At 63.4% G+C, this 228,531-nt stretch carries 211 protein-coding genes, 5 tRNA genes and 1 riboswitch (2 of these 217 only partly in view); of the genes, 116 read left to right on the top strand and 100 right to left on the bottom strand.

Going from position 1 to position 228,531, the window contains the following annotated elements; all coding sequences use genetic code 11:
• Both ABC729_RS12325 and ABC729_RS12320 read right to left on the bottom strand, forming a co-directional pair.
• A protein-coding gene (locus ABC729_RS12325) for a DUF6880 family protein (protein ID WP_495607863.1) crosses the window boundary here: on the bottom strand, positions 1–678 show its 5' end (the start). It extends 717 nt beyond the left edge of the window; the window shows 678 of its 1,395 coding nt (coding positions 1–678); it begins with the start codon at positions 676–678; the stop codon falls past the left edge of the window.
• A 60-nt stretch (positions 679–738) separates the two neighbouring features.
• Positions 739–1,611, bottom strand: coding sequence for a helix-turn-helix domain-containing protein (locus ABC729_RS12320; RefSeq protein WP_495607862.1), 873 nt, complete (start codon positions 1,609–1,611; stop codon positions 739–741).
• Positions 1,612–1,961: 350 nt separating this feature from the next.
• Here ABC729_RS12320 and ABC729_RS12315 point away from each other — a divergent pair, with 350 nt between their 5' ends.
• The 19 genes from ABC729_RS12315 to ABC729_RS12225 all read left to right on the top strand — a co-directional run bounded on the left by ABC729_RS12315 (position 1,962) and on the right by ABC729_RS12225 (position 24,403).
• Positions 1,962–2,351, top strand: a complete 390-nt coding sequence (locus ABC729_RS12315) for a transcriptional regulator domain-containing protein (RefSeq protein WP_495607861.1) — start codon at positions 1,962–1,964, stop codon at positions 2,349–2,351.
• Positions 2,281–2,766, top strand: coding sequence for a DNA -binding domain-containing protein (locus tag ABC729_RS12310; RefSeq protein WP_495607860.1), 486 nt, complete (start codon positions 2,281–2,283; stop codon positions 2,764–2,766). Before ABC729_RS12315 ends, ABC729_RS12310 begins: the two co-directional genes overlap by 71 nt.
• Before the next feature lie 99 nt (positions 2,767–2,865).
• Positions 2,866–3,354 (top strand): thermonuclease family protein, encoded by a 489-nt coding sequence (locus ABC729_RS12305; protein ID WP_495607859.1) that lies wholly within the window; start codon positions 2,866–2,868, stop codon positions 3,352–3,354.
• An 84-nt stretch (positions 3,355–3,438) separates the two neighbouring features.
• Positions 3,439–4,635 (top strand): DUF932 domain-containing protein, encoded by a 1,197-nt coding sequence (locus ABC729_RS12300; protein WP_495607858.1) that lies wholly within the window; start codon positions 3,439–3,441, stop codon positions 4,633–4,635.
• Positions 4,636–4,730: 95 nt separating this feature from the next.
• Positions 4,731–6,761: a ParB/RepB/Spo0J family partition protein gene (locus ABC729_RS12295; protein ID WP_495607857.1), complete on the top strand. Its 2,031-nt coding sequence runs from the start codon at positions 4,731–4,733 to the stop codon at positions 6,759–6,761.
• A 62-nt stretch (positions 6,762–6,823) separates the two neighbouring features.
• The gene (locus ABC729_RS12290) at positions 6,824–7,822 is read left to right on the top strand and encodes a DUF7146 domain-containing protein (RefSeq protein ID WP_495607856.1); all 999 of its coding nucleotides are present in this window, start codon (positions 6,824–6,826) and stop codon (positions 7,820–7,822) included.
• Between the two features lie 256 nt (positions 7,823–8,078).
• Entirely contained in the window at positions 8,079–9,023 is a 945-nt protein-coding gene (locus ABC729_RS12285) for a DUF2493 domain-containing protein (protein ID WP_495607855.1), read from the top strand.
• 286 nt (positions 9,024–9,309) lie between these two features.
• On the top strand, positions 9,310–12,339 hold the full coding sequence (locus ABC729_RS12280; RefSeq protein WP_495607854.1) for a type I restriction endonuclease subunit R: 3,030 nt from the start codon (positions 9,310–9,312) through the stop codon (positions 12,337–12,339).
• Positions 12,329–13,642, top strand: a complete 1,314-nt coding sequence (locus ABC729_RS12275) for a restriction endonuclease subunit S (RefSeq protein WP_495607853.1) — start codon at positions 12,329–12,331, stop codon at positions 13,640–13,642. Before ABC729_RS12280 ends, ABC729_RS12275 begins: the two co-directional genes overlap by 11 nt.
• A gap of 3 nt (positions 13,643–13,645) precedes the next feature.
• The gene (locus tag ABC729_RS12270) at positions 13,646–14,767 is read left to right on the top strand and encodes an AAA family ATPase (RefSeq protein ID WP_495607852.1); all 1,122 of its coding nucleotides are present in this window, start codon (positions 13,646–13,648) and stop codon (positions 14,765–14,767) included.
• Positions 14,767–16,398, top strand: a complete 1,632-nt coding sequence (locus ABC729_RS12265; RefSeq protein ID WP_495607851.1) for a type I restriction-modification system subunit M — start codon at positions 14,767–14,769, stop codon at positions 16,396–16,398. Before ABC729_RS12270 ends, ABC729_RS12265 begins: the two co-directional genes overlap by 1 nt.
• A gap of 538 nt (positions 16,399–16,936) precedes the next feature.
• Entirely contained in the window at positions 16,937–17,275 is a 339-nt protein-coding gene (locus tag ABC729_RS12260; RefSeq protein WP_495607850.1) for a DUF736 domain-containing protein, read from the top strand.
• Between the two features lie 175 nt (positions 17,276–17,450).
• Positions 17,451–17,690, top strand: coding sequence for a helix-turn-helix transcriptional regulator (locus ABC729_RS12255; RefSeq protein WP_495607849.1), 240 nt, complete (start codon positions 17,451–17,453; stop codon positions 17,688–17,690).
• Positions 17,687–18,253 (top strand): S26 family signal peptidase, encoded by a 567-nt coding sequence (locus ABC729_RS12250; RefSeq protein ID WP_495607848.1) that lies wholly within the window; start codon positions 17,687–17,689, stop codon positions 18,251–18,253. The genes ABC729_RS12255 and ABC729_RS12250 overlap by 4 nt, the downstream gene beginning before the upstream one ends.
• Positions 18,241–18,795, top strand: coding sequence for a lytic transglycosylase domain-containing protein (locus ABC729_RS12245; protein ID WP_495607847.1), 555 nt, complete (start codon positions 18,241–18,243; stop codon positions 18,793–18,795). Before ABC729_RS12250 ends, ABC729_RS12245 begins: the two co-directional genes overlap by 13 nt.
• Positions 18,796–19,004: 209 nt before the next feature.
• On the top strand, positions 19,005–19,268 hold the full coding sequence (locus ABC729_RS12240; protein WP_495607846.1) for a hypothetical protein: 264 nt from the start codon (positions 19,005–19,007) through the stop codon (positions 19,266–19,268).
• A gap of 285 nt (positions 19,269–19,553) precedes the next feature.
• Entirely contained in the window at positions 19,554–19,919 is a 366-nt protein-coding gene (locus ABC729_RS12235; protein ID WP_495607845.1) for a hypothetical protein, read from the top strand.
• A gap of 261 nt (positions 19,920–20,180) precedes the next feature.
• Complete coding sequence (gene rlxS / locus ABC729_RS12230; RefSeq protein WP_495607844.1) at positions 20,181–22,169, top strand: relaxase/mobilization nuclease RlxS; 1,989 nt, start codon at positions 20,181–20,183, stop codon at positions 22,167–22,169.
• Positions 22,170–22,378: 209 nt separating this feature from the next.
• Positions 22,379–24,403, top strand: coding sequence for a conjugal transfer protein TraG (locus ABC729_RS12225; RefSeq protein WP_495607843.1), 2,025 nt, complete (start codon positions 22,379–22,381; stop codon positions 24,401–24,403).
• A gap of 48 nt (positions 24,404–24,451) precedes the next feature.
• Here the strand turns inward: ABC729_RS12225 and ABC729_RS12220 are convergent, their stop codons facing one another.
• Entirely contained in the window at positions 24,452–24,739 is a 288-nt protein-coding gene (locus ABC729_RS12220; RefSeq protein ID WP_495607842.1) for an HU family DNA-binding protein, read from the bottom strand.
• A 193-nt stretch (positions 24,740–24,932) separates the two neighbouring features.
• On the opposite strand from ABC729_RS12220, the gene ABC729_RS12215 reads away from it, so the two are divergent.
• From ABC729_RS12215 to ABC729_RS12140, 16 genes are all read left to right on the top strand, one after another.
• Entirely contained in the window at positions 24,933–25,331 is a 399-nt protein-coding gene (locus ABC729_RS12215) for a ribbon-helix-helix domain-containing protein (RefSeq protein WP_495607841.1), read from the top strand.
• Positions 25,328–26,296 carry a P-type conjugative transfer ATPase TrbB gene (trbB, locus tag ABC729_RS12210; protein WP_495607840.1) on the top strand — a complete coding sequence of 323 codons (969 nt, stop codon included), beginning with the start codon at positions 25,328–25,330 and terminating at the stop codon, positions 26,294–26,296. The genes ABC729_RS12215 and trbB overlap by 4 nt, the downstream gene beginning before the upstream one ends.
• Positions 26,297–26,323: 27 nt before the next feature.
• On the top strand, positions 26,324–26,647 hold the full coding sequence (locus tag ABC729_RS12205; protein ID WP_495608676.1) for a TrbC/VirB2 family type IV secretion system protein: 324 nt from the start codon (positions 26,324–26,326) through the stop codon (positions 26,645–26,647).
• On the top strand, positions 26,644–26,907 hold the full coding sequence (locus ABC729_RS12200; RefSeq protein ID WP_495607839.1) for a VirB3 family type IV secretion system protein: 264 nt from the start codon (positions 26,644–26,646) through the stop codon (positions 26,905–26,907). The genes ABC729_RS12205 and ABC729_RS12200 overlap by 4 nt, the downstream gene beginning before the upstream one ends.
• Positions 26,901–29,327: a conjugal transfer protein TrbE gene (gene trbE / locus ABC729_RS12195; protein ID WP_495607838.1), complete on the top strand. Its 2,427-nt coding sequence runs from the start codon at positions 26,901–26,903 to the stop codon at positions 29,325–29,327. The genes ABC729_RS12200 and trbE overlap by 7 nt, the downstream gene beginning before the upstream one ends.
• Entirely contained in the window at positions 29,324–30,019 is a 696-nt protein-coding gene (trbJ, locus tag ABC729_RS12190) for a P-type conjugative transfer protein TrbJ (RefSeq protein WP_495607837.1), read from the top strand. Before trbE ends, trbJ begins: the two co-directional genes overlap by 4 nt.
• Before the next feature lie 11 nt (positions 30,020–30,030).
• Positions 30,031–31,341: a P-type conjugative transfer protein TrbL gene (trbL, locus tag ABC729_RS12185; protein WP_495607836.1), complete on the top strand. Its 1,311-nt coding sequence runs from the start codon at positions 30,031–30,033 to the stop codon at positions 31,339–31,341.
• A 2-nt stretch (positions 31,342–31,343) separates the two neighbouring features.
• A complete protein-coding gene (trbF, locus tag ABC729_RS12180) occupies positions 31,344–32,051 on the top strand; it encodes a conjugal transfer protein TrbF (protein WP_495607835.1) in 708 nt (235 codons plus the stop codon).
• Positions 32,048–33,028 carry a P-type conjugative transfer protein TrbG gene (trbG, locus tag ABC729_RS12175; RefSeq protein WP_495607834.1) on the top strand — a complete coding sequence of 327 codons (981 nt, stop codon included), beginning with the start codon at positions 32,048–32,050 and terminating at the stop codon, positions 33,026–33,028. Before trbF ends, trbG begins: the two co-directional genes overlap by 4 nt.
• Positions 33,025–34,203 carry a TraB/TrbI/VirB10 family type IV secretion system protein gene (locus tag ABC729_RS12170; RefSeq protein ID WP_495607833.1) on the top strand — a complete coding sequence of 393 codons (1,179 nt, stop codon included), beginning with the start codon at positions 33,025–33,027 and terminating at the stop codon, positions 34,201–34,203. Before trbG ends, ABC729_RS12170 begins: the two co-directional genes overlap by 4 nt.
• A 3-nt stretch (positions 34,204–34,206) precedes the next feature.
• Positions 34,207–34,509, top strand: coding sequence for a DUF2274 domain-containing protein (locus ABC729_RS12165; RefSeq protein WP_495607832.1), 303 nt, complete (start codon positions 34,207–34,209; stop codon positions 34,507–34,509).
• Positions 34,506–34,823 (top strand): DUF736 domain-containing protein, encoded by a 318-nt coding sequence (locus ABC729_RS12160; protein WP_495607831.1) that lies wholly within the window; start codon positions 34,506–34,508, stop codon positions 34,821–34,823. The genes ABC729_RS12165 and ABC729_RS12160 overlap by 4 nt, the downstream gene beginning before the upstream one ends.
• A gap of 234 nt (positions 34,824–35,057) precedes the next feature.
• Positions 35,058–35,801 (top strand): DUF4198 domain-containing protein, encoded by a 744-nt coding sequence (locus ABC729_RS12155; RefSeq protein ID WP_495607830.1) that lies wholly within the window; start codon positions 35,058–35,060, stop codon positions 35,799–35,801.
• 11 nt (positions 35,802–35,812) lie between these two features.
• A complete protein-coding gene (locus ABC729_RS12150; protein ID WP_495607829.1) occupies positions 35,813–36,193 on the top strand; it encodes a hypothetical protein in 381 nt (126 codons plus the stop codon).
• 13 nt (positions 36,194–36,206) lie between these two features.
• Positions 36,207–36,950, top strand: coding sequence for a HupE/UreJ family protein (locus ABC729_RS12145; protein WP_495607828.1), 744 nt, complete (start codon positions 36,207–36,209; stop codon positions 36,948–36,950).
• Between the two features lie 11 nt (positions 36,951–36,961).
• On the top strand, positions 36,962–37,567 hold the full coding sequence (locus ABC729_RS12140; protein ID WP_495607827.1) for a hypothetical protein: 606 nt from the start codon (positions 36,962–36,964) through the stop codon (positions 37,565–37,567).
• A 132-nt stretch (positions 37,568–37,699) separates the two neighbouring features.
• Here the strand turns inward: ABC729_RS12140 and ABC729_RS12135 are convergent, their stop codons facing one another.
• The 4 genes from ABC729_RS12135 to ABC729_RS12120 all read right to left on the bottom strand — a co-directional run bounded on the left by ABC729_RS12135 (position 37,700) and on the right by ABC729_RS12120 (position 39,670).
• Entirely contained in the window at positions 37,700–38,113 is a 414-nt protein-coding gene (locus ABC729_RS12135; protein ID WP_495607826.1) for a hypothetical protein, read from the bottom strand.
• A 97-nt stretch (positions 38,114–38,210) separates the two neighbouring features.
• A complete protein-coding gene (locus tag ABC729_RS12130) occupies positions 38,211–38,480 on the bottom strand; it encodes a hypothetical protein (protein ID WP_495607825.1) in 270 nt (89 codons plus the stop codon).
• A 14-nt stretch (positions 38,481–38,494) separates the two neighbouring features.
• Complete coding sequence (locus ABC729_RS12125) at positions 38,495–39,235, bottom strand: HupE/UreJ family protein (RefSeq protein ID WP_495607824.1); 741 nt, start codon at positions 39,233–39,235, stop codon at positions 38,495–38,497.
• 63 nt (positions 39,236–39,298) lie between these two features.
• Positions 39,299–39,670, bottom strand: coding sequence for a hypothetical protein (locus ABC729_RS12120; RefSeq protein ID WP_495607823.1), 372 nt, complete (start codon positions 39,668–39,670; stop codon positions 39,299–39,301).
• Positions 39,671–39,888: 218 nt separating this feature from the next.
• Between ABC729_RS12120 and ABC729_RS12115 the strand changes: the two genes are divergently transcribed.
• Positions 39,889–41,121 (top strand): MFS transporter, encoded by a 1,233-nt coding sequence (locus ABC729_RS12115; RefSeq protein WP_495607822.1) that lies wholly within the window; start codon positions 39,889–39,891, stop codon positions 41,119–41,121.
• Between the two features lie 57 nt (positions 41,122–41,178).
• Here ABC729_RS12115 and ABC729_RS12110 read toward each other — a convergent pair whose 3' ends face one another.
• From ABC729_RS12110 to ABC729_RS12085, 6 genes are all read right to left on the bottom strand, one after another.
• Positions 41,179–41,400 carry a hypothetical protein gene (locus ABC729_RS12110; RefSeq protein WP_495607821.1) on the bottom strand — a complete coding sequence of 74 codons (222 nt, stop codon included), beginning with the start codon at positions 41,398–41,400 and terminating at the stop codon, positions 41,179–41,181.
• Between the two features lie 19 nt (positions 41,401–41,419).
• A complete protein-coding gene (locus ABC729_RS12105; protein WP_495607820.1) occupies positions 41,420–44,569 on the bottom strand; it encodes an efflux RND transporter permease subunit in 3,150 nt (1,049 codons plus the stop codon).
• Positions 44,570–44,580: 11 nt separating this feature from the next.
• Complete coding sequence (locus tag ABC729_RS12100; protein ID WP_495607819.1) at positions 44,581–45,849, bottom strand: efflux RND transporter periplasmic adaptor subunit; 1,269 nt, start codon at positions 45,847–45,849, stop codon at positions 44,581–44,583.
• Between the two features lie 4 nt (positions 45,850–45,853).
• Entirely contained in the window at positions 45,854–47,191 is a 1,338-nt protein-coding gene (locus ABC729_RS12095) for a TolC family protein (protein ID WP_495607818.1), read from the bottom strand.
• A gap of 68 nt (positions 47,192–47,259) precedes the next feature.
• Complete coding sequence (locus ABC729_RS12090; protein ID WP_495607817.1) at positions 47,260–47,607, bottom strand: hypothetical protein; 348 nt, start codon at positions 47,605–47,607, stop codon at positions 47,260–47,262.
• A gap of 87 nt (positions 47,608–47,694) precedes the next feature.
• A complete protein-coding gene (locus ABC729_RS12085; protein WP_094453659.1) occupies positions 47,695–47,961 on the bottom strand; it encodes a metal-sensing transcriptional repressor in 267 nt (88 codons plus the stop codon).
• Positions 47,962–48,281: 320 nt separating this feature from the next.
• Here ABC729_RS12085 and ABC729_RS12080 point away from each other — a divergent pair, with 320 nt between their 5' ends.
• Together ABC729_RS12080 and chrA are read left to right on the top strand one after the other, a co-directional pair.
• Complete coding sequence (locus ABC729_RS12080) at positions 48,282–49,103, top strand: chromate resistance protein ChrB domain-containing protein (protein ID WP_495607816.1); 822 nt, start codon at positions 48,282–48,284, stop codon at positions 49,101–49,103.
• On the top strand, positions 49,103–50,512 hold the full coding sequence (gene chrA / locus ABC729_RS12075; RefSeq protein WP_495607815.1) for a chromate efflux transporter: 1,410 nt from the start codon (positions 49,103–49,105) through the stop codon (positions 50,510–50,512). The genes ABC729_RS12080 and chrA overlap by 1 nt, the downstream gene beginning before the upstream one ends.
• Before the next feature lie 265 nt (positions 50,513–50,777).
• Here chrA and ABC729_RS12070 read toward each other — a convergent pair whose 3' ends face one another.
• The 3 genes from ABC729_RS12070 to ABC729_RS12060 all read right to left on the bottom strand — a co-directional run bounded on the left by ABC729_RS12070 (position 50,778) and on the right by ABC729_RS12060 (position 54,761).
• Positions 50,778–52,016, bottom strand: a complete 1,239-nt coding sequence (locus ABC729_RS12070) for a site-specific integrase (RefSeq protein ID WP_495607814.1) — start codon at positions 52,014–52,016, stop codon at positions 50,778–50,780.
• A 468-nt stretch (positions 52,017–52,484) separates the two neighbouring features.
• Entirely contained in the window at positions 52,485–53,114 is a 630-nt protein-coding gene (locus ABC729_RS12065) for a 2-dehydro-3-deoxy-6-phosphogalactonate aldolase (RefSeq protein ID WP_495607813.1), read from the bottom strand.
• 75 nt (positions 53,115–53,189) lie between these two features.
• Positions 53,190–54,761: a sodium/sugar symporter gene (locus ABC729_RS12060; protein ID WP_495607812.1), complete on the bottom strand. Its 1,572-nt coding sequence runs from the start codon at positions 54,759–54,761 to the stop codon at positions 53,190–53,192.
• A gap of 153 nt (positions 54,762–54,914) precedes the next feature.
• On the opposite strand from ABC729_RS12060, the gene ABC729_RS12055 reads away from it, so the two are divergent.
• Both ABC729_RS12055 and ABC729_RS12050 read left to right on the top strand, forming a co-directional pair.
• Positions 54,915–55,658, top strand: coding sequence for a FadR/GntR family transcriptional regulator (locus ABC729_RS12055; protein ID WP_495607811.1), 744 nt, complete (start codon positions 54,915–54,917; stop codon positions 55,656–55,658).
• A 336-nt stretch (positions 55,659–55,994) separates the two neighbouring features.
• Positions 55,995–58,562, top strand: coding sequence for a hypothetical protein (locus tag ABC729_RS12050; RefSeq protein WP_495607810.1), 2,568 nt, complete (start codon positions 55,995–55,997; stop codon positions 58,560–58,562).
• 46 nt (positions 58,563–58,608) lie between these two features.
• On the opposite strand, the gene ABC729_RS12045 is transcribed toward ABC729_RS12050, so the two are convergent.
• The 7 genes from ABC729_RS12045 to ABC729_RS12015 all read right to left on the bottom strand — a co-directional run bounded on the left by ABC729_RS12045 (position 58,609) and on the right by ABC729_RS12015 (position 63,523).
• Positions 58,609–58,854, bottom strand: coding sequence for a TraK family protein (locus tag ABC729_RS12045; RefSeq protein ID WP_495607809.1), 246 nt, complete (start codon positions 58,852–58,854; stop codon positions 58,609–58,611).
• A gap of 505 nt (positions 58,855–59,359) precedes the next feature.
• Positions 59,360–59,881, bottom strand: a complete 522-nt coding sequence (locus ABC729_RS12040; protein ID WP_495607808.1) for a helix-turn-helix domain-containing protein — start codon at positions 59,879–59,881, stop codon at positions 59,360–59,362.
• Positions 59,878–60,126, bottom strand: a complete 249-nt coding sequence (locus ABC729_RS12035; protein WP_495607807.1) for a helix-turn-helix transcriptional regulator — start codon at positions 60,124–60,126, stop codon at positions 59,878–59,880. The genes ABC729_RS12040 and ABC729_RS12035 overlap by 4 nt, the downstream gene beginning before the upstream one ends.
• Positions 60,127–60,197: 71 nt before the next feature.
• Complete coding sequence (locus ABC729_RS12030) at positions 60,198–61,247, bottom strand: hypothetical protein (RefSeq protein ID WP_495607806.1); 1,050 nt, start codon at positions 61,245–61,247, stop codon at positions 60,198–60,200.
• 14 nt (positions 61,248–61,261) lie between these two features.
• Entirely contained in the window at positions 61,262–62,467 is a 1,206-nt protein-coding gene (locus ABC729_RS12025) for a tyrosine-type recombinase/integrase (protein ID WP_495607805.1), read from the bottom strand.
• A 210-nt stretch (positions 62,468–62,677) separates the two neighbouring features.
• Positions 62,678–62,751 (bottom strand) — tRNA-Gly (locus ABC729_RS12020).
• Between the two features lie 85 nt (positions 62,752–62,836).
• A complete protein-coding gene (locus ABC729_RS12015) occupies positions 62,837–63,523 on the bottom strand; it encodes a GNAT family N-acetyltransferase (protein ID WP_495607804.1) in 687 nt (228 codons plus the stop codon).
• A 404-nt stretch (positions 63,524–63,927) separates the two neighbouring features.
• Between ABC729_RS12015 and apaG the strand changes: the two genes are divergently transcribed.
• The gene (gene apaG / locus ABC729_RS12010; RefSeq protein WP_495607803.1) at positions 63,928–64,320 is read left to right on the top strand and encodes a Co2+/Mg2+ efflux facilitator ApaG/CorD; all 393 of its coding nucleotides are present in this window, start codon (positions 63,928–63,930) and stop codon (positions 64,318–64,320) included.
• 242 nt (positions 64,321–64,562) lie between these two features.
• Positions 64,563–65,207, top strand: a complete 645-nt coding sequence (gene folE, locus ABC729_RS12005) for a GTP cyclohydrolase I FolE (RefSeq protein ID WP_495608675.1) — start codon at positions 64,563–64,565, stop codon at positions 65,205–65,207.
• A 58-nt stretch (positions 65,208–65,265) separates the two neighbouring features.
• On the opposite strand, the gene ABC729_RS12000 is transcribed toward folE, so the two are convergent.
• On the bottom strand, positions 65,266–65,490 hold the full coding sequence (locus tag ABC729_RS12000; RefSeq protein ID WP_495607802.1) for a helix-turn-helix transcriptional regulator: 225 nt from the start codon (positions 65,488–65,490) through the stop codon (positions 65,266–65,268).
• Between the two features lie 3 nt (positions 65,491–65,493).
• Complete coding sequence (locus ABC729_RS11995) at positions 65,494–65,931, bottom strand: hypothetical protein (RefSeq protein WP_495607801.1); 438 nt, start codon at positions 65,929–65,931, stop codon at positions 65,494–65,496.
• A 137-nt stretch (positions 65,932–66,068) separates the two neighbouring features.
• Between ABC729_RS11995 and ABC729_RS11990 the strand changes: the two genes are divergently transcribed.
• Positions 66,069–66,446, top strand: coding sequence for a tRNA-binding protein (locus ABC729_RS11990; protein ID WP_495607800.1), 378 nt, complete (start codon positions 66,069–66,071; stop codon positions 66,444–66,446).
• Between the two features lie 148 nt (positions 66,447–66,594).
• Here the strand turns inward: ABC729_RS11990 and ABC729_RS11985 are convergent, their stop codons facing one another.
• Positions 66,595–68,289, bottom strand: coding sequence for a thiamine pyrophosphate-binding protein (locus ABC729_RS11985; protein WP_495607799.1), 1,695 nt, complete (start codon positions 68,287–68,289; stop codon positions 66,595–66,597).
• A gap of 233 nt (positions 68,290–68,522) precedes the next feature.
• Here ABC729_RS11985 and ABC729_RS11980 point away from each other — a divergent pair, with 233 nt between their 5' ends.
• Positions 68,523–69,326, top strand: a complete 804-nt coding sequence (locus ABC729_RS11980; RefSeq protein WP_495607798.1) for a hypothetical protein — start codon at positions 68,523–68,525, stop codon at positions 69,324–69,326.
• A gap of 109 nt (positions 69,327–69,435) precedes the next feature.
• A complete protein-coding gene (locus tag ABC729_RS11975) occupies positions 69,436–73,104 on the top strand; it encodes a P-loop NTPase fold protein (RefSeq protein ID WP_495607797.1) in 3,669 nt (1,222 codons plus the stop codon).
• On the opposite strand, the gene ABC729_RS11970 is transcribed toward ABC729_RS11975, so the two are convergent.
• From ABC729_RS11970 to ABC729_RS11940, 7 genes are all read right to left on the bottom strand, one after another.
• Entirely contained in the window at positions 73,101–74,195 is a 1,095-nt protein-coding gene (locus ABC729_RS11970; protein ID WP_495607796.1) for a potassium channel family protein, read from the bottom strand. The genes ABC729_RS11975 and ABC729_RS11970 overlap by 4 nt on opposite strands.
• Positions 74,196–74,279: 84 nt before the next feature.
• Positions 74,280–76,850, bottom strand: coding sequence for a DNA topoisomerase (ATP-hydrolyzing) subunit B (gene gyrB, locus ABC729_RS11965; protein WP_495607795.1), 2,571 nt, complete (start codon positions 76,848–76,850; stop codon positions 74,280–74,282).
• Positions 76,851–77,037: 187 nt separating this feature from the next.
• On the bottom strand, positions 77,038–78,213 hold the full coding sequence (recF, locus tag ABC729_RS11960) for a DNA replication/repair protein RecF (RefSeq protein WP_495608674.1): 1,176 nt from the start codon (positions 78,211–78,213) through the stop codon (positions 77,038–77,040).
• Positions 78,214–78,240: 27 nt separating this feature from the next.
• On the bottom strand, positions 78,241–78,462 hold the full coding sequence (locus tag ABC729_RS11955) for a hypothetical protein (RefSeq protein ID WP_495607794.1): 222 nt from the start codon (positions 78,460–78,462) through the stop codon (positions 78,241–78,243).
• Entirely contained in the window at positions 78,459–78,731 is a 273-nt protein-coding gene (locus tag ABC729_RS11950) for a plasmid mobilization protein (RefSeq protein WP_495607793.1), read from the bottom strand. Before ABC729_RS11950 ends, ABC729_RS11955 begins: the two co-directional genes overlap by 4 nt.
• Before the next feature lie 126 nt (positions 78,732–78,857).
• The gene (dnaN, locus tag ABC729_RS11945; RefSeq protein ID WP_495607792.1) at positions 78,858–79,976 is read right to left on the bottom strand and encodes a DNA polymerase III subunit beta; all 1,119 of its coding nucleotides are present in this window, start codon (positions 79,974–79,976) and stop codon (positions 78,858–78,860) included.
• Positions 79,977–80,146: 170 nt separating this feature from the next.
• Positions 80,147–80,659, bottom strand: a complete 513-nt coding sequence (locus ABC729_RS11940) for an HPP family protein (protein WP_495607791.1) — start codon at positions 80,657–80,659, stop codon at positions 80,147–80,149.
• A 181-nt stretch (positions 80,660–80,840) separates the two neighbouring features.
• Between ABC729_RS11940 and ABC729_RS11935 the strand changes: the two genes are divergently transcribed.
• The 4 genes from ABC729_RS11935 to ABC729_RS11920 all read left to right on the top strand — a co-directional run bounded on the left by ABC729_RS11935 (position 80,841) and on the right by ABC729_RS11920 (position 84,041).
• A complete protein-coding gene (locus ABC729_RS11935; RefSeq protein WP_495607790.1) occupies positions 80,841–82,001 on the top strand; it encodes an MFS transporter in 1,161 nt (386 codons plus the stop codon).
• Positions 82,002–82,062: 61 nt separating this feature from the next.
• Positions 82,063–83,214, top strand: coding sequence for a DUF2157 domain-containing protein (locus ABC729_RS11930; RefSeq protein WP_495607789.1), 1,152 nt, complete (start codon positions 82,063–82,065; stop codon positions 83,212–83,214).
• Positions 83,214–83,705, top strand: coding sequence for a hypothetical protein (locus ABC729_RS11925; protein ID WP_495607788.1), 492 nt, complete (start codon positions 83,214–83,216; stop codon positions 83,703–83,705). The genes ABC729_RS11930 and ABC729_RS11925 overlap by 1 nt, the downstream gene beginning before the upstream one ends.
• A gap of 18 nt (positions 83,706–83,723) precedes the next feature.
• On the top strand, positions 83,724–84,041 hold the full coding sequence (locus ABC729_RS11920; protein WP_495607787.1) for a putative quinol monooxygenase: 318 nt from the start codon (positions 83,724–83,726) through the stop codon (positions 84,039–84,041).
• Here the strand turns inward: ABC729_RS11920 and ABC729_RS11915 are convergent.
• The 4 genes from ABC729_RS11915 to petA form a co-directional block, all read right to left on the bottom strand.
• Complete coding sequence (locus ABC729_RS11915) at positions 84,001–84,774, bottom strand: RluA family pseudouridine synthase (protein ID WP_495607786.1); 774 nt, start codon at positions 84,772–84,774, stop codon at positions 84,001–84,003. The genes ABC729_RS11920 and ABC729_RS11915 overlap by 41 nt on opposite strands.
• Positions 84,775–84,858: 84 nt before the next feature.
• Positions 84,859–85,644, bottom strand: a complete 786-nt coding sequence (locus tag ABC729_RS11910; protein WP_495607785.1) for a cytochrome c1 — start codon at positions 85,642–85,644, stop codon at positions 84,859–84,861.
• A 14-nt stretch (positions 85,645–85,658) separates the two neighbouring features.
• Entirely contained in the window at positions 85,659–86,939 is a 1,281-nt protein-coding gene (locus ABC729_RS11905; protein ID WP_495607784.1) for a cytochrome b, read from the bottom strand.
• A gap of 27 nt (positions 86,940–86,966) precedes the next feature.
• Entirely contained in the window at positions 86,967–87,512 is a 546-nt protein-coding gene (gene petA / locus ABC729_RS11900) for a ubiquinol-cytochrome c reductase iron-sulfur subunit (RefSeq protein ID WP_495607783.1), read from the bottom strand.
• A 480-nt stretch (positions 87,513–87,992) separates the two neighbouring features.
• On the opposite strand from petA, the gene coaBC reads away from it, so the two are divergent.
• The 9 genes from coaBC to ABC729_RS11855 all read left to right on the top strand — a co-directional run bounded on the left by coaBC (position 87,993) and on the right by ABC729_RS11855 (position 94,209).
• Positions 87,993–89,243, top strand: coding sequence for a bifunctional phosphopantothenoylcysteine decarboxylase/phosphopantothenate--cysteine ligase CoaBC (gene coaBC, locus ABC729_RS11895; protein ID WP_495607782.1), 1,251 nt, complete (start codon positions 87,993–87,995; stop codon positions 89,241–89,243).
• A 2-nt stretch (positions 89,244–89,245) separates the two neighbouring features.
• A complete protein-coding gene (gene dut, locus ABC729_RS11890; RefSeq protein ID WP_495607781.1) occupies positions 89,246–89,701 on the top strand; it encodes a dUTP diphosphatase in 456 nt (151 codons plus the stop codon).
• Between the two features lie 11 nt (positions 89,702–89,712).
• Positions 89,713–90,168, top strand: coding sequence for an RrF2 family transcriptional regulator (locus tag ABC729_RS11885; protein ID WP_054166884.1), 456 nt, complete (start codon positions 89,713–89,715; stop codon positions 90,166–90,168).
• A gap of 194 nt (positions 90,169–90,362) precedes the next feature.
• The gene (gene cysK, locus ABC729_RS11880) at positions 90,363–91,325 is read left to right on the top strand and encodes a cysteine synthase A (protein ID WP_495607780.1); all 963 of its coding nucleotides are present in this window, start codon (positions 90,363–90,365) and stop codon (positions 91,323–91,325) included.
• 72 nt (positions 91,326–91,397) lie between these two features.
• On the top strand, positions 91,398–91,946 hold the full coding sequence (locus ABC729_RS11875; RefSeq protein WP_495607779.1) for a nucleotidyltransferase family protein: 549 nt from the start codon (positions 91,398–91,400) through the stop codon (positions 91,944–91,946).
• 73 nt (positions 91,947–92,019) lie between these two features.
• Positions 92,020–92,166, top strand: a complete 147-nt coding sequence (locus ABC729_RS11870) for an entericidin A/B family lipoprotein (RefSeq protein ID WP_102112185.1) — start codon at positions 92,020–92,022, stop codon at positions 92,164–92,166.
• A 47-nt stretch (positions 92,167–92,213) separates the two neighbouring features.
• Positions 92,214–92,789 (top strand): NUDIX hydrolase, encoded by a 576-nt coding sequence (locus ABC729_RS11865; RefSeq protein ID WP_495607778.1) that lies wholly within the window; start codon positions 92,214–92,216, stop codon positions 92,787–92,789.
• 57 nt (positions 92,790–92,846) lie between these two features.
• Positions 92,847–93,857: an alpha/beta hydrolase gene (locus ABC729_RS11860; RefSeq protein WP_495607777.1), complete on the top strand. Its 1,011-nt coding sequence runs from the start codon at positions 92,847–92,849 to the stop codon at positions 93,855–93,857.
• A 7-nt stretch (positions 93,858–93,864) separates the two neighbouring features.
• Entirely contained in the window at positions 93,865–94,209 is a 345-nt protein-coding gene (locus ABC729_RS11855; RefSeq protein WP_495607776.1) for an RNA-binding S4 domain-containing protein, read from the top strand.
• Positions 94,210–94,212: 3 nt separating this feature from the next.
• Here ABC729_RS11855 and ABC729_RS11850 read toward each other — a convergent pair whose 3' ends face one another.
• Entirely contained in the window at positions 94,213–94,578 is a 366-nt protein-coding gene (locus tag ABC729_RS11850) for an HVO_A0114 family putative DNA-binding protein (protein WP_495607775.1), read from the bottom strand.
• The gene (locus tag ABC729_RS11845; protein ID WP_495607774.1) at positions 94,575–94,832 is read right to left on the bottom strand and encodes a toxin-antitoxin system TumE family protein; all 258 of its coding nucleotides are present in this window, start codon (positions 94,830–94,832) and stop codon (positions 94,575–94,577) included. The genes ABC729_RS11850 and ABC729_RS11845 overlap by 4 nt, the downstream gene beginning before the upstream one ends.
• A 269-nt stretch (positions 94,833–95,101) precedes the next feature.
• Between ABC729_RS11845 and leuC the strand changes: the two genes are divergently transcribed.
• A complete protein-coding gene (gene leuC / locus ABC729_RS11840) occupies positions 95,102–96,505 on the top strand; it encodes a 3-isopropylmalate dehydratase large subunit (RefSeq protein WP_495607773.1) in 1,404 nt (467 codons plus the stop codon).
• 128 nt (positions 96,506–96,633) lie between these two features.
• On the opposite strand, the gene ABC729_RS11835 is transcribed toward leuC, so the two are convergent.
• The 3 genes from ABC729_RS11835 to ABC729_RS11825 all read right to left on the bottom strand — a co-directional run bounded on the left by ABC729_RS11835 (position 96,634) and on the right by ABC729_RS11825 (position 99,485).
• Positions 96,634–97,020 carry a (deoxy)nucleoside triphosphate pyrophosphohydrolase gene (locus tag ABC729_RS11835; protein WP_495608673.1) on the bottom strand — a complete coding sequence of 129 codons (387 nt, stop codon included), beginning with the start codon at positions 97,018–97,020 and terminating at the stop codon, positions 96,634–96,636.
• A 59-nt stretch (positions 97,021–97,079) separates the two neighbouring features.
• Entirely contained in the window at positions 97,080–98,318 is a 1,239-nt protein-coding gene (argJ, locus tag ABC729_RS11830; protein WP_495607772.1) for a bifunctional glutamate N-acetyltransferase/amino-acid acetyltransferase ArgJ, read from the bottom strand.
• 96 nt (positions 98,319–98,414) lie between these two features.
• On the bottom strand, positions 98,415–99,485 hold the full coding sequence (locus ABC729_RS11825) for a patatin-like phospholipase family protein (RefSeq protein WP_495607771.1): 1,071 nt from the start codon (positions 99,483–99,485) through the stop codon (positions 98,415–98,417).
• A gap of 154 nt (positions 99,486–99,639) precedes the next feature.
• Here ABC729_RS11825 and ABC729_RS11820 point away from each other — a divergent pair, with 154 nt between their 5' ends.
• On the top strand, positions 99,640–100,479 hold the full coding sequence (locus ABC729_RS11820) for an isopenicillin N synthase family dioxygenase (RefSeq protein WP_495607770.1): 840 nt from the start codon (positions 99,640–99,642) through the stop codon (positions 100,477–100,479).
• Between the two features lie 72 nt (positions 100,480–100,551).
• Here ABC729_RS11820 and ABC729_RS11815 read toward each other — a convergent pair whose 3' ends face one another.
• Positions 100,552–102,735 (bottom strand): M3 family metallopeptidase, encoded by a 2,184-nt coding sequence (locus tag ABC729_RS11815; protein ID WP_495607769.1) that lies wholly within the window; start codon positions 102,733–102,735, stop codon positions 100,552–100,554.
• Between the two features lie 205 nt (positions 102,736–102,940).
• Here ABC729_RS11815 and ABC729_RS11810 point away from each other — a divergent pair, with 205 nt between their 5' ends.
• Positions 102,941–103,738: a polyphosphate kinase 2 family protein gene (locus tag ABC729_RS11810; protein ID WP_495607768.1), complete on the top strand. Its 798-nt coding sequence runs from the start codon at positions 102,941–102,943 to the stop codon at positions 103,736–103,738.
• Positions 103,739–103,832: 94 nt separating this feature from the next.
• Here ABC729_RS11810 and ABC729_RS11805 read toward each other — a convergent pair whose 3' ends face one another.
• The 3 genes from ABC729_RS11805 to ABC729_RS11795 all read right to left on the bottom strand — a co-directional run bounded on the left by ABC729_RS11805 (position 103,833) and on the right by ABC729_RS11795 (position 105,491).
• Positions 103,833–104,156: a hypothetical protein gene (locus ABC729_RS11805; RefSeq protein ID WP_495607767.1), complete on the bottom strand. Its 324-nt coding sequence runs from the start codon at positions 104,154–104,156 to the stop codon at positions 103,833–103,835.
• Positions 104,157–104,368: 212 nt separating this feature from the next.
• Positions 104,369–104,881, bottom strand: a complete 513-nt coding sequence (locus ABC729_RS11800) for a hypothetical protein (RefSeq protein ID WP_495607766.1) — start codon at positions 104,879–104,881, stop codon at positions 104,369–104,371.
• Positions 104,871–105,491 (bottom strand): response regulator, encoded by a 621-nt coding sequence (locus ABC729_RS11795; protein WP_495607765.1) that lies wholly within the window; start codon positions 105,489–105,491, stop codon positions 104,871–104,873. Before ABC729_RS11795 ends, ABC729_RS11800 begins: the two co-directional genes overlap by 11 nt.
• A 528-nt stretch (positions 105,492–106,019) precedes the next feature.
• Between ABC729_RS11795 and rho the strand changes: the two genes are divergently transcribed.
• The 3 genes from rho to ABC729_RS11780 all read left to right on the top strand — a co-directional run bounded on the left by rho (position 106,020) and on the right by ABC729_RS11780 (position 109,261).
• On the top strand, positions 106,020–107,288 hold the full coding sequence (gene rho, locus ABC729_RS11790; protein WP_094453654.1) for a transcription termination factor Rho: 1,269 nt from the start codon (positions 106,020–106,022) through the stop codon (positions 107,286–107,288).
• A 257-nt stretch (positions 107,289–107,545) separates the two neighbouring features.
• Entirely contained in the window at positions 107,546–108,163 is a 618-nt protein-coding gene (locus ABC729_RS11785) for a thiamine phosphate synthase (protein WP_495607764.1), read from the top strand.
• 63 nt (positions 108,164–108,226) lie between these two features.
• Entirely contained in the window at positions 108,227–109,261 is a 1,035-nt protein-coding gene (locus ABC729_RS11780; protein WP_495607763.1) for a COX15/CtaA family protein, read from the top strand.
• Here the strand turns inward: ABC729_RS11780 and ABC729_RS11775 are convergent.
• Complete coding sequence (locus ABC729_RS11775; RefSeq protein ID WP_495607762.1) at positions 109,238–109,819, bottom strand: DUF2087 domain-containing protein; 582 nt, start codon at positions 109,817–109,819, stop codon at positions 109,238–109,240. The genes ABC729_RS11780 and ABC729_RS11775 overlap by 24 nt on opposite strands.
• A 202-nt stretch (positions 109,820–110,021) precedes the next feature.
• Positions 110,022–110,900, bottom strand: coding sequence for a LysR family transcriptional regulator ArgP (locus ABC729_RS11770; protein ID WP_495607761.1), 879 nt, complete (start codon positions 110,898–110,900; stop codon positions 110,022–110,024).
• Positions 110,901–110,996: 96 nt separating this feature from the next.
• On the opposite strand from ABC729_RS11770, the gene ABC729_RS11765 reads away from it, so the two are divergent.
• Together ABC729_RS11765 and ABC729_RS11760 are read left to right on the top strand one after the other, a co-directional pair.
• Positions 110,997–111,596 carry a LysE/ArgO family amino acid transporter gene (locus ABC729_RS11765; protein WP_495607760.1) on the top strand — a complete coding sequence of 200 codons (600 nt, stop codon included), beginning with the start codon at positions 110,997–110,999 and terminating at the stop codon, positions 111,594–111,596.
• A 74-nt stretch (positions 111,597–111,670) separates the two neighbouring features.
• Positions 111,671–112,225, top strand: coding sequence for an invasion associated locus B family protein (locus ABC729_RS11760; protein ID WP_495607759.1), 555 nt, complete (start codon positions 111,671–111,673; stop codon positions 112,223–112,225).
• A gap of 42 nt (positions 112,226–112,267) precedes the next feature.
• On the opposite strand, the gene ABC729_RS11755 is transcribed toward ABC729_RS11760, so the two are convergent.
• From ABC729_RS11755 to rph, 3 genes are all read right to left on the bottom strand, one after another.
• Positions 112,268–112,645: a VOC family protein gene (locus ABC729_RS11755; protein WP_495607758.1), complete on the bottom strand. Its 378-nt coding sequence runs from the start codon at positions 112,643–112,645 to the stop codon at positions 112,268–112,270.
• Positions 112,646–112,727: 82 nt separating this feature from the next.
• Positions 112,728–113,345: an RdgB/HAM1 family non-canonical purine NTP pyrophosphatase gene (rdgB, locus tag ABC729_RS11750; RefSeq protein WP_495607757.1), complete on the bottom strand. Its 618-nt coding sequence runs from the start codon at positions 113,343–113,345 to the stop codon at positions 112,728–112,730.
• Between the two features lie 9 nt (positions 113,346–113,354).
• On the bottom strand, positions 113,355–114,074 hold the full coding sequence (gene rph, locus ABC729_RS11745) for a ribonuclease PH (protein WP_495607756.1): 720 nt from the start codon (positions 114,072–114,074) through the stop codon (positions 113,355–113,357).
• Positions 114,075–114,229: 155 nt separating this feature from the next.
• On the opposite strand from rph, the gene hrcA reads away from it, so the two are divergent.
• Together hrcA and grpE are read left to right on the top strand one after the other, a co-directional pair.
• Entirely contained in the window at positions 114,230–115,267 is a 1,038-nt protein-coding gene (hrcA, locus tag ABC729_RS11740; RefSeq protein WP_495607755.1) for a heat-inducible transcriptional repressor HrcA, read from the top strand.
• A 125-nt stretch (positions 115,268–115,392) separates the two neighbouring features.
• On the top strand, positions 115,393–115,977 hold the full coding sequence (gene grpE / locus ABC729_RS11735; RefSeq protein WP_495607754.1) for a nucleotide exchange factor GrpE: 585 nt from the start codon (positions 115,393–115,395) through the stop codon (positions 115,975–115,977).
• A 34-nt stretch (positions 115,978–116,011) separates the two neighbouring features.
• Here grpE and eutC read toward each other — a convergent pair whose 3' ends face one another.
• From eutC to ABC729_RS11690, 9 genes are all read right to left on the bottom strand, one after another.
• Positions 116,012–116,764: an ethanolamine ammonia-lyase subunit EutC gene (gene eutC, locus ABC729_RS11730; protein WP_495607753.1), complete on the bottom strand. Its 753-nt coding sequence runs from the start codon at positions 116,762–116,764 to the stop codon at positions 116,012–116,014.
• Complete coding sequence (locus ABC729_RS11725) at positions 116,761–118,152, bottom strand: ethanolamine ammonia-lyase subunit EutB (protein ID WP_495607752.1); 1,392 nt, start codon at positions 118,150–118,152, stop codon at positions 116,761–116,763. Before ABC729_RS11725 ends, eutC begins: the two co-directional genes overlap by 4 nt.
• Before the next feature lie 66 nt (positions 118,153–118,218).
• Positions 118,219–118,854 (bottom strand): MarC family protein, encoded by a 636-nt coding sequence (locus ABC729_RS11720; RefSeq protein ID WP_495607751.1) that lies wholly within the window; start codon positions 118,852–118,854, stop codon positions 118,219–118,221.
• 125 nt (positions 118,855–118,979) lie between these two features.
• Entirely contained in the window at positions 118,980–122,504 is a 3,525-nt protein-coding gene (smc, locus tag ABC729_RS11715) for a chromosome segregation protein SMC (protein WP_495607750.1), read from the bottom strand.
• Between the two features lie 45 nt (positions 122,505–122,549).
• On the bottom strand, positions 122,550–123,359 hold the full coding sequence (gene aac(3), locus ABC729_RS11710; RefSeq protein WP_495607749.1) for an aminoglycoside 3-N-acetyltransferase: 810 nt from the start codon (positions 123,357–123,359) through the stop codon (positions 122,550–122,552).
• 9 nt (positions 123,360–123,368) lie between these two features.
• Positions 123,369–123,980 (bottom strand): DsbA family protein, encoded by a 612-nt coding sequence (locus ABC729_RS11705; RefSeq protein WP_495607748.1) that lies wholly within the window; start codon positions 123,978–123,980, stop codon positions 123,369–123,371.
• A 3-nt stretch (positions 123,981–123,983) separates the two neighbouring features.
• A complete protein-coding gene (locus tag ABC729_RS11700; RefSeq protein WP_495607747.1) occupies positions 123,984–124,625 on the bottom strand; it encodes a DsbA family protein in 642 nt (213 codons plus the stop codon).
• A gap of 68 nt (positions 124,626–124,693) precedes the next feature.
• A complete protein-coding gene (locus ABC729_RS11695) occupies positions 124,694–126,298 on the bottom strand; it encodes a peptide ABC transporter substrate-binding protein (RefSeq protein ID WP_495607746.1) in 1,605 nt (534 codons plus the stop codon).
• Between the two features lie 46 nt (positions 126,299–126,344).
• The gene (locus tag ABC729_RS11690) at positions 126,345–127,922 is read right to left on the bottom strand and encodes a peptide ABC transporter substrate-binding protein (RefSeq protein ID WP_495607745.1); all 1,578 of its coding nucleotides are present in this window, start codon (positions 127,920–127,922) and stop codon (positions 126,345–126,347) included.
• 208 nt (positions 127,923–128,130) lie between these two features.
• Here ABC729_RS11690 and ABC729_RS11685 point away from each other — a divergent pair, with 208 nt between their 5' ends.
• On the top strand, positions 128,131–128,871 hold the full coding sequence (locus tag ABC729_RS11685) for a TerC family protein (RefSeq protein ID WP_495607744.1): 741 nt from the start codon (positions 128,131–128,133) through the stop codon (positions 128,869–128,871).
• A gap of 81 nt (positions 128,872–128,952) precedes the next feature.
• The gene (locus ABC729_RS11680; RefSeq protein WP_495607743.1) at positions 128,953–129,315 is read left to right on the top strand and encodes a winged helix-turn-helix domain-containing protein; all 363 of its coding nucleotides are present in this window, start codon (positions 128,953–128,955) and stop codon (positions 129,313–129,315) included.
• A 4-nt stretch (positions 129,316–129,319) separates the two neighbouring features.
• On the opposite strand, the gene dapB is transcribed toward ABC729_RS11680, so the two are convergent.
• Both dapB and ABC729_RS11670 read right to left on the bottom strand, forming a co-directional pair.
• The gene (gene dapB, locus ABC729_RS11675; RefSeq protein ID WP_495608672.1) at positions 129,320–130,117 is read right to left on the bottom strand and encodes a 4-hydroxy-tetrahydrodipicolinate reductase; all 798 of its coding nucleotides are present in this window, start codon (positions 130,115–130,117) and stop codon (positions 129,320–129,322) included.
• Between the two features lie 59 nt (positions 130,118–130,176).
• Positions 130,177–131,112, bottom strand: coding sequence for a zinc ABC transporter substrate-binding protein (locus tag ABC729_RS11670; protein ID WP_495607742.1), 936 nt, complete (start codon positions 131,110–131,112; stop codon positions 130,177–130,179).
• 113 nt (positions 131,113–131,225) lie between these two features.
• Between ABC729_RS11670 and znuC the strand changes: the two genes are divergently transcribed.
• Both znuC and ABC729_RS11660 read left to right on the top strand, forming a co-directional pair.
• Entirely contained in the window at positions 131,226–132,074 is an 849-nt protein-coding gene (znuC, locus tag ABC729_RS11665) for a zinc ABC transporter ATP-binding protein ZnuC (protein ID WP_495607741.1), read from the top strand.
• Positions 132,028–132,852 carry an iron chelate uptake ABC transporter family permease subunit gene (locus ABC729_RS11660; protein WP_495607740.1) on the top strand — a complete coding sequence of 275 codons (825 nt, stop codon included), beginning with the start codon at positions 132,028–132,030 and terminating at the stop codon, positions 132,850–132,852. The genes znuC and ABC729_RS11660 overlap by 47 nt, the downstream gene beginning before the upstream one ends.
• Positions 132,853–133,045: 193 nt before the next feature.
• Here ABC729_RS11660 and ABC729_RS11655 read toward each other — a convergent pair whose 3' ends face one another.
• Positions 133,046–133,309, bottom strand: coding sequence for a DUF1902 domain-containing protein (locus ABC729_RS11655; RefSeq protein ID WP_495607739.1), 264 nt, complete (start codon positions 133,307–133,309; stop codon positions 133,046–133,048).
• 421 nt (positions 133,310–133,730) lie between these two features.
• On the opposite strand from ABC729_RS11655, the gene ABC729_RS11650 reads away from it, so the two are divergent.
• The 3 genes from ABC729_RS11650 to ABC729_RS11640 are packed head-to-tail and all read left to right on the top strand — an operon-like array spanning position 133,731 to position 135,537.
• The gene (locus tag ABC729_RS11650) at positions 133,731–134,426 is read left to right on the top strand and encodes an RNA polymerase sigma factor (protein ID WP_495607738.1); all 696 of its coding nucleotides are present in this window, start codon (positions 133,731–133,733) and stop codon (positions 134,424–134,426) included.
• Positions 134,423–134,953, top strand: coding sequence for a hypothetical protein (locus ABC729_RS11645; protein ID WP_495607737.1), 531 nt, complete (start codon positions 134,423–134,425; stop codon positions 134,951–134,953). The genes ABC729_RS11650 and ABC729_RS11645 overlap by 4 nt, the downstream gene beginning before the upstream one ends.
• Positions 134,950–135,537: a periplasmic heavy metal sensor gene (locus tag ABC729_RS11640; RefSeq protein ID WP_495607736.1), complete on the top strand. Its 588-nt coding sequence runs from the start codon at positions 134,950–134,952 to the stop codon at positions 135,535–135,537. The genes ABC729_RS11645 and ABC729_RS11640 overlap by 4 nt, the downstream gene beginning before the upstream one ends.
• A 95-nt stretch (positions 135,538–135,632) precedes the next feature.
• Here ABC729_RS11640 and ABC729_RS11635 read toward each other — a convergent pair whose 3' ends face one another.
• The 4 genes from ABC729_RS11635 to ccmA form a co-directional block, all read right to left on the bottom strand.
• On the bottom strand, positions 135,633–136,238 hold the full coding sequence (locus tag ABC729_RS11635) for a bactofilin family protein (protein WP_495607735.1): 606 nt from the start codon (positions 136,236–136,238) through the stop codon (positions 135,633–135,635).
• The gene (locus ABC729_RS11630) at positions 136,222–137,634 is read right to left on the bottom strand and encodes a peptidoglycan DD-metalloendopeptidase family protein (RefSeq protein ID WP_495607734.1); all 1,413 of its coding nucleotides are present in this window, start codon (positions 137,632–137,634) and stop codon (positions 136,222–136,224) included. Before ABC729_RS11630 ends, ABC729_RS11635 begins: the two co-directional genes overlap by 17 nt.
• A 252-nt stretch (positions 137,635–137,886) precedes the next feature.
• A complete protein-coding gene (gene ccmB / locus ABC729_RS11625; protein ID WP_495607733.1) occupies positions 137,887–138,552 on the bottom strand; it encodes a heme exporter protein CcmB in 666 nt (221 codons plus the stop codon).
• Complete coding sequence (ccmA, locus tag ABC729_RS11620) at positions 138,549–139,262, bottom strand: heme ABC exporter ATP-binding protein CcmA (protein ID WP_495607732.1); 714 nt, start codon at positions 139,260–139,262, stop codon at positions 138,549–138,551. Before ccmA ends, ccmB begins: the two co-directional genes overlap by 4 nt.
• A 743-nt stretch (positions 139,263–140,005) precedes the next feature.
• On the opposite strand from ccmA, the gene ABC729_RS11615 reads away from it, so the two are divergent.
• The 4 genes from ABC729_RS11615 (at position 140,006) to ABC729_RS11600 (ending at position 143,422) form a co-directional block, all read left to right on the top strand.
• On the top strand, positions 140,006–141,133 hold the full coding sequence (locus tag ABC729_RS11615; protein WP_495607731.1) for a type III PLP-dependent enzyme: 1,128 nt from the start codon (positions 140,006–140,008) through the stop codon (positions 141,131–141,133).
• Between the two features lie 287 nt (positions 141,134–141,420).
• Positions 141,421–142,119, top strand: a complete 699-nt coding sequence (locus ABC729_RS11610) for a TorF family putative porin (RefSeq protein WP_495607730.1) — start codon at positions 141,421–141,423, stop codon at positions 142,117–142,119.
• Between the two features lie 163 nt (positions 142,120–142,282).
• Positions 142,283–142,711, top strand: a complete 429-nt coding sequence (locus ABC729_RS11605) for a flagellar basal body rod protein FlgC (protein WP_495607729.1) — start codon at positions 142,283–142,285, stop codon at positions 142,709–142,711.
• Positions 142,712–142,843: 132 nt separating this feature from the next.
• A complete protein-coding gene (locus tag ABC729_RS11600) occupies positions 142,844–143,422 on the top strand; it encodes a hypothetical protein (RefSeq protein WP_495607728.1) in 579 nt (192 codons plus the stop codon).
• 7 nt (positions 143,423–143,429) lie between these two features.
• Here ABC729_RS11600 and ABC729_RS11595 read toward each other — a convergent pair whose 3' ends face one another.
• The 6 genes from ABC729_RS11595 to rpmB all read right to left on the bottom strand — a co-directional run bounded on the left by ABC729_RS11595 (position 143,430) and on the right by rpmB (position 148,632).
• Positions 143,430–144,326 (bottom strand): diguanylate cyclase, encoded by an 897-nt coding sequence (locus tag ABC729_RS11595; RefSeq protein WP_495607727.1) that lies wholly within the window; start codon positions 144,324–144,326, stop codon positions 143,430–143,432.
• Positions 144,323–145,540, bottom strand: coding sequence for a tRNA guanosine(34) transglycosylase Tgt (gene tgt, locus ABC729_RS11590; RefSeq protein ID WP_495607726.1), 1,218 nt, complete (start codon positions 145,538–145,540; stop codon positions 144,323–144,325). Before tgt ends, ABC729_RS11595 begins: the two co-directional genes overlap by 4 nt.
• A gap of 398 nt (positions 145,541–145,938) precedes the next feature.
• On the bottom strand, positions 145,939–146,148 hold the full coding sequence (locus tag ABC729_RS11585; protein ID WP_495607725.1) for an addiction module protein: 210 nt from the start codon (positions 146,146–146,148) through the stop codon (positions 145,939–145,941).
• Between the two features lie 88 nt (positions 146,149–146,236).
• Positions 146,237–147,325, bottom strand: coding sequence for an endonuclease NucS domain-containing protein (locus ABC729_RS11580; RefSeq protein WP_495607724.1), 1,089 nt, complete (start codon positions 147,323–147,325; stop codon positions 146,237–146,239).
• A 93-nt stretch (positions 147,326–147,418) separates the two neighbouring features.
• A complete protein-coding gene (locus ABC729_RS11575; protein ID WP_495607723.1) occupies positions 147,419–148,201 on the bottom strand; it encodes a queuosine precursor transporter in 783 nt (260 codons plus the stop codon).
• Positions 148,202–148,335: 134 nt separating this feature from the next.
• A complete protein-coding gene (gene rpmB, locus ABC729_RS11570) occupies positions 148,336–148,632 on the bottom strand; it encodes a 50S ribosomal protein L28 (RefSeq protein ID WP_054166970.1) in 297 nt (98 codons plus the stop codon).
• A gap of 255 nt (positions 148,633–148,887) precedes the next feature.
• On the opposite strand from rpmB, the gene ABC729_RS11565 reads away from it, so the two are divergent.
• Genes ABC729_RS11565 through ABC729_RS11550 form a run of 4 tightly spaced genes read left to right on the top strand, consistent with a single transcriptional unit; the run spans position 148,888 to position 151,182 of the window.
• On the top strand, positions 148,888–149,130 hold the full coding sequence (locus tag ABC729_RS11565; RefSeq protein WP_495607722.1) for a hypothetical protein: 243 nt from the start codon (positions 148,888–148,890) through the stop codon (positions 149,128–149,130).
• 9 nt (positions 149,131–149,139) lie between these two features.
• A complete protein-coding gene (locus ABC729_RS11560; protein WP_495607721.1) occupies positions 149,140–149,625 on the top strand; it encodes a tRNA (cytidine(34)-2'-O)-methyltransferase in 486 nt (161 codons plus the stop codon).
• Positions 149,626–149,663: 38 nt separating this feature from the next.
• Entirely contained in the window at positions 149,664–150,563 is a 900-nt protein-coding gene (gene hemF, locus ABC729_RS11555; RefSeq protein ID WP_495607720.1) for an oxygen-dependent coproporphyrinogen oxidase, read from the top strand.
• A 10-nt stretch (positions 150,564–150,573) separates the two neighbouring features.
• Positions 150,574–151,182 (top strand): histidine phosphatase family protein, encoded by a 609-nt coding sequence (locus ABC729_RS11550; RefSeq protein WP_495607719.1) that lies wholly within the window; start codon positions 150,574–150,576, stop codon positions 151,180–151,182.
• Between the two features lie 4 nt (positions 151,183–151,186).
• Here the strand turns inward: ABC729_RS11550 and ABC729_RS11545 are convergent, their stop codons facing one another.
• Together ABC729_RS11545 and ABC729_RS11540 are read right to left on the bottom strand one after the other, a co-directional pair.
• Positions 151,187–152,344 carry an aminotransferase gene (locus tag ABC729_RS11545; RefSeq protein WP_495607718.1) on the bottom strand — a complete coding sequence of 386 codons (1,158 nt, stop codon included), beginning with the start codon at positions 152,342–152,344 and terminating at the stop codon, positions 151,187–151,189.
• A 13-nt stretch (positions 152,345–152,357) separates the two neighbouring features.
• Positions 152,358–152,912, bottom strand: coding sequence for a class I SAM-dependent methyltransferase (locus ABC729_RS11540; RefSeq protein WP_495607717.1), 555 nt, complete (start codon positions 152,910–152,912; stop codon positions 152,358–152,360).
• 475 nt (positions 152,913–153,387) lie between these two features.
• Between ABC729_RS11540 and ABC729_RS11535 the strand changes: the two genes are divergently transcribed.
• Positions 153,388–153,924: a hypothetical protein gene (locus tag ABC729_RS11535; RefSeq protein WP_495607716.1), complete on the top strand. Its 537-nt coding sequence runs from the start codon at positions 153,388–153,390 to the stop codon at positions 153,922–153,924.
• A gap of 24 nt (positions 153,925–153,948) precedes the next feature.
• On the opposite strand, the gene ABC729_RS11530 is transcribed toward ABC729_RS11535, so the two are convergent.
• From ABC729_RS11530 to ABC729_RS11505, 6 genes are all read right to left on the bottom strand, one after another.
• Positions 153,949–154,779 carry a substrate-binding periplasmic protein gene (locus tag ABC729_RS11530; RefSeq protein ID WP_495607715.1) on the bottom strand — a complete coding sequence of 277 codons (831 nt, stop codon included), beginning with the start codon at positions 154,777–154,779 and terminating at the stop codon, positions 153,949–153,951.
• A 140-nt stretch (positions 154,780–154,919) separates the two neighbouring features.
• Positions 154,920–156,494 carry an aminomethyl-transferring glycine dehydrogenase subunit GcvPB gene (gene gcvPB / locus ABC729_RS11525; RefSeq protein WP_495608671.1) on the bottom strand — a complete coding sequence of 525 codons (1,575 nt, stop codon included), beginning with the start codon at positions 156,492–156,494 and terminating at the stop codon, positions 154,920–154,922.
• Between the two features lie 5 nt (positions 156,495–156,499).
• A complete protein-coding gene (gene gcvPA, locus ABC729_RS11520) occupies positions 156,500–157,846 on the bottom strand; it encodes an aminomethyl-transferring glycine dehydrogenase subunit GcvPA (protein WP_495607714.1) in 1,347 nt (448 codons plus the stop codon).
• Positions 157,846–158,217, bottom strand: coding sequence for a glycine cleavage system protein GcvH (gene gcvH, locus ABC729_RS11515; protein ID WP_495607713.1), 372 nt, complete (start codon positions 158,215–158,217; stop codon positions 157,846–157,848). Before gcvH ends, gcvPA begins: the two co-directional genes overlap by 1 nt.
• Before the next feature lie 40 nt (positions 158,218–158,257).
• Complete coding sequence (gene gcvT, locus ABC729_RS11510; RefSeq protein ID WP_495607712.1) at positions 158,258–159,376, bottom strand: glycine cleavage system aminomethyltransferase GcvT; 1,119 nt, start codon at positions 159,374–159,376, stop codon at positions 158,258–158,260.
• Positions 159,377–159,548: 172 nt separating this feature from the next.
• Positions 159,549–159,647: riboswitch (glycine riboswitch) on the bottom strand.
• 80 nt (positions 159,648–159,727) lie between these two features.
• Positions 159,728–160,270: a hypothetical protein gene (locus ABC729_RS11505; RefSeq protein ID WP_495607711.1), complete on the bottom strand. Its 543-nt coding sequence runs from the start codon at positions 160,268–160,270 to the stop codon at positions 159,728–159,730.
• Positions 160,271–160,435: 165 nt separating this feature from the next.
• On the opposite strand from ABC729_RS11505, the gene ispH reads away from it, so the two are divergent.
• Positions 160,436–161,407 carry a 4-hydroxy-3-methylbut-2-enyl diphosphate reductase gene (gene ispH / locus ABC729_RS11500; RefSeq protein WP_495607710.1) on the top strand — a complete coding sequence of 324 codons (972 nt, stop codon included), beginning with the start codon at positions 160,436–160,438 and terminating at the stop codon, positions 161,405–161,407.
• Positions 161,408–161,414: 7 nt separating this feature from the next.
• Here ispH and ABC729_RS11495 read toward each other — a convergent pair whose 3' ends face one another.
• Positions 161,415–162,173, bottom strand: a complete 759-nt coding sequence (locus tag ABC729_RS11495; RefSeq protein WP_495607709.1) for a methyltransferase domain-containing protein — start codon at positions 162,171–162,173, stop codon at positions 161,415–161,417.
• A 382-nt stretch (positions 162,174–162,555) separates the two neighbouring features.
• Between ABC729_RS11495 and ABC729_RS11490 the strand changes: the two genes are divergently transcribed.
• Positions 162,556–164,328, top strand: coding sequence for an MASE1 domain-containing protein (locus ABC729_RS11490; RefSeq protein ID WP_495607708.1), 1,773 nt, complete (start codon positions 162,556–162,558; stop codon positions 164,326–164,328).
• A gap of 18 nt (positions 164,329–164,346) precedes the next feature.
• On the opposite strand, the gene ABC729_RS11485 is transcribed toward ABC729_RS11490, so the two are convergent.
• A complete protein-coding gene (locus ABC729_RS11485; protein ID WP_495607707.1) occupies positions 164,347–165,324 on the bottom strand; it encodes an alpha/beta fold hydrolase in 978 nt (325 codons plus the stop codon).
• 524 nt (positions 165,325–165,848) lie between these two features.
• On the opposite strand from ABC729_RS11485, the gene ABC729_RS11480 reads away from it, so the two are divergent.
• The 6 genes from ABC729_RS11480 to ABC729_RS11455 all read left to right on the top strand — a co-directional run bounded on the left by ABC729_RS11480 (position 165,849) and on the right by ABC729_RS11455 (position 175,747).
• Positions 165,849–166,667, top strand: coding sequence for a hypothetical protein (locus ABC729_RS11480; RefSeq protein ID WP_495607706.1), 819 nt, complete (start codon positions 165,849–165,851; stop codon positions 166,665–166,667).
• A gap of 42 nt (positions 166,668–166,709) precedes the next feature.
• Positions 166,710–167,705, top strand: coding sequence for a hypothetical protein (locus ABC729_RS11475; RefSeq protein ID WP_495607705.1), 996 nt, complete (start codon positions 166,710–166,712; stop codon positions 167,703–167,705).
• A 32-nt stretch (positions 167,706–167,737) separates the two neighbouring features.
• Positions 167,738–168,781, top strand: a complete 1,044-nt coding sequence (locus ABC729_RS11470) for a hypothetical protein (RefSeq protein ID WP_495607704.1) — start codon at positions 167,738–167,740, stop codon at positions 168,779–168,781.
• Positions 168,782–168,865: 84 nt separating this feature from the next.
• A complete protein-coding gene (cmk, locus tag ABC729_RS11465; RefSeq protein WP_495607703.1) occupies positions 168,866–169,531 on the top strand; it encodes a (d)CMP kinase in 666 nt (221 codons plus the stop codon).
• Positions 169,532–170,040: 509 nt separating this feature from the next.
• Positions 170,041–171,735, top strand: a complete 1,695-nt coding sequence (gene rpsA / locus ABC729_RS11460) for a 30S ribosomal protein S1 (protein ID WP_054169461.1) — start codon at positions 170,041–170,043, stop codon at positions 171,733–171,735.
• Between the two features lie 355 nt (positions 171,736–172,090).
• Complete coding sequence (locus tag ABC729_RS11455) at positions 172,091–175,747, top strand: M10 family metallopeptidase C-terminal domain-containing protein (protein ID WP_495607702.1); 3,657 nt, start codon at positions 172,091–172,093, stop codon at positions 175,745–175,747.
• Positions 175,748–175,850: 103 nt separating this feature from the next.
• Here the strand turns inward: ABC729_RS11455 and ABC729_RS11450 are convergent, their stop codons facing one another.
• A complete protein-coding gene (locus tag ABC729_RS11450) occupies positions 175,851–177,671 on the bottom strand; it encodes a DUF885 domain-containing protein (RefSeq protein WP_495607701.1) in 1,821 nt (606 codons plus the stop codon).
• 215 nt (positions 177,672–177,886) lie between these two features.
• Between ABC729_RS11450 and ABC729_RS11445 the strand changes: the two genes are divergently transcribed.
• From ABC729_RS11445 to ABC729_RS11425, 5 genes are all read left to right on the top strand, one after another.
• Positions 177,887–179,998: a winged helix-turn-helix domain-containing protein gene (locus tag ABC729_RS11445; protein WP_495607700.1), complete on the top strand. Its 2,112-nt coding sequence runs from the start codon at positions 177,887–177,889 to the stop codon at positions 179,996–179,998.
• 126 nt (positions 179,999–180,124) lie between these two features.
• Positions 180,125–180,583: a (2Fe-2S)-binding protein gene (locus tag ABC729_RS11440; RefSeq protein WP_495607699.1), complete on the top strand. Its 459-nt coding sequence runs from the start codon at positions 180,125–180,127 to the stop codon at positions 180,581–180,583.
• Positions 180,584–180,599: 16 nt separating this feature from the next.
• Entirely contained in the window at positions 180,600–182,783 is a 2,184-nt protein-coding gene (locus ABC729_RS11435) for a xanthine dehydrogenase family protein molybdopterin-binding subunit (protein ID WP_495607698.1), read from the top strand.
• Positions 182,784–182,853: 70 nt separating this feature from the next.
• Positions 182,854–183,765, top strand: coding sequence for a CPBP family intramembrane glutamic endopeptidase (locus ABC729_RS11430; RefSeq protein WP_495607697.1), 912 nt, complete (start codon positions 182,854–182,856; stop codon positions 183,763–183,765).
• Positions 183,762–184,655 (top strand): CPBP family intramembrane glutamic endopeptidase, encoded by an 894-nt coding sequence (locus ABC729_RS11425; RefSeq protein ID WP_495607696.1) that lies wholly within the window; start codon positions 183,762–183,764, stop codon positions 184,653–184,655. The genes ABC729_RS11430 and ABC729_RS11425 overlap by 4 nt, the downstream gene beginning before the upstream one ends.
• Here ABC729_RS11425 and ABC729_RS11420 read toward each other — a convergent pair.
• From ABC729_RS11420 to secA, 4 genes are all read right to left on the bottom strand, one after another.
• Positions 184,636–185,508: an EamA family transporter gene (locus ABC729_RS11420; protein ID WP_495607695.1), complete on the bottom strand. Its 873-nt coding sequence runs from the start codon at positions 185,506–185,508 to the stop codon at positions 184,636–184,638. The two genes, ABC729_RS11425 and ABC729_RS11420, sit on opposite strands and share 20 nt — an antisense overlap.
• Positions 185,505–186,212 carry a thiaminase II gene (gene tenA, locus ABC729_RS11415; RefSeq protein ID WP_495607694.1) on the bottom strand — a complete coding sequence of 236 codons (708 nt, stop codon included), beginning with the start codon at positions 186,210–186,212 and terminating at the stop codon, positions 185,505–185,507. The genes ABC729_RS11420 and tenA overlap by 4 nt, the downstream gene beginning before the upstream one ends.
• A 10-nt stretch (positions 186,213–186,222) precedes the next feature.
• Entirely contained in the window at positions 186,223–186,537 is a 315-nt protein-coding gene (locus ABC729_RS11410) for a ferredoxin family 2Fe-2S iron-sulfur cluster binding protein (RefSeq protein WP_054169451.1), read from the bottom strand.
• 79 nt (positions 186,538–186,616) lie between these two features.
• Entirely contained in the window at positions 186,617–189,373 is a 2,757-nt protein-coding gene (gene secA / locus ABC729_RS11405) for a preprotein translocase subunit SecA (RefSeq protein ID WP_495607693.1), read from the bottom strand.
• Positions 189,374–189,849: 476 nt separating this feature from the next.
• On the opposite strand from secA, the gene ABC729_RS11400 reads away from it, so the two are divergent.
• On the top strand, positions 189,850–190,782 hold the full coding sequence (locus ABC729_RS11400) for a peptidylprolyl isomerase (RefSeq protein WP_495607692.1): 933 nt from the start codon (positions 189,850–189,852) through the stop codon (positions 190,780–190,782).
• A gap of 187 nt (positions 190,783–190,969) precedes the next feature.
• On the top strand, positions 190,970–193,363 hold the full coding sequence (locus ABC729_RS11395; protein ID WP_495607691.1) for a Calx-beta domain-containing protein: 2,394 nt from the start codon (positions 190,970–190,972) through the stop codon (positions 193,361–193,363).
• 21 nt (positions 193,364–193,384) lie between these two features.
• Here the strand turns inward: ABC729_RS11395 and ABC729_RS11390 are convergent, their stop codons facing one another.
• A complete protein-coding gene (locus ABC729_RS11390; protein WP_495607690.1) occupies positions 193,385–194,788 on the bottom strand; it encodes a hypothetical protein in 1,404 nt (467 codons plus the stop codon).
• 186 nt (positions 194,789–194,974) lie between these two features.
• On the opposite strand from ABC729_RS11390, the gene ABC729_RS11385 reads away from it, so the two are divergent.
• The 9 genes from ABC729_RS11385 to ABC729_RS11345 all read left to right on the top strand — a co-directional run bounded on the left by ABC729_RS11385 (position 194,975) and on the right by ABC729_RS11345 (position 210,310).
• Positions 194,975–199,861 carry an alpha-2-macroglobulin family protein gene (locus ABC729_RS11385; protein WP_495607689.1) on the top strand — a complete coding sequence of 1,629 codons (4,887 nt, stop codon included), beginning with the start codon at positions 194,975–194,977 and terminating at the stop codon, positions 199,859–199,861.
• 191 nt (positions 199,862–200,052) lie between these two features.
• Entirely contained in the window at positions 200,053–200,586 is a 534-nt protein-coding gene (gene ppa, locus ABC729_RS11380) for an inorganic diphosphatase (RefSeq protein ID WP_495607688.1), read from the top strand.
• A gap of 223 nt (positions 200,587–200,809) precedes the next feature.
• Positions 200,810–201,592 (top strand): M10 family metallopeptidase C-terminal domain-containing protein, encoded by a 783-nt coding sequence (locus ABC729_RS11375; protein ID WP_495607687.1) that lies wholly within the window; start codon positions 200,810–200,812, stop codon positions 201,590–201,592.
• An 11-nt stretch (positions 201,593–201,603) separates the two neighbouring features.
• Positions 201,604–203,991 (top strand): M10 family metallopeptidase C-terminal domain-containing protein, encoded by a 2,388-nt coding sequence (locus ABC729_RS11370; protein WP_495607686.1) that lies wholly within the window; start codon positions 201,604–201,606, stop codon positions 203,989–203,991.
• A gap of 125 nt (positions 203,992–204,116) precedes the next feature.
• Positions 204,117–204,380 (top strand): hypothetical protein, encoded by a 264-nt coding sequence (locus ABC729_RS11365; protein ID WP_495607685.1) that lies wholly within the window; start codon positions 204,117–204,119, stop codon positions 204,378–204,380.
• 267 nt (positions 204,381–204,647) lie between these two features.
• The gene (locus ABC729_RS11360; protein WP_495607684.1) at positions 204,648–207,359 is read left to right on the top strand and encodes a bifunctional acetate--CoA ligase family protein/GNAT family N-acetyltransferase; all 2,712 of its coding nucleotides are present in this window, start codon (positions 204,648–204,650) and stop codon (positions 207,357–207,359) included.
• 204 nt (positions 207,360–207,563) lie between these two features.
• Complete coding sequence (gene proB, locus ABC729_RS11355; RefSeq protein ID WP_495607683.1) at positions 207,564–208,712, top strand: glutamate 5-kinase; 1,149 nt, start codon at positions 207,564–207,566, stop codon at positions 208,710–208,712.
• Positions 208,713–208,797: 85 nt separating this feature from the next.
• Complete coding sequence (locus ABC729_RS11350) at positions 208,798–209,565, top strand: competence/damage-inducible protein A (RefSeq protein ID WP_495607682.1); 768 nt, start codon at positions 208,798–208,800, stop codon at positions 209,563–209,565.
• A complete protein-coding gene (locus tag ABC729_RS11345) occupies positions 209,552–210,310 on the top strand; it encodes a substrate-binding periplasmic protein (protein WP_495607681.1) in 759 nt (252 codons plus the stop codon). Before ABC729_RS11350 ends, ABC729_RS11345 begins: the two co-directional genes overlap by 14 nt.
• Before the next feature lie 39 nt (positions 210,311–210,349).
• Here the strand turns inward: ABC729_RS11345 and ABC729_RS11340 are convergent, their stop codons facing one another.
• The 5 genes from ABC729_RS11340 to ABC729_RS11320 all read right to left on the bottom strand — a co-directional run bounded on the left by ABC729_RS11340 (position 210,350) and on the right by ABC729_RS11320 (position 215,411).
• On the bottom strand, positions 210,350–211,321 hold the full coding sequence (locus ABC729_RS11340; protein WP_495607680.1) for a tripartite tricarboxylate transporter substrate binding protein BugD: 972 nt from the start codon (positions 211,319–211,321) through the stop codon (positions 210,350–210,352).
• A gap of 50 nt (positions 211,322–211,371) precedes the next feature.
• The gene (locus ABC729_RS11335; RefSeq protein WP_495607679.1) at positions 211,372–212,880 is read right to left on the bottom strand and encodes a tripartite tricarboxylate transporter permease; all 1,509 of its coding nucleotides are present in this window, start codon (positions 212,878–212,880) and stop codon (positions 211,372–211,374) included.
• Between the two features lie 3 nt (positions 212,881–212,883).
• Positions 212,884–213,330, bottom strand: a complete 447-nt coding sequence (locus tag ABC729_RS11330; RefSeq protein ID WP_495607678.1) for a tripartite tricarboxylate transporter TctB family protein — start codon at positions 213,328–213,330, stop codon at positions 212,884–212,886.
• A 174-nt stretch (positions 213,331–213,504) separates the two neighbouring features.
• The gene (locus ABC729_RS11325) at positions 213,505–214,410 is read right to left on the bottom strand and encodes a hypothetical protein (RefSeq protein WP_495607677.1); all 906 of its coding nucleotides are present in this window, start codon (positions 214,408–214,410) and stop codon (positions 213,505–213,507) included.
• Positions 214,411–214,514: 104 nt separating this feature from the next.
• Positions 214,515–215,411: a LysR family transcriptional regulator gene (locus ABC729_RS11320; RefSeq protein WP_495607676.1), complete on the bottom strand. Its 897-nt coding sequence runs from the start codon at positions 215,409–215,411 to the stop codon at positions 214,515–214,517.
• Positions 215,412–215,530: 119 nt separating this feature from the next.
• Between ABC729_RS11320 and ABC729_RS11315 the strand changes: the two genes are divergently transcribed.
• Positions 215,531–216,112, top strand: coding sequence for an HD domain-containing protein (locus tag ABC729_RS11315; RefSeq protein WP_495607675.1), 582 nt, complete (start codon positions 215,531–215,533; stop codon positions 216,110–216,112).
• A gap of 1 nt (position 216,113) precedes the next feature.
• Here ABC729_RS11315 and ABC729_RS11310 read toward each other — a convergent pair whose 3' ends face one another.
• Positions 216,114–217,331, bottom strand: a complete 1,218-nt coding sequence (locus tag ABC729_RS11310; RefSeq protein ID WP_495607674.1) for an acyl-CoA dehydrogenase family protein — start codon at positions 217,329–217,331, stop codon at positions 216,114–216,116.
• A 52-nt stretch (positions 217,332–217,383) separates the two neighbouring features.
• Complete coding sequence (locus tag ABC729_RS11305) at positions 217,384–219,489, bottom strand: 3-hydroxyacyl-CoA dehydrogenase NAD-binding domain-containing protein (RefSeq protein ID WP_495607673.1); 2,106 nt, start codon at positions 219,487–219,489, stop codon at positions 217,384–217,386.
• Positions 219,490–219,743: 254 nt separating this feature from the next.
• Between ABC729_RS11305 and ABC729_RS11300 the strand changes: the two genes are divergently transcribed.
• Entirely contained in the window at positions 219,744–220,424 is a 681-nt protein-coding gene (locus ABC729_RS11300) for a TetR/AcrR family transcriptional regulator (RefSeq protein WP_495607672.1), read from the top strand.
• A 47-nt stretch (positions 220,425–220,471) separates the two neighbouring features.
• Here ABC729_RS11300 and ABC729_RS11295 read toward each other — a convergent pair whose 3' ends face one another.
• From ABC729_RS11295 to rlmB, 4 genes are all read right to left on the bottom strand, one after another.
• Positions 220,472–222,502, bottom strand: a complete 2,031-nt coding sequence (locus tag ABC729_RS11295) for an aminopeptidase P family protein (protein ID WP_495607671.1) — start codon at positions 222,500–222,502, stop codon at positions 220,472–220,474.
• A gap of 172 nt (positions 222,503–222,674) precedes the next feature.
• Positions 222,675–224,237 (bottom strand): peptidoglycan-binding protein, encoded by a 1,563-nt coding sequence (locus ABC729_RS11290; RefSeq protein WP_495607670.1) that lies wholly within the window; start codon positions 224,235–224,237, stop codon positions 222,675–222,677.
• Positions 224,238–224,454: 217 nt separating this feature from the next.
• Positions 224,455–224,529: transfer RNA gene (locus tag ABC729_RS11285), tRNA-Thr, on the bottom strand.
• Positions 224,530–224,582: 53 nt separating this feature from the next.
• A complete protein-coding gene (gene rlmB / locus ABC729_RS11280) occupies positions 224,583–225,788 on the bottom strand; it encodes a 23S rRNA (guanosine(2251)-2'-O)-methyltransferase RlmB (protein ID WP_495607669.1) in 1,206 nt (401 codons plus the stop codon).
• 139 nt (positions 225,789–225,927) lie between these two features.
• On the opposite strand from rlmB, the gene ABC729_RS11275 reads away from it, so the two are divergent.
• The 6 genes from ABC729_RS11275 to nusG all read left to right on the top strand — a co-directional run.
• Positions 225,928–226,012 (top strand) — tRNA-Tyr (locus ABC729_RS11275).
• Positions 226,013–226,089: 77 nt separating this feature from the next.
• A tRNA-Gly gene (locus tag ABC729_RS11270) sits at positions 226,090–226,163 on the top strand.
• Positions 226,164–226,227: 64 nt separating this feature from the next.
• The gene (tuf, locus tag ABC729_RS11265) at positions 226,228–227,415 is read left to right on the top strand and encodes an elongation factor Tu (RefSeq protein ID WP_495607656.1); all 1,188 of its coding nucleotides are present in this window, start codon (positions 226,228–226,230) and stop codon (positions 227,413–227,415) included.
• A gap of 263 nt (positions 227,416–227,678) precedes the next feature.
• Positions 227,679–227,754 (top strand) — tRNA-Trp (locus ABC729_RS11260).
• Between the two features lie 105 nt (positions 227,755–227,859).
• A complete protein-coding gene (gene secE, locus ABC729_RS11255; RefSeq protein WP_054169740.1) occupies positions 227,860–228,057 on the top strand; it encodes a preprotein translocase subunit SecE in 198 nt (65 codons plus the stop codon).
• 4 nt (positions 228,058–228,061) lie between these two features.
• Positions 228,062–228,531: the 5' portion of a transcription termination/antitermination protein NusG gene (gene nusG / locus ABC729_RS11250; protein ID WP_054169727.1), read on the top strand. The gene runs 61 nt beyond the window's last position; the window shows 470 of its 531 coding nt (coding positions 1–470); it begins with the start codon at positions 228,062–228,064; its stop codon lies off the right edge, out of view.

Here is a 228,531-nt window from a genome sequence, read left to right as displayed (position 1 = left end):
GCTGGATTCCAGGGCGATGTAATGGTCGAGGTTGCCCATGGCCTCGGCAATGGCCTGCCGGATCTGGATGATCTGACCATATTCGTCGGGCGTGGCCTTGGACAGACCCTTCTCCCAGTCGGCCAGGATTACCGGTGGCAGCAGCGGTGCCGTTGCGATGGCCAGTGCCGGGATCAGTCCATGGCTGTCGCGGGTCAGGGCCTCGTCCAGCAGGCCTGGCAGACTGGCGCGGTCAGGGCCTGCCATCTGCTCCACAATGCGCGGCAGGATTTCACCGCCCCGCCAATAGACGGCCTGGATACGCCCGGAACTATCATCAATCCGATTGAACAGGGAACCGTGGCCGCTGATGAAACGGATCAGGCGTTGCGCCGCCATCAGGGGTGACAAGGGGGCAAGCTCGCGTTCGATACTGTCGACCAAGGCATCCAGATCGGCGGCCAGCGCGCGTTCCTTCTCCCACGGCACCATGGCCTTGGCGCGATCCAGGGCGGAAAGCCGCCGGTCGATGAGCTTGGCAACGGCGGTTGGTCCTTGGCCACCGGCCAACGCTGCCTTGACGCGCCGCGCGAAGGCGGGACTTTCCGCAGCCTCGTCCATAATCAGTTGCGCCAGCTTGTCCGCGCCCAGGGCTGCCAGCCCGGCCAGGGTCAAGGGGGAACGCGGCGCCATCATCATTCTCCGGCTGGATGTTCCTCCCCATATGGCAGAAACCATCTATGGAGCGCCAGCTTTCTGCTACCGCCGATCCCGCCGCCATTGCGATGGTGTTGTCCCTGTGGCCTTGTGGAAGTTGTTGGTGAAATGGCTGGGCGTGGCAAAGCCGAGCGCCATGGCGATATCCGTGATGGACAGGCCGGGATCAAGCAGCAGCGCTTTGGCGCGATGTAGCCGTCGCTGGGCAACATACCGCAAAGGGGGTATCCCCAGGCTAGCACGGAAGGCCCGGCCAAAATGGTCAGGGCTGAGATCAACCTCCGCTGCCATTCGTTCCAGGGTCAGATCGTCCTGGAGATGGGCGTCGATATAGGAAAGTATCCGGCGCTGGCGCGAAACGCCCAAGACGCCATTGATGGCCGGTGGCATGGGCTTGCTGCCGAAAATCTCCAGCAATCTCCCCGCCAGCAGCACGCAGGCCATTGTCATAAAAGCGGTGTGCGTCGGTCGTTCCAACCCGTCCTTGAGAATTTCGAGGATATGCCCAATCTTCGTATCCTGGATATCGAGCTGCGCCGGCATGCTGTCGAGAATATCGACAGTGCCCCCGCAGGCGGAACTGGTGATGAATCCGACCTCCAGGGCCACGATGAACACCGATTGCCGACCGGACCACGAGACCTGAATGATCCGTTCGGGTGGTGTCAGATGGATTTGTCCCGGTTGAACATTATGCTGCATTGCAGAAACCTGATCGACCGGATGCCACCGCAAAATAAAGGGTTGCCCGTCATGCTGGATCAGCGTCAGCTGTAGGGACCCAAGTTTTGCATCCGTGCATTCATCCAGAACATAACGCCCGATGACGTAGCCGTCGTGCCGGACACGACGCACCGATTGAATGCCACGGGGCAAACTGTCCGATTGGAAGTCTATGAAGCTGTGTATATCCATCAGAGTCTCCTTATATAGCTATACGATAATCTCCCTTCTTGTTTTGATTGATGGTCGCCGGCGCTAAAGGCGAAATTGAGGCTGATACAGGTAAATTCTATATAGACTGAATGCATATATTCTGGTGAGTTACCGCTTGTTTGTATTGTTCAATACTATGCACAAATTGCTTGTAAATTCATTGATTTGACGCTCACTAATTCAGCGGAATTTTGACAGTGATGCCGGTTTCGTGAAAGTTTGCCGGGGAAATCGTATCGATAATCATCGATGCAGCCAGCGTGGCAGTTGGCGGTTTTGTTCCACCGCTGTGCTTTATCGCGGCACAGCCTGTTGGGAGGTGGCAGCCCATGCAGAACAGGAACCCGGTTGACGCCGCATTATCTGTGCCGGACTGGCAGGATGCTGCGGCCTATCAATCATTACAGCACATGGACCGGCCCGGCTGGGCTTGGCAATGGCTGAGGCGGAATGGTGGTTTCAAAGAAGCGCTGAAATCCAGCACCTGCCTGACCAGCATCGATCGCATGGTGGTTAGGCTGGACGCCGAGGCACATACTCCAACCTGGGGGTTGATGTTTCGCCGACATTACCAGCGATGTCAAAGCCTACTGGCAACCCGCAGCATGCCCGTCAGTTCTTGCGGTCGCCGCAGAGCCAGCGAAAGCTGTGACGGCGACAGACGACCTGTTCGACCTGGAAGCGGTTCGGACCCTCGCAACCGTCGTCAAGGAACCTGATGGGGGCGAGCATCTGATGCTGTCGGATGACGTTCGGCATCTGCAGCTCCGGGTGATAGGGGGGACGCTTCTCGACGGCCCGGTCCGCCTCCGCTGCACGTTGACCGGGTTGCAGGAGATTGACCGCAAAGTGCTGTCCCTGCGCCGTTTGTGCCTGTGCTGCCGGTTGCGCCGAATGCCCCGCAGCCTGTACGCGCCAGAGCCCCAGGCTGGGCGCTGGATCGACAAACTACGGGCGGTGGATGCCGCCAACGCGGGCGCGTGCCAGCGTGACATCGCCGCCGCGCTCTTTGGGCAACGGCGTGTTGCCGCCGAATGGTCGCACGGATCCGATTGCCTGCGGCTGCGGGTCCAGCGACTCATCCGCGAGGGACGGCGGATGGTGCGGGGTGGCTACCGGGGTCTGCTGGCCTGACGGGCCAGAGTCAAAGGGCGGCGGGCGTGGGTGTCAGGGTCTGGGCGGGAGAAGGTCCCGCCCTATGACTGCAACCATGATGTGACGGAGGGCTTTGCCATGAAGCTGTTCAAGATCGTGCTGTCCGTGCTGGTACTGGTGGGCGTTGGCACGGGCGCTTTCATCTACTGGCCCCAGGGGCGGGTGGAACAGGAGGGACCGGCTACGGTCATCGCGGCCGATCTGATCGAGATTGCCGGTGTTCGCTACCGGCTGGCCGGGATCGTGGTGCCGTTGGCCGACCAGCAATGTTTGGACCGAAAGGGCCAGCCTTGGCCTTGTGGCCAGCAGGCGGTGGAAGGGTTGGGCAAGCTGGTCACCGGCACGCCGGTCCTTTGTCGCCCACGGCCGGGCAAGACCGACCTCTCCGATTGCTATGTCGGTGGCAAACATCTGTCGGAGCGTATGGTCTGGGCCGGTTGGGCCCTGGCCTGCCGCTATGGCACTGCCGATTTCAGCGCCTCGGAAAGCTCCCCCCGTTTTATGGTGGCTGGCCTGTGGCGGGGCGGGTTTGAGCCCCCGACACCGTTGGACCAATGTCCCCGGTGAGCGGGCAGAGTCAGAGGCAGGCTGGGCCTTCGTGACGGGTTGGGCTGGAGGAGTGGCCTTCGGCACCCGTCATGGAGAATTGCCATGACCCAGGTGGAAATCCTCGACAACCCCCGTGATGCCGCGCGCGGCTACAGGGTGGATGTGAACCGTGGCCAGCGTAACGGCCGGGTATCGTCGGAATGGTTCTCGCGGCCCGATGATGAACGGTTCCTGTCCCTGTCCGACCTGTATGCGTCGGTCAAGACGCGCACGGAGCGCAGCCGCACGCGTACCCTGGCCAGCGCTGATATACGGGTGGAGGCGCGCAGCGATGCGCCGGAACGGCTGTCGCTGTTGTTGCCGGGCGGTGAGCGCCCTGTGGCCCCCACCCATTGGAGCTTCGGGCAGTTGGCCGGGCTGGTGGGCGCACCCGCCGCCTATCTGCGGCAGCTACCGGCGGCGCTGGCCGGGATCAATCTGCAATATGGGCTGACATCGCATCGGGCGGAACAGGTCAAGACCCTGGAGATCGAAGTCGGCCGCGTCGAGCTGCGTGCCGTCACCGGCCCCGATTATGGCCGCATTTTTGATCATGAGCTGGTCGAGGCCGTGCAGCGCATTGCCGGCAATGGCACCGGGGATACGCGCTGGAAAGTGCCGGGTGTATTGGACTGGTCGACCGGAATCTATCATCCGCGCGTGGACATTACCCGCGATACGACCACGCTCTATGCCAGCGACCGCGATGTGTTCCTGTTCCTGGTCGATGACATGAACCCCATCGAGGCCGGGCGACTGCCCGATGGTTCGCCGGACCTTTACTTTCGGGGCTTCTATTGCTGGAACAGCGAGGTGGGCGCCAAGACCCTGGGCATGGCCAGTTTCTATCTGCGGGCCGTGTGTCAGAACCGGAACCTCTGGGGTGTCGAGGATTTCCAGGAAATCACCATCCGCCATTCCAAATATGCCGCCTCCCGCTTTGCCCATGAGGCGGCCCCCGCCCTGACGCGCTTTGCCAATTCCTCCCCCATGCCTTTCATCAACGGCATCAAGGCATCGCGTGAACAGATCGTTGCCCGCAGCGATGATGACCGCGAGGAGTTCCTGCGCAAGCGCGGCTTTTCCAAGGCCGAGACGGGCAAGATCATTGAAACCGTGTTGGCGGAACAGGGGCGCAAACCGGAGAGCATTTTTGACTTTGTGCAGGGCATCACGGCGGTGGCCCGCGACAAGCCGCACCAGGACGCGCGGCTGGATATGGAGGCCAGGGCCAAGAAGCTGCTGGACCGGGCTGCCTGACCGGCGGCGGGCACAGAGGCAGAGGAAGCTGGGGGCTTTGTGACGGGTGCCAGGGTGGGAGAGAGGCTTCCAACGGCCCGTCATGGAGAAAACCCATGGCCACCAAAGCTGCTGACAAGATCATCCTGAGCCGGTCCCAGGATATTCCCTTCAACAAGCTGGTCCTGTCCCAGGCCAATGTCCGCCGCGTCAAGGCGGGCGTGTCCATCGCCGATCTGGCCGAGGACATTGCCCGCCGGACTTTGCTGCAAAGCCTATCGGTGCGGGCGCAGGTTGACGGGGAGGGCAAGGAGACCGGGCTGTATGAGGTGCCGACCGGTGGGCGTCGCTACCGGGCGCTGGAACTGCTGGTCAAGCAGAAGCGTCTGGCCCGCAACGCCCCCATCCCCTGTGTCATCCGCACCGAAGGGCTGGGTGAGGAGGACAGCCTGGCGGAGAACCTGCAACGGGTGGCGCTGCACCCGCTGGATCAGTTCCGCGCCTTCCAGACCCTGATGGACAAAGGCCTCAGCGAAGAAGACATCGCCGCGCGCTTCTTTGTCACCCCGGCGGTGGTGAAACAGCGTCTGCGCTTGGCGTCTGTCTCGCCCAAGCTGCTGGAGATCTATGCCGACGATGGCATGAATCTCGACATGCTGATGGCCTTCAGCGTCAGCGACAGCCATGAGCGGCAGGAACAGGTCTGGGCATCGCTGACCCAGCCCTGGCAGAAGGAGCCCTACCACATCCGCCGCGCCCTGACGGCCAGCAGCATTCCAGCCTATGACAAGCGTGCGCGCTTTGTCGGGCTGGATGCCTATATCGCCGCCGGTGGCCCGATCATGCGCGACCTGTTCACGCCGGATGACGGTGGCTGGCTGGGTGATGTGCCGCTGCTGGAACGGCTGGTCACGGAAAAGCTCGCCAAGGCCGCCGAGGCGGTGATGGCGGAGGGCTGGAAATGGGTCGAGGTGAATGTCGATTTCCTCTATGGCCATACCGTCGGTCAGCGCCGCCTGAAGGCAGAGATCATCCCCCGGACGGATGAGGAGGAGGCGCGGTACGCCGAGCTTTCCGCCGAATATGAACGGCTGGCCGAAGAGCATGATACGGGCGAGGACATCCCTGAAGAGGTCGACCAACGGCTGTCGGCCCTGTCGGCTGAAATCGCCCAGTTGGAGGAGCGGCCTGAGCGTTTTGACCCGGAGGAGATGGCACGGGCCGGCTGCTATGTCCGTGTGAACGCCGAAGGCGAATTGCGGGTGGAGCGCGGCTTCGTTCGCCGCGAAGATGAACCGCCGGTGGAGGAGGTGATCCCGGAGGGTAGCACGCCGGAATGCGATGTCTCCCAACCTGCTGCTGCCCATGCTGCCTATACCGGCACCAGTGTCAGCCAGGAGCCGGAACCCGAGGATGAGGGCATGAAGCCCCTGTCCGACCGGCTGGTGATGGAACTCACCACCCATCGCACCCTGGCCCTGCGGGATGCGCTGGCGCGGGATCCCGACACGGCGTTCTTGGCCGTGCTGCATGTGTTGTGTCTGGAGACCTTCTATCCCGGCGCCTATGCCAGTTGCCTGGAAATCAGCGCCCGCGGCACGGTACCGGTGCTCCAGGAACCCAGCCTGCGCGACTGTGCCGCCGCCACCGCCATCGTGGACCGGCATGAGAACTGGCGGCAGCAGATGCCGGCGCGGGCCACCGAGCTGTGGGATGTGCTGGTGGGGTTCGATGCCGACAGCCGGTCTGCCCTGTTTGCCCATTGCGTGGCGGGCACGGTGAATGCCGTGCATGAGAACTGGAACCGCCACAATGGCCGCCTGAACCATGCCGATACGCTGGCCGGGGTGCTGGACCTGGATATGGCCGCCGCCGGTTGGGTGCCGACCGTGGACAATTTCCTGGGCCGTGTCACCAAGGCCCGCATCCTGGAAGCCGTCCGGGAAGCGAAGGGGACAGACGCGGCCCAGCGCGTCGAACATTTGAAGAAGCCTGTCATGGCGGCCCACGCGCAGGAACTGCTGGCGGGCACGGGATGGCTGCCGGAACTGCTGCGCAAGCCGGCGCACCCGAAGGGAGAAATCCCCAGCCCGGCGGACAACACCGCAGCAGAGACCCATGCCGACCTGCCCGTCGCGGCGGAATAACCCGACACCATCCACCCTTGGCCCGGCCACAGTGCCGGGCCTTTCCTATGGGGAGGTGTCCCATGGAAAGTGCTGGCGATTTGTCCCGTCGTTTGGCAAGCGAGGCCGAAGTCATCTGCCGCCAGTTTTTGCCGAACGGTCGGCGGCAGGGGCGCTATTGGCTGGTTGGTGATGTCCGGGGCCATCGCGGGCGCAGCCTTTATGTCCGTCTGACCGGTCCCCGTGCCGGGTCCTGGACTGATGCCGCCACGGGGGAGCATGGTGACCTGCTGGACCTGATCGCCCTAAATCTTGGCCTGTCCCTGCGAGATGCCATGGCGGAGGCACGGGCGGTTCTGCGTCTGCCGCTGCCGATCAGCGTAACCGTCGCCACTGCGATGGCACCCGCCGGCTCGCCCGAGGCTTGCCGCCGTCTGTTTGCCGCCAGCAAGCCTTTGCCGGGCACCGTGGCAGAACGCTATCTGGCCAGGCGCGGTATTGTCCTGACTTACCCTGAACCGGCGCTGCGCTTTCATCCGCGCTGCCATCGTTGGGAGCCGTCCGGCACCATCAGCCTGCCCGCCTTGATCGCCGCCGTCACCGACGATGGCGGCCACCTTACGGGCTTGCACCGGACTTGGTTAAATCCCAACGGGGATAAGGCCGCACTGGATGATCCCCGCCGAGCGATGGGTCATCTGCTGGGAAATGGCGTGTGCTTTGGCCCCGTTGGCCCCGTCATGGCGGCGGGGGAGGGGCTGGAAACGATGCTGTCGCTGCGTCAGTCCCTGCCCTTGTTGCCAGCCGTTGCAGCCTTGTCCGCAGCACATCTCGCCGCCTGGACTTTTCCAGCGCTGCTGCGCCGGCTCTATGTCGTCTGCGATGCCGATCCGGCGGGGGAATGGGCTTTTGCCCGTCTGTTGTCGCGCGGCCATGCAACCCCGTTGACAGTCCTACCCCTCCGGCCCAGGCGGGATGACCTCAACAGCGACCTGATGGCCTACGGGCTGCCGGCGCTGCGGGAATGGCTCGTCCCGCAACTGGCCGAGGGCGATGCAGCCTCCTTCCTGCCCGGCAGTTAGACCACTGGCAACCGCCGCGTTGGGGCGGGAATGGTGCCTGATTGTCGCACAGCATGATTACGCCACCGGCAGGAGCGGGCCGCGGGGAGGCGGCCTTCCAGGTTGGGGATCTGCCAGGGTCGCCCGGCCCCGCAACGGCCAGAGGCCGTCCTCCGCTGGCGCTGCGGCCCGCAAGGGGTGCGGGGCCGGGCTTAACCCTGGTGGGCGCTCCCCAGGAAGGCCGCGACCGGCGCGGCCCACAAGTCCGGTGACCGCCATGCTGAACCGCCGCACGACATCCCCATACAACGCCACCGACGGCCTCGTCGATGCCGCCCCGTCCGCCCATCTGCTGGAAGAATTGCAGCTCTACGGCTATCGCCCCTTCCAGGACGAGCCCGACCCGCGCCCTTTGCCCGAGGCCGATCAGGCCAGGGCCGAGATCGGTGCTTGCTTGGAGACCCTGGCCGGGCTGCTGACCGGCACCCGGTTGGAGGATGACCTGGACGACCTGCTCTGGGCCTGCGTCAATGTCTTCCACCGCCGCATCGGCAGCCTGGAGCGCGACCTTGATGCCAACGAACAGGCCCAGCAGCGCAGCCAGACCGAACAGGACGGCTCGGAAATCCGTTCCGTCGAGTTGGAACGCCTCACCGCCGAAGGGTTGGGCCTGATCGAACGCCGCAACGCCTTCGAGTTCTTCCGCGACGCCGCCGCCGAGATGTACGAGGCCCTGATCGGCTCCACCTGGCGCCCGCGCCAGGGCTCCCAGCTGAACCATCGCGCCCTGACGGCTGCGATCATCGACAGCCGCGACCATATCGCCGCCCGCCGCCATGCCGACACCAACCTGCTGCTGCCCCCCGGCCCCAAGGTGGCTTTCACCGGCGGGGTGGAGTGCAACGATGTCGACCGCATCTGGGCAGCGCTGGACAAGGTCCATGCCAAGCACCCCGACATGGTCCTGCTGCATGGCGGCAGCCCGAAGGGCGCCGAACGCATCGCCGCCTGCTGGGCCGAGAACCGTCGCGTTCCCCAGATCGTCTACAAGCCCGATTGGGCCCGCCACAAGAAGGCCGCCCCCTTCCGTCGCAACGACCAGATCCTGGAAACCTTACCCATCGGCCTCATCGCCTTTCCAGGTTCCGGCATCACCCAGAACCTCACCGACAAGGCCCGCAACATGGGCGTGCCCGTCTGGCGGTTCGGGGAGGGGGGGTGAGGCTCACATATGAACGTTTCCTGCGATCAATCGCCTTGGATAGCCGCTGGAGCTAACGCCCGGCTCATTCGTTGCGGCTATGGAAATCGGCATGTACGGTGTTGTAAAGTCCGGGCTGCCAGCAAGGCTTATAGAGAATGGTTGGCGAAAGTTATAGGTTGATGTGTCTAGGATTTATCCGTCGGTTGCAGTCCAACGCTGGTGGATATATCGAATAGTATCAGCGATCGCGTAATTTGCCCATGGTCCCGTTCCAATCCGAAATGCATAGGCAGTGAATTTTCCAATGGTAACGAATAAAGCTGAACGTAACCTTGAAGAGGAGTTGGTCGCCAAGCTGCGTGACCTTAAGTATGAATATCGTCCTGACATTCGAGATCGTGACAAGCTGGAAGAGAACTTCAGGAAGAAGTTCGAGCAACTGAATCGCGTCACGCTCACTGACGGTGAATTTCAGCGTCTTCTGGATGAGATCGTTACACCAGACGTTTTCGCGGCGTCGCGTATCTTGCGCGAGCGCAATAACTTTACTCGCGACGATGGGACGCCGCTGAATTATACCCTGGTAAATATCAGGGACTGGTGCAAAAACTCCTTCGAGGTGGTCAACCAGCTCCGCATCAATACGGACAACAGCCACCATCGCTATGACGTCATTCTCCTGATCAACGGCGTGCCGGTCGTTCAGATTGAACTGAAGACCCTTGGCATAAGCCCGCGTCGCGCCATGGAGCAAATCGTCGAATACAAGAACGATCCAGGGAACGGGTACACCAAGACGATCTTGTGCTTTCTTCAGCTCTTCATCGTCAGCAACCGCGATCAGACGTTTTATTTTGCGAATAACAATGCACGCCATTTCGCCTTCAATGCCGAGGAGCGCTTTCTGCCGGTCTACGAATTTGCCGATGTAGACAACAAGAAGATCGTCCATCTCGACAGCTTCGCTGAGACGTTCCTTGTCAAGTGCACCCTCGGCCAGACGATCAGCCGCTACATGGTGCTGGTGGCCAGTGAGCAGAAGCTCCTGATGATGCGGCCCTATCAGGTCTACGCGGTGAAGGCGATTGTCGACTCCATCGCCCAGGACTGCGGCAACGGCTACATTTGGCACACAACAGGCAGCGGCAAGACGCTGACGTCCTTTAAGGCATCTACGCTACTGAAGGACAATCCCGATATTGAAAAATGCCTCTTCGTCGTTGACCGCAAGGACCTCGACCGGCAGACGCGCGAGGAGTTCAACAAGTTCCAGGAAGGTTGCGTCGAGGAAAACACCAACACCGCTTCCCTCGTCCGGCGCCTTCTCTCCGATGACTATGCCGACAAGGTAATCGTCTGCACTATCCAGAAGCTGGGCCTTGCGCTGGATGAAAACAGCAAGCGCAACAAGCAGCAGAAGAAGGATGGCCGGAAGAGCTTCAAGGAACAGTTGGAGCCCCTGCGCAACAAGCGCATCGCTTTCATCTTTGACGAGTGCCACCGCTCGCAGTTTGGCGAGAATCACAAGGCTATCAAGGAATTCTTTCCACGCGCTCAGCTCTTCGGCTTCACCGGGACGCCGATCTTCGATGAGAACGCTGCGCAGCAGAAAATCGAGGACACCCAGGCCAGTATGAAGACGACGGAAGACCTCTTCCAGAAGCGGCTTCACACCTACACGATCACGAACGCCATTGAGGATGGAAACGTCCTGCGGTTCCATGTCGATTACTTCAAGCCGCAAGGCAAAACCGTGCCAAAGCCGGGCGAGCCGCTGGCCAAGCGGGCGGTCATCGAGGCGATCCTGTCAAAGCACGACGCGGCCACCGGGCAGCGCCGGTTCAATGCCTTGCTTGCCACCTCGTCGATCAACGATGCCATCGAGTATCATGCACTGTTCAAGACCGTTCAGGCAGAGAAGCAAGCTGCCGATCCCAGCTTCCGTCCGCTGAGTATCGCCTGCGTTTTCTCTCCGCCTGCTGAGGGCGACCCAGATGTGAAGCAGATTCAGGAAGACCTACCGACGGAGAAGGAAGACAACACTGTCGAACCAGAGCAAAAGAAGGAGGCCCTGAAGGCCATCCTCGCGGACTACAACGCCAGCTACGGCACAAACCACAAAATCAGTGAGTTCGACCTGTATTACCAGGACGTGCAGAAGCGGATCAAGGATCAGCAATGGCCTGAGGCCGACCTACGGAAGGCTTATCCAAATCAGTTGCACCACAAGATCGATATCACGATTGTCGTCGACATGCTGCTAACCGGCTTTGACTCCAAGTTCCTGAACACCCTCTATGTTGACAAGAACCTGAAGCACCACGGCCTGATCCAGGCATTCTCCCGCACCAACCGGGTACTGAACGCCACCAAGCCCTATGGCAACATTCTTGATTTCCGTCAGCAGCAGGGCGCCGTCGATGCCGCCATCGCCCTATTCTCCGGCGAGGCCGCCGCCGAAAAGGCCCGCGAAATCTGGCTGGTCGACAAGGCCCCCGTGGTCATCCAGAAGCTGGAAACCGCCGTCCAGAAGCTTGAAACATTTATGACCTCGCAGGGCCTCGACTGTGCGCCCGACGAGGTCCCCAATCTTAAGGGCGATGCCGCCCGTGCAGCCTTCATCGAGCATTTCAAGGAGGTCCAGCGGCTCAAGACCCAGCTTGACCAATATACCGACTTGACCCCCGAAAACGCCGCCACGATCGAACAGATCCTGCCGCGTGACAATCTGCTCGGCTTTCGCGGGGCCTATCTGGAAACCGCACAGCGTCTGCGTGCCCAGCAGGGCAAAGGGACGGAAATGCCGACGCCCGAAGCCGACCAGTTAGATTTTGAATTCGTCCTCTTCGCCTCGTCCGTCATTGACTATGACTACATCATGGGCCTGATCACCCGCTATTCCGAGGCGACACCCAGCACGCAGAAGATGAGCCGTGAAGAGCTGATCGGCCTGATCCAGTCCGATGCCAAGTTCATGGACGAGCGTGAGGATATCGCGGCCTATATCGCCACGTTGAAGGCCGGTGAGGGGTTGAGTGAGCGGGTCATCCGCGACGGTTATAGCCAATTCAAGGCGGAAAAGAACGCGGCGGAACTGGCAGGAATCGCGGGCAAGCATGGGCTGGCCACGCGGGCGCTGCAAGGCTTCGTCGATACCATCCTGCAACGCATGATTTTTGACGGTGAGGCGCTGACAGACTTGATGGAGCCCCTTGGCCTGAACTGGAAGGCGCGGCGAGTCAAAGAACTGGAGCTAATGGGTGATCTGTTGCCGCTGCTGCTGAAGCGCGCGGGCGGGCGCGAGATTTCGGGGTTAAGCGCTTATGAGCAGTAAGGGGAAATCATCTGCCGCAACGGGCGGTGGGGCTGCGTTGGTGCCGAAGCTGCGCTTTTCGGAGTTCCGGGATGCACCGGCATGGGCACCGGTAAGCCTACGAAAAGCATCCGTTCCGGTTGAAGGGCGTGTCGGCGAAAGGAAGCTCACTTCGGTTAGTATTTCGGCCGGTATCGGATTTGTGCCTCAAGCGGAGAAGTTCGGGCGCGATATCTCGGGTAATCAGTATCAGCGCTACACGCTGGTTCGAGATGGCGACTTTGTCTTCAACAAAGGCAATTCTCTCAAGTTTCCGCAGGGATGCATCTATCTTCTGGAAGACTGGGGTGAGGTCGCAGCCCCGAACGTGTTCATCGCCTTCCGGCTGAAGGGAGGTTATTCGAACGGGTTTTTTCAGAATTGCTTTGAGCAGAACCAGCATGGGATGCGGCTTAAGAAGCACATTACCAGCGGTGCGCGCAGCAACGGACTGCTGAATATCAGCAAGGAGACCTTCTTCGGCATCGAAATCCCAGCACCGAGCCTGGCGGAGCAACAAAAGATTGCCGACTGTCTGCATTCTGCGGATGCGCTGATTGAGGTGCAGGGGCGTAAGGTAGAGGCGCTCAAGGCCCACAAGAAGGGCCTGATGCAGCAGCTTTTCCCCCAGGAAGGCGAAACCCAACCCCGCCTCCGGTTTCCCGAGTTTGTGGAGGCGGGGAAGTGGATTAGATCGACAATCGGTGAATTCAAACCATTTATTACGAGTGGTTCCAGGGGCTGGGCTGCGTTTTACGCAAACAAGGGCGACTTGTTCGTTCGGATTACAAATCTTTGGCGCGACTCTATCTATTTGGATTTGAGTGACGCAAAATTCGTTCAGCGACCAACTGATGCAGGTGAAGGGACTCGTACCCAGCTAAAGAAAGATGACGTGTTGATTTCAATTACGGCCGATATCGGAATTATTGGCTACGTGGACGAAAGTATACCGTCACCGGCGTTTATTAATCAGCATATAGCTTTAGTTCGTTTCGAAGAAGACCAATTGTGCAGCAAGTTTGTCGCATACTTTCTCGCTTCAGACGGAGCCCAACGGCTCTTTCGAGCGTCGACTGACAATGGAACAAAGGCAGGAATGAATTTGACCGGCATTCAAAAGATTGCTCTCTTGATTCCTCCCATTCCCGAACAACAACGAATCGCCGACTGCCTCACCTCCCTCGATGACCTCATCGCCGCGGAAATCCGGAAGCTCGACATGCTAAAGACCCACAAGAAGGGGCTAATGCAGCAGCTTTTCCCCCAGCTTGGGGAAGATTAACCCATGCCCGATGCCACCTTCGATGATTTACCTGCATTGGCACAGCACCTGCGGGACGAGCTTGAGGCGAAGAAGTCTGTTCTGATCTATGCCTACAACGGCACCGGTAAGACCAGGTTGTCGACCGCATTCAAGAACCTCGGAAAGGTGGTAAATGCTGATGGAGAAACCACGGCGCAGGACACGCTCTACTTCAACGCGTTCACCGAAGACCTGTTCCTCTGGGACAACGATCTGGAGAATGATCGGGCACGATTGTTGAAGATCAACAGCAACTCGCGCTTTTTTGCAGGCCTTGGTGAACTGGAGATGGACAACCGTATCCGCCCCCTGCTGAACCGCTATGCAGATTTCGACTTCAAGATCGACACAACAGAATGGGCGGTCAGATTTTCGCGCGTCGTGGAAACGGCGGGCACCACTGCCACGGTTGACGACATCAAAGTTTCCCGCGGTGAAGAGAATATCTTCATCTGGTGTTTTTTCTTGGCCATCGTTCAACTCGTCCTTGATGAGGCAGAGGCATATAAGTGGGTCCGATACATCTACATTGATGACCCGATCTCTTCACTTGATGAATCAAACGCTGTGATGGTCGCCCATCACCTTGCCCAGATGTTGAAGGACGCGCCGAGCCGAATCCGTGTGATTGTGTCGTCGCATCACGTCCTGTTCTTCAACGTTCTCTGCAACGAGATGAAGAAGCCGCGAATGTACTTCCTGACCCGGCAAAGGCAGGCGGGCAGGCAGACTTTCAGGGTCCAAGAGACCGACAGCACGCCATTCCTGTACCATCTGGCGTCATTGGTTGAGATGCATCAGGCGCAGAAGTCCGGGGCGCTCTATACGCATCACTTCAACATGTTGCGCCGAGTGATGGAGCAGACCGCCGCCTTCTTCGGCTATTCCAAATGGCATGAATGCATCAAGCCTGAAGCCGACGATCCGAACGAGACAGTTTACAAACGAGTCATCGATCTGATGAGCCATGGCGACTATTCATTGTATGAACCACGAGAGATGATGCAAGAGAACAAGGAACACTTCAGCAGGTTGCTGAAGCAGTTCATAACACTGCATCCGTTCAGCCCCGCATTGTTCCCAGAGGATGCACAGGAAACATAATGAACGATCAAATCCAAAAGCAACTGGGCAAGACGCTCTGGAACATCGCCGATCAGCTGCGCGGGGCGATGAACGCGGACGATTTCCGCGATTACATGCTGTCCTTCCTGTTTTTGCGCTACCTCTCGTACAACTACGAGGCAGCGGCGAAGCGGGAATTGGGGTCGGACTACCCCGTTCTGCCGGACGACGGGCAGGAACGCTCAGGGCCGAGCACGCCACTGCAAGCGTGGTACCAGGATAATCCAGATGACGTGGCCGAGTTCGAAAAGCAGATGCGCCGTAAGGTGCATTATGTGATCAAGCCACCCTATCTGTGGAACAACATCGCCCATCTGGCGCGTACGCAAAGCGATGAATTGCTGCTGACGCTCCACGACGGCTTCAAACACATTGAAAATGAGTCCTTCAGCAGCACCTTCGGCGGCTTGTTCTCGGAGGTCAATCTTTACTCGGAAAAGCTGGGCAAGACGCAGACGGAGAAGAACAAGAAGCTCTGTTCCGTCATTGCCGAGATTGCCAAGGGACTGGCTGAGTTCTCGTCCGAAGTGGATCAACTGGGCGATGCCTATGAATATCTGATCGGCCAATTCGCTGCCGGGTCCGGCAAGAAGGCGGGTGAGTTCTACACACCGCAGCAGATTTCCGATATCCTGTCGGCGATCGTGACGCTGGACAGCCAGGAACCCTCTACGGGGAAAAAGGATCGCCTTGCCAGCGTTCTGGACTTCGCCTGCGGCTCCGGCTCGCTTCTGCTCAATGTTCGCAAGCGCATGGGGCCACACGGCATTGGCAAGATTTTTGGCCAGGAAAGCAACATCACGACCTACAACCTTGCCCGCATGAACATGCTGCTGCATGGAGTGAAGGACACAGAGTTCGAGATTTTCCACGGCGACACGCTGGCCAATGACTGGGACATGCTGCGGGAATTGAACCCCGCCAAAAAGCCTGCCTTTGACGCCATCGTGGCCAACCCGCCCTTCAGCTTGCGGTGGGAACCGACCGACGCGATGGCCGACGATGTGCGGTTCAAGAATTACGGGCTCGCTCCGAAGTCTGCCGCAGACTTCGCCTTCCTGCTGCACGGATTCCACTATCTGAAGGATGACGGCGTGATGGCCATCATCTTGCCCCATGGCGTGCTGTTCAGAGGGGGGGCGGAGGAGCGCATCCGCACCAAGCTGCTCAAGGATGGGCACATTGACACCGTCATCGGCTTGCCCGCGAACCTGTTTTATTCGACCGGCATCCCGGTCTGTATCCTTGTGCTGAAGAAGTGCAAGAAGCCCGATGATGTGCTTTTCATCAACGCGGCGGAGCATTTCACGAAGGGTAAACGCCAGAACCAGCTCACGGACGACCATATCGGTAAGATCATCGAAACCTACCAGTTCCGGAAAGAGGAAGACCGCTATTCCAAGCGCGTGAGCATGGAGCAGATCGCTGCGGAGGGCTACAACCTCAACATCTCGCGATACATCAGCACGGCTGTGGGCGAGGAAGAAATTGACCTGGCGGCCACGCAGCAGGAGTTGGTCGATATCGAAAAGCAGATTCGGGAAGCGACGTCCAAGCACAATGCTTTCTTGAGAGAACTCGGCCTTCCCCCGTTGCCGGGAGCCGATTGAACCCTACCTGCGCCGCTTGCTTCGGTGCCGGTTGTGTGCAGCTTGGGGCAAGTGGGTGGCGCCTTGAAGCTTGCACTCTGTTCGGCACGTTGCACTTCCCGATTGCCAGTCGCCAAAGAGCCGGTGACGCGGTCAATGGACGGCTTTGCGCTCGGTCGTTGCGGTGGTGCTGGGCTGTTGGTCGCAGAAAGCCCCAGAGCCGGCTGGGTTCGGTGGATTACGCCTTTGCAGACGGCCACGCTTCTCCGTTTCGCCGTGCAATCACAGCCCCATCCCCGCTGTCCTCCTGTTGGCGTAGAGCCCGCGGTGCCCGCGCCAACCCTGGGGATGGGAGAAAATTTCCCCTGCCGAAACCACCCCGCCTATGGGGCGGGACCCCGGTTTCGGCATTCCGCGCGGAACAAATTTTCTCCACCCCAGGGTCCTCCACCTTGTTCCGGCCCTTCGCTTTGCTCGGGTGGCGCTGGTCACCTTTGCGGTCTCTGACGCCGGGGACATCGCGGGGATAGTCCCGCGACCGCAGCGTAGGAGACAGATCATGGCCATCACCCTCGGCACCTTCACCAAGCTCGACGACGGCAGCTTCTCGGGCATCCTCAAGACCCTGAACGTCACCGCTTCGCTCACCATCGTTCCGGTGACCAAGCTGTCCGACAATGCCCCTGACCACCGCGTCTTTGCTGGCAACGGCCAGCGCTACGAGGTCGGTGCCGGCTGGTCCCAGGTCGCCAAGTCCAGCGGCGAAACCTACCTGAATCTCAAGGTGGCAGCTCCGGAGTTCGGTCCCCACTGGGTGCGTGCCCGCCTCGTCAAGCTGGAACATCCGGCCGATGACGGCACCACCCACATCGCCCTTTGGGAGCCCCGCGACCGCTGATCCCCGCCTTCTCCGCCCCGTTCCGGCACCGCCGGGACGGGGCTTTTCGCCTGTTCAGGCGTGGGGGATCGAAATCGTAGGGGCCCGGTTTCCGAGCGTCCGCAACCACGCCCCCGTTCGCCATGCTCGCCCCATCTGCGGCGATCCCCGCCGCTGTCACCCGAGGAGCGGTGAAATGGAGGATGAGGTCAATCGGGCCGCAAAAGCCCGCAAAGGCAGCCCGTTTCTCAACACGGCGCAGGCTGCCTTCTATATCGGCCTGTCGCATCGGACGCTGGAAAAGATCCGCCTGACGGGCGGTGGCCCGCGCTTTCGCAAGCACGGGCGCTATGTCCGCTACCACATTGATGACCTGGATGCCTGGTCATTGGGGGAACGGCGTGACAGCACGTCGGACAAGGGGGATGCGTCATGAATTGCGCTCCCCCTTCGTCACGGAAATCGTCGGGCCGTACCATTCGCCGCCGCTTATCACGGGCGTCACGTCGCCGGGCATTGCTGCTGGTAGGCGTAGCCCTGACGGCGCTGGGCCTTTCGGTATTGGTACGGCCAGCGCCGCTCCTGGTCTGGAACAACAGCGCGTCAGCGCCCCTTGGGCTTTATCTGGTGCTGCCGGAGATCCGCCTTCGTCCTGGCGATTTGGCCCTGGTAACACCGCCGGCGAGCATTGCCGACATGGCGGCCCGCAGGGGTTATCTGCCGCGCGAAGTGCCACTGATCAAGCAGGTGGCGGCCATGGGCGGGGATCATGTTTGTGCCCAAGGCGATGTCATCACCGTCAATGGCGATGCGGTCGCCGTGCGTCAGAAGGCGGACAGCGCAGGCCGTCCGTTGCCCTGGTGGCAGGGCTGTCGGGTGCTGTCGCCGGGAGAAATCCTGTTCCTGATGCCAGCAGCGCAGTCCCTGGATGGCCGCTATTTCGGGCCGCTGTCGTCGGTGCATGTCATCGGTCGGCTGGTGCCACTATGGTTGCGCTGAGGGTAGTTGTGCTGGCATTGGTGCTGATCATTATGCCGACAGTTGAGGCGACGGATGCCCCGGCATACGATGCCGAAATCACCGCCGCCGCCCGTCGTTTCGACTTGCCACAGGACTGGATCAAGGCCGTCATCGAAGCGGAAAGCGGCGGCGATGCCAATGCCGTATCGGTCAAGGGCGCGCTGGGCCTGATGCAGTTGATGCCGGACACCTGGGCCGAATTGCGCGACCGATATGGCATCCGGGGCGGTGTCCTGGACCCTGTCGCCAACATCATGGCGGGCACCGCGTACCTTGCCGAAATGCGCGACCGCTTCGGCTATCCCGGCCTTTTCGCAGCCTATAATGCCGGGCCAGCGCGTTATGAAGCGCATCTACTGGATGGTGTGCCGCTACCAGCCGAAACCCGCACCTATCTGGCGAAAATGGACGCCGGGTTGGGATTGAACACAGGCGGCCCCGGCGGGCTGTTCGTGCTGCTGAACAGCTCTGACAGCCGATTGTTTGCGCCCTTGTCCAAGGCTGGGAGCACGGGGCGATAGCGGGTTGAGCAGGGTACTTCATCTCAGTCCGCCCATCGTACCAGCCGGGGAGCGGACCCCATCAAGGATGCGCGGTCCCCCCAAAATGCTGTGCATTTTGGTTCCCCCGCGCCCCGCCTTGCGGCGCCTGCGGCGTCCTTGACCGGCCCCGCTTCGGCTGATGCCAGGCGCTGTCCTCGATGAGGAGGACGATAGCGATGGAGCAGATCATGGTGACCGAGACGACCGCAACGATCCGTGGAACCGATGCCTACTGGCGTCAACGCCGAATGGCCTTTGCCCTTATTGAAAGTCTGGAGCAGGCCATCCGCATCCGCAATCAGGCACCGATCTATGTCGGATCAGCCGATGATCCGGTGGAGAATACCGCGCCATGGGACAGGGTGTGTCAGCTCCAGGATCGGGCCTCTCAGAACCCTCTGGTCCTGGAGACCTTGGCCGCCCGGAAGCGGCTGATGCTGCTGACGGCATAGCATGACGGGAGCGGTGTCCATCGGATGCCGCTCCCTTTTCTGGAGGCCTCCGGCATCCCTGATCTGGCCCCTGCATGGGCGGGGGAGGGGTTTCTCATCTCGGTCCGCCCATCGTACCAGCCGGGCAGCGGGACCCGTCAAGGATGCGCGGTCCCCCCAAAATGCCGCGCATTTTGGCTCCCCCGCGCCCCGCTTCGCGGCGCCTTCGGCGTCCTTGACCGGCCCCTCTCCGGCTGGACGGGAACCTCGTCCTCGATCAGGAGGACGCCAGCCAAGGAGGTTCCCATGTCGTTCATTGCAGCGCATCCCCAGGCCGCGATCGACCGTTTCGACGCCCTTGTCGATGACGTCCGGACCGAGTTCGGCAGCGACGGATTGATGGCCAATGTCGAGCGCTTCATTACTGCCGAACGTCCCGAATTCATCTGGGATGGCCGCTTCCAGGAGCATTATCTGGGCGAATGGATGGGCGACGATGACGGTACAGAAGGCCTTTACTGCATCCTGATCCTAAGCCATTTCCGCGGTGAATTCATCGTCGCCAGCTGTGTTGTGGATGGCGATGAACGTCTGCATTCCATGACCCGTCAGCGTGCCTATGCCACGCGCGACGCCGCTGAGAAGGCCTTCCAGAGCGCCATCGGTCGATAGTCGGCGCTGATCCGGGAGCGGCGGTTCAGGCCGTCGCTCCCTTTTTTCAGCATGAGAGCGTAGGAGGGCGTGGATAAGCGCGGGTGCTGACCAGGGGCGCTGTAGGGCAAGATAAAACGGTGGCACCAGCGCCCCCGTAACCCTCTGTCTGCACATCCTTTTTGGGGCCTTGCGGTGGCGCCAAGGCGACGGGACCGGCACCATTCTGGCACCAACCCCGCCCACGACCGCTTTGCCAGCTTCGGAACGGGGGAGACCGCGATGTTCGGCGATGATCATGATTTCCGCCCCCGCTTGGGCCGTATGCGCAGCGCCTCCGGGCGACGAGGTAAACGCTTCCTCAACCGGGTGCTGGCGGCGACTGTCCTGGCCAGGGGCGGGCCGCTGAGTTTCACCCGCCGGTCCGGCCGCTTCGATGGCAGCCGCATCGGGCGCGGTGCCGGTGCGGGCCGGGTGCTGGCCTCGCGCGACCAGTTTTCAGCATTGCGGCAGCGCCGCGTGATCATCAAATCCCGGATCGTCAAACTGGCGGGCAAGGGCATGGCCGGTGCCCGTGCCCATCTGCGCTATATCCAGCGCGATGGCGTGACCCGTGAAGGACAGGCGGGTCAGCTCTATGGTGCCGACCAGGACAAACTGGACGGACGGGCGTTCCTTGACCGTGCTGGCGGCGACCGCCACCAGTTCCGCTTCATCGTCTCGGCGGAGGATGGCGACCAATATGATGACCTGAAGCCCCTGGTTCGCCGCCTGATGGCGCAGATGGAACAGGACCTGGATACTCGGCTCGATTGGGTGGCGGTCGACCACCATAATACAGGTCATCCGCACAGCCACATCATCGTCAGGGGCAAAGACGATCGCGGCAAGGACCTGATCATCGCGCGGGAATATCTGGCCCAGGGCATGCGCGAGCGGGCCGCCGAGATCGTCAGCCTGGACCTAGGTCCCCGCACCGACCTGGAGGTCCAGGAAAAGCTGCGCCGGGAGGTGGAACAGGAGCGGTTCACCAGCCTGGACCGGCGTCTGCTGCGGGACCGGGGGCCGGATCAACTCGTGTCAGGCAGCGACCAGGACCCGTTTCAGCAGGCCCTGCGTACAGGCCGTCTGCGCAAGCTGGAGCGGTTGGGTCTGGCCGAGGACTTAGGCGCGGGCCAATGGCGGCTCGACCCTGACCTGGAAACCACCCTGCGCCGCATGGGTGAGCGCGGCGATATCATCATGACTCTGCATCGGGAACTGGCCGCGCAGAACCTGACCTGTGCGCCAAGCGACCTGATCATCCATGATCCCGATGCTGCCAACGCTCCGCCCATCACAGGCCGTGTCATCGCCCGTGGCCTGTCGGACGAGGTGAATGACCGCCACTATCTGATCATCGACGCCACCGATGGTCACACCCGCTATGTCGATATCGGCAAGGGTGACGCCACGGAGCCAACGCCAGTGGGGAGCATCCTGCACGTGGAACCGCATGCCACGGCCCCGCGCCCCCTGGATCGGCGCATCATGGAGATCGCCAAGGCCAACAATGGCCGATACAGCATCGATATCCACCTGCGCCACGATCCCACGGCCAGCGAAACCTTTGCCGACACCCATGTCCGACGGCTGGAGGCGATGCGCCGTCTGACCAACGCCGTCAGCCGCGAGCCGGACGGCACTTGGATCATCCAACCCGACCACCTGGACCGCGTCGCCGACTATGAACGCACCCAGGCCCGCTTCAACCCGGTCACCGTCCGGGTGCTGTCCACCTTGCCACTGGATCAGCAGATAACCACCGACGGTGCCACCTGGCTGGATCGCGAGTTGGTCGCCCCAAAACCAGCGCCCCTGCGCGATGCTGGTTTCGGTCGTGAAGTCCGCGAGGCCCAGGACCGCCGTCGGCAATGGCTGATGGTCGAGGATCTGGCCCGTGAGCAACAGGGCCGAACCTTCTATCGTGCCGACCTGCTGGCCACCCTGCGTCGGCGGGAACTGCTGCGCTTGGCTGGCCAACTGTCCGACGAACTGGGCCTCCCCTATGCCAACCTCTCCCGTGGCCAACCCGTCGAGGGCACCTACCGCCGGACGGTGACCCTTGCCAGCGAAAAGCTGGCCCTGATCGAACGCAGTCGTGACTTCACCCTGGTGCCCTGGCGACCCGTGCTGGACCGGCATATCGGGCAGCCTGTGTCGGGGATCGTCAGCGGCGATGGTGTGACCTGGAACTTTGGGCGGCAGCGACCCGGGCCGACAGTTGGTTAATGGTCTGGGAAACTGCTGGGGTGGGCGGTTTCTGCCCCAACGGCGACCGGTTTTGCTGGAAGCAACAGCGTGGATCGGTGAATGCCGGCCTGCTGGGCGTGCAGGCCGTGTTTTTTGCGAGTGGCGTAGTAGCAGGGCGTATGTGAGCGGGATTTTTCATTCCACGCGTCGCATTCATCATCCGAGGGGTTCTGCTCTCGGAGGCCCCCATGACCCCCACCAAACTGTTGATCGGCCAGGTCCTGGTCGTGTTCGCCATCGTGATCCTGGGCGTCTGGGCGGCGACGCAATGGGCAGCTGCAATGCTGGGCTATCAGGCGCAGCTCGGGCCCGCCTGGACCGTCATCGCCGGTTGGCCCCTCTATCGACCCTGGCAGTTGTTCGAGTGGTGGTATTGGTACGAGGCCTATGCGCCGCAGGTGTTCGACAAGGCCGGCATGCTGGCCGGGGCCAGTGGCTTCATGGGCTGTGCTGCTGCCATCATCGGATCGCTGTGGCGCGCCCGGCAGACCCGGATGGTCACGACCTATGGTTCCTCACGCTGGGCGACCCGCCGGGAGGTGGAGGGGGCGGGGCTGTTTCGGCCGGCGGGGGTCTTTCTGGGGCGGTTGGGGGGCCGGTATCTGCGACATGATGGGCCGGAACATGTCATGGCCTTTGCGCCCACCCGGTCGGGCAAGGGCGTGGGGCTGGTGGTGCCGACGCTGCTGTCCTGGACAGGATCGGCAGTGATCCATGACATTAAGGGCGAGAACTGGCAGCTGACGGCGGGGTGGCGGGCGCGCTTCTCGCACAGCCTGCTGTTCAACCCCACCGACCCGCGCTCGGCGCGATACAATCCGCTGCTGGAGGTGCGCAAGGGGCCGGATGAGGTCCGTGATGTCCAGAACATTGCCGACATCCTGGTCGATCCAGAGGGAGCGCTTGAGCGTCGGAACCATTGGGAGAAAACCTCCCACAGCCTGTTGGTTGGTGCCATCCTGCATGTGCTCTATGCCGAGGAGGACAAGACTTTGGCCCGCGTGGCCACCTTCCTGTCCGATCCCAGGCGCAGCTTTGCCCATACCTTGCGGCGGATGATGGCGACCAACCATCTGGGCACGCCCGACAAGCCCATCGTCCATCCCGTCGTCGCGTCTGCGGCGCGGGAGGTGCTGAACAAGTCGGAGAATGAGCGGTCGGGCGTGCTGTCCACCGCCATGTCATTCCTGGGCCTCTACCGCGATCCCACAGTGGCGGCCACGACATCGGCCTGTGACTGGCGGATTGCCGATCTGGTGGATGCGCCGCAACCAGTGTCACTCTATCTCGTGATCCCGCCATCGGACATTTCCCGCACCAAGCCGCTGGTCCGATTGGTTCTGAACCAGATCGGGCGGCGGTTGACCGAGCGGCTGGAGGGTGACCCGGCCAAGCGGCGGCGGCACCAGTTGCTGATGATGCTGGATGAGTTCCCAGCCTTGGGGCGGCTGGATTTCTTCGAGACGGCACTGGCCTTCATGGCGGGCTACGGTATCCGCGCCTATCTGATCGCCCAGAGCCTGAACCAGATCTCCAAGGCCTATGGCGAGAACAATGCCATCCTCGACAATTGCCATGTCCGCATCGCCTTCAGCAGCAATGATGAGCGCACGGCCAAACGCATCTCGGATGCGCTGGGCACGGCGACGGAACAGCGGGCGCAGCGCAACTATGCCGGCCACCGGCTGGCCCCCTGGCTGTCCCATGTCATGGTCAGTCGGCAGGAGACGGCGCGGCCCCTGCTGACACCGGGCGAGGTGATGCAGTTGCCGCCGACGGATCAGCTGGTGCTGGTGTCTGGCTTGTCCCCAATCCGCGCCCGCAAGCTGCGCTATTACGAGGACCGGAACTTCACGGAGCGGGTGTTGCCGGCTCCAACCCTGTCGGACGGTCCCTATGCAGATTGTCCCCCGGCCCGATCCGACGATTGGGGCGGACAGGTGCGCGGCATGGATCAGCGGCTTGCGGAGGATGGCGAGGATACCGCCCTGGAAGAACTGACCGAGGGTGGCCTACAGCAGCAGCGTCATCCGGGGCTGCCCGAGGAGGGGGTGGCCAGACCGGTCGACCCTGACGGTGCTGACCTGTTTGGGTCTGCTGATGACGAGACGGATGTGGCGGCTGATAAACGCGCCATGGACCGTTTGTCGAATGTCGCTCGTGCCCATGCGATCAACGGAGGATCGCGGGACGACCTGCTGCCCAACTTCTGACCGTGGTGGGATGGGCGATGCCCGCTGTCTGGGGCATCGCCATCAGGATCAGCCGTTCAGCACATCCTTCAGCGCCTTGGCCGGCGCGAACTTGGCCTTGGTCTGGGCGGCGATGGTGGTCGGTGCCCCCGTCTGCGGGTTGCGGCCCTGACGTTCCGGCACCTGCTGGGCCGTGAACTTGCCAAAGCCCGCCAGATTGATCTCCTTGCCATCCTTCAGGCCGGTGGCAATGGCCCCCAGGATACGCTCCACGGCTTCCTTGCTGCTGACCTTGGTGCTGCCTGTGACCTCAGCCACGATGGCGGCCAGGTCGTCCTTGCTGATTTTTTCCGTCATCTCTCGTCCCGTTCTGCATTGCCGGCACCAACAGAGTGCCCGATTTCCAAGCCTTTACCCTGAATGATCGGCGTCTGACCAGTTACCAGGATGGACAGGGGCAGATCGCGCAAGGGCGTAGGTAACGGCCATAAGAGATTCCGCCGCTCTGTCCCACGCTCGGCACCAACATTTTCGTTGTTGGAGCCGGGCCATGAAACCTCGCCATCACCTCTATCTCGATGATGAGCTGTCGACCCAGCTTGAGGCCCTGGCCGCCAAGCCGGGCACGACCAAGTCCGCCATCGTTGCCGATGCGCTGCGCCAGTACCTGACCCGGCGAGGGGCCAATGGCATCGAGGAGGCCTTGCGCATCCGCCTGGATCGGCAGGGGCGGCAATTGGAGCGGATTGAACGTGATGTGCAGGTGCTGCTGGAAAGCCTGGCGCTTTATGTCCGCTACCAACTGACCGTTACGGCCCCGGTACCGGAACCTGACCGGGCCGCCCATGCCGTGGGCAAGGAGCGGTTCCAGAAATTCATCGACCAGGTGGGCCGCCAGATGGCTGCCCCCACCCGCACCCTGTCCGCCAGCCGGGAGGGCACAGCATGAGCCCCAAGCGCGAGGCGGACGAACGCCGCCATTCCATGCTGCGCACCGCCCTGGGGCCGGACATCGCCACTGCCCTAGATGATCCTGCCGTCACAGAGGTGATGGTCAATCCCGATGGCATGCTACGCCTGGAACGGGCTGGGCAGGGGATTGCTGCTACTGGCATGCAGGTTCCGCCGGAGGAGGTGGAAAGGTTGATCCGGCTGGTAGCCTCGCATGTCGGTGCCGAAACCCATGCCGACCGGCCTATCCTATCGGCGGAACTGCCAACAGGTGAGCGGTTCGAGGGGTTGCTGCCCCCCGTGGTAACCGCCCCCTGCTTTGTCATCCGCAAACCGGCGGCGCGCATCCTAACCCTGGCCGACTATGTTGCCGACGGCATCCTCTCGCTCTTGCAGGCCGATGCCCTGCGCCGGGCTGTGCGGGCGCGCCGCAACATCCTGGTGGCGGGCGGCACCGCGTCTGGCAAGACCACGCTGACCAACGCCCTGCTGGCAGAACTGGCCGAGACCACTGAACGGCTGGTGCTGATCGAGGATACGCGCGAGCTGCAATGTGCTGCACCTGACTGTGTAGCGCTGCGCACCCGACCGGGCGTGGTCAGCTTGCGCGATCTGGTGCGCTCCACCCTGCGGCTGCGGCCCGATCGGATCATTGTCGGGGAGGTCCGGGGCGGGGAGGCGCTGGACCTGCTCAAGGCCTGGAACACCGGCCATCCCGGCGGCATCGCCACCCTGCATGCGAACTCCGCCCAGGCCGCCCTCTATCGGCTGGAACAGTTGGCGCAGGAGGCGGTCGTCACCGTGCCCCGCCGCCTGATCGCCGAGGCGGTAGACCTGATCGTCCATATCCAATCCCGTGGCGGTCAGCGTCGGGTGGATGCCATCGCCCGCACCGACGGGCTCGACGCCCATGGCGATTACCGGATCGTCACCATGGGTCCGGCCGACCTTCAACAGCTTTGACAGGAGATCAATATGCGACCGCTCCGCATGCGACCGTTCCGCGTGTCCCGTCTGCGTTCCCTGGCCTTTGCCGGCATGGCCATGTTGCTGGCAGCACCCGCCCACGCCGCAGGCTCCGGCATGCCCTGGGAGGACCCGCTCCAGCGCATCCTGGATTCCGTCCAAGGCCCCGTCGCCAAGATCGTGGCGGTGATCATCATCATCACCACGGGTCTGACCCTGGCCTTCGGGGAAACCTCGGGCGGCTTCCGGCGGATGATCCAGATCGTCTTTGGGCTGTCGGTGGCCTTTGCCGCCTCCAGCTTCTTCCTGTCCTTCTTCTCCTTCGGCGGCGGGGCGCTGCTGCCATGAAGGATCTGCCCGAAGGCTTCGCCGTACCGCTGCACCGCGCACTGACCGAGCCGATCCGGCTGGGCGGTGCCCCGCGCGCGCTGGCCATTCTCAACGGCACCATCGCCGCCGCCATTGGCCTGGGGCTACAGCAATGGCTGGCGGGCCTGCTGCTGGCGTTGGGCGGGCACAGCCTGGCCGTGCTGGTCAGCCGCCGCGATGCGCACATTGCCGCCATCCTGGCCCGCCATCTGCGCCAAGCGGGAGGCTGGTCATGCTGAACCTGCGCGAATACCGCCCCCGGCCCGACCGGCTGGCCGATCATCTGCCCTGGGCTGCCATAGTCGCCCCCGGCACCGTGTTGAACAAAGATGGCAGTTTCCAGCGCACCCTGCGCTATCGCGGGCCGGACCTGGATTCCGCCACGGAGGCCGAGTTGGTGGCGCTGGCCGCGCGCACCAACAATGCCCTGCGGCGGTTGGGATCGGGCTGGGCCTTATTCTTTGAGGCGGAACGGGTGTCGGCATCGGGCTATCCCGACAGCGCCTTTCCCGACGCTGCGTCCTGGCTGGTCGATCAGGAACGCCGGGCCGGTTTTGAACGGGCGGGTAGCCATTATGAGAGCGTCTACCACCTGACAATCCTCTATCTGCCGCCCCCCGACACGCAGGCTCGCGCCAGTAATGCCTTACTGGATGGGGGGCAGGTAACGGGTGGTCGCCGTGACTGGCGACGGGAGCTGGAGCAGTTCCAGCAGGAATTCTTCCGGCTGGCGGGTTTGCTGCAAACCATCCTGCCCGAGCAGCATGATCTGGATGATGCCGAGACGCTGACCTATCTGCACGGCTGCATCTCCACCCGGCGGCATCCTGTCGCCGTACCGGACGTGCCGCTCTATCTCGACGGGGCGCTGGTGGATACGCCCCTGCTCGGTGGGCTGGAGCCGATGCTGGGTGACCGGCATCTGCGGGTCCTGTCAGTGCTGGGTTTCCCCAACCAGACAAACCCTGGCCTGCTGGATGGGCTGAACCATCTGGATTTCCCCTATCGCTGGGTCACGCGCTGGATTCCACTGGATAAAGAGCAGGCCACCCGCGCCCTGAACCGGTTGCGTCGCCACTGGTTCGCCAAGCGCAAATCCATCGGCGCGCTGCTGCGCGAGGTAATGACCAATGAGCCCTCAACCCTGCTGGACAGTGATGCTGACAACAAGGCGATGGATGTCGATGAAGCGCTGCAATCGCTTGGCGCCGACCATGTCGCCTATGGCCACCTGACCACCAGTGTCACGGTCTGGGATACAGACCCGCAGGGGGCAGACGATAAGCTGGCCGCTGCCGAGCGGGTGCTGACGGGGCTTGGCTTTACTGTCATTCCCGAGCGGATCAATGCCGTAGAGGCCTGGTTGGGCAGTCTGCCCGGCCATGTCTATGCCAATGTCCGCCAACCGCTGGTTCACAGCCTGAACCTTGTCCATCTCATGCCGCTGTCGGCCACCTGGGCAGGGCCTGCCCGCAATGGGCATCTGGATGGCCCGCCGCTGTTCCAGGCCGAGACCAGCGGGGCGACACCGTTCCGCTTTTCCATCCATGTCGGCGATGTCGGGCATATGCTGGTAGTGGGGCCAACGGGGGCGGGAAAGTCCGTATTGTTGGCCCTGATGGCCATGCAATTCCGCCGCTATCCCGGTGCGCAGGTCTATATCTTCGATAAGGGCAACTCCGCCCGTGCGGCCACCCTGGCTATGGGTGGTCGCCACCATGCGCTGGGCCAGACGGGTGACCTTTCCTTTCAGCCGTTGCGCCACATCGACGATCCCGAACAGCGGGCCTGGGCCGCGGATTGGATTATCGGCCTGTTGGACCATGAACAGGTCGCGGTGTCGCCGGAGATCAAAGACCTCGTCTGGTCGGCGCTGAACAGCCTGGCCGGGGCACCCCCGGAACAGCGCACGCTGACCGGCCTGTCGCTGTTGCTGCAATCCAACCCGCTGAAAGCCGCCCTCCATCCCTACACGCTGGAGGGGCCGCACGGGGCCTTGCTGGATGCAGCATCCGATGGCTTGGACTTGGCCGCCGTCCAGTGCTTCGAGATGGAGGCGCTGCTGCACCGAACAGGAGCCGTGCTGCCGGTCCTGACCTACCTTTTCCATCGGCTGGAGGAGCGCTTCACCGGTGCGCCTACCCTGCTGATCCTGGATGAGGCCTGGGTCTATCTCGACAATCCCGCTTTCGCTGCCCGTATCCGGGAATGGCTGAAGGTTCTGCGCAAGCGCAACGTCGCAGTGCTGTTCGCCACCCAGTCGCTGGCCGATATCGCTGGGAGCAACATTGCCCCGGCCCTGATCGAAAGCTGCCCGCAGCGAATCTTCTTGCCCAATGACCGCGCCATCGAACCGCAGGCCAGGGCCGTCTATGCCGCCTTCGGGCTCAATGACCGCCAGATCACCCTGATCGCCCAGGCCACGCCCAAGCAGGATTACTACCTGCAATCCAGGCGCGGTAACCGGCTGTTTCAACTGGGGCTTGGTCCCGTGGCCAAGGCCTTCTGCGCGGCCTCGGACCCGGCTTCGCAGGTGCTGATCGACAAGGTTCTGGCTGAGGCGGGGCAGGGGGACTTTGCCGGTCCTTGGCTGCGCGCCAGAGGCCTGGATTGGGCGGCCGACCTTCTCCACCAAATCCCTGAGGAGACCCAACCATGAGCGCCAAGCTGTTCGCGGCCCTGGTAGCCGTTGTCCTGATCATCGGTAAGGTGGACGCCTTCACCGTCTATGACCCGGCCAACCATGCCCAGAATGTGCTCCAGGCTGCCCGTGCGCTGGAGCAGATCAACAACCAGATCCGCACCCTGCAAAATCAGGCCACCATGTTGCAGAATATGGCCCGGCAGCTCCAGCGGCTGGATTACTCGTCGCTAGGGCAGATCACCAGCGCCTTGAACCGCATCGAAGGGCTGCTGATCCAGGCCGACAGCATCGGCTTTGACCTTGCCGGCAGCGATGCCACTTGGCAACACACCTATCCCGGTACTTACCGCGATGCCGATGCCGCCAGCCTGGATCAGCAGGCCGACATCCAATGGCGCAGCGCCAGGGCTGCGTACCAGCAGACCATGCGGGTGCAGTCGGGCATCGTCACGGCGATCCAGGCCGATGCACCCCTGCTGGCCGATCTGGTCAATCGCAGTCAGGGGGCAGATGGCAGCTTGCAGGCACAGCAGGCCGGTAACCAGCTCCTGGCCCTGTCCATCAAGCAGCAGATGCAACTGCAAAACCTGATGGCGGCCCAATACCGCGCCGATGCCGAAACCCAGGCCACCATTGCCGAGGCCAATGCCATGGCGCGGGAACGCACCCGGCAGTTCCTGGGTGACGGTCGTGCTTACAGCCGCTGAGGAAAACCATCATGGGCGACCTCGGCATCATTGACCGGTTCACGGAAACCTTCATCCGGTACATCGACAGCGGCTTTGGGCTGCTGTCGGGGGATGTCGCCTATCTGACAGCGACCCTTATCACCATCGATATGGTGCTGGCCGGATTGTTCTGGGCCATGGATGCCCATCACGACGTGATGCCACGCCTGATCCGCAAGGTACTCTATGTCGGGTTCTTCGCGCTGGTGCTGGGTAATTTTCAGGCGCTGTCCGAGGCTGTTTACAGCTCTTTTGCGCAGCTTGGGCTGCGGGCGGGGAATTCCGGTCTGTCGGCCAGCGACTTGCTGCATCCGGGACAATTGGCGGCGGTGGGGTTCCAAGCAGCGCATCCGCTGCTGGATCAAGCCCGCACCATGCTGGGCTTTCCTGACATCTTCGGCAATGCCCTGAACCTGACCATCATGGTCCTGGCCTGGTTCTTTGTCGTGATCGCCTTCTTCATCCTGGCGGTGCAGCTCTTCATCACCCTTATCGAATTCAAGCTGACCTCGCTGGCCGGGTTTGTCCTGGTTCCCTTTGCCCTGTGGAGCAAGACGGCCTTTCTGGCCGAGCGCGTGCTGGGCCATGTGATTTCCTCCGGCATCAAGATCATGGTCCTGGCCGTCATTGTCGGCATTGGCTCCAGCTTCTTTCGGGAATTTACCGAGGCGCTGAATGGCAAGGTGCCGGGCATCAATGAAGCGATGACGATGGTGCTGGCGTCCCTGGCCCTGCTGGGGCTGGGCATCTTTGGTCCCGGTATTGCCGCTGGGCTGGTGTCTGGTTCGCCGCAACTCGGGGCTGGTGCTGCACTGGGTACGGCCGGAGCCGCCGCCGGAACGGTTTTGCTGGCGGGCGGAGCCGCTGTGGCCGGTGCCAGACTGGCCGGTGGGGCCGGTCTGTCCGCCGTGCGCGCTGGTGCCAATCTGGGCGGTGCGGCCACCGGTGCCTACCAATCCGCCCAGGCCGCTGGACAGTCAGGGGTGGGCGGTATCGCCCGTGCCGCCGGAGAGGCCACCCTGCGCAAGACCAAGGATGTCGGCCACCGCATCACCGAGCCGTTGCGCGAGGCCTATCAGTCCGGTCGCCAGTCCACCTATCCCGATCCTTCGCCTGAGACAGGCGGGGAGGGGGCTGACACTGCATCGTCGGCTACCACTGACAACGCCCCCGACTGGGCTCGCAAGCTGCGGGCGGAACAGGCGGCCCGCGCCCGCCGCCACAGCACCGAACAGGCCATTAAGGATGGGGACCGGTCTGGCGGCAGTGCTGCTCCGTCCCTTGATCAGAAGGATGACTGACCATGTTCAAACGCTCCCTGCAACGCTATGGCACTACGCCCGACCCCGTGACGCCCTATCAGAAGGCGGCCCAGCTCTGGGATGAACGGATTGGCAGCGCCCGTATTCAGGCCCGGAACTGGCGGCTGATGGCTTTTGGCTGTCTGGCGCTCGCCATGGGTCTTTGTGGCATCGTGGCCTGGCAGTCGGGCCAAAGCCGCATTATCCCCTATGTGGTGGAGATTGATCGGCTGGGCGAGGCCCGTGCCGTGGCACCAGCGGCCAGTGACTATCAGCCCACCGATGCCCAGGTCGCCTATTACCTGGGGCGCTTCATCAGCAACGTCCGGTCACTTTCCACCGATCCCGTGTTGGTGCGGCAGAACTGGCTGGCCGCCTATGATTTCGTGGTCGACCGTGCCGCCCTGTTCCTCAACGAGCAGGCCAAGATCAACGATCCCTTCAGTCGGATCGGCACCAACAGCGTCACGGTGCAGGTCACCAGCATCGTCCGCGCCTCCGACCTGTCCTTCCAGGTCAAATGGACCGAACAGCATTTCGAGCGCGGCAGTCTAGTCCGCACCGATCGCTGGACCTCGATCCTGGCGGTCAGCCTGCGGCCCCCCAGCACGTCGGAGGCCTTGGCCCGCAACCCCTTGGGCGTCACCATCACTTCCATCGACTGGTCGCGGGAGTTCGATGCCCAACCATCCCTGAGGAACACGCCATGACCAAGCTGATCCTGCCGGTCCTGATGGCCGGTATACTCTCCGCCTGCGCTGGTCACCCCAAGAAGCCACCCGTCATCGCGTATGACAGCAGCGATTTCCAGGCTGCGAAGGTTGAGCCCGAACCAGCCTTCCCGGTCCAAATCGTTGAGAAGGCCGTCCCCTTGCCGCTGCCTGGTCAGTTGCAGCCATTGCCATCCGCGCCGACCGTGGTGATGCCCGACAATCGCCCCCCGACCCAGCGTGTTACGGACGCGAACAAGGCAGCCACGCTGGAGCCCACCCGCAGCGGCTATCTCAACGCCATGCAGGTCTATCCCTATACCGCGGGGGCTTTGTATCGGCTCTATGCTGCACCTGAACGGGTGACCGACATAGCCCTCCAGCCCGGTGAGAGTTTGGTGGCCGTGTCCGCTGGTGACACGGTGCGCTGGATCATCGGCGACACCAGCAGCGGGGCAGGGGAGGCGAGCCAGGTGCATGTGCTGGTGAAACCGGTTGCTGCCAGCCTCACCACCAACCTGGTCATCACCACCGACCGGCGCGCTTACCACCTGCTGATGGAAAGCACGCCGCAGACCGCCATGGCCTCACTGTCTTGGACCTATCCGCAGGATCAGTTGCTGGCGCTGCAACGCCGTAACAGTCAGGCAGCGACGGTGCAGCCGGTTGCCACTGGCCTGTCCTTGGAAAACCTGCACTTCCGTTACGCCATCACCGGCGACAATCCCCCCTGGCGGCCGCAACGGGTCTTTGACGATGGGGCCAAGGTCTATATCGAGTTCCCCGGCCGCCTCGACCAGGGCGAAGCCCCGCCGCTCTTTGTCATCGGCCCGCAGGGTGAGGCGCAATTGGTGAACTACCGTGTGCGCGGACGGCATTACATCGTGGACAGGCTGTTCGCCGCGGCAGAATTGCGTCTGGGCACTGATCCGCAGCAAGTAGTGCGGATCGAACGCACCGATGGGAGGCCGTCATGACCACGGCCCCTCCCGACACCAAGCAGCCGCCCGAAAAGCTGGAACTGCGGGCTGCTCCGCGCCGGGCATTGCGCCTGCGGCGTTGGGTGATCATTGGCGGCAGCGGCATTACTGCTGGCACCATCCTGACCCTAACCATGCTGTCTCTCCAAAGTCAGCCGGGTAAACGCGACGCCGGGCCTCAGGAACTGGCACAACCAGCCAAACCACCGGCACCGGAAGCACTGGCCGGACTGCCCACCGACTACAGTCAGGTCAAGCCTGATACACCGCCGCTGGGGCCACCACTGCCCGGTGACCTCGGTCGTCCCATCTTGGAGCAGCAGCGTCGACAGGCGAGCAGCACGCCATGGTCACCCACTGCGCCGGTAAATCAGCCAAGCCCGGAGCAGGTCCAGATCAACCAAGCGCGCCAATCCGGCCTGTTCATCCGCACGGAACCGAAAACAAGACCGGCCATTCCAGAAAGTCAGAATGTGGCAAATCCAAGTGCCCCGGACTCTGCCACGGAAAGCGCCACACCCGATGAGCCGCAGCGCAAGATGGACTTCTTGGCTCGCCCTGACACGGGTGGGATCTACAATCCCTACGCTGAGCAGCACCCTACATCCCCTCATCAGATCATGGCGGGTAGCGTCATCGCGGCGGCCCTGGTGACAGGTCTCAATTCTGACCTGCCGGGCACCGTGACAGCCCAGGTGACCGAGAATGTCTATGACACCGTCACCGGCCAGATACTGCTGATCCCCCAAGGTTCCCGTCTCATCGGCACATATGATAATCGCGTCAGCTTTGGACAGGAGCGTGCGCTGCTGGTCTGGCAGCGCCTGATCCGCCCCAATGGCACGTCCCTGCAACTTGACAACCTGCCCGCCAGCGACACCCAGGGCAACTCAGGGCTCACCGACGAAGTCGACTTCCATACTGGCCGCCTCCTGAAGGGCATTGCCATGGCCACACTGCTGGGTGTCAGTACCGAACTGACGTTCGGGCAGCAGGAAAGCGATTTGGTCCGAGCCGTCAGGGAGTCCGTCCAGCAAAATGCCGACCGCGCTGGCCAGCAACTGGTTGAACGCAATCTCGACATCCAACCGACCCTGGCCGTCCGCCCCGGCTGGCCGCTGCGAGTAATTGTGCGCCGCGACCTGATCCTGTCCCCCTACCGTGGAGGCTGACCCATGCTGAAGCTCCCCAAACTCCCCGACCGCACCCCGGTAAAGCTAACCGTTACCCTCAATCCGGAACTGCACCAGCGGCTGCAATCCTACGCTGCTCTTTACCGGGAAACCTATGGCACCCCGGAGCCGGTGGCCGATCTCATCCCCTACATGCTGGATGCCTTCCTGGATAGCGACCGGGCCTATGCCAGGGCGCAGAAGGAGGAGCGTCCGTCTGGGCAGGACCCTGTTGGCGGTCGGAAACGCCAACATGTGGCCATGGCATCAGGTCTCAGCCCCGCGAGCCGGAGGACTGAGCCATGACCACCATTGGCAAGTTCACGCAGTCCAAAGATGGTGGTTGGACCGGAGTCATCCGTACCCTGACCATCAATGCCAAGGTGCGTCTGGTTCCGAACGATAGCCGCGACAATCCTTCCGCACCGGCCTACCGGCTGTTACTCGGCCACCATCACATCGGAGATGCCTGGGAAGCACAAACTAATGATAACAACCCGCAGCCGTACCTGCGGGTACGTTTTGATGACCCAGCTTTGCTAGGGTCGATCAATGCTGCCCTGTTTTGGTCCGGTGCTGATGACTCAGCAAAGCTGATATGGAGGCGTGCGCGCGTTTAGGTAGGTTCTCGGGTCGTGATGGGGCCGGAAGCGGACGGGTGGGTTTCCGTGTGCACAATGCGGTTCTGGACATTACCGCCCGCGCCGACAGCGTATCTTGCCGATTCAAAGCTGCATACAAGCGATGATTCTGTGATCTGGGTGGAAAACATCACGCAGCGGCGAACAGCAGACATACGCTGAACCGATAAAAATCAAAGCCGCAAAAAACCTTCAGACGAACAGGAACGGGTCATGAAAATCATCTATCTTGCCGCCGCGTTGATGGTCGGCCTCACCAGTATCGCCGGTGCCATTTCCGCCCAGGCCCATGGCATCTGGTTCGCGCAGCGGGCCAAGCAGACGGCCCTGATCTATGGTGTCGGTGCCGACGACCTGGACGTGGTGAAGCGGCTGGGTCTGGTGACCGGCACCTATGGCTATGACGCTGACTGGGCACCCGTGGGTGCGACCCTGCGCGTCGCCGGCCCCATCGTGGTGGTGGACAGCGAGGCGCCGACCGTCGCCTTTGCCGCCATCATGGATAATGGCCTCTGGTCCCGCACGCCGGATGGCAAATGGGTCAAGGGCGGGCGCGATACCGTGCCCGATGCTGTCGTTGCCGAACGCACCATGAAATATGCCGTCCACCTGACCGGCACCCCCAACAGCCCCATTCCCGCCCTGCCGGAGCAGGTGTTGCAGATCGTACCGGTGGACAAGACCCTGCCGGTGGAGATGGGCAAGCCGCTGAAGGTGCGCGTGCTCTACAAGGGCAAGCCCGTCAAGGATGCGGCCCTGAAGCATGATTTCGTGAACGATCCCGATCAGGTGCCGGTGAAGACCGACAAGGACGGTATCGCCACCATCAAGGTGCGCAACCAGGGCCTGAACGTGCTGGCCGCCACCTATGTCGGCCCGTCGGACAATCCCAAGCAGATCGACCATATCGAATATCTGGCGACCCTGTCCTTCGTGCTGCCGCACGCCCCGGAATGAGGATTTTGCACATGAAGCACCCGATGATCCGGCTGGCGCTGGCCGCCACCCTGACCCTGTCGCCGCTGACGGTCCTGGCCCATGGCGACACCACGCCCAAGCATGGCGGCATCGTCCAGATGACGGGCGAAACGCTGATCGAGCTGGTAGCCGGCGCCGATGCCGCCAGCATCTATGTCAGCGAAGAGGATGAACCCGTCGCCAGCAGCGACCTGACGGCCACCATGACCATCATGGATGCGGGCGGGAAGCGTCAGGTCAATCTGACGCCCGCTGCCGGCAACCGTTTTGACGCGCCGGGCGTGAAGCTGACCAGTGGGGCCAAGGTGGCGGTGATGGTGGTCAACAAGGCCAGCCAGGCCCGCTCCATCCTGTCCTTCACCGTCAAGTGACGGGGGCGAGACGATGCGGCTGCCCCCTTTGTCATGGACCAACGGGGGCGGTCGCGCCGTCCCCCTTCTTGTCGCCGCCCTGCCCTGGCTGGTGATCCTGGCCCTGCTGATCTGGGCACCCCATGCCATGGCGCATGGCGTGTCGGAGGATGATCGATCCTTCATCGAGGATGCGCAGGGTGTGCATGTCATCCCCTATATCTATCTGGGCGCCAAGCACATGGTCACTGGCTACGACCATCTGCTGTTCCTGGTGGGCGTGATCTTCTTCCTTTACCGGCTGCGTGACGTCGCTTCCTACGTCACCCTGTTCGCCGTCGGCCACTCCACCACGCTGCTACTGGGCGTGCTGGCCGATATAAGGGCCGATGCCTATATCATCGACGCCATTATCGGCCTGTCGGTGGTCTACAAGGCGCTGGACAATCTGGGGGCCTTCAAGACCTGGATGGGTTTTCAGCCCAATACCAAGGCCGCCGTCCTGATCTTCGGCTTCTTCCACGGCTTCGGTCTGGCGACCAAGCTGCAGGAACTGTCGCTCTCGCCCGACGGTCTGCTGGCCAATCTGGTCAGCTTCAATGTCGGGGTGGAGATCGGGCAGTTCATGGCCCTGTGCCTGATCCTGATCGCCATGAATGCCTGGCGCACAACGCGCAGTTTCAACCGGTCGGTGCTGCTGGCCAATGGCGCCCTGATGGCCGCCGGCCTGACGCTGGTGGGCTATCAACTGGCCGGCTACCTCACCCAATCCGCGTAAGGGGAAAACAGATGACCGACATGAGCATGACCCCTTATCAGGCCTCTCCGCGCGCCCTGCTCCGGGCCGGGCTGGGTGCCGTGGCGGCGTCGTCCCTGGTGCTGACCCTGTTCGTGCTGCCGGCTGAATATGGGATCGACCCGACGGGGGCCGGTGGTGCCCTGGGCCTGACGAAACTGGCTGGCGGCGGCGGTGAGGCGGCGGAACCGGCGCCCACCGCACCCGTTGCCACACCGGTGGCCCCCGGCACACCCACCCCGGCGGAGATCGCCAAATCCACCGTCCTGCGCAGCGATCGCCAGGAACTGATCCTGCCGCCTCATTCGGGGGCGGAGGTGAAGGCTCATATGGCACAGGGCGATCATTTCATTTTCCGCTGGCAGGCGACGGGCGGGCAGGTGCGCTTCGACATGCATGGTGAACCGCCCAACGCCAAGGAGGGCGAATTCTCCAGCTACTGGAAGGCCAAAGACCTGGACAGCGCCCAGGGCGCCTTCACGGCCCCCTTCACCGGCACCCATGGCTGGTATTTCCGCAATCGCGGCGACACGCCGGTGACGGTCGTTGTGGAAACCACGGGCTTCTACAAGGACCTGTACCTGCCGCCGGTACAATGAAGAATGGACCTGCGTCCAGGCCCCCCAAGGGCATGGTTTGCAGGACCTGCGCATAAAATTGAGAAGGGCTGTTTGCGGGCGATTCGGGCCCGCAAACAGCTTTCTATCACTGACCTGATGTAACAGGACCGATCACATCACGCGCTTGAAGTTCGTGTAGTCACCGGTTGCGCGTACTTTTACGGTCACATCCTTGTCACCGCGATTGCGCCAGAACCATCCATGCTTTCCATCAAAGGCGGCGGTAATTTCGCCTTCATCACTGGCGGCACCGCGCCCCTTCTTGTAGCTGTGGGTCTTGTCGGGTGCGGCGAAAGCCTCGCCATGCGCGTCAAAATTCACCACACCGCCCTCGACCGTCCATGAATAATTGATCTTGGCCCCCTGCTTGGCCTCGACCTTGACCTCAGCCCCCTGACCGGGAGCCAGCGTCACCGACATTTCATCCACCGTTTCCGCCTCGCCATGGGCATGGTCGGCATGGGCCAGGGCGGTAACGGGCAGCAGGCACAGGCCAGCGGCGATCAGCAGCGACTTCAACATCATTGTTTCCTTATCGTCTTCGAACGGGTTCGGCCTCAGGCACCACCCGTGTCAGGTTGGGTCGACCGCCGGCAGGAGCCGGCGGTGCATTTCAGATGTTTTACGGAGAGGTAGCAGGCTGGGATGTCGTTGCCGTCTCCCGGTCGGCCTTGGCATCGGCTTCCGCCTCTTCTGCCAATTGTGCCTTGATCTCCCCCATCTCCGTCAGGCCCAGCAGTTTGCCGATACCGGTGGGGTCGATGGCATATTCCGACGGCAGGACAACGGTGACCAGCAGCAGGGCAGCGGTCACGATGGCGATGATTGTCGACCGAAGAAGCTGCGCCGAGGTCGGCAGTTCAGCCTGGGTGGGAATGTTGCTGTTATACATGGGGCAAATCCCTTTCAGGAAGCGACGGCCCAGCCGGTCAACTGATATCCGATCAGCATGAACCCGGCGGTCATCATGACGACATTGGCGGTATAGGCGTGGCGCCAGAAGCTGGCAGTCCGGCGCCAGTACCCCATCACGATCAGGATGGCGAACAAGGCCAGCATCTGACCAATCTCCACGCCGACATTGAAGGCCAGCAGATTGGGGATCAGCCCATCCGCTGCCACGTCATATTCGCGGATCTTGGTGGCCAGCCCCAACCCGTGGAACAGGCCGAAGACCAGTGTCGCCACCTTGGTGTTGGGCTGGAAACCCAGCCAGCGCTGATAGGCACCCAGATTGTCCAGCGCCTTATAGACCACCGACAGGCCGATGATGGCGTCGATCAGGTACCCATTGACGTTCGTGTCGAACAGCACGCCCAGCAGCATCGTGGTGGAATGGCCGAGGGCGAACAGGCTGACATACAGCGCGATATGGTTCAGCCGATAGAGAAAGAAGATCACACCGAACAGGAACAGGATGTGATCATAGCCGGTCACCATGTGCTTGGCGCCGAGATAGATGAAGGGCAGGAGATGCACGCCCGTGATCTCCTGGATATAGCCCTTGTCGCCCTGCGTCACGGCATGGGCCAGCGCATCGGCGCTTCCCATCAGAAGGGCGCTGATCATGCCCATCAGGGCCAGAAGCAAGGTCCGGGGCGGCACGGCGGCGCGCGCCTGCCCGACCCTGGGTGGAGGCCTTTTCATGGCTTGGGTTTTCCCGAGTTTCAGCAATAGGGGAAGCAGCCCCCGTCAGGGTGCTGCTTGTGGCTATGCGTGGAACCCGGCCCGTGGTGGCCGCTCCAGGGCGTAAAGCGGTGCGCTGGACAGGGCCGCCGGTATGTCATCGTGCCAGCCAGTGCGCCATACATTCGGCGCGCCAGGAGGGAACGTTATGGCGATCAGAACGGTGTGGGAATGGTCGCCCTTGTTATGGCTATGGGTCGGCCCGGCGGATCGATCATCCTCCCCGTCATGGTCATGTCCATGATCATGACCATCGGCGATGGCGATATCGGGAATATGGGCGGCCAGGCTGTGGTGAGCGAAAGACAAAACGCCGGAAAGCATCATCGCCACGATGATGAAGCGAACGCCTTTCAACAGGATCAGTTTCACCATCTGGTCGCCATCGATACGCATAGGTAACCACGTCTCCGTGAAGCCCATGCCCGCTCTATTCCACTGATATGTCCAGGGATAGCGGAATGCCAAAGTCGGGTCAATGGCCCATTTGCGACTCATTCGCACGCTCTGAAGCAACCTTGCCATATCCCCACCAGGGGGATAGCATATTGAGGCAGTCGGCTCTGTCCAAGCCGGCTGAAAGGCGCTACCCAACCAGCTTGAAAGAAATCCCCTTGTTCTCTCCCTTGCTGAACCGCACCTACCGCCACCTCTTCGCAGCACAGGTTGTGGCCCTGGTGGGAACCGGGCTGCTGACTGTGGCGCTGGGCCTGCTGGCCTATGATCTGGCGGGTGCGGACGCCGGCGCGGTGCTGGGTACGGCGCTGGCGATCAAAATGGTGGCCTATGTGGTGGTGGCACCCGTCGCCGGTGCCTTTGCCGACCGGTTGCCCCGGCGCACCTTCCTGGTCGCCATGGATCTGGTGCGCGCCTTGATCGCGCTGTCGCTGCCCTTCGTCACACAGGTCTGGCAAATCTATGTGCTGAACTTTCTGCTGCAATCGGCATCCGCCGCCTTTACGCCGACATTCCAGGCGACCATCCCGGACGTGCTGCCGGAAGAGGCCGACTATACCAAGGCCCTGTCGCTGGCCCGGCTGGCCTATGATCTGGAGAGCTTGGTCAGTCCGGCACTGGCGGCGGCCCTGCTGACCATCATGACCTACCATGACCTGTTCGCTGGCACCGTGGTCGGCTTCGTCCTGTCCGCCCTGCTGGTGGTATCGACCCGCCTCACAAGGCCGACACCGGTGGAGTACAAGGGTGGCATCTATGACCGGACCACAAGGGGAATGCGCCTCTATCTGCGGACACCGCGCCTGCGTGGCCTGCTGGCCTTCAACGGGACCGTCGCCGCAACAGGTGCCATGGTGATCGTCAACACCGTCGTGTTGGTGCGTGGTCTGCTCGGCGGCTCGGAAACGGATGTTGCCCTGCTGCTGGCGGCCTATGGTGCCGGGTCCATGGTCATGGCGTTCCTGCTGCCCAAGCTGTTGGAGCGGACAGGGGACCGCAGCGTGATGATGGCTGGGGCCTGGGTACTGACCGGGGGGCTGTTGACCCTGGCGGTCCTCCTGGCAACGGGTCTGGTTGTGGGGAATGTCGATGGTTCCTTTCCGATCCTCATGCCCGCCTGGTTCATATTGGGAGCGGCAAATTCTGCGGTGCTGACACCGTCCGGTCGGCTGTTGCGCCGTTCCGCTGAGGCGGGAGACCGGCCGGCCATCTTCGCGGCGCAGTTCGCGCTTTCCCATGCGTGCTGGCTGGTGACATATCCGCTGGCGGGCTGGCTGGGCTCGACCGGCGGCCTGACAATCGCTTTTGCCACCTTGGGCGTGCTGGCGTTCGTCACCACGCTCATCGCCGGACGGCTTTGGGCCGGTGACGACGCCCCCCGTTCGGTTTGATCTGCAAAATCGGATCGCCCCTCCGCCCCGCTTAACGCGGGGACGGAGGGGCTTTCCTCATTTGACCTCGGTTGCCGGCGACCGGATTGCGGCAACGCACTCCCCATCACGCCAACGGGGACCGTACCGCTTGATGCCGGGAAGGCGCGGGGCGAATTCCTGCGCCCGCTGGCCACTTTCACAGGTGGTGTCGGCCACCGTTCGTCCTGGCCCGTCCGCCGGGGTGGAACATCCCGACAGTGCCAGCGCAAAGACCAGAACTGCGATCCTTGTCTTCATGGATTTTCTCCTTTCACGGTCAAGGATGCAGCGCCGGTGACACCTGCCGGGTGTCGCGGTGGCACAGCCGGTACAAGGCGGGCAGGACCAGCAGGGTCAGCAGGGTGGAGGAAAGGATGCCGCCGATGACCACGGTGGCCAGCGGTCGCTGCACCTCGCTGCCCGTGCCGACATTGAAGGCCATAGGGATGAAGCCCAACCCTGCCACCAGCGCCGTCATCAGCACGGGTCGCAGGCGGGCCAGTGCCCCTTGGGTGATCGCAGCCTCCAGTGCCATGCCGTCATCCAGCAGTTTGCGGATGAAGGTCACCATGACCACGCCGTTCAGCACCGCGATGCCGGACAGTGCGATGAAACCGACCCCGGCGGAGATCGACAGCGGGATGTCGCGCAGCGCCAGTGCCGCCACGCCGCCCGTCAGGGCCAATGGCACGCCACTGAACACGACGCCGGCATCGCGCATCGACCCGAACGCCATGACCAGCAGGCCGAAAATGGCCAGCAGGGTCAACGGCACAACGATCCGCAGCCGTTCGGTGGCCGAGGTGAGCTGCTGGAACGTGCCGCCATATTCCACCCAATAGCCTTCGGGCACCGTCACGTTCTCGCCCACGGTACGCTGGATCTCCTGCACGAAAGACCCCAGGTCGCGACCGCGCACATTGGAAGTGACGACGATGCGGCGCTTGGCGTTCTCCCTGCTGATCTGGTTGGGACCCAGGCCGATCTCCACCTTGGCCAGTTCACCCAGGGGAAGATAGGCCACGGCCGAACCACCCTCGACCGCCGGCATGGGGACGGGCAGTAGCCGCAACCGGTCCAGGTCGCTGCGGATATCCTCCGGCAGCCTGACGACAATGTCGAACCGCCGATCACCCTCGAAGATCTGGCCGGCGACCTGTCCGGCCAGTGCCGTCTGCACCACCTGCTGCAAGTCGGCGATGCTGACGCCATAGCGGTCCAGCGCCGCGCGGTCGGGCAGGATGCTCAACATCGGCAGGCCGGTGGCCTGCTCCAGCTTGGCATCCGCCGCACCGGGCACGGCATTGATGATGGCTTCGATCTGGGCACCGATCTCTGTCAGCTTCTCCAGGTCATCACCATAGACCTTCACCGCCACCTCACTGCGCACACCAGCGATCAACTCGTTGAAGCGCATCTGGATGGGTTGCAGGAACTCGTAATTGTTGCCGGGCACGGTGGCCACGGCAGCGGCCATTTCCGCGACCAGCTGTGCCTTGGTCTTGCGCGGATCGGGCCATTGGTCACGCGGCTTCATGATGATGAAAGTGTCCGCCACGCTGGGTGGCATCGGGTCGGTCGCCACCTCCGCTGTGCCGATCTTGGCGAAGACGCGGTCGATTTCCGGGAACTGCTTCAGCCGCGCTTCCAGCACCGTCTGCATGCCGATGGCCTGGGTCAGGCTGGTGCCGGGAATGCGCAGCGCGTGCAGGGCCACGTCGCCCTCATCCAGGTTGGGGATGAATTCCGTCCCCATGCGCGAGGCGGCGATGCCGGACAGCACCACCATCATGGCGGCGGCCACCACGATGGGCACGCGGATGCCGATGGCCACGCGCAGGGCGCGGTCATAGAAGCGGCCCGTGGCCTGCATGACGGCATTCTCATGCTCCGCCACCCGATCAGTGACGAACAGGGCGACAGCGGCGGGCACGAAGGTCAGCGACAGAACCAAAGCCGCAGACAACGCCATGACCACCGTGGCGGCCATGGGGTGGAACATCTTCCCCTCCACCCCGGTCAGGGTGAAGATGGGCAGATAGACGATGGTGATGATGAAGACGCCGAACAAGCTGGGCTTGATCACCTCCGACGTGGCGGATGCGGCCAGGTCGAACCGCTCCTCGCGTGTCAGCAACCGGCCCAGCCGGTGCTGCGCCTCGCCAAAGCGGCGCAGGCAATTCTCGATGATGATGACGGCACCATCGACGATCAGGCCGAAATCAAGCGCGCCCAAGCTCATCAGGTTGCCCGACACCCTGGTCTGCACCATGCCGGTGATGGTCAGCAGCATGGACAGCGGGATCACCGCCGCCGTGATCAGAGCGGCGCGGATATTGCCCAGCAGCAGGAACAGCACCACAATGACCAGCAACGCGCCCTCGGCCAGGTTCTTCTCCACCGTCGCGATGGTCCGGTCGACCAGGGTGGTACGGTCGTAAACCGCCTCCACCACGATACCGGCAGGCAGGCTCGCCTTCACCTCTTCCAGCTTGGCGGCAACCAGACGGGAAACGTCGCGGCTGTTCTCTCCCACCAGCATGAAGACGGTGCCCAGCACGGTTTCCTTGCCGTTCTGGGTGGCGGCCCCGGTGCGCAGCTCCGCCCCGAAACCGACCTCCGCCACATCACCGATGCGCAGCGGTACCCCGCTGGGCCGGTCCAGCAGGATGGAAGCGAGGTCTTCCGTGCCCGTGGCCTGTCCCGGCACGCGGATCAGATATTGCTGGCCGTGGCGTTCGATATAGCCGGCACCGACATTGGCATTATTGCGCTCCAGCGCCTGGACGATGTCGGCCATTGTGACGCCATGGGCCTGCATGCGCTGCGGGTCGGGCGACACCTGATACTGGCGGTTGAAGCCGCCCACCGTGTTGATTTCCGTGACGCCGGAGATGTTGCGCAATTGCGGGCGGACCACCCAATCCTGAACCTCCCGCAGGTCGGCGGGCGTCCAGGGCTTACCGTCCGGCCGTGTCGTGCCGTCCCGCGCGCTGATCGTGTACATGAAGATCTCGCCCAGGCCCGTGGCGATGGGGCCCATGGTCGGCTCAATACCGGCGGGCAACTGCGCCAAGGTCTGTTGCAGCCGTTCATTGACGAGTTGGCGGGCGAAGTAGATATCCGTCCCTTCATTGAACACCACCGTCACCTGCGACAGGCCATAGCGGGAGATGGAACGGGTGTAGGACAGGTGCGGCAGGCCACCCAGGGCGGCCTCGATCGGGTAGGTGACGCGCTGTTCGGCCTCCAGCGGCGAATAGCCCGGCGCCTCGGTATTCACCTGCACCTGGACATTGGTGATGTCGGGCACCGCGTCGATGGACAGGCGGGTGAAGTTATAGACGCCCAGGGCAGCAAGGCCAAAGGTCAGGGCCAGCACCAGCCAGCGATGCCGGATGGCCGCCTTGATAAGGGTATCGAGCATGGTCCGGCTCCTCAATGATCGTGGCTGGCGCCGGACTTGTCGATGTCGGCCTTGATGAGGAAGCTGTTCTCGGTGACATAGCGTTCACCGGGCTCGATGCCGCCCAGCACCTCCACCTTGTCGCCATCCTGCTGGCCAAGCTCCAGCATGCGGACCTCGTAGGTGTCGCCCACCAGCGCGAACACCACCGTGAAGTCACGGAAGGCCTGCAGGCCGGACACTTTCACCGCCAGTGGCACCTCACGCGAGGCGACAATGATGCTGGCATTCACCATCTGCCCCGGTCGCAGCTTCTGATCGGTGTTGTCCAGCAGGACGCGGGCGATCACCGTCTGGCTGCCCGCATCGGCCAGCGGCAGGATGCGCTGGACGCTGCCCGTGATCTCCGTCCCGTCACCGGTCTTCAGCCGCACCGGCTGGCCCGGCCTGACCCGCGCCGCGTCGGCGGGGAACAGGCGCAGGTCGGCCCAGAGCGTGGACAGGTCACCGATCTCGAACAGCGGGCCATTGCCGGTGACGGCCCCGACATTGATGTCGCGCGACAGCACCGTGCCACTGACCGGGGCCTTCACGGCATAGGTTTGCAGACTCTCATTGCTTTCGATGGTGGCAATGACTTCGCCAGCCTCCACCCTGTCACCCGGCAGCTTGCGCACCTCGCGCACCAGACCAGGGAAGCGGGCATCGATACGCGCGGCCCGGTCCATGTTGAGACCGATACGGCCCGTGACCTCCACCGTCTCGTTGATGGTGGCGGGGCCAGCCGGTTCCGTGCGGATGCCCGATGCTTCGGCGGATGCCGGTTCGATCCGGGTGCGCCCTTCATAAGAGGCGAATTTCCATTCGCTGCGCTTGCCGCCCCGGTTGGCGACCACATGCACATCGAAGGAATGCGGCTCCACCAGCACGCCATTGCCGGCCAGATAGTCCTGCTCTGGCTTGAAGCCGAACTTGTCGACCTTGCCGCCCAGGCGCGTCACGGCGACGGCCAGGCCCACGGTTTGCGGGGCCACGGGCTTGTCGTCGACATAGGCATAGACGCGGTAATGCGGGGGAACGCCGTCCTCGAACACGGTCAGTTCCAGGGCCAGCGGCCCGTCGCGCAGCATGCGGCCGCGATGGGGGCCACGTTCATACTCGCCCGCCGCCGGGGCAGCGGCGTGGCCGCCCTCGGCATGGGTCGCGGTCGGCCGGTTGATCAGCCATAGGGCGCCGGCGCCGCCGACGGCCAGGATGGTGGCGACAAGCAGCGTCTGCTTGATCATGTTGGTCTTGGTCATTGTGTCAGTCCTGCGGGGCGAGGGTCTGGCCGGTCAGGCGCTCGGCTTCGATGGCGAGCCGGTGATAGTCGGCGGCCTCAGTGATCATGGCCTGTTCCAGCTCCACCAGTTGCCGGTTGGCCTCGGTCAGTTCCAGCAGCGACAGGCGGCCGGCCTTGTAGCCATCCTCGATGGCGGCGATGGCGGCGCGGGCCTTGGGGGCTGCCTCCTCCTGCAACAGCTTCAGCGCCTGACGCGCGCGTTCCATCCCGGCATGCAGGCTGGCGAGTGTATTGTAGAGGCTGGTCCGTGCCGCCTGCTCGCGCGCCAGGGCCAGGCCGGTGGCGGCCCTTGCCTCGCGGATACCGGGCTCGGCCCGGGCGGCGGTGCCCAGCGGCATGGTCAGCGACATGACGAAGGCCTGACCGTTCTGGCCCTCCAGCCGCCTTATGCCGGCGCTGACCGTCAGGTCGGGCGTACGTGCGCTCTCCGCCAGCAGGGTGCGGGCCTCTAGGGTCCGGCGTTCGGACGCGAAGCGCAGCAGGTCAGGATTGCGCTCCATCCGCGCCTGGATGGTGGAGACGGGTAGCGGGGCCGGCATGTCCAGCAGCTTGGCCGCCGCCAGTTCGAACCGCGGGTCGCGGTCCGCCCAAGCCTCGGCCAGCAGCAGGCGGGCGGAGTGCAACTCCTGCTCGCTGCGCAGCCGGACCAGCTTGGCCTGGGTGACGGAGACCGCGGCGCGTGCCACCTCGCCCGGCAGGGCCTTGGCAGCCCTGTAGCGGGTGTTGGCCGCATCCAGGGCGCGGGCGGCCATGGCTTCCTGCCGGCGGGCCAGCGCCAGCAGTTCCTGGTTGACCACGACATCGATGAAGCGGCGCGTCACCTCCGCCAGGATGTCGATCTTTTCGGCATCCTGTTCGGACAGGATCTGGGCGCGTTCGTGGCGGGCCACGTCCATGCGGCGACCGCGCTTGTCCTCCAGGTCCAGAACGGTGCCCAGGCTGAGGGTGACTTCCGTGTCACCGATGAAGCGGGTGCCGCCGGTGCCACCGACATTCTCAACATCAATGCCGAGTTGGAGCGGATTGCGCAGTGACGCCTGATCCTGGCGGGCCGTGGCTGCATCCAGGGCGAAGCGGTGGCCGGCAAGGCGCGGACGGGTTGTGGCAGCAAGCGTCAGGGCCTGGCGCAGGGTCAGGATGCCGACGGGACTGGTGGCCGGATCGGCAGCATAGGGGCTGGAGGCAGGTGCCTCGCCGGAAATGGAGGCTGGCGCCTCCTGGGCCAGACAGGGGCCAGTGACGGTTGCAAGCAGCAACATCGTCACGGCCATGCCGGACCGGAGCGGAATGGCTCTGGGCATGGGTATCGTCCTCGGCCCGCCGGAAGCGGGGGCCTGTCAAATCGCGATCAGGATTGAATCAGATGGATTCAGGCCCGGCGCGGCGGACGGTCGATACGGATGTTGCTGTGCTGGCGGGTGAAGGAAACCGGCAACGGGACATGGCCGCGCGGCAAGGGCGGGCTTGTCACCTGAACCTGCGTCGGCACGACCACCAGCAAATGGGTCACCGTGTCATGGGCATGGTGGAACCTGTCGATATGCTGATCGCTATCGGCGGTTTCCACATGCTTTTCATGGATGGCATGGTCCCCATCCATGGACCCACCGACATGGTGCTCCAGCTTCTCCACCAGCCCATGTGCCATGGTTTCGCCCGTGTGGAACACGGTGAAGCACAGCATCACGGTCATAAGGAAGGCGAGAAGGGAGCGCATCGTGCCTTGTGATTGGGGAATGGACGAAGAAACCGTAGCCGAATATAGCGGCGGAACCAAGCTGTTCCAGAGTGGCCATGGGTCGGGTCAGAGGTACTTGGTGATTTCCGCGATCCCGGACAACCGTTCCCGCACCTCCTTGGGCAGGGCTCCGGTCGCCTCCTCCAGGTGATGCTCGATATGGTGCAGCACCAGCACCGTCTTTGCCTTATCCACGGCCTTCAGCACCGCCTGTAATTGCTGGGCAATGGTTAGGGCGTCGCGCCCTTCCTCGACCATCTCGACGATCTTGGACAGGTGCCCTTGGGCTCTCTTAAGCCGGTTCAGAATCTCAGGATTGTTAGCATGGCTCATAACCGTGACATATCCCCCAGGGGGGGATATGTCAACACGAGAAACGACCTCAGAGCTGCCGCTCCTTTACAGTGAAACGCAGAGACGGGCATTGCCTGATTTTACCGCCGGTGACCTTCCCGCATCCCACAGGCCTTACAACACCATTCTTCCGAAATCGTCCATGTCAACCTCCTACATTGAAAAGCCGCAAGCAAGTTGCCGTGGGGTTGACAGCGCCAGTTTGCTCGGGCACCAAGTGCGGTACAGGGGCCGTGCGGTAGCCCCGTGAGGCGGCATGCCCAATACCGTGACACCCCAATACCCAGGGATGGTATGGCATGCCCGCACACACTGAAATCTCCACGTCACAATTGTCACGTTTAATCGGCCTGCCCGACGGGCCCTTGCTGATTGATGTCCGCACGGACGAGGATGTCGCGGTGGACCCCCGCATCCTGCCCGCATCCCGGCGCAAGCGTCATGACCAGGTGGCGTCCTGGGCCAATGACGTTACCAACCGCAACGTGGTTGTTGTCTGTCAGGCGGGGGGCAAGCTCGCCCAGGGAACGGCCGCCTATTTGCGCCATCGCGGAATTCAAGCGGAAAGCCTTGAAGGCGGATTTGAGGCTTGGCGCGATAACGCGGGGCCATTGGTTCCCCTGAGTGCCATCCCACCGTCAAATGGTCAGGAAGGGACCCGATGGGTCACACGATCGAGGCCCAAGGTCGATCGCACCGCCTGCCCCTGGCTTATCCGGCGCTTCATCGACCCGGATGCGGTTTTCCTGTTTGTCTCTGCCCAGGAAGTTGAAGGCGTCGCGCAGCGTTTCGCGGCGACACCCTTCGATGTGGAGGGGGTAGAGTGGAGCCACAGGGGCGAGAAATGCACGTTCGACGTGATGGTGGAGCAGTTCGGTTTGACCGGGCCCGCCCTCTCACGTTTGGCGACCATCATCCGTGGCGCTGACACGGCGAGGCTGGATATCGCACCACAGGCGGCTGGGTTCCTGGCGATTGCCCTGGGCCTGTCCCGCATGTACCGGGATGACCTGGAACAGGTGGAGGCCGCGATGCTGGTCTACGACGCGCTGTACCGCTGGTGCCGGGACGCCAGCGATGAAACCCACAACTGGCCGGGACCGGGACCACGGGGGACCTGATGATAAACGAACATGTGATCGGGGCCGGCGAAATGCCGGCCCCCGAGCGTCCCGCCTATCCAACCTTTGCCGAAGCAACATGGGCCTGGGTTCGTGTTGCCGCACTGAGCTTCGGGGGGCCGGCGGGACAGATCGCGGTAATGCACCGCATCCTTGTTGAGGAAAAGCGCTGGATCGGCGAGAACCGGTTCCTGCATGCCCTGAACTACTGCATGATGCTGCCGGGGCCTGAGGCACAGCAACTGGCCGTCTATATCGGATGGCTTCTACATCGAACCGCGGGCGGTCTGGTGGCCGGCACCTTGTTCGTGCTGCCGGGCTTCCTGTGCATCCTGGCCTTGAGCCTGTTCTACGCGGCCTATGGTCAGGTCGGATGGGTGTCTGCCTTGTTCTTCGGATTGAAGGCGGCGGTGCTGGCTATCGTGCTACAGGCGGTGGTGCGCGTGGGCAAGCGAGCATTGCGCGGGAATAGCATGCTGGTGATCGCAGCAACGGCTTTCCTGGCCATATTCGCGTTTGGAATCCCGTTTCCGCTCATCATCCTGTCGGCAGCTTTCGTCGGTTGGGTGGCTGGACGGCGCGGGCTGTCGGGGTTTCAAGGCAGCGGCCATGGTGGCGGTCACGGCCCTGCCGTTGCAGACAAGGACACGGTGCTGGGTGAGACGATCCCCGACCATGCGAAATCATCGATATCCTGGTCGCTGCGCATGGCGGCCATTTTCCTGATCCTGTGGCTGGCCCCTGTTGCCGCCCTTTTGCTGGTCCTTGGCCCGGACAACACTTTCAGCCGCATCGCCACCTTCTTCAGTCAGATGGCCGTCGTAACGTTCGGCGGGGCCTATGCCGTCCTGGCCTATGTCGCACAACAGGCCGTCGACACTTTCGGCTGGCTGAGGCCAGGAGAGATGTTGGACGGGCTGGGAATGGCGGAGACGACCCCAGGACCATTGATCATGGTAGTGGAGTTCGTGGGCTTCATGGGTGCATTCCGCAGCCCTGGCTCCCTAAACCCTTATGTTGCTGGCACCCTGGCGGCCATGCTCACCACTTGGGTTACCTTCATGCCCTGCTTCCTCTGGATATTCCTGGGGGCACCCTGGATCGAGGCCCTGCGCGGCAATCGTGCGGTGACCAGCGCTCTGGCCGCAGTGACGGCTGCCGTCGTCGGTGTGATCCTCAATCTGGCGATCTGGTTCGCGCTGCACACCGTGTTTCAGGAACTGCGTCCATTGTCCCTTGGTCCAATTCAGGTCGATTGGCCCATCTGGGAAACTCTGGACGTGGCGGCGCTGGTCTTGTCTGTCGGTGCCATCGTTGCGGCCTTCAGGTTCAAAGTTGGCATGGCCAAGCTTCTTGGGGTTTGTGCGGCCGCCGGATTTGCTCTGCACATCGTCGAGGCCCTCGCCTGAAGGCCTTGTTGCTAGGATATCAGACAGAACGGGTGTTCCATGTTGTCCGTGCCCGTTACGTGAAGTTTCCGCAATACCCATGACCAGCACAGTTCAAGGCTCTTTGCGCAGATTGCAGGCTTCGCGGGCAGAAGTCGCTGGCTGCTCGTACCCATTAGGCAACGTCGGCTTCCAAGTTCCGTCAGGCCACCAGTGAACGACCACAAGGGGGCTCTTACCAGAAGTCCGCCGCCCCCCTCAATCAATGGTCAATTTATCCGCATCGTTATGGTCCAGAGCATCTGGCAGTTGCGTTCTGGCGATTGATACTGAACCGATTGCGCCGTGTGTCCCTGAAACGCGATGAGCCTGCGGCCTGCTTTGCGATGAAGCCGGACACCTTCTCTGCAGCGTTCCTGACCGGATCAAGCGCAAGGTGGGCATACCTAGCGGTGGTCTGCACCTGCGTATGGCCCAGCAACTTTCCGATCATTGGCAACCCTTCGCCCAGGAAAAGCGCGCCACTGGCAAACGAATGCCGCAAATCATGAATTCGAACATCGTCCAGCCCCGCCCGTCGCCGAATGCGCCGCCATGGTGGTTGCAAGTCTGTCAGTCTGGCTCCCACCTTTGTGCCTGTTATGACCCACGGATTATCCGGCAGCTTCGGGATTGCACGCAGGACGGCAGCGACAGCGTCGCCGAACAGAACGACTTTGGCACCCGTTTTGGAGTCGGAAAGCCTGAACGCCTTGGCCTGCCAGTCAACATAGGCCCACTTCAAGGTCATGATTTCGCCAAGCCGACATCCCGTCAGCATCAGCAGGCGTATAGCCGCGATAACAGACACGGGTTCCGATCCCGTTGTTTCCAACTCGACCAGTGTCCGCCCCAGCGCTGCATATTCGTCCGCGCTGAGGAAGCGCTCCCGCTTCTCCTCAGGGAACTTCTTCACATGCAGACAGGGATTGCTGCCGTCAGGTCGAAGGCCCCAGACTTCGGCCAAATTGAACATCTTGGATAACACGCCAAGGGTTCTGTTGGCTTGATAGGGGATATGCCGCAGCGAATGGTGAAGTTCTGCAATATCCCGGCGTTGGATGCCCGTGACCCGGCGAGTCCCGATCTTGGGATTGATGAACAGCTCCACCGACCGCCGATACTCATATTGCGTCGAAGGCTTGCAGCGAACGGCGACATGCTCATCCAGAAACCGTTCCCCCAGTCCCTTCATAGTCGGTGACTTCCGCGCCTGATCAAGCTCCTGTACCGGATCACGCCCGTTTTTTGCTTCGGACAGGATTTCATAGGCCCGCGCCCGCGCATGCTCGGCAGTCACGGGGCCATGCTGACCAATCGTGATGAACCGCTGTTGCCCGTTGATCCGGCACTTCACGATGTAGACCTTGCGACCCGTGGGATGGATGCGGACGCCGAACCCACGCAACTCGTCATCCCAAATCACCTTCAGGGTCGGACCGGCAGTCGCAGCATCCACCGACCGCTTGGAGAGCTTTGCCATCATCCATCTCCAGAATCACCGGAAGCGTCATCCTGGCGCTTGGTATCAGCTACCATATAGCTACCAGATGGGATAAAATCGGAACGCTGATGATGGTATATGGTCGTACACAGAAGTCAAAATATCAAAAGTATTATCAGGTATTTAGATGATTTGGACGTATTCAGGAGTACGTCGTCGTATGAATACTTTTCAAACTCATAACCTGAAGGCCGCAGGTTCAAATCCTGCCCCCGCATCCAATTAAGCCCCGACGGAAAAATCCGACGGGGCTTTTTTTATTGCTCGAAACCTAACAGAAAAATATGCGTCCGGCGTCATCATCTGATGACTCAGGGGGCCGTGCGCAAAAAACGGAAATCAACGCCCCGGCGCCAGTCAACGCCAGGCCGGTAAATGCCAAAAGCCACGCAGAATGACGATGGGGGCAGCACGTTCCGACCGAACCGGACTGCCCCTGCCCGCCAGGCTTCAATCCTTCAGCGCAGCGATAAAGCCGGCGGCGCGGGTGGCGACCTCTACTGGTGTGAAGCCGGGGCGATAGAGGGTAGAGCCGATGCCGAACCCGTCCGCCCCGGCGCTGCGCCAGGCGGTCATATTGTCGGGGCTGATGCCGCCGACGGGCAGGACACGCAGGCTGCGCGGCAGCACGGCCCGCATGGCCTTCAGAACAACGGGCGAGGAGCCTTCCGCCGGGAACAGTTTCAGGGCGGTGGCACCGGCATCCAGGGCCGCGAAGGCCTCTGTCGGGGTCATGATGCCGGGCAGGGAGACAAGGCCGCGCCCGGCGGCGGCGGCAATCACATTGCCATTGGCATTGGGGGAGATGATCATGGTGCCGCCGGCGGCCGCCACGGCCTCCACATCCTTTTCCGTCAGGACCGTTCCCGCGCCGATGACGGCCCGTCCCTGGGCAGCGCGGGCCATACGGGCGATGCTTTCCAACGGGTCGGGAGAATTCAGCGGCACCTCAATCAGGGTGAAGCCGGCGCCGATCAGGGCCTCTGCCACGGGTACGGCCTCATCCGGGGTCAGGCCGCGCAGGATGGCGACCAGGGGGCAGCGGGCGAAGGCCGCGTCGAAGGCGGAAATGTGGCTCATCTTGACTGTCTTTCGATGGCAATGATGCCGGCTGGAAATGCGGCATATCTGTTGATCGGGGCGTGTCGGGTGCCCTCACCACCAGGTCGCATACAGGGCGACGAGGATCAGGATGACGCCCACGCCCGCGGCATTGAAGATGGACGGGGTGGCGAAGGATACGCCCTGCATCGTGATGCGGTTGGCGTCGCCCCGGCTTTTCACGACCAAGCTGATGATGACGGCCAGCAGTAGGCTGGCGATGAACACAATGCTCATCCGATTCATGAAGGGGATGTCGGCCGCCCCGATCTTCAAGCCATAGGACAGGACGACAGAGGCGATGGCGGCGGCGATGGCCCCGGCCTCCGTCGCCTTTTTCCAGAAGAGGCCCAGCATGAAGATGACGGTGATGCCCGGCGTGAAGAAGCCTGAGAATTCCTGGATGAACTGGAAGGCCTGATCGGAATTGCCCAGAAGCGGGCGGGCGGTCAGCAGCGCGATGATGACGGCGATGGCCGCCACCAAGCGGCCCACCAGCACCAGATGCTTTTGGGTTCCGGCATTCCCGCCACGCGCCTTGGCATAGAGGTCGAGGGTGAAGATGGTGGCGATGGAATTGATCTTCGATGCGGTGGACGCGATGATGGCGGCGATCAGGGCGGCGAAGACCAGACCCAGCAGGCCGGGCGGCAGCAACCGCATCATGGTGGGATAGGCCTCGTCCGGCTTGGCCAGATCGGGGGCCAGGACGACGGCGGCGATGCCGGGCAGCACGATGATGACGGGCATCAGCAGCTTCAGATAGGCGGCGAAGACCACGCCCTTCTGCGCCTCGCCCAGGCTTTTGGCGGCCAGCGCGCGCTGGATGATGTACTGGTTGAAGCCCCAATAGCTGAGATTGGCAATCCACATGCCGCCGACCAGGACGGCGATGCCGGGCAGATCCTTAAAGAAAGGATGGTCGGGCGCCAGGATCATGTCGAAATGGCCGGGGACCCGCTCTGTCAGAACCTGGAAGCCGGCCAGCACGCCCTGTCCGCCGCCGATCTCCTGCAAGGTGAGGTAGGAGATGACCAGCCCGCCCAGGACCAGCAGGGTGACCTGCACGATATCGGTCAGGGCCACGGCCTTCAGCCCGCCATAGAGCTGGTACAGCAGGGCGAAGGCGCCCAGGGCCACCAACGCGACATTCTGATCGACGCCGGCCACCTTGTTGACCGCGATGGAGCCCAGCCAGATGATGGAGGTGAGGTTGACGAAAATATAGAGCGCCAGCCAGAAGATTGCCATCAGCACCGGCAGCACCCGCCCATACCGCTGCTCCAGGAACTGCGGCATGGTGTAAATCTCATTCTTCAGGAAGATCGGCAGAAAGTACTTGCCGACGATCAGCAGGGTCAGCGCCGCCATCCATTCATAGGAGGCGATGGCCAGACCCAGCGCATAGCCTGATCCCGACATGCCGACAATCTGTTCGGCGGAGATATTAGCGGCGATCAGCGAGGCACCGATGGCCCACCAGGGCAGCGACTTCGACGCCAGGAAATAATCCGACGTGTCCTTGGCATGGCCCGCCTTCTCCCGGCTGACCCATTGCGCCAGTCCGAATATGCCGATGGCGTAGATCACCACCACGATCAGGTCAATCTGTGAAAGACTGGTCATGGTGGGTTCTCCCTTTTGCGTCCGGCTTTATCGGATTATTTTTTCATATATATCTGATTAATTGACCTTGTCCAGCAACTGTGATGGAATTAAGTGGATTCCAAAAGCAGGCAGAGATTAACTATCAACGCGATTGCAAGGGGAAGGTCTGAGTTGGCGAGCGAACTGACGACCCAGGTGGGTATGGATAAGCCCGAACTGGGGCGGAACCTGACCTATGGCCTGCTGGACACCCTGGGCCGTGCGATCGTGACCGGCCGCTATCATCATGAGGCATTCCCGACAGAGGCTGAGCTTGCCAAGCAGCATGGCGTCAGCCGTTCCGTGACGCGCGAAGCCGTGAAGATGCTGACCGCCAAGGGATTGCTGAGCGCCCGTCCGCGCCAGGGGACGGTGGTGCAGCCAACCTCTTCCTGGAACCTGTTCGACACGGATGTGCTGCGCTGGCTGCTGGAGCGGCAATTTTCCATTGAGCTTCTGAAGCAGTTCAATCAGCTGCGCGTCGCGATTGAACCGGAAGCGGCCTCGCTGGCCGCACGTTTCGCCAGCGTGCAGAGCCTGCGTCAAATTAATGAAGGGCTGGAGCGGATGAAAGCGGCGGAGCAGGGGGAGGATGACACGCTGGAGGCGGATATCGCCTTTCATGTCGCCGTGCTGCGCGCGTCGGGCAATCCGTTCTATGCGCAGTTCCGGGAGGTGGTGGCGACAGCGCTGCGCACCTCCATCCGCTTCACCAACCGTATTAAGGGACGCACGGCCAGCGTCGCCGATCACACCGCTGTCCGCGATGCCATCGCCGCCGGCGATGCCGACGGTGCCCGCACCGCCATGCGCCACCTGATCGCCGACGTTCTGACCCTGATCGAACAAGCCGAAGCCAAGGGCGCCGCTATCTGATAAAGCGCACCGTGGACGTCTGCGCCGTCAAAGGCAGACATCGTCCAAGCTGGAATTTTTCAGGGAAAGGTATCAGAGCGCCGGAGCGTAAGTCTTGGACTTGACGCATGTTATGAGTTGGAGCGGGTGAAGGGAATCGAACCCTCGTCGTAAGCTTGGGAAGCTTCCGTATAAAGAGCAATTATCCATTAATTATAATTATTTGAGTTTCCGATGTCTCTACATGTAAGTGATTTTGTAAGCCTTGGGCGCTCCTTATGTGCTGCGTGAGATTTGACGAATCATCTCCCTTCGCCCTACTCGCTGTATACGACGTACCGCCGGGGCGTAATGTTGATGTTGATCGAGCAGCGTAAGGTGATAATCTGTCGCCCCACGCTTCTTCATGAGGGTGTTAAGTTTATGTCGACTGCTGCTATGGACGCCATTTCTAAGCGTTCCGCTCTTGCTAAAGGCTTGAGTGAGCGCCTTGAGAATGAAGCTGAAACGCGGCACAAAATAATTGATACGGTTCTACATGATATTCTGGCATGGCCTCGTAATATGGTTAGGGTTGAGGAATATATCAACCCTGGATACGCTGATTATGTTTTGCTGAAACAGAACGACGATCACTATTTATTTTTGGAAGCAAAAAGGTCTGGTGTATTTTTTTCGCTGCCAGTACCGCATAACCCGAACGAGTTATATTTTTATATATCTATACAAAAATTACTTTCAGATTCGAAAATAAAAACGGCAATGACACAAGTTAGGTCTTATTGCATCGATACTGGGTGTGAATTTGCGGCAATCACAAACGGACATGAGTGGGTGTTTTTTAAGATTTTTGAGAAAGGAAAGAAGTGGGAGAATCTGCAAGCTTTCGTGATCAGAAATCTTCAATTCTTCGAAAAAGAACACACGAAAGCAATTAATAGTCTATCATATACTGCCATCTCTGAGAACTCATCTCTTATCGATCTTCTTTCAAGCTCCCCCCCGCGCGATAGAGATATCTTCATATCGAAAGACAAGATTCCTTCATATTCCCATCCGATAACGGCCAATCGGTTGGCGTCGCACCTCCGGCCAATTGTAAATCATTATTTTGGTGTGATCGGCGACAATGAATCTGAATTCATGGACAGATGCTATGTATCTCAGAGAGATTACCAACATACCTTTGATGGCATGCGGGTTCTAATCCAAGATTCATTGACTCCATATTTTGAGTCATTTGGTGTGCAGCAACTCGAAGACACTGGCCATGGTGGACGACTCGGTGGAAGAATTACAAAAAACTTGAAGAACAAGCGCGAGGGAGAAGTTCTTGTTTTGTTTGGTGGTAAGGGGGCAGGAAAATCCACCTTTATCAAAAGGCTACTGCACCATAACCCGCCTCGCTGGTTACGAGAGCATGCGGTCGTGGCAATTATAGATCTATTGAAAATACCAGAAGACAGAAATGTTATCAGGTCCACAATATGGGATGCGCTTGTTACGGCCTTGGATACTGAATATCTTCTCAGGTCCCCCAGAAATGAATTGTTAAAAAAATTATTCTTTGATCGACATCAAGTCGCTCTTCATCAGGAATTATCTGGATTAGCCGAGAATTCAGAAGCATTCAATATCAAGCTGAATAGCTTGGTTTCTGAATGGAAGGCAGATAAGTCTTATTGTGCAAAGCGATTGGTAGAGTATTGGAAGTCAAAAGAAAAGGGAGTAATTATTGTTATTGATAACACAGACCAATATAGTGGACCGAATCAAGATTTCTGCTTTACGTCTGCTCAGGAAATCGCGAATGATCTTTCTTGTATAACCTTAATCTCTATGCGAGAGGAAAGATTCTACAACTCGAAGATACATGGCGTGCTGGATGCATTTCAGAACGCTGGCTTTCACATCAGTTCTCCAAAACCTGCCGAAGTTTTCCGGAAGCGATTGGACTATGCGATTAACGTTCTGCAGGATGTGCAGAAGAGAACGAGAATAGCAGAGTTCCTCAATGAAAAGACCATACAAGAATGCGCTACGTACTTGACTATTATTAGTAAAGAATTTACTTCCGAAAGCTCACCGTTGAATAGTTTTTTAACTGCATGTGCCCATGGAGACACCCGACTATCATTGGATCTATTTAGAAGCTTTTTGCTTTCTGGCTATACAAATGTCGAGGAAATGCTTTCTGCGGGCGGCTGGAATTTCCAAATTCATCAGGTAATTAAGCCTGTGATGATTCCTAATCGGTATTTTTATGACGAAAAGCTAAGCGACATACCGAATATATACCAGTTAAGGAACAATAGGCATTCGTCTCACTTCACGGGACTTAGGATACTTCGTAAACTGGCGAAGAACATTGATGGAGCAACGCCTGGCTATGTTCCTGTGGCAGCCCTAAAGGCTTACTTTTCAGATACATTCAATATGCTTGATGATTTCAAGCAGAATATGGACGTTTTGCTGAAGAGTGGATTTATTGAGTCAAACAATAGAATTGACTGTTACGATGAGAGTGTTGATAGTATTAAAATTACAAGTTATGGAATGTATATGTATAATGAGTTGGCTTATTATTTCACATATTTTGATCTTATATGTATTGACTGCGGTGTATTTAAGCAAGAGGTTAGCAATTTCCTTGTAGCAGCCGCATGCAAAGAGTATACGGCATTTCAGCGCGACGATCGTGTCGACAGAATTAAGATTCGACTTGATAGGGTGGAGCACTTTATAAATTATCTATATGATCAGGAAAGCGAGGAAAAAGAAAGATTTTCCCTTGGTATGAAGGAAGAGGATATGTTTACACACAAATCATTGCAGTCATTTAATTCAGAGAAGCAAAAAGTGCTGTCTAGCGCTCAAAGGCAAAGAGCAAATCGCGGTGGATGGCCCCGACGACCGCGATATTAGCGGTCCAGCATGGATAAAATATTCAATGTTAGATTGAAAAATTGTTTTAGATCGCTGTCAACACCTTCCGATGCACATACCGCCGGAACGTCGAGTACGGCATGCGGACGCGGCTTTCCCTCGTCAGGCGCTCCCAGATGGCCTTGATGGTCCAGCCATTGGCCAGGGCTTCCTCGATCTGCGGGCGCAGGGTGTAGAGGATGGCCGTATTCCGTTCCCGGCGGGTGGCTTCCGGGTCGGTCAGGCCCTTGCGGATCAGCGATTGGATCAGGGTTTCGCCGTTGAAGTCCATCTTTCTGGCTCCATGATGATCGCCCCGTCACGGGCGACAGGGCAGCCCATTGGGGGCTGGGGTTAATGTCGGGATCGGGCCGTTGAGCAGCACTGCGAGTAAGGCCGTGTCGAGGTGTGGCGCCACACCTCCTATCCTGCCCACCGAATCGCTGCAAAGTTCTGCTAGGCCCTGCGAGGGAATGAGATTTTCCGCAACATGCTGCAAACAAATGAACAAGGGCGGCTTTGTTCACTTCCTTGCAAGAAAGTGCAGATGGGGGCGTTGCCGAGCCGGTTTCGTGCCACGAAAACGCACTTTCTTTCACGCCTTGCTGGCGATGCTGCCGCTCCGCCTGCCGCGCGGTTTGTCCACAGGTGAGGGGTAAGGGTAAGGGATAGGGGAGCCGCACCCGATCCCGCTCCGCGCAAATGGGGAACTGCGCGGGATCGGGTGCGCCTCAACCTATCTTTCTTTATAGGGGGCAAAGCCGCTGCCATTTTGGTCAATTCCGCTGCCCCCCTGGTCAAAGATACTGCCCGTCGGGTAAAGGGCGTTCCCCCTTATCCACAGGGGCTTGCTGGGTGATATTGACCACCTGAATGTTGACGGTGCCGATGGTTACGGTCGTGCCGATCTGGTCGTGTGTGAGGGCACGGCTACGCAGCGTCTCCAGGATTTTGCTCTGCTGCGAGGGGATGTAGGGGAAGGTCGTCACGGCCACCGGGGTCCGGTCTGCGGCGTAATGGCAAATCTGCTCATGCACCAGATAGCGCGACGGGTAATGGGTGCCGACAATCGAGATCAGGCCATTTTCCAGCAGGCTTTGCCGTGCCTTGTAGAAGGTGGGTTTGCTGATGCCGATGGCCTTGCACAGCCGCTCATTGCTGACCTCGGCAAAGCCGGTCTGATAGTCCACATAGCGTTTGATGGCGATGTAGAGCGCAGCGGCGGAGATGTGCATCCGCGCCAACGCGCCGCTGTCCACGATCTGATAGAGGACTTGGAACCAGCCCGTGGCGGGTGGCAGGGCGACAGCTTGGCTCATAGCCGGCCCCCGTCCGCGTTCTCCGCCGTGGACGCCTGGCTACGCTGGGTCAGCCAGGCCGTAATGTCTGACGCGCGGTAGCGGATGCAGCGGGCATTCAGAACAAGATATCGGGGGCTGGTACCCCGTACCCGCCAATGGGCCAATGTCTGCGGGGATATTCCCAGCAACTCCGCCGCTTCCAGGGATGTGTACAGCCTTTCGTCGCCAATCGGCTGACGTGTCGGTTTCTTCCGATAGGACATGATGGAATGCCTGTGTGTTGCTACAGGCTTCCCATCATTGGCATATTTGCTGCGTTGTCGCCCGAAAACATCTACTGTCGATATCTTCGGAGTGTCGATGGCCGGAACTGCTGGTAGGCTAGGTCCACGTAATATACCTCCATAATGTCCACTGCCGCTCTAGCGGCCTTTTCTAGCCGTTTGAAGGCCGAGGTTGGGTCAATGTTTGGATAAATCATCCGCGCCATGTCTCTGTTTAGCTCATGGCTTGCCGGTAAGTTGTTGAGTATCATTATGTATGTTGCGTGGAGGTCATCTCTGAATCGGTAGTTTCCATTTCTTTTGTCTGAAATATTTTGAAAGTATCCCGGCAGCTTTTTAATCAGTAATTTTATTTGCGTGGATAGAATCTCATCTTTTCTAATGAATACAGCAATTCCGTCTTCTAAGGCCCGCATATCGAATTCGTCTAATAAAATATCTGGAACCTCTAGGTGCTTCTTTTTGAATATTATATCAGGAGATTTGGCGCTTCCGCAAAAGACCGGGTGCCGCCTCTCGGAAAAATGTGGTATAATCTCATCCGAAATCCCAAACATTTTGCGTATTTTCTGCTCTGTATCTCGAACAGAGGCTTCATAGGGATGGACATTGTTTCGCTTACTTACCCCCACTAGCTTCTCATGCCATGCGATCTTCCTCAGATAATTAAGCGCCTGATAGCGTTCAAAAGTTGATCCAAAGCGAAAGACATCAATGATGTCGTCTGGAACTGGATTTATTGGCTCAGTGCTTAGAAAATTCTCCCAACCAGACAGGTCTCGTCCCAGCCACTCCCATTGAGTTTGATATTCGTAGAATTTTCTTAAATATTCCCATGCCAGTCGTGCATTCGAATCTTTCCAGATAAAGTATGGATTTGTATTTTCTGGATAGAATGCATCAATGTATGACGGGAAGGAATTTTCGATAATTATTCTTTGATCAAGGTATATTTCATGGATATATTCTGAATGCGCCATAGATATTTCAGGAAAATCTTGTGATCTCGAAGCTATCTTTCTGGCTGATTCCTTGAGATTATTCACAACACGGTCGATATAAACCGGATCGCTCTTAATACATTCGACGTCCTTCGACATAACCTACCGCCCTCTCAAACCTGTTCATTCTTCGGCTTGGTCAAAATCGCCACCCGGTCGGCGGCTCCTCGCAACGCACTGTCGAGAAGATGCGCGTATCGGCTGGTGGTCTTAGCCTGGGTGTGGCCCAACAGCGCCCCCACGACGGGCAGGCTTTCGCCAGACGACACCAGTAGGCTGGCGAAGGTATGGCGGACATCGTGGACCCTGACGCCCTCAATGCCCGCGCGGCGGCATACAGCGGCCCAGAAGGTGCGGATCGTTGTCATGTGGCCGTTGGCCCCATCGCCGGGGAAAACCCATCCTGCGGGCGCTGTGGCGCGCCGGCGGGCATGGGCCTGCTGCTGCCGTCGCTTGTCCAGCACAGCCACCGCTTCCGCTGACAGCGGAACCCGGTGAAGCTTGTTCTGCTTGGTCGTGGCGGCGGGCTTCACCCAGACACCGGCATCAAGGTTCAGATGCTCCCATTGCATCGCCAGCACCTCCCCCACCCGAGCGCCTGTCAGCAGCAACAGGCGAACGACGTCGGCGGAATCCTGGGCCTGACTCTGGTCGAGTGCCTGTTGCAGTCGCCCGATCTCCTCCGGGGTCAGGTACCGTTCCCGCCCCTCCTCACTGTTCCGTTCGATCTTGGTGGCCGGGTTCTCCGATAGCATCCCCCAGCGCTCGGCGGCGGAGAATATGGCGGAACAGAGGGAGACGGCGCGGTTGGCCGCCACGGGGAATTTCTGCGACACCCGATGGTGCAGGTCTTCGATATCCCGGCGCTGGATATCGGTGAGCCGCTTCTGTGCCAGGATTGGCAGGATGTGGTTCTTCAACAGCAGGCGGCGGTTCTTCAAGGTGCCGGGTCGGTTCCGTCGTCCCGCCACCTCGGTTAGCCACCGTTCGGCAAACTCCCCAAACAGCGGATTGGTGTCCGGCTTCACCTCGCGCGCTTCCTTGCGCTCCTGGGCGGGGTCGCGGCCAAGGTCGGCGGTGGCGATGACCTTCCGCGCCTCTTTCCGGGCCATGTCCAGCGGCACCTTGTTGCAATAGCCGATGGTCATGCGGCGTTCCTTGCCGCCACGCACCCGCATCTGCACTACCCACGCCTTGGCCCCGGTGGGTGTCAGGCGCACGGCCAGTCCTGGGACATCCGTGTCCCAGATAAAGCTCTGCCCCTTCTCAGGCGGCGGCATTTCATCAACAAGGGTCTTGGTCAGCCGTACCCTGGACATGGGTCACCCCCAACGCGCTCTCTATCGGCTTACAGGGCTGAGGGCTTTGTAAGCAGGGGCGGGGGTGATTCGTACCGTGTCCGCGATTCTGCTTACGAGCCGGCCATGTAAGTCCGTATGTAAGCTAGCATCGAGCAGATTCGGGCACAACAAGGCACCTTCCGGCATCTCGCGCCGGACCTTAAGTGCTTGATTTTACTGGGAAGTCGTTGGAGCGGGTGAAGGGAATCGAACCCTCGTCGTAAGCTTGGGAAGCTTCTGCTCTACCATTGAGCTACACCCGCGCCGGGACCGTCCTTATAGGGGGTTCCGGTTGTTGGATCAAGGGGCTAATCGTCTGCCGATCGCCCCTTGGCCGACCCGCACGGTTCAGCGCGCCGCGCGCCGCAGACGACGTCGGGACACCGGGGTGTCCAGGTCGGCCCCCTGGGTCAGGGTGGCGAACAGCGGCAGGTTGGTGACCTTGGCGGCGGCGCGGGGGGCGGATGGCGTCGCAGCAGCAGGGGACGCAGCCGTGGCAGCGGCCATGGCGACGGTGGTCCGCAGCTTGGCCGGCTTGGCGCGGCCCACCATGCCGGTCACCCCGGACAGAGCACCTTCGACCAGTTCCAGGCCCTGGAACCGCGTGGGATCGACGGGGCCGGGCAGGGACAGGGCCGCGACCAGATCGCGCTGGAACCCGAAGCGCACATAATAGGGCGCATCGCCGACCAGGATGACGATCCGGTGACCCAGGGCCTTGGCAGCCTCCAGGCTGTGGCGGATCAGCTTACCGCCCAACCCTTCGCTGCGATGGTCGGCGTCAATGGCGATGGGACCCAGCATCAGGGCCTGAACGCTGTTGCCCAGCATCACGGGCCAATAGCGGATGGTGCCCAGCAGCACCTCGTTCCCCGCCTCATCCGTATCGGTCGCGACAAAGCACAGGTCGGCCACGGGGGCGACATTCTTGCGCAGGCGATAAACGGTCTTGGTGTGGCGCTTGGGACCGAAAGAGCTGTCGAGGAGTTTTTCGATGGCGGCGGCGTGAACCGGCTGCTCAAGCGTGATGTTCATACGATTGGGGTTTCCCGGCAAAATGAAATGTGGGGGAGACACTGAAGAAGCGTCTGGCCGGGACCCCCACGCGAATGGCGTCAGGTCCCGTGCACAAGAACCGGCCACCCATGGAAGGGGACCGAGATCTTTCGTCGTCGCAGGGGCGTGAAGCGCAACATCGCGCGGCTCATAAGCAGTTGACCGTGATTTGCTATATGAGGCCATCCGCCCCCCGACGCAAGCGGCGTTTTCATGACGAATGTCCCCTTGAGGCCCCCCTGACCGGATGCGCGCCCGACCAGCCGGGATTGTGCGGCGACCGAACCGGCCTATAATGCTGATCTGCGGGCATGTTTCGCCTGCGGGCCATGATGAAATCCGAGATCAGATCATCGGATCGGAAATGGGACGGGAGGGGCATCATGTACAGCGACACGACACGCGCGATCCGGGTGACGGTGGAGCCACGCTATCTGCCCGACCAATCACAGCCCGCCGAGGGCCATTATGTCTGGGCCTATCATGTGCGGATCGAGAATCTGGGGCAGGAGACGGTGCGCCTGCGCACCCGGCACTGGAAGATCACCGACGCGATGGGCCGGCTGATGGAGGTGCGGGGGCCGGGCGTGGTGGGGGAACAGCCCCTGCTGCGGCCCGGTGAGCATTTCACCTATACAAGCGGCACGCCGCTTTCCACGCCGTCCGGCATCATGGTCGGCAGCTACGGGATGGAAAGCGACGCGGGGGAGAGCTTTGACATTGCCATCCCCGCCTTCTCGCTGGACAGCCCGCATCAGGAACGCCGCCTGAATTGAGGGGACAGCGCCGAAAAATCCCAGCGTCGGGGCGATATCTGAAATCGGCGCTTGAAACATGGGGCGAACAAGCCATCTGCTTCTCCTGCCGGGCCTGTCCTTGACCCTTCGAGGTAGCCCGGCCGGCCGGATCGGGGGAACTGGCCGGTGGCCCGCCGGCCAGGCGGGGCACATGCAAGCCGAACACACACATTGAGGAGTGCATCCCCGTGACCGTGCCCAAGAAGAATGACGACAAGGTCGTGCCGGGTCCCGTCCATGGCCGCCGCGCCGGACCCGCCGCCACCAACCCCAATCTGGTCCGCCCCAGCAAGGCCGAGGCGGAAGCCGCCGTCCGCACCCTGATCCGCTGGGCCGGCGATGATCCCGACCGCGAGGGTCTGGTGGGCACGCCCGACCGCGTGGTCCGGTCCTATGAAGAGTTCTTCGCCGGTTACGAGGTCGATCCCGTCGACCTTCTGGCCCGGACATTCGAGGAGACCGACGGCTATGACGAGATGGTCGTGCTGCGCAATATAAGGCTGGAAAGCTATTGCGAGCATCATATGGTGCCGATCATCGGCAAGGTTCATATCGCCTATCTGCCGCGCAACCGCGTGGTCGGCATCTCCAAGCTGGCGCGTGTGGCCGAGGTTTATTCCAAGCGCCTGCAGATCCAGGAAAAGATGACGGCCCAGATCGCCAATACCATCGACGAGGTGCTGGAACCCCTGGGCGTGGCGGTCGTGATCGAGGCGACGCATCAATGCATGACGACGCGCGGCATCCACAAACCCGGCGTCACCATGGTGACCAGCCGCATGCTGGGCGCCTTCCGCGAGGATGAGAAGACGCGCCGTGAGTTCCTGGCCATGATTGGCAATCCCGCCAGTGGTGGCGAGGGCTGACCCCGCGCCCGATGACGTGACATGAAAAGGGGGCGGCTCTGTCGGGCCGCCCCCTTTATCATTCCGGCTTACGGCCATCGCCCTGCCACTGGAACACGCTTTCCAGCGGCACCTGAAAGACCTGCGCGATACGGAAGGCGGCTTCCAGGCTGGGCGAATATTTGCCCTGTTCAATGGCCGCCACCGTCTGGCGTGTCACGCCGATCCGGTCGGCCAGTTCCTGCTGCGTCATCTCATTGGCATCAAAACGCAGGCGGCGGATCTGGTTGGTGAAGGGCAGCATGGCTCACCAGCCCCGGCGATACATGAAGACCTGCGTGCCCAGCCGCGACAGTTCAGCCAGCAGCAGGGCGAAGAACATGAAATTGACCAGCATCAGCTTGTCGGCGCCATGGTGAAGGCTGAGCATGGCGCAGATGGTCCCGGTCACCAGCGTGTAAAAGCCGGTGCGCGTGCCCAGCAGCGCCACCTGCCGGTCGCGTTCATCGGCGGCGCTGCGGACCTTGCCCTCGTTGCGCAAGGCCAGCATCACGGCCAGGATGATCGCGATGACGATCTGACCCACGATCATCCCCACGATGCAGACCAGCAGCCACATGAACTGTCCACCGCCCGGCACGGCAGCCCAGCCCAGATAGGCACCGAACACCGGAATGAAATAAGCCCCGCCAAAGCCCAACAGCGCCAGCAATTGCATCCAGGCCAGTTTCTCCCGGAATGACATGTTAAAGCCTCCATCCATGATGTTTGATATTTTTAACATCATGTGCGTGATTGGCGCTTAAATGTCAAATATGTTTAACATGCATTTCCACTTCCCCGTCTTGTCGCAGCGCAACATACTGCGGGGGAGGCGTGCGCATGGAGGCGAAGGACATGGCGGAAACCGAGACGGGCAGCAGCGGCCCCATCACCTATGATGATTTCCAGAAGGTGGATATCCGGGCCGGCACCATTGTGAAGGCCGAAGCCTTTCCCGAGGCGCGGCGACCGGCCATCAAGCTGTGGGTGGATTTTGGGGAGCCGATTGGCATCCGCAAATCATCGGCCCAGATCACGGCTTATTACCAGCCTGAAACGCTGGTTGGCCGACAGGTGGTGGGGGTGGTGAATTTCCCGCCGCGCCAGATCGGCAAATTCATGTCGGAAGTGCTGGTCCTGGGCCTGCCCAGCGAGACGGGGGAGGTGGTTCTGCTCTCCCCCGACCAGCCGGTGCCCAATGGCGGGCGGATGTATTGATTCTTAGAGCATATTTCCGTTGACCGGAAAAACGCTCTAGCAGTTCGTAGTCCTCAGTCGCCGGCGCTGCATCCGCAGCTTGGCTTTCGCCGCACGAGCGGCGCGGCGGTCGCCGCCGGAGCGGTTTTCCTGTCAAAGGACAACCGCTCTAACTCCCCGCCAGGGCCTTGGCGCGGATGCCGGACAGGGTGCTGGTGGGGGTGATGGCTTCGGGGTCCAGGCGCACATGCACCAGGGCCGGTTTGCCGCTGGCGACGGCCGTATCAAACGCGGCCTGGAACTCGCCTTCCTTTTCCACGGTAAAGCCGACGCCGCCATAGGCGCGGGCCAGGGCGGCGAAATCGGGGCTGTAAAGCTGAGTGCCCAGCACGCGGCCCGGAAACTCCCGCTCCTGATGCATGCGGATGGTGCCGTACATGCCATTATCGATGACCACGGCGACGATGGCGGCCCCATGCTGCACGGCGGTGGCAAATTCCTGCCCATGCATCAGGAAACAGCCATCACCGGCCAGCGCCACGACGGTGCGGTCGGGCTGGTGCAGCTTGGCCCCCACAGCGGCGGGCAGGCCATAGCCCATGGAACCGCTGGTCGGTGCCAGCTGTGTGCCAAAGGCCTGATAACGATGGAACCGGTGCAGCCAGATGGCGTAATTGCCGGCCCCGTTGCACATCACCGAATCCGGCGGCAGGGCGCGCAGGGCGGCCACCACCTCCGCCATCTGCACCGGGCCGGGATTGGCCGGCACCGTGTCGGTCCAGGCGCGATAGGCGGCGCGGGCCGCTTCGCGCCACACGGCACGGGCTGTCGGAACCGTGTGGGCCAGGGCGGGCAGGGCGGCGGTGACAAAGGCGCGGGGGCTGGCCTGGATCGACAGGGCCGCCTGATAGACCCGGCCCAGTTCTTCGGCACCGGGATGCACATGCACCAGCGGTACACCGGGATTGGGGATGCCCAGTAGCTCATAGCCCTGTGACGGCACCTCGCCCATCGTCCCGCCCAGCAGCAGCACCAGATCGGATTGTTTCACCCGGGCCAGAAGGGCCGGGTTGGCGCCAAAGCCCAGGTCGCCGGCATACGCCTCGCTCATGGCGCTGACCAGCATCTGGCGGCGAAATTCCACGGCCAGCGGGATGTCGTGTGCCTCGGCAAAGGCGGTGAAGGCACCTGCCGTCTCTGCCGTCCAACCGCTGCCGCCCAGGATGGCCAGCGGGCGTTCGGCGGCGGCCAGACGGCGGGCCAGATCGCCCAGGGCATCAGGGTCGGGGAAGGCGTCAACGGCGGGGGCGATGGCCGCGTCGGCCACATCCGCCAGTTCGGTCAGCATATCCTCCGGCAGGGAGATGACCACGGGGCCGGGCCGGCCCTGGCACGCGACACGGAAGGCGCGGGCGACCAGTTCGGGGATGCGGGCCGGATTGTCGATCTCCAAGGCCCATTTGCTCATGCTGCCGAAAACGGCGCTGTAATCCACCTCCTGAAACGCCCCGCGCTGACGCATGTCACGCGCCACCTGACCCACGAACAGGATCATGGGTGTCGCGTCCTGCTGCGCAATGTGAATGCCGGCAGAGGCGTTGGTGGCACCGGGGCCGCGCGTGACAAAGCAGATGCCGGGCCGCCCCGTCAGCTTGCCCTGCGCCTCCGCCATGATGGCGGCCCCGCCTTCCTGCCGACAGGTGATGAAGCGGATGCCGCTGTCGTGCAAGGCATCCAGCACCGGCAGGTAGCTCTCCCCCGGCACCCCGAACACCATCCCCACCCCCTGCGCCTCCAACGCCGCGACCAGAAGGCGGGCGCCGGTGCGGGCGGTGGCGGTGGTGGCGGCGGCAGGCACGGTCATGGTGGCGGTCCCTTGATCAATGGTTGGGGCGATTGTGGCGGGAATGGCCGCCGGATTGAAGTGGCGGAATGCGCGGAATGCGCATCATTTCTGGCACTATGCCGGCCACCCCTGGCGTATCGCCGGTGGATGCCTGCTTGTGTGCGGTTTGGCGGCACGCGCGCGCAGGCCCTGTTTCAAAGGGCGGATATTACCTATAGTTTTGCGCGGCAACCAGAACGGGAGATATGGGTATGGCGACCTTCAAGCCTGATTACCGGGCGGGTGACGGTTATGCGCCTGTCTGTATAGCCCTGGTCAATGACAGCCGGGTCCCGCTGCTGTACGACCTGCGCGGCGTGGTCGATGCCCATGGCGACCCGTTGCGGGACTATGGTCACCAGACCTCGCTGCTCTCCACCTATCAGAAGGCGCGGGACAGCCATATGCCCTCGGTGATCCGGGGTGGGGCGGCGGCCCTTTCCACCAGCTTTGCCGCCATGGTTTTCAAGCTGGCCTTTCACGTGACGACCGGTGCCTATAAACGGCTGCGCACCGCCGGGGCCACGGGCCAGACGGACCTGACGGCACCCGTCACCAACCTGCGGGTGGGGGCCGTGCCGCCGGGTGGCGCGCTGCATATCGAAATGGGGTCCATTCCCGTGGATGGCCGGCTGCTGAACAAGGGTTGGCTCAGCAACCGTGACGGCAAGCACTTCACCGGTTCCGTCATTGGCCCGGCACCCCTGGATGGCGACGCGCTGGATGCGGCGTTGGAGGCGGGGGATGAAACCTTGCTGGAAGGGACACGCCGGGCCGGCACGGGCCTGTCCTTCTGGGGTGAGAAGACAGGCTTCTGGGACAGTGTGTTCCGGCGCGACATGTTCAACGCCAATATCAATTTCCGCGCCATTCCGGGGGCCACGCCGATGGTGGAGCGGGAGGATACGGAGGCGGCGCATGAGGTCGCCATAGGCTCCCTGATCTATCGTCTCGATGGCGGCAGCTTCTCACCGGCATCGCTGGACTATATCCAGATAAGGGTCCGGAATGCCTGATTGCCGGTCCTTGCCCTCATCACAAGGGTTGAAAATGCGGGGTGAAGTAAAGTCGTTCATCGGCGAAGTGCCTATGGTCTGATATTGTCATTCAGATGGACAGCCGGGCATGAAGCACCTGGCTGGGTCGTGGGGCGGGGGCGAAGCGTTGGCGAGCGTGGCATCATCGGACGGACAGACGGGCAGGGTCACACTGGCGGAAATTGGTCGCCTCACCATCGCCTGGGACGATACCGACCCCTGGCAGCAGAACTTTAACGTCCTGGTGGTACCAACGGGCCCCAGACTTGACGACTTGGATGGCAGCTTCGCGCGCAGCCTCGCCAACAGATTGGGACGCGATGGTTGGCGGGCATTCAAGGATGCAGCGCGGGTGACGGCGGAAAGGTCGCCGCTCTATGGCCCAGACGCCCCGATATTCTTTCGCGCACCGCAATTAGCACGCCTTCATGATCAGCATCGTTACTATGTTCTGGCAACAGTATCTTTTTCTCCAAACGAGCGTGTTTCCATTGCGCATGTATTATCTAGTATTATTTACTTATTTGATGTAGAATTACCTCTTGCAACGCCGTTGGTGCTGATGCCAGTGCCCGGTACTGGTGACATAGGGCGATCACTTTTCTCTGAAGTGCAGCAATGTATCGCGAACACATTCCGCATGCGATCCATTCTGCATAAGGCTAGACTAGCAGAACTTATTTTAACCTCTAAGGAGCAGATAGATTTATCAAAATTAACTGCGTCATCGGTAGATTTTGAAAACGTACCGATCATGTACAGCCCATGGTCGGAATGCGACAAAATTGTGCGTTGTGCTGTACGTATAGCGGAAAGAATAATTTACCGTACAACACTGGGAGAATATCTCCGTATTTCGCCAAGTGATCTGCTTACGGCGCTCATTTATGTGTCAAGCGCTGGTGCATATTCTTCATACTGGAAGCAGCCCTATAAAAACATCCTGTCCCAGCATGCGCGGAAGTGGATCGCCCAAACCCTTGATGACTATCTCCGTAAACCCTTCATCGAAAGCGGAGAATTAAGCTTTGCCGCTCTTCAGCCTTGGATGAAAGCGGCAAAGGAGCATGCGGGACGCAAACGAATCACCGTTGTTGATCTCATTCTGACCATGGACCCAGCGATTGAGGTGAAGGGCGTTGATCTCGAAACCCTCCGCCGTGACGTGGCGCGTGCGTGGGAGGCTGAGAGCCAGATGTTCGACCTCACCCTCGTCAAGGTCAAAGGCGAGGAAGTCACCCTCAACCCTGATGCCCTGACCGCGCGGGAGGAGATTGTCCAGTCCAGCAACACACCTGAGCCACCTCAGCCTGTCACCGCTCTCCGCATCACCAGCTTCAACAGCGACGACACGGACGGGCCGGACCTTCTGGGTGTCGGCCGGGATGCCAAGGCCTTTGCCGATCTGATCTGTTTGCGCGCGGCGAAACCGCCGCTGTCCATCGGGCTGTTCGGCCATTGGGGCAGCGGCAAAAGCTTTTTCATGGGCCGCATCAAGCAGAACATCCAGACGATCACCGCAGAGGCCCGCCACACAGAGAACAGCCCGTTCTGCGGCACGGTCGTGCCCATCCATTTCAACGCCTGGCACTATGTCGAACAGAATCTCTGGGCCAGTCTGGTCCATCATCTGTTCCAGGAGTTGGATGGCTGGATTCGCGAGAAATCGGACGGCGTCTCTAAGCCGGACCAGCTATTTGCCAAGCTGGCCACCGCTCGCCACCTGACGTTTGAGGCGTTGGAGGAACTTGTTGCCCTTGGATTGCGTGCTTATACGGCAGAGAAGGATACAGAACGTGCCCATGAGGCGGTGCAAACGCAGACGCTTCAGTCAATGAAGGGATTAGCCAATGTTCTCGGTCATGTTTTCGCGACCGAAATTGACGCAGCCAAGGGTGAAGTTTGCGAGAAGTTGGAGCAGTATGCAAAGGAACAGGGTACTACGCTTAAGAATATGAGAGATAAGACAGAAAAGCTTATCTCGTTGTGGGAAAGCGGAAAAACTTTCTGGGGAAAGCTGGGTGTATGGGTAAAGTCACCGCGTAGGCTTTTCCGGGATTGGTGTCTTTGGATTCTGTTTTTGTGCTGTACAACATTGACTATTTTATCCTCTAATCTCTCAATGTTCTTGCCAGATGGAACCGACTGGGTGTGGCTACGCCTCATTCAGCCGATTCTAGTTTATGCGACTCCGATCGTTTCTACTGGCTGGGCATGGGTTCGCCTGATTCATCCGTATCTCAGCAAGCTTAAGGCGGCGCGGGATGCCCTGAACAAGATCGCTGAGGCAGAAGAGCAAAGGCAGCAGATAAGACTCCAACAATCAAAGACGGCGCTTCAAGAATGCGAGGCCCGATTCAAGCGGACACGTGAGCAATTGGTCACTGCGGAGCATGAGTTTGCCGCCCAAAGCACTGCCGCTCGGCTAACGCATTTCATTCGGGATCGGGCTGGCGGTGGCGAATACTCTAAGCATTTGACGCTGGTCGCCACCATCCGTAAGGACTTTCAGTCCTTGTCTGATTTAATACGTGAGGCTGGGCGAAGCACCCCGACGCCTGGGCCTGTGCAACATGGTAGTGAGGCGGGAGCGGCGGAACTGCAGGAAGCCGGCATTGTCTTTCGTCGGAAACTCCAGGATCTTCTTGATCGGCACCAGGAGCGGTTGCCACCTACCGTTATCGAGGCCATTAAGCGGGCAATGCCTGAACAGGCGCCCGATCCGCAAGCACAGCGGGATCGGGCGCTCTTTGACCGTATCGTCCTCTATATCGACGATCTGGACCGCTGCCCCCCGGAAAAGGTGGTGGAAGTGTTGCAGGCGGTGCATCTGCTGCTGGCCTTCGACCTGTTCGTCGTAGTCGTGGCGGTGGATGTGCGCTGGGTGGAACAGTCGCTGGAACGCACCTATGCCGGGATGCTGAAGGTGAAGAAGGCGACGCAAGGCGGGGATATGGCAAGCCCGCGCGATTATCTGGAGAAGATTTTCCAGATACCGTTCTGGGTGGAACCGATGGATGGCGAGGCCTGTAGCCGCTTCCTGACGGGCCTTATGGACCGGATCGCCGAGGGTGAACAGGTGTCCCCGCGCCCGGCCACCCAACCGGCATCAACTTCACCCGCCCCAGCCTTGTCGGAGGGTTCAGTGCCCGCCCGCGAAGCAGCGCAGAAAGCGCCGGAGGCATGGGAAACGGATGAGGATGTGCCGGGGCCGTCCGGGGATGAGGATGCGCTGGAAACGGCCCCCCCTGAAGACGAGCCTGTCAGCCCGGAGCTAGACCTGCAACCGGCACCCGTGCGGCCGGTGCCCGCGCCGCAAACCGTGGTCCTGTCGCCCCTGTCGGCCATTGACCGGGCGGAGATTGCGGCGATTGCCCCGCTGCTGGGTGGCGTACCGCGCCGGATGAAGCGCTTCCTCAATGTCTATCAATTGTTGAAGACACAGGTGAACGCCATGGCGCTGACGGATGAACAGCGCGACGAGAGGGCGCTGGCCATTGGTCTGGCCATCTGGCTGGGCTTTACCAGTACGGAGATGGAGCAGACGCATGAGGTCGCGATTATCACCGACATGGGGGCGGCCCTGGCGCAGGGCGGCCCCCGATTCCACGCCCTGCTGCTGGAACGTGCTAAGATCGCGGGGCTTGATCTGGACGCGCCCGGTGTGAAGGACCTGTTCGCGTGGATCGTGGAACTGGCGCAGCGGTTCAGCTTCAACGGCCCTGGTGGTGGCCTGCCTCAGCCGATCCTGGCCTAAGCGAACAGGGTACGCACCGTATCCCGCGCGGCATTGACCTGCCGGTCATCGCCCACGATCAGGAACAGGGCCTTGGCGCGGATGGACCGGCCCACAGGGTTGGCCAGCACGGCACCCGTATCGGCGCAGAGATAGCCGATGGGCGTGCCAATGCTGGCCCCGGCGATGCGGGTCAGCAGGTCCAGCCAGCTCCCTTCCCAGACACGGGGCAGGTCGACGCGGCGGCATTCATCGCCTTCTGCCGTGAAAAGCTGTTCGATCAGCGCCTCTGACCCAGGGCTGACAATGGCGCGGGCCGCCACCTCGGGATAGCCGTGCATGACGCGGATGGGCTGCGCGCCACCCAGGCGGGCCAGCCGGTCGCGGTCACCCAGATCCACGCATTCGGCGATGATCGGGGTTTTCTGCCCCGCTTCGCGCAGGCGCAGGACGGTGTCCAGCACGCGGGCCGTCGCCTCCCGGTCGGTTTCGGAGCTGGAGAAGACCAGGGTGGTCCGCGACCTATCGGGTGCGGCATGGGCAAGGGCAGTGGCGTCTGCGGCAACGCCCGTGACATGCACCACCCCCCGGTCGGCCAGGGCTGCCGGCAGGCGCGTGGTTTCGAATGCGCGGGTCAGCAGCAGGACGGGCGTGTCGCGCCAATCCTCATGCGCGCGGACCTGATCGACCAAACGGCAGAGATGCTGCACCCCGTCGCCGCTGGGTTCCCCGATCAACAGCAGATGGTTCGACAATTTCCACCCCCAGGTCCCGTTGGCCTTGCGTTCCTGTTGATCGGTGCGCCAGTCGACCAGCGCCGACACCAGACTGGCCACCACGAAAATCCCGCCGATATACATGAAGCCGACCGTGGCCAACCGCCCGGCATCGGTCTTGGCGAACAGGTCGCCATAGCCGACGGTGACGATGGTGGTGGCGGTCAGCCACAGCGCATCGCGCAGCGCCATCCCTTCCAGGACCATCATGGAGCCGACATGGGCGGCACAGACGGCCATCACCCACAGCGCCAGCGTGCCCAGACGCCGGCCCAAGGTCACGTCATGCAGGCGTGACCTTGGGGAGCGGAACCAGCGATAGAGCAGGGACAGCATGGTCGGTCAACCGCCAGGAGGCTGGAGACGGAAACGGGCAGGAAAACCAGAAGGGCGGGGATGTCGCCACCCCCGCCCCCTTCATCACACGTCCAGGTTCGCGACCTTCAGGGCGTTTTCCTGAATGAAGGCGCGGCGCGGTTCGACCACGTCGCCCATCAGGGTGCTGAACACATCCTCGGCGTCGTCGGCGTGGTTGACCTTCACCTGCAACAGGGTGCGGACGTTGGGGTCCAGCGTGGTTTCCCACAGCTGTTCCGGGTTCATTTCGCCCAGACCCTTATAGCGCTGAATGGTCAGGCCGTGGCGGCCCTGGTCGATCACGCCCTCGAACAGCGAGGACGGGCCGGTGACATGGCGCAGGTCCTTGACCCGGTGACGTAACGTACCGGCCACGGTGTAGGTGGCGGACAAGTGATCAAACATGGCGTCCAGGCGACGCGCCTCCACGCTTTTCAGCAGGTCGGCATCCAGGACATGGCGATGGGTCACGCCCCGGCGGGTGCGGGACAGGATCAGGCCATCCTGGTCGGCCGTGCCCTGCCAGCCGCCGATGGCGGCGGGGGTGGCATCCACGGCCATGGCGTCGCCGGCGGCCAAGGCGCGGTCACGGGCCAGCACATTCAGGCGGTCGGCGACGATACCGGCCAGTTCGGTGGCGCGCGGTACATCGTCCAGCAACCTGGATGACAGCGCGCCGATGATGGCAGCCTGCTCCACAACATCGCGGTTGCCGGCCTTGCGGGCCAGGGCCTGGATGGCGGATTTGGCGGCGCGGGCCTGTTCGACCAGACCGCGCAGATCGTCACCACCCTTGGCGGAACCATCGGCGGCCACCAGGAACACATCATCCGTGCCCTGATTGATCAGGTAATCTTCCAGCGCGCGGTCATCCTTCAGATACCGTTCCTTGGCCGTGCCGCGCTTCACGCGGTACAGCGGCGGCTGCGCGATATAAAGATACCCCTTCTCAATCAAGGCCGGCATCTGGCGATAGAAGAAGGTCAGCAGCAGGGTGCGGATATGGGCGCCGTCAACGTCGGCGTCCGTCATGATGATGATCTTGTGATATCGCGCCTTTTCGATATTGAAGCCCAGTTCGGGGTTCATCTCGTCCCGGCCGATGCCGGTGCCAAGCGCCGCGATCAGGGTACCGATTTCGGCGGATGACAGCATCTTGTCAAACCGCGCCCGCTCCACATTCAAGATCTTGCCGCGCAGGGGCAGGATGGCCTGATTCTGGCGGGAACGGCCCTGTTTGGCCGAACCGCCGGCGCTGTCGCCCTCCACGATGAACAGTTCGGAGAGCGCCGGGTCGCGTTCCTGACAATCGGCCAGCTTGCCGGGCAGGCTGGCCATGTCCAAGGCACCTTTGCGGCGCGTCAGCTCACGGGCCTTGCGAGCGGCTTCGCGCGCGGCGGCGGCTTCCACCACCTTGCCGACAACGCGCTTGGCGTCATTGGGATGTTCTTCGAACCAGGTGGACAAGGCGTCGGCGCAGATGGCCTGCACGACCGGGCCTACTTCGGAGGAAACCAGCTTGTCCTTGGTCTGGCTGGAGAATTTCGGGTCCGGCACCTTGACGGAGATGATGCAGGTCAGACCCTCGCGCATGTCGTCACCCGACAGCGCCACCTTCTCCTTCTTCAGGATGCCGCTTTCTTCCGCGTATTTGTTGACGGTACGGGTCAGGGCGGCGCGGAAGCCGGCCAGATGGGTGCCGCCATCCCGCTGCGGGATGTTGTTGGTGAAGCACAGCGTCGTCTCGTGATAGCTGTCGTTCCACTGCAACGACACTTCCACACCGACGGGCACGCCCGCCTCTGTCGCGCGCTCACCCTTGGCATAGATGCCGGGCTTGTGCAGCGGGGTCTTGGACCGGTCAAGATAGGCGACAAACGCCTCCAGCCCGCCCTCATAGAACAGCTCGACTGACTTCGGCTCCACCCCGCGCGCATCGGTGAAGATGATCAGCACGCCGGAATTGAGGAAGGCCAGCTCGCGCAGGCGATGTTCCAGGGTCTGGAAATCGAATTCCGTCTTGGTGAACGTGGCCTTGGACGGCAGGAAAGTCACTTCCGTGCCGGTCAGGGCCTCCCCGGCACGCTTGCCCTCTGTCACCACGGGGGCGGGGCCGACATCGGCCAGCGGGGCCACGGCGTCGCCATGGGCGAAACGCATTTCCCAGATGCGGCCCTGACGCCAGATGCGCAGGTCCAGCACCTCTGACAGGGCATTCACCACCGACACGCCCACGCCGTGCAGGCCGCCCGACACCTTGTAGCTGTTCTGGTCGAACTTACCGCCGGCATGCAACTGGGTCATGATGACCTCTGCTGCCGACACGCCCTCTTCCTTGTGGATATCCACAGGGATGCCGCGGCCATTGTCGCGCACCGTCACGGAGCCGTCGGCATTCAGGCGCACATCCACGCGGTCGGCATGGCCGGCCAGCGCTTCGTCGATGGCGTTGTCCACGACCTCATACACCATGTGGTGCAGGCCGGACCCGTCATCGGTATCGCCGATATACATGCCGGGACGCTTGCGGACGGCGTCCAGGCCCTTCAGCACCTTGATGGAACTGGCCCCATATTCCTCTGCGGCGGCGGCGACGGAGGGGGCGGCGGCTTGGGTATGTTCGGTATTCGTCATGGTGCCGGGAGTGTATCAGAAAGTGCCGAAAAACAGGGGTAAAACCGTCAGAACACTGTCAAATTTCCGCATGGGGCTTACCCGTTTTCATTGACCGTGCCCGGTCAATGACCTCAGGCGCCGGCACCCACATCCGTCAGCTTGGCTAACGCGCCACGTGGCGCGCGCCAGCAGTCGCCGCCGTCCCTCAATCCGACAATTCGACATTGTCGGATTGAGGGCTAAGCCGCGATTGCGCAACCGTGACATGGGTGGCGGACGCCCCCAGCGGGCGGAAGATGTCGGCATCCGTGCCGGTCATCCAGGCCTGGCTGCCGGTGGCCAGAATCTCATCGAAAAGCGCCTGCCGCCGGCCTTCATCCAAGTGTGCGGCCACTTCATCCAGCAGCAGCAATGGTGCGGTCCCCGTCTCTGCCCGCATCAGGCGGGCATTGGCCAGCACGATGGCGATCAGCAGTGCCTTCTGTTCGCCGGTACTGCCCAGTTCAGCGGGCATATCCTTGGCGCGGTAGGTGACGGCAAGGTCGGACCGGTGCGGCCCGATGGTGGCCCCGCCCGCCGCCGCATCGGCCCGCCGTCCCTCCGCCAGCGCCTTGCGAAAGGCCTCTTCGGCGTCCAGCGCTGGGCGTCCGGCCAGCAGCGCATCGACGGCCCCGATAATGGCAATGCCGGGGGCGGGAAACGGCCCTACCCCCTGCGCCGCCGCTGCTTCCAGCCGGGCTGCCATATCGGCGCGGGCGGCGGCCACGGCAATACCGGTTTCCGCCATCTGGCTTTCCAGGCTGGACAGCCAGGCGGGATCGACCGGGCCGTCGCGCAGGATGCGGGCGCGTTCGCGCAGGGCATTTTCGTATTTGGTCAGGCGTCCGGCATGACCGCTGTCAAACCCGAAGACCAGCCGGTCCAGGAACCGCCGCCGCCCCACCGCCCCTTCCAGGAACAGCCGGTCCATCTGTGGCGTCAGCCAGACGACGGAGACATGTTCGGCCAGCGCGATCTGGCCCTTGGCGGGGCGTCCATCGATATGGACCAGACGGCGTTCGCTTTCCCCGCCCGCCGGGTCACGGCCCGTGCCGATTTCCACCGGACCCAGGGGCGTGGCGACGGTTGCCGCGATGGCCCAACCCGGCCCGCCCGTCCATTCCGCCGCCGTGCTGTCGCCGATCCGCTCAATCTCCGACAATTTGGCCCGGCGCATGCCGCGACCGGGGGCCAGGAAACTGACCGCTTCAAGGATATTGGTCTTGCCGGCCCCGTTTTCCCCCGTCAGCACGACAGGCCGCGCATCGCATTCAAGCCGCGCGCTGGCATAGGAACGGAACCGGGTCACCGTCAGGCGGGTGACGGCCAGGGTGGGGGGGATCAATTCAGCAACTCCGACACCGGTAGGTCATTCGCCACGATCTTCGTGGCGGGCGATGCGCAGGGTGGCACCGTCGGGCCGGGCGATTTCCACTATGGTTTCCAGCCGTGTCAGGCGACGTTCATGGTCTGCGATAGTTTTGACGGTCTCCCGGCGCAACTCCCCAACCGTTGCATCCAGCCGCTGTACCTTTTCCTCAATGAGAACGATGGTCTTCAGACCACTGAGGATTTTGTCGCCAAAGCTCATGCCGGACGGTCCTTGCTCAGGTCGGCAAGGGCCGCCTCCGCTGCTTCAATGGAGCGGTCCAAGTGACCCAGGATGCGTGGGGCTGCATCATTCAGCGCGGATAGCAACGCCTCTATCTCTTCCCGGTTCTCGATCAGGTCATCATCGGCCACGCGGCGGCGCACGAACTCAGACGTCGTAATGCCCAGGCGGCGGGCCTGCGCATCCAACCTTGTCTTTTCCGCCGGTGTCATCTGCACCACCAGCCGCGCCGTCGCCGCCATCGTCATCTCCTATGTCCATGGCATGGACATAGGATGCGCCTCTGACGGGAACATGACAAGTGGCTGCAAAACAGAAACGCCCCGACCGGTCTCCCGGCCAGGGCGTTTCACAGACTCAAACCGTCCTTATCCTCACACGCGCATCGGCATCAGCACATAGAGCGCCGTGGCGTCCTGGGCGTCGCGGACGATGGTGGGGGAACCGCCATCGGCCATCTGGAAACGGGCGGTGCCGCTTTCGATCTGGCCGGTGATGTCCAGCAGGTAGCGGCTGTTGAAGCCGATTTCCAGGGGCGTGTTGTCATAGGCAATTTCCAGCTCTTCCGTGGCCGAACCGGCATCGGCGGAGCTGGCGGACAGGGTCAGCAGGTCACGGCCCAGCGACAGCTTCACGGCGCGCGACTTCTCGGTCGAGATGGTGGCGACGCGGTCGACGGCGGCGGCGAAGGACTTGGAGTTGACCTCCAGCACCTTGTCATTGCCGGCGGGGATCACGCGCTCATAATCCGGGAAGGTGCCGTCGATCAGCTTGCTGGTCAGCACGACATTGTCGAAGGCGAAGCGGACCTTGGTTTCCGACAGCTGCACATCAATGCTGCCCGCCACCTCGTCCAGCAGCTTGCGCACTTCCAGCACGGTCTTGCGCGGCACGATCACGCCGGGAATGGCGGATGCGCCATCGGGCAACGGCACTTCCACGCGGGCCAGACGGTGACCGTCGGTGGCGACGGCGCGCAGGGCCGGGGCGTCGCCACCCTTCGGCTTGGTCGCATGCACATAAATGCCGTTCAGATAGTACCGGGTTTCCTCGGTGCTGATGGCGAACTTGGTACGGTCGATCAGGGCCTTCAGCTCGCTGACCGTCAGGGTGAAGCTGTGGGCCAGATCGCCCTGCGCCATCTGCGGGAAATCATCGACAGGCAGGGTGCCCAGCTTGAAATGGGACCGGCCCGACCGCAGGGTCAGCACATCGCCCGTCGCATCCAGCTCCACCTGGCTGCCATCGGGCAGCTTGCGGGCGATGTCATACAGGGTGTGGGCCGGGGCGGTTGCCGAACCGGGCATGGCGATTTCCGCCGGCACGCTTTCCACAATCTCCAGGTCCATGTCGGTGGCGGTCAGCGACAGTTCGCCATTGGCCGCATTCAACAGGACATTGGACAGGACCGGAATGGTATTGCGCCGTTCGACGATGCTCTGCACATGCCCGAGGGAGCGAAGCAGGGCGGCACGTTCGATGATGATCTTCATCCTGGTTCCGGTCGGCTAGGTCCCCCGAAGGGGGACGACAATGTTCTTCCAATCCCCCGGCCAAGGGCCGGAAGGGGCGCTACCATAGCATAAGACATCGGACATAACAGGGGTTTGCTGCATGGATCGCCCCACTGTCTGATGGACAGGGTGTGACCCGGCGAACTGGTTCAACCAACCACGGGGGCGGGGCGCTTGGGATAGTCGAAACGCGGCGGCAGACGATGATGCAGGGCGGCATAGATGGTCATGACCACGGCCCCGGCCACCGCGATGGACAGCAGTTCCAGAGCTGGCATCGTGGTCGATCCCGCCACCACGACCGGCATTGCACCTGCCGGCGGATGGGTCAGGCGGGCCAGCGACATCATGGTGATGGCAGCCCCCACGGTCAGCCCCACCACCCACCAATCGGCGGGCAGGGCCATATGGGCCAGCAAGGTGACCAGACCCGCCAGCAGATAACCGCCAATGACATTTACCGGCTGGGCCAGCGGGCTTGCCGCTTGTGCAAACAACAGGACGGCGCTGGCCCCGAACGGGGCCAGCAGCAGTGGCAGATGCGTCACCCCGGCCAGCCAGCCCGCCGCCGCGATGGTCACCGCCGCCCCCAGCCCGGCCTTCACATGGGCGGCCAGATGCGGATGGCGGGCTTCATGACGAACCAGCAGGTGACGCGGCATGGGTAAATCCTGTGCAATAGATGCCTGTTTTCTGACCTGAGAGCGCACAATTTGCAATCAATCTCTATCGTGCCGCTCGGTTGAACGCCACGCATGCCTGCGGTTCAGATTGTGTCCTATCGGAACTGATCCGATTTCGGATTTATTGGGGCAGGGGCTTTGAGAGAGAGGGAATTGGGTTATGACGCGGATATTGATCTGCGCCTTGCTGGTCATGGGCACCCTTCTGGGGCTTGCAGGGATTGATCTGGTACTGCCGTCGCTGCCGCTGCTGGCGTCATGGCCGGGAGGGGATGCGGCGCGGGCACAGTTGGTGATCGCCGCCTATGTGGCGGGTGCCATGGCGGGCATGCTGCTGTTCGGTACGCTGGCGGCGCGGTTCGATCGGCGCTTTCTGCTGCTGGGGGCCATGGCGGCATTCGGGGTCCTGTCGGGTCTGTCGGTGCTGGTCACCGATCTGGATCTGCTGATCGCGCTGCGCGCCGGACAGGGGTTGGCCGGGTCCGCCCCCGCGGTCTTTGCCCCCGGTATCATCCGCCGTCTGTTTGATGAGGTCGGGGCCATGCGCGCCCTGGCGCTGCTCGGTTCGATTGAGGCCATTGCACCTGGGGCGGCCCCCTTGGCCGGGGCGGCGCTGATTGCCTGGGCCGGGTGGCAGGCACCGTTTGTGGCCATCGCGCTGGCGGCCTTGCTGGTGCTGGCCTGCCTGATGGCCGGTCTGGGCATCCTGCCCGGCGGGCGGGTGAAAAAGCGGCAGGACGGCTCCTATGGAAAGCTGCTGCGCGATCCCGTCTTCCTGCGCTATGGCCTGTCGCATGGCGGGGTGCTGGGCGGGCTGCTGATCTTCGTGTTCGGCGCACCCGTCACCATCACTGCGGGCATGGGCGGCAGCATGGGTGATTTCGTGGTGATGCAGGCCATCGGCGTCACGCTGTTTGCCGTTACCGCCAATCTGGCGGGTGGGCTGGCCCGGCGCTTCGGGATCGAACGCATGATCAGTATCGGCACGGCCATGGCCTTTCTGTCGGGCATCCTGCTGCTGATCTTCGGCTGGACGGGGGGCGGGCCGGTCTGGATGCTGTCGGTGCTGTTCGCGCCCATGAATATCGGGCTGGGCCTGCGCGGGCCGCCGGGCTTCCTGCGCGCCATCATGGCGGGACGCGGCGATGATGACCGCGCCGCCGCCCTGGTCATCCTGTTCATAACGGGCATCTCCTCGGTCGGGACGGCGCTGCTGGCCCCCTTCATCATTCTGGGCCTGCCGGCGCTGACCCTGGCGGTGGCGTTGGTGCAGGCGATGGGACTGGCGGCGTTGATCCTGCTGCCGCGTTTGGCCGATTGATCTACTTGTAAGGCACGGTGCTTTCCGCGACCCTTGGGGCCGTGATTGCGGGAAAGGTGGCATGGGCTGGGGTTACGGTCTGGATGCGAAGCTGGCCGATTGGCGGCACGAAGGCCTGATCAGTGATGATCAGGCCGCGCGCATCGCCGCGTTTGAGGCGACGCGGGGACGACCGAAGCTGGCCCTGGCCCTGGCGGCGCTGGGCGCCTTCACCATCGGCGTCGGTATCATTGCCATCATCGCCGCCAATTGGGATGCCATCCCCATTGGCCCGCGTTTGGGCCTGCATGTCCTGATCAATCTGGGTCTGGGGGCCTTCATCTGGCAGGCGGCCGGGCGGGCGACATCGTCCGCGCGGGTGGAAGGCGGCGTGCTGCTGCTCTCGCTCTCCACCCTGGCCCTGATCGCCCATATCGGACAGAGCTTTCAGTTGCAGGGCAGCGCCAGCGGCCTGATGGGTGGCTGGCTGCTGCTGTCCACACCCTTCACCCTGCTGCTGGCACGGGGCGGGCTGAACCGCTGGGTCTGGGTCCTGGGCCTGTTCACCTGGGCCGGTGCCCTGCTGGCCGATCATTGGGATGGGCTGCATGAAAGGCGCCTGTCGGCCAGCATCCTGATTCTGTTCCTGGCGCTGCTCTATCTGGCGCGGCTGGCCCCCCGGCCCGTGCCTGCGGTCTGGGCCCGGCATCTGAGGCAGGCGGCGGTGGGCACGCTGATCGGCGGGCTGACCATCCTGCTGCTGGTGCTGCGCCCCCTGATCGATGGGGTCCCGGAACCGGATGTGATGTGGGACGCGGGCATTGGTGGGGCCGTGGGCATGGTCGCTATCGCCGCCGCCCATGCCCTGTCGCCGCCTGACCGGGCGGGCGTGCGGCTGGGATTCGGCGTGCTGCTGGCGCTCGCCCCGCCCTTGTCGGTTTTGCCCTTCCTGCTGGACGGCACTGTGGCCGCCATCCTGACGGGGGTGTTGTTCTGCCTCTACTGGATCGCGCTGGCGCGGCTGGCCTTGCTGACGGAACGGCCGGGCTGGTTCCGGCTGGCCGTGGCGCTGATCGCGGTGCGGGTCTTCGTCGCCTATCTGGATGCCACGGGCGGGCTGCTGGCCACAGGCTTTGGTCTGGTGCTGGCGGGGGGCGTGCTGCTGGGACTGGCATTCGCGGCGCGGCGGGTCATGGAATGGGGTGAGGCAAGGCGGACGGAGGAAGGGGCGTGATGCGCAAGGAAGCCCTGCTGCGCGCGGCCCTGCTGGCCCTGCCGACCCTGATCCTGGCGGGTTGGGCCCTGTCGCTGCCGCTGCTGCGCGCCGATGATCCGGTGATGCGGGTCCGGCTGGCTGGGTTTGATCCACGTGACCTGCTGCGCGGCCATTATCTGCTGGCCCGGCTGGATATTGCCGGGTTGCCGCCGGGGCGCATGGGCGAAGCTGACTGCATATGCCTGACGCCGGGCGGTGCCGATGGACGTCCCGGTTTCACGACCCTACCGTCCTGTACCCCGGATGCCTTGCGGACTTGCGCCTACCCCCTGGCCGATCCGGGGCGGGAATTGCGGATTTACCAGTCGCAGGAACGGGCGGTCCGGCTGGAGGCGCTGCTGCGCGATGCCACGGTGCGGGTCGATGTCGCGGTGCGATTCGACGGGCAGGGCGGCATCGCGCTGGAGGACATCCAGGTCGATGGCCAATCCCTGCCAGAGGCCGAATAATCAAGGAGGAAAGCCGATATGGCGTGTGCAGGCCGTTTGATCCGGGTGGAGGTTGCGCTGACCCATCTGGACGGGTTCATGGAATATTTTGGCCACAACCTGCGCCATAGCCGGCAGGAGCCGGGCTGTATCCAGTTCCGGGCTGCCCGCTCCCCTTCCGAGGAGAAGGAGGGCGGCCCCGCCATCTTCCATGTCTGGGAGGAATTCGTGGATGAGGCGGCGATGCGCAGCCACCATGCCTCCCCGCATTTTCAGCGCTGGAGCGCATGGCGCGCCGAACAGGGCGACGCCGTGGTCAGGGTCGGTCTGGTGACGGAGCCGTGGCCGGAGGATTGAGCGCGCCTGCATCCTCTCCGGCCCAGCCGCAGGCTGTCAGGGCAGCCCGCATATGGGGCGGTACGGGGGCCGTGACGGTGACGGGCGGCTTGGTCGCCTGGATGGGCACCGTGATGGCGCGGGAATGCAGGTGCAGCATGTCCCCAACCTTGCCCGGCGCACCGGCAGGCAGGTAGATCGGGTCGCCCAGCAGCGGGTGCCCCAGATGCTGCATATGCACCCGAATCTGATGGGTGCGCCCCGTCTTGGGGTTCAATTCCATGAAGGCGACAGGGCCGATGCCCGGCAACTCGCCTCGCCCGCGCACGCGCCAGATCGTGACGCTGGCCTGTCCGTTTTCCTTGTCGATGACCATGCGCCAGCCGCGCCGCGCATCGCTGACCTTGGTCAGGCCGGCATCGATCTTGCCGCTATTGTCGGCGGGATGACCCAGGACGATGGCCCAGTAGGTCTTGGCGACCTTGCCTTCCTGAAACAGGATGCCCAGCCGGCGCAGCGCCTTGGGATGCCGGCCCAAAATCAAACAGCCCGAGGTGTCACGGTCCAGCCGATGGGCCAGGGACGGCGGCTTCGGGAAGCCGAAGCGCAACGCATCGAAATGCCGTTCCAGATTGTCGCCCTTGCCCTTGGCCGTGTCCGGCCCCGCATGCACGGCGATGCCTGCCGGCTTGTCCAGCACCAGCATCAGGCCGTCACGGTAAAGGAGGCGGGAAAGCAGGTCGGCTTCGTTCATGGCATCGGCAATCTTATCTTCATATGAAAAGGGCCGCACCGTTGCCGGTGCGGCCCCTTCATTCTACTGGAACCGGTGGTCCGCTCAGTGGACTTCCGACCACAGGCGGCGCTTCGCGGCGTACATGATGCCGGCGAAGAACACCAGGAACAGCATGACCATCAGGCCGACGCGGCGGCGCTCTTCCAGCTTGGGCTCAGCGGCCCAGGCCAGGAAGGTCGTCACGTCATGAGCCTGCTGCTCAATCGTCGCCTTGGTGCCGTCGGTGTAGGTCACGCCGTCAGCGTAAAGCGGCTGCGCCATGGCGATGGCGTGGCCGGGGAAGTACTTGTTGTAGTTGCTGCCCGGCGACAGTTCGACGCCCGCGGGAGCGTCGGTGTAACCGGTCAGCAGCGCGTAGATGTAATCTTCGTGATGGGCGCGGGCCTTCACGATCAGCGACAGGTCCGGCGGAGCCTTGCCACCATTGGCGGCGGCCGCGGCCTGCTTGTTCGGGAACGGGTTCTTGAACCGGTCGGACGGCAGGCCCGGCCGGGTGAACATTTCGCCCTGGTCATTGGGGCCGTCGGTGATTTCCACCGAAGCCGCAATGGCCTTCACTTCCGCCTCGTTGAAGCCGATGTCGTGCAGATTGCGGTACGACACCAGATGCAGCGAATGGCAGGCAGAACAGACTTCCTTGTAGATCTGGAAGCCGCGCTGCACGGAAGCGTAATCATAGCCCTTGAAGAAGGACAGGAAGCTGTTCACGCCGCCATGGGCCCAGGTCTGGGCCGGGGGCAGGGGCGCGTCGCCGGCGGCCAGGGCCGTGCTGGTCAGGCCAGCAATGGTCATGGCACCTGCGGCGATAAGGGTACGAAGACGACGCATCAGGCCTTCTCCCATCACTTGGCGGTGGCGGCGTTGCCGCCGAGAACCGGGTTGGCGATGCTGGCCGGCAGCGGCAGCGGCTTCTCGATCCGGCCGATGATCGGCAGGGCCAGGAAGAAGGCGAAATACATCACCGTGCCCAGCTGACCGATCAGCACGTAAGGCTGTTCGGCGGGCTTGCCGCCGGCATAACCCAGCATGAAGAAGGCCGGCACCAGGCAGAGCAGCACCCACCAGCGGAAGATCGGGCGGAAACGGGCCGAACGGACCGGCGAGCTGTCCAGCCAGGGCAGGACGAACAGGATCGCGATGGAACCGAACATGGCCAGAACGCCACCCAGCTTCGCGGGGATCAGCACCACATCGGTGAAGGGCAGGCTGATGGCGAAAGTGATGGAACGCAGGATCGCGTAGAAGGGCAGGAAGTACCATTCAGGCACGATATGCGCCGGCGTCACCAGCGGGTCGGCCGGGATGTAATTGTCCGGATGACCCAGGAAGTTCGGGGCAAAGAACACGAAGCCAGCGAAGATGATCAGGAAGACCGTGACGCCGAAGAAATCCTTCGTGGTGTAGTAGGGGTGGAACGGCAGCGTATCCTGCGGACCCTTCGGCTCCACACCCAGCGGGTTGTTGGACCCGGTGATGTGCAGGGCCGCGACGTGCAGGACGACCACGCCCAGCAGCACGAACGGCAGCAGGTAGTGCAGCGCGAAGAAGCGGTTCAGGGTCGGGTTATCGACCGAGAAGCCACCCCACAACAGGGTCACGATGCTCTCACCCACCACCGGGATGGCCGAGAACAGGTTCGTGATCACCGTGGCACCCCAGAAGGACATCTGGCCCCAGGGCAGCACATAGCCCATGAAGGCGGTGCCCATCATCAGCAGCAGGATGATGACGCCGAAGATCCACAGCAGTTCACGCGGTGCCTTGTAGGAACCGTAATAGATGCCGCGGAAGATGTGGATATAGACGGCGATGAAGAACATCGACGCGCCATTGGCGTGGATGTAACGGATCATCCAGCCCCAGTTCACGTCGCGCATGATGCGCTCGACGCTGTCGAAGGCCAGAGCCGTGTTGTTCGTGTAGTGCATTGCCAGCACGATGCCGGAGACGATCATCGTCACCAGCACGACCATGGCGATAGCGCCGAAGTTCCAGAAATAGTTGAAGTTACGCGGAGTCGGGAAGGACCCGTACTCCTTGTTCATCATCGTGAAGATCGGCAGGCGCTGGTCGATCCAGTTCACCACCGGGTTCTCGAAATTGGACTGTGGGGCGTGAGCCATCTGGCACTCCCTGACTGGATCTGTCTTTTAGCCGATCTTGACGCGGGTGTCGGTCAGGAACGCATATTCCGGAACGTGCAGGTTCAAGGGCGCGGGGCCCTTGCGGATGCGGCCCGACGTGTCGTAGTGCGACCCGTGGCAGGGGCAGAACCACCCGCCAAATTCACCCTTCGTTTCGCCCGAGGAGGTGCCCAGCGGAATGCAGCCCAGATGGGTGCAGACGCCGACCAGCACCAGCCAGTTATCCTTGCCTTCCTTGACACGGGCCTGGTCCGGCTGCGGATCGATCAGCTCGGCCGTGGGGACGGCGCGGGCGGCATCGATCTCTTCCTGGGTGCGGTTACGGATGAAAACCGGCTTGCCGCGCCACATGGCCTTGATGGCCTGACCGGGCTGAATCGGGGCCAGATCGACCTCGATGGTCGCCAGCGCCAGCGTGTCAGCGGCCGGGTTCAGGCTGTGGATGAAGGGCCACAAAGCAGCAGCGGCACCAACACCGCCCATGGCGGCGCCAGCCAGATAGATGAAGTCGCGGCGGGTCTGGCCGTCGCCCGCATGCATGGTGTCCGCCATACCTCTCATCTCCTCGGCGAATGGACGCGGCCCCCGTCGGGCCGACGCCTTTTACTGAAACAACGATATGGACCCGGGAATCCGGGCTGAATTGGGCTTGTCCGCCGGTCTTTCCACCCCCACTTACTGCGTCACGGTGCGCATCGGGGGATGCGGTGCGACGCGTGCAGTGCGATGGAGCGGGAAAGGCCAGCACGAACGGAGCGGCCAGAGGCATCTCCGGTCGCGGATGTTCGATATACATGGCCCGCCAACGGTTGGGAAGCGCGCGCTTCTGGACAATCTGTCGCGCTGTCCGGCGTCTGGGGCATCGATCCCCCCGCGCCTGCGCATGGCGGCGCGCTTGCATCCGTCCCGGTTTGGGAATATCCCTGATTTCACAGCGCAACCGGCGTTCATTCTGCCCGTCGATTGTGCCCATTTACCGGTAAACAATCCGTCCGGCCCCGTGGCCGGGCAGGTGCCGAAGGGATATTGCCCTTGTCCACCGCGCAACCGCTTGTGCAATCGCTCGCCGGCCGCCGCGTCCTGCTGATCGTGGCGGGGGGGATTGCCGCCTTCAAGACACCCGATCTGGTGCGCCGCCTGCGTGAACGCGGGGCGTCGGTGCGCGTTGTTCTGACTGATGGCGGGGCGAAGTTCGTGACGCCGCTGACGTTGCAGGCGGTGTCGGAAGATACGGTCTATCAGGACCTCTGGTCGCTGACCGACGAATCGGCCATGGGCCATATTCAGTTGTCACGGTCGGCGGATGTGGTGCTGGTGGCCCCGGCCACGGCCAATATTCTGGCCCGGATGGCCCATGGTCTGGCCGATGATCTGGCCACCACCGTGCTGCTGGCCACCGATAAACCGGTGCTGGTGGCCCCGGCCATGAATGTGCGGATGTATGAACATCCGGCGACCCAGGCCAACCTTGCCCTGTTGGCGTCGCGTGGCGTGGGCATCATCGGCCCGGATGACGGGGCCATGGCCTGCGGCGAATATGGGCCGGGCCGCATGGTGGAACCGCTGGCCCTTGCCGACCATCTGGCCGGCTGGTTCGCCGCACAGGCAGCGCCAAAGCCGCTGGCCGGGCGTCACGCCCTGGTGACCAGCGGCCCGACGCATGAGCCCATCGATCCCGTCCGCTATATCGCCAACCGGTCCAGCGGCAAGCAGGGCCATGCCGTCGCGGCTGCGCTGGCCGCTCTGGGTGCCCGCGTCACACTGGTCAGCGGGCCTGTGCGCCTGCCCGACCCGGCGGGGGTGAAGGTGGTGGCGGTGGAGACGGCGGCGGAGATGTTGGCCGCCTGCCGTGCCGCCCTTCCGGCTGACATCTTTGTCGCTGCTGCTGCGGTGGCCGATTGGCGGGTGGATGGCGCGGCGGGCCAGAAACTGAAAAAGACGGAAGGCGGCGGGCCGCCCTCCCTGTTCCTGACCGAAAACCCCGACATCCTGGCAACCCTGTCGGTGGCCGGGCCTGATCGCCCGGAACTGGTGGTTGGTTTCGCTGCCGAAACGAATGATGTCGTGGCCTATGCCCGCGCCAAGCGGCTGCGCAAGGGGTGTGACTGGATCGTCGCTAATGATGTGTCGCCCGCCACCGGCACCTTTGGCGGGGACCGTAACTCGGTGCATGTGATCCGCGCCGACGGGACAGAGGAAGCCTGGGAAAACCTGGCCAAGACCGAGGTGGCAGGCCGTCTGGCCACCGCCATCAGCAATCATTTCGAAACCGGAAAGAAATAAGAATGTCGGATATCAGCATTTCCATCCGCCGCCTGCCGCATGGTGCCGATCTGGCCCTGCCTGTCTATGCCACGGCTCTGTCCGCCGGCATGGATCTGCTGGCCGCTGTGGCGGAGTCGGTGACCCTGGAGCCGGGGCAGCGCCGGTTGATCCCGACCGGGATCGCCATCGCCCTGCCCGCCGGTTTTGAGGCGCAGATCCGCCCGCGTTCCGGTCTGGCCCTGAAGAACGGTATCAGCCTGGTCAACAGCCCCGGCACCATCGATGCCGACTATCGCGGCGAGATCGGGGTGATCGTCATCAATCATGGTGACCAGCCCTTTACCTTGGAACGCGGCACCCGCATTGCGCAGATGGTGATCGCGCGGCACGAGCGGGCGGCGTGGACGGAAGTGGACAATCTGGACGAAACCGCGCGCGGGTCGGGCGGTTTCGGATCAACCGGCACCAAGGGCTGAGGGGAACGGGGATGCTGCGCATATCCAAGAAACTGATGTTCGCCATCGAGACGGTGTTGGACATCGCCTATAATGCAGGTTCCGCCCCGGTGCAGTCGGCGGAGATCACGCAGCGCCAGGGCATCCCCAAACGCTACCTTGAACAGGTGCTTCAGGCCCTGGTTCGGGCCGGCGTCCTGGCCGGTGTGCGCGGCCCCAAGGGCGGTTACCGCCTGGCCAAGGAACGTCGCCGCATCACCGTGGCGGAGATTGTGCGCGTCGTCCGCGCCCTGGAACAGGCCACCGATCCCATTGAGGAAGAGGTGGGGGCTGAACTGGGCCGGCAGGTCGTCCGCCCCCTTTGGGCGGAGCTGCAGGACGAGGTGATGGCGCGGCTGGAACAGACCAGCATCGAAGACCTCTGTGTGCGCGCCCATCAGGCCGGCGTGGCCAGCGAGGCGGCATCAAAGCTCGATTTCAGTATTTAGTCGTCTCTCAGGTGCCGGGCGGCGGCATCCGCCGCCTTGGCTTGCGCGACCATGGGGTCGCGGGCGCTCAACGCGCCAACCAACGCGCAATAACATATTGCGCGTTGGTATCGCCTCTTTGACAGCGTCACCGCCTCCCTATATACACAACATTGACCCGGTATTTTCGATAAATACCACAATGGAGATGTGAAATGTCCGCCAGCCCTGAATTCCGTGGCAAAATCTATGACAGCATCCTGGACACGATCGGCGCCACGCCGCTGGTGCGGCTGAACCGGCTGGCGGCCAAGCATGGCGTCGTGGCCGATGTCGTTGCCAAGCTGGAATTCTTCAACCCGCTGTCCAGTGTGAAGGACCGTATCGGCAAGGCCCTGATCGAGGCGGCGGAGGCCGAGGGCAAAATCTCCCCCGACCGCACCGTCCTGATCGAACCGACCTCGGGCAATACTGGCATCGCCCTGGCCTTCGTCGCCGCTGCCAAGGGTTACCGCCTGATCCTGACCATGCCGGAAAGCATGTCGATCGAACGGCGCAAGATGCTAAAGCTGCTGGGCGCCGAACTGGTCCTCACCCCCGCCCCGCAGGGCATGAAGGGCGCCATCGCCAAGGCCGAGGAGCTGCTGGCCAGCACGCCCGGTGCCTATGTCCTGCAGCAGTTCAAGAACCCGGCCAACCCGGCCATCCACCGCGCCACCACGGCGGAGGAGATTTGGAATGACACGGCGGGCAAGGCCGACATCCTGATTTCCGGTGTGGGCACCGGCGGCACCCTGACGGGCGTGGCCCAGGTGTTGAAGCAGCGCAAGCCCGGCTTCAAGGTTGTGGCGGTGGAACCGGAAGACAGCCCCGTCCTGTCCGGCGGCCTGCCCGGCCCGCACAAGATCCAGGGCATCGGCGCCGGCTTCGTGCCCGACATCCTGGACAAGGACCTGATCGACGAGGTGCTTCGCATCTCCAACGTCCGCGCCTTCGAACTGTCGCGTGAGGCCGCCAAGACCGAAGGCATCGCCGTCGGCATCTCCTCGGGTGCGGCACTCGCCGCCGCGTTCGAGGTGGGCGCACGGGCGGAGAATAAGGGCAAGCTGATCGTCGTCGTCCTGCCCAGCTTCGCCGAACGCTACCTGTCCACAGCCCTGTTCGAGGGGCTGGAGTAAGCATTTCCTGTTAGGATCGCTGTCGCCCCGGCCAATCGGTCGGGGCGAAGTCGTTTCCGGACCATCGCCTTCATGACCCCTGACACCTTCCGTGCCCTGGCGCTATCCAACCCCATCAACGCCGCCATCCTTGACCGGTTGCCGGCCCTGGGCCTGGATCAGGCCTATCTGGTGGCGGGGTGTCTTTATCAGGCCGTGTGGAATGCCCGCGATGGCCGCGCCCCCGGCTGGGGCGTCAAGGATTACGACCTGTTTTACTACGACCCGGACACAAGCTGGGAAGCTGAGGATGCGGTTATCCGCCGGGCCGCTGATCTCTTTGCCGATCTGGGCGTGGAGGTGGAGCTGCGCAATCAGGCGCGCGTCCATCTCTGGTATCCGCAGCGATTCGGTAAGGTGATCGTCCCGCTGGAAAGCAGCCAGGATGGCATCGCCGGCTTCCTGGTCCGCTGCACCTGTGTCGGTCTGTCGGCGGCGGGGGCGGTGGTGGCACCCTATGGGTTGGACGAGTTGGCCGCCGGCATCCTGTCCCCCAATCCCCGCACCGACAATCCGGCACAGTACCGGATCAAGGTCGACAGCTATCGCGCCCGCTGGCCCTGGCTGGTCGAACGCAGCTGATGGAACAAACGCCGCCTGTGGTTGTTACCCCCGCACCGCCGGCCGAATGCCGGTTTCGATGCGAGAGGACATCATGAAGAAACGTACCCTGACCCTGGCGATCCCGCTGCTGCTTTCCGCCTTTGCCCTGTCGGCCTGCAACACGGTCGAAGGTGTCGGCAAGGATGTGAAGTCGGGCGGCAAGGCCATTGAGAATACCGCGCAGGACGCCAAGAATTAAGTTGGGCGCGCTTGCCCCGGCGGGGCGTTGGCGTCATGGTGACCATCATGAGCACGCCCCCCGCCGACCCCGCCCGCCTGTCCCCGCCGCCGCCCAACAGCGGCCCGCGCGTGCGCATGGTGCCGCCGGGGGAGGACCGCGAACGGCTGGTCTGTCCCGACTGTTCCTACATCGCCTATGAGAATCCGAAAATCGTGGTCGGTGCCGTGGTGACCGATGACGAGGACCGGTTCCTGCTCTGTCGCCGTGCCATCCACCCGCGCAAGGGCTTCTGGACCCTGCCCGCCGGCTATATGGAGTTGAACGAGACGACGGAGCAGGGGGCGGCACGGGAGGCGATGGAGGAGGCGGGGGCAACCATCGGCATCAATGCGCTGCTGGCGGTCTACAATATCCCCCGCCTGTCGCAGGTACAGATGATCTACCGCGCCCGTCTGTCCGATCCGGCCATCGCGGCGGGGCCGGAGAGCCTGGAGGTGGGGATGTTCTCCTGGAAGGATATTCCCTGGGACGAACTGGCCTTTCCCAGCGTCGTCTGGGCCCTGCATGAATGGCGGGACAGGGCGGGACAGACGGGTTTCGCCCCCGGCACCAACCCACCCCCGCCCGTCGAGGGCTTGTAAGCCGCGTTTCGTCCGGGCACAGTCGCAGCAGAAGCGACCAACAGCCGGACAGAAAACATGCGCCGCTCCCAGACCGCCGCCCAGGGCACAATCCACCGCCTGACACTGGACAGTCAGGTCCTGCGCGGCAACCTGATGGGCGACAGCCCGGTGCGGGAGGTGCATGTCTATGTGCCGGCGGGTCATGATGGGCACGACCTGCCGCTGCTGGTCGATATTGTCGGCTATACGGCGGGTGGGCCTGCCCATACCAACTGGAAGAATTTCGGGGAGAACCTGCCCGAACGGCTGGACCGGCTGATCGATAGCGGGGCCATGGCCCCGGCGGTGGTGGCCTTCCCGGACTGTTTCACGCGCCTGGGCGGCAACCAATATATCAATTCCGGCGCCCTGGGCCGCTGGATGGATTTCCTGTGTGATGAGGTCGTGCCCTTTGTCGAGGGACGCTTTGCCTGTGGCGGCACGGGCCGGCGGGCCATCTTCGGGAAAAGCAGCGGCGGCTATGGCGCGCTGGCCCATGCCTATCTGCGGCCTGATATCTGGGCGGCGGCGGCCTGCCATTCGGGCGATATGGGGTTTGAGCTATGCTACCTGCCCGACATGCCGGGCGTGCTGCGCTCTCTTGCCCGCCATGGCGGCTCCATTGAGCGGTTCATGAATGCGTTTGAGACAGCGCGCAAGGTGGATGGCAAGGACACCCATATCCTGATGATCCTGTGCATGGCCGCCACCTATGACCCCGACCCCAGCCAGTATCTGGGCATCCGCCTGCCCGTTACGCCGGACACCTGTGAGGTGATCGAGGAGCGCTGGGCCAACTGGCTGGATTGGGACCCGGCGCGCATGGTGGAAAGGCATGGTGATGCTCTGCGCGGGCTGAAGGGCCTGTTCATCGATTGCGGCGACCGCGACCAGTATAATCTGGTCCATGGTGCCCGCCGCCTGCACCGCCGATTGGAGGCGCTGGGCATCAAACACCGGTATGAGGAATTCCCCGACGATCATTCCTCGGTCGATTACCGGATGGATGAAAGCCTGCCCTTTCTGGTCCGCGCCCTGAACGGCTGAGGTGCTTATGGCCGAACAGGACATCACCGCCCTTGATCCCGCCGATGCCGCAGAAATGGCCAAGGGCCGTCTGCGACTGGATAAATGGCTGTGGTATGCGCGCTTCCTGAAAACCCGCAGCCAGGCGGCCAAGCTGGCCACATCGGGCAGCCTGCGCATCGGCGGCGCACTGGTCGCCAAGGCCAGTCAGGTGGTGAAGGTGGGCGATATCCTGACCTTCCCGCTGGGTGCCTATGTCCGGGTCATCAAGATCAAGGCCTTGGCCGCACGGCGGGGACCGGCCCCGGAGGCACAGGCGCTCTACGAAGACCTGGACCCGCCGACGCCAGAGGCGCGGCTGCCGCGGGGGTAACGGTCAGGCGGCCCGTCCGTCCAGCAGAATTGTGGCCTCGATCCGCCCGTAATCGGCGCGCAGCCGTCCCTGTTCGTCGCGCTCGACCAGCCCCACGGCCTCCAGCGCCGTGACATCGGCATGGACGCGCTTGAAGTCCCGCCCCAGATCGCGGGCCAGGGCGCGGATGCTGGCGGCGGGTTGCCGGTGCAGGTGACGCAGCAATTCGTGGCGTTTGTCCGTCATGGTGGCGGCCAGGGCCGACCAGGACAGGAAGGTGACATTGTCCTGCGGCTGCACCTCCAGGCCAGCATCGGCCTGCTGCACCAAGTCCTTGATGCGGGCAGCGGCGTCACGAAGCTCGCCACCGACGAAAAGCCGCTTCTTCATCCCTGCCTCCTGATCGTCTCAACCTCATCCACAAACCGGTCCAGCAGGGCCGCCAATGTGGTGAAGTTTACTGGCTCTTCGGTGGTTCCGAGATGCCGATGGTCGCCCTTGCCCCGCTCATTGTCATACCCAAGAACACGCGCCCCGCTGACGACATAGACAAGGCTGTATTTGTAGGGATGCCGCGACGGTGGAACCGGGGCCGGTACCTGCCACACCACCATCTCGACCAGACTGCCATCAGGATAGACCACGCGTCACGGATCAGCAGGGTGGCTTTCATGATGGCGTATCATGCCATCACCCTTTGACAGCGGCAAGCGCTCTGTGTCTGTCAGACTGGTACAAATCCTACCAATCATGCGCCCCCTTGAACGCTGCGTTGCATCCGGGCACCCGGCCAAGGGGCGGCACCCGCTTGCCGTGGTCGGGTCCTGCCGCTATGCTCCGCCACCACGTAACAATGTGACCGTAAAGCAACCCCCGTCTTTGCGGTTCGATCCTTGACCCCCAGGTGAGTGACATGGCCCGCACCCTCTATGACAAGATCTTCGACAGCCACACCGTCCACCGTCAGGAGGACGGCACCGCCGTGCTGTATATTGATCTGCATCTGGTGCATGAGGTGACGAGCCCGCAGGCCTTTGAAGGTCTGCGTATCGCCGGGCGTCCGGTCCGCCAGCCCAAGAAGACGCTGGCCGTGGCCGATCATAATGTGCCCACCAGCAAGGACCGGCTTCAGGGCATCAAGAATGAGGAAGGCCGCATCCAGGTCGCACAGTTGGGCGTGAACGCCAAGGAATTCGGCATCGAATATTTCGATATGGCCGATATCCGCCAGGGCATTGTGCATGTGGTCGGACCGGAGCAGGGCGTGACCCAGCCGGGCATGACCATCGTCTGCGGTGACAGCCATACGGCCACCCATGGTGCCTTCGGTGCGCTGGCCTTTGGTATCGGCACGTCGGACGTGGAACATGTGCTGGCCACGCAGACCCTGCTGATCAAGAAGTCGAAAAACATGCTGGTGAAGGTCGATGGCGACCTGCCGCCGGGTGTCACCGCCAAGGATTTGACGCTGGCCGTGATCGGGGCCATCGGCACCGCCGGCGGCACCGGCTATGTCATTGAATATGCCGGCAAGGCCTTCCGCGACCTGTCGGTCGAAGGCCGCATGACGGTCTGTAACATGGCTATCGAGGCGGGTGCCCGCGCCGGCCTGATCGCCCCGGATGAGAAGACGTTTGAGTATCTGCGCGGCCGTCCCCGCGCGCCGCAGGGTGCTGATTTCGACCGGGCCGTCGAATATTGGAAGACCCTGCCCACGGACGAAGGGGCGGTTTACGACAAGGTCGTGGAACTGAACGCCGCCGATATCGTGCCGCTGGTCACCTGGGGCACCAGCCCGGAGGACGTGGCCCCCATCACCGCCAACGTGCCCAGCCCGGCCGATTTCAAGGATCCGCACAAGGCCAAGGCGGTGGAGCGCTCGCTGGCCTATATGGGCCTGACGCCGGGCACGCCCCTGTCTGAGGTGCCGGTGCAGAAGGTGTTCATCGGTTCCTGCACCAACAGCCGGATCGAAGACCTGCGCGCCGCCGCCGACGTGGCCAAGGGCCGCAAGGTGGCCGATGGCGTCTATGCCATGGTCGTCCCCGGTTCGGGTCTGGTGAAGAAGCAGGCCGAGGAAGAAGGTCTGCACACGATCTTCACCGAGGCCGGCTTTGACTGGCGGGAACCCGGCTGCTCCATGTGCTTGGCCATGAATGATGACAAGCTGAAGCCCGGTGAGCGTTGCGCCAGCACGTCCAACCGCAATTTCGAAAGCCGCCAGGGCCCCGGTGGCCGCACCCATCTGGTCAGCCCCGCCATGGCCGCCGCCGCCGCCATCAAGGGCCACCTGACCGACGTGCGTACCCTGGGTTGAGGCTGCCCTTTTGTATCGCCCCCGCAGAGGCACTCGTAGGTCAGGTCGAGGCGTGAGCCTCGCCCTGACAGAGAAGGCTTTCAATCCTTGCCTGTCAGGGCGCGCCTTTGGCGCGACCTGACCTACGGTTACAGCAAATCCCGCAAAATCGGGATCAAAGGGATATCCGCCGGTGGCATCGGGTATTCGGCCATGCGCACCGGCTTGACCCAGGCCAGTTGCTGCCCCTCCATCGGGGTTGGCGTTCCCTTCCACACCCGCGCCACATAGAGCGGCATCAGCAGGTGGAACGTCTCATAGGTATGGCTGGCAAAGGCGATGGGGGCGAGGCAGCTTTCCGCCGTGTCGATCCCTAATTCCTCCTTCAGCTCCCGCACCAGGGCCGCCTCCGGCGTCTCGCCTTCATCGACCTTGCCGCCGGGAAATTCCCACAGGCCCGCCATGGACTTGCCCGGCGGGCGCTGGGCCAGCAGCACGCGGCCATCGGCATCGACCAGGGCCACGGCGGCCACCAGGACGGTGCGGACCGGCCCTGTGCGGGCCGGTTCCTGCCAGCAGGGGGTGTCGCCGCCGCTCACGACCGGTAGCTGCCATTAATGTCGATATAGCCGTGGGTCAGATCGCAGGTCCACACCGTGGCGCTGCCCGACCCCAGGCCGATATCCACCTCCATCAGGATTTCCTGGCCCTTCATATGGGCGGCCACCGGTGCCTCGTCATAGCCTGGGACCTCCATCCCGTTGGCGCAGATCTGCACGCCGCCGACGGAGATGACCAGAAGGTCACGGTCAGCACGTTCGCCCGACCGTCCCACGGCGGCCACGATGCGGCCCCAGTTGGCGTCCTCACCGGCCACGGCGGTCTTCACCAGGGGCGAATTGGCGACCGTCAGGGCGATGCGCTTGGCGGCGGCATCGCTGTCGGCCCCCGTCACGCGGATTTCCACGAACTTGGTCGCCCCCTCGCCATCGCGCACGATCTGCTGGGCCAGATCCAGGCAGACTTCATCCACGGCCTTGGCAAAGGCGGCCAGACGCGGATCGTCGGTCGCCTCAATCGCGGCATGCCCGGCCTTGCGCGTGGCACACAGGACCAGCGTGTCGGAGGTCGAGGTATCGCCATCGACCGTGATGGAATTGAAGCTGCGGTCGGTGGCCGATGACAGGACGGCCTGCAACGGGGCGGGCGCGATATTGGCGTCGGTGAAGACATAGGCCAGCATCGTCGCCATGTCGGGCGCGATCATGCCGCTGCCCTTGGCAAAGCCGGCGACCGTCACCGTCATGCCGTCAATGGTGACGGTGGCCGATGCACCCTTGGGGAAGGTGTCGGTGGTCATGATGGCGCGCGCCGCCACCTCCCACGCCTCACCCTCCGCGGGTACCAGCTTGGTAAAGGCCTCGGGCAGCGACTTCGCGATCAGGTCGGCGGGCATCGGCTGCCCGATAACGCCGGTGGAGGCGGGGAACACTTCCGTCGGTTTGCAGCCCAGCAGGGCGACGGTGGCATCAATGGTGGCGTCCACAAACGCCTCACCCGCCTTGCCGGTGAAGGCGTTGGAATTGCCGGCATTGACGACCAGGGCGCGCACGGAACCGCCGGCCAGATGAGCGCGGCAGCGATGGATGGGGGCCGATGCCGTCAGCGACCGCGTCAGCACGGCGGCCACGCTGGAGCCTTCATCCAGCACCGCCACCATCACGTCATTGCGCGGCGTCTTATACCGGATGCCGGCGCGGTGCCCGGCCAGACGCACGCCGGCGATGGGCGGCAGCGACGGGAAGGAAGCGGGGGCGAGCGGCGAGACGGCCATGGGTGCGGGCTCCGGCTGGAGGGGGTAAGGTTCGCGCATGAAGCCGATGCAGGGGCCGGCGGTCAAGTGCCGGTTCGATGACACTGCTCAGGCCGGTCAGGGCAGAAGCGGTTCCAGCAGGTCCGGCACCCGGTCCTTCTCCACCGCCTCGCGCCAGCAATCGGCCAGCCGGTCTGTTTCCGCCACCGCCGTGCGCCAGTATTTCTTCCGCGTGGCCGTGTCCATGCGCCGGAAATCGCCACGGTCGGGGATTTTGCCAAACGGCAGGGCGCGGGCGAATTCCACCGACGGGCACAGGACCAGCATGCGCGACAGGTTGGCGGCACGCGGTCGCCGCCAGGGCAGTGTCTTGTCGAACCAGCCCGGTACGATGCGGTGGGAAAAGTGGGGGTAGAGGACAAGGCCCGGCGGCGTGAAGCCCATATCCAGATGGTAATCCATGATCCCGCCATCCAGATAAAGGCCGGGCCGCGCGCCTGCCATATCCGCCACCCCGTCGAACACGAAGGGCACGGCGGAAGAGGCCAGCAATGCCGGCACCAGATTATCCGGTGTCAGGGCCACGGCCTGGGTCGGGAATTCCGTCGTCAGATCGAAGGGCGGCACGTCGCGGCCATCATGCAGGACGGTGCGTTCGAAAAAGGCCGGCAGGGTGCGGCGGCTGACCAGATTGGCAAGACCGGCGGCACCTAAGCCCAGGCCCAACCCCACCTTGCCCGCCCCGGGCCGTATCGGTCCCCGGCCCCGCACGGCCAGGATCGATTGCCGCATGAAGGGATGCGACAGGACATGACCGATTCCGTCGGCCCCGAAAATGACATCCAGGAAATCGCGGCAATGGGCCGTCAGTTCGGTCGCACTGACCGGTCCATCGACGGCATAATCCAGGTAACAGGCCTCAAACCGCTTGCAGGCCGCCACCGGGTCGGGCTGTGCCAGACAGGCAAAGCGCCAGGTGCCGATGGAACTGCCCACCATGTGCAGGGGGCGTTCGCGCTTCTGGAACCAGCTGCCGAACAGGGCCTGGTCCAGCCTTGTCAGGGCCAGCCATTTCGCCCCGCCGCTGGCCCCGGCCACCACATCGAACAGGTCTTCATGTAGCCCGTCCCGGCGGATGCGGGCCATGGCCTCCGGACCGGCCAGGAAACGCAGGGGCGTGGGACGCATCGGTGGAGCCGCCGCATGGTTAAGGGTCTATCGCGCCGCAACATATTCAGTGCGCGACATTCGGGCAAGGCCCCGCCTATTGACGGCGCGCCCTGCAACGTGATGATAGGAACCAAGCCATACACGAAAACATCAGCCCTAAGGCGCAAGACCCATGTTCAACATCGCCACCGTGGATTACCAGGCCCCCGACGCGGCACAGCAGTTCGTCACCTCGCTGCGGGAGACCGGCTTCGCCGTCTTGCGCAATCACAGCATCGATACCGCCCTGATCCAGGACCTGTACAAGGTCTGGTCCGGCTTCTTCGCCTGGGACGGCAAGCACGAATACAAGTTCGACCCGGAAATCCAGGATGGCTATTTCCCGTTCAAGTCGGAAAACGCCAAGGACAGCGCCGTCAAGGACCTGAAGGAATTCTACCATGTCTATCCGGGTCGCCGCCTGCCGCCGCAGGTGAAGGAGGCCACCGACCGGATGTATGCCGATCTGTCGGCCATGGGCCTGACCCTGCTGAACTGGATCCAGGACACTGTGCCCGAAGATTTGCGCAACAGCTTCAAGCAGCCGCTGCCCGCCATGATGGACGGGTCCACCAGCACCCTGTTCCGCGTGCTGCATTATCCGCCCATCGGGGAGGGGTATGAGCCGGGGGCCGTGCGCGCCGCCGCACACGAGGATATCAACCTGATCACCCTGCTGGTGACGGGCAGCGAGCCGGGATTGCAGGCGCAGGACACCGCCGGCAACTGGCACGACGTGCCGTGTGATGCCGGGATGATCGCCGTCAATGCCGGCGACATGCTGAAGCTGGCGTCGGGCGGCTATTTCCCGGCGACGACCCACCGCGTGGTGAACCCGCCGCCCGAACATAATGTCTCCCGCTATTCCATGCCGCTGTTCCTGCACCCCCGTCCCGACGCTCCCTTATCGGACGAGCTGACGGCCGGTCAGTATTTGGATCAGCGCCTGCGCGAGATCGGCCTGAAGAAGTAAGCCCAATCTGCCGAGAGCGCATGAAAAAGCCCCCGCCGGTGTGATCCGGCGGGGGCTTTCACATCACGGACCTCAGTTCACGCGGGAACCGGCACCCAGCAGGCCACGGTTGCGCAGCAGGGCGTCAACCTTGGGCGCGCGACCCCGGAAGGCGACATAGGCCTCCATCGGGTCCTTGGAGCCGCCGGCGCTGTACACTTCCTGATACAGCTTCTGGGCCAGCTTCGGATCGAAGATGTTGCCGGCTTCCTTGAAGGCGTCGAACCCGTCGGCATCCAGCACTTCCGCCCACATATAGCTGTAATAGCCAGCGGAGTAGCCGTCGCCGGAGAAGACGTGCGTGAAGTGCGGGCTTCGGTGGCGCATGACGATTTCTTTCGGCATGCCCAGCTTGGCCAGCTCATCGCGCTCAAACTTGTCCGGGTCCAGGTCCTTGGCGTCGGTCAGGCTGTGATAGGCCATATCGACCAGGGCCGACGAGGTGAAGGAAACAGTGGCAAATCCCTGGTTGAAGGTCTGGGCGGCCAGGATCTTGTCCAGCAGCGCCTTGGGGATCGGCTCACCCGTCTTGTAATGCACGGCGAAGCGCTGCAGAATCTCCGGCTGCTCGATCCAATGTTCCAGAATCTGACTGGGGAACTCCACAAAGTCGCGCAGCACCGAGGTGCCCGACAGCTGCGGATAGGTCACATCCGACAGCATGCCATGCAGGCCATGGCCGAATTCATGGAACAGGGTGCTGGCATCGTCGAACGACAGCAGCGTCGGCTGGCCCTCGGCCCCCTTCGCGAAATTGTTGTTGTTCATGACGATGGGCGTCACCTTGCCCGACAGCTTCTCCTGTTCGCGCAGGGACGACATCCAGGCGCCGGACCGCTTGGAAGGACGGGCGAAATTGTCGCTGTAGAAGACGGCGACGTGGTTACCCTTCTTGTCCTTGACCTCATACACCTTCACGTCGGGGTGATAGCGGGGCACGTCCTTCAGCTCATGGAAGGTTACGCCGAAAAGCTGATTAGCCGTGAAGAACACCGCTTCCATCATCTTATCAAGCTGGAAGTACGGCTTGATCTCCTCCTCGTTCAGGTCGTACTTCGCCTTGCGCACCTTCTCGGCATAATAGAACCAGTCCCAGGGTTCGATCTGGATATTCTGGCCCTCGCTGGCCGCCATCTTGGCCAGATCGTCCTTTTCCTCTGCGGCGCGGACCTTGGCCGGTTCCCAGACCTGGAGCAGCAGATCGCTGACGGCCTGCGGCGTCTTGGCCATCGTGTCGGCCAGCTTGTATTCGGCAAAGGTCTTGTAGCCCAGCAGGTTCGCGCGCTCGATCCGCAGCTGCACGATTTCCTTGATGGCGGCGTTATTGTCCTGGGCGTCGCCATTGTCACCGCGCGCGGTCCAGGCCTTCCAGGCCTTTTCGCGCAAGGCGCGGTTGGCGGAGAAGGTCAGGAACGGTTCGATGGAGGAACGCGACAGGGTGATGACATACTTGCCCTCATCCCCCCGCTCCTTGGCGGCCTGGGCGGCGGCGGCGCGCACGAATTCCGGCAGGCCAGCCAGTTCGTCCTCGTTGGTCAGGACCAGCTTGTATTCCTTCTCATCGGCCAGGACATTCTGGCTGAACTGCGTGGACAGTACGGCCAGACGCTGCAGGACAGCGGCCATCCGGTCACGGTCCTTGCCCTGAAGCTTGGCGCCGGCGCGCACGAAATTCGTGTAATAGCGCTCCAGGACGCGGGCCTGCTCCTTGGACAGTTTCAGGCTCTCGCGCTTGGCATAAAGCGCGTCGATGCGCGCGAACAGGTCGGCGTTCAGGTTGATGGCATTGCCATGCGCTGCCATGACCGGCGCCATTTCGCGCTGGATCTTCTGCAGCTGATCATTGGTGTTGGACGCGGTCAGGCTGCTGAACACGCGGGAGACATTGCCCAGCATCTCGCCGCTCTTTTCCAGGGCGTCGATGGTGTTGGCGAAGGTCGGGGCGTCCTTGTTGTCGGTGATCGCCTTGATCTCCGCCAGATGGTCGGCCATCGCCTTTTCATAGGCCGGCTTGAAATGTTCCGGCTTGATGGCGTCATAGGGCGGAACGCCGAACCGCGTGTTCCAGGGATGGAAGAAGGGATTGTCGCTGGTCACCTTGGTCTCCGCCTGCGCCACCTGCATGGGCGCTTCCGCCGCCTGTACAGCCATCGGCATGCACGCGCCCACCATGGCCAGGATCAGGGCAGAAGCCCCGTTCTTCAACACCGCTTTCACTGCCTGTCCCCTTATTTCTTATTGAGGGATTGTCCGAACCGCCATGGGTCATGCATCGCGCCGCACCTGACAAGAGGCGAAACATTTCCGTTACAATGAACCATCATCTTCGCCGAAATTGTCGCGGATCATGTCATACCAAGGGCTGGCTGCGGTATTGGAGGCGCGTTTACACTGCTTCTCCGCCACCATCACCGGACCCGCCATGACTGCCGCCCATAAACCCGTTCCCCGTCTGGCCGACCTTGACATGAAGGCCCACCGCTATGCCGACAAGGGGGCGTACCAGAAGGAGTTGGAAAAATTGCAGGAGAAGATCCTGCATGTGCAGCAGGCCTACTGGCATGGCAAGCGCCGGGCCGTGATCGTGTTTGAGGGCTGGGACGCCGCTGGCAAGGGCGGGGCCATCCGCCGCCTGACGGAGAATCTGGACCCACGTGGTGCCCATGTCTGGCCCATCGCGGCGCCCACGCCGGCTGAACAGGGTCGGCATTACCTGTGGCGTTTCTGGCAACGCCTGCCCGAACCCGGCACCTTCGCCATCTTTGACCGGTCCTGGTATGGCCGCGTGCTGGTGGAACGGGTCGAAGGTTTCGCCAAGCCCAACGAATGGCACCGCGCCTATGATGAGATCAACGAGTTCGAACGGCTTTTGACCGATGATGGTGTGCGCATCGTGAAGCTGTTCCTGCACCTGTCACCGGACGAACAGCTGCAACGGTTCAAGGAGCGGCTGAACAACCCCTATAAGCGCTGGAAACTGACGGCGGAAGACCTGCGCAACCGCGACCGGCGCGGCGATTATGAGCAGGCCGTCGACGATATGTTTGCCCGTACCAGCACCGATCAGGCCCCCTGGGTCGCCGTACCCGCCGATGCTAAATGGCATGCCCGCGTAGAGGTACTGCGGCATGTGGTCGATGCCCTGGCGGCGGGCGTGGACGTGACGCCGCCGCCGCTGGACCCGGCGGTCAAGAAGGCGATGGAAAAGCTGTTGGGGTAAGGGGGCTGTACCTCTTGTGCCACTCCCCTCGTCATCCCGGCGGAAGCCAGGATGACGAGGGGCGATGCTTCAATGCCCTTATCTGAAAAACCTTTTACGACCCCTTCTTCTCCAGCGGCGGGGTGTCGGCGGCGCGGCGGGTACGCTGCCAGGCGTCGAGCGTGCGACGCAGATTGGCGGCGGCTTCGCGCTGCAAGGCCGTGCGACCGGCGGCGGGGTTGTTGAAGGCCATCTCCAATTCCTCCTGCTCCGCCAGACAGGCCTCATAGCTCAGCAGGGCGGTCCGGTCGCTGTCGATCCGGTCGGCATGTCCGCTTTGGATGCCCCCATCGATGCGGGGCAGGGCGCAGGGACCCGCAAGGGCAGGACCGGCCAGCAACAGCGCGGAAAGGGTCAGGAAACAAGACTTGAAAGACATGCGGACACCCGCCAAAGGGTCGCTGTGGGAACGGCGACAGGCAGCCGTGATGGCTGCACATCCGGGCAAGAGTCGCATGAAAAATTCCGACAGGACAGGGCCTATTTCACATCAAAAGGATATAGTCCCAACGTCGATATTCGTGCGGAGAGCCGCGTGAACTCATTACCGTTCAGTTGGATTGCTTGCCCGGTCGGCATTGTTGGGGAAATTCAGCGCTTTCCGGCGGAACGCAGTGCGATGGCCAGGGTGGCGGCGGTGCTGCCGACGGGACGGGGGATGATGGTCATCCCCTCCGCGGCGGCGGCCAGACCGGCATGGTCCGCCGCACCGGGCTGGTCGGCCAGAATGACGTCCCAGGCATCCCCCGCCTTGCGCAGCACCTGTACCGCGCGGGCCTGCGTGGGGACCAGCGTCACCTCGCACCCGTACCCGTCCAGTTCCAGGATCAAGGCATCGGCATCTTCCAGGGCGGATACCATCAGCACCCGGACGGCGGCGGCGGGGCGGGAGGAAGGGATGCGTTCGGCCAAATCCATGGCCTGACGGCCCGCCTTCTGAATCTGTCGGGCGAAATCGCGCTGCGGACCGTCGGGCAGGTCCGCCTCCAGAAAAGAGGCAAAGCCCAGCAGCGCGTTCAGGGCATTGACCAGATCATGGCGAAGGCCACGTGGAAGGCCGTTGCCATCCACGCCGCCCGTCCCGTCCGCCGGATCAGCGGGCAAGACCCAACTCCACGGCGCGCATGGCGGCCTGGGTACGGTTCTTGGCGCCCAGCTTCCGACACAGGCCCCGGATATGCAGCTTCACCGTCACCTCTTCCAGTTCCAGCGCGCGGGCAATCTCCTTGTTGGACTGGCCCTTCAGCAGGAAGTCCAACACCTCACGTTCGCGCCGGGTGAAGGTGCTGTTCAGCGCATTGCCATCCGACGCCATGGCGCTTTCGGCCAGATTGTCGGGCATGAAGGTTTCACCCGCCGCCATGCGCTGCACGGCTTGCAACAGGATCGACCCTGGCAGCGTCTTGGGCAGAAAGCCTACGGCCCCATGGGCCATGGCCAGCCGGATATCCTCGTTCTTGGCCTCGCCCGACATCAGGGCGATCTTCAGCGACGGATAGCGTTCGCGCAGGCGGACAAGCCCGTTCAAGCCGTTCATGCCCGGCATACGCAGGTCCAGCAGCAGCATGTCGAACGGCGCGCCATCATCCAGGACCTTCAGGGCCTCGCTGACGGTGCCCACGCCTTGGACGAAAGTACCGGGTGCCTCACGCTCGAAATGCGAGCGCAAGGCGTCGCGCAGAAGGTCATGGTCGTCGGCGATCAGCAGGCGCATGTTTTTCTGCCCAGGGAGTTCACATTAACAGGTCAATATTACAGCAACGCGCGATTGCGCATAGCCCTCTGTTACGCCGACCAACGGAATAGGTGCCCTCAGCCTACGACCTTCGGCGGAATGACGCCTCGAAAGGAGGGAATGCTGTTTTGCTTTGACTTGGGCTGTCGGCTGGGATAACGCTTCGTATCGGTGAAAGGTGATGCCGTTCGCCGGGGTGTCTCGACATATCCCCGTCATTTCCGGACTGCCGCAAGGTGGGCCGGTGCGAATCGCCGGAAGCAGGCCCATCAGGGTCGCCTTCGACAAGGGTGCATCACCGGGTTGGTCTTCCGACCTTCCTTCCTGTCGCCGCCCCGCCCCCTCCATTTCAGGTCATTCGTCCTAAACGACGTCCCGTACTTCCGGCCCGGTTCCGATTCCACCGGTGAACCTTGGCCGTGATCCCGCCCCAATCGGGGCGCATCCATGGGGGTGCCGCCCCCGTTCCCGCAACCGGCCACCCCGGCCGACCGACAGCCAGATCCGATGAATCTCCAGGAACTCAAGGCCAAAACCCCCGCCGAGCTGCTCGCCTTTGCCGAAGAGCTGCAGATCGAGAATGCCGGCACCCTGCGCAAGCAGGACATGATGTTCGCCATCCTGAAGCAGCTGGCCGACAATGACGTGCCGATCTATGGCGAAGGCGTGCTGGAGGTGCTGCCCGACGGGTTCGGCTTCCTGCGCTCACCCGAAGCCAACTATCTGCCCGGTCCCGACGATATCTACATCTCCCCGTCCCAGGTGAAGCGCTTCGGCCTGCGCACCGGCGACACGGTGGAAGGCCAGATCCGGGCGCCCAAGGATGGGGAGCGCTACTTTGCGCTGCTGAAGGTCAACACGATCAATTTCGACCATCCGGACAAGGTGCGTCACCGCATCAATTTCGACAATCTGACCCCGCTTTATCCGGATGAACGGCTGAAGCTGGAGGTGGAGGTCGATAATTCCGGCAAGGGCCGCAAGGACATGACCACCCGTGTCATCGACCTTGTCGCCCCCCTGGGCAAGGGCCAGCGCGCCCTGATCGTGGCGCCGCCGCGCACCGGTAAGACGGTGATGCTGCAGAACATCGCCCACTCCATCGCCACCAATCACCCGGAAGTCTATCTGATCGTCCTGCTGATCGATGAGCGTCCGGAAGAAGTGACCGACATGGCCCGTTCCGTGCGGGGCGAGGTCGTGTCCTCCACCTTCGACGAACCCGCCACCCGCCATGTGCAGGTGACGGAGATGGTCCTGGAAAAGGCCAAGCGTCTGGTGGAGCACAAGCGCGACGTGGTCATCCTGCTGGACAGCATCACCCGCCTGGGCCGTGCCTATAACACCGTCGTTCCCTCGTCGGGCAAGGTGCTGACCGGTGGTGTGGATGCCAACGCCTTGCAGCGGCCCAAGCGCTTCTTCGGTGCCGCCCGCAATATCGAAGAAGGCGGCTCGCTCACCATCATCGCCACTGCCCTGATCGATACCGGCAGCCGCATGGACGAAGTGATCTTTGAAGAGTTCAAGGGCACTGGTAACAGCGAAATCGTCCTGGACCGCAAGCTGTCCGACAAGCGCATCTTCCCGGCGCTCGACATCCAGAAGTCGGGTACGCGCAAGGAAGACCTGCTGGTCGACAAGGGCGCCATGGCCAAGATGTGGATTCTGCGCCGCATCCTGAACCCGATGGGTCCGCAGGACGCGGTCGAATTCCTGGTCGACAAGCTGAAACAGTCCAAGACCAACAACGACTTCTTCGACAGCATGAACCAGTAAGGCTTCGCGCCTGCAAGTTCGGGCAAGGGCCGCCGCCGGGAAACCGGGGCGGCCCTTGCTGTTTCTTGATGGGGATTGCTGCTTTCCGGGGGCGGTTCTGGTAGGCTGTGACCATCACCGCCCGAACTTTGTCGTGATGGTGTCGCCGTCGTCTTCGGATGGGTTTGCCGGATCGTGATCGGTGAAACACCCCCCGTTTTTGTGTTGCATCATGTTGCACGACGCCGGTCGGACCCCACCTCTATGCCCCTGGCCCCATGCCCCTGCCATCGCCACCCCTGCTGCTGATCACCGACCGTTCACAGGCGGCGGGTGGCTTGCTGTCGGCTGTGGCGGCGGCGGTTCGGGCCGGGTGCCGCTGGGTCAGCCTGCGGGAAAAGGATCTGCCCCTGGCGGTGCAGGCTGACCTGCTGCGCACCTTGCTGCCCATCCTTTGTGATGCCGGGGGTACGCTGACGGTGCATGGGGGTCCGGAACTGGCTCCGCTCTGCCATGGGGTGCATCTGCCCGACGGGGCCGACATCGCGGCGGCGCGGCGCGACCTGGGGCCGGCGGCCCTGATCGGCGCGTCCTGCCATGATCAGGGCGGGGTGGCTGTGGCGGCGCGGGACGGGGCGAACTACGCCACGCTCAGCCCGATTTTCCTGACGCCCTCCAAGCCGGGCTATGGACCGGCCCTGGGGCCGGCGGTTCTGTCCGATCTGCCCCTGCCCACGCTGGCGCTGGGCGGGGTGGGGGTGGGGAATGCGGCGCAATGTCTTTCCGCCGGGGCCGCCGGGTTGGCGGTCATGGGCGGCGTCATGCGCGATCCGGGGGCGGTGGGGGGGCTGCTGTCGGTCTTGGCTGCGACGCCGGGCCGCAAGGTGGACATTTGACCGGGGGGCCTGCCCGACCCCATATCACCGCATCGTCTTCTTTCAGCCACCGAACGGCCCGCCATGCCCGTCGCCCCCACCGTCTCCGGCCACCGCGCCGTCGCCAACTGGCTGCTGGCCTGTGCCGGCATGGTCTTTGTCATGGCCATCATCGGGGCCATCACCCGCCTGACGGAAAGCGGCCTGTCCATCACCGAATGGAAGCCCATCACCGGCGCCCTGCCGCCCCTGAATGAGGCGCAATGGCTGGCGGAGTTTGAGAAGTACAAGCAGATCCCCGAATATCAGGTCCTGAACCAGGGGATGAGCCTGGATGAGTTCAAGCAGATATTCTTCTGGGAATGGTTCCACCGTCTGTGGGGCCGGCTGATCGGCTTGGTCTTCGCGGTGCCGCTGATCTGGTTCGCGGTTAAGGGCATGGTGACGCGCGCCATGCTGCCCAGGCTGGTGGGCCTGTTCCTGCTGGGTGGGCTTCAGGGCTTTATCGGCTGGTTCATGGTGCAGTCGGGCCTGTCGGTGCGCACCGATGTCAGCCATTACCGGCTGGCCATGCATCTTTCCATGGCCCTGATCCTCTATGCCCTGCTGATCCAGGCGGGTCTGGGTCTGCGCCATCCGGGGGCGGTCCATCACCCGGACCGGGCGGGTCTGCGCCGCCATGGCTGGGTCGCCATGGTCCTGGTGTCCGTCACGGTGGTCTGGGGGGCTTTTGTCGCCGGGCTGGATGCCGGCTTTGCTTATAATACCTGGCCGTTGATGAATGGCGATTTCGCGCCGCCGGAAATGTGGAATCTGTCGCCCGGCTGGCTGAACTTCCTGGAAAACACGGCGACGGTACAGTTCACCCATCGCTGGCTGGCCATCGCCACGGCCCTGACGGTCCTGTCCTATGCCTGGCGCGTGGGACAGCGGGCCGACCTGCCGGATGTGGCGAAACGGTCGGCCCTCTGGCTGTCGCTGGGCATTGGCGGGCAGGTGGTGCTGGGCATCACCACCTTGCTGCACGCCGTGCCCGTGGCGCTTGGGTCCGCCCACCAGGGCGGTGCCCTGGTGGTCATCGCCCTGCTGCTGCGGTCAATCCACACCCTTCGCCGCTAATCGCCCCAATTTGCGCTGACCCAGATAGCGGATCAGGGTCAGGGCGTCGGGCGGCGGCACCTGTTCGATACGGCGGTAATCGCGGCAATCGGCGGTGCGGCTGACCATTCCCTGTTCCACCAGTTCCCGGCGCAGCAGGGCGAAGTCGCGGAAGCTGTGCATGCCGTTCAGCGTCCGGCTAATCTCCTGCTCCGTCATGCTCTGGCGCGGCGGCAGTTGCGACCAGATCACCCACAGGCAGGTGGCCTGTTCGTTGAACTTGTTGGGCCAGCGGATCAGCTGCCCCGCCGGATCGAAATGCCGCATCAGGCGGCGCACGCGGCCCAGGTCAACCTCTGCCGTGGGGGCCGCCGGGGCGGGCGCGGGGTTTTCCAGCCGGTCCAGGGCGGTGGCCTGGGCGCGGTAATGCTGGAAGTTCCGAAAGCCGGCGCCGCGCGCCAGCATGTTCAGAAGCTGCACATGGCCGGCGCGGCCTTCATGCGCTTCCAGCTGTGATTTCAGCGATTTGGCCAGGGCGCCGATATCGGCGACCTGAAAGGGCAATTCCTGCTTCGACATGGGCCAACATCCCGTTTCACGGCACGCCTTGATCGTTTGGAACCGTCGGTGGTCGCCATCTTGCCGACGCGGCACGCCTGGGGGGTGTGACGGTCGATAATCAATGTGAAGGCAGGTTTAGCGGCCCGAAAGGGCTGGCGACGCCTGGGTGAACTGCCGACCGAGCGGAAGCATTACCACGGGTACGGGGGAACGGTCATCCCTAAACCTGCAACACCCCCGTCGCCGCGCGGCGCACGGCCTGGGTCAGGCGGGCCAGGGTGGCGCTGGGCAGGCGGCTGCGCTGCCAGTAGAGCTGCACATCCAGCCCCCGGCCCGGCAGCAGTTCCACCAGCCTGCCCGCCGCCAGATGCGGGGCCGCCAGCGCCACCGGGTTCATGCCCCAGCCGATCCCCGCCAATGCGGCATCGATGAAGGCATGGGAGGAGGGCAGCCAATGGGTGGGTACCGCCCGCTCCATCCCCGCCTGCCGCAGCCATTGCGCCTGCAGCCGGTCCTTGGCGTTGAAGGTCAGGCAGGGGGCATTGGCCAGCGCGCCCGGCGTCACCCCGTCCGGGAAATAACGCCGCATGAAGGCCGGGCTGGCCGTGGCGACATACGGCAGGGCGCCAAGTGCGATCTGGTCACAGCCCGCCACGGCCCCGCCGCCGGCGGTGACAGCGGCCAGCACCTCCCCCCAGCGCAGCCAGTCGGCGCTGTGATCCTGATCATCCAGCACCAGATCGAACAGACAGTCGGGCAATTCCGCCATGGCCGCCAGGAACCAGGTGGCCAGACTGTCGGCATTGACGGCGACGCGCAGGACGGGGCGGGACCCATCCTGGGCCAGGGCGGGCAGGGCCGCCGGCAGCTCGCTTTCCAGCAAAGTCACCTGCTCGGCATGCTGGCACAGGCGCAGGCCCGCCGGCGTGGCGGTACAGGGCGACCCCCGCGCCACCAGCACCACGCCCATCCGTTCTTCCAGCAGCTTCACCCGCTGCGATATGGCCGACGCGGTCACATGCAGCTGCTGTGCGGCACGCTCAAAGCTGCCGGTTCGCACCACGGCGACCAAAGCGGCGAGAAGGGCGTAGTCCAGCATGGGATTAGAAGTGCTTAATCAGGATTAGAGATGTTATCTACGCTTAATATCGCTGAAATGCTAGGTCCGGCTTGTCCAAAACCGGAGCCACCACCCATGATCAACGCCATCCTGTCGGGATATCTGCTGGGCCTCAGCCTGATTGTCGCCATCGGGGCGCAGAATGCCTTTGTCCTGCGCCAGGGGTTGCGCGGTCGGCATGTGCTGCCGGTCGTGCTGACCTGTGCCCTGTCCGACGCGCTGCTGATCGCTGCCGGGGTGGCGGGTCTGGGCTGGCTGGGGGAGCGCTGGCCGGCATTGCTGCCCGTTTTGCGCTATGCCGGGGCGGCTTTCCTGTTCGCCTATGCGCTGCGGTCCCTCTGGTCGGCCTGGACGGCGAACGCGGGGCTGGACCCGGCGGGAGGGGATGGGGCCGGGCTGGCGGCAGCACTGGCCACCTGCCTGGCGCTGACCTGGCTGAACCCGCATGTCTATCTGGACACGGTCGTGCTGATCGGGTCGGTGGCCAGCCGGTTCGGGGAGATGAAGCCCTGGTTCGGGCTGGGGGCGGTGGCCGCGTCCTTCAGCTTTTTCTTCGCGCTGGGTTTTGGCGCGCGGTTGCTGCGGCCCGTGTTCGCGCGACCGGGGGCGTGGCGCGTTCTGGACGGGGTAATTGCCGTGACCATGGCGGTTCTGGGGGCCAAGCTGTTGGTGTGAAACATTTCGCCCTTCGTTTGGACCGCCATTTCCGGTAAAGGGGAAGTCCGGCCCCTCAACCATCCAACAGGCCCATGCACCGACCGGTCCGGCAGTTCCTGAAAACCCTTCCCCTGCTGCTGGCCCTGCTGGCCCAGCCTGCGCAGGCGATTGAGCCGAGGTTGATCGGGATTTTCCGCGACTGGAACGCGTTCGTGCTGGAGGAGGCGTCGGGCCCCGTCTGTTGGATGGTGTCGCGGCCCAAGAAGATGGAAGGCGATTTCACCAAGCGCGGGGACGTCTTCCTGCTGATCACCCACCGTCCGGCGGAGCGCAGCTTCGATGTGGTGAACTTCATCGCCGGCTACCCGTTCGCCGAACATGCCGAAGTGCAGGTGCAGGTCGGCAAGCAGAGCTTCAAGCTGTTCAGCAAGGATGAACAGGCCTGGGCACGGGACGAGAATACCGACCACGCCATCGCACAGGCCCTGCGCCAGGGATCGACCATGGTGGTGCGGGGCACCAGCCTGCGCGGCAGCCGGACCACCGATACGTTCAGTCTGGCCGGGGCCGGTGGTGCCTATCAGGCCATTGGCGATGCCTGCGCCGAACGCGCAGCACCGTCCGTACCGGAGCCTCCGCCCCAATGATAACTGCCGCCGGCCCCCGCAAGGGCCGGCGGCATTATCCGATCAGACCGGCCCTGTCATCAGGAAGGCGTTCAGCTTGTTGCCATCCAGGTCACGGAAATAGGCGGCATAAAAATTGTCGCCGCGCGGACCCGGCGGACCTTCGCAGGTGCCGCCCAGCGACAGGGCCAGTTCGTGCAGCCGGTGGACCTGTTCCTTATCCTTTGCCTCCAGCGCCACCATCACGCCGTTGCCGACGGTCGCCGGATTGCCGTCGAACGGCTTTCCCACCCCGATACCGGCCCCACCGCCGGGCGCTCCCCAGGCGATGAAGGTCGGCCATTCCATCATCCGGCCCGTCCCCAGTTCCTTGGCAATGGCGTCGTAGAAGGTGGCGGCCCGTGCCAGGTCATTCGTGCCCAGCGTCACATATCCGATCATCGTTTCCCCCAGATTATTCCCCGCCGTGTCTGGCAAGGTGACGGGAACAATACCAGAACATTTTCATGAATCCGACTCTTTTTCAGCCCGCTTGGAAGCATCGCGCCTTCAGTTTGGCAAACGCGTCGGCGCGGTGGCTGATGGCATGTTTCAGGGCCGGGTCCATCTCCCCGCAGGTGATGTCATAGCCGTTGGGGATGAAGATCGGATCATAGCCGAAGCCCCGTGTACCGCGTGCCGGAAAGGTCAGGCGGCCTTCGAACCTGCCCTCCACCGCCTCAACATGCCCATCGGGCCAGGCCAGGGCCAGCGCGCAGATGAAGGCGGCGCGATCGCCCTTGCGGTCGATCGAGGCTTCCAGCGCCATACGCACCTTCTCCATTGCGAGGCTGAAATCCTTGGTCGGGCCGGCCCAGCGTGCGGAATAGACACCGGGATCGCCGCCCAGCCCGTCGACCGACAGGCCACTATCATCGGCCAGCGCCGGCAGGCCCGATGCGATGGCCGCCGCCCGCGCCTTCAGCATGGCATTGCCGATATAGGTCGTCTCCGTCTCCTCCGGCTCCCCCAGCCCCAACTCGCCGGCACTGGGGAAGGTCGAGACGTAATCTTTCAGCAGCGCCGCAATCTCCGGCACCTTGCCCTTATTGTGCGTGGCGATTACCAGCGTGTCGCCGGTGAAGAGGCGGTTATGGGTCATGGGGGCTCCTTACAGCCCCAGCGCCTGACGCTGCAGCGTCGTCAGTTCGCCGATGCCTTTGCGGGCCAGGGCCATCAGGGCCATGAATTCACTCTCGTCGAACGGCTTATCCTCGGCCGTGCCCTGGATTTCCACGATGCCGCCGCGACCGGTCAGCACGAAATTGGCGTCGGCACCGGCATTGCTGTCTTCGGGGTAATCCAGGTCCAGGACGGGCACGCCATTATAGATGCCGCAGGAAATGGCCGCGACCTGATCGATCAGGGGGATGGTGGACAGGGTGCCGGCGCGCACAAGATGCTGGAATGCCAGATGCAGGGCGACATAGGCCCCGGTGATGCTGGCGGTGCGGGTGCCGCCATCGGCCTGGATCACGTCGCAATCGACCTTGATCTGCACCTCGCCCATGGCCTTGAGGTCGGTGACGGCGCGCAAGCTACGACCGATCAAACGCTGGATTTCCTGGGTGCGGCCCGACTGCTTGCCCTTGGCGGCCTCACGGTCGGTGCGGGTATGGGTGGAACGCGGCAGCATGCCATATTCCGCTGTCACCCAGCCCTGACCCTTGCCGCGCAGGAAAGGCGGCACCTTTTCGTCCACGCTGGCGGTGCACAGAACATGGGTGTCGCCGAACTTTATCAGGCACGACCCCTCTGCATGGCGGGAGAAATTGGTCTCCAGGCTGACAGGGCGGAGCTGATCGGCCAGACGGCCGGAGGGGCGGGTCATGATGTCTTCCGTGATCTTGGGATGTCCTGCCCCCGTCATAGCAATGCCGGCGCGCCTGCGTCCAGCCATGGCGTCGCATGGCGGTTTGTTGATTTGGCCCCGATCCGCCACTAATCTCTATAGGGATGCCAACGGCAAGGGACCTGTGCGAAGGCATGATCAGTGAGCTGAACCAGCGGTCGCGGGAAATTTTCCGCCATATCGTGGAAGCCTATGTCCAGACGGGGGAGCCGGTCGGGTCGCGTACCCTGTCGCGACGCCTGACGGCCACCCTGTCGCCCGCCACCATCCGCAACACCATGGCGGACCTGGAGGAACTGGGGCTGCTGGTATCCCCGCATACATCCGCCGGGCGCATCCCTACCGATGCCGGCCTGCGCATGTTCGTGAACGGGCTGCTGGAGGTCGGCGACCTGACGGAGCGGGAGCGGGAGGATATCGAAGCCACCTGTTCGGCGCGCGGCCGGTCGGTGCCGGAGGTGCTGGAAGAGGCGACGAACCTGTTGTCGGGCTTGTCATCCTGCGCCGGTCTGGTGTTGGCACCCAAGACCGACCGCCCCCTGAAACATATCGAGTTTGTCAGCCTGTCGCCGGGCCGGGCGCTGGTGGTGCTGGTGACCGAGGATGGGTTGGTGGAAAACCGGGTGGTGGAGGTGCCGACCGGCCTGCCGCCATCGGCGCTGCAGATGGCCAGCAACTATCTGAACGCCCGCGTCGTGGGCCGCACCCTGGCCGAGGCCCGTGCCTTCATCCAGAAGGAGCTGGAGGAGCAGAAGTCGCAGCTGGACAGTCTGACGCAGAAGGTGGTGCAGACGGGATTGGCCACATGGTCGGGCGCGCGGGGCAGCCAGGGCTATCTGATCGTGCGGGGACAGGCCAAGCTGCTGGAGGATGTCACCGCCATTTCCGACCTGGAGCGCATTCGTACCCTGTTCGAGGCGCTGGAAACGCGTGAGCAGATGCTGCGCATGCTGGACGCGACGGGCAAGGCCGAAGGCGTGCAGATCTTCATCGGGGCGGAGAATGATCTCTTCTCCCATGCCGGTTGTTCGATGATCGTCAGCCCCTATGCCAACACCAAGGAACAGATTGTGGGGGCCATTGGCGTCATCGGCCCCACGCGCATCAATTATGCCCGTATCATCCCGATGGTCGACTATACGGCAAAGCTGATCGGCAGATTGATGGGGTGACCTTCCCTTGTGGTCATGGGGGGTGACACCCTATTTCTGGGTCGCGGCATCTCGACAGGCGGCGCAATCCCGCCTAAACCAGAGGGCCATTTCCCACCCGTGAATTCCCAAGGGTAAGTACCGCGATGACCGACACGATCAACACCCACGACAACGACCCCAGTGCAGAGCCCGCCGCCCAGGCAGGCACGACCGAGGCCGGTGCCGAGGCGGCGGCCCGCGTCGCCCAGCTGGAAGCAGAGGTCGCGTCCCTGAAGGACCAGATGCTGCGCACCCTGGCCGAGACGGAGAATGTCCGCCGCCGGGCCGAGCGTGAGCGCGAGGACACCGCCAAATACGCCGTCGCCAAGTTCGCCAAGGAACTTCTGGCCGTTGCCGACAATCTGCGCCGCGCGGTGGAGGCCGTGGGCGAGGATGTGCGCACCGAGAATCAGGCGGTCGGCAACCTGCTGACCGGTGTGGAAGCCACCGAGCGCCAGCTGCTGGCCGCCTTCGACCGCGCAGGCATTGCCAAGGTGGAGGCCATGGGCGCCCCCGCCGATCCGAATTTCCATCAGATCATGATGGAGATCGAAAATACCGGCAAGCCCGCCGGGACCGTGGTGCAGGTGCTGCAGGCCGGTTACACGATCCATGGCCGCCTGTTGCGCGAAGCCATTGTCGGCGTCGCCAAGGGCGATGTCGGCGGCCATGTGAATACCAGCGCGTAATGACTGCTGGGCGGGTGACGCGGCCTAAACCGTATCACCCGCCGGTCAGCTCCAGGGGCCGGTCCTGTTTCAGGCCGATACCGGTCAGGGACAACCGCCGCGCCTCCGCCATCAGCCAGGCGATCAGATCGGCGGCAGCGTCCAGCGCGTAGCCATCGGGCCGGATGTTGGACACGCAGTTGCGGTCGGCGTCGCGGGTGATTCCCGGCTTCGGCGCAAAGGTCAGATAGGCCCCGATACTATCCGCCGCCGTCAGGCCGGGCCGTTCCCCGATCAGCATCAGGACCATGGCGGCATTCACGGTCGCCGCCACATAATCGCCCAGCGCCACCCGCGCCTGTCCCGCCAGGATGACAGGTGCCAGATCCCACCCCGCCAGTCGCGGCAGCAGAGCGTCCAGCAGCGCCTTGCCATGGTCGTGCAGGGCGCGGGCCGACAGGCCATCGGCCAGCACGATCACGGCATCATAGGCCTTCTTCGGCCCCTGCCCGTGGCAGCGCATGCCCGACAGCAGGGTGGCATCCGCTTCATGCAGGCGGCGGCCCAGATCGGGGCGTTGCAGATAGGTGGCGCGGTCTGGGGCCTGACTGCGCACGATCAGCGTCGGGTGATCGGCCAGCGCCTCGGCCAGCCCATCGGCATCGAAAGGCTGATGCACGGCATCGCGGGCCAGGGCATGGGCCGCCTGGAATTCCAGCAGCCGGGCCACCGGTAGGGCGTCGCCGGTGCGGCCCAGCGCGATACGGGCAGGCGTGAAGCGGCGCAGATGATCCCAGGGATCGCTCATACCGCCACCCCTTCGATCAGCTTCACTGCACCGCTGCCCGCCGACAGGGCAGGACGCACCCGCCCGCCCGCATCCATCACCCCCATGCGAATCAACCACTCCTCGAACTCCGGTGCCGGACGCAGGCCCAGGGCGGCGCGCAGATAATTGGCGTCGTGGAAGGAGGTGCTTTGATAGGACAGCATCACATCATCCGCCCCCGGTACCCCCATGATGTAGGAACAGCCCGCCACGCCCAGCAGGGTCAGCAGGTTGTCCATGTCATCCTGATCGGCCTCGGCATGGTTGGTGTAGCAGACATCCACCCCCATCGGCAGGCCCAGCAGCTTGCCACAGCAATGATCTTCCAGGCCCGCGCGGATGATCTGCTTGCCGTCATAAAGATATTCCGGGCCGATGAAGCCGACGACCGTATTGACCAGCAGCGGGTTGAAGGCGCGGGCCACGGCATAGGCCCGCACCTCCATCGTCTGCTGGTCGATGCCGTGATGGGCGTCCGCTGACAAAGCGCTGCCCTGGCCGGTTTCGAAATACATGACATTCTGGCCGACGGTGCCGCGTTTCAGGCCCTGCGCCGCCTCATGCGCTTCTTTCAGGATCGACAGGTCGATGCCGAAGGACCGGTTCGCCGCCTCTGATCCGGCGATCGACTGGAACACCAGATCGACGGGGCCGCCGCGTTCCATCACCTGGATCAGGGTGGTGACATGGGCCAGCACGCAGGATTGCACCGGCGCGTCGAACCGGCGGCGCAGATCGTCGACCATGGACAGAAGGTCCAGGCAGCGGCCTACGCTGTCGGTGGCGGGATTGATGCCGATGGTTGCGTCGCCGCACCCGTACATCAGCCCATCCAGAATGCTGGCCGCGATGGCCTTGGGATCGTCGGTCGGGTGGTTGGGCTGCAACCGCACCGACAGGCGGCCCGGCAATCCAATCGTGGTTCGGAAGGCCGTCACCACGCGCGCCTTGCGCCCCACCGCGATCAGGTCCTGATTGCGCATCAGCTTGGATGCCGCCGCTACCATCTCAGGGGTCAGGCCGGGGGCCAACGCTGTCAGCGCCTCTGACGTCGCAGCGTCCGACAGCAGCCAGTCCCGCAATTGTCCAACGGTGAAGGATGCGACCGGGGCGAACGCGGCGGCGTCATGGCTGTCCAGGATCAGCCGCGTCACCTCGTCCGCCTCGTAGGGGATCAACGGCTCGGTCAGCAGGGTTTTCAGCGGTAGATCGGAAAGGGCGATGCGGGCGGCCACCCGTTCGGCATCGCTGCGCGCCGCGATGCCCGCTAGCTGATCGCCCGACCGGGCCGGGGTGGCACGGGCCAGCAGGGTTTTCAGGTCATCGAACCTGTAGGTGGTTCGCCCCACAGTCGCGCTGTACGCCATCGCCGCTTCCTTCCTACCGGTATTCAGCGTCGCAAAGCCGCCGCGTCCAGCAAGCCGTGTGGCAGATCAGGTCATCCAACCCGGGAACAGGGCACGCAGACCGGCGGCGATGATCTCCACCGCGACGGCGGCCAGCAACAGGCCGGTCAACCGGTTCATGACATTCAGACCCGTCTGGCCCAGCTTGGCACCAATGGGCACGGCCAGCCGCAGGGTCAGCAGTAGAAAGGCGCACACCGCCAGGATGCAGCCAACCAGCACCGCATAATGCTCCCAACCGGCGCCCCGCTGCGCCTCGATGATGACGGCGGAGATAGAACCGGGACCGGCCAGCAGCGGCAGGCCCAGCGGCACCACGCCGATGGCCTGACGCGTGCCAGCCTCGTCCGCTTCCTGCGGCGTCTGTTTCACGCCCGACACGGTGGCGTTCAGCAGCGACAGGGCGATCAGCAGCAGCACGATGCCGCCGCCGACCCGGAAGCTGGCCAGACTGGTGCCCAGCACCGTCAGCACCGCATCGCCCAGAAACACCGAACTGACCAGCACGGTCGCCACCGTCGTAACGGCGGAAAGGGCGATGGAGTTGCGTTCCTTGGCACCGCGCCCTTCCGTCATGCCCAGAAAGATGGGAATAGCGGCGAAGGGGGTCAGGATGGCGAAAAGCGCGATCAGGAACCGGGAATATTCGGACCAGGCTTCCATGGAGATGTCCGGCTGTGCCTCCCCATTTTTGGGGAGCGTTGGATTGCTGGGCAAACCATAGCACGGATGACGGGGCATAATGGAAGGGGCTGGTTAGCGCTTCTGAAGACGGAGATGCCGTTCTTTCAGGCGTCCACCAGCTCCGCCGCGCGTTCCAGGTCGACGCTGACCAGCTGGCTGACCCCGCGCTCCATCATGGTGACACCGAACAGGCGGTGCATGCGGGCCATGGTCAGGCGGTGGTGGGTGACGATCAGGAAACGGGTGGCCCCGCTGGCCGCCATCTCCTCCACCATGTCGCAGAAACGCCCCACATTGGCTTCGTCCAGGGGCGCATCCACCTCGTCCAGCACGCAGATCGGGGCGGGATTGCACAGGAACACCGCGAACAGCAGCGACAGGGCCGTCAGCGCCTGTTCCCCCCCCGACAGCAGCGACAGGACTTGCAATTTCTTGCCCGGCGGGCTGGCATAGATCTCCAGCCCCGCATCCAGCGGATCATCCGATTCGGTCAGTTTCAGATGGGCCGTACCGCCGCCAAACAGCTTGGTGAACAAGCGCTGGAAATGTCCGTCCACCAGCTCAAAACTGGCCAGCAGCTTTTCCCGCGCCTCGCGGTTGATGGCCCCGATCCCCTGGCGCAGGCGGGCGATGGCGGCGGTCAGGTCGTCACGTTCACTGGTCAGCTTGGCGGTCTCCGCCTCCATCTCGGCCAGTTCGACCTCTGCGCGCAGATTGACGGGGCCGATACGCTCCCGATCCTCCAGCAGGCGCGACAGGCGCTGTTCCAACTGCGACGGCGGCGGCATCTCATCATCAGGGTCGATGCCGGCGGCGGCCAGAACCTCCCCTGGCTCGCAATCCAGCTTCTCACGGATACGCTCCACCAGACCGGCCAGGGCGTTCAGGGATTGCGCCACCGCTGCTTCGGCATGGGCGCGGGCTTCGCGCGCGTCGGCCAGGGCGCTTTCTGCCTTGCGCACGGCTTGCTCGGCCTGGGTCTGGGCGGTTTCCGCTGCGGCCAGGGCATCCCCCGTCTGACGGCGGCGGCGTTCGGCAGTGACGATATGGCCGCGTAGCGTCTCCCGCTCCGCCGCGATCTCCAGAGGCCGTTCGGCCAGGGCCTCCAGTGCTGCCCGGTCTTCCTCCGCCCGTTCGGTCAGTTCGGACAGGCGGCTGGCCGCACCCTCCACACGGGCCTTCCAAGACAGTTCCTCGGCTTCCAGGCTGGACAGGCGGCGGCGACGCTGTTCGGCATCACGTTTCACCCGGTCTACGGCCCCTTGTGCGCCCGACAGATGCCCGCGCTGTTCGGCCAGAAGGCCGCGCGCATCGGCCACCGCCATGCGCGACAGGGTCGGGTCGGGAAGGTCGTCCAGGGCGGTCTGCGCCTCTGCCACCAGACGCGCAGCCTCCGCCTTGTCACCGGTCAGGACCTCCAGCGTCTGGGCCATGGCCTCGCGCTTCGACCGGGCGGCGGCGGCTTCGCTGATCAGCCGCGACTGCGCGCTGCGGGCCTGATCGACGGCGGTGAAGGCGTGGCGCACCGCGTCACGCGCCTGCCGGTCACCGGCCTGGGCCGCTTCTTGCGCGCGCCGTGCCGTCAGGATGGCGGCGTCAGCGGCGGCACTGGCGTTGGCATGGGCATGGCGGGCGGCGGACAGGTCGGCATCGGCGCGGTCCAGCGCCAGCTCAATCTCCGCCAGTCGGTTGCGCTGGGTCAGGCGGATGGCGGCGGCCGTGGGCGCACCCGGTGTCGTGGTCAACCCGTCCCAGCGCCAGGCCCCGCCATCCCGGCTGACCAGAATCTGCCCCGGTGCCAGGGTGGGGGCCAGCCGCCGGGCGGTCGCGGCATCGGCGACCAGTCCGATATGCGACAGGCAGCGCGCCATTTCCACCGGAGCCTTGACCTGCGCCGATAGCGGTTCCACCCCCGTCGGCAGGGGGGCGGTGATATCCAGGGGCGGCAGGGTACGCCAATGCTGGGCCGCCGCCTCGTCCAGCGGTGCCGTCAGATCATCACCAAGGGCGGCGGCCAGCGCCTGCTCATAGCCGGCGGCCACCGTCACCGCGTCGATCAGCGGCGGGAACAGGTCTTCCTCTTCCAGGTTCAGCAGGGCGCGCAACCCATCGCGTTCGGCACGCAGCTGGGTATCGCGCGCTTCGGCCTGCGACAGGGCGGTGCGGGCGTCGGCGATGATGGCCTGCCCGTCGCTGCGCGCCTGTTCCAGGGCGCTGTCGGCCTCCTGCTTGGCGATTTCCGCCTGCTCGGCGGCCTCGCGCGCCAGATCCAGCCGTTCCTCGGCCAGGGCCAGCGCCTCGGCTGCTGCTTCCAGGGCAGCATCATCGCCGATCTTTTCGTCCAAGGCGGCCAGCTGGGCGGCCTGTTCGGACAGGCGCTTCTCCAGGGTGGACAGGCGGGCCTGCGCATCGCGCAGCCGGTTGCCGGCGGCGTTGCGGGCCGCGTCCTCGGCAGCGGATTGCTCCAGGGCGCGGGACAGGTCGCGCTCTGCCGCCTCCACCGCATCACGGGCCGTCAGCAGCGCCTCCTCGGCGGCCTCCAGCTCCATCGCCTCCTCGCCCTGCGCGTCCAGCAGGCTGGCCCGTTCGTCGGCCAGACGGGCGGCGGCACTGTCGGCATCGGCGGCAAGCGCCCGTTCGCGGGCAAGGTCGGTGGCCAACTGCGCCAGACGGCGCTGCATGGCCCCATGCGCCTCCTTGACGCGGGCCTCCTCGGCATCCAACTGCTCCCGCGCCACGATCAGGCGCTGCAACGCGGCACCGGCGGCGGCATCCTCCTGCCGCAGGGGGGGCAGGGCCTCTGCCGCCTGATCGCGGGCGGTAGCGGTGCTGCTGACGGCCAGCATCTGATCGCGCACGGCGGTGTCCGCAGCGGCATGGCCGTCGCGGGCGCGGTCCAGCAGGCGGTTGGCCTCGTTCCAGCGCTGATGCAGCATCTGCGCCTCGGCCCGGCGGATATGGTCCTGCACCTGACGGTAGCGCTGGGCCTGTCGGGCCTGTTTGCGCAAGCCCTGCAGCTGCCCGTCCATGGCGGCCAGCACATCCTCCAGCCGCGTCAGATTGGTCTCCGCCGCGCGCAGCCGCAGTTCCGCCTCATGCCGCCTTGCGTGAAGCCCGCTGATGCCCGCCGCTTCCTCCAGCAATTGCCGCCGGTCACCGGGCTTGGCATTGATCAGGGCACCGACGCGGCCCTGGCTGACCATGGAGGGGCTGTTGGCACCCGATGAATGGTCGGCGAATAGAATCTGCACGTCGCGGGCGCGCACCAGCTTGCCATTGATGCGGTAATCCGACCCGGACCCGCGTTCCAGCCGGCGGGTAATCTCCAGTTCTCCGGCATCGGTGAAGGGCGGGGGCGCGGTGCGGGCATTGTTGCCCAGCACCATTGTCACCTCGCAGATATTGCGGGCGGGGCGTGTGGCCGTGCCGCCAAAGATGACATCATCCATATCCTCGCCGCGCATGCGCTTGGCCGAGGTCTCCCCCATGGCCCAGCGCAAAGCCTCCAGCAGGTTGGATTTGCCGCAGCCATTGGGACCGACAACACCCGTCATCCCCGGCTCGATCAGCAGCTCTGTCTGATCGACGAAGGACTTGAAGCCGGAAAGACGGAGTTTCGTGAAATGCACGGGTGGCCGGTGGGTCGGTAGCGGGGAAGGGCGCGATGGGTAGGCCTAAGCGGCGGTGCGTTCAAGCCATTTGATGGCAAAGGGCAGAATATCCGCCGCATCGACCAGGATTGACAGTGCCGCCCCCACCATACCCTGCCGCCCGGCACCGGTGGCAAGATATTCGGCCACGATCTGCTCAATGAAATTCTCCGACAGTCGCTCACACACCGGATCACAGGTGTCAAACTCCTCCATCCAGCGCCAATCGATGCCGCCGTCGGGGCGGGCGAACGGTACCTCCCGCCGGATGGTGCGCTTGTCCGGAAGGCGGGCCAGATGTTCGGCATGGTGCAGCAGGGTCATCGTGTCCCACGGTGCGCCCAGCATCAGCACCCTGCCACCCCGTTCCACCAGCCGGGACAGTGGCGTGCCGGGGCCGTAACCGTAATTCAGCGGGTGGTCGCGGGTCAGTTCCCCGGCCAGCGGCCCGAGGGCCGCGACGGAGGCACCGGGGTTCAGGCTGCGGAGGGCGCCGGGCGTGGTGCGCAGGAACTCCGGCAGTGCGCCATTGTCGCGGGCGGCACGGGTGCGGGTAGGATCGAAGGGCACGACATGCGGACGCCAGATATCGGGCACCCGGCCATCCGCATCGACAAAATCCTCCCACGGCGCTTCCCAATCCAGGTAGGCCATGACGGTGCCGCCCAGCCCCACCGCGCGGCGCAGGCCCGCGATGATCCCATCCGGCCCACCCATGACAGGCCCCACCGCGCGGCAGGCGGTATGCACCATAACCAGATCGCCCGCCGCGATTCCCAACCGGGCAAGATCGGCGGCGATGGCGTCGGGGGACAGGGGCAGTGGGTCGGTCATCGGCTGGCGTCAGGGTGCGGGTTTGGCGCCCAGCTTCTCCAGTGCGGCGAACAGCTTCGCCTCGCTGGCTTCTTCCACCCGCGCGGCCCCGTCATTGATGATGAAGGTGGGGGTGCCCATCACCTGATGGCGCTGGCCCGCCTCCTGCTGGCGGCGGATCATGAAGTCTTCCACCTGCTTATTGGCCATACAGGCCTGGAACTGCGCCGGGCCGACGCCGGCCAGGGCACCCATGCGGGCGAGGCCGTTCATGAAGTCATTGTTCAGCCACTGTGCCTGTGTCTTGAACAAGATATCGGCCAGCTTGGCATGCTTGTCATCGCCAAGGCAGCGGGCAAGCTGTGCCGCGCGCAGGCCGGGAGCATTGTTGGGGATGTCCTTCACCACCAGCCGTACCTGCGCGTTATCGATGAAGCGTGCCTTCAGCTTTGGCAGGATGGTGCTGTGGAAATGGGCGCAGTGCGGGCAGGAGAGGGAGGCATATTCCACCACAATGATGGGGGCCTTCTCACTGCCATAGGTGATGTCGGCGAAGGTGGGGGTAGTCGCCGCCCCCTGACCCAGGGCCGGCAGCGACAGTGATATCAGCCCGGCCAGGATCAGGAAGCGCCGCCCCCACATGGCTTAGGACGCCTTACGCTTGGCACCAGCCTTCACCACAGCATCGGTCAGCTGGTCCAGATAGGCACCGGTAATCACATATTCGCCATTCACGATGAAGGTCGGCGTGGAATTGACCTGATGTTCCTGCTGGGCCGTATACTGGCTCTTGATGATGAAATCTTCCAGCGGCTTGGTCGCCATGCAGGCATCGAACTGCGCCTGCGACACGCCGGCCAGCTTGCTGATATTGGCGAGGTTGGCCAGGAAGTTCTGGTTCAGCCAGGTAGCCTGGCTGTTGAAAATGGCGGATTTCAGCGCCTGCGTCTTGGTGCCGCCGGCACAGCGCATCAGCATATGGGCGCGCAGGCCCGGACCGTTCAGCGGGTAGTCCCGGAAGATCAGCTTCACTTCGCCCGTGTCGATGAATTCCTTCTTGAAGGTCGGGAACATCTCCTTCTCGAACTGCGCGCAGTGCGAGCAGGCGAGCGAGGCATATTCGACCACCGTCACCTTGGCGTTCGGGTTGCCATAGACGATGTCCGCGGTCGCGGCCTTCACATCGATGACGGGGGCGGCCTGACCCAGTGCGGGCAGGGCGGGGGCCAGGGACAGGGCGGCACCGGCGGCCAGGAGTTGGCGACGGGAAAAGTCAGAACCGCTCACGGATGTGATCTCCACCAGGGGAATATTTGCGCCGACGATAGGGGATGATGATGGCGGCGGCAAGGCGCTCACGGTGCCACCTCCAGATATTGCGACAGGTTGAAATCCAGCGGGTTGGGGGTCCAGCCCTTGATGCGCGGGTCGACCAGCCGGCGGCGGGTATTGTGGGTCAGCGTCACGATGCTGTTGGACGCCAGCGCCAGCGTTTCCGCCTGCTTCAACAGGGCGATGCGCTTGGCCGGATCGGTGCTGGCATTGGCTTCGTCCAACAGCTTGTCATAGGCCGGGTCCTTGTATCCCGGCAGGTTCTGCTGATCCACGTCGCTGCGCAGCAATTGCAGGAAGGAATTGGCGTCGGGATAGTCGCCGATCCAGGCATAATACAGGATGTCGGAATAGCTCTTCTGGTTGCCGATATTGGCAACCACCCGGAACTCCTGATTGTTCAGTCGGGTCTTCACGCCCAGCTTCTGCCGCCACATGGCGGCTACGGCCACGACCACCTTGCGGGCATTATCGTTGGTGTAATGCAGGATCTCGATCTCGGGCAGTTCCTTGCCCCCCGGCCCATACCCGGCTTCGGCGAACAGCTTCTTCGCCATCTCGTCGCGCTGTGCCTGGGTCTGGGCGGCCCAGTCCGGGCGCTGCGGTTCATACCCGCCAACATTGCCGGGCGGGGTGAAGGTATAGGCCGGCTTTTCGCCGCCCCCCACCACCTTCTCCGCCAGAACCTCCCGGTCCACGGCCAGGTTCAGGGCGGCGCGCAGCTTCGGATTGGATTTCCACGGCTCGTTCTTCAGATTGAAGGACAGGTAGTAGGTAGAATAGGTCTGCCCTGCCCGGAACGCGTCCGGCATGCTTTCCTTGGCGAAATTGACCTGCGGGTTGGGCAGCGTGTCGGTGGCCAGCAGTTCACCGGCCCGGAATTTCTTGAATTCCGTATCCTGATTGTCGATCGGGTAGGAATAGACCGTGTCGATCTTCACCTTGGCCGCGTCGTAATAGAAGGGGTTCTTCACCGTCTTGATATGCGACTGCGGCAGATATTCGACCAGCCTGTAAGCACCGTTGGAAACAAGGTTGCCAGGGCTGGTGAAATTCTCCCCGAACCTGTCGATATTGGCCTTCTGTACCGGTGCCATCGCCAGATGCTGAAGCGAAGCCAGGAAGTAACCGGTGGGTCGTTCCAGCGTGACCTTCAGGGTACGGGCATCGACCGCCTCAACGCCCAGCTTGTCGGCAGGCATCTTGCCCAGCGTCACGGCCTGACCATTGACCAGGGGCCAGACGAAATAGGCGTAGGGGGAGGCATTCTTGGGATTGGCCAGTCGCCGCCAGGAATAGACGAAATCCGCCGCCGTCACCGCCGTGCCGTCCGACCATTTGGCATCGGCGCGCAAGGTAAAGGTATAGACGCGGCCATCGGCGCTGATGCTTTCGCTTTCCGCGACGCCTCGGCGTCCATGGCCCTTGGCGTCCAGCGTGTACAGGCCTTCGAACAGGTCATAGATGATGCGGGCGGCGGGCTGCAGCTCCGACTTGGTGGGGTCCAGCGTGTCCGGCGTGGCCCCGGTGCCCCGGCGATAGACCATTTCGGCCTGGGCGGCGGGGGACAGCGTCAGGGGTGCCAGGGCGGCCAGGGCCAGCAGCGGCAGAAAGCGGAAGCTTTTCATGGAGAACGGTCCAGCAGGGAAGACATGATGGCGGCAGGCGAAGGGATCAGCCCTTGATGGCCAGGAACCGGGTCGGGTTCTGATCCAGCGGTGCCTTGGCCCAACCGATGACGCGTGGGTTGACCAGACGGCGGCGGGTATTGTGCAGGATGGGGATCAAGGGCGTATCCGCCAGATACAGCGCTTCCGCCTGCGCCAGCAGGGCGACGCGCTCCGCTGGGTCCAGGCTGGCATTGGCCTTGTCCAGCAGCGCGTCATAAATTTTGTTCATATAGGCGGGGTAGTTCTGCTGGGCCACGTCGCTGCGCAGCAGTTTCAGGAAATTGATCGGGTCCGGGAAATCGCCAATCCAGCCGTAATAGAGCGCGTCCTTGTAGGTCTTCTGATTGCCGATGGAGGAAACGACGCGGAATTCCTGATTATTCATCACGGTTTCCACGCCCAGCTTCTGCTTCCACATGGCGGCGACGGCGACCATCACGCGCTTGTTGTTCTCATTCTGGGTCAGCAGGATTTCGACGGGCGGCAAGGGCTTGCCGCCCGGCCCGTATCCCGCCTCGGCCAGCAGCTTCTTCGCCTGTTCGTCACGTTCCTTCTGCGGCAGGGTTGCCCAGATGGGGCGCGGCGGCTCATACCCCGCCACCTTGCCTGGCGGCGTGAAGCTATAGGCCGGGCGCAGGTCGCCATTCAGCACCTTGTCCACGATGATCTCACGATCGACTGCCATGGACAGGGCCTGACGCAGCTTGGGCGCCGACTTCCACGGCTCATGCGTCAGGTTCAGGGCCAGGAAGAAGGTGGAATAGGTGGGGGTGGGCATGTAATCGGCTGCGGCCTCCTTGCGCGCCCAGTCCACCGCCGTCACAGGCAGGGTATAGGTCACGTCCAGCTCGCCGGCGCGGTACCGCTTCAGCTCCGTATCCACATTCTCCGTCACGATATGCATGACGGTGTCGATCTTCACGTTGGCCGCGTCCCGGAAATAGGGGTTCTTCACCAGCTTCAGATGCGTCTGCGGCACCATTTCGGCCAGCTTGTAGGCACCGTTGCCCACCACTTGCCCGGCGGGCACGCCCTCCTTCACGGGCGACATGGACTGATGCGCGATCTGCCCCAGGAAATAGGCGGCGGGTTCGGCCAGCTTGACGCGGAACATCAGCTCACCCACCGCCTCCACGCCCAGTTCGGTCGGCGGCTTGGTTCCGGCTGTCACTTCCTTGCCGTTCACGATGGGCCAGACATAGTAGGCATAGGGCGATGCCTGCTGCGGGCTGGCCAGCCGGCGCCAGGCATAGACGAAATCCTTGGCCGTTACCTTGGACCCGTCTGACCAGCGGCCATCGGGGCGCAGATTGAACGTGTAGGTCTTGCCATCGGGACTGACCTCCCAGCTGGCGGCGGCCCCGGCGATGGGCTTGCCCTCCGGCCCTGGGGTCAGCAGCCCTTCATACAGATCATAGATGACAATGGATTCGGGGTGCAGATCGGCCTTGCCCGGATCGATGGTGCCAGGGGCAGACCCGATGCCCCGCCGGAACACCGTTTCCGCCAGGGCGTTGACCGGGGCGACCAGGGGCAGCAGGACCAGGGAGGAGAGCAGGAGCGAACGGGCCAGACGGCGCATGGGCTTGGTTTTCCCTCAGATGCATGGATTGGTCGCCACGCTATGCCCTATGCCGCCCGGTCGCAAGGTCCAGTGATTGGACCTGCCGACCCGCCATCCCGCCGGGCGTTACGTCCGCCATTGCGGAAAGGCGTAACTTGCGCGGCGGCAAATGGCCCCACTATGGTGCTATCCTTAACAAATCATTTCCTGGGGGCAGGTGGAAACAATGTTTGAGTGGATCTATGACCCGAATGCCTGGGCCAGTCTGGCGACCCTGACGGCGCTGGAGATTGTGCTGGGCATCGACAACATCATCTTCATTTCGATCATGGCCAACCGGCTGCCGGAGGCGCAGCGCGCCAAGGCACGGCAGGTGGGTCTGGCGCTGGCGCTGTTCATGCGACTGGGGCTTCTGGCCTCCATCGCCTGGATCGTGTCGCTGACCGAGCCCTTGTTCACGATCTTCGATCTGGCCATTTCGGCCCGCGATCTGATCCTGCTGGGTGGCGGCTTGTTCCTGTTGTGGAAAGGTACACAGGAAATCCACCATACCATGGAAGGCCAGCACGAGGATGAGGGGACGTCCCGTGTCGCGGCCACCTTTGGCGGCGTCATCGCGCAGATCATGGTGCTGGATATCGTCTTCTCGCTGGACAGCGTCATCACGGCCGTGGGCATGGCCAATGACCTGCCGGTGATGGTCACCGCCGTCATCATCGCCGTCGCCGTGATGCTGTTTGCCGCCGGCCCGACCTCGAAGTTCGTGCAGGACCACCCGACGGTGAAGATGCTGGCGCTGGCCTTCCTGATCCTGGTGGGTGTGGCGCTGATCGCCGACGGGCTGCATTTCCATATCCCGAAGGCCTATCTCTACTTCGCCATTGCCTTCTCGGTGGGTGTGGAAAGCCTGAACCTGATCGCCGCCAAGCGCCGCAAGGCCAAGGCGGGGGCCAGCGGCGGGCATTGACGAAACCCGCCCTTGCGGCACAAGTGTTGGGGGCGGCTGGGAACAGCCGCCCCTTTGCTTTTCCACCGACCGGATGCGCCCATGACCCGCCTGACCCTGCGCCTGGATTTCGCCAATGGCAGCCAGATCGGCCCCGGCAAGATCCGGCTGCTGGAAGCCATCGCGGATACAGGCTCCATCGCGGCGGCGGGCCGGTCCCTGGGCATGTCCTACCGCCGGGCCTGGCTGCTGATGGATCAGATCAACCGCGCCTTTACCCAGCCCGCCGTCACAGGTCAGACGGGCGGCAGCGGCGGCGGGGGCACCGCGCTGACCGATTGGGGCCGTGAACTGGTGGCGCTCTACCGGCAGGTCGAGGCGGAAAGCAGGACGGCCAACGCGGCAGCCCTGGCGCGGATGGAGGAGATGCTGGACCCGAACGCTAAGGCCGCCGAAGCGGAGTGACGCTTTACAGCCCCAGCACATCGTCCATGGAATAAACCCCCGGTGCTTTGCCAGCGGCCCAGAGGGCGGCGCGGACGGCACCACGGGCGAAGATGGCGCGGCTGCCGGCCTTGTGCGACAGTTCCAGCCGTTCCGCCTCCGTGGCGAAGATCACGGTATGGTCGCCCACCACGTCGCCGCCGCGCAGGGTGGCGAAACCGATATCACCGGCAGTACGGGCACCCGTATGCCCGTCGCGGACGGCGTCCTTCACATCGGCCAGATTGACCCCGCGCCCGGATGCGGCGGCGTGACCAAGTGCCAGGGCGGTGCCGCTGGGTGCATCCACCTTGTGCCGGTGATGCATCTCCACGATCTCGATATCCCAATCATCGCCCAGTGTGGCCGCCACCTTGCGCACAAGCCCGGCCAGCAGGGTAACGCCTAAGCTGAAATTGGCCGCCACCACCAGGGGAGCGTTGGTTGCGGCCTCTGCCAGCTTGGCATGGTCATCGGGCGACAGGCCGGTGGTGCCCACAATCAGGGCGGTTCCATGCTGTGCGGCGAGTGCTGCATGGGAAACGGTGGCGGCGGGGGCCGTAAAATCGATGACAGCGTCGCTGCTGGCGAACAGGGCGGCGGGATCATCGGTGATGGCAACGCCGACCGGGTCGGCCCCGATCAGGGTGCCCAGGTCACGACCGATGGCGGCGGAGCCGGGGCGTTCGGTGGCACCCGACAGGGTGGCGGCCTTGTTTCCCAGAACCTCACGGATCAGCATCTGACCCATGCGGCCGCTGCCGCCCACGATCCCGATACGCATCGCTATCCCCTGCTGCTCAAACCAATCGGCAGAACGGATAGCATGCCCGGCGTCCATGATCAGCCCCCGGAAAGGCAATCCACCAGTGAGCGCAGGTTGAAGCGCATCAATTGCCCATAAAGCGCCGGCCCGTCGGGGATGTTGGCCCCTTCCGGGTCCAGAACACCGGTGCGCGCCTTGGTCCCCTGCGCCAGGGTGCGGACCAGGGCCGGCTCGAACTGCGGTTCGGCGAAGATGCAGACGGCGCCCGCCTGATTGATGCGTTCGCGCAGGGCCGACAGGCGCGCGGCCCCCGGCGGCTGATCCGGCGAGACGGTGATGGCACCGGCGGCGTTCAGGCCGTACCGGTCCTCCAGATAATGATAGGCATCATGGAAGACGATGAAGGGTCGGTCCTTCAGCGGCACCAGGGCCGCCCGCATATCGGCGTCCAGCGCCTCCAGGGCCTGCTTCTGACGCGTGGCATTGGCCTGATAGGTGGCGGCGCGGGCGGGGTCCAGCGCCGACAGGCGGGCGGCGATCAGATCGGTGATGGCCTTGGCGTTCAGCGGGTCCAGCCAGACATGACCATCACTGCCCAGGTCGGCGTCGGGCCGGTCCTCATGCGTGTGGTCATGGTCATGCGCCTCCCACGCTCCGCCCTTGCGCACGGGCAGCAGGCGGATGGATGGTTCCTTGACCAGGGTCAGGACCTGGGCATTGCGGGCCAGGGTGGACAGCGGCTTGTCCATGAAAGTTTCGACCGGCGATCCGGCCCAGACCACAAGTTCCGCATCTGCCAGGGCCTTGGCGTCCGACGGGCGCAGGGCGAAGGCGTGCGGATTGGCGGCCCCACGCACCAGCAGATAGGGCTCCCCCACCCCCTGCATCACGCCGGATACCAGCGAATGCAACGGCTTCACCGTCACCACCACATCGGGTGGCGGCGGGGCGGCCAGGGCCGGCAGGACGAAGAGGCCGGCCAGCAGGGCGGAGAGGGACAAGCGGCGGAACATCAACAAGGACCCGGAACCAAAGGACTGACCTGGAAGTGTGTTATATTGTAACGTTTGTCAAGGCGGCGGCCATGGCGTAAACCCTGCGGGATGCGCAGGGCAGCCCAGCCACCATGCGCCAAAGGAGCCGCCCTTTGACAGCCCCCCCGTTACTGGAAGCCCGGAATATCAGCCTGACGCGCGGCGACCGCGCGGTTCTGGACAATGTCTCCCTGTCCGTTGGTGCTGGTGAGATCGTCACCCTGATCGGGCCGAACGGAGCCGGCAAGACCAGTCTGGTGAAACTATGCCTGGGGTTGGTGAAGCCGGACAAGGGGGCGGTTACGCGGGCACCGGGCCTCAATATCGGTTACATGCCGCAGCGCCTTGCCGTCGATGTCACGCTGCCCATGCCGGTGGCGCGCTTTCTGTCGCTGTGGTCACGGTCCACGCGGGCGGAGATGGTGGGCGTGCTGGCAGAGGTGGGGGCCGAACACGCCATCGACCGTGCCATCCAAACCCTGTCGGGTGGGGAGTTGCAGCGTGTGCTGCTGGCCCGCGCCCTGCTGCGCAAGCCCGACCTGCTGGTCCTGGATGAACCGGTGCAGGCGGTGGATGTGCATGGGCAGATCGAACTGTTCGAACTGATCGGTTCAATCCGCAACCGGCGCGGTTGTGGCGTACTGCTGGTCAGCCACGACCTGCATCTGGTGATGGCGCGTACCGATACGGTGATTTGCCTGAACCGGCATGTCTGCTGCCATGGTAAGCCGGAGGATGTGTCGCGGCACCCCGAATATGTGGCCCTGTTCGGTCGCCATGCCGATGCACTGGCCATCTATCATCACAGTCATGACCATTCCCATGCCGATGATGGCTGTGTGGTGCCGGCAGGGCAGGAGCATACGGCCCATAGCGACCATCATGGCTGCGGTCATGATCATCATCACGGCCATGATCACGGGGGGCACCGCCATGGATGATTTCCTGTTGCGCGGCTTGCTGGCCGGGATCGGGCTGGCGCTGGTCACGGGGCCGCTGGGCTGCGTCATTGTCTGGCGGCGCATGGCCTATTTCGGGGATACGCTGTCGCATTCGGCCCTGCTGGGCGTGGCCCTGGGCTTTCTGACGGGGATCGGCACGCAGACAGGCATCGTTCTGGTCTGTCTGGCCATCGCCCTGGCCCTGACCCTGTTGCAGGAACAGAGGCGGCTGGGCAGCGACACCCTGTTGGGCATCATCTCGCATTCCACGCTCAGCCTGGGCATGATTGCGCTGGCGGTGCTGGGCTCGGTACGGGTGGACCTGCTGTCCTATCTGTTCGGCGACATATTGGCTGTGGGCGATGGCGATCTTTATGCCATCTGGGGTGGCGGGGCGCTGGTCCTGGCGCTGCTGGCCTGGATCTGGCGGCCCCTGCTGGCCCTGACGGTGGATGAGGATCTGGCGCGGGTCGAAGGGGTGCCGGTGCGGCGCGTGCGCTTGGGATTCACCTTGATGATCGCCATCATCATCGCGCTGGCCATGAAGATCGTGGGTATCCTGCTGGTCACCGCCCTGCTGATCATCCCCGCCGCCGCCGCCCGCCGCTTTGCCAAGGGGCCGGAGGCGATGGCTGTGCTGTCGGCCCTGATCGGGGTGGGGGCGGTCGTGGCGGGATTGGGTGCCTCACTTCAAGTCGATGTGCCGACCGGCCCCGCCATCGTGGCCGCCGCCGCCGCCCTGTTCCTGGCCGCCCAAGCCGTGCCGGCGCGGGGGTGAAATCAGAAAGCCTTCGGCAGGCCGGCCTGCCGAAGGACGCCGTTGGCCGTATGCTTTGATCATATATCGCTATCCACGGGGAAGTTCGTGTCGGACAGTGGGCTATACCAGATTTCGTGATCGCCTCTGCCGCTGCGGACTTTGTGACATCCCGCCTGCTTCAACATTTTCTTCAGCAGGGGCGAAAAGTCGGTCATACGACCGCGCTGCGGAAATGTTCCAACCGCTTGGCCTGGATACGAACAGGAAGGTCATCTCCCGGCACATAGTCGATCTTGTGCCGGTTCAGTGCCACAAGCTCCGGTACCAGAACAGAAAGCTTGTCCCGCATCGCCTCAATCGTTGAGGCTTCGGCCACCAGCCCTGGTACGTCGCTGTCATCGACATACCAGACGGACGCTTCTGCATCCCATTCGATGGTGACGTTGAACGCCTGCTGCACCTGATGCCTCTTCATGGCCGCGCTTGCACCGTGGATAAAGAAAGAATGGGGCTTTTCAGGTCCAGCTTCAATCCACAAAAAGAAACCCCCGCCGCCCAGGCAGGGGCGACGGGGGCAGGCACTCTGGAGAGAGGAACTAAACATCGGTTCGGGATGCCGCCCCGGCCCCCGGTGCCGCCGTTGAAGGGGCGGGCTGGCGGGACCAGAAGGCCGGGGGCGGGCTTCCCAGCTATCGCGGTGCCGACGGTGGATGGGGCGTCCGGGGCCGTCGGCGGTGCCAGTGCTTTGGGGTGGGATGGGGCACCGGCCTGCGATATTGCTTTTACGCAACACGCAAACGCTTCCTGTCGTCACCTCTCAAAAAAATTTCGACAGGGCGGCGCCTGTCCCGTGCAGCCCCGCGACAGGGATTTGCGCCTCGCCCCGTGGAAGGGGCATGCTGGCGACGAAGCGGCTTCCGTCACCGCTGGACCTGCCGGGGCGTGATGCCCGGGGGTCCGGCATGGCCGGACGGGATCGACATAAGGATACGCAGGTGACCGTGACCGGTATGGCTCTTGCGGAACCCGTGGTGGATGATGACACCCTGCTGGCGCGAATCGCCGGCGGGGACAGGGGGGCGTTCACGGTGCTGGCCACACGCCATACCGCCCGCGCCCTGTCCGTGGCGCAACGCGTTCTGAACAATGCGGCGGAAGCGGACGAGGTGGTGCAGGAGGCCTGGGTCAAGGTCTGGACCAAGGCTGGTCAGTGGGAAGCGGGCGGCTCCGCTCGGTTTTCCACCTGGCTGCACCGGGTTGTCGTCAATCTGTGCATCGATCGTCGCCGCAAGCAGGGGTTCGAGGCGTTGGAAGATGCCCCGGAAGTGCCCGATCCGACGCCGGCGGCTGGTACGCTGATCGCGCGGCGGCAGATGTCGGAAACCATCGCGGCGGCCCTGGCCGGGCTGCCAGAACGGCAAAGGGTGGCCGTCTCCCTTTGCTATTATGAGGAAATGAGTGCCGCCGAGGCCGGGCGGATGCTGGACCTGTCGGTGCCGGCGGTGGAATCGCTGCTGGCCCGTGCCCGCCGCGCCCTTCGGGGCCGGCTCACCGCCCTGGGGATTACGGGCGTTGGGGAGGATGAAGAATGAGGGAACCGATCAAGCATGCAGGCGGGACGGAGGTCATGGGGATGGCCGCCTTCCAGGCCCTGCTGGAACAATATGGGGCCGAGCCCAGGCGATGGCCCGATGATCTGCGCGCCTCCGCACAGACGCTGCTAGCCCATTCCGTTCAGGCGCGGGCGGAGCAGCATCGGGCGGCCATGCTGGACGCAATGCTGGACCGGCTGGATACGCCGGTGATCAGCGACGAACGCGTGGCCCGCGTCGTGGCTGGTGCCCTGGGCGATCTGCCGGTGCCAGGGCTGGTCCGGCGCCGCGTCCCTTTTGCACAGCGCGTCGGGGATATGCTGGGGGGGTGGCGTCTGGTCTGGCCACGGGCGGCGGGATTGGCTGCCTGTACCGCCGCCGGAATCCTGGTTGGGGCCTTCACTCCCGTCGCCTCCACCGCCGCCGGCAGCATGGCCGGGGAGGGCGCGGTCACCACCGCGACCACTGCCAGTGATCTGCCCAGCGCGCTGTTTACCCCCTCCGCCCTGGAAAGCCTGTTCCAATGAACCGCGACCGTTTGATACAGACCGCGCTGCTGGCGTCGGTCGGCCTTAACCTTTTCCTCTTGGGCACCATGGTGCCGCGCTGGCTGGGACCAAAACCGCCGCCCGGCAACAAGATCGTAATGATGGGGCCGGACGGGCCGGGTGGTCCTCTGTTTGCCATGCACCGGATGATCGATGATCTGCCCGAAGCCGACGCCAAGATCATGAAGGAACATTTCGGTTCCGACATGGAAAAGCTGGTGGAGAAGGCAAAGACGTTTCGGGGGCGCATCGACCGGCTGCGTGATCTGATGCGCGCCGAACCTTTCGATGCTGCGGCCCTGCGCACCGAACTGGAAAGCGCTGCCGCCGACCGTCTGACCATGGAAAAGGTGCAGACTGACCGGATCATCGAGGTTCTGGGCAAGTTGTCGCCCGAGGGGCGTCGTCGTCTGGCCGAGATGCGCCCGCCGCGCATGATACATAATGGCGGTCGGATGCATGGCGGACCAGACATGCCCCCGCCGCCGGGTGGCATTCCGCTGGACCCCGACCGCGCCCCGATGGCGGCCCCGCCGCCGCCGCCGCCGGACGAGGGCAGGTAACAGCGCCCGCAACCACGACCGCTGCGCCGCCTGTTCGGTGTCAGGCCAAGGGGGGCGACCGGTGCTTGAGGGGATGCCGAAGAAAAAGGCCGGGGTTACCCGGCCTTTTTCGTTTCTACATCGTCGCCGCTATTGGCGGGTTGGGGCGGTTCTTCGGCGCTGGTGCTGGACAGGGCCTCTGCCACGGGTGCTTCGGCTTCCGGTTCTATCGGTTCGGTGGCCAGCAGCAGCGGCTCTGCTTCTGCGGCGGCCTCTGACTCTGCGTCGGCTGCCGGCGGGGCCAGCATGGCGGTGGCGGCGGGCGCGGGGCGGCGACGGATGGCACCCTCGAAACTGGCACCCGGTGCGATTTCCAGCAGAGTCTGGATCACATCGCCCTGGACGCTGGACCCGTTCAGGATGAACACCTCCTCGGCGTTGATCTCCCCCTGTACGCGGCCATGCACGCGGACGGTGCCTGCTAGAATATGGCCGTTCACGGCGCCCGTGGCACCGATGGTCAACTTGGCGCAGCTGATATCGCCATCGACGGTGCCTTCGACATGCACCTCCCCCGGCGTATTCAGATTGCCCGTGACCCGCATATCGCGGCTGACGATAGAGGGCATGGGCCGGTCGGACCCGCCACCATTCCCCGTACCGCTGGGGCGGGCCGTGGCCTTGGCGGTGCTGTCGATACGTTCCTTAACCTTCGCAAACATGCCGACCCCTTTCCATGAAGCGCAGCGGATCCACCGGCTTGCCTTCGACCAGCACCTCATAGTGCAGATGCGGGCCGGAACTGCGGCCACTGTCGCCCAGCGTGCCGACCTGACGGCCAGGGTCCAGCATTTCGCCCTTCTTAACCATGATTTTCTTCATGTGGGCATAGCGGGTGCGGATGCCCAGACCGTGATCCACCTCCACCATATGGCCGTAGCCTTCGTCATAGGTGACATCGACGACGCGGCCGGCGGCGGGCAGGGTGACGGGGGAGCCTTCCTTGGCCACCAGATCCAGCCCTTCATGTGCTGCCCATTGGTTGGTAAAGGGATCGCGCCGCCCGCCGAAACCGCTGGAGACGTAGAAATTATCCACGGGCGGGGTCAGCGGCAGATAATTGGCCAGCGCGCGCAGCCGCGCCTGTCGGTCCAACCGCGACTCGAGCTGGTTCAGCGCGGCCTGCGCGGTGGCAGGCAGGCTGCCATTGGGCAGTTCGGTCAGGCCGATCAGGGGCCCGCCAACGCCGCGCGATGACTGGCCCATGGCGCGCAGCACCTTGTCCAGGTTCAGGCCGGTATTCTTCAACTCCCCCTCGATAGCACCGATGCGCAGTTCGGCATGCTGTGCCAGACGGTTCAGCAGGGCGACCTGACCGGTGGCAATCTCCGTCATCTGCTGTTCGCTGGTGGCGAGCGCCGTCGCCATCTCATTCCGTTCGGTCCAGGCGGTTTCCGCCTCCCGCCGGGCGCGCTGGGCCTCCAACTGCGCCTCCGCCAATGCCTTGCCCAGTCCTTCGCTGGCCAGCGCCAGGGTCGGCTGCGATGAAGGCACAGCTTCCGCTTCCTCCAGCACCAGAGACAAGGCGGCAATGGCCGATTGGGCGCGGCGGGAGGCTGCTTCCTGGCTGATATCGGTGATCAGCTGCAATGATTCCTGCGCCGCGCGCAAACTGCTGCCATCCCCGGCCTCCACCCGCAGCGGGGCCAGTTCGTTGCGCACGGCGGCCAGCACCTGACGCGGAGTCTTCGACCCATCCTTGTCTGCACCTGTCAGGACGGCCATGGCCGCATCGATTCGGGCGCGCGACTGCGCCTGTTCGGACAGCGCCGTATCCAGCGCCACCCGGACTTTGTCCAAGTCGCCGGCCACGCGCGACAGCTGTTCCCGGCTGTCGGCCAGTTGGGTCGCCAGATTGGCGGCCCCTTGATCCATCTGGAAGATGCTGTCGCGGCTGTCACGCAGGGCGAAGGCGGTGGCCATCCAGCCGGCACTGGCCACCAGCATGCCGCACAGGGCAGCAGCGGCCAGAAGGGCAGGGCGCAGCCGTTGGCCGGGACCGATGGTCACCGACCTGATCTTGTCATCATCGACGATGATGACCTGTTCGCTGCGCATGAAGAAGCCGAGCAACCCGTCCCCCCGTCACAGTGCCGTGCCGCCGTTTCTTCCGCCTGCTGGATTGCCCCGGCGCAGACTCGGCTTTGACTTGGCGGACATTATTGCCCGCGGGTCCGGCACTGGACGCCGGTGGTAGGAATTTAAGGGATGCACATCTTTCGGGCAAGCCGGGAATCGCGGACGATGTACTTCCAACGGATATGCAACCATCCAGGCGCAAAAGCATGCGCGCCTTGGCTTTCCCGGCCCCTATTCCAGCGCCGCGCGCAGGGCGGCAGCAGCTCCCCAGGGGGAAAGCGGCAGGGATGCGGCCAGAAGACCGGACAGTAACAGCAGATGAGGGCGGGCCGACTGCCCCGTCAGCACCGAATCGACAGCGGCGGCTGCAAAGATCAAAGCGGGAATATACAGCGGAAGCACAAGTAAAGGCAGAAGAACCCCACCCCGTCGGGCACCCAGCGTCAATGCAGCACCGATTCCGCCGATCAGGCTGAGCAAGGGGGTGACCAGCAGCAAGGTGCCCAGCAGAATCGGGAAACCATCGCCGGGCAGGTTCAGGAAAAGGGCCAACAAAGGGGCCGCCAGGATCAGCGGCAGGCCGGTCACCAGCCAATGGGCCAGGATCTTGGCCGCGGCCACCGCCTCCATCGGCAGGGAGGACAGGGACAGCAGTTCCAGCGACCCATCCTCATGATCGGCCTGGAACAACCGGTCCAGCGACAGGAGCGAGGCCAGCAGGGCCGCCACAAGGATGACGCCCGGTGCGATCCGCGCCAGCACACCCGGTTCCGGTCCGATGCCGAACGGGAACATGATCACGCACAGGACAAAGAACAGCACCGCCATGGCCGCGTCCGCCCCCTGGCGCAGGGCCAGACGCAGATCACGGCGCAGCAGCCGCAGGAAACCGCTCATGCGGGCACTCCCGCCGCCTCGTCCTCGCTCTCGTCCTCATCATCCGCTGTGGCACCGAAATCGGCCAGGTTAAGGGTGGCGGCATTGGCGACATCCATGTCGCTGTGGGTGGACAGCACCACCATGCCGCCGGCCCGCCGGTGGGCGGCGATCAGGGCGGCCAGCCGGTCAATCGAGTCGCGGTCAAGTGCGGTTGCCGGTTCATCCAGCAGCCAGAGCGGTGCGATGCTCGCCGGGGCCAGCGCCAGCCGGGCCAGATTGACACGCTTCCTCTGTCCGGCGGACAGGTATCGGCCTGGCATGTCGGCGACATGATCCATGGCAAGGGCTGCCAGCGCGCGTTCGGCCCGGTCCTCCGGGTCGGCCAGTCCATCCAGCCCGGCCCAGACTGTCAGATTTTCCAGGGCCGTCAGGGTCGGCTTCACTGCATCCTGATGTCCGGCATAGCGCAGACGCGCGCGGTGGGCGTCCGGGTCGCGGGCAATATCGCCGCCATTCCAGGTCAAAGCACCGGAAAAAGGCCGCGACAAGCCGGCCAGCAGGCGCAGAAGGCTGGATTTGCCGCTGCCGTTCGGTCCCACCAGAATCAGCGCCCCGCCCGGCGACAGGGTGAAGTCGAGATCGGCGAACACCACACGCTCACCACGCAGACAGGTCAGGCGGTGGGCGGCAAGGCCCTGGTCGGTGGATGGGGTCTGACCCTGTGTCACGGAATAAGGCTCCTGGCTGGCTGGCGCCAAAATGCCAGAAAGCGCAGGTCGAAGCATAGAGATTCCGGATAAAGAAACGGCCACCGCGGGGGCTGGTGCGGTGGCCGTGAAATGGTGCCGATCCGGGGCAGGATCGGCGGTGCGGGCCGACATTCCAAATGGGGGCCTGGAATTGTCTGCCGGGGCGGGGTGTCTCAAGTCGCCTCAGCAATCCCAGGTGCAAGATGGAAGTCCCGCATGACCAAAGTCGGACCTGAAAGTGGCGAAAATGTGATTTGTGCGCAGGGCACCCGACCTATGCGCAATTTCACGATCCCGAAACAAAAAACCGCTTTCACCGTTGGGGCTTCGGCCCTATATAGCCGCTTATCGCAGCGCACGTGCCTATGGCCCCCACACCCGTCCAATGGTCGTTTTCAAGACTGGACGGAGCCGTCAACCCGGTGGGGTTATGCAACGACGTAAAGCGTATCCTCGTCCGTCCCTTAAACAAGGCGGCGAATTGGAGGCTACGATGGATGTTGTTGTTGTCGGGGGGCCGGTTGCGCTCTCCTTGTCTTTTGCTTCTGCTCGGGCGTCGGATATCGGCGCGTCGATCCTTCCTGGCGTCATGACCAGTATCTGACCCGCCTGGGCCGGCTGCGTTTCGCGGCACGCTTGGGCGGAACCGGACCCGTATCGGGTCCGGCAAAAGCCATTTCACCCCTATACATCCCCCGCTTCATGCCGCCTCGGAGTCAACGATGACCGAGAAGATCGCCCGATTCTTCGCTGAACAGACCCCCGCCACCCCCTGCCTGGTCGTGGACCTGGACGTCGTTGCCGAGAATTACGGCAAGCTGGCGACCGCCATGCCCGACAGCCGCATTTTCTATGCCGTGAAGGCCAATCCGGCACCGGAGATTCTGCGCCTGCTGGTGGAGAACGGCTCCTGCTTCGACACCGCGTCCGTCCCGGAAATCCAGTATTGCCTGGAAGCCGGTGCCACCCCGGACCGCATTTCGTTCGGCAACACCATCAAGAAGGCCGGCGATATCCGCATCGCGCACGGGCTGGGCATCGATCTTTTCGCCTTCGACAGCATCGAAGAGCTGGAGAAGATCGCCGAGCATGCGCCGGGTGCCCGCGTCTTCTGCCGTATCCTGACCTCGGGCGAGGGCGCCGACTGGCCGCTGTCGCGCAAGTTCGGGTGCGAGCCGGAAATGGCCCGCGACCTGCTGATCCAGGCGTCGAAGATGAATGTCCGCCCCTATGGCGTGTCTTTCCATGTCGGCAGCCAGCAGCGCGACCTGAAGCAGTGGGACATTGCACTCTCCACCGCCGCCGCCATCTTCAAGGGTTGCGAGGAGCAGGGCGTTCTGTTGTCCATGGTCAATATGGGCGGCGGTTTCCCCACCCGTTACCTGAAGGACGTGCCCACAAGCCAGGCCTATGGCGAGGCCATCAATGACAGCCTGCGCCGTCATTTCGGCAACCGTCTGCCGGAAACCATCATCGAGCCGGGCCGCGGCATGGTGGGCAATGCCGGCATCATCCAGTCGGAAGTGGTGCTGATCTCTCGCAAGTCGGCCAATGATGACAAGCGCTGGGTCTATCTGGATATCGGCAAGTTCGGCGGTCTGGCCGAGACCATGGACGAGGCCATCCAGTACCCGATCCAGACTGAGCGCGACGGTCCCGCCGAAGCGGTCATCCTGGCCGGCCCCACCTGCGACAGCGCCGATGTGCTGTATGAAAAGGCGGAATATCGTCTGCCGACCTCGCTGAAGATCGGCGACAAGGTGACGATCATGGCGACCGGTGCTTACACCACCACCTATTCGGCTGTGAATTTCAACGGCTTCTCGCCGCTGAAGGCCTACTACATCTGATCTCTGTTCCGTCCCGGACGGGTAGGGTTCCTGACGCAAGCCGCCCCAAAAGGGCGGCTTGTGGCATTTTTGTGGCCAGTTGATGGATTTTTGTGCATCATTTGAAACACTGCGTATTTTTTTTGCAACACCTGCGAGCAATGTTGCACAGCAGCATGCACGGGTTCTAGGCGATCCGGCTGGAAACTCCCATAATCCTCGTGAAATCACCGCCCACCCCGTTCTGGCATCAGATTTGCTGAAAGGGGGAGGGACCCAATCATAAATGCCTCATAATGGAGTGGTTCATGCGTTTCTCGAAGTTCCTCGCCTCCACCGCGATCGCCCTCGCCATGCTGGGCGGCGCTGCTGCCGCGCAGGCTGAAGACGCCCCGTTCACCTTCTCCGGCACCGCTGCGCTGACCAGCGACTATGTCTTCCGCGGCTACAGCCAGACCGACAGCGATCCGGCTTTCCAGGCCGGCCTGACCGCCAGCCACGAGAGCGGCTTCTTCGTGTCCGCCTGGGGCTCGAACGTCGATCTGGGCTCCGACGCCGATATCGAGGTCGACCTGATCGCCGGTTACACGAACAGCGTCGATAACCTGACTTATACGGTCGGCGCTTATTACTACACCTATCCGGGCGCTGACGGCTCCGCTGAGTTCGACTATTTCGAGGCAGGCCTAGATCTGGCCTATGCCATCGACAAGGTCACGCTGACCGGTAAGCTGTACTACTCGCCGGAATTCTTCGGCGCTGCTGGTGGCGATGCCTGGTACTTCGCGGGCGGCACCTCCGTTGCCGTCACCGACACCGTGTCCGTCTATGGCGCCATCGGCTTCAACGAGCTGGATAACGGCACCGACTACCAGGATTATCAGGCTGGTATCGCCGTCAAGTTCGAGCCGTTCGTGCTGGACCTGAAGTACACCGACACCGACGTGAAGGGTGCCGGCCCGCTGGGCGACAGCCGCTTCGTTGCGACCCTGACCTACGCGTTCTGATAACAGGCGGGCCTTATCCCGCCTGATCAAGCCAAAGTGGTCCAAGCGCGGCCGGTCCCATTCTCCGGGGCCGGCCGTTGCTTTTTGGGGGACCTATGCTTTCCGTCACTTGCCCATCGGGACGTTCGGGGCGAAGATGGGGGCAGGGGAGAAAGGTGCAACCATGTCCATCGGCAGCATCGGTACGGCCCTGTCCGGCGCGCTGGCGCAGACGCAGCGTCTGGCCAACAGCGCCAACAACGTCGCCAACCAACGCAACACGGGCGCCATCCCGGCGGCGGATGGCAGCGTGCAGCCCGGCCAGACCCCGGCCTTTCAGTCGCAGAGCGTCAGCCAGACGGCGGTAACCGGCCCCAATGGTCAGGGGCAGGGGACGCGCGTGGTGGCCCGGCCCACCACACCTGCCTATATCCCCGAATATCAACCCGACAGCACGGATGCGAACGAGCAGGGGCTGGTGGCGGCCCCCAATGTCGATCCCGTGACCGAACGGGTGGACCAGATCTCCTCGCTCCGCGCCTTTCAGGCTAATCTGGCTACCATCCGCGCCCAGGATGAGTTGGAGCGTAGCGCCATCGACGCGCTGGCCTGACCCGCCCCGCCGTTCGGCGCTGCACACTTGCCCGCTGCCCACCGGAAAGGCAGGATGCGCGCCATGAAACCGCCATGGCGTTGGGCGATGCTGTCCTTCCGCGCCGTCTGGCACCTATAACAGGAACCCATCATGCTGCGCCGTTCGCTGCTGACGCTCGCCCTGGCCGCCCCTTTGCTGGCCTCCCTGCCTGCCGCCGCCCAATCCATCGTGGATTTCTCAAGCCGCGAGCCGATTGTGCTGGATGTCGCCAGCATCGAGGTCGAAAGCGCCTATGCAGCCCCGATGGCCCCACCGAATATCGATCATGAATTGCCGCTGACCCCGTCGGATGCCGTCCGTCTCTGGGTTTCCTCCCGCCTGAAGGCCGGGGGGCCGCAGGGCAAGGCACGGGTGATCATCAGGGATGCGTCGGTCAAGGAGATCGAACTGGACCGCACCAAGGGCATCAAGGGCTGGTTCACCAAGGATCAGTCGCAGAAATATGAAGGCAAGCTTCAGGTCGAGATATTGGTGGAGGGCACCTCGCGCGGCTTCTCCGGCGGTGTCTCCGGCGCCGTCGCCCGCTCCACCACGGTGGCCGAGGATGTGACCCTGGCACAACGGGAAAAGACCATGACTGATCTGGTCCGTGATCTGGCTGGCGATCTGGACGTCGAACTGGACAAGTCCATCCGCGCCAACATGTTTCCGGTGATCGTGTTGCAGTGACGGGCCGTCAGGGCGTGGCCGGTTCGCGCCACGCCTCCACCCGGTTGCGCCCGCCATGTTTGGCGGCGTACAGCGCCTGATCGGCGCGGTCGACCAGGGCATCCACGCTGATCTCCCCCGTCACCTCCGCCGCACCAAAGCTGGCTGTGACGTGCAGCACCTGCCCATCGGCCAGCTGTACCGGCGTGGCGGCCAGATCGGCGCGTAGCCTCTCCAGCACCACCAGCGCCTCGGCCAGATGGGTTTCTTTCAGCAGGATCAGGATTTCCTCGCCCCCCATACGGAAGGCCTCGTCAATCGCCCGGATGCCACGCGTCAGGCAACCGGACGCCGCCACCAGCACGCGGTCGCCCGCCTCATGCCCATAGGTGTCATTGACCGATTTGAACTTATCCAGATCGCACAGCGCCACACAGAAGGGCTGCCCCGTGCGGGCAAAACGCGCCAGTTCGCGAGATACCTCGTCGGCCAGTCCTGTACGGTTGCGCAGGCCCGTCAGCGGGTCAATGCCGCTGCCCGCCACCGACAGGGCGCGTTCGATGCGCCGGCATTGCTGGATGAACTCTTCAAACTTATCCAGCACAGCCTGATAGGTGGCGTAATCCGGTACATCCCCCTCCGCCGCGCGCATCAGGGTCAGGCGGCCCATGCGGTGCAACTGATCATGTAGCTGCACCAGCCGGTCAAAGGCCGGTTGGTGCGCCACGCTGCCATGCTTCACCCGCGTCACCCAAGCGGCGAAGCCCTTGGGTTCCGGTGCGGCGTCCGGTCCCGACAGGCCGCTGTCGCGCGTGAACAGGGCCGCCTTGTGCCATTGCGTCAGCCAGCGCAGATGCTCATCCACCACGCCGGACAGGCCGGCCACGATGGCGGATGCGTTGCTGCCGCCGACCGGCGTGGTCATTCACTGTCCCCCGGCTGCCACACCCATTTGCGCCGCGCTTCGGCCAGGGTGCCGGTGATGATGGCCGCACGGATATCGCGCATCAGACGGTTCATGGTGTGGACATTGTGCATCGTCAGCAACTGCATGCCCAGCATCTCCTCCGCCTTCAACAGATGGTGGATATAGCCACGGCTGGCCGTGCGGCAGGCAAAGCAACCGCATTCGGCATCGATGGGGCTGTCATCATCCTTGAACCGCGCATTGCGCATGTTCAGCCGCTCGCCCTTCACGCCCGGTGCCAGGGCCCAGCCATGGCGGGCGATTCGCGTCGGGCTGACACAGTCGAACGTGTCGATGCCCAGGGCCACGCCCTCAAAAATATCGACAATGCCGCCAATGCCCAGAAGATGGACAGGCCGGGTGGGATGAACATGCGCCATGGCCATGCCCACCACATCATGCATCTGCTCGCGCGTGGCCCCCAGGCAGCCGCCGACAGCGGTGGCAAAGAAATCCTGGTTCGCGACGATCTCCGCACTCTCCTTGCGCAGGTCGGGATAGACCCCGCCCTGGACAATGCCATACATGGCCTGCGGCATGCCGTTGGCCGAGATGCCGCCAAATTCCTTGAACGCGGTCAACGACCGGTCGCCCCAGCGGTGGGACATCTTCATCGACCGCGCGGTATATTTGCGGTCCACATGGAAGGGCGTGCATTCATCCAACTGCACCACGAAATCGGGGCCCAGCTTGCGCTGAATGTCGATGGACTTTTCCGGCGTCAGGAACAGCTTTTCCCCGTTGGTATAGGATCGGAAGGTCGCCCCCTCCTCGGTGATCTTCAACAGGGTCTTCTCACGCGTCGTGGTGCGCCGCCCCTTCACCTCATCCGCCACCGACCCATGGCCCATGGCAAAGATCTGGTACCCGCCGCTGTCGGTCAGCATCGGCCCGTGCCAGTTCATCATCTTATGCAGCCCACCCAACTTGGCCACCAGATCGGCCCCCGGCTGGATCATCAGATGATAGGTATTGGCCAGGATGATGTCGGTCTTCTCCTCCCGCATCTGCTCCGTCGTCAGCCCTTTGATGGCCGCCTTGGTGCCGCAGAAAATGAAATTCGGCGTCTGGATGGCCCCATGCGGCGTGGACAGCGTGCCAATGCGCGCCTTGCTGCCCGCCGGATCGCGATGCGTGATGTCGAAGGAAAAACCGGGGTAGGAGATGGCCATGGTGTGAACAACCGTACAGTATCGCTGGAGTTTAAGCCCCTGGGTATGGGGGAGTCGGTCGCACTTGTACAGGGGCTGCCCGCGAATAGCAGGCAGGAAGCGGCAAACGCGATCAGCGGGGCCACGTGGCCGCATCGCGGTGGTTATGGGCACAGGCCAGAATATAGACGGCGTCCGGTTCGATCCGAAAGAACTGGGCGTAAGGGAAGCGCCGCAGAAGCGCCCGCCGCAATCCCGCATGACTAACCGGGAACGCCCGTGGATTTTCGGCAAGACGGCGGATCAGGTGATCAACCTCAGTGAGAAGCGCGCCCCCAGCCCGTCCACCTGCTGATCGTACCAGCGACGAGCCGCATCCATTTCTGCCCGCGCTGGCGGCAGGACTAGGACACGCAACATCAGATCCGGTCAGCCTGGAGTGCTGCTCGCACCTGCTCCCATGGCTCAGCCTGACCGCGCATTTCTTCAAAATCGGCATTCCGTCGCTCCAACTCGGCCTTCCAGGCCGGTGAAAGCGGAACATCCGCTGCGTCCAGGCTGTCACACAGCTCGGCGATCAGGTCGAGCTTTTGCTGGGCGGAGAGCCGTTTCATGTCGATCACTGACATGGGTCTTGTCCTTCGCTGCAAGCCATCCAGAGGAGAATGGCGGCTTTTGCCCTGAGGGGGAAGGGGTTCTCTTTCCCCCCGAATACGGCTAGCCGTCCACTATGGCAAATCGGGCTTTCAGATATTCCACAGTCGTCCGCCACTTTGGTGTGGTTGGGCGGCAGACGGTATTCTGATTACCGAAAAGGCCAATCTCCCGGACCGCCTGGTGCAACGGAACGGTGGCAAGCCAATCTACAGAGACGAACCATTCGCATCGGTCCGGATCATCGGCGAAGGCGCGGTGATAGTCGCCCCCCTTCAAAATATCCAGGGCAAGCACCTGCTCGCCTATGTCGTTCCTTAGCTTGAAATCCGCCGCCGGCTCAGCTGAGCCGGTGACGATGCCGACGCCAACAAAGCCATGATCCGGCGATTTTACCCATATGCGGTCGCGGGGTTTGAGCAGCCCCAGCGTCTTGCTGTACCAACTGGCCCCGCCGGCACTGATGAAGCCATAGCGCACGGCCTCCTCCCAGGATCGACTGGGGCCAACGCCGAAGGAGGCGTAGAACTCGCCGTTCCAAGGCTCGGGGCCCCCGCCCGTCTCCGATTTCTTTTCCAAAGGCGGATCAACATGATCTTTCAGCCACACTCGGCTGAGAAGCTGCTGGCCATCAAAGGTGAATACCTGGAAACAAAGCACATTGATCGCGATCCCGCGATCGGCCAAGTAGGTCACAATCCGCTCCGAACTGGCGTCCAGTTCGGCGGTTACAACAACGATCTCATGCGCGCGGTTCAACGTCTCTTCATTGAGCGTTCCGCCAAAACGCGCACGAAAATCGTCTGATAGGCTTCGCCCACCGGAGAACCGGCTGTAGATCGCAGCAATATCCTGCGGTTCCAGATTCTCCACCCAAGTCGCATAGTCAAGCGCCTGGGCGATCACCGTCCAAGGTGTCTTATCCCGCTTCAATTCGATCAGGACCAGCGTGCCATCGGGTGCGATGGCCAGCAGGTCGATGATGCCGCCATGGCTTGTTTTTGCCTGCCGCCCGATCAGCATCCAGGAATCCGACAGGATTTCCGGGGCTGCGACAATCATCTCCTCCAGCGTCTTCTCACTGGGAAGCCTTGCCCGGGCAAGAGACACCGGCGGATGGCCGACGGCCCAGATAGCGTGGTGAATTGTCATCGGTGCAGGCGTGTCCCTTGATCAGTCGGCTGATATTATCAACACGCGTAGACCGGAATAGACAATCCCGCATTTCGCGGCTGGCGATCAACCTCATACCGCCACCCCATCCACCCGCCGCACCATGCGCCGGGACAGGTACATGAACGGCGTGTCGAGGATCGACAGCGCCACCCGCATGCCATAGGTGCCCAGGATATAGGTATAGAACAGCGCGTCCCAGCCGACCGGCTCAGGCGCGAAGACAACCCAGGCCAGGACGGAGAAGATCACGTTGTCGACCAGGGAGGACAGCATCGTGCTGCCATTATTGCGCAGCCACAGGTGCCGGTGGCCGGTGGCACCCCGGATGCGCTGATAGACCCAGACGTCGAACAACTGGCTGGTCAGATAGGCCGTCATGCCGGCTGCGAACAGGGCTGGGGCGGGGGTGAAGATAGCGGCGATATGGTCCTGCATGGGCAGGGCCCATGCCATGTCGGCACCCGCCTGTTCCGGTGTCATGGGGCGATAGCCGAGCGTGATGACCATGAACAGGGTGAACAGAAGATAGGCTGCAAAGGACAGAAACACCGCCTTGCGCGCCGCGTCCCGCCCATAATGTTCGGTCAATATGTCGGTAGCGAGATATGTCGATCCGAACAGCACCGTACCCATGGCGACCGGATGGTCATAGAAGCCGAACTGCACCGCCTTCAACACCTCCACATTCGCCGCGATCACGGCGGTGGCGATGTAGAGATACAGGCCCGGTGCCCCGAACAGCCGTACCATCAGCAATATCGTGCCAAAGCAGAACAGGGCCTGACACAGCAGCAGCGCCTCTGGCGGCACGGCGTTCAGAAAAGCGATCAGATCGGCGGGTGACAGCGACATGGACACGGTCCCGAAAGGCGGGCGGAAGAAAGCACAGAACCACAAACGGCAGCGGCCCCGCGAAACGACCCGACAGGGTGTCTCGCGGGGCCGACGATACCGTCAGCAGCGATACTGGAACCGACAGATGCCGATCAGGCGGCGGTCTTGGCGGCCAGGACCTTCTGGATCTGCTTCTTCACCTTGCGGGCATCCACGTCCAGCTTGGCGTCAGCGATATCCAGCAGAGCGGCGTCCAGGCCACCCTTGTGTTCGATGGTGCGGATGCCGTTGGTCGACAGGCGCAGACGGACCATGCGGCCCAGCGCGTCGGACATCAGCGAGGTTTCCTGCAGGTTCGGCAGGAAGCGCCGGCGGGACTTGTTGTTGGCGTGGGAGACGTTGTTACCGGTCTGCACACCCTTGCCGGTCACGGCGCACTTGCGGGACATGGAAGCACCTATTCTCTTGCTGCTGGCGGCCACGGAACCAGAACCGGGGCGCACCTAAGACGAAAAAGACCTTGCCGGTCAGGGTTTCCCCCAACCAACGAAGCCGCGTTGATAAACGAGGGGGGGACAGAGTCAAGCCCAAGGGCAGGGGCGAAGATCAGCATTTCCGCCATGCGGCAGCGGCGGTCCCCCCTTCCGCACAGCCCCCATTCCTTATAGGATGCAAATGGTCTTTTCCAGCTTGGACGCCATCCCATGGTCGATACACGCATGAACCCCACGTCCGCCGGCCCCACGGGCCTGGGCGGCAGCGTTATTGAGGGTGGCGGGCGGCGTGGCGTCCTGCCCATTTCCGGCCCCGGCGGGCGGCCCATCCCCATGGGGCGTCCCGGCAACCGCTGGCCCAACGCCAAGGAACTGGCGGCCCTGATCGTGGATGGCATGCTGCGCCTGCCGGCCCGGTATCGCCGCGGCATGTTCCTGGATGTGCTGACCTAAGTTCACATCTTGCCCCGCCTTGCCCTTTACCAGCCCGACATTCCCCAGAATGCCGGAACCCTGATGCGTCTGGGTGCCTGCACCGGCGTCGGGCTGGACATTATCGAGCCGTGCGGCTTCATCCTGGATGACAAGCGCATGAAGCGCTCTGTCATGGATTATGCCGACCATGCCGACGTCACCCGCCATGTCAGCTGGGCCGCGTTCCAGGCACAGCGGCGCGGGCGGCTGATCCTGCTGACCACGCGCGCCGCCGTGCCCTATACACAGGTTGCCTATCACCCGGATGATATCCTGCTGCTGGGCCGGGAAAGTGCGGGCGTGCCCGATGATGTGCATGACGCCGCCGACCTGCGCGTGCTGATCCCGATGAGGCCGGGTACCCGGTCGTTGAACATCGCCATCGCGGCGGCGATGGTGCTGGGCGAAGTGTTAAGGCAGGTTGACACCCCGGACGCCCAAACAATCATTTCCAGCGGGGGCGGGAACGGTTAAACCGTTACGACCTGTGCCTCTGTCTCCCGGACCTGCCCATGCCGACACCCCTGCCGCCGTCCGATATCCTGGCCGATCGTCAAGCCCAGGCGAAAGCCTGGTTCGAAAGCCTGCGCGACCGTATCTGCGCCGCCTTTGAGCGGTTGGAGGATGAACTGGCCAGCGGCCCGCATGCCGGCCTGCCCGCCGGGCGATTCGAACGTAAGGCCTGGGACCGTCCCAACCATGATGGCGGCGAAGGCGGTGGCGGCGTCATGAGCGTAATGAAGGGCCGGGTGTTTGAGAAGGTGGGGGTGAATGTCTCCACGGTTCATGGCACCTTCTCCCCTGAATTCCGGGGATCGATCACGGGTGCTGGCGAGGATGGGCATTTCTGGGCCAGCGGCATCTCCCTGGTGGCCCATATGCGCAGCCCGCTGGTGCCGGCGGTGCATATGAATACCCGCATGCTGGTGACCAGCCAGAACTGGTTCGGCGGTGGGGCCGATCTGACGCCCATGTTCCTGGAAGGGGTGCAGACGGAAGAGGATAAGGCCGATTTTCACGCCGCCCTGAAGGGGGCGTGCGACGCGCATGGTGATGATTACTATGCCAAGTACAAAGAATGGTGCGACCGCTACTTCTTCCTACCCCATCGTAATGAACCGCGCGGCGTCGGCGGCATTTTCTATGATCAGCTGGACAGTGGCGACTGGGCGGATGACTTTGCCTTTACCCGCGCCGTGGGTCAGGCCTTCCTGGATGTCTATCCCCGCATCGTGGCGCGGCGCATGCACCAGGAATGGAACGAGGCCCAGCGCGATCACCAGTTGATCCGCCGGGGCCGCTATGTCGAATTCAACCTGCTGCATGACCGCGGCACCCTGTTCGGGCTGAAAACCGGCGGCAATATCGAGGCCATTCTGATGTCCATGCCGCCGGAAGTGAAGTGGCCGTAAACCTATGGACATGATGCTTGAACAACGGGTCATCGCCGGCCATCCCATCCTGCTGGTCCGACACGGCCAAACCCATTGGAACGTGGCCGCCCGCTGCCAGGGGCAGATGGACAGCGACCTGACGGAACGGGGCCGTGCCCAGGCTGATCAGGTGGGCACCATCCTGAAGCGCCTGATGGCGGATATCCCCAACTGGCGCGACGTGGTGCGGCTGGTATCAAGCCCCCTGGGTCGCACGCAGGAGACGACGCGCATCATCAATCGCCATCTGGACCTGCCCGTCACCTTGGATGCACGCCTTGCCGAAGTGTCGTTCGGCGATTGGGAGGGCATGACGCGGGCGGAGATTGAGGCGGCCAACCCCTGGCTGGCCGATCATGGCCCCCATGGCTGGCAGTTCCATGCCCCCAATGGGGAACGATATGAGGGCGTGCGCGAACGGCTGCTGGGCTTTGTCACCGAGGTTGACCGCCCCACCATCGCCATTTCCCATGGGATGAGCGGTCGCATCCTGCGCGCCCATTATGCCGGTCAGGATCAGGAAACCGCCTGCCGCCTGCCCGTGCCGCAGGACCGCGTTTTCCGCCTGTCACGGGACGGGGTAGAAGAATTGGCGTAAGGGGTCAGATGATCCCCGCCGCCAGCCGCCGGATCGCCTCCTCCAGCACCTCGTCGCGCTTGCAGAAGCAGAAGCGGGCCAGATGGGTGGGGGCGTCCACCTCAAAGAAGGCGCTGATCGGAATGGCGGCCACGCCGACCTTCTCGGTTAGATGCTGGCAGAAGGCGCGGTCATCCATGGCGATGCCGCTGGCGGCCAGATCGACGGTCAGGAAATAGGTCCCCGCGCAGGGCAGCACGACCAACCCCGCCGCCCGCAGGCCCGCCGACAGAAGATCGCGCCGCCGCGCCATGTCGTCGGCCAGGCCCGTGAAATAGGCGTCATCCTTGTTCAGGCCCAGTGCCACCGCATGCTGAAGGTTCGGCGGGGTGGTGAAGGTCAGGAACTGATGCGCCTTGATGATGGGGGCCAGCAGCGGGGCCGGGCCGGTGACATAACCGACCTTCCACCCGGTCAGGGAAAAGGTCTTGCCCGCCGACCCGATGCGCAAGGTGCGGTCGCGCATGCCGGGCAGGGTCATCAGCGGGATATGCCGCCGTCCGTCAAACACCAGATGCTCATAGACCTCGTCACACAGGGCCATGGCATCATGGCGGATGACGTAATGGGACAGCAGGGTCAGTTCGTCCAGGGTCCAGACCTTGCCGGCCGGGTTCTGCGGATTGTTGATCAGGACCAGCTTGGTCTTATCGCTGAACACCGCGTCCAGATCAGCCTCGGCGAAGGTCCAGTCCGGTGCCTTCATGGTGACGAATCGTGGAATGGCCCCGGCGCGACGGATGATGGGGGCGTAGCTGTCATAAAGCGGCTGGAACAGGACCACTTCGTCCCCCGGCTCCAACAGGCCGAACAGACAGGCGGCCAGCGCCTCCGTCGCCCCGCTGGTCACCAGCGTCTCGGTTGCCCAGTCAACATCCAGCCCATAGAAGCGGGCATTGTGCGTGGCCAGCGCCTGGCGTAGCGCTGGCAGGCCCGGCATGGGCGGATACTGGTTCCAGCCGTCGGTCAGGTAGCCAGCGGCGGCGGCCACGATATCGGGTGGGCCGTTGCCGTCGGGGAAGCCCTGCCCCAGATTGATGGCCTTATGCTGATCGGCCAGCCTAGACATTACCTCGAATATCGTGGTGCCCAGGGCGGAAAAGGTGCCGTTACCCGCTTTCATCGTCACGTCCGTGTCAGGGGATGGGGGCGTAACCCTTGGCCCAGAGCCCGAACTGTCCGTCGCGGATCACCTGGGTACCGACAAAGCCCGCATCATCCATGGCTTTCTTCAGGCTGTTCTGCACGAAACCGGTGCGGTGCGCCATGTGCTGATTGCCACTGGCCAGGGGCAGGCGCCAGCCGAAGATCATGTCGATCGGCGCGATGGGACCAGCGGGCGACAGATAGGCTGGTTCCTCCAACTGTCCCTGGGCCACCAGTTCAGCCACCTGCTGGAGGTCCGGCAGGGTGATCAAGGCGAAGGCTCCCGGCTTCAGCACGCGCCGGAATTCCGCCAGCGCGACAGGCACCTCATGCGGATAAAGATGTTCGACATTGTGCGAGGACCAGACGGCATCCACCGACGCGGTGCCGATCCGGCTCATGTCCGTGATGGTGCCGACGATATCCGGTTGCACCTCGGGATCGATATCATAGCGCAGCTCGCGCCATTGTCCGGGCGTGAAGAACTGTTCCGGCAGCTTGGCTGGGTCCGTCACGCCGCAACCGACATGTAGCACCAAAGGCATTTCCTGTGTCATCCCCGCCCGCCCGTTCCATCGCCGCGCTGCGGGAGAGGGTAGTGAAGGATGAGGCATCATGGCGATGGAAATCGACGACGGCCTGCTTGCCCGCTGGCCTCATCGAAGGCAGACATGATAATGATCGTCCAATAGTTGTATTTGGTGTGTGGACATGACAAAGCACCATCGCCCTCCCCCCACGCGTTTCATGGCCGTCGCCCAACCAAAGCCGACCCAAGGGCCGCTGCCGCACCCCGGAGCACCACCGCCGCCGCCGACCACATTTGGCCCGGCCGCCTCGGTTCAGGCGAAGCCAGCACGGACGGTTGACAAGGGGGCCCTGCCGTTGGCCCCGCCACCGACGCGTTTCGGGGTTGTTCATCCTGTCCAGGCCAAGGCGGCCAACCCACTGCCACCCGGCTCCAGACCGCAGGCCGTGGCCCATCGGCCCGCCGCCGCTGTCGGCAGCGCTGCAATCCAGATGATGAAGACCCGAGGCGGTCCAAAAAAGGATTATTCCGACACGAAATATGACGAGATCATTGGTAACGCCCTGAATAGTCTGGGCGACACGCGGCCGTTGGAGGTGGTCAAGGTTGGGGGGGAGGATTACGCCTACCAGCCGCCCGGAACACTGGAGCCTTGGCCCTATACGCGCCCGGCTTGGGAGGCCGGGACCTATGAACGGATCAAGGCGACCCAGATGAGGGGGACGGACTTGATTTGCGCCCTTTGCGGCGGTGTCATCGCCCTCAACGGCAATGGCAAGGAAGAATGGCAGTCCCGGAGTGGGAAGTGGCATGAAACCCGGCCGCCCATTGATCATGACAGCCCGGATTGGATCGAAAGGCTGCGCGGCATCAAGGAGAAGGTCGAAGATACGTTCGGATCAGCGGATGTCGGTGACCTCGACCAGCTTCAGAAGAACGACGTAAGGAAACTGGTCGAGCGGGAATTCCACGCCGACACGCTGCAAATAGCGCATATGCGCTGTAACTCTGCCAAGGCCAAGGCCTGATATCGATTGTGTGGGGCGGAACGGTCAGTTGCTGAGCAGGGCCGCTTGCTCCTCCAGCCCGTAATTGCGCATGATGGCGGCTAGGCGGCCATTGTCGCGCAGGCGACGCGTCCCCTCCGCCATGATGCGGGCCAGTTCGGGGGCGCGGGGATCGTTCTGGGAGAAGCCGACAAACAGGTCGGCATCATCCTTCAGGGATTGGGTCACCATCTGCTGCTGCATGCCCATGCGCCGTACCTGCCAGCGCAGCACATTATGATCGTCCAGCAGCATGTCGATGCGCCCGGCCGACAGCAGGCGCAGCCCCTGCACCAGATGCGAATAGCCAAACCCGCTCAAAACGACAATCCGGTCCGGGTTCTGGATATTCTTATCAACATACTCCTGTAAGGTACCGCCATAGTCGTAATCCTTGATCACACCCAGGCGAAACCGCTCGAAATCCTCAGGCTTGGCAAAATTGAAGCTTTGGGTGCGGGCCATGACAACGGCGTTGGCGGAATTGCCCTGGGCAATGGCCGGCAGCAGGGCCGCCCCATCCATGGTGGAGGCAACACCGGGCAGCGCCGTGGCGCTGCCATCCTTGGCCATGCGTTTCATCATGGCGAAATTGACGACCCGGTATTCGACCTTGAAGCCAAGTCCTTCAAAAATCTCACGAGTCATATCGACCATATACCCCTCGCGCCCGTCCGCATCGGGATCACAGGCATAGGGGCACCAGGGGTCGGATGCGATGATGATGGGCCGTTCCCGTTCAGCCGGTGTCAGGTCGCGGGCATGCGTGTCACCCGTCCCGGCCAACAGGGCCAGGAGTGCGGCAAAGACCGGCAAGGGGCGCGCAAGGCGCGGCAAGGAAAAGCGCATGGGCACAGAATATACGCTGGCCCGCGCCACAAATCACGCGATGACTTCAAGGGTATGAAACAAAGGCAACACAAAAACGGCCGCCAGATTCCCTTTGGGGTTTCCGGCGGCCATTTCGTGCAACAGGATTACTCTGCCGCCTGCGCCACCACAGCCTGTGCCGCGGGCTTCACCCAGCGCAGCACCGGCTTGCGGGCGGCCTGGGTTTCATCCAGGCGCTTGCGCGGGGTCAGGCGGGGGGCGGCCTGGAAATGGGCCAAGTCGCCGGCCTTGGCCTTTTCCGCCAGGTGCCGCATGGTGCCGATGAACTGATCCAGGGTGCGCTTGCTTTCCGTCTCCGTCGGTTCGATCAGCAGGGCACCATGGACGACCAGTGGGAAATACATGGTCATCGGGTGATAGCCCTCGTCGATCATCGCCTTGGCGAAGTCCAGCGGCGTGACGCCGGTACCCTTCAGGAAGCGATCATCGAACAGCGCCTCATGCATGCATGGCCCCTCGAACGATGCCGACATCACATCCTTCAGGCTGGCCAGCACGTAGTTGGCGTTCAGGACGGCGTCCGATGCCACCTGACGCAACCCGTCCGCCCCGTGCGACAGCATGTAGGCCAGCGCGCGGACGAACATGCCCATCTGGCCATGGAAGCCCTTCAGACGGCCAAACGGTTTGGCATCGCCGGCATCCTTGGCATGTTCGATCAGGTCGAACCCATCCTTACCATGCACCACGAAGGGCAGGGGGGCGAAGGGGGCCAGGGCATCCGACAAGACCACCGGGCCGGAACCCGGACCGCCACCGCCATGGGGGGTGGAGAAGGTCTTGTGCAGATTGATATGCATGGCGTCCACGCCCAGGTCGGCGGGGCGCACGCGTCCGACGATGGCGTTGTAGTTCGCGCCGTCGCAGTAGAAATAGCCGCCCGCCGCATGCACGGCATCGGCGATTTCCCGGATCTGCGGTTCAAACAGGCCGCAGGTATTGGGGTTGGTCAGCATGATGCAGGCGACATCATCGCCCAGCTTGGCCTTCACGGCCTCCACGCTGACGCGGCCATTTTCTTCCGCCGGGATGGTGTCCACGGTGAAGCCGCAGAAGGCGGCGGTGGCCGGATTGGTGCCATGGGCAGACTCGGGCACCAGCACGCGGCGGCGATGGCTTTCGCCCCGCGCATCCAGGGCCGCATGGATGGCCATCAGACCGCACAGTTCGCCATGGGCACCGGCCCCCGGCGACATGGCAACGGCGGGCATGCCGGTCAGGGTCTTCAGCCAATGCGCTAGCTGATCGATCAGTTCCAGCGCACCCTGCACGGTTTCGACCGGCTGCATAGGGTGGATGTCGCCGAAGCCCGGCAGACGGGCCATCTTCTCGTTCAGGCGCGGGTTATGCTTCATCGTGCACGACCCCAGCGGGTACATGGTCGTGTCGATGGCAAAGTTCTTTTGGCTCAGACGCGTGTAATGGCGCACCACGTCCGGCTCCGCCAGTTGCGGCAGGCCGACACCGGCGCGGGGGGACAGGCCGCCCAGGCGGGTTGTGGTCGTCACCGGTTCCGGCAGGTCAACGCCCACGGCACCCGGATTGTCCAGTTCGAAGATCAGCGCTTCTTCCTGCTGCAGCGCCTTGTTGCCGGTGAAGGTGACAAGGTCACCTGTGACGGACACGGAATGGGGGGTGCTGTCGCGACCCTGGCTGTTCATGGCCATCAGAGAACCTCCTCCAGGCCGCGCACCAGCGCGTCCATATCTTCCACGCTGTTGATCTCCGTCGCGGCGATCAGCAGCAGATCATCCAGCCCTTCCACATCCGGATAAAGGCGGCTGACCGGTACGCCGGCCAGGATGTCCTTCGCCGCCAGCTTGGACACGACCTTGGCCGCTTTCTTGGGCAGCTTCACCGTGAACTCGTTGAAGAACCCGTCATTGACGACGCTGACGCCCTTCACGGCGGACAGCTTGTCAGCCAGCGTCACGGCATTGGCGTGGTTGATGCGGGCCAACTGCACCAGCCCCTGTTCGCCCAACAGCGACAGGTGGATGGTGAAGGCCAGCGCGCAGAGGCCGGAGTTGGTGCAGATGTTCGACGTCGCCTTTTCGCGGCGGATATGCTGCTCACGCGTCGACAGGGTCAGCACGAAACCGCGCTTGCCATCAGCATCCACCGTCTGACCGCACAGGCGGCCCGGCATCTGGCGCACATACTTGTCGCGTGTGGCGAACAGGCCCACATAAGGCCCGCCGAAATTCAGGCCATTGCCGATCGACTGGCCTTCGCAGACCACGATGTCGGCCCCCATGGAACCGGGGGAGGGCAGCAGGCCCAGCGACACAACCTCCGTCACTACCACGATGACCATCACGCCCTTGGCGTGGGCGGCATCGCAGAGCGCGGTGAAGTCGCGCAGATGGCCGAACAGCGACGGGGTCTGAACCACGACGCAGGAGGTCTCTGTGTCCAGCAATGCGGCCAGATCCTCAGCATTCTTCCAATCCGGGGCCTGGGCGCGGATATCCATGCCCATGACGCCACAGGTGGTTTCCACCACCTCGCGGTAATGCGGGTGCAGGCCGCCGGACAGGATGACCTTGTTGCGCTTGTTCACGCGGGCTGCCATCAGGACGGCTTCGGCCGTACCCGTCGCCCCGTCATACATGGAGGCGTTGGCCACATCCATGCCGGTCAGCAGCGCCACCTGCGTCTGGAATTCAAACAGGTACTGCAAAGTGCCCTGGGTCACTTCCGGCTGATACGGCGTATAGCTGGTCAGGAACTCACCGCGCAGCAGCATCTGATCGACCGAGGCGGGGACATGGTGCTTGTAGGCACCGGCCCCGACAAAGAACGGCACGGACGACGCCGTGACATTCTTGGCGGCCAGGCGCGATAGGTGGCGTTCCACCGCCAGCTCACCCATATGGTCGGGCAGGCCCGCGATCTTTCCCGGCAGCTTGGCATGGTCGGGAACGTCACGGAACAGGGCATCCACACTGTCCACCCCGATGGTGGCCAGCATGGATGAACGGTCGGCATTGGTCAGCGGCAGGTAACGCATCACAGCCCCTCGGTGAAGGACTTGTAGGCGGCCTCGTCCATCAGCGCCTCGAACTGCGCCATGTCCTTGATGGACATCTTGAAGAACCAGCCATCGGTCTCCGGTGCGGTGTTGACCAGCGAGGGATCGTCACCCAGGGCCCCATTGCCCTCCAGAACCGTACCATCGACGGGGGCATAGATTTCCGAAGCGGCCTTCACCGATTCGACCACGGCGGCGTCCTTGCCCTGCTCCAGCACCTTGCCGGCATCCGGCACCTCGACGAACACCACATCGCCCAGCGCATTCTGGGCATAGTCGGTGATGCCGACGGTGGCGATGCCGCCGTCCAGCTTGATCCACTCATGGTCCTTGGTGAAACGGATGGTCATGGGTCGGTCTTTCGATTGGAGGTAACGTGAGGGAGAGGGCTCAGCCCTTGAAATAACGGTGCGGCGCAAAGGGCAGTGCGGCCACCTTGGCCGGCAGCGCCTTGCCGCGCACGATCAACTGGACCGGGGTCCCGACGGCGGCGGAACCGGCATCGACATAGCCCATGGCGACCGGGCCGCCGACGGTGGGGCCGAAGCCGCCGCTGGTGATTTCCCCGATGCGGTTGCCGGACAGGTCCTGGATTTCGGTATGTTCGCGGGCGGGGGCCTTGCCTTCCGGCAGGATGCCCACTCGGCGGCGGGAAGGGCCGCTGGCCAGTTGCGCCTGCACCACGGCAGCACCGGGGAAGCCGCCTTCCGTGCGGCGGCGCTTGGAAATGGTCCAGTTCAGGGCGGCTTCAATCGGGCTGGTGGTCGTGTCAATGTCATGGCCGTAAAGGCAGAGGCCAGCCTCCAGACGCAGCGAATCGCGCGCCCCCAGACCGATGGCCTCGACGCCCTCTTGGGCCAGGATCAGGCGGGCCAGCCTTTCAGCATCGGTGGCACCCACGCTGATTTCGTACCCGTCCTCGCCGGTGTAACCCGACCGGCTGATCTGCACGGCGATGTCGTCGATCACGGCAGTGCGCGCACTCATAAAACTCATGCTGGCCGCTTCCGGCAGCAGGCGGGCCATGACGGATGCGGCCTCCGGGCCTTGCAGCGCCAGAAGGCCGGCATCATCGCCCAGATATTCCAGGCTGATATCGGTCGACAGCTTGGTCTTCAGATGCGCCAAGTCGTCCGCTTTGCAGCCGGCATTGATCACCACATACAGGTGATCCTCGAACCGGGTGACCATCAGGTCATCCAGGATGCCGGCTTCATCATTGGTGAACATGGTGTAGCGGATGCGGCCCGGCGCCAGGGCGGCGATATCGCCCGGCACCAGCGCTTCCAGCGCCTGGATGACGGCGTCGATGCTGGCACCCCGCAGACGGACCTGCCCCATATGGGACACATCGAACAGGCCGGCGCGGGCGCGCGTATGCAGATGTTCCTTCAGCACGCCCAGCGGATACTGCACCGGCATGTCGTAGCCGGCGAACGGCACCATCTTGGCGCCCAATTCCACATGAAGGTCATAAAGCGGCGTGCGCAGCAGGCTGGTGTCACCCAAGGTGGGGCACTCCCATCAGGACAGGTTTCACCCGTCACGGGGATCGTCCCCGCGGCGGTTGCCCCCCTCTGTCCTGGCCCCTGAGAGATTCGCGTCGCCATTCGGCGTCCACTTACTCCGTCGGTGGGCTGTCGGCCCGGTGAACCCGAGCCCGCCTGCTTTCCAGATGTGCCTACCCTTCGCGGTCCTTTTGCCTGAGAGTTTCCGGGGGCGGTTGCTCCTTCGGCGCTGGCTCCTGTCACCAGGAACCAGTCTCTCCCGCATGGGGTCGTCGGCTGATCGGCGACAAACTACGCTTTGCGCCGCCGCTGTCAATGCAAAGTCGCGCAGGCGTGACCCCACGCGATGTGCTTACCGGCCTTCGTTGGAATTCCGGTTGGCGGCCACTTGCTCCGGCGTCAGTTGGAACCCGACCAGCACTTCATACCAGCGGGCATCCATGGTCTTCGGCACGGGGATCACCTGGGTCAGGGTCTCCTGCGTGTCGGTGCCCAGGGCGACGCTGGTGGTGAAGGTCTTCTTGGACAGGATGTTGCGGTTCGGGTCGGTGACGGCCACGAAATAGGTGACGGGGATGGAACCGCCCGCCACACCTTCATTGGCACGGCCCGTGATCATGACGCTGGCGGCGATGGTGACGGACGTGTCGTCATAGCCGCAATTGGCCAGGATGCCAGACAGGATAGCCACACCCTGATCGGTGCGCAGGGTGCCGGCATCGCGCAGCACGCCGACATTGGGGCAGCCGGCGACCATATGGTCATTCTCGGCACAACCGGCCAGCGCCAGCATACCCATGCCGGCAAGGGCGGCCAGGGTCATGCGGCGGGCTGCTTTCCTGGCATGCAGAACCGGGCTATGGTTGGGCCGGGTGGTCATCATGGGGCTGGTCATCAAACGTCCGTTCACTTCCATATCACCGGGACATGAATGGGCGGCGACCATGTCATAAGAATGGCACCTTCCCACACGCCGGGTTGCGACAATATAGGTGGGCATCCAGCCGCGCAAGCGTGGCACCCGGCACTGACACGTATCGACAGGGACACACCCATCACCATGGCCGACAATATCACCCCCCCCGCCGCGCTTCCGCCCCTGCATGTGCTGCTGGCGGCCCCGCGTGGTTTCTGTGCCGGGGTGGACCGGGCCATCCAGATCGTGGAAACCGCGCTGAAAAAATTCGGCGCCCCCGTCTATGTCCGGCATGAGATTGTGCATAACCGCTTCGTGGTGGAAAATCTGGAGGCGCAGGGGGCGATTTTCGTCAAGGAACTGGACGAGGTGCCGGACGACCGGCCCGTCGTCTTCTCCGCCCATGGCGTGCCCAAGGCCATCCCGGCCGAGGCACAGCGCCGCAACATGATCTATGTCGATGCCACCTGCCCGCTCGTCTCCAAGGTGCACCGGGAGGCCGAACATCATCACGAGGCCGGGCGCACTGTCCTGCTGATCGGCCATGCCGGCCATCCGGAGGTGGTGGGCACCATCGGCCAGCTGCCCGAAGGGGCGGTGAAGCTGGTGGAAACGGTGGAGGATGTGGCTGGTCTGGTCATTGATGATCCCGATAATCTGGCATTCGCCACCCAAACCACCTTGTCGGTGGATGATACGGGTGCCATCGTCGATGCGCTGCGCGACCGCTTCCCTGCCATCTCCGGCCCGAAGCGGGAGGATATCTGCTACGCCACCACCAACCGACAGGGTGCGGTGAAGGCCATCGCCCCGCGCGCCGATGCCCTGCTGGTGCTAGGCGCGCCCAATTCGTCGAACTCCGTCCGGTTGGTGGAGGTGGCGCGCGCCCATGGCTGCACCCGTGCCATGCTGGTGCAACGTGCGGCCCAGATCGACTGGGACCGCCTGTCCAAGGTCCGCACCCTGGGCATCACGGCCGGTGCCTCCGCCCCGGAGGTGCTGGTGGATGAGGTGCTGGCCGCGTTGCGCAGCCGGTTCACCGTGACCGTGGAAGAGGTGGTGACCGCCACGGAGAATGTGATTTTCAAGCTGCCGCGCATCCTGGCGGCGGAATAGGCTCTAGCTACTTCGCCGCCGGCTTGCGTTCGGCAGCCAGCCGACCGAACACGGGCTGTGCCTGTGGCGACATGACGCGCTGCCGCTCGCGCACCTTGGCGCGGGCGGGGCTGGCATAGATCTGCTTGGACGCCTCAACCATATGCACGCCGGCGAAGGCCCGGAACCAGCGGTGGCCCACCTCCTCCACTGCCGGCGCGCTGGCCAGCATGAAACGCAGGCGGGACGGCGGCAGGAACAGGGCGCAATCTTCCCGCTCCGGCACAAACATATTGGCCTTCAGGGTGCTGCGCAGCTGTCCCGGCGTGAAGGGGCTGCCCTGGCCAAACGGCGTGCTGTCGGACCGGGCCCAGATACCGCGCCGGTTGGGCACCACCGTAATCAGTCGCCCACCACCCGCCATCACCCGCCAGATTTCCCGCATCAGGGGCCGCAGCTCCTCGGTACATTCCAGCCCATGGATCAGCAGGATGCGGTCGATGGACATGTCGGGGAAGGGCAGTTCCGCCTCATCCGCCAGCGTCACTTGACCCGGTCCTTCCGGCGGCCAGGCAATGACGCCCTGGCTGGCCGGCATGACGGCCATCACCCGCTCCGCCTCCTCCTGAAACATGGTCAGGTAGGGGGTGGCGTAGCCGATGCCCAGCACGCGCTGTCCCCGCAGGTCGGGCCATAATTCCCGGATGCGGCGACGGATCAGGCGGCGCACCACCTGTCCCGTGCTGGAGCGATAGAATTCGCGAAGATCAAGGACGTCGCTATACATGCGCCGAAGGATATCACGGCGTCCGCGCGCATGCATGACAAAGAAAGGGCAAAAGAAAAGCCGGCTGTGCCTGGCACGCCGGCTGTAGATGATCATCCCCGGATCGGCGAGACACGTCCAGGGTTCCATCCCGGTGGGCGCTTGGTTTCCCGAAACGCCGCACGGCAGGGCGGACAATACGCGAAAGCCTGTGCCCCGCCAGCCATGAATGCTGTTGGCTGCCGTCATTTGCCGCCCACGTCACATTTGTGCAACATGGTGCGGCGCAATGGGCACGCCCTGCATTGCACGCCATCCTTCCATTCGGCGTATAATCAACTACACTTGGCGTTAATCCGAAGTGAATGGCCGTGGGCGTTTCCCATGGTCTGGGGGATGGTGGATGGCGGAAGGCCTCAGGCTCCTGTTGGCGAACCTGTTCGTGGCGCTGATCTATGCGACCACAGGGTGGGCTGGTTTGCAGGTCCCGTTCGCGGGTGAGGCGGTGACGTTGATCTGGCCGCCCACTGGTATCGCCTTTGCTGCCGTGTGGCGTTTCGGCCCGCGCCTGCTGCCCGGCGTGTTCATGGGTGCCTGCGGTCTTGCCTCGCTTGGTTTCGTTAACCCGCTTGTGCCCTTGTCCATCGGCGTCGGCAATTGCCTGCCGGCCTTGGCTGCTTGGGCTTGGTTGCGCAGGGAACGGGGGCCGCAGCCATTGTTCGATGGGCCGTCTGGCCTTATTGCCTTCCTGGCCGTCGCCGTCTTGATCACCCCGATGTTGAGCGCTTCGGCCGGCGTGCTGTCGATCCTGGCCGGCGGCGGCAATTTGGGCGAAGGCTGGGCCAGCGCTTGGGTCAGCTGGTGGGTGGGCGACGCCATGGGGGTCCTGCTGGTGGCCCCGCCCTTGATCCTGATGGCCGCACCCGGCGCCACGGCCCTGCTGCGTCGCCGCTGGGCGACCGCACTTGGCCTGCTGGCTGCGGGTGCCCTGCTGCTGACCGGCATGGCCCTGATCGATACGCTGTGGCTGCGGGAGGCGGGGCGGTTTGCGCTGTTCTGCCTGATCCTGATGGCGGGGCTGCGGCTGGGCCTGCTGGGGACCTCAATCTATACATTGCTGGTGGCTGCCGGTCTGACCCTGCTGACGGCGCAGGGCATGGGGCCGTTCGCATCGGCAGATTACCATGCCAGTTTCGCCACACTGCTGGCGGCCTTGTCGATTCTGGCTGTGGCTGGGCTGGCGCTGGCGACCGTGATGGCCACGCTGCGCCGGGTGATGCTGGCCGAACGTGAGGCCCGCAATCAGGCCGAACAGGCCCTGTTGCGCCTGTGCCAGACGCAGGACAATCTGGTGCAGGCGGAAAAGATGGCCTCATTGGGTCGTCTTGTTGCCGGCATCGCGCATGAGGTGAATACCCCCGTCGGTACCGCACTGGCCGCCGCCACGCGACTAGCCAATGACACGCGCGGGATTGAGCAGGCGCTGGCCGCCGGCACGCTGCGCCGCGAGCAGATGAACGAATATATTGACGCGACCTCGCTGGCGGCCCGCATCCTTCAATCCAATATGGAGCGCGCGGCCCGCCTGATCGAAAGCTTCAAGCATGTGGCCGTGGACCGCACGCGCCAGGATCGCCGCCGTTTCGATCTGGCCGGCTATCTGGAAGAGGTGGTGATTTCGCTGCGGCCGCAGACGCGCAAGACCCCGCATGCCATAGCATTGACGGGCGCCACCCGTCTGCCCGTGGATACCTATCCCGACGCCGTGGCGCAGCTTGTGACCAATCTGCTGGTCAATGCCGTCACCCACGCCTTTGTCGACGGGCGGACGGGCCGGGTGGAGGTGGATCTGCGCGCCGATGAACAGGGCTGGGTTGAGCTTCGGGTCCGCGACGATGGCAAGGGGTTGGCGCGCGAACAGCTGGACCGCGTCTTCGAACCCTTCTTTACTACAGGCCGCGAACGCGGCGGCAGCGGTCTAGGCCTCTATCTGGCCTACAGCCAAGTCAGCCAGAAGCTGGGCGGGACCCTGATCGTGGAAAGCAGCCTGCTCAATAATGGCACCTGCTTCCTGGCGCGCTTCCCGGCAGTGGCCCCGCCGGTCACGGAAACGGGCGATGTCCGGCCCACGCCGCCCCCGCCGATCGACCTTGCCGCCAAGCGCCGCAGCGCCTGACGGCGAGGTCGCTTTTACTTACTGCATCAGGAATTCCCGTACCTTCACCACCGTGGTGGTCGGGTCTTCTTCCTGCGGCATATGGCCCAGGCCGGGGAAGCTGACCAGGGTGCTGTTCGGCAAGGCCGCCTGAAACTGGGCGGGCGTGGTAGCGAAGGCGACCAGCCAGTCCTTCTCCCCCCATACCAGCAGGGTCGGTGCCTGAATGGTGCGCAGCGTTTCCGTCGGGTCCTGGATCATATAGGCCGCGGCGCGTTGCAGCCGGGCCGGGCGTACACCGGGCGACAGCCAGGAATAATAATAAGTATCGAGCATCTGCTCGTTGAACCGCGTCGGATCGCCATAAAGCGCGCCGATCATGGTCCGCACCGCATCGCGTTTCAGCGAATAGGGCAGGGCCTTCATGGCGGCGGGCAGTTCCACCTTCTGGCCGAACCCGATCCCCAGCAGCGGGAAACCACCGGGGGCGACCAGCACCAGTTTTTCCACCCGGTCAGGATTGACTGCCGCGAAGTGCCAGGCGATCTGCCCGCCCAACGAATTGCCAATCAGGGTGGCCTTTTCGACCTTCAGCGTGTCCAGCAGCACCTTCAACTGCACCGCATCGCGTTCCGGGCTGTAGGTGCCGGTGGGGTCCGCCCCCGTTAGGCCATGGCCCGCCAGATCATAGCGGATGACGCGGAAATCTTTGGACAGGTCGGCGGCCCAGCCGTCCCAGCTTTGCAGCATGGAGGCGTTGCCGTGGATCATCACCAGCACAGGTGCGCCTTCCGGCCCTTCCTGGCGCACATGGAAACGCAGGCCCGAGACCTCGACAAAGTCACCGGCCCCGCGCGCGAACTTCGCCTCTGCTTCGGCTCGTGAAAGGTCTGGCGTCCAGGCCCACCAGGCAAAGCCTCCCACCGCCGCCACGATCAGCAGCAGCAAGCCTAATAGGATTTTTCCCAACAGGCGCATCTCGATCCCTCCCCATTGCGCATTGTTGGGACCCAGCATGTGGAAACCGATGGCGGCAAGCAAGCGGAATGAAATCTGAATCGATATTCATATTTTATCACTGTTTCTTGACTTCGATTCAGGAAACCCATGTGGGTGCGAATGATGCATATAACTGCAATCATCTGTTAATGGATAAATATCTTGAAAGTTTTTCGGGAAAATTGATCATACCATAGTCACCAATCTAGTCAGTGTTCTCCAAGTTTCCTCTATAGTCGAAACCGGTTTGCCGATTTCGAAATGCTGTCTGCTTTGACTATGCCATAGACGCATGTCGAAGAGGCTCTTGCTTTATCTGAATGCAGCCAGACTTCAACGGAGATCAAGTCATGGATGTGCAACGCTACCTGACTTCTCAGCAGGCTGTTGGAAGGGTCGGCATTTATTGTTTCGATGACCACAATTTGATGGTCTGGAACGGTACTGACGACAATCACAGTCTAAATATTGCGACGGCGGCACAGGGGAGTTTTACCTTCCCGTCTGCATCAACCGGTCAGGGCGGCAGCCCGGAAGCAGCTTTGTGCGGACCCGCTTTTTGTGTTGTCGGCGTCGATCTAGCTTATCTGGCTTGGGTCAATGCGAACAACAAGATCGCCGTCGGTCAATTGTCGCGTAGCGGGCAGGGAGCTGAAACCAGCTGGAGCCTGTCTACGACACCCACGATCATTGACGCCTCTAACCCCGCCAGTCCCCCCGTGCTCGGTGTGGAAGGGTCGGCACAGGGGGTTATCGTCAATCTCATCTGGCAGGACAAGGGGGCTGGCAGTTTGGTTCAGGCCCAGATCGAGTATATGAACCCCACTCCCAATTTGCAGTTCCAGGCGTTGTCCGGTGCTTCCTGTGCTGGCGGCGCGCCTGAACTGGCGCGGATCGGTGTCCGGTCCTGTCTGGCCTGGTCCAGTGTCGCCGACACCGATGGCTCAGGCACGCTAAGCTTTGCCATTTCTTCGACGGACCATGTGCTTGGGCTGGGTCCGCATAGCGAGCAGCTGTCGATCAGTGGTGCCAACTGTGCCGGCGGTGTTGCCGTGGTTGGCATCAACCCTTCCTATGCCATTGCGGTGCGCGGTGGACCGGGTGGGGTCTTCTTTGACGGGTTCGGCCCCAATGCCCGCCATGTCTGGACGCGCAACAACGCCAAGGGTGCCAGCGGCAGTGTCACCACCACGGTGCCCCTGGCCCCGGTCTTTGCAGGTACCTGCCTGTTTACAGGCAAGGACGGGGCGACGGGGCGCTTGGTCGTGACCGCCTGGCCGGAGCAGCAGCCAGACAGCCAGCCGAACGAGATCGTTGTCAGTCTGTTCGTGCCGCCCGCCATGCCGATACCGGTTGGGTAAGCCCTGGCCTGTTGCGCAACGCAGAAGACGATCGAGGAAGCCATGCCCACTCCCACCGTCCCGACCAGTCCGGTCAGCACCAAGCAGAATGCCAGCGGCCGGGTCGCCGTCAGCGTTCTCGACAATCCCAATGATACTCAGGAAGGCACTCAGTATTACGCCATGGCCTGGATGGCCAATGGTGACGGCTATCCCCTTATGTTCGGCGCCGCGAAGGCCGGCGACTATACGCCCGTCACCACCACCAGTTCCGCTACCGGCACCAAGGGCTGTGGCCCGACCATGGTTGTCCTGCCCGATGGGCGCACAGCGGTTCTGGCCTGGGTGAATGCCAAGCAACTGGTTACCATCGGCATTGCCAAGGCCAGCGCAAGCAATCCGCCCAGATGGTCGCTGGACCGCACGTTCACCATTCCCGGCAGCAAGGCCGCGGGCAGTCCCACAGGCTGTCTGACGCAGCAGAATGGGTTCCCCGTGGTCACGCTGGTCTGGCAGGATGCGGGGCCGGGCTGCATGGTCTATGCTCAGATCAATCCGGCCAATGTGAAGAACTCCCTGGGTTTCGCACCCTTGGGGGAAAGTTGCCTGGACACGCCCTGCCTGGATCGTGACGGCCCCTCCACCATCCTGACCTATACCCGTACCAACGGGCAGATTGCGCTGGTATGCGATGTTCGAGGTGGCGTGGATTTCGATTTTGCCAACGCCTTCCTGCCGGCCGGCATGACCAGCACCTATGGCCCTTGTCTAGTGCCGTTGAACCCGACCACCGCCTATCTGATCTGGGCGGCGGGCACGCAGGTGAATTATCAGCAGCTGGGCATCGGATCGGATGGCAACTGGCAGGTGAACAGCGATCCTGCCACCAGCGGCAATCTGGCCATCGCCGCCACGGCGGCCCCCACGGGCCAATTGCTGCCCGATACGGTGGAGGGGACGGGCCCCATTGTGCTGGTCGCGGTGCCCGGCAAAGACAATGTCATCCAGCTGGCAGGCTTCGTGCCCGACTTCTCCCCCATTGCCATCGTTCAGGCCTGAGCCGGACCGCCATACCGAAAAGGAGAAAGGCGATGAGCATTCTTCCTAGTTACTATGATGCCCAGATCATCCAGACCGGCCTGACCGCTGTGGGCACGCCGGCCATCGCGATGACCGACACGGCCGTCCTGATCGCCTATTGCACGGGCGACGCCCAGAACCATATCGCGCTGGATCAGGCCAATATCACATCGCAGGGAACAGAGAAGTTCCAGGCCGTGGTGACCAATCTGGCCAATTTCAACAGCAGCAATGCCGGCATCCAGGACCGCTTGAGCGCCCCGTGTCTGAGCCTCATGCCAGACCAGCAAAGTGGCTATCTGGGTTTCGTCAATGCGGCGCGGCAAATTGAAATCCATTCCCTTGCCGTGGTCGGCGGCAACTGGGTGCTGACCAACCTGATTGGAATTTACGGCGCGTCCCAGGCCGATTCCGGCCCGACCATGCGTATCGGTCAGCAGAATGGTCAACTGGTGCTGAACATCATCTGGATGGATATGGCACTGAATTCCCTGGCGCTGGCCCAGCTGGAAATCTTCAATCCCCAGCCTTTGTTGACCTTCCGCGCCATCGGGCAACAGTCGCAGGGTGCGCCCTGTCTGGCGCGGGCCGGCGGTGTCGGCTTCATCGCCTGGACGGGGAGCAATGGCTGGCTGAATCTGGCCATGGATATTGCCGGCGGTGTCGATTTCGATTTCGACGCCAAACTGACCTTTGAGCAATATACCAGTGGCTATGGCTGCGCCTTCGTGCCGTTCGGGGCACGGGTTGGCTATATGCTGTGGGCGTCGCAGGGTGGTGGTGAAAAGGTGGCGTTCCAGCAGATTGCGGTCAATGCCAATGGTGAATGGGTCCGTAACCCCGACCCCAGCTGTTCGGGTCAGCTGGCAAATGCCCTGCCGCCGGGATCGGGTATTTTTGCCCATGCCGACCGGGTTCAGGATGCGGAGAGTGGTTCTTCCGGTCCCGCCATTTCCCTGGCCTATTCCAGCTGGGGCAACCCGTCGCAGGTGGTGCTTGCTAGCTTCCCCGCCGATCTGTCGCCTGTACCCATCGTGCAGTATGTGACGTCTTAATTCTGGCCTGCTGGGGGCTTGACGGGCGGGCGGTGCTGGTCCAAGCACTGCGCCGACCCCAAGCCCCCAGCCGGATATTTGATCATGGCCCGCCTAGTACCCGTCATCGCCATTGATGGTCCCGCCGCCTCCGGCAAGGGCACGCTTGCCCGCAAGGTAGCGGAGGCCATGGGCTTCGCGCTGTTGGATACTGGTGCGCTTTATCGGGGTGTTGCGCTGACCATGATCCGGGCGGGGCTGGACCTGGGTGATGGCGAGGCGGCGACGGCAACCGCCCGCGCCCTGACCGCAGCCGATATCGACCGGTTGACCCATGATCCCGACCTGCGCCTGGATACCACCGCGTCTGGCGCGTCCCGCGTGTCGGCAGTGCCCGGCGTGCGCCAGGCCTTGCTGGATTTTCAGCGCGATTTTGCCGCCAACCCACCGGGCGGTCTCCCAGGTGCCGTTCTGGATGGCCGCGACATCGGCACCGTCATTTGCCCTGATGCCCCGGTGAAGCTGTTTGTGACGGCCAGCGTGACGGTCCGTGCCCAGCGTCGGTTTGCAGAATTGCAGGGCCGCGGGGAGAACCCGGACTTCGCCGATGTCCTGGCCGATATGCAGGCCCGTGACGACCGCGACACCAAACGCGCCGTCGCCCCGCTGGTGCCGGCGTCCGATGCCGTGATCATCGATAATTCCGATATGACCCCGCAACAGGTGCTGGACGCGGCCCTGGCGGTTGTGCGAGGCCGGCTTTCTGCCTGAGGAACACAAACCCAGGCTGGCGACTGCCAGCCCGCGCCCCCGTGGGCGCGTGAGCCAAGGCGGCGGATGCCGCCGCCCGGCGCTTGGACGGAGCGCTTAATATATCACCCATGCGCGGTGCGCCGCAGAAACGCGGGCGCGCACCCGACTCTATCGGTTGCGGGGATGGCTCATCGCGGCTATAAGACCCGCCTGTCCCGAAGGACATGAAGGATCGTGACGCGAGCGGACGACCGCCGGGGGAACCCGGGGGTGCGTCGATGCCCGCGTTTTTGCTTAGAAAACGTCCTCGCCGGTGCTTGCCACCGGTGCCGCCATGGCCTTCAACCGGTTCCCGACTAGACATTCCGTCTGGCGTGCCGGTCTCTTCGGGGCACGCGTACCAAGCCGCCGGACATGGTGTTCGGCGCGGCGGTGGCAAAGTTTCTCGACCGGCTCGGGCGTGCCGGACACGGGGGACAGCGTCGCCGTTGCCTGCAACCCGAAACAGTTTGCCCATTGGAGTTCAAATGGCACAGGTTTCCGCCGCGAAGGAAAGCTTCGCCGCTCTGCTTGAAGAGTCCTTCGGTTCCTCCGACAGCCTGGAAGGCACCGTCGTCAAGGGCCGCATCCTCAGCATCGACAATGACCAGGTCCTGATCGATGTCGGCCTGAAGTCCGAGGGCCGCGTCGCCCTGAAGGAATTCGCCGTTCCCGGTCAGCCGATCGAGCTGAAGGTTGGCGACACCGTCGAAGTTTACCTGGAGCGCATGGAAGACAAGAACGGCGAAGCCGTCCTGTCGCGTGAAAAGGCCAAGCGCGAGGAAGCCTGGACCCTGCTGGAAAAGTCCTTCACGGACCAGTCCCGCGTCACCGGCATCATCTTCGGTCGCGTCAAGGGTGGCTTCACCGTCGATCTGAATGGCGCCGTGGCGTTCCTGCCGGGCAGCCAGGTCGATATCCGTCCGGTGCGCGACATCGCCCCGCTGATGGGCACGCCGCAGCCGTTCCAGATCCTGAAGATGGACCGCTCGCGCGGCAACATCGTCGTCTCCCGCCGCGCCGTGCTGGAAGAAAGCCGTGCGGAAGCCCGCTCCGAGCTGGTCGCCTCCCTCAAGGAAGGTCAGATCCTGCAGGGCGTGGTCAAGAACATCACCGATTACGGTGCGTTCGTTGATCTGGGTGGCGTTGACGGCCTGCTGCACGTCACCGACATCGCCTGGCGCCGCATCAACCACCCGTCGGAAGCCCTGCAGATCGGCCAGACCGTTACGGTCCAGGTCATCCGCTTCAACTCCGAGACCCAGCGCATCAGCCTCGGCATGAAGCAGCTGGAAGCCGATCCGTGGGAAGGCGTGGAAGCCAAGTACCCGCCGCAGGCCAAGTTCAAGGGCCGCGTCACCAACATCACCGACTACGGCGCCTTTGTGGAGCTGGAGCCCGGTATCGAAGGTCTGGTGCACGTCTCCGAGATGAGCTGGACCAAGAAGAACGTCCATCCGGGCAAGATCGTTTCCACCTCTCAGGAAGTGGAAGTGATGGTCCTGGACGTCGATCCGGTGAAGCGCCGTATCTCGCTGGGTCTGAAGCAGACCATGCAGAACCCCTGGGAAGCCTTCGTCGAGAAGTTCCCGGGCGGCACCGAGCTGGAAGGCGAAGTCAAGAACATCACCGAATTCGGTCTGTTCGTGGGTCTGCCGGGCGATATCGACGGTATGGTGCACCTGTCCGATCTGGACTGGAACACCCCCGGCGAGCAGGCCATCCAGGAATACAAGAAGGGCGATCAGGTCAAGGTCAAGGTCCTGGACGTTGACGTTGAGAAGGAACGCATCTCCCTCGGCATCAAGCAGCTGGCCTCCGATCCGTTCGAGCAGGCCGCCGCTGGCGTCAAGAAGGGCGATGTCGTCACCTGCACCGTGACGCAGATCACCGAAGGCGGCATCGAGGTCGAAGTGGGCGAAGGCTTCACGGGCTTCATCCGCAAGTCCGACCTGTCGCGCGAGCGTTCCGAGCAGCGCCCCGACCGCTTCGCCGTTGGCGAAAAGGTCGATGCCAAGGTCACCCAGGTCGATCGCGGTTCCCGCAAGATCGGCCTGTCGATCAAGGCCAAGGAAGTCGAAGAAGAGAAGTCCGCGATGGCCGAGTTCGGCTCGTCCGACAGCGGCGCCTCTCTGGGCGACATCCTGGGTGCGGCCCTGAAGCGCAAGCAGCAGAACGACTGATCCGGCAACGGATCAGCCCTCTGTCAGGGTTGAGAGTATGCGAAGGCCGCCGGGGCAACCCGGCGGCCTTTTGCTTTTGGGGCCGCTTACCGTGAACGTGCAACCCATCGGCGGATGGGTTCGTGTCCATGAGTATGAATTGCGATGGGAGGATTTATAAAATTTCTAATGACCCCTCCCGAAGGTTTGTATCTTCTGGTTGTATTATTTATAATGAAAATCTTCTTGAAAGAAAATGTCTTATCAGTTTCGTCGAAGTGCGAAGTTCGGTCGGAACCGCCCAACCAGATGCGGATACCGCTAGCCGCTGCCGTCACTTCCACGCGTCGGGATCTGTTTCGCAACAGGAGAAAGCATGGCTGTCATCAACGGTACCGCTGCCCCCGAAACACTGACCGGTGGGGCCGAGAATGACATCATCACCGGCGGTGGCGGTCGCGATCAGATCGCTGGTGGTGCCGGCAATGACACACTGAGCGGCGGCAGCGGTGGCGGGGCCACTATCAAGGGTGAGGCTGGCGACGATGTCATCTATGGCGATGACGGGATCGGTTACGGGCGTAGCGGCGACAATGTCCAGGGTGGTGAGGGCAACGACCATCTCTATGTCGGGCGCAGCGATACCGCTTCCGGCGGGACGGGAAGCGATGTTTTCCATTTCCCGCGCTATCTCCCCTATTCTGGCGGCATGGCAATCATCACCGATTTTGATGTGGCCAGCGATCGCATAGACCTCGCCAACATTAGCGGAGAACGTGGAATTGCCAGCTTCTCCGTGGCCAGGGACCTGATCAGCACCACCACATACCAGGGCAAGGCAGGCACCGCCGTTACCGTCAAATATGACGGTGGTACCAGTATCATCTTGTTCCTGGAGGGGTTGACGGCCAACCAACTGACGGCGTCCAATTTTCTGGTGACGGGGGCTACCAGCAATCCAAGCGGTATCTTCTCCACCGGTCTGCGTGATCTTTACGGCACCCTGGGCAATGACAGCATTAATGGTAGCGTCAATGATGAGCGCCTTTATGGCGACGCTGGCAACGATACACTGTTTGGCGGCACCGGCACCGATACGCTGATCGGCGGAGCGGGCAACGATGTCTTCGTCCATTCGGGTGACGGGGCTGTAACGATCCAGGATTTCGAGCAGGGCAGCGACCGGATTGACCTGCGCGAGTTTGGGGTACGGGACTTCACCGTGCTGCGGGAGATCATGACTGCCGCTCCTGCGGGGGGGACGGTGATCGCCACCCGCGGCATTTCCGGCAGCGACCGCCTGCTGGTCGGCACCGAGATGTCGAAGCTGACCGCCGCCGATTTTATCTTCGCCCCCGCTGATTACAGCATGCGGCTGGTCGCTGACCAATATACCTCGGACATCCTGGCCGGGAACGGCAACGATACCATCACCGGCGGCAGCGGCAGCAACTTCATCCTGGCTGGTGCCGGGGACGACCGCATCATCGTCTCAAGCGGCTTCGACACCCTGGTCGGCGGTTCCGGCAAGGATGTGCTGGTCTTCAGTGATGCTGGCTATAGTTACGGCTACCGTGGCACCTATTTCCGTGACTTCACACAGGGGGAAGACCGGATCGACCTGCGGGCGACCGGCATCGCCAGCTTGGACACGTTGAAGCAGCTTGGCTTCTCCACCATCATCGAGGGCAACAAGCAGGTCGTGGAGTTCGTCATCGACCTTCCGGGCGGCGGCCAGGCGGACCTGATCCTGGCCATTGATCCTGCCCGTCTGACGGCGGCAGATTTCATCTTCGAGGACAGTGCGACGGCCCGCACCAATATCGAAACGCCGGTTGGCGGTACACTCTATGGCGGCTTGGGCAATGATGTCCTGCGGGGCGCTGGTAGCAGCTGGCTTTATGGGGATGCTGGTAACGATACTCTGACGGGCGGTAGTGGCGACCGGCTGGTCGGCGGTAGCGGACAGGATGTTTTCCGCACAGAATTGCGCGGTTCCTATTACTCTCTGGTCAAGATTACCGATTTCAAGCAGGGCGAGGACCAGATAGACCTGTCGCCCTGGGGCATTCGTGACTTTGCTACTTTCTCAATGATCGTGGCAGACGATCGGTTGTATGGCAGGTTAAATTTCCTGACCACAGCGATGGATGTCGGTGTCCCCGCAGCTAAGCTGACTGCACAGGACTTCGTCTATGCGGCCGATGATGGCCGGGCCCAGTGGCTGACGGCGTCCAACACGATATCCACCGACACGTCAAAGCCGGTGCCGCTGGTCGGCGGCGCTGGCAATGACATGGTCCGTGGCGGCAAGTATTCAGACTGGCTGGTGGGTGGTGCTGGTGATGACACGCTGGTAGCGACCGGGAGTGAAGACATACTGGCCGGTGGTTCCGGCAGTGATCTTTTCGTCATCATGCCCAGCAGCAATTCGACTACACGCGCTTCGATAATCGACTTCACCGGCGGTACCGATAAGATCGACCTGTCCGCCACCTCGATCAACAGTTTCCAAGCGCTGCTTGCCTCATCTAATGTCATCCTGGGGATGTCAGGCTTTTTTACGCGCATCCAAGCTGATGGCGTCAGTGTAGATATCCGCACCGACCGGTCCAAGCTGACGGCGGCTGACTTCATTTTCGCTCCCAACCCGACGGGCAGCCTCAATCTGACGACGGCACTCAGCGAGGAGATCAACCTCTTTGGGGGTTCCGGCAACGACACGCTGGAAGGATCGCAGGTATCGCAACTGCTCTTCGGCGGGGATGGCGACGACACCTTCATCGCTGGGTCCCTGACGACCACTGCGGGCAACGATACGATCATCGGCGGGGCGGGTCTGGATCGTGTTGTCTTTGGCGATACCTCACGTAGTTATCAGATCACGACCTTAAACAATGTCACCACGGTCACCAAATCGGGGGGGGAGAAGACCTTAGTCACCGGTGTGGAAAAGCTGGTGTTCAACGACCAGACCATTGATCTGTCTGGCGGGACCGTCCCGACGTTGAAACTTTCAGGCGGCGCCGTGCGCGAGGGGCAATCGGGCACATCGGCCAATTTGGCCTTCACCGCCACCCTGTCAGCAGCCGGAACCTCGGATGTCACCTTCAGTTTCACCGTAAGGGCGAGCACCACCGTAGAAGCGGTCAGCAAGACCGTTATCATCCCGGCGGGTTCCACCAGCGTTACCGTGCTGGTGCCGGTGAAGGGCGACGTTTTGGTGGAGGCGGATCAAAGCGTGCTGGCCACCGTGACCGATCTGACTGGTGCCCTCTTCGCGAGCAGCACTGGCCGCTATCTCTATGCCACCGGTACCGTCGTTAATGATGATTTCCAGGCTGGCTTCAGTGTGGCGGCATACCGCGCTTTGAACAGCGGCCTGGACAGCGATGCCGCTGCTATGCAGGACTACATCACCAATGGACGGGCTGCCGGCAAGATCGCCAGTGGTTTCGATGCAGAGGCTTACGCAGCCTTCAATCCCGAAATCTACCGGGCGTCTGGCCTGAACGCGTCCGGCCTGTTGAACCATTTCGTGAGCACAGGTCGGGCAGAGGGGCGGGTCGCCGAGGGGTTCGACGCCATGGCCTATGCGGCATTGAATCCCGATTTGTTTGCGGCTTTCGGCACCAACCGCCAAGCCCTCGTGGAACATTTCATCGCCAGCGGGCGAATGGAAGGACGCATCACTGCCGGCTTCGACGCAGAAGCCTATGCGGCATTGAATCCCGACCTGTTCCGCGTTTTCGGACTGAATGAATGGGCCTTGATCAGCCACTATATCCAGTTCGGGCGGGCAGAGGGACGAAGTGCTATCGGATTCAGCGCGGAGGCTTATGCTGCCTTCAACAGCGATGTCTACAATGCCTTCGGACTGGACCATGCCGCTCTTGTCCGCCATTACGTCGACTATGGCCGGGCAGAGGGCCGCTTGGCCTACAGTGCCACGGCGCAAGGGCTGGTACCTACCGCACCCCTGGACCTTTTGGGTTATGTGCCGCGCAGTGACTATGCGAACTTTGACATATGATCCACCGCTGTCGTCTTTTTGAGAATCACGCCGGCCTATTGATGACCACCTCCCCGGATAGTTGCCGGGGAGGTGGTTGTTAACTCATGGTGGTTTTACCACCTCACCCCTTAACCTGCTTCACCCAGGCATCCACCTGCGCCTCCAGCACCGTCAGCGGCAGGCCGCCGGAGCCTAGCACGACGTCGTGGAAGCCCTTGATGTCGAACTTGTCGCCAAGGGCCGTCTTGGCTTTTTCGCGCAGGTCCAGGATTTTCAGCTGGCCCAGCTTATAGGCGCAGGCCTGGCCGGGCAGGACGATATAGCGGTCGATCTCAATGGTGACCGCTTCCTCACTCATGCCCGTGGTGTCGCGCATATAGGTGATGGCCTGTTCGCGGGTCCAGCGTTTGGCATGGAGGCCCGTATCCACGACCAGACGGACAGACCGGAACAGCTCGGCCTGTAACCGGCCCAGATCGCCATAGGGGTCGTTCTCATACATCCCCATTTCCACGGCCAGTCGCTCCGCATACAGCGCCCAGCCCTCGGCATAGGCGGTGAAGGGATAGACCTTGCGGAAGGTCGGCACATCCTCAATGGTCTGGGCCAGCGCCAGCTGGAAATGATGGCCGGGTACGGCCTCGTGATAGACCAGGGTCGGCAGGCTGAACTTGGGCGCGCGGGCCTTTTCACCTAAGTTGATATAGAAAATACCGGGGCGGGAACCGTCGAGGGCCGGCGGGTTGTAATAACCGCCGGGCGACGTGGCCTCGGCATATTCCGGCACGGCCTGGATATCGACGGGCTGCTTGGGCAGCTTGTTGAACCATTGCGGGGCCTTGGCCATGACCGTGTCGGTCATGCGCTTCAGATCGGCCAGTTCCTGCTCATAGCTTTCGCGGCCGGGCGGGTATTTCTGGGCCGGGTCCTGCTCCAGGGCGCGCACCCGCTCACCCACCGTACCCTCTGTCTGGCCAAGCTTTTGCAGCAGCGCGTCCATTTCCCCGGTGATGCGGGCCACTTCCGACAGGCCGATCTCGTGGATCGCCTCCGGCTCGGTATCGACCGTGGTGTTGGCCCTCAGCGCCAGCTTGTAATAGCGCGCGCCATCGGGCAGGCGCCAGACGCCGGCGTCGGATGTTGCCTTGGGCCGGATTTCATCGCGCAGCAGCTTGCCCAGCGCCTGATAGGCCGGATAGACGTCCTTTTCCACGGCGGCGGTGGCGGCGGCGATCAGGCGGGTACGCTCCGCCTCCGCCACGCCGGCCTTTTCCAGCCGTGTCTTAAAGGTGGTGATCAGCGGATTGTCGGCCACCGGGTCCTTGGTGAAGTTGTCAATGACCACCAGGCTTTTATCGACCACGAAATCGGGCGGCACCACGCCCGCCTTGGCCTGGTTGCGTACCGATTCTGCCAGCTGCCCGAACTTGGTGGAAACGGCATGCAGGCGGCTGATATAGCGCTCCGCCGATTTCACATCACTGACCACATGCGCGTTGGTCAGGAATTGCGGCAGGCTGACCGGGGCGGAGAACAGCTGATCGACGGGATACAGGCCGCCGCCCGGCACCACCCAGGGGAAATCCAGCTGCGCCAGATTGGTGGAATAGAATTCCAGCATAACCTGCTGCGAGATGGCCTGCTGTCCGGTCAGGCCGGTGTAGGACTTGATCTCCGCGATATAGCGGGTCATGTCCTTGCGGGTCTTTTCCAGGTCTTCCGGCTTAACCTCGTCCAGCTTGCCGGAATGGAAATCCAGGAAGGTGCCGTCGATCATGCCCAGCTGGGTCAGCGTCTCGGGACTGTCCAGAACCTGAAGGATGGTCTGACGCTCAATGGTGGGATGGATGGGCAGTGGCCCCCACAGCCCGTAACCGACAGCCACAGCGGCCAGACCAACGACACCCCCCACGGTGCCCAGCAGGATCTTCTTCAGCTTCACTGTTGTAACCCCCTCTGTTGACGCCGCCCGGTCGTCCGTGCGCCCGGCGGTCGCGGGGGAGGAGGCTACATCTTGGTTAATCTTCACGCCAGGGGAGCGATGAGGGGTGCGGCACCATTCCGAGGGTCGGAAGGGGAACCACGATTTGCCAAAGCCGTCCATTCGCGGCACTCTGCGGCCCTTCTTGATCCGGGATGACAGGGAACGGGTGCGGCATGGGCGTGGCGATGGGCAGCATCGATCTGGCGGTGGAGCCGGATTTCCGCCTTGGACCCTGGCTGGTGCGCCCGTCGCTGGGCATGGCAAGCCGCGATGGGGCGGAGGTGAAGCTGGAACCCCGCGTCCTGCAAACCCTGATCGTGTTGGTCCGGGCGGAGGGGCGGACGGTGTCGCGGGCCGAACTGATGCGTACCGCCTGGGGGCTGGAGGTCGGGGACGATGCCATCGGCCGCTGTATCGGCCGGCTGCGCGCGGTTCTGGCCATTGATGGGGTGATCGGGTTCGAGACGATTCCCAAGATCGGTTACCGCCTGAATGTGGCGGGGCAGGAGACGGAACCGTTGGCGGAGGAGCCGGCGGCGGTGGCGGCGGCCCCCGCACCCGCCCGGCGATCCACACCCTATCTCTGGGCCGGTCTGTCCCTGCTGTTGACCCTGTCCCTTGCCGGTACCGCCCTGCTGCTGAACCGCGCGGATGAGGTGCTGCCCGTGGCACAGGTCACCCCCGTCACCACTGATCCAGGGCAGGAGGTGCAGCCGGCGATCAGCCCTGGCGGCGGCCAGATCGCCTATGCCTCGGACCGGGCGGGCCAGGGGCAGGGGTTTGACATCTGGGTCCAATCGCTGTCGGGCGGCACGCCCGTGCGCCTGACCGATGATCCCGCCCATGATCTGTCGCCTGTCTGGTCCCCTGATGGTGGCCGTATCGCCTTTGTCCGGGTCCCAGCATCGGGGCCGTGTCAGCTGTTCGTGCGGCCTGTCCCGTCGGGGCCGGAACGGCTGGTGGGCGGTTGCACGACGTTCAGGGAGGTGAAGCCCGCCTGGGCCGACAATGATCGTCTGATCTTCGCCGACAAGGCCAGTGCTGCCGAACCTGCCCGCCTCTGGACCATTGCCCTGTCCGGGGCCGATGCAGGGGTGCCCGTACCGCTGACCGGCCCGCCCGCCGGCATCAATGGCGATGGCGATCCAGCCGTTTCACCCGATGGCAAGCGCCTGGCCTTCATGCGCCACCGTGCCGTCGGCGTGTCGGATGTCATCGTGCGCGATCTGACCACCGGCGAAGAGCGGCAGGTGACGGATGACGGGCGAAAGCTGCATGGGCTGGAATGGTCGGGCGATGGGCGTTGGCTTTACACATCGTCCAGCCGGGCCGGCGATTTCGGCCTCTGGCGGGTTGATCCCGAGGCCAAGGCCCCGCCCCTGCGCATCGCCCCCGGCCTGAACCAGCTGGGCCGCATCGGGGCCGGCGGCGACCGGGTGGCGGCAGAGGTGCGGACCAACCGTTCCACCCTGCTGCGCCTCCTGCCCGATGGCGGCACCGAACCCGTGGTCCCGTCCAGCAACCGCCTGGACTGGGACCCCGATGTCAGCCGCCAGGGCGCTGTGGCCTTCGCGTCCGACCGGTCCGGCATGTTTGAGATATGGGTGGCCGATCCCGGACAGGTCCCATCCCCCGTGACGCAGTTCGCCGGACCCTTTACCCAGTCCCCCCGCTGGGCACCCGACGGGCGGCGGCTGGCGCTGGTGTCGGTGGTGGATGGCGCGCCCGGCCTGTTCATCCTGGATCGCGGGTCGGGTCGGCTGCGGCGCGTGGCCGCCGAACCGGGGGCGGAGGATCGGGCCCCCGCCTGGTCGCGCGACGGTCAACGGCTTTATTTCGCGTCCAACCGGCTTGATGGCTGGCGGATCTGGATCGCCCGCCCGCCCTATGAACAGGCCATGCCGATCACTGACGCCGGGTGGCGCGTCGCCAAGGAAAGCGCTGATGGCCGCTGGCTCTACATGGTGCGCGACGGCGAAAGCGGCCTGTGGCGGCAGCCCGCCGATGGCGGGCAGGTGGAAAAGGTCGCCGATCTTCCCGACGCCTATGACAATGAAAGCTGGGTGGTGGGGCCGGACGGCGTCTATCTGATCGAACGGCCCGGCAACGGGCAGGCGCGTATCATGCTGTTGCCCTCTGATGGCGGGGAACTGCGCACCGTCGCTGACCTTCCCGACGCGCTCTACAAATCCTCCCTGACCCTGGACCCCGACGGGCGGCTGATCATCGGCAAATATCTGGGTACCCTGGTTGATATCGTCGATGTGCGGATGGGTGCGCGCTGATCGGCACAATATCGGCGTTCCATCGGGACCCCGTCGGACCATCGGACTTCCCGGTTTCCCTGGCTTTCGCCACCTTCCACCCCGACCCGCCGGGCCTGCCGGCGATGATGTGACCGGGTGGTTGGAATGCGATATGAGATCGATGTGAACGGCCAGCTTCATGGGGTGGATGCCCCCGCCGATATGCCACTGCTATGGGTACTGCGCGACCTTGTGGGCCTGACGGGCACCAAATACGGGTGCGGTGTGGCGGCCTGCGGTGCCTGTACCGTACTGCTGGACGGACAGGCGGTCCGGTCCTGCCAGTTCCCCATGGAACAATATGCGGGGCAGAAGGTGGCGACGGTCGAAGGCCTGTCGCCCGACCGTACCCATCCGCTGCAACAGGCCTGGATCGCCGAACAGGTGCCGCAATGCGGCTATTGCCAGTCCGGTATGCTGATGGCCGCTGATGCCCTGCTGCGCGAAACCCCGCGTCCGACGGATGCGCAGATCGACGCCGCCATGACCAACCTGTGCCGTTGCGGCACCCTGCCCCGTGTGCGCCGCGCCATCCGCCGCGCCGCCGGCATGGCACCGGCCTGAAGCGGGGGAGAGGATCATGGCTGTTTCGCTTTCGCGCCGCGCGCTGTTTTCCGCCGCCGGGGCCGGTCTGACCCTGGGGCTGATGCCACTCAGCATCGTGGCCGTCGCCGCTCCCGGACAGGGTGCGACCATCAATAACTGGCTGCATGTCGGTACGGACGGTGCCGTCACGCTTTATTCCAACGCCCAGGAAATGGGCCAGGGCGGGTTCAGCGGCGTGGCGCAGCTGCTGGCCAATGAGCTGTGCGTGGAATGGGGCCGGGTGACGGTAAAGACGGCACCTCTGGTCGATGCCATGGGCATGGCCGATGGCAAAAGCCACTGGACGGGCGGCAGTTCGTCGATCCGCAGCCAATGGGACAAGCTGCGTCGCGCCGGTGCCGCCGCACGGCAGATGCTGGTGACGGCTGGTGCCCGCATGCTGGGCGTGCCGGCGGTCGAGTGCCGGGCTGTTGCCGGCCATGTCGAACATCGGCCCAGCGGGCGTCGCGTCGCCTATGGTGCCGTGGCCGATATGGCCGCCCGCCTGCCCGTGCCGGCCGATCCCGTACCCCTGTCGCGCGCCGACTGGACCCTGGTGGGCCAGGGGGTGATGCGCAAGGATATCGCGGCCAAGGTGGATGGCAGTGCGATCTATGCCACCGATGTGAAGCTGCCGGGCCTGCTCTCCGCCACCTTGATGCAATGTCCGGTGTTCGGGGGCAAGTTGACCAGCGTCGATCCGGCCCCGGCGCTGGCCATTCCCGGCGTGCGGCATGTGGTGGTGGTGAAGGATGCGTCCATCCCCATCCCCGGCTCCGACCGGCCCATGACCCTGGTCGATGCAGTGGCGGTGGTGGCCGACCATTGGTGGGCGGCCCGACAGGGCCTGCTGGCCCTGTCGCCCGTTTGGGACGCGCAGGGGAAGGATAATCTCGACACCAAGGGCATGATCGACACGATCACGGGCAAGTTGGCCGACCCCGGCTCCATCCGCAAGGGGGCGAAGGAGGATGAGGCCGCGATCCGCACCGCCCACAGTGCCGCGATGGCGGGGGCGACCAGGGTTCTTTCCTGGGATTATGTCGTGCCTGCTCTGGCCCATGCCCAGATGGAGCCGATGTCGGCCACCATCGACCTTAGCCCCGGCAAGGCGCGGGCCTGGACGGGCAGCCAGTTCCCCACCTCCGTCCGCCGCATCCTGGCGGGCCTGTCCGGTATGGCAGAGGACAAGGTGGAGGTGGAGACGCTGCTGTCCGGCGGCGGCTTTGGCCGCCGATACCTGAATGATTATGTCGGCTACGCCGCCTTCCTGTCGAAACGGGTGGCCGCCCCGGTGAAGCTGATTTATTCGCGGGAGGAGGATCTGTCCCAGGGCCGCTACCGCCCCGCCACCGCCTGCCGTATCACTGCCGGTGTGGGGGCCGATGGCATGCCGGTCGCCGTCCATACCCATACGGTCCCGGCGTCAGGTAATGTCTGGGTTTCCATGGCAACGGGCGGGCCGGCACAGCCCGACCATCAGCCCAGCTATTACCTGCCCGCCCCCCTGACCAGTATGGTGGAAGGCGGCCTGCCCGTGCCCAACGGCCCCTGGCGCGCACCGGGCAGCACGCAGGGTGCCTTCTTCTTCGAATGTTTCGTGGATGATCTGGCACAGGCGGCGAGGCAGGACCCGCTGGCCTATCGCCGCCGGCTGCTGGCCAGCAATCCGCGTGCGCTCCGCGTGCTGGACGCCGCCGCCAACGCTGCCGGCTGGGGCCGGTCCCTGCCGGCGGGAACGGGCCTAGGCATCGCTATCTGGAACAGCTTTCAGTCCATCGCTGCACAGGTGGTGCAGGTATCGGTCACCGGCACCCGCGTGCGGGTGGACAAGGTCTGGTGCGCCTTTGATTGCGGCACCATCGTCAATCCCGACAGCGTGCGGGCCCAGGGCGAGGGCTCCATCCTGATGGCCCTGTCGGCCAGTCTGGCGGAGAAGGTGACCTTGGAGAAAGGGGCTGTCAGCAGCCGCAATTTCGATGAGTACAGCCTGATTCAGATGGATCGCATCCCGGAGATGGAGATGATCCTGATTGACAGCCCCGACGCACCCGTGGGCGGGGCGGGGGAGCCGATGACCCCGCCCCTGCCACCCGCCCTGGTCAACGCCCTGTTCGCGGCGACGGGCAAGCGGGTGCGGTCACTGCCCCTCACCGACCACGGCTTCACGGTGAGTTGAGTTTGGGCGGCCTTGCGCGCCCCTGCCGACAGGGGTTACACCGGCTGTTGCAACAGCGACGGATGACACCATGCGGCAGGGGGGCGAAGGTCGGGGCTGGATGCCTGTGCCGGTCCATCTGGTCGGCGTGCATCTGGGTCTGTCCTTCTGGCATTACGCCGTCGGCATGATGGCGCTGGGCCTGCTGGTCTTTCCGGTGGCTTGGGCTGCTGGCGGCGTGTCGGAAACGGTCAGCCTGTCGCTGGGCTGGGCGGAGGGCGACCCCGCCATCCGCCGCATCACCAATCTGCTGGCCCTGGCCGCCATCATCCTGCTGCTGACCGCCGTGCTGAACATGCAGGGCCGTTCGCTGATGAGCGTGGTGGCACCGGAACAGCACCTGGACCTGGGCATGATGGCCCGGTCGGCCGCCACCTATGCCCTGGCCTTTACCCCCGTCATCATCATGGCGGTGATGAGCGGACAGTTGAGCCTTGGCGATTGGCATGCGGCCCTGGCGTTGCTGCCCATGATGCTGGTGCTGGTGGCGTTGCAGGCCACGGCGGAGGAAATGGTCTGCCGGGGCTATCTGGCGCAGGGGTTTCAGGTGCTGTTCGGCCATGCAATGCTGGCGGCATTGCCCGTGGCCGTGATTTTTCTGGCGCTGCATGATACGGGCGGCTGGGATACCGGCTGGGACCGCAAGCTGCATATCCTGGTGATCAGTCTGGCGCTCTCCTGGCTGACCACCCGCGCTGGGCGGCTGGAACCCGCCATGGGCGTGCATTTCGCCCACAATATCATCGTCTTCACCCTGGCCGCCCGCCCAGACCATGGCCTGCCGTCGGTGAGCGGCTTTCAGGAAGATGTGCCGGATCGCGATTTTGAACTGAATGCCGTGCTGGCCCAGACCCTGGTCTATGGCGCGGTCTGCGCCAATTACTGGTTCATCGGCCTGCGTACCGGCTTCGTGGCGGGCCAATCACAGGGACACGCGGAATGACAGAGGAGGTAGTTCCCGTCCACTTGGCCGGTGTGGCGACGGGGCAATCGCGCGGAGCGTATCTGTTCGGCACCGTCATGATCTTCCTGCTGATGCTGCTGGCCGGCATCGCCATCTACATGGTGGTGGCCGGGCTGGGGCAGAGGCTGCCGGACAATCTGTATCTGCGGACCTATGGCCTGCTGACCATCAACTCAACCGCCATCCCCGTCCTGGCCCTGGTGCTGCATTGGCTGCATCGGCTGCGCTTGTCGGACCTGATCGCGCCGGGCCGTCCACTTGATTGGGGGATGATGGCGCGGGCGGCCCTGATCTTCGCGCTGCCCATGCTGGCGCAGGTGGCGGGCGGGCTGTGGACCGGGGAACTGCGCCTGTCGCAGACCAGCCTGACGACCTTCCTGATGCTGGCCCCTCTGTCGGTGCTGCTGTTTGGCCTGCAGGCGTCGGCAGAGGAACTGCTGTTCCGGGGCTATCTGGCCCAGGGCGCGCAGCTGCTGTTCCGCCACGTCTTGCCAGCATCGCTGTTGACAGCTTTGCTGTTCACGCTGGTGCATGAAGGGGCGGGCGCGCAGGCGGTCTGGGCCATGCGGGCGGAGATTTTCTGCATGGCCTTGTTCCTGTCCTGGATCACCACCCGCTTCGGTCGGCTGGAGGCGGCGATGGGCGTGCACATCATCAATAATGTGCTGTTCTCATTCTTTGTGGGCAGTGCTGACCTGTCCTTCCCGGACCTGACCACGCGTGTGGACCTGGACCCGCCCGACCTGTCGGGCTGGATCGACTGGGGTGAATTCGCCCTTTATCAGGCGATACATATCGGGTTCTTCTGGCTGGCCGGGATCAGGACCGGCTTTATCGAGAAGGGCTGGCTCAGGCGTCGCGCCGCGTGAGGTTAGACCCCACCGCCGCCAGACAGATCAGCACGATGGCCGCCACCGCCGACAGCGACAGCACCTCGTTCAGCAAGAACAGGCCGACCACGGCGGAAAGGGCCGGTTCCATCGCCATCATGATGCCGAACAGGGCCGTGGAAACCCGCCGCAGCGCAACGAATTCCAAGGCATAGGGCAGCAGGGTGGACAGCATCGACACCGCCGCCACCTTGGCCATCATTTCCGGGCTGGTCAGATAGGGGCCGGACACGGGCAGGCCGACCGGGGCGGTGAACAGGGTCGCGAACAAAAGCGCCAGGGCCAGCCCCGTCATGCCCGGTATCTGCCGCCCCGCATGCCGCGACATCAGGATATAGGCGGCCCAGCCCACGGCCGTGACGATAGCGAAGAACAGACCCAGCGGGTCCAGCCGGTCCGCCCCTGCCAACGGCGTCAGCAGCAGCACACCCGCCAGCGCCAGCAGCGGCCAGAGATAATCCACGACCCGCCGCGCGCCCACCATGGCAACCGCCAGCGGCCCCAGAAATTCTATCGCCACCGCCACACCCAGGGGGAGCCGGGCCAGCGCCAGGTAGAAGCAGGCATTCATGGCGGCCAGTGACGCGCCCAGTGCCGCCGCCGCCCGCCATTGCGCGCCCGTCAGATTGCGGAAGGAAGGCCGGACGATAGCCAGCATGATGGCGGCGGAAATGGCATTGCGCAGGAAGGCCAGCGCCAGAATGTCGTGCCCCTGCGACACATCCTTGGCCAGCCCACCGCCCAGCGGTGGCATGGAGACCGACAGGACCAGCAGAAACGGTGCCAGTAGGGTCAGGCGGTCGGCGCGAGCGGGATGCGCCGCCTCCTTCATGGCAGCAGCCCCAGGCCCATATCCCAGAACCCGGCTTCCAGCCGGCTGGCGGCATCAAAGCAGCGGGTCAGGTCGTTGAACCGCGCCTTACCCCCGCGCGTGGCCGACAGCCGGTCCAGGAGTGCCACCTGTGCCGCCGCCACGGCGCGATATTCGGGGTCGGCATACATGGCGATCCAGTCGCCATAGGGGTTGCGGTCCAGCTTGGTCGCCGGATCGGACAGCAGGTTTGCCGCGATCTCGGCATAGCCGATGATGCAGGGGGCCAGCGCCACATGCAGGTCCAGCAGATCACCGGCCAGCCCGCGTTCCAGCACGAACCGCGTATAGGCGAGCGTGCCCTGCGCCTCGGGTGCGGCCTGCATCGCCGCCTCGTCCAGGCCCCAGCCCGCGCAATATTTCGCATGCAGGCCCATTTCCAGATCCAGGATCGCCGCCATGGACCGCGCCGCCGCCCGCATATCGGCCAGATTGTCGGCCTTGAAGGCGGCCAGCGCATAGGCGCGGGCAAAATGGATCAGGAATAGGTAATCCTGGATCAGGTAATGCCGGAAGCAGGCCTCCGGCAGGCTGCCGTCGCCCATGCCCGCCACGAAAGGGTGGCGGACATAGCGGTCCCAGGATGGGCGCGTGGCCCCGCGCAGCCGGTCGAACAGGCCGCCCGGCGTGGCAATGTCTGGCAGGGTCTGACGGATCAGCGCCATGGTGAGCGCTTTACTTCGCGCCCGGCAGCTTGACGGTCAGCCCGTCCAGTTCCGGGGTGATGCGGATCTGGCAACCCAGGCGAGAGGTCTTGGTCAGGCCGAAGGCCAGATCCAGCATATCCTCTTCATCTTCCTGCGCGTCGGGCAGCAGGTCGTACCATTCCGGGGCGACCACGACATGGCAGGTGGAACAGGCCAGCGAGCCTTCGCAAGCACCTTCCAGGTCGATATCGTGGCGGCGGGCCACTTCCAGGATCGACAGGCCCAGGGGGGCATCCACCTCGCGGCGGGTGCCGTCGGTTTCAATGAACACCATCTTCGGCATGACGCCTCAACTCCCGATACTGAATGAACCGCCCTGGTGATGGGGCGGCGCTGTTAGGATGGATTTGCGGGTGCCGTCGTCAGCCGGCGGCACCATGGCAATGCTTGAACTTCTTGCCGCTGCCGCAGGGGCAGGGGGCGTTGCGCGGGGTGTTCACCCAGGCGTCGCCATCGGTCAGGTCGGTTTCCTGTGCCACCGGCAGGGCGGCGGCCCCCATGCCGAAATTCGGCACGGACGCACGGCGCACCATGCCCTCGGGCAGCGGCGCGTCGGCGGGCGGCAGGCCCCCGGCAAAGGCCGGGTCCAGGCGGGTTTCCTGGCCAAATTCCGGCATCGGCATGGGCATCGGTTCCGGCTCGCTGACGCGGACCTGGATCAGCATCAGCATCTGGGTCACCTGCTCACGCAGATTATCCAGCAGGCCCGAGAACAGCTCGAACGCTTCCTTCTTATATTCGTTCAGCGGATCGCGCTGCGCATAGGCGCGCAGATTGATGCCCTGCCGCAGATGGTCGAGCGAGAGCAGATGGTCCTTCCAGACCTGATCCAGAATCTGGAGCAGCAGGCTCTTCTCGATATTGCGCAGCAGGCCTGCGCCATAGGCGGCTTCCTTCTCCGCCATCTTGTCATCGGCGAATTTCAGCAGACGCTCGCTGATCTCCTCATCCGCGATGCCCTCCTCTTTGGCCCATTCCCGAACCGGCAGGTCGGCACCCAGCAGGCGCAGGCATTCCTCGTGCAGCAGGTTTACGTCCCACTGCTCGGCATAGGCGTTTTCCGGGATGGCGCGGCGCACCATGTCGGTGATCACTTCATGGCGCATGGACGTGACCATTTCCTGGACGTCCTCGGCCTCCATGATCTCCTTGCGCTGTTCATAAATGACCTTGCGCTGGTCATTCATGACATTGTCGTATTTCAGCAGGTTCTTGCGGATCTCGAAGTTATGGGCTTCGACGCGCTGCTGCGCCTTTTCCAGGGCCTTGTTGATCCAGGGATGGATGATCGCCTCACCCTCCTGCAGGCCCAGCTTCTGGAGCATGCCGTCCAGGCGCTGGCTGCCGAAGATGCGCATCAGGTCATCATCCAGCGACAGGAAGAATTTCGACGCACCCGGATCGCCCTGGCGGCCCGAACGGCCGCGCAGCTGATTGTCGATACGGCGGCTCTCATGGCGCTCAGTACCGACCACATACAGGCCGCCGGCCTTCAACACGATATCCTTGGCCGCCGCGATCTCGTCGCGGATGGTCTGGATGCGGCGCTGGCGCTCCTCGCCTTCCGGCACGTCAGCCAGCTCGAACTCCACCCGCATTTCGAAATTGCCACCCAACTGGATGTCGGTGCCGCGACCGGCCATGTTGGTGGCAATCGTTACGGCACCGGGACGACCCGCCTGCGAAACAATATAGGCTTCCTGCTCATGATAGCGCGCGTTCAGCACGTTATGCGGGATGCCCTTCTTCTTCAGCAGGGCTGCCAGCGTCTCTGATTTCTCAATCGAAACGGTGCCGACCAGCATCGGCTGCTGTCGGGCGCGGCATTCCTCGACCAGCTTGACGATGGCTTCATATTTCTCGGCAGCTGTCCGATAGACCTCGTCATCCTGGTCCTTGCGGGCCACCGGCAGGTTGGTGGGGATGTCCACCACGTCCAGGCCATAAATCTCCGCGAATTCGGCGGCCTCGGTCATGGCCGTACCGGTCATGCCGGCCAGCTTGGGATAGAGCCGGAAATAATTCTGGAAGGTGATGCTGGCCAGCGTCTGGTTTTCGCGCTGGATTGAGACACCTTCCTTGGCCTCCAGCGCCTGATGCAGGCCTTCGGAATAGCGGCGGCCTTCCATCATGCGGCCCGTGAACTCGTCGATGATGACGACCTTGTCATCCTTGACGATGTAATCCACGTCGCGTGTGAAAAGCTGATGGGCCTTCAGCGCCTGGTTCATGTGATGGACCAGGGAGATATTGTGGATGTCGTACAGGTCGCCGGTCTTCAGCAGGTCCATCTGCTTCAGGATCTGCGCCACCTTCTCGGTGCCCGACTCGGTCATGGAGACGGCCTTGGCCTTCTCATCCTTCTCGAAATCGCCCTCGCCGATATGTTCCATCACCTTGTTGATGGCGATGTACAGTTCAGAGCCGTCGGTGGACGGGCCAGAGATGATGAGGGGTGTGCGCGCCTCATCGACCAGGATGCTGTCCACCTCGTCGACGATGGCGTAATTGAAGGGCCGCTGCACCATGTCGGACAGGCGGTACTTCATATTGTCGCGCAGATAATCGAAGCCGAATTCGTTGTTGGTGCCATAGGTGATGTCGCAGGCATAGGCGGCGCGCCGTTCCTCATCATCCAGCCCGTGCACGATGACGCCCGTCGTCAGGCCCAGGAAGCTGTACAGCCGGCCCATATGCGTGGCGTCGCGGCGGGCCAGATAATCATTCACGGTGACGACATGCACGCCCTTGCCCTGTAGTGCGTTCAGATAGACGGCCAGGGTGCCGACCAGGGTCTTGCCTTCGCCGGTGCGCATTTCGGCGATCTTGCCGGAATGCAGCACCATGCCGCCGATCATCTGTACGTCGAAATGCCGCATGCCCATGACGCGCTTGGACGCCTCACGTACCGTCGCAAAGGCGTCGGGCAGGATGGCGTCCAGCGTCTCGCCCTTTTCCAGCCGGTCGCGAAGCCAGTCGGTGCGCATCTGCAATTCGGCGTCGGACAGGCCGGACAGCTTCGGCTCCAACGCGTTGATGGCTTCCACCCGCTTGCGCAGACCCTTGACCACCCGCTCATTGGCGCTGCCGAACAGCTTGCGGGCGATGGAACCGAACATAGACGCACTCCAGAAAAGGAACAGGCGCGAAGGACACCGGAAATGACGATATCCCGGTCACGGGCCGGACAGGCCGCCGGGAAGGCTGTTTGCGCCGGAACAGGCCTTGCCCATTTCAGCGCCCGTCACAGATAAGACCGCGCATCGCATCGGTCAATGCGGCATTGCCACATCAAAGCGCCTTTCCTGGGCGTTGCAGCCATGAAATGGATGCTTTCAGCGTTCTCGATGATCGGTACCGATCATCGGGCCTCAATCGCTGGCACCGGCATCCGGCGGCTTGGCTACGCCGCATGGGCGGCGCGTCGGCGGTCGCCGCCGGACCAATTCCCGGCACGCCCGGCTTGCCGGGAATTGGTCTTTAGGGCATGTGCGTGGCCCCTTGCCTGCCCATGGCCTGTCATGCTTTATGCCGGTGCGGTCTGCTGGGGATATTCCCGCCGACCGACCGGATTGTTTGCAGGGAACCCCCACAGATGTCGTTCAAGACCATGCGTGCCGCCCTGGTTGTCGCCGCCCTCGGGTCGGTCGCGGCCGTTGCTCTTTCCCCGGCCATGGCGCAGGACGCGGCCAAGCCTGCGGCGGCACCGGCTGCGAAGCCCGCCGCCGGCGGTTCGGCCCTGGCCGACGACCCGGTCGTCGCCCGCGCCAATGGCAAGGAATTCAAGCGCTCCGACGTGATCGCCCTGTTGCAGCAGCTGGACCCGCAGGTGCAGCAGATGCCCTTGCAGATGATCTATCCGCAGCTGGTCGATCAGCTGATCCAGGCGCAGCTGGTGACCGAGGCCGGTTACAAGGCCAAGCTCCAGGACAGCGCCGAGGTCAAGAAGCGCCTGAAGCAGGCCGAGGAACAGTTCGTTCAGCAGGCCTGGCTGAAGGCCGAGATCGACAAGAAGATGAGCCCGGAGAAGATCAAGGCCGCCTATGACAAGTGGGTCAAGGAAAACCCGCCGCAGGACGAAGTGCGCGCCAGCCATATCCTGGTCAAGACCAAGGAAGAAGCCGACGCCATCATCAAGCAGCTGAAGGGTGGCGCCGATTTCGCCAAGCTGGCGGCCGAGAAGGGCACCGACGGCACCAAGGAAAATGGTGGCGATCTGGGTTATTTCACCAAGGACCGCATGGTGCCGGAATTCGCCAACGCCGCCTTCGCCATGAAGGTCGGTGATGTCAGCGCCGCCCCGGTGCAGAGCGAATTCGGCTTCCACGTCATCAAGCTGGCCGACAAGCGCAAGCAGATTGTCCCGACCTTGCAGGATGCGACACCGCAGCTGCGTCAGATGGTGGCCCAGGAAATCGCCGAGGAAGTGGTGAAGGGCCTGGAAAAGACCGCCAAGGTCGAAAAGTTCAACATCGACGGCTCGCCGATGGCTGCCGCGCCGGCTACCCCGGCACCGCAGAAGAAGTAAGGCTGGGTCATTCCGCCTGAAAGGGCCGCCGGGGCAACCCGGCGGCCCTTTGTGTTTGCGCTTTCGCGGTGGTAGCCGGATGGAGGCTCATACCTCACTGCATGCGATCCTACTTTGCAGTTTTACAAGCGATGAAACTGCGTTATTGGGTTGTAGATAACTTAGAATTATTTCGCATGGGTTGATCATGGCGGATGATTATCTGGGAACGACACTGACCACCGGTCGGTTGCCTGTTGGCGGTGAAACCTCCGGTGTGATTGAGCGTGTGGGCGACGAGGACTGGTTCGCCGTAAACCTGATGGCAGGCACGTCCTACAGATTCTACGGTTATGACTTGCTCAGCCGTGGCGGCACGCTTATGGGGGTCGGCATTTCGCTGTATAGCCCCTCGGGCTCCCTGCTGACCAGCGCCGGTGAGAACGACACGATTGGCTATACGCCGTCTGTGTCGGGGGCTTATTTTCTTTCCGCGAAAAGCCTTTATGCTGTCGGTACCTACAGCAGCAATGGCATGGGCTCCTACAAGTTGCGGGCTGTGGTTGCTTCGAGCGACGATTACGGCTCCACCACGCAGACCGCAGGTGTGCTGCCGGTCGGTGGCGAGGTCAGAGGCGTCATCGAGAGTACAGGCGACAGGGACTGGTTCGCCATGGATCTGGTGGCGGGCAAGAACTATCGCTTCGCCGGCTACGATTCTGGCAGCTTTGGCGGCTCGCTCTCGGGTCTGTCCTTGACGCTTCGGTCGCCCGCCGGGACATCGATTTCAACCAGTTCCATCAGTGATATCATCAATTATACGCCGACCTCTTCCGGGCGATACTTCCTGGATGTCGTCGGCTATCCGGATCGCACCGGCACCTATTTGCTTCAAGCATTTGAGGAAGTGGGGGACGATTATGCTGGCAGTGTGCGAACAACTGGGGTGCTGGCGATCGGCGGTCGGGTACAAGGTGTGATTGGCACGCCCGACGACAGGGACTGGTTCGCCGTCGAACTGGAGGCGGGCAAGACATACCAGTTCGATGGTTTCGATCTGCGCACAGGTGGTGGCACTCTGCCAGATGTCGGGTTCCGGCTCCATTCTGACACAGGGTCCCTGATGGCGGCCGGCGGTGGGAAGCTGAACGTTACGCCCGCGACGTCGGGGCGTTTCTATGTGGCGGCAGAAAGCGCCACGTTGAACGACCGGGGCAGTTACAGCGTGACAGCGACGGAGATCGGGCCGGACGCGCATGCTGCGGGGACGCAGACGACGGGTGCCTTGCCCATCGGCGGTCAGACGACAGGCGTCATCGGCGTCGCGGGTGATGTAGATTGGTTTGCGGTCGATCTGGTCGCGGGCATGACCTATCGCTTCACCGGGCTTGGTTCAAGCGATGGTGGGGGGACGCTGCTCGACGTTGTTCTTGCACTGAAAGACCCGTCAGGGACGGATGTTGCGGGCGTGAATTTCACGGGCGGCCCCGGCTATACGGCGACAGCTGGCGGTCGCTTTTTCTTGGCTGCCAGCGGTGTGCGGTCCGACACAGGCACCTACACCCTGAGCGCATCCGCTTACAAACTTCCCACACTTACCGTCAGCAACCCAACGGTAAAGGAGGCGAAGGGTCCCCTGATTTACGTTGCCACCCTGTCAGATGCCGCACCGACACCCGTGACTTTCGTGGTCAAGACCAGCGGCGGCACAGCGACCGCGGGCGGTGATTATGTCGCGGTCAATCAGACGGTCACCATTGCTGCTGGTGCCACCAGCACCAGTATTGAGGTGAGCGTGAAAGACGACGACAGGCTGGAGAAGGATGAAAGCGTCATCTTGACCCTGTCGCAGGTCGTCGGCGCCGTCCTGAATGGCGGCAGCGCCACGGGGACCATTCTGAATGATGACATCGCCCGAGCCGCCTTCACTGTGGATGCTTATCGTGCGCTGAACCCCGATCTGTTGACGATGTTTGGCGCAGATGATGCGGCGTATGTCCGGCATTATATCAGCAAGGGCCGGGCCGACGGCCGTGCCAGCGCCGGCTATGACAGCGAAGCTTACGCTGCCCTTAACCCTGACCTGCTGAACATATTTGGCCTGAACCCGCTGGATTTGGCAAACCACTATCAGAAATTTGGCCGGGCGGAAGGACGGGGCGCAGATGGATTCGATGCCGAGGCCTACGCAGCCTTGAATCCCGACCTGTTTGCGGCGTTCGGCACGGATCACCGTGCCCTGATCAACCATTATGTGGCCTTCGGGCGGGCGGAGGGACGCGTGGCCACCGGATTTGATGCCGAAGCTTACGCCGCCCTCAATCCCGATCTCTTCAAAGCCTTCGGCCTCGATGCCAGTCGCCTGATCAGCCACTACATCAGCAACGGTCGTGTGGAGGGGAGGGTTACCACGGGGTTCGACGCCGAGACCTATGCCGCATTGAATTCCGACTTGATGTCGGCTTTCGGCCTCAATCATGCAGCCTTGGTCGGCCACTATGTCAGCTACGGGCGGGCGGAAGGCCGTAGCGCGTTTCTGGGTGATGCCGGCGCGGCCGCCCCGTCCACGCTAGACCTCGTCGGGCTAGTGGATGTCGGCTGAAGCTGGTGGCTTCCGGCCCTGTCAGATGCGGGATTGGCGAGGCCCCCACCGCCCCAACCCGCCCAGCCCCACCACCAGTGTCGCCAGCCAGACGATGCGGCTTTGATATCGGTCGTGCGGGTTGGACAGGGCGCCGTTGATGAAGGCATTGCCGATCAGGGCGATCAGGACGAACAGGGCCAGCGCCGCCAGATCGCGCCGGCCCGTGCGGAACCCCCAGATGGCGACAAGGATCAGGCCCAAGCCCGACAGATGCGCCACGGGCACATGCACAAGGTTCAGTGCGTCGAACAATTCCTGCGTGGTTTTCTGCCGCTGTTGCTTGGCCCCGGCAAAGGCCTCGTGCATGCCATCGGCCATGAAGGCGCGGAAGATCCAGCGTGTCACCTCCTGCCATTCATCCAGCCCGTCGCCCGTCTGAACCATCAACAGCTGATCCTTGGTGGCGACCAGGGCGGTGGACAGAAAGGCGCCGGGATAGGCCCCGACAATGCCCCCCACCAGCCGCGACAGTTCCGGCGTGGCGCTGTCCCAGCCGCCGATGGCTACAAACGGGCTGTCCTTGTGCCAGATGAAATCATCCGCCGTGGCGGGCAGATTGTCCTTATAGGCGCACAGTTTGATGGTCGGGTCCGGGCAATGGTCGGCCAGATAGCGTTGCGCCAGCCCATCCTGCACCAGCCGGCCAAAGATGAAGACGGGGCCGCCCGGCGTAAAACCCGGCTTGCCGATCAGGGCCATGTGCAGGGTCGGCATGGCGATAACCGACAGGGCCAGCAGGGCCACCGCCGGCCAGATACGCGGGGCAAGGCCCCAGCCGCGCCAGCGGTCCAACCCCTTGGCCGCCGCGATGGTCAGGACTAGCCCGCCGGCCAGCGCCATGGACGACATGTGCGACATCAGGGCCAGTAGCCCGATGACCGCCACACCCAGCCTTTCCCGCCAGTCCAGATCATCGAAACGGAATGATAGCAGCCAGAAACACAGGACCAGCAGCGGCAGCAGGATATCCGGCATCACCTGCGCCACATACCAGGACACGCCCGTCAGGGCCGACAGGCCGATGGCGACCGCCCCCGTCACCTGCCGCGACGGCCAGTCCCGAAACCCGATTCCATGCGCGCGCAGCAGCAGATGGATCAGCCACAAGGTCGCCCCCGCCTGCATCAGGATCGGCCCCCAGAAGCTGAACCAGCCGCCGGACGTGACATAAAGGAACAGGCCATAGAAGAAGGACCGGCCCGGCTCCAGGTCCCAGTCCAGCACACGCTTGATGTATCCGGCCGTGTCGAAGAACACGATGGGGAAGCCGTTCCAGAGAGCGGGTCCCAGCAGCGCGAAGCCGCCCAGCCACAACATCAGCCGGGGCCAGTCCAGCTGCGGTATGCGGCGCTGTATCGTCTGGCTGTCATCGGCGTCTGTCATGGGACCTCTGGGGCGCGGAACATGGTTTGTCCAGCAAGGCGCTAACATGATGGCGAGGATCAGGCAATCAAACCCCATATCGCGGGCCAGCGGAACGGCGCCATGACAACGACCCTGTTGCAAACTGCCTGAAAACAGCGTCCTCTGGCCGTTGTGACGCCATATTCCCGGCGTTTCATGCTATGCATGTTCCCTCCCGTCATCCGCATTCCGATCAATATGCCGCGCATTCCCGCACTGCTGTTCGCCACGGGTCTTCTCCTGGCGCCCGCCGCCCTTGCCGCGCAGGAGGGGGCGTCGCCACCTGCCGCCCCGCCAAAGGTCGGGCCGGAGACGCGCCCGTTTGAGCTGACGGGGGTGGAGGTGGCGGCGGAGCGTGACAAGCCCCAGGCCTGTTTCGCCTTTTCCCGCCCCCTGCCGCGCCCGCGTGGCCGCAGCAATGAACTGACACGGTTCGTCAGTGTGGAGCCGGGGCAGGGTGTGTCCATCGCCGTGCGCGACCAGAGTCTGTGCCTGGACGGGCTGAAGCATGGTCAGCGCTATGCCGTGACCATCAATGCCGGACTGCCGGCGGCGGGCGCCAAGGAAAAGCTGGCCGATGCCATCACCCGCGATCTGGCCGTGCCCGACCGCAAGCCCAGCCTGTCCTTCCGGGGCCAGGGCTATATCCTGCCGCGCGTGGATGCTGAGGGGTTGCCGCTCCGCGGGGTGAATGTGGACCGCGCCCGCCTGACGGTGCTGCGCCTGAATGACCGCGCCCTGGTAGAACAGCTTTATTACGGCCGATCCAACCAGACCATGACGGAGTTTGAGATCGGCGACGTCCTGGACCAGAAGGGCGAAAAGGTCTGGCGCGGCGAAATGGCCATTGGGGGCGAGCGGAACAAGACTGCCCAGATCGCCTTTCCTATTGATGCCGTGATCGGCGATCTGGCCCCCGGCGTCTATGTCGCAGTGGCGGAGGATGCGGCTCTGTCCTTCCAGGCCTGGGACAAGCGCGCTACGCAATGGTTCGTCGTCTCCGACCTGGGCCTGACCAGCTTCAAGGCCGGCAACGGCCTTTATGTCTTCGCGCGCAGCCTGTCTTCGGCCAAGCCGCAGGCCGGCGTCGAACTGCGTCTGGTGGCGCGCGACAAGCGGGAACTGGGACGCGCCGTCACCGGTGCTGATGGCTTGGCCCGATTCGACGCGGCCCAGGTGGGCGGCGTCAATGAGGCTGCCCCCCAGGCCCTGTTCGCCTCCACACCCGATGGCGGCTTCTCGCTGTTGGATTTCGGCGCGCCGGCGGTGGAACTGGTGGGCAAGGGCGATGGCGGGCGGCTGCTGGCCGGCAATGCCGATGCCTATCTGTTCCCCGAACGCGGTGCCTATCGCCCCGGTGACCCGGTCTGGCTGACGGCCCTACTGCGCGATGCGGATGCCAGGGCGCTGTCGGGCCAGAAACTGACGTTCAAGCTGGTGCGCCCGGACGGGCTGGAGGTGGAACGCCGGCTGGTCGATGATGGCGGGGCCGGCGCCCATGTCTGGCGCGTCGAACTGCCCGCCAATGCGCCGGCCGGTCGCTGGACGGCCACGGCGCATCTGGACCCCGGCGGTCCCGCCGTGGGTCAGGCGAAGTTCAATGTGGGGGAGGTCGCCCCCGCCCGCATCGCCTTTGACCTGACCGCCGACCGCGCCCGCATCGGTGCCGATGGCAAGGTTGGGCTGACGGTGGATGCCCGTTACGTGAATGGCGGGGCTGCTGGCCTGCTGCCCGGTGAGATGACCTTGACCCTGCGTCCCACGGACAGGCCGCGCCCTGGCCTGGACGGTTATCGTTTCGGTCTGGCGCAGCAATCGCTGGCCCCGGAGAAGCGCGCACTGCCTGGCTTTACCACGGGGGCCGATGGCAAGGCGCTGCTGACCTTCGACCTGGGCAAGCTGCCGGATACCAGCCGCCGGCTGGAGGCGGTGCTGCGCGCCACCTTGCACGATGTCGGGGGCCGCTCGGTCGATCAGGAACTGGTCCTGCCGGTGGAGTTTCAGCCCTTCACCCTGGGCCTGAAACCGAATTTCAGCGGTGACGCCGTGCCCGAGGGGGCGACGGTCGCCGTCGATGTCCTGGCTGTGGCCCCGGACGGGCAGAAGCTCGCCCGCAACGGCCTGACCTGGGACCTGTTCGAAGAAGAATATGATTACGAATGGTACGCCGCCGATGGCCGCTGGGAATACCGCACCATCGTGAAGGACCGCCGCCTGACGGGCGGGTCGATCAATATCGCCGCCGGTCAGCCGGCCACGATTGAGGAACAGGTTCGCGCCGGCCGTTACCGGCTGGAGGTCTTCGATCCCGCCACGGGCATCGCCTCTTCCCTGCGTTTCTCCGCCGGCTGGTGGGTGTCGGCCAAGCTGGCCGACACGCCGGACGCGGTGGAGGTGAAGGTGCAGGAACCGCTGCACAAGCCGGGTCAGAAGGTGCGGGTCTTCGTGCGTCCGCCCTATGCCGGGACGGTCGCCATCGCGCTGGCCGACCGCGCCATCCGTCATACGCTGATCAGTGAGATCGGGACGGAAGGGGCCTTCGTCGAACTGCCGCTGCCCGATGACATCACCGCCGGTGCCTATGTCCTGGCAACCTCCTTCGCGCCCGCCGATGCCGGCAACCGCACGCCGCCGCGCCGTGCCCTGGGCATGGGCTGGGTTGCCGTTGACCCCGCCGACCGCTCCCTGTCGGTCGCCATCGCCGAACAGCCGGCGGTGCATCCGCGCGGCAGCGTGAAGCTGCCCGTGACCGTGACGGGGGCTGAACCGGGATCGACCCTCCGCCTGCTGGTGACGGCGGTGGATGAAAGCGTGGCCCGCCTGCCGGAAACCCAAGCGGTCGATCCGGTCGGCTGGTTCCTGGGCAAGCGCCGGCTGGCCGTGGAACTGCGCGATGTTTATGGCCGTCTGGTCAATCCTGACAATACTGTCACCCCCGCCCCCGCCATTGGCGGTGACAAGGACAAGGGCGGTACCCGCATCACGACGGCCCCGCGCAGCGGGCCGGTCACGGCGCTGCATTCCGGTGTGGTGACGGTCGGTGCCGATGGCAGGGCGGAGGTCAATCTGGTCCTGCCCGACATGGCGGGCCGCCTGTCCCTGACCGCCATCGCCTGGTCCGATGCCAAGGTCGGCGTGGGTAAGGGGGCCTTGGATGTGCGCGACGATATCGCCACCGACATGACCCTGCCGGGCTTCCTGGCACCCGGCGACAGGGCGCGTATTGCCCTGAACCTGGAGAATGTGTCCGGCCCCGTGCGCGGTGCCTATAAGGTGTCGCTGGCCGCCGAAGGCCCGGTGAAGCTGGAAGGCGGTAAGGCCGAAACCAGCTTCCAGGCCCTGGCGCGTGGCCGCAAACTCTCCATCGACCGGACGCTGGTGGCGGGCGATCCCGGCTATGGCGTGCTGGTGGTCAATGTAACGGGTCCCGAGGGCTACAGCCTGACCCGCCGCTTCCCCCTCAATATCCGCCCGGCGCATGCCGTCGCGGCCACGCAGGCGCGCGGCCAGATCGCGCCCGGCCAGATGGCCACCCTGTCGGTGCCCAAGCCGGAGGGGGCCATTGCCGGTGCCTCCTGGAAGCTGGCTATGGCCAGCAGCCATGACACGCTGGACGCGCTGACCCATCTGTTGCTGATCGATGCCCGGCCCTTCGGCTCGGCGGATCAGATCGCATCGCGTCTGTTGCCCCTGCCCGGTGCCAATGACTGGCAGAAGGCACTGGGCCTGCCGGCGGATGAGAAGCTGAAGGCCAAGGCCGACGATCTGGTCGAACGGCTGATCGGGCGGCAGCGGGCCGACGGTGCCTTCTCGCTCTGGTCGCATGAAGGCCCGGCCGATCCCTGGCTGACGGCGTTTGCGCTCGACGTGCTGACCCGCGCGCGGGAGGCCGGCTTTACCGTGCCCGAAGATGGCTATCGCCGCGGCATGGACTGGCTGGTCCGCTCCATCGGCAACAGCTGGGTGGAGGATGGGGAACTGCCAGCGCGTGCCTATGCTCTTTATGTGGCGGCCCGTGCGCGCGCCATCGACGCCACGCCGCTGCGCTTCTTCCAGGAGACGTTCCAGGCCCGCGTGCCCACCCGTCTGGCGCGGGCGCAGATCGCCGCTGCCTTCGCCCTTCTGGGCGATGGGCAACGGGCGGGCGACATCCTGTCGCGTCTGGATGATCCGCTGCCGGGTGTGGCGGGCGTGCGAGATTTCGGCAGCCCGTTGCGCGACCGCGCGGCAACGCTGGCCCTGCTGATCGCCGCTAATGCTGATCCCGGCCGCATCCAGGCCGAAGAAAACGCCCTGGCCGGCATGCTGCGCGATCCGGCCCTGGTCGCCACGCAGGAACGCGCCTGGCTGCTGCTGGCGGCACAGGCGCTGGCCACACGCGGCCCGGCGCTCAATCTAGCGGTCGATGGACAGGCCGTGGCGGGCAATAACGGCCCGCTGCTGCGGGCGCTGGCCGACGGGGCGTCGCTGTCTGTCGCCAACCGGGGCGATGCGCCGGTGCGCACCCTGACCACCATCGCCGGCATTCTGTCCACGCCCGACAAGGCGGAAGCGGCGGGCGGCCTGACCCTGACGCGGCAGTTCAAGGATGGCAAGGGGCGGCCCGCCAACCTGAAGAACATCCGCGCCGGCGACCTGCTGGTGGTGGTGCTGGAGGGCAAGGCCGAACAGCCGCTGACGGGTCCGCTGCTGCTGATCGACCCGCTGCCCGCCGGTCTGGTGGTGGAAAATGTGCGTCTGGCCGGCAGCGCGCAGCTGGGCGACCTGTCCTGGCTGGGCACCTTGTCAGAGGCGGCCCTGGTGGAATTCCGTGACGATCGTTTCGTGGCGGCCCTGGACGGCATGCCCGACAGCGGCACTTTCCGTCTGGTCTATCTGGCGCGCGCCGTCACCCAGGGTAATTTCACTCTGCCATCGGCGCGTCTGGACGATCTGATCGACGGCAGCCGTTATGCCCGGACCGCCGCCGGCACGCTGACGGTGCTGCCACCGGCCCCGGCGGTGCCCCCGGCGGTGCCCCCTGTGCCGGACGCGGTCCCGCCGGCCCCCTGACGGGTTGATTCTGTTGCAATGCGGGGTGGGCATGGCTTGACGCCGTTCACCCCGCGCTTGCGTCTACGACCTTGGTAGATGCGGCGGAAATGCACAGGGGACCATCCTTCCATAAACTTCATTTCGCACCTGCACTCGGCTAGGATCGCGTCGGTTATTCACTCTGTTCAGTTGCCAAGAAGGCCGTAACCATGGACATCACCAAGATCCCCGTCGGCAAGAACGCGCCCTGGGACATCAACGTCGTCATCGAGATCCCGCAGGGCGGCCAGCCCGTGAAGTACGAGCTGGACAAGGATAGCGGCGCGCTCTACGTCGATCGTTTCCTGCACACCGCGATGTTCTATCCGGCCAATTACGGTTTCGTGCCGCACACCTTGGCCCTGGATGGCGACCCGATCGACGTGATGGTGGTGGGTACGACCCCCGTGGTCCCCGGCGTCGTCCTGCGTTCGCGCCCCATCGGCGTGCTGATCATGGAAGATGATGCGGGCATGGACGAAAAGATCCTGGCCGTGCCGGTGGACAAGCTGCATCCGTTCTACAAGGACATCACCAGCTACCGTCAGCTGCCGCAGATCCTGGTCGAACAGATCGCCCACTTCTTCGAGCATTATAAGGACCTGGAGCACGGCAAGTGGGTCCGCATCGTCCGCTGGGACGAGGCTGACGTCGCCGCCAAGCTGATCCAGGAAAGCGTGGATCGCGCTGCCGCTACCGCGTGATGACAGGCGGGAAACCGCCCTGGTATCGCTGGAAAAGCCGGGATCCCGACGGGGTCCCGGCTTTTTTCATGTCTGACGGATATGTTTCCGCCCTATGCCAACAGGATACGATCCTTTTGGCATAATACTGTTTAATGAATGCTGGTTGATAGATATTCCGCCATTGCTGTGTTATCCGACAGTTGGCCGATAGTGGCCAATTATACTGTATTATGGGGTAGTCATGGCTAATATTATTGGAGAAAATACCGATGATTCTTTGGTTGGTGGCGCTGAGGATGATAATATAAATGGTTCCAATGGTAACGATACCTTGTCCGGCATGGACGGAAACGACACGCTGATAGGTGGCGAGGGGACCGACGTCCTGTTCGGTGGGGCTGGGAATGACAGTTTATATATAGGTTCAAACGATCTTTTGACCGGCGGTGCTGGCCGCGACTTGTTCATCCCCAACCTGGCTCTGAATTATTACGGCTATGGTGAGTCCCGAATCACGGACTTCACGCCTGGCGAGGATCGGATCGACCTGTCTGCCCTGGGCATTACCGATCTGGCGACGGCGCGGCTGTTCCTGTCCAGCGGCTATGACAGCGGGTCCCGCTTCCTGTTCCGCGCCACCAACGGCGTCTATACTTTCACGATGAACAGCCCCATCGACAAGCTGACGGAGGCCGATTTCATCTTCGCCACGCCGCGCACGGTGGGCGCTGTCATTCTTGGCGGCAGTGGCAATGAGGATATCCTGGGTGGTGCCGGCAATGACACCATCGATGGCGGGTCGGGTGATGATCTGATCCTGGCGGGTGCCGGCGATGACCGCATCATCTCCCGCGCCGGGTATGACCGCGTCAGCGGTGGGTCCGGCAAGGACACCTTTGTCCTGCTGCCCAATGTCAGCGGTAATTACAGCAACAGCCTGACCATTACGGATTTCACCCCGGGTCAGGATCGGATTGATCTTTCGGCCTTTGGCATCAGCAGCTGGGAGACCTTGAAGGCCTGATCCCCTACGGCATGGCAGGCTCGGGCGATACCGGCTTTACCTTCTCCCGTGGGGGAACGATTTCCATAACGCTGACCGGGGTCAACTACTGGACCTTGTCGGAACGTGATTTCATTCTGGCAGACGGCGATGCGCCGCGTGAGATATTTGACGGTCAGAACAGTCACCTCTTCGGCGGGGCTGGCAATGACCGGCTGCACGGCTCGGCCAACGGTGCCACCATGTTCGGCGGCGCTGGCGACGATATTCTCTATGCCGCTGCCTATGGCCCTGCCCGGATGACGGGCGGTCCGGGTCGTGATGTCTTTACCCTGGCCACTGGTTCCACGGTTGTCATCACCGACTTTACCCAGGGGCAGGACCGGATTGATGTATCCGGCCTGGGTATCAGCAGCTTTGATGTGCTGCGCGACATGATGGCCCTGTCGCCTGCCTCTGGATATTTCCAGATTGCGGGCGCCAATCTGGCGCTGAATATCAACCGAAACAAGCTGACGGCAGCAGACTTCATCCTGGCAGAAGATTTGCCGGGACGGCAGATCACGACCTATGGCGGCGGCCCGGGCGTTTTGGTGGGCGGCAGCGGCAATGACAGCCTGACCGGCAGTTTCGGCAGCGACCGGCTGTTCGGCGGTCCGGGTGATGACATCATACGGGACGATCCCTACGAGCCCTATGGCGGCTATGGCAGCGATGTCTGGGTGGGCGGGTCCGGTCGCGATACCTTTATCATTCAGAACCTGTATGGCCGCGACGTTATCGCCGACTTCACGCAGGGTGCCGACCGGCTGGACCTGTCGGCCTTGGGCATCAGCAGCATGGAGACGGTCCGCTACATGGCCGACTATGTGCGTGTGGGCGGCAAGGCGGGGATGATGCTGCGGGGCGGTTCCACTTTCGACGTGGGTGCCGTTGCCTTTGTTGCCGACCCGGCAAAGTTGACGGTGGCTGATCTGGTTCTGGCGACACAGACGACGCCGGTAACGCGGGAGGCGACGGGTAACCAGGATGTGATCGGCGGCCTGGGGGGCGACACTTTACGGGGCAATGCGAATGCCAACCGTCTGTTCGGCGATGGCGGCGACGATACCTTGACGGGCGGTGCCGGTGACGACCGGCTCTATGGCGGGGCGGGCACTGATACCGCCAATTTCAGCGGCCTTTATGCCGATTACGAGATCGCCACCATCAACGGCATCACGACCGTCAGGCACAAGACGGGTAGCGATGGCACCGACCTCCTGGTCGGGGTCGAACGTCTGGTCTTCCTGGATCAGACGGTGAATGTCACGCCGGCCGAGGCACCCTTCCTCACCATGTCCGGCTCCTACGGGATCGAAGGTGACCGTGGCACCTACACGGTTGTGGTGGAGGGTAAGATCGAAGGATCGGTCCAGGGCCGGGTGGTCAATACCGATGCGGTCTTCACCATCAACCTGTCGCGTGCAGGGACGGAGGCGGTGACCTTTGACTTCAGCCACGCCACCTCGACCGGCTTCCAGATCGGGACCCGCAGCTACACCATCGCCGCCGGTCAGACGTCGCTGGAAATCCGCTTCCCCTATGCCGGGAATACATCGGTCGCGGCCGATTACACGCTGATCGGCACCGTCAGCAATGTGCGCGGTGCCGTGGTGCAGACGTCCGACGGCACCATGCGGACATCATCGACCATCCTGAACGACGATTTCCAGGCTGATTTCTCCGTCGCCGCCTACCGGGCGCTGAACACCTCACTGGATACCCGTTTCGCCGGCGATGATGCCGGTCTCGTGCAGCATTATATCAGCACAGGCCGGACAGAGGGCCGTCTGGCGACGGGCTTTGATGCCGAGGCCTATGCCGCCCAGAACAAGGACATCTTCGATCTCTATGGTCTGGATGCCAAGGCCCTGCTGACCCACTACCAGACGACGGGCATGCGCGAGGGCCGGGTGGCCGAAGGCTTCGATGCCGTCGCCTATGCGGCGTTGAACAAGGATCTGTATGCAGCCTATGGCCTCGACCACCGCGCCCTGGTTCAGCATTATATCCTTTATGGCGAGGCGGAGGGGCGTCTGGCCAGCGGCTTCGACGCAGAAGCCTATGCCGCGCTGAACCCCGACCTGTTCTATGCTTTCGGGCTGAATGAACAGGCGCTGGTCAACCATTATGTGACCATGGGCTACAAGGAAGGGCGGGCCATCACCGGCTTCAGCGTGGAGGCCTATGCCGCCTTCAACAGCGACGTTTTCGCCGCCTTCGGTCTGAACCGCGAAGCCCTGGTTCGCCACTATGTTCAGAATGGCGTGTCGGAAAACCGCCAGACCTTCAGCCTGCTGGGTCTCACCCCCAACGCCCCTGCCGAACTGTCAACCTTCACGCCCGATACTGGCTGGGGGCCTGACAGTTTCCTGTGATGGCAGGACGCGATGTCGGTCCGACTTGCGCAGGCCGACAAATGGCGGTTCCATAGGGAGACACAAGTTGGGGGTAAGGGAATGAGTGATTTGTACGAGAGAGGCAGGAACAACGGTTCCATGCTATGATCATCGTGATCTGCAATGTGCTGACCATTGTCGGGTTCGGCCTGATCGGGGTGATCATTGCCTATCTGAAGCGGGGTGAGGCTGCTGGCACGCTGTGGGAAACGCACATCACATTCATCATCCGCACTTTCTGGCTGGGTGTGCTGGGTATCGTGGTGGCCGGCCTCACTGAGCTTCATCGGTATCGGGATTCTACTGGGTTTCGTGGTTGGCATCTGGTGGTTAGTCCGGGCTGTCGTCGGCCTGCTGCGCGCCATTGACGACCGGCCCATCCTGAACCCAGAGACCTGGTGGATCTGACTGCTGTTTCCGGGTGACCGGAAACAGTTCTGGCGGCGATTGCCGCCGCGCTACCCGCCCGGTGATTGAGGGAGAACGAAAGGTTGGAGCTTGTTTCCAACAGGCGGAAACAAGCTCCAAAGGCGAATGATTGACCCATGTCATCGCCCGACCATGATCCTGGTTTATGGTGGCCCCTGCTTCCGGCATGCTGCCGTGCGGCGTGATCCCGGATACCAGGAGCCACCATGACCATCCGTAACCTGAACAGCCTGTTCAAGCCCGCCTCCGTCGCCCTGATCGGGGCCAGTCGGCGGGAAAAATCGGTGGGCAAGGTGGTGGCCCGCAATCTGTTCAATGCCGGGTTCGACGGGCCGATCATGCCCGTCAATCCGCGCGAACGCTCAATCGAGGGGGTGCTGGCCTATCCGTCGGTATCCGACCTGCCCATCACGCCGGAACTGGCCGTTATTGCCACCCCACCCGCCACCGTGCCGGGCCTGATCGCTGAGCTGGGTGCTCGCGGCACCAAGGCCGCCGTGGTCATCACCGCCGGCTTTGCGGAGATGGGGGAGGAGGGGCGCAAGCTTCAGCAGGCGGTGCTGGACGCCGCTCGCCCGCATCTGTTGCGCATCATCGGGCCGAACTGCCTGGGCATCATGGTGCCGGGCCAGGGGCTGAATGCCAGTTTCTGCCATGTGCCGCCGCTGAAGGGCGATATCGCCCTGGTGGCGCAATCGGGTGCCGTGGTCACCTCCATCGTCGATTGGGCCACCCCGCGCGGCATCGGCTTTTCACATCTGATCTCGCTGGGCTCCAAGGCCGATGTCGATTTCGGCGACATGCTGGATTATCTGGCGCAGGACGGGTCGGTGCGGGCCATCCTGCTGTATGTGGAGGCCATCACCAGCGCGCGCAAATTCATGTCGGCGGCCCGCACGGCGGCGCGTGCCAAACCCGTGATCGTCATCAAGGCAGGGCGCAGCGAGGAAGGGTCGCGTGCCGCCAGCTCGCATACCGGTGCCCTGGCCGGGGCCGACGCCGTCTATGACGCGGCCTTCCGCCGCGCCGGCATGCTGCGCGTGGGTGAGCTGGATGAGCTGTTCGCGGCGGTGGAGACGCTGGCCACCGGTGTGCAGATCGGCGGCGACCGGCTAGCCATCGTCACCAATGGCGGCGGGGTGGGCGTGCTGGCAACCGACGCTCTGATCGCCGGCGGGGGACGGCTGGCGCAACTGTCGCCCGAGACGCTGGCACAGTTGGACAAGGTGCTGCCCCCAACCTGGAGCCATGGTAACCCCGTGGACATTATCGGCGACGCCGATGGCAGGCGTTATGCCGACGCCTTGAAGATCGTGATGGCGGATAAGAATATCGATGCCGTCCTGGTCATGAACTGTCCCACGGCGGTGGCCGATGGGGCCGACGCGGCCCAGGCCGTGGCCGATATCGTGCGTGATCAGAACAGCCGGCCCGGCGGTGGCCGCCGCCTGCCGGTGTTGGGCTGCTGGCTGGGTGAACAGCAGGCCGCCCCCTCGCGCCGTCTTCTGGACCATGCCCGCATTCCGCACTACCAGACGCCGAACCAGGCCATCCGTGCCTTCCTGCATCTGGTGCAGTATCGCCGCAATCAGGAACTGCTGATGGAAACCCCGGCCAGCGCGCCGGAACAGTTCGATGTGGATATGGGTGCGGTGCGCCCCGTCATCGATACGGCCCTGGCCGATGGCCGTGGCTGGCTGTCGGAGTTTGAGGCGAAGGAAGTGCTGCGCGCCTATGGCATCCCTTGCGTCCAGACCGTGACCGCCGCCACACCTGCAGAGGCGGAACGGGCGGCCAAGCGTCTGGGCGGGCGTATCGCACTGAAAATCCTGTCGCCCGACATCACGCATAAATCCGACCTGGGCGGCGTCTCCCTGAACCTGTTGCCGACCCAGGTCTGGGCAGAGGCGGAGGCCATGCTGGAACGTATCCGCACCGCCATGCCCGACGCCCGGATCGAAGGCTTCACGGTGCAGGAAATGGCCCATCGGCCCGGTGCGCAGGAACTGATCCTGGGCATGGTGGATGATCCGCTGTTCGGGCCGGTCATCCTGTTCGGGGCTGGTGGCGTGGCGGTGGAGGTGCTGGACGACAAGGCCCTAGCCCTGGCACCCCTGAACCTGAATCTGGCGCGCGACGCCATGGCCCGCACGCGCGTTTATAAGCTGTTGCAGGGATTCCGCCATATGGCGCCGGCCGACCTGGACGCTGTGGCCCTGACCATGACCAAGGTCAGCCAGTTGATCACCGATTTCCCGGAAATCTCGGAGCTGGATATCAACCCGCTTTATGCGGATGAGGCAGGCGTGCTGGCCCTGGATGCCCGCATCAAAGTGAAGCCGCTGACCGAGCGATCGCTAAAGCGGCTGGCCATCCGCGCCTATCCAAAGAAGCTCGAACATACGGTAACGCTGCGTTCGGGCCGGGAATTCCTGGTCCGGCCCATCAGGCCGGAGGATGAGCCGGCCATCCATGACATGATCGCGGCCACCAGTGTGGAGGACATGCGCCTGCGCTTCTTTGCGCCCATGCGCCGCCTGTCGCATCAGATGGCGGCCCGCCTGACCCAGATCGACTATGACCGCGAAATGGCCCTGGTTGCCATCCCGCAGGATTTGAGCGACCCGGAAAAGCCTGGCCCCATTTTCGGCGTGGTCCGCATCACCGCCGACCCGGACAATGAGCGCGCCGAATATGCCGTGCTGGTCCGGTCCGACATGAAGGGCAAGGGCCTGGGATCGCGCCTGATGAAGGAAATCCTGGCCTATGCCGACAGCCGGGGCATTCATGAGGTGTTTGGCGAGGTCTTACGCGAAAATGCCGGCATGCTGGGCCTTTGCCGCGATCTGGGCTTCACCTTCCATGACAGCCCCGACGATCACGGGATCGTGGAGGTGAGTTACCGGTTCAAGCGCTGATCCACACCGTTTCTCCGCGGATTACGCTTCGCTAATCCGCGCTACGCTCCATCCCATGCTTGAAATTGTAGCGCGGATTAGGTGTAGCCGTAATCCGCGGAACCACCCCGCCATCAAAGCATAGCGGCAATATTCCTTCGTGCATTGACCCCGATGCTTGCCGAAAAGCATAAGCGGGGCAGGTCTATTGCCGGGATGGGTACCATGGGTGCGGTGTTGGCGGGTTCGCAGGATCTGGGTTCGGCGCGGCGGCTGATCGTGAAGATCGGGTCGGCGCTGATGGTCGATGCCGCCACCCACAAAATCCGCACCGAATGGCTGGACACGGTGGCCGATGATGTCGCCACCTTGCGCGCACGCGGGGTGGAGGTGGTGATCGTCACCTCCGGTGCGGTGGCCTGCGGGCGCGAACATCTGGGGCTGGTGGGCCGTCCCCTGCGGCTGGAGGAGAAACAGGCCGCCGCCGCCACGGGGCAGATCAGGTTGGCCCACGCCTATCAGGAAACGCTGGCGCGGCACGGCATCACCGTCGCGCAGGTCCTGCTGACCCTGGATGATACGGAGGATCGTCGCCGCCACCTGAATGGCCGCGCCACCATCGAAACCCTGCTGAAGCTGGGGGCGGTACCGGTCATCAATGAGAATGATACCGTGGCTACCGCCGAAATCCGCTTTGGCGATAATGACCGGCTGGCCGCCCGCGTGGCACAGATGATCAGCGCCGATACCTTGATCCTGCTGTCCGACATTGACGGGCTGTACACCGCCGATCCGCGCAAGGACCCGGACGCGAAGCACATCCCGATCGTGCAGGAGATCACGCCGGAGATTGTGGGCATGGCCGGTGAGCCGCCGCCCGGTTACAGCAGCGGCGGCATGGTCACCAAGATCGTGGCCGGGCGTATCGCGCTGGCTGCCGGCTGCCGCATGGCCATCGCCATGGGTAAGCGCCCCAACCCGCTATCCGCCCTGCTGACGCCCGTGGACCAGGGCGGGGTGCTGGCCACATGGTTTGTGCCGGGATCGGAACCGCGCACGGCGCGCAAGCGCTGGATCGCCGGCAGCCTGAAGCCGCTGGGCACGCTGATCCTGGATGACGGGGCGGTGAAGGCGCTGCTTAAAGGTGGGTCGCTGCTGCCCGCCGGCGTGCGCGGGGTGGAAGGCGAGTTTGAACGCGGCGATCTGGTCCTGATCCAGGGGCCGGACGGGCGCACCGTCGGGCGCGGCCTGTCGGCCTATGGTGCGGTTGATGCCCGCGCCATCGCCGGGCGGCGCAGTGCAGAGATCGAGGCCGTCCTGGGCTATCGCGGTCGGGACGAGATGGTGCATCGCGACGATCTGGTGCTGGGGTAAGAGAGCTACCGCTGTCTCCCGCCTTCCCCTCGCCAATGAAGGCACCCGGCGTTATGATCCCCGCGTCCTGAAATCGGAGCCTTGAATGACCGATACCGCCCCCACGGCAGCCCTGCTGATTATCGGCAACGAGATACTGTCCGGCCGGACCCAGGATGCCAACATGGCCTTCATCGCCAAGCATCTGGGCACGCTGGGCATCCGCTTCCGGGAGGCGCGGGTCGTGCCGGATGAAGAGGCGGAGATCGTGGCGGCGGTGAATGCGCTCCGCGCCCGCTACACCTACGTCTTCACGACGGGCGGCATCGGCCCCACCCATGACGATATCACCGCCGAATGCATCGCCAAGGCCTTTGGTCTGCCCCTGATCCGCAATGCGGAGGCCGTCCGCCGGCTGGAGCTGCATTATGCCGGCACGGGCATGCTGAACGAGGCGCGGTTGCGCATGGCCAACACGCCGGAAGGGGCCATCCTGATCGACAACCCCGTGTCGACGGCTCCCGGCTTTCAGATCGGCAATGTCTTCGTGATGGCGGGCGTGCCGATGATCATGCAGGCCATGCTGACCGGTATCGGCAACCGTCTGGTGGGCGGGCCGGTGGTGAAGACCAAATCGGTGGCGTCGGCTATTCCCGAGGGCAGCTTTGCCGACGCGCTGCGCGCCATCGCCGCCGATTATCCCGGCGTCGATATCGGCTCCTATCCCGCCTTCCGGCAGGGCAAGGTCTCCACCGCCCTGGTCCTGCGTTGCACCGATCCCGACCTGCTGGAGACGGTGACAGCGCTGGTGGCGGACATGTTGCGCGGACTGGGCGGCGACCCGATCATCATGGATGGCTATGGGGATCAATGACCTCATGGATGCCTTGACCAGACGGGGCCTGTTGGCGGGCACTTTGGCCGGACTGGTTATGGGGCGTCGTGCGCCGGCGCAGAGTGCGCTGCTTGTCTGCGGTATTATTGATGTCCCACCCTGGGTTATACGCGGTGGCAAAATGCCGGGTGCCGGGGTCGATATCGTGAACCGTATGGTTGCAGATAGCGGTATCCCGATTGATGTGAAACCGGCCCCCCATCCCAGGCTGTTGATGGAGTTACGCAGCGGGCAAATCGATCTGGTCGCCTTTGTACCGCAAGCGGAATTGGAGGAAGCCGGCCGATCCCTCGGGGAACTGGGCTTTGTAGAGATGGGCCTGACTATCCGTGCAGGACTTACCGTGACGAAGGTCGAGGATCTGGCGGGCCGCTCGGTGGGTATTGTTCGCGGAAGCGGTCTTGGGCCGCTGATTGAAATGATACCCCCCAGCGTTGAACGGATCACCGTTCGGGATGTCGCCCAAGGTTTGGATATGATCGCCGGTGGTCGTATCGATGCTTTTGTCGGCAGCCACCTAGCCAGCGAATGGCATATGCATCAGCACGATATGGATGCAAGACTGTTCGGACCGTTCTTCTCGATGGGGACTCAACCGATCATGCTCTATCTATCGCGGGCGCGGTCCTACCCAGACGAGATCGTTGATAGGCTGACGGTGGGAGTGGTTAATGTTCGGGAGAATTTCGACGCACTATGCCGCCCCTATCGCCGAAAAATATAAGGCGGGCCGCATGATCACGGCCCACCCCATTTGTAATGATCAATCCGCGTAAACCCCCGCTGCGGTGATGATCGGCTTCCAGCGGTCAATCTCCGTCACCACAAAATCGCCCAGCGCCTTGGGCGTGGCGCGAGCGTCGCTGACCGGCTCGGTGCCCAGCTCGTTGAAGCGCTGCTTCACTGTGTCGTCCTTCAGCGCGACTTTCAGCGCGTCGGACAGCTTCTTGGTCACGGCATCGGGCGTGCCCTTGGGCGCATAGATGCCGTGCCAGACGGCGACCTGCACCGCCGGCAGACCGGCTTCCTTGGTCGTCGGCAGGTCAGGCAGGGAGGAGACGCGGGTCGCAGTCGTCACGGCATAGGCCTTGATGGCCCCACCCTTGATCTGGCCCGTGGTATTGGTGGTCTGGTCGCACATCAGATCGACCTGACCGCCGACCAGATCATTCATGGCAGGCCCGGTGCCCTTGTACGGCACGGTGGTAAGGGCGGTGCCCAGCGCCTGCATGAACAGCATGCCGCACAGGTGGGAGGCGGCACCCACGCCGGCATTGGCCAGCGTCACCTTGTCCGGGTTGGCCTTCACATAGGCCACCAGTTCCTTCAGGTCCTTGGCCGGAAAATCCTTCTTGGCCACGATGGTCATGGGCACATCAGTGACCAGCCCCACGGGCGCGAAATCGGCCTTCGCATCATAAGGCAGCTTGCGGTACAGGGTGGCCGCCGTCGCCTGCCCGATATGGTGCAGCAGGATCGTGTAGCCATCGGGATCGGCCTTGGCCACGCGCGCCGCCCCGATGGTGCCGCCGGCCCCGCCAACATTCTCCACAATCACCTGCTGGCCCAGCGTCTTGCTCATCGACTGGGCGACGAGGCGGGCCACGGTGTCGGTCGGACCGCCGGCCGCGAAGGGGACGACCATGGTGACGGGACGAGTCGGGTAATCCTGGGCCTGGGCCGTGCCGGCCCCGATCAACAGGGCCGCCGCAAGGGCGATGGGTGCGAAGCGCATGGATCCTCCTGGGTTGGTCTTATGTGAACTGTTCCGGGATGGCGGAGGGGTCAATCCTCCTCGTGGAAAACCTCTTCGCGCCGCTTGCGCACCGATGGTAGCAGCACGATGGCGATCAGGATCAAGGCAATGACCAGCAGGCTGGCCGACAAAGGCCGCGTGACGAAGATCGACGGGTCGCCGCGCGCGATCAGGAAGGACCGGCGCAGATTCTCCTCCATCAGCGGGCCCAGCACAAAGGCCAGCAGCAGGGGGGCGGGTTCAAACCCATGCTTCAGCAGGAAGTAGCCGACACCGCCGAACAGGGCGACCAGCATCACCTCCACCCCCGATGAATTGATGGAATAGACCCCGATGCAGCAGAACATCAGGATGGCCGGAAACAGGATGCGGTAGGGCACCTTCAGCAGCCTGACCCAGACGCCGACCAAGGGCAGGTTGATGATGACCAGCATGGCATTGCCGATCCACATGCTGGCGATCATGCCCCAGAACAGGGTCGGGTTCTCATTCATCACCTGTGGGCCGGGCACGATGCCCTGAATGGTCATGGCGCCGACCATCATGGCCATGACGGCATTGGGCGGAATGCCCAGGGTCAGCAGGGGGATGAAGCTGGTCTGCGCGCCGGCATTATTGGCGCTTTCCGGTCCCGCCACGCCCTCAATCGCACCCTTGCCGAATCGCGACGGGGTCCTGGAGATTTTCTTCTCCAGCGTATAGCTGGCATAGGGTGCCAGAACGGCCCCATTGCCGGGCAGGATACCCAGGACCGACCCGATGCCGGTGGCACGCAGGATGGGCATGGCGCTCTGTTTGATATCAGCCCAGGTCGGCATCAGGCCCGTGATCTTGGCCCCCAGGACGGAGCGGTCGGCGGTCTTTTCCAGATTGCGCAGGATTTCGGCCACACCGAACAGGCCTACAGCCAAGGTCGTGAAATTGATCCCTTCGGCGATCTGCGGGATGCCGAAGGTCATGCGGGGTTCGCCCGTTTCGATATCCGACCCGACACAACCCAGCAGCAGCCCGACAATGATCATGGCCACGGCCTTCACCACCGATCCGCTGGCCAGCACGGTGGCACCGATCAGACCGACCAGCATCAGCGCGAAATATTCCGGCGGCCCGAAATTCTGCGCAAAGGCGGCCAACACAGGGCCGAACAGGGCCACGATGAAGGTGGCGACACAGCCCGCGAAGAAGGAGCCCAGGGCCGCGATGGCCAGCGCCGGCCCGGCCCGGCCCTTGCGCGCCATCTGATGCCCGTCCAGGGTCGTGACGACGGACGAGGTTTCGCCCGGCATATTGACCAGGATGGCCGTGGTGCTGCCGCCATATTGCGCGCCGTAATAGATACCGGCCAGCATGATCAGCGCGCCCAGCGGGTCCAGATAGAAGGTGATGGGCAGCAGGATGGCGATGGTGGCGATGGGACCCAGTCCCGGCAGCACACCGATCAACGTGCCGACCAGGGCGCCAATGAAGCACAGGCCCAGATTGATGGGCGTGGCCGCTGCCCCGAACCCCATGGCAAGGTTGGAAAACACATTATCCATGGCTCAGAACCTTGGCCAGAGGGGGAAGGGCAGGCCCAGGGCGAGCACGAACAGCCCGACCGCAAACAGGATCAGGGCGGTGCTGACCACCAGCAATTCCCGCCATTTCGTATCGGACGACGCGAAGGCTGCGATCCCGAACAGCAGGGCCGACGCGATGACCAGACCCAGCGGCCGGATGCTCAGCCCGAAGGCCAGGATGGCCCCCAGGATGGGCAGGGCCTGCCGCCAATGCAGCGGGTCCCGCGCGGGCCCGTCCAGCACCAGGGACCGGCCCGCGATGATCACGCCCATCAGGCCTGTCAGGCCGGCCAGCAATGTGGGGAAATATCCCGGTCCCATGCGCGACGCGGTGCCGAACTTCAGATCGCCGATCTGGCTGAAGGCCAGCAGGGACAGGAGGATGAGGGCGAGGCCGCCCACCAGATCCTGGGGGCTACGCACACGCATCGCGGCGCTCCCCAGCATGACGGTTGCTGCCGGTCACGGGTCGCCGCATGCGTCCATCCCTCCCCTGCTGTAACCTCCGGCTTCTCCGGGATTGCCGGGTGCCGAATGGTGGGCTTTTTGCCATGTGTGCAGAGTAAACCGGCCATGAACAGGGCGCAATGTCCGCCCGGAACCTTACGACCTTGGTCGTGGGGTCATCTCCGCCTCTACCTCCAGCCACAGGGCCTTGTCGGTCAGGGGTGTCTGGGCGGGCAGGTCGGGATTGGGCAGCTGGAAGATGCGCGCGCCTTGGAACCGGGTCAGGGGGAAGATCATGGCGGTCGCGGGATGTTCCTCCATGAAGCGGCGCAAAGCCCCGCCATAGGCCATCCGTTCCAGGCCGACCCGCATACGTTCAGCCAGCTCCGGCCGGTTGGGTGCCACGAACAGATACATGGGCAGCGGGTAGGTCAGCAGCAGCCGGTCATAGACGATGACATTTTTGTCGCCGATGGCATCCACTTCGCCATCAATCTCGTTCAAGGCGCGGGGAAGATAGTCGCAGCGGCCATCATGCAGGCCGGGATAGGCCATATCGATCCAGGTGAATTCCACCACCCGCAGGCCCGCGGCGCGCAGCACGACGGTATCGGGCCAGTAGGAACCCTGGCAGGCCTTCAGCTGCGACAGTTCCTCCAGCTTGGTGATCTTGTCGAATTCGGCCTTGCGGTCAGCCCGGATGACCAAGGCGCGCTGCCCCGTCAGTCCCATATCCAGGGGGATGCGGATGGGGGTTACGATCCCTTCGCGCAGATTGCTGGTGGTGGTCCAGAGCAGGTCCAACTTGTTATGGGCCAGTTGCGCCAGAAGCCGGGCCTGCGGCACATCCTCCGGCACCTTCTGCAACCGGGCTGGCCCATATTCCGCCTCCGTATCGGCCAGGATTTTCTCAATCAGGTCCAGGTAATAGGAGCGGACATTGTGACCGGCGGGGGAGGCGTTATGTTCGATGCGGTAGGTGCGAACCTCATTGTCCGCCGCCCAGCCCCCGGACGGCGTCAGTATTGCCAATGACAGCAGCAGACACCCCAGCCACCGCATGCATTCCCCCGTTCGCCTGTTTCTCAGGCTTATTGCATGCCCACGTATGACTATCAGGACACATCGGATTCGCCCTTTGAGCAAGTGGAAAACGCGATTTGTTTTCAACTGCTCACTAGGGGGAAACCAGCAGTCATATGATCCAGAAAGGCGCGGACGCGGGGCGACAGATGGCGTCCGGTCGGCCAGAGCAGATGGAACTGCCCCACTGCTTGGACCTGACTGCTGAGGATATCGACCAGCAGCCCCGCTTCCAGCAGCGGGCGGGCCACGAAGTCGGGTACGCAGGCGATCCCCAATCCATCGGCAGCCAGCATGGCACGCGCCTGCGCCGTGCCGGCGATCCCGGTGACGGGAAGGTCCGGCGGCGAGGTGTCGTCATCCGCGATCAGGGGCCAGGGCTCCGGTTTGCCCGTCACCGGGTGGCGATGATGCAGGCAGGCATGCCGGCAAAGGTTCGCCGGCGTCTGTGGTGTGCCCCGTTCCGCCAGATAGGCGGGCGACGCCACGATCTGGTGACGGAAACCGCCCAGCCGCCGGCCCATCAGCCGCGAATCGGCCAGCATTCCCGTGCGGATGGCCGCATCAAAACCCTCCTCGATCAGGTCGACCAACCGGTCGCTGGCGTCAATCTCCAGCATGATGTCGGGATAGGCCCGCATGAAGCCGGACAGCAGCGGCAGCAACGCCGTCTCCGCCACCGCCGGGATGGCGATGCGCAGGGGCCCGGCGGGGGTAGTGCGGGCGCCGGCCAGGGCCGCCTCTGCCGCCATCATTTCCGCCTGGATACGCTGGCAATGGTCCAGGAAAAGCTGGCCTTCCGGCGTCAGGGTGACACTGCGGGTGGAGCGGTGGAACAGCCGCGCGCCCAGCCGTTCCTCCAGCCGCGCCACTGCCTTGCCCACGGCGGATGATGACACGCCTGACAGCCGTCCCGCCTCCACGAAGCTGCGTGTCTGGGCCGCCTGCATGAACAGGTGAATGCCACCGAACCGATCCATAATCCGCAATCCGCTCCTATTACGGACAAATTCGTCCGCACTGTCACGAACCATAGCCGGTTTTGTTCAGCGCTGCCCGCCCTTATCCTGCCGCGCAGGCAAGGCACAGGATGGGTGTGATGGAGCAGGTGGTGGCGTTCGTTCTGGAACTGGACCGGTTGAAGGCGGTGACGCGCAAGGTGAAACCGTTGAGCCAGGATCGGTACGAGAATTCAGCCGAACATAGCTGGCACCTCGCGATGCTGGCCCTGGGCATGGCGCCCTATGCCGAACCCGGCACCGACATGGACCGGGTGATCCGCATGCTGCTGGTCCATGATATCGGGGAGATTGAGACGGGCGACACCCTGTTCTTCATCGAAGCAGGCCGACAGGAGCGCAAGGCGGCGGAGGAACAGGCCGTGGCCCGTATCCTGGGCCTGCTGCCCGATGGACAAGGGGCACCGCTGCTGGATCTGTGGCGGGAGTTTGAGGCAGGGCAGAGCCTTGAGGCGCGCTTCGCCCAGGCCATGGACCGCGCCGCCCCCGTCCTCTTGAACCTTGCCAATAATGGCCAGAGCTGGCGGGAAAACGGGGTACGCTATGAACAGGTGGTGGGCCGTGTCGGCCCCCCAATCGCCGCTGGATGCCCGGCACTGTGGGATCATATCGCGGGACGGCTGGATGCTGCCCGCGATGCGGGGTGGTTCGGGATGGGGTGAATCACCCCCTATACTTGCCCAGCTCCATCTTGCCGATCTGGTTGCGGTGGACCTCGTCCGGGCCGTCGGCGATGCGCAGGGTGCGGGCGCTGGCATAGGCCCAGGCCAGCGGGAAGTCGTCGCAGACGCCGCCGCCGCCATGCGCCTGGATAGCCATGTCGATGACCTGACAGGCGACATTAGGGGCCACGACCTTGATCATGGCGATCTGCGCCTTGGCCACCTTATTGCCCACTGTATCCATCATGTGGGCGGCCTGCAGGGTCAGCAGGCGGGCCTGATCAATGGCGATGCGGGCGTCCGCAATGCGTTCCAGCCAGATCGACTGTGCGGCCACCGGCTTGCCAAAGGCCACGCGGGTGGATAGCCGCTGACACATCAGTTCCAGGGCGCGTTCGGATGCCCCGATCAGGCGCATGCAATGGTGGATGCGGCCGGGACCCAGGCGGCCCTGCGCAATCTCAAACCCGCGCCCTTCGCCCAGCAGCAGGTTGCTGGCCGGCACACGCACATTCTCAAACAGCACCTCGGAATGGCCGTGCGGCGCGTCGTCATAGCCAAAGACGGGCAGGGGGCGCTTCACCGTCACGCCCGGCGTATCGGTGGGGACCAGGATCATGGATTGCTGACGGTGCCGGTCGGTGCCGTCCGGGTCGGTCTTGCCCATGACGATCATGATCTTGCAGCGCGTGTCGCTGGCTCCGCTGATCCACCATTTGCGGCCATTGATCACGTAATCGTCGCCGTCGCGGATGATGCGGGTGGCGATGTTGGTGGCATCAGAGGACGCAACTTCCGGCTCTGTCATGGCGAAGGCAGAGCGGATTTCACCGGCCAGCAGTGGTTTCAGCCAGCGTTCCTTGTGTTCGTCCGTGCCATAGCGGACCAGCACTTCCATATTGCCCGTGTCGGGGGCGGAGCAGTTGAACACCTCCGGCGCCCAATGGCTGCGTCCCATGATCTCGCACAGCGGCGCATATTCCAGGTTGGTCAGGCCGGCACCCAGGTCGCTTTCCGGCAGGAACAGGTTCCACAGGCCGGCTTGGCAGGCCTTGGCCTTCAGTTCCTCCAGCAACGGCACTGGCTTCCACCGCGTCGGCCCCTCGGCCACCTGCGCGGAAAGCGTCTTCTCGTTGGGGTAGATATAGGCGTCCATGAAGGCGGTGACCCGCTCATGCAAGTCACGGGCGCGGGGCGACATCTCGAATATGGCGGTCATGGCGATGGCTTTCAGTCAGGGGAGGGAGAGGGGAGGGGCAGTTAACCGACGCTCACCCGAACCCCTTCTTCCCTTCCGCCACCAGCCGCGTCAGCAGCGGTGCCGGCTCCCAATAGCCGCCATCGGCATCGCCCGCCGCGACCGCATCGGCATGGTAGCGGGTGATGTCGGCCAGGACATTATCCAGGCCCGACAGCTCTGCGAACTTCATGGGCCCGCCACGCCAGGGGGGGAAGCCGTAGCCATAGATATAGACAATGTCGATATCGCCGGCCCTCAGCGCCATGCCTTCTTCCAGGATCTTGGCCCCCTCATTCACCAGCGTATAGATCAGGCGCTTCGCAATCTCGTCATTGCTGAAGGTCCGGGGTGTGATGCCGCGTTCGGCGCGGTAGGCGTCGATCATGGCCGTCACTTCGGGGTCGGGCAGGGGGGTGCGGTTGCCGGGCTCATACCGGTACCAGCCGCGCCCGTTCTTCTGTCCCTTACGCGCCGGGTCGATGCGGTCGGACAGGGGGGTGCCATAGATCAGGCCGGCGGCCACGCGGCGGGCGCGGATGAAGGCCATGACGTCCAGCCCGGCCAGATCGCCCATGGCGAACGGCCCCATGGCCAGACCGAATTCCAGGGCGGCCTGATCCACCTGTTCGATGGACGCCCCTTCGATCACCAGACGCTGCGCCTCGGTCGCGTAATATTGCACCATGCGGTTGCCGACAAAGCCGTCGCAATTGCCGACCAGGACGCTGACCTTGCCGATCTGCTTGCCCACGGCCATGGCGGTGGCGATGACGTCCGGGGCCGTGTGCTTACCGCGCACCACCTCCAGCAGCTTCATCACATTGGCCGGGCTGAAGAAATGCATGCCGATGACATCGGCCGGGCGCTTCGTGTGGGCGGCGATGGCGTCCAGGTCAAGCGTGGAGGTGTTCGACGCCAGGATGGCACCCGGCTTCGCCACCGCGTCCAACTGGCGGAAGACCTTGGCCTTCACATCCGCATCCTCAAACACCGCTTCCACGATCAGGTCGGCATCGGCCAGATCGGCATAGTCAGTGGTGGGCTGGATCAGGGACAGGCGCTTGTCCATCTCCGCCTGCGTCAACTTGCCCTTGGCGACGGTACCGGCATAATTCTTGGCGATCACGCCCATGCCACGATCCAGTGCTGCCTGATCCAGGTCCAGCAGGCGGACCGGAATGCCGGCATTGGCGAAATTCATGGCGATGCCGCCGCCCATGGTGCCGCTGCCCAGCACGGCGACTTGACCGATCTTGCGCGCGGGCACGCTGGGCGGCACGTCGGGGATCTTCGTCACGGCGCGTTCGGCAAAGAACACATGGATCAGGGCCTTGGCCTGATCATGTGCCATGCACTGCATGAAAAGCTCGCGTTCCCGCGTCAGCCCCTCGTCGAACGGCAGGGTGAAGGCGGCTTCCACAGCATCGACGCAGCGTTGGGGCGCGAACTGGTTGCGGGCGGACTTGGCCAGCGCCGCCCTCGCCTCGTCAAACACGCTGCTGCCCCGGTCGGCGGCCAAGCCTTCCTCCCGGTCACGCGTGCGCTTATGCGGGCCGGCGGGCAGGGATGCGGCGAAGGGCAGGGCAATAGCCAGCGGGTCTGCCCCCTCGCCGACATGATCGACAATGCCCAACGCCTGGGCCTTGGCCGCTGGGATGAAGGCACCACTGGTAATCATCTCAATGGCGGTCTTGGCACCCACCAGCCGCGACAGGCGCTGGGTGCCGCCGCCGCCGGGCAGGATGCCCAGCTTCACCTCCGGCAGACCGACCAGCGCCTTGGGCACGGCCACACGGTAATGGCAGGACAAAGCCACCTCCAGCCCCCCGCCCAGGGCCGTGCCGTGCAGGGCCGCGATCACCGGCTTCGGCCCCGACTCGATCAGGGCGTTGACGTCGTTCAGGTCCGGCTCGCCCATGCCGCCCTTGATGAATTCGGCAATGTCGGCCCCGGCGATGAAGGTACGGCCAGCACCGACGATGACCAGCGCCGTCACATCGGGATCGTTGAACCCTTCGGTCACCCGGTCCCACAGGCCCTGGCGCACGGCCTGGGACAGGGCGTTCACGGGTGGGCTGTCCACGGTGACGATGCCGACCGCGCCCTGGCGGTCGTAACGGACGGGCGACTGGGTCATCTTGGCATTCCCCTTGATACCGGCGCGCAACCATGGCGCCCTGTTGTTCCTTGACACCATGCTAGTTTCAAACAACTGTTTAAGTCAATGCATGCCGGGATGGATAGCTTACGTTACGTCAGCCATGCGGGATGATGGGGTTACAGGATGGTTGGCGTCGGCCTATCGGACCGATAAAGTATGAACAGTCGTTTGATACGGACTCAAGAGGCCCCGGCAAGGGGTGGTTCAGGGCAAACTGGGGACGAAGCAGGATGAAGGCAGGGGCCGATATTGCCACCGACATGGAATCGACCGGCGGGCGTCAGGACACCAAGGAGGTGATCCTTGATGCGGCGGAAAAGCTGTTCGCGGAAAAAAGCTACTCCGCGGTGTCGCTGCGGGAGCTGACGCAGGCGGCGGGTGTCAATCTGGCCGCCGTGAATTACCATTTCGGGTCCAAGGATGCGCTGCTGATCGCCCTCTTCCGGCGCGGTGCCATTGAGCTGAACCGCGCCCGCGCCCGGCTTCTGCGTGAAGCCGAGGAACGGGCCGGCGGCGGCACCCCGCCCGTGCGGGAGATTGTGGCGGCCCTGGTGCTGCCGGCCATCCGCTATTCCTTCACCTCCACCCGGCTGGCGCTTTACAACCAGTTCGTGGCCTTTGCGCGCGGCGATGGCCCGCCGGAAGCGCGGGAGATGCTGGACAAAGAGGTGGGGCATTTGCAGCGCTTCGCCCTGTCCCTGGCCCGCGCCCTGCCGCACCTGCCGCAGCATGAGGTCTATTGGCGGCTGCATTTCGCCATGGGCGTGCAGCATTCGCTCTATACCGACATGAAACGTCTGGAAACGCTGTCGGGCGGCCTGTGCCAGCTGGATGATCTGGAGGCCGTGGCCGCCCGCGTCATCGATTATGTGACGGCGGGTTTGGAAGCGCCGTACACGGCAAAGGGGTGACGGGGTTTGTCGCATGCGGCCCATTGGGCCGCATGCGACATTCGTCCTTACAACAACGGCGCTGTCGCCTGTTCCAGCCACGCCAGATCATCGCCCGAGACCAGCGGCGACAATTCCGCCTTTACCCGCGCATGATAGGTGTTAAACCAGTCCCGTTCATCCGCAGTCAGCAGGTCGCGGTCCACCATGCGCCGGTCGATGGGGCAGACGGTCAGCGTCTCAAAGCCCAGCATGGGCCGCTCCGCACCCGGAATGGCCACCGGCACCACCAGTTCCAGATTCTCCATGCGCAGGCCATAGGACCCAGTCAGGTAATAGCCCGGCTCGTTAGAGAAGATCATGCCGGGCAGGATGGTGACGCTGTTCAGCTGCTTGCCGATACGCTGCGGCCCTTCATGCACTGACAGATAGCTGCCGATGCCATGGCCCGTGCCATGGTCATAATCCAGCCCGTACTGCCACAGGAACTGCCGGGCCAGACTGTCCAGCTGGCTGCCGGCGGTGCCGGCGGGGAAACGGGCGCGGTTCAGGGCGATATGGCCCTTCAGCACCAGGGTGAAATGCCGGCGCGCCTGTGGCCCGACATCACCGACGGCCAGGGTGCGGGTAATGTCGGTGGTGCCGTCCAGATACTGCCCGCCGCTGTCCAGCAGGAAGACGCTGTTATTCTCGATCCGGCGGTTGGTGGCTTCGGTTGCCCGGTAATGCACGATGGCGCCGTTGGGGCCAGCCCCGCTGATGGTCTCAAAGCTGGGACCCCGGAAGTCGGCAGCACCCTGGCGGGCCTTGTGCAGCTTTTCCACCACGGTCAGTTCGTCCAGCTCACCCTTTGGTGCCTCTGCATCGAACCAGCGCAGGAAGCGGACCAGGGCGGCACCATCGCGGCGGTGCGCGGCCTTGGCCCCCTCGATCTCGGTCGGGTTCTTCACGGCCTTGGGCAGGACGCAGGGATCACCACCCTGATCCAGCTTGGCCCCTGCCTGGGCCAGACGGTCCACCACCCAAAGGGCGGCGGTGCCGCCATCCAGGCGGACCTTGGCACCCTCTGCCCCCAGGGCGTCCAGCGCGCCGGCCAGTTCCTCGGGCGCGCGGATGGAAACCTGATTGCCCAGATGCTCCTCCAGACCCGGTGCCAGCTTGCGCCGATCCACGAACCAGTCGACATTGCCGTCGGCGCGGATGGTGGCAAAAGAAAGGGGCAGCGGCGTGCAGGGCACATCGGCCCCGCGCACATTCAACAGCCAGGCGATGCTGTCCGGCTGCGTCAGCACGGCGGCATCGGCCTTCAGCTTCGCCAGCGCCTGCGCGATGTCAGCACGCTTGTCAGACGCGGCACGGCCTGCGGCGGACAGCGGCTGGATATTGACCACGCCCAGCGGGGCGGGCGGCTGATCTTCCCAGACGGCATCAACCGGGCTGCCCTCGGTCGCCACCAGTTCTACGCCGGCGGGCGACAGGCTGGCGCGCATCTTGTCGGCCCAGGCGCCCGTATGCATCCAGGGATCAAAGCCCAGCTTGGCCCCCGCCGGCAGGTTGGCCGCTGCCCAGTCGCCGTGAAATTCCTCAATCAGGTGATGATAGCTGAACAGGCCCGGCGACACTTCCTGACGCGCCTGGATTGTGTAGCGGCCATCGATGAAGATCGCGGCCTTGTCCAGCAGCACGACAACCGCCCCCGCAGATCCGGTGAAGCCGCTGATCCAGGCCAGACGGCTGCCGCGCAGGGGCACATATTCACCCTGATATTCATCGGCGCGCGGCACCACGAACCCGTCGAGGCCCCGGCGCTTCAACTCGGCGCGAAGGGCTCCCAGACGGGCGGCGTGGTCGCCCTTGGCCGGATCGGCGGGCCGGTCGATGGTTGCGCGCAGGGCCGTCAGCTGCTCCGACGTCGCGTCCGACCGGCGGGCCGAAACAAGGTCCAGCCAGGCATCGGGCAGTTCGCCATCGGGCGCGGCATTGACCCCGGCGATCAGGTCCCGGATGGACGAAACCGACCGGTCAATCCCGTCGGTGCGCAACAGATCGGCCAGGACGGCGTCACCCTGGTAGGCAACAGTATGGAGGCTGACAGACACTTTATGGCTCCCGCGAGCTTTATTGGTGCCGCCACGCTAGTGCGGTGGGCGCTGGTGCGCAAGGGGCGGGGTGGGGTGCCGCCATCCCCGCCCATTGGCACCGGTCCATTACGCCGGCAAAGCGAGCCGAACGTTTGCCCGCTGTCCAGCCAGTCCTGGAGGCTTTATCCTGCTATTCGTTTCCATCCCGGTTGGTCGCAATGCCAACGCCCACTGGCGTCAAGGCATTGAACTGGACAAACTTGCTGATCTTGGGGTTGGTGTTCGCATATTCGCGGATGCGGGCGGCTGTCTTGGGCGCGACCGTTTTCAGATAATTCGGGTTGGTCAGATAGGCCCGGATCGCTTCCGTCATCAACTCGCGTTTGATGTCGTCGCCCTTGTATCCCATATGCTGGGGCTTCACCGGAGGGCCGTGCTCTTGCGGGTTGTTGAGGGTATTGTACACGGCTTCAAGTTCTTTGACCAACCCGTCGGTTGGGATGGTTCCGGCAATATCGTCTATAGCATGACCTACTTCGTGCGCGACAACACGCGGTCCAACCTTGTCGCCGAGATTGGGGTCAATACGGATGGCCTTTTCTTCTCCATAGCGGACGTAGCGCTCAGCATCTGATCCAATACGATTTCGGTCCGCTGTCAGTTCTATTGGGCGTCCTGTGAGTCCTTTCGCAACTGTTGCCATTGTTTCCGGATCGATTCTTTCATCCGGTCCCACGACCCGTCGTCCAGCCACGAAGGGTGCAGTGAGGGGTCTTCCTTCACGATCTGCATGGAGCGGGCTGCCTTCATCGTGGTCCGGTAAATTTTTGTTTCCATGAGGGTAATCCTCCGTGAAAGGCCGCTGCGGAACCGAAGGTGCATCATAGATGAACGCCTTTTTCTGAGCAAGACTGGTGCCTTCTGCTCGTTTGGCGAGATTGCCAGCAAATCCCGGAACAATTGGCAGAATCCCGAGTGCATTCGCGGCCGCGCCTTTGTAGTCCCCCTCATAAAGCGCCTTTCCAGTGTCAATGACCGACAACCCATCCCCAATGACCGGCGTCATTCCAAGCAAGTCGTAAGGTGTCAGAAGGGGGGCTTCGCCGGATGGCATGATGCGAACCTGCCGCGCCCAGTTTTCCTGATCCCTGAAACTGTCATATCCCATGTTGCGGTTGGTCAGGCGTGGGGGCTTCTTGCTGGCGCTGGTTGGCACCCGTTCTTCCAGGATGCGCATCGTTTCGCCATCGGGCAGAAGCTTTCCATCCACCCTGAGGTTATGAGCCTGTTGAAACTTACGGATATCCTTGTCCAGCCGTGCGCTGTGATAGCCGTTGGGACCTTCCTCGCCGTCAATATCGTGATAGCCGGCCTTGTTCAGCAGGACCTGAACCTTGGCGATGTCCGATCGCAGATTGTCACCGCCATTGCCGTTAACCGTTGCCTTCAGGCGGAAAGGCTGGCTTCCCAGCAAATCCTCCACCGGCTTGCCGTCACGCCAGGCCTGTTGAAAGGCAGGGAAGCGCTGGTCGTTGGCATCGTCAACCAAACGGGTTTGCCGGGCCTGCTGCTGCATACCGGCAAAACCAGCCCCTGGACCATCCTCGACCTCCGGTTCCTCATCGAACAGCGTGCGATATTCAGGCCTGCGCTGCCGTCCGCGCTTTTCATCCTCATCGTCGCCATCGAACCAGTCGCTGACCGTGTCGAGCAAAGACGTGAGGCCAGAGGTGAAGCCGAATGGATTGGGCATGGACACTGCTCCTTCGCTGCCGCTCCCACCTCCATGCCTAGGGCGGCTGCGGAAAGCGGAAACAAAAAAGCCCGGCGCGCAGGATGCGGCCGGGCGAAGGTGTGGAATTTATTCCTAAGCTCTTGTCAGAAAACCACACCCGCTGTCAACAGATGACGCAACGGGTGGAGATCAGGGTTTGGACTATGGGGGAAACTCTGCCAAACGCGACGAGCACTGGTGCCGGCTGTCAGGATTGAACTGACGACCTACCGCTTACAAGGCGGTTGCTCTACCACTGAGCTAAGCCGGCGATCCAGGCGGGGTTGCCGGAGGGAGAACCCCTCCGGCGAACGGGCGGGGACATTAGCGTCGCCGAGCGACCTCGTAAAGAGCTACGGCGGCTGCTGTCGAAACATTCAGGCTGCCGACGGGGCCGCCCGTGGGCAATTTGGCGATTTCGTCGCTGCGCTCCCCCGTCAGACGGCGGATGCCATCGCCTTCAGAGCCCAGAATCAGGGCCGTGCGGCCCGACAGATCAACCTCATGCAGGTGGCGGGCACCCGATTCGGCCAATGCGACGGTCCAGAAGCTGGCGGCTTTCAGCTGATCGATGGCGCGGGCCAGATTGGTGACACGCACCAATGGCACCGCCTCCACCGCACCCGACGCCGTCTTGGCCAAGGTGCCAGTGACGGGCGGGGCGTGGCGGTCCTGCACGATCACGGCCTTGGCGCCGAAGGCAGCGGCGGAACGCAGCACGGCACCAACATTGTGCGGGTCCGTCACCTGATCCAGCACGACCACCAGGGCCAGCGGATCGTCGGCGGCGGCATCGACAATATCCTCTATCTCCACCTCGGGCAGCGGTGCGCAGGACAGGGCCACGCCCTGATGCACGGCGCCGGGCGGCAGCAGCTTGTCGATCTCTTCCTTTTCCACCAGACGCGGCTCGGGCCGGTCCAGTTCGGCGTCGGACGCCTTCTGGAACGCCTCCTCCAGCGCCTCCAGGCCTGATTCGGTGACGAACAGGTCGCGGATCTTGCGGCGCGGATTCATCCAGGCGGCCGAGGCAGCATGCACGCCATATAGCAGATTATGCTTGTTCAGCGCCGGGCCGGTGGTGGCGCGCAGCGGCGTGGGTTCGAAACCCAGTTCCTCGGCGGCACTTATCGGACGGCGGCGCTCCGCACCACCCCGGTCCTGGCCGGCGGCGGGCCGGCGATCATCGCGGTGCTCGTCACGCCGATTATCCCGGCGGTCATCGTTCCGCTCTGGGCGCCGTTCGGGCCGCGGGCCGCGGGGCGGGCGGCTGTCGCTGCCCGTGCGCGCGCCGCGCGTATCATCATCACGGCGGGGGCCACGCGGCGGGCGCGCGTCACCATCGCGGGCGGGCTTAGCAAAGCCGGGCTTGCCGCCGGCCTTGGGGCCGCGCGCCGCGCGGGGATTGTCATCGTCACGACGGGTATCGCGCGAGGGGGAGCGGGCGCCGGGGCGTCCGGCGCCGCTACCGCTGGCGCCGCCTTTGCCACCGGGGCGACCGGATTTAGGGGAGGGGGGTCGGTTTCTCATTTACGCACTTTCGTTCAAACCCAGGATTTCCGCCAGCGGATAGAAAGAATGAAGACGCATGTCAGATTGGCGTTGACAGGGGCGATTTAATCCTTATAACCCGCACTCCGTTCAGGCCGCTGGCCGGGAACGGCACCGCGGAAGGGTGGCCGAGTGGTTAAAGGCAGCAGACTGTAAATCTGCCCGCATAGCGTACGCTGGTTCGAATCCAGCCCCTTCCACCAGTTCAGGCGCGCCTCAGAATATGGGGCGCGCCGTTCTGCTTGTGGTGACGTTGTCGGGCGGTGGGCGAACGACCCGTGCGGGTGTAGCTCAATGGTAGAGCAGAAGCCTTCCAAGCTTACGACGAGGGTTCGATTCCCTTCACCCGCTCCATACCGAACCTCTTCCACGACCCGGCGTCTTCTAGAGATCGCAGCAGGCAAGGGCACAGGATACCATGGCTAAGGCAAAGTTTGAGCGGACGAAGCCGCACTGCAACATCGGCACCATCGGTCACGTTGACCATGGCAAGACGTCGCTGACGGCCGCCATCACGAAGGTGCTGGCCGAAAAGGGCGGCGCCACGTTCACGGCGTATGACCAGATCGACAAGGCGCCGGAAGAGAAGGCCCGTGGCATCACGATCTCGACCGCTCACGTCGAGTACGAGACGGACAACCGTCACTATGCCCACGTGGACTGCCCCGGCCACGCCGACTATGTGAAGAACATGATCACCGGTGCCGCGCAGATGGACGGCGCGATCCTGGTGTGCTCGGCCGCTGACGGTCCGATGCCGCAGACCCGCGAGCACATCCTGCTGGCCCGTCAGGTCGGCGTGCCGGCCCTGGTCGTGTTCCTGAACAAGATGGACCTGGCCGATCCGGATCTGGTCGAGCTGGTGGAGCTGGAGCTGCGCGAGCTGCTGACCTCCTACGGCTTCCCCGGCGACGACATTCCCATCGTCCCCGGCTCCGCCGTTTGCGCCCTGAACGACACGCAGCCGGAAATCGGCCGCGAAGCCGTTCTGAAGCTGATGGCTGAAGTTGACCGCTACATCCCGCAGCCGGAGCGTCCGGTTGACAAGCCGTTCCTGATGCCGATCGAAGACGTGTTCTCGATCTCGGGCCGTGGCACCGTGGTGACGGGCCGCGTCGAGAAGGGCATCGTCAAGGTCGGTGAGGAAGTCGAGATCGTTGGCCTGAAGGCCACCGTGAAGACGACCGTGACCGGCGTTGAAATGTTCCGCAAGCTGCTGGACCAGGGCCAGGCTGGCGACAATATCGGCGCGCTGCTGCGTGGCACGAAGCGTGAGGACGTCGAGCGCGGTCAGGTTCTGGCCAAGCCCGGTTCGATCACCCCGCACACGGAGTTCGAGGCCGAGACCTACATCCTGACGAAGGAAGAAGGCGGCCGTCACACCCCGTTCTTCGCCAACTATCGTCCGCAGTTCTACTTCCGCACCACGGACGTCACCGGTTCGGTGACCCTGCCGGAAGGTACGGAAATGGTGATGCCCGGCGACAACATCCGCTTCGCCGTGAAGCTGATCGCCCCGATCGCCATGGACGAAGGCCTGCGCTTCGCCATCCGTGAAGGCGGCCGCACCGTCGGCGCCGGCGTCGTGTCGAAGATCGTCAAGTAAGCCAACGGCCCTCGGGCCTGTTGATGGGGAAGGGCCGCTGGTAACAGCGGCCCTTTTCCTTTTGTAGGAAGGCTTTGCTGGTAACGGCGACGTTTTCCCGGGAATGCGGTGGGCGCAATGATCCCCTGCAACGGCTGTCAGCAATCGGTGAAAACTGGTTGTTGCGTTGCGGGCGCAACTGCGCTATCAACCCGCACTCCCCGGGACCGCTCGGGGCGACGGTGATGTTTTGTCACTGACGCCCGGAATGGAACCGACGGTGTAGGAGTGTAGCTCAACTGGTAGAGCACCGGTCTCCAAAACCGGGGGTTGGGGGTTCGAGCCCCTCCACTCCTGCCATCCCTTAAATAAGGATGGCCCCCTGCCGAAGTCCGGCCCCCAGCCGGTGCCAGTGCCAGGGTGACAACACGGTATGTGCATTCAGGAATGATGGCCAACGCCGACATGGCTAAAACCAATCCCGCAGAATTCTTGCGCGAGGTGCGCCGTGAGGTCGCCAAGGTCACTTGGCCGACGCGGAAGGAGACTCTTGTCTCGACCGCCATGGTCTTCGTGATGGTGATCCTGGCCTCTGTCTTCTTTCTGACGGTGGACCAGATCCTCGGATTCGGCATTCGCCTCATTCTTGGTATCGGGGGCTGATCCCATGGCCATGCGTTGGTACGTCGTCCACGTCTATTCCGGCTTCGAAAAGAAGGTCGCTCAGGCGGTTCGTGAGAAGGCTGCGCAGAAGGGCTTGGAAGAGCTGTTCGGCGACATCCTTGTTCCGACCGAAGAGGTCGTGGAAGTGCGCCGTGGCGCCAAGATCAACTCCGAGCGCAAGTTCTTTCCCGGCTATGTGCTGGTGAAGATGGAGTTGACGGACGACACTTGGCATCTGGTGAAGAATGCGCCGAAGGTGACGGGTTTCCTGGGCGGTGGCGGTAAGCCGCAGGCCATTTCGGAAACTGAGGCGCTGCGCATCATGAATCAGGTGCAGGAAGGCGTGGAGCGGCCCAAGCCCTCCATCACCTTCGAGGTGGGCGAGAATGTCCGTGTCACGGACGGTCCCTTCACCTCCTTCACCGGTCTGGTGGAAGAAGTGGACGAGGACAAGTCCCGCCTCAAGGTCGCGGT

The sequence above is a fragment of the Niveispirillum sp. CC-CTL257 genome (genome assembly GCF_059489915.1).
Note: the sequence above shows the minus strand (reverse complement) of the source record. Positions and strands in the feature narration are given on the sequence as shown.

What these genes read in the sequence shown, in the direction of transcription:
- ABC729_RS12320 (WP_495607862.1), bottom strand. Translation starts at nt 1,611, where the DNA reads ATGGATATACACAGCTTCATAGACTTCCAATCGGACAGTTTGCCCCGT.
- ABC729_RS12315 (WP_495607861.1), top strand. Translation starts at nt 1,962, where the DNA reads ATGCAGAACAGGAACCCGGTTGACGCCGCATTATCTGTGCCGGACTGG.
- ABC729_RS12305 (WP_495607859.1), top strand. Translation starts at nt 2,866, where the DNA reads ATGAAGCTGTTCAAGATCGTGCTGTCCGTGCTGGTACTGGTGGGCGTT.
- ABC729_RS12300 (WP_495607858.1), top strand. Translation starts at nt 3,439, where the DNA reads ATGACCCAGGTGGAAATCCTCGACAACCCCCGTGATGCCGCGCGCGGC.
- ABC729_RS12295 (WP_495607857.1), top strand. Translation starts at nt 4,731, where the DNA reads ATGGCCACCAAAGCTGCTGACAAGATCATCCTGAGCCGGTCCCAGGAT.
- ABC729_RS12290 (WP_495607856.1), top strand. Translation starts at nt 6,824, where the DNA reads ATGGAAAGTGCTGGCGATTTGTCCCGTCGTTTGGCAAGCGAGGCCGAA.
- ABC729_RS12285 (WP_495607855.1), top strand. Translation starts at nt 8,079, where the DNA reads ATGCTGAACCGCCGCACGACATCCCCATACAACGCCACCGACGGCCTC.
- ABC729_RS12280 (WP_495607854.1), top strand. Translation starts at nt 9,310, where the DNA reads ATGGTAACGAATAAAGCTGAACGTAACCTTGAAGAGGAGTTGGTCGCC.
- ABC729_RS12275 (WP_495607853.1), top strand. Translation starts at nt 12,329, where the DNA reads ATGAGCAGTAAGGGGAAATCATCTGCCGCAACGGGCGGTGGGGCTGCG.
- ABC729_RS12270 (WP_495607852.1), top strand. Translation starts at nt 13,646, where the DNA reads ATGCCCGATGCCACCTTCGATGATTTACCTGCATTGGCACAGCACCTG.
- ABC729_RS12265 (WP_495607851.1), top strand. Translation starts at nt 14,767, where the DNA reads ATGAACGATCAAATCCAAAAGCAACTGGGCAAGACGCTCTGGAACATC.
- ABC729_RS12260 (WP_495607850.1), top strand. Translation starts at nt 16,937, where the DNA reads ATGGCCATCACCCTCGGCACCTTCACCAAGCTCGACGACGGCAGCTTC.
- ABC729_RS12255 (WP_495607849.1), top strand. Translation starts at nt 17,451, where the DNA reads ATGGAGGATGAGGTCAATCGGGCCGCAAAAGCCCGCAAAGGCAGCCCG.
- ABC729_RS12250 (WP_495607848.1), top strand. Translation starts at nt 17,687, where the DNA reads ATGAATTGCGCTCCCCCTTCGTCACGGAAATCGTCGGGCCGTACCATT.
- ABC729_RS12245 (WP_495607847.1), top strand. Translation starts at nt 18,241, where the DNA reads ATGGTTGCGCTGAGGGTAGTTGTGCTGGCATTGGTGCTGATCATTATG.
- ABC729_RS12240 (WP_495607846.1), top strand. Translation starts at nt 19,005, where the DNA reads ATGGTGACCGAGACGACCGCAACGATCCGTGGAACCGATGCCTACTGG.
- ABC729_RS12235 (WP_495607845.1), top strand. Translation starts at nt 19,554, where the DNA reads ATGTCGTTCATTGCAGCGCATCCCCAGGCCGCGATCGACCGTTTCGAC.
- rlxS (WP_495607844.1), top strand. Translation starts at nt 20,181, where the DNA reads ATGTTCGGCGATGATCATGATTTCCGCCCCCGCTTGGGCCGTATGCGC.
- ABC729_RS12225 (WP_495607843.1), top strand. Translation starts at nt 22,379, where the DNA reads ATGACCCCCACCAAACTGTTGATCGGCCAGGTCCTGGTCGTGTTCGCC.
- ABC729_RS12220 (WP_495607842.1), bottom strand. Translation starts at nt 24,739, where the DNA reads ATGACGGAAAAAATCAGCAAGGACGACCTGGCCGCCATCGTGGCTGAG.
- ABC729_RS12215 (WP_495607841.1), top strand. Translation starts at nt 24,933, where the DNA reads ATGAAACCTCGCCATCACCTCTATCTCGATGATGAGCTGTCGACCCAG.
- trbB (WP_495607840.1), top strand. Translation starts at nt 25,328, where the DNA reads ATGAGCCCCAAGCGCGAGGCGGACGAACGCCGCCATTCCATGCTGCGC.
- ABC729_RS12205 (WP_495608676.1), top strand. Translation starts at nt 26,324, where the DNA reads ATGCGACCGTTCCGCGTGTCCCGTCTGCGTTCCCTGGCCTTTGCCGGC.
- ABC729_RS12200 (WP_495607839.1), top strand. Translation starts at nt 26,644, where the DNA reads ATGAAGGATCTGCCCGAAGGCTTCGCCGTACCGCTGCACCGCGCACTG.
- trbE (WP_495607838.1), top strand. Translation starts at nt 26,901, where the DNA reads ATGCTGAACCTGCGCGAATACCGCCCCCGGCCCGACCGGCTGGCCGAT.
- trbJ (WP_495607837.1), top strand. Translation starts at nt 29,324, where the DNA reads ATGAGCGCCAAGCTGTTCGCGGCCCTGGTAGCCGTTGTCCTGATCATC.
- trbL (WP_495607836.1), top strand. Translation starts at nt 30,031, where the DNA reads ATGGGCGACCTCGGCATCATTGACCGGTTCACGGAAACCTTCATCCGG.
- trbF (WP_495607835.1), top strand. Translation starts at nt 31,344, where the DNA reads ATGTTCAAACGCTCCCTGCAACGCTATGGCACTACGCCCGACCCCGTG.
- trbG (WP_495607834.1), top strand. Translation starts at nt 32,048, where the DNA reads ATGACCAAGCTGATCCTGCCGGTCCTGATGGCCGGTATACTCTCCGCC.
- ABC729_RS12170 (WP_495607833.1), top strand. Translation starts at nt 33,025, where the DNA reads ATGACCACGGCCCCTCCCGACACCAAGCAGCCGCCCGAAAAGCTGGAA.
- ABC729_RS12165 (WP_495607832.1), top strand. Translation starts at nt 34,207, where the DNA reads ATGCTGAAGCTCCCCAAACTCCCCGACCGCACCCCGGTAAAGCTAACC.
- ABC729_RS12160 (WP_495607831.1), top strand. Translation starts at nt 34,506, where the DNA reads ATGACCACCATTGGCAAGTTCACGCAGTCCAAAGATGGTGGTTGGACC.
- ABC729_RS12155 (WP_495607830.1), top strand. Translation starts at nt 35,058, where the DNA reads ATGAAAATCATCTATCTTGCCGCCGCGTTGATGGTCGGCCTCACCAGT.
- ABC729_RS12150 (WP_495607829.1), top strand. Translation starts at nt 35,813, where the DNA reads ATGAAGCACCCGATGATCCGGCTGGCGCTGGCCGCCACCCTGACCCTG.
- ABC729_RS12145 (WP_495607828.1), top strand. Translation starts at nt 36,207, where the DNA reads ATGCGGCTGCCCCCTTTGTCATGGACCAACGGGGGCGGTCGCGCCGTC.
- ABC729_RS12140 (WP_495607827.1), top strand. Translation starts at nt 36,962, where the DNA reads ATGACCGACATGAGCATGACCCCTTATCAGGCCTCTCCGCGCGCCCTG.
- ABC729_RS12135 (WP_495607826.1), bottom strand. Translation starts at nt 38,113, where the DNA reads ATGATGTTGAAGTCGCTGCTGATCGCCGCTGGCCTGTGCCTGCTGCCC.
- ABC729_RS12130 (WP_495607825.1), bottom strand. Translation starts at nt 38,480, where the DNA reads ATGTATAACAGCAACATTCCCACCCAGGCTGAACTGCCGACCTCGGCG.
- ABC729_RS12125 (WP_495607824.1), bottom strand. Translation starts at nt 39,235, where the DNA reads ATGAAAAGGCCTCCACCCAGGGTCGGGCAGGCGCGCGCCGCCGTGCCG.
- ABC729_RS12120 (WP_495607823.1), bottom strand. Translation starts at nt 39,670, where the DNA reads ATGCGTATCGATGGCGACCAGATGGTGAAACTGATCCTGTTGAAAGGC.
- ABC729_RS12110 (WP_495607821.1), bottom strand. Translation starts at nt 41,400, where the DNA reads ATGAAGACAAGGATCGCAGTTCTGGTCTTTGCGCTGGCACTGTCGGGA.
- ABC729_RS12105 (WP_495607820.1), bottom strand. Translation starts at nt 44,569, where the DNA reads ATGCTCGATACCCTTATCAAGGCGGCCATCCGGCATCGCTGGCTGGTG.
- ABC729_RS12100 (WP_495607819.1), bottom strand. Translation starts at nt 45,849, where the DNA reads ATGACCAAGACCAACATGATCAAGCAGACGCTGCTTGTCGCCACCATC.
- ABC729_RS12095 (WP_495607818.1), bottom strand. Translation starts at nt 47,191, where the DNA reads ATGCCCAGAGCCATTCCGCTCCGGTCCGGCATGGCCGTGACGATGTTG.
- ABC729_RS12090 (WP_495607817.1), bottom strand. Translation starts at nt 47,607, where the DNA reads ATGCGCTCCCTTCTCGCCTTCCTTATGACCGTGATGCTGTGCTTCACC.
- ABC729_RS12085 (WP_094453659.1), bottom strand. Translation starts at nt 47,961, where the DNA reads ATGAGCCATGCTAACAATCCTGAGATTCTGAACCGGCTTAAGAGAGCC.
- ABC729_RS12080 (WP_495607816.1), top strand. Translation starts at nt 48,282, where the DNA reads ATGCCCGCACACACTGAAATCTCCACGTCACAATTGTCACGTTTAATC.
- chrA (WP_495607815.1), top strand. Translation starts at nt 49,103, where the DNA reads ATGATAAACGAACATGTGATCGGGGCCGGCGAAATGCCGGCCCCCGAG.
- ABC729_RS12070 (WP_495607814.1), bottom strand. Translation starts at nt 52,016, where the DNA reads ATGATGGCAAAGCTCTCCAAGCGGTCGGTGGATGCTGCGACTGCCGGT.
- ABC729_RS12065 (WP_495607813.1), bottom strand. Translation starts at nt 53,114, where the DNA reads ATGAGCCACATTTCCGCCTTCGACGCGGCCTTCGCCCGCTGCCCCCTG.
- ABC729_RS12060 (WP_495607812.1), bottom strand. Translation starts at nt 54,761, where the DNA reads ATGACCAGTCTTTCACAGATTGACCTGATCGTGGTGGTGATCTACGCC.
- ABC729_RS12050 (WP_495607810.1), top strand. Translation starts at nt 55,995, where the DNA reads ATGTTGATCGAGCAGCGTAAGGTGATAATCTGTCGCCCCACGCTTCTT.
- ABC729_RS12045 (WP_495607809.1), bottom strand. Translation starts at nt 58,854, where the DNA reads ATGGACTTCAACGGCGAAACCCTGATCCAATCGCTGATCCGCAAGGGC.
- ABC729_RS12040 (WP_495607808.1), bottom strand. Translation starts at nt 59,881, where the DNA reads ATGAGCCAAGCTGTCGCCCTGCCACCCGCCACGGGCTGGTTCCAAGTC.
- ABC729_RS12035 (WP_495607807.1), bottom strand. Translation starts at nt 60,126, where the DNA reads ATGTCCTATCGGAAGAAACCGACACGTCAGCCGATTGGCGACGAAAGG.
- ABC729_RS12030 (WP_495607806.1), bottom strand. Translation starts at nt 61,247, where the DNA reads ATGTCGAAGGACGTCGAATGTATTAAGAGCGATCCGGTTTATATCGAC.
- ABC729_RS12025 (WP_495607805.1), bottom strand. Translation starts at nt 62,467, where the DNA reads ATGTCCAGGGTACGGCTGACCAAGACCCTTGTTGATGAAATGCCGCCG.
- ABC729_RS12015 (WP_495607804.1), bottom strand. Translation starts at nt 63,523, where the DNA reads ATGAACATCACGCTTGAGCAGCCGGTTCACGCCGCCGCCATCGAAAAA.
- apaG (WP_495607803.1), top strand. Translation starts at nt 63,928, where the DNA reads ATGTACAGCGACACGACACGCGCGATCCGGGTGACGGTGGAGCCACGC.
- ABC729_RS12000 (WP_495607802.1), bottom strand. Translation starts at nt 65,490, where the DNA reads ATGCTGCCCTTCACCAACCAGATCCGCCGCCTGCGTTTTGATGCCAAT.
- ABC729_RS11995 (WP_495607801.1), bottom strand. Translation starts at nt 65,931, where the DNA reads ATGTCATTCCGGGAGAAACTGGCCTGGATGCAATTGCTGGCGCTGTTG.
- ABC729_RS11990 (WP_495607800.1), top strand. Translation starts at nt 66,069, where the DNA reads ATGGAGGCGAAGGACATGGCGGAAACCGAGACGGGCAGCAGCGGCCCC.
- ABC729_RS11985 (WP_495607799.1), bottom strand. Translation starts at nt 68,289, where the DNA reads ATGACCGTGCCTGCCGCCGCCACCACCGCCACCGCCCGCACCGGCGCC.
- ABC729_RS11980 (WP_495607798.1), top strand. Translation starts at nt 68,523, where the DNA reads ATGGCGACCTTCAAGCCTGATTACCGGGCGGGTGACGGTTATGCGCCT.
- ABC729_RS11975 (WP_495607797.1), top strand. Translation starts at nt 69,436, where the DNA reads ATGAAGCACCTGGCTGGGTCGTGGGGCGGGGGCGAAGCGTTGGCGAGC.
- ABC729_RS11970 (WP_495607796.1), bottom strand. Translation starts at nt 74,195, where the DNA reads ATGCTGTCCCTGCTCTATCGCTGGTTCCGCTCCCCAAGGTCACGCCTG.
- gyrB (WP_495607795.1), bottom strand. Translation starts at nt 76,850, where the DNA reads ATGACGAATACCGAACATACCCAAGCCGCCGCCCCCTCCGTCGCCGCC.
- ABC729_RS11955 (WP_495607794.1), bottom strand. Translation starts at nt 78,462, where the DNA reads ATGAGCTTTGGCGACAAAATCCTCAGTGGTCTGAAGACCATCGTTCTC.
- ABC729_RS11950 (WP_495607793.1), bottom strand. Translation starts at nt 78,731, where the DNA reads ATGACGATGGCGGCGACGGCGCGGCTGGTGGTGCAGATGACACCGGCG.
- dnaN (WP_495607792.1), bottom strand. Translation starts at nt 79,976, where the DNA reads ATGAAGATCATCATCGAACGTGCCGCCCTGCTTCGCTCCCTCGGGCAT.
- ABC729_RS11940 (WP_495607791.1), bottom strand. Translation starts at nt 80,659, where the DNA reads ATGCCGCGTCACCTGCTGGTTCGTCATGAAGCCCGCCATCCGCATCTG.
- ABC729_RS11935 (WP_495607790.1), top strand. Translation starts at nt 80,841, where the DNA reads ATGACGCGGATATTGATCTGCGCCTTGCTGGTCATGGGCACCCTTCTG.
- ABC729_RS11930 (WP_495607789.1), top strand. Translation starts at nt 82,063, where the DNA reads ATGGGCTGGGGTTACGGTCTGGATGCGAAGCTGGCCGATTGGCGGCAC.
- ABC729_RS11925 (WP_495607788.1), top strand. Translation starts at nt 83,214, where the DNA reads ATGCGCAAGGAAGCCCTGCTGCGCGCGGCCCTGCTGGCCCTGCCGACC.
- ABC729_RS11920 (WP_495607787.1), top strand. Translation starts at nt 83,724, where the DNA reads ATGGCGTGTGCAGGCCGTTTGATCCGGGTGGAGGTTGCGCTGACCCAT.
- ABC729_RS11915 (WP_495607786.1), bottom strand. Translation starts at nt 84,774, where the DNA reads ATGAACGAAGCCGACCTGCTTTCCCGCCTCCTTTACCGTGACGGCCTG.
- ABC729_RS11910 (WP_495607785.1), bottom strand. Translation starts at nt 85,644, where the DNA reads ATGCGTCGTCTTCGTACCCTTATCGCCGCAGGTGCCATGACCATTGCT.
- ABC729_RS11905 (WP_495607784.1), bottom strand. Translation starts at nt 86,939, where the DNA reads ATGGCTCACGCCCCACAGTCCAATTTCGAGAACCCGGTGGTGAACTGG.
- petA (WP_495607783.1), bottom strand. Translation starts at nt 87,512, where the DNA reads ATGGCGGACACCATGCATGCGGGCGACGGCCAGACCCGCCGCGACTTC.
- dut (WP_495607781.1), top strand. Translation starts at nt 89,246, where the DNA reads ATGTCGGATATCAGCATTTCCATCCGCCGCCTGCCGCATGGTGCCGAT.
- ABC729_RS11885 (WP_054166884.1), top strand. Translation starts at nt 89,713, where the DNA reads ATGCTGCGCATATCCAAGAAACTGATGTTCGCCATCGAGACGGTGTTG.
- cysK (WP_495607780.1), top strand. Translation starts at nt 90,363, where the DNA reads ATGTCCGCCAGCCCTGAATTCCGTGGCAAAATCTATGACAGCATCCTG.
- ABC729_RS11875 (WP_495607779.1), top strand. Translation starts at nt 91,398, where the DNA reads ATGACCCCTGACACCTTCCGTGCCCTGGCGCTATCCAACCCCATCAAC.
- ABC729_RS11870 (WP_102112185.1), top strand. Translation starts at nt 92,020, where the DNA reads ATGAAGAAACGTACCCTGACCCTGGCGATCCCGCTGCTGCTTTCCGCC.
- ABC729_RS11865 (WP_495607778.1), top strand. Translation starts at nt 92,214, where the DNA reads ATGAGCACGCCCCCCGCCGACCCCGCCCGCCTGTCCCCGCCGCCGCCC.
- ABC729_RS11860 (WP_495607777.1), top strand. Translation starts at nt 92,847, where the DNA reads ATGCGCCGCTCCCAGACCGCCGCCCAGGGCACAATCCACCGCCTGACA.
- ABC729_RS11855 (WP_495607776.1), top strand. Translation starts at nt 93,865, where the DNA reads ATGGCCGAACAGGACATCACCGCCCTTGATCCCGCCGATGCCGCAGAA.
- ABC729_RS11850 (WP_495607775.1), bottom strand. Translation starts at nt 94,578, where the DNA reads ATGAAGAAGCGGCTTTTCGTCGGTGGCGAGCTTCGTGACGCCGCTGCC.
- leuC (WP_495607773.1), top strand. Translation starts at nt 95,102, where the DNA reads ATGGCCCGCACCCTCTATGACAAGATCTTCGACAGCCACACCGTCCAC.
- argJ (WP_495607772.1), bottom strand. Translation starts at nt 98,318, where the DNA reads ATGGCCGTCTCGCCGCTCGCCCCCGCTTCCTTCCCGTCGCTGCCGCCC.
- ABC729_RS11825 (WP_495607771.1), bottom strand. Translation starts at nt 99,485, where the DNA reads ATGCGTCCCACGCCCCTGCGTTTCCTGGCCGGTCCGGAGGCCATGGCC.
- ABC729_RS11820 (WP_495607770.1), top strand. Translation starts at nt 99,640, where the DNA reads ATGTTCAACATCGCCACCGTGGATTACCAGGCCCCCGACGCGGCACAG.
- ABC729_RS11810 (WP_495607768.1), top strand. Translation starts at nt 102,941, where the DNA reads ATGACTGCCGCCCATAAACCCGTTCCCCGTCTGGCCGACCTTGACATG.
- ABC729_RS11805 (WP_495607767.1), bottom strand. Translation starts at nt 104,156, where the DNA reads ATGTCTTTCAAGTCTTGTTTCCTGACCCTTTCCGCGCTGTTGCTGGCC.
- ABC729_RS11795 (WP_495607765.1), bottom strand. Translation starts at nt 105,491, where the DNA reads ATGCGCCTGCTGATCGCCGACGACCATGACCTTCTGCGCGACGCCTTG.
- rho (WP_094453654.1), top strand. Translation starts at nt 106,020, where the DNA reads ATGAATCTCCAGGAACTCAAGGCCAAAACCCCCGCCGAGCTGCTCGCC.
- ABC729_RS11785 (WP_495607764.1), top strand. Translation starts at nt 107,546, where the DNA reads ATGCCCCTGCCATCGCCACCCCTGCTGCTGATCACCGACCGTTCACAG.
- ABC729_RS11780 (WP_495607763.1), top strand. Translation starts at nt 108,227, where the DNA reads ATGCCCGTCGCCCCCACCGTCTCCGGCCACCGCGCCGTCGCCAACTGG.
- ABC729_RS11775 (WP_495607762.1), bottom strand. Translation starts at nt 109,819, where the DNA reads ATGTCGAAGCAGGAATTGCCCTTTCAGGTCGCCGATATCGGCGCCCTG.
- ABC729_RS11770 (WP_495607761.1), bottom strand. Translation starts at nt 110,900, where the DNA reads ATGCTGGACTACGCCCTTCTCGCCGCTTTGGTCGCCGTGGTGCGAACC.
- ABC729_RS11765 (WP_495607760.1), top strand. Translation starts at nt 110,997, where the DNA reads ATGATCAACGCCATCCTGTCGGGATATCTGCTGGGCCTCAGCCTGATT.
- ABC729_RS11760 (WP_495607759.1), top strand. Translation starts at nt 111,671, where the DNA reads ATGCACCGACCGGTCCGGCAGTTCCTGAAAACCCTTCCCCTGCTGCTG.
- ABC729_RS11755 (WP_495607758.1), bottom strand. Translation starts at nt 112,645, where the DNA reads ATGATCGGATATGTGACGCTGGGCACGAATGACCTGGCACGGGCCGCC.
- rdgB (WP_495607757.1), bottom strand. Translation starts at nt 113,345, where the DNA reads ATGACCCATAACCGCCTCTTCACCGGCGACACGCTGGTAATCGCCACG.
- rph (WP_495607756.1), bottom strand. Translation starts at nt 114,074, where the DNA reads ATGACCCGCCCCTCCGGCCGTCTGGCCGATCAGCTCCGCCCTGTCAGC.
- hrcA (WP_495607755.1), top strand. Translation starts at nt 114,230, where the DNA reads ATGATCAGTGAGCTGAACCAGCGGTCGCGGGAAATTTTCCGCCATATC.
- grpE (WP_495607754.1), top strand. Translation starts at nt 115,393, where the DNA reads ATGACCGACACGATCAACACCCACGACAACGACCCCAGTGCAGAGCCC.
- eutC (WP_495607753.1), bottom strand. Translation starts at nt 116,764, where the DNA reads ATGAGCGATCCCTGGGATCATCTGCGCCGCTTCACGCCTGCCCGTATC.
- ABC729_RS11725 (WP_495607752.1), bottom strand. Translation starts at nt 118,152, where the DNA reads ATGGCGTACAGCGCGACTGTGGGGCGAACCACCTACAGGTTCGATGAC.
- ABC729_RS11720 (WP_495607751.1), bottom strand. Translation starts at nt 118,854, where the DNA reads ATGGAAGCCTGGTCCGAATATTCCCGGTTCCTGATCGCGCTTTTCGCC.
- ABC729_RS11705 (WP_495607748.1), bottom strand. Translation starts at nt 123,980, where the DNA reads ATGTGGGGGCGGCGCTTCCTGATCCTGGCCGGGCTGATATCACTGTCG.
- ABC729_RS11695 (WP_495607746.1), bottom strand. Translation starts at nt 126,298, where the DNA reads ATGAAAAGCTTCCGCTTTCTGCCGCTGCTGGCCCTGGCCGCCCTGGCA.
- ABC729_RS11690 (WP_495607745.1), bottom strand. Translation starts at nt 127,922, where the DNA reads ATGCGCCGTCTGGCCCGTTCGCTCCTGCTCTCCTCCCTGGTCCTGCTG.
- ABC729_RS11685 (WP_495607744.1), top strand. Translation starts at nt 128,131, where the DNA reads ATGTTTGAGTGGATCTATGACCCGAATGCCTGGGCCAGTCTGGCGACC.
- ABC729_RS11680 (WP_495607743.1), top strand. Translation starts at nt 128,953, where the DNA reads ATGACCCGCCTGACCCTGCGCCTGGATTTCGCCAATGGCAGCCAGATC.
- dapB (WP_495608672.1), bottom strand. Translation starts at nt 130,117, where the DNA reads ATGCGTATCGGGATCGTGGGCGGCAGCGGCCGCATGGGTCAGATGCTG.
- ABC729_RS11670 (WP_495607742.1), bottom strand. Translation starts at nt 131,112, where the DNA reads ATGTTCCGCCGCTTGTCCCTCTCCGCCCTGCTGGCCGGCCTCTTCGTC.
- znuC (WP_495607741.1), top strand. Translation starts at nt 131,226, where the DNA reads ATGCGCCAAAGGAGCCGCCCTTTGACAGCCCCCCCGTTACTGGAAGCC.
- ABC729_RS11660 (WP_495607740.1), top strand. Translation starts at nt 132,028, where the DNA reads ATGATCATCATCACGGCCATGATCACGGGGGGCACCGCCATGGATGAT.
- ABC729_RS11655 (WP_495607739.1), bottom strand. Translation starts at nt 133,309, where the DNA reads ATGAAGAGGCATCAGGTGCAGCAGGCGTTCAACGTCACCATCGAATGG.
- ABC729_RS11650 (WP_495607738.1), top strand. Translation starts at nt 133,731, where the DNA reads ATGCTGGCGACGAAGCGGCTTCCGTCACCGCTGGACCTGCCGGGGCGT.
- ABC729_RS11645 (WP_495607737.1), top strand. Translation starts at nt 134,423, where the DNA reads ATGAGGGAACCGATCAAGCATGCAGGCGGGACGGAGGTCATGGGGATG.
- ABC729_RS11640 (WP_495607736.1), top strand. Translation starts at nt 134,950, where the DNA reads ATGAACCGCGACCGTTTGATACAGACCGCGCTGCTGGCGTCGGTCGGC.
- ABC729_RS11635 (WP_495607735.1), bottom strand. Translation starts at nt 136,238, where the DNA reads ATGTTTGCGAAGGTTAAGGAACGTATCGACAGCACCGCCAAGGCCACG.
- ABC729_RS11630 (WP_495607734.1), bottom strand. Translation starts at nt 137,634, where the DNA reads ATGCGCAGCGAACAGGTCATCATCGTCGATGATGACAAGATCAGGTCG.
- ccmB (WP_495607733.1), bottom strand. Translation starts at nt 138,552, where the DNA reads ATGAGCGGTTTCCTGCGGCTGCTGCGCCGTGATCTGCGTCTGGCCCTG.
- ABC729_RS11615 (WP_495607731.1), top strand. Translation starts at nt 140,006, where the DNA reads ATGACCGAGAAGATCGCCCGATTCTTCGCTGAACAGACCCCCGCCACC.
- ABC729_RS11610 (WP_495607730.1), top strand. Translation starts at nt 141,421, where the DNA reads ATGCGTTTCTCGAAGTTCCTCGCCTCCACCGCGATCGCCCTCGCCATG.
- ABC729_RS11605 (WP_495607729.1), top strand. Translation starts at nt 142,283, where the DNA reads ATGTCCATCGGCAGCATCGGTACGGCCCTGTCCGGCGCGCTGGCGCAG.
- ABC729_RS11600 (WP_495607728.1), top strand. Translation starts at nt 142,844, where the DNA reads ATGCTGCGCCGTTCGCTGCTGACGCTCGCCCTGGCCGCCCCTTTGCTG.
- ABC729_RS11595 (WP_495607727.1), bottom strand. Translation starts at nt 144,326, where the DNA reads ATGACCACGCCGGTCGGCGGCAGCAACGCATCCGCCATCGTGGCCGGC.
- tgt (WP_495607726.1), bottom strand. Translation starts at nt 145,540, where the DNA reads ATGGCCATCTCCTACCCCGGTTTTTCCTTCGACATCACGCATCGCGAT.
- ABC729_RS11585 (WP_495607725.1), bottom strand. Translation starts at nt 146,148, where the DNA reads ATGTCAGTGATCGACATGAAACGGCTCTCCGCCCAGCAAAAGCTCGAC.
- ABC729_RS11580 (WP_495607724.1), bottom strand. Translation starts at nt 147,325, where the DNA reads ATGACAATTCACCACGCTATCTGGGCCGTCGGCCATCCGCCGGTGTCT.
- ABC729_RS11575 (WP_495607723.1), bottom strand. Translation starts at nt 148,201, where the DNA reads ATGTCGCTGTCACCCGCCGATCTGATCGCTTTTCTGAACGCCGTGCCG.
- rpmB (WP_054166970.1), bottom strand. Translation starts at nt 148,632, where the DNA reads ATGTCCCGCAAGTGCGCCGTGACCGGCAAGGGTGTGCAGACCGGTAAC.
- ABC729_RS11565 (WP_495607722.1), top strand. Translation starts at nt 148,888, where the DNA reads ATGGTCGATACACGCATGAACCCCACGTCCGCCGGCCCCACGGGCCTG.
- hemF (WP_495607720.1), top strand. Translation starts at nt 149,664, where the DNA reads ATGCCGACACCCCTGCCGCCGTCCGATATCCTGGCCGATCGTCAAGCC.
- ABC729_RS11550 (WP_495607719.1), top strand. Translation starts at nt 150,574, where the DNA reads ATGATGCTTGAACAACGGGTCATCGCCGGCCATCCCATCCTGCTGGTC.
- ABC729_RS11545 (WP_495607718.1), bottom strand. Translation starts at nt 152,344, where the DNA reads ATGAAAGCGGGTAACGGCACCTTTTCCGCCCTGGGCACCACGATATTC.
- ABC729_RS11540 (WP_495607717.1), bottom strand. Translation starts at nt 152,912, where the DNA reads ATGCCTTTGGTGCTACATGTCGGTTGCGGCGTGACGGACCCAGCCAAG.
- ABC729_RS11535 (WP_495607716.1), top strand. Translation starts at nt 153,388, where the DNA reads ATGATGAAGACCCGAGGCGGTCCAAAAAAGGATTATTCCGACACGAAA.
- gcvPB (WP_495608671.1), bottom strand. Translation starts at nt 156,494, where the DNA reads ATGAACAGCCAGGGTCGCGACAGCACCCCCCATTCCGTGTCCGTCACA.
- gcvPA (WP_495607714.1), bottom strand. Translation starts at nt 157,846, where the DNA reads ATGCGTTACCTGCCGCTGACCAATGCCGACCGTTCATCCATGCTGGCC.
- gcvH (WP_495607713.1), bottom strand. Translation starts at nt 158,217, where the DNA reads ATGACCATCCGTTTCACCAAGGACCATGAGTGGATCAAGCTGGACGGC.
- ABC729_RS11505 (WP_495607711.1), bottom strand. Translation starts at nt 160,270, where the DNA reads ATGACCAGCCCCATGATGACCACCCGGCCCAACCATAGCCCGGTTCTG.
- ispH (WP_495607710.1), top strand. Translation starts at nt 160,436, where the DNA reads ATGGCCGACAATATCACCCCCCCCGCCGCGCTTCCGCCCCTGCATGTG.
- ABC729_RS11495 (WP_495607709.1), bottom strand. Translation starts at nt 162,173, where the DNA reads ATGTATAGCGACGTCCTTGATCTTCGCGAATTCTATCGCTCCAGCACG.
- ABC729_RS11490 (WP_495607708.1), top strand. Translation starts at nt 162,556, where the DNA reads ATGGCGGAAGGCCTCAGGCTCCTGTTGGCGAACCTGTTCGTGGCGCTG.
- ABC729_RS11485 (WP_495607707.1), bottom strand. Translation starts at nt 165,324, where the DNA reads ATGCTGGGTCCCAACAATGCGCAATGGGGAGGGATCGAGATGCGCCTG.
- ABC729_RS11475 (WP_495607705.1), top strand. Translation starts at nt 166,710, where the DNA reads ATGCCCACTCCCACCGTCCCGACCAGTCCGGTCAGCACCAAGCAGAAT.
- ABC729_RS11470 (WP_495607704.1), top strand. Translation starts at nt 167,738, where the DNA reads ATGAGCATTCTTCCTAGTTACTATGATGCCCAGATCATCCAGACCGGC.
- cmk (WP_495607703.1), top strand. Translation starts at nt 168,866, where the DNA reads ATGGCCCGCCTAGTACCCGTCATCGCCATTGATGGTCCCGCCGCCTCC.
- rpsA (WP_054169461.1), top strand. Translation starts at nt 170,041, where the DNA reads ATGGCACAGGTTTCCGCCGCGAAGGAAAGCTTCGCCGCTCTGCTTGAA.
- ABC729_RS11455 (WP_495607702.1), top strand. Translation starts at nt 172,091, where the DNA reads ATGGCTGTCATCAACGGTACCGCTGCCCCCGAAACACTGACCGGTGGG.
- ABC729_RS11445 (WP_495607700.1), top strand. Translation starts at nt 177,887, where the DNA reads ATGGGCGTGGCGATGGGCAGCATCGATCTGGCGGTGGAGCCGGATTTC.
- ABC729_RS11440 (WP_495607699.1), top strand. Translation starts at nt 180,125, where the DNA reads ATGCGATATGAGATCGATGTGAACGGCCAGCTTCATGGGGTGGATGCC.
- ABC729_RS11435 (WP_495607698.1), top strand. Translation starts at nt 180,600, where the DNA reads ATGGCTGTTTCGCTTTCGCGCCGCGCGCTGTTTTCCGCCGCCGGGGCC.
- ABC729_RS11430 (WP_495607697.1), top strand. Translation starts at nt 182,854, where the DNA reads ATGCGGCAGGGGGGCGAAGGTCGGGGCTGGATGCCTGTGCCGGTCCAT.
- ABC729_RS11425 (WP_495607696.1), top strand. Translation starts at nt 183,762, where the DNA reads ATGACAGAGGAGGTAGTTCCCGTCCACTTGGCCGGTGTGGCGACGGGG.
- ABC729_RS11420 (WP_495607695.1), bottom strand. Translation starts at nt 185,508, where the DNA reads ATGAAGGAGGCGGCGCATCCCGCTCGCGCCGACCGCCTGACCCTACTG.
- tenA (WP_495607694.1), bottom strand. Translation starts at nt 186,212, where the DNA reads ATGGCGCTGATCCGTCAGACCCTGCCAGACATTGCCACGCCGGGCGGC.
- ABC729_RS11410 (WP_054169451.1), bottom strand. Translation starts at nt 186,537, where the DNA reads ATGCCGAAGATGGTGTTCATTGAAACCGACGGCACCCGCCGCGAGGTG.
- secA (WP_495607693.1), bottom strand. Translation starts at nt 189,373, where the DNA reads ATGTTCGGTTCCATCGCCCGCAAGCTGTTCGGCAGCGCCAATGAGCGG.
- ABC729_RS11400 (WP_495607692.1), top strand. Translation starts at nt 189,850, where the DNA reads ATGTCGTTCAAGACCATGCGTGCCGCCCTGGTTGTCGCCGCCCTCGGG.
- ABC729_RS11395 (WP_495607691.1), top strand. Translation starts at nt 190,970, where the DNA reads ATGGCGGATGATTATCTGGGAACGACACTGACCACCGGTCGGTTGCCT.
- ABC729_RS11390 (WP_495607690.1), bottom strand. Translation starts at nt 194,788, where the DNA reads ATGACAGACGCCGATGACAGCCAGACGATACAGCGCCGCATACCGCAG.
- ABC729_RS11385 (WP_495607689.1), top strand. Translation starts at nt 194,975, where the DNA reads ATGTTCCCTCCCGTCATCCGCATTCCGATCAATATGCCGCGCATTCCC.
- ppa (WP_495607688.1), top strand. Translation starts at nt 200,053, where the DNA reads ATGGACATCACCAAGATCCCCGTCGGCAAGAACGCGCCCTGGGACATC.
- ABC729_RS11375 (WP_495607687.1), top strand. Translation starts at nt 200,810, where the DNA reads ATGGCTAATATTATTGGAGAAAATACCGATGATTCTTTGGTTGGTGGC.
- ABC729_RS11370 (WP_495607686.1), top strand. Translation starts at nt 201,604, where the DNA reads ATGGCAGGCTCGGGCGATACCGGCTTTACCTTCTCCCGTGGGGGAACG.
- ABC729_RS11365 (WP_495607685.1), top strand. Translation starts at nt 204,117, where the DNA reads ATGATCATCGTGATCTGCAATGTGCTGACCATTGTCGGGTTCGGCCTG.
- ABC729_RS11360 (WP_495607684.1), top strand. Translation starts at nt 204,648, where the DNA reads ATGACCATCCGTAACCTGAACAGCCTGTTCAAGCCCGCCTCCGTCGCC.
- proB (WP_495607683.1), top strand. Translation starts at nt 207,564, where the DNA reads ATGGGTGCGGTGTTGGCGGGTTCGCAGGATCTGGGTTCGGCGCGGCGG.
- ABC729_RS11350 (WP_495607682.1), top strand. Translation starts at nt 208,798, where the DNA reads ATGACCGATACCGCCCCCACGGCAGCCCTGCTGATTATCGGCAACGAG.
- ABC729_RS11345 (WP_495607681.1), top strand. Translation starts at nt 209,552, where the DNA reads ATGGGGATCAATGACCTCATGGATGCCTTGACCAGACGGGGCCTGTTG.
- ABC729_RS11340 (WP_495607680.1), bottom strand. Translation starts at nt 211,321, where the DNA reads ATGCGCTTCGCACCCATCGCCCTTGCGGCGGCCCTGTTGATCGGGGCC.
- ABC729_RS11335 (WP_495607679.1), bottom strand. Translation starts at nt 212,880, where the DNA reads ATGGATAATGTGTTTTCCAACCTTGCCATGGGGTTCGGGGCAGCGGCC.
- ABC729_RS11330 (WP_495607678.1), bottom strand. Translation starts at nt 213,330, where the DNA reads ATGCGTGTGCGTAGCCCCCAGGATCTGGTGGGCGGCCTCGCCCTCATC.
- ABC729_RS11325 (WP_495607677.1), bottom strand. Translation starts at nt 214,410, where the DNA reads ATGCGGTGGCTGGGGTGTCTGCTGCTGTCATTGGCAATACTGACGCCG.
- ABC729_RS11320 (WP_495607676.1), bottom strand. Translation starts at nt 215,411, where the DNA reads ATGGATCGGTTCGGTGGCATTCACCTGTTCATGCAGGCGGCCCAGACA.
- ABC729_RS11315 (WP_495607675.1), top strand. Translation starts at nt 215,531, where the DNA reads ATGGAGCAGGTGGTGGCGTTCGTTCTGGAACTGGACCGGTTGAAGGCG.
- ABC729_RS11310 (WP_495607674.1), bottom strand. Translation starts at nt 217,331, where the DNA reads ATGACCGCCATATTCGAGATGTCGCCCCGCGCCCGTGACTTGCATGAG.
- ABC729_RS11305 (WP_495607673.1), bottom strand. Translation starts at nt 219,489, where the DNA reads ATGACCCAGTCGCCCGTCCGTTACGACCGCCAGGGCGCGGTCGGCATC.
- ABC729_RS11300 (WP_495607672.1), top strand. Translation starts at nt 219,744, where the DNA reads ATGAAGGCAGGGGCCGATATTGCCACCGACATGGAATCGACCGGCGGG.
- ABC729_RS11290 (WP_495607670.1), bottom strand. Translation starts at nt 224,237, where the DNA reads ATGCCCAATCCATTCGGCTTCACCTCTGGCCTCACGTCTTTGCTCGAC.
- rlmB (WP_495607669.1), bottom strand. Translation starts at nt 225,788, where the DNA reads ATGAGAAACCGACCCCCCTCCCCTAAATCCGGTCGCCCCGGTGGCAAA.
- tuf (WP_495607656.1), top strand. Translation starts at nt 226,228, where the DNA reads ATGGCTAAGGCAAAGTTTGAGCGGACGAAGCCGCACTGCAACATCGGC.
- secE (WP_054169740.1), top strand. Translation starts at nt 227,860, where the DNA reads ATGGCTAAAACCAATCCCGCAGAATTCTTGCGCGAGGTGCGCCGTGAG.